Genomic DNA, 230686 nt, shown 5'->3' with positions numbered 1-230686 from the left:
CATGGGAAACAACGATAACGGTATTCTCAAAGTTGATTAAGAACTCTTCTAACCAATGGATCGCTTTGATGTCCAGATGGTTGGTAGGCTCATCGAGAAGCAAGATGTCAGGTTTGCCAAACAGCGCTTGTGCTAGCAAAACTTTCACTTTGTCGCCACCCGTAAGGTCTTTCATTAATTTATCATGTAAATCGGTCGTAATACCAAGACCACTAAGCAAAACAGCTGCTTCTGGCTCTGCGTCCCAACCGTCAAGCTCTGCAAATTCACCTTCAAGTTCTGCCGCACGAATACCATCCGCATCACTGAAATCTTCTTTAGAATAAATCGCGTCTTTTTCTTCCATGATTTTGAACAATTGCTCATGTCCACGAATAACTGTTTTTAGAACAACTTCTTCATCATATTGGAAATGATCTTGCTTCAAAACAGTCAAGCGTTCGCCAGCAGGGATATGCACATTACCACTTTGTGAATCCAGCTCACCAGAAAGTACTTTTAAGAAAGTAGATTTACCAGCGCCGTTCGCACCAATCAAGCCGTAACAATTCCCAGGTGTAAATTTAATCGAAACATCTTCAAATAATTTTTTATCGCCAAAACGTAAAGATACATTATTTACAGTTAACATTTTCGTCCTCCCAAATTCGCGCGTTTTCAACTGAAATTTTCATATTGAATGCCAAAAACGCAATTACTCCTATTCTATCATGAATGAGCACGCAATGAAAGAGCAGGGGGCTGGACTTTCTAAAAATTGCTGTTATAATAAAACCAGATAAACAAATAAGTCGCCGAGATTACAAAACTTGGCTGGTTTATTTGGATATTTGATAGTTGTTATACTCTTTGAACGATAGATTGGGAATCTTTCTTTTGTTTTGGGATAGGTTCTAAATATCGCTTTACACAAATCGAGCGAAAGCGTTTGTATTCTGGTAGTTTCGAGGAAGCCGGAAGCGGAGCATACTGGTGTATGTGAGAACCGGAAGTCCGCGAAACTACCAGAATGCGAATGCTTGTCGCCGATTTATATCGAGTAAGCAACTATCTCGAGACGTTACCACAGGGGGGGCCTTGGCTGAGATTGATTCCTGATTTTTAGGATTCTGACCCTTTGAACCTGTTCGTTAATACGAGCGTAGGGATTGTGGCGAATGAAGTGGTATCTGATACATAATTTGACGATATGACTCCTTTCTTCTGCGGTACGTTTTTTACCAAAAAAAGAGAGGGGTATTTTTTATGCGTAATACGCGATTATTGACGATGTTAGAATGTGCTATATTTGCAGCACTAGCAATGGTCCTCAGTTTTATTCCGCTTGATATTGGATCATCTTTTTCGATATCTCTTGGTATGATTCCGATGTATATCATTGCGATTAGACGTGGCTTTTGGGCTGCTGGTTTTTCTGGATTATTGTGGGGGTTGCTTCATTTTGTGACAGGGAAAGCCTATATTTTGAGTCCGCTGCAAGGATTTCTAGAGTATATTGTAGCGTTTGCGTTTATTGCTTTTGCTGGTGTTTTTGCGGTACAAGTTCGTGGTTATCTGAAAGAGGAGAAGTTAGGCAAAGCGATTGGCTGGGCTTGGGGAACGATGGTTATTGGCGGCGTGGCCCGTTATTTCTGGCATTATCTTGCGGGTGTCTTGTTTTGGGGAGCTTATGCTTTCAAAGGTTGGTCCGCGCAATTGTTCTCAATCGTGATGAATGGTGCGAGTTGTATCGCAACGATTATCGTGGCAGGAATCATTGTTTCCATCCTGATGAAAATCTCACCGAAGCTGTTTTTACCTAAATAATCATGGTGCTAAAAAAATGGCTTTATACGGCGATGCTTATTGCGATTTCTTTTGTCGGAAGTAGTTTTATTTTTGTGCCAGTCGGCTTTGCAAAAATTGCTCCCGTGCAGCATTTGGTAAACTTGGTTAGCGCCGTGATACTTGGACCTGGATATGCTGTGGCGCAAGCGTTTGGCACCTCTGTACTGCGTAATCTATTCGGAACAGGCACAGTGTTTGCATTTCCTGGGAGTATGGTTGGTGCGTTGTGCGCGGGGATGCTCTACAAATATACGAAAAAGTTTTGGCTGGCTGCTGTCGGCGAAATTGTCGGAACGGGGATTCTCGGTGCTTTGATATGTTATCCGATTGCTCGATTATTTCTGACACAGCAAATGACAATCTGGGTGTTTATTCCGTCTTTCTTCCTGAGTTCTCTCATTGGAGCGCTGATTGGCTTTGCTATTCTCAGGAAAATGGATACTCGATTGAAACTCACGAATCGGTCATTATTCGACTAAAATGCCTTCATTTCAACATGTAAATCTTGTTTTTTATAAGAAATTTTAAAAGTTCCCTAAGTGCCTATGAGTAGTGCATTTGGTGGAGCTTTTTTCTATCTGAATAGGCACATATGAGGCGTGGGCGTTCGCTTTTTGATTTTGGTTACGTTATAATGGGGTTTAGAAAGGGCTGTGTTATTTGGAATAGGATCAACGTTTTGATTTCTTACTCGCTGTAACTGTGTTCTGATTATACAACCAGTTAAAAGTTGAGAAGCGCTAATTCCCAGCTTTTATTTCTTTTTATTGATAAGTTTTTCCATCGTATTTTCTTGCTCTATGAAATGTTTCGTTATAGACTGAGATGGGAATACATACGTCGTGGGTCAAAGGGGTCGTTGATTCAAAGCTTCACACTAGCGATTATGCTAGCTAATAAACTCGGAGGTGTCTAGATTGCTAAGATTTGAGCATGTTTCAAAAATTTACAAGGGCGGTAAAACGGCGGTCAATGATCTGAACTTAGATATTGATCGTGGCGAATTTATTTGTTTTATCGGGCCAAGTGGTTGCGGGAAGACAACAACGATGAAGATGATTAACCGCTTAATTGAGCCGACTAATGGCCAAATTTTTATTAACGATAAGGATATTATGAAGGAAGATCCGGTGAAATTGCGTCGGTCGATTGGGTATGTGATTCAGCAAATTGGCTTGATGCCACATATGACGATTCGTGAAAATATTGTACTCGTTCCGAAACTTTTAAAATGGTCGGAAGAGAAGAAAAATGAACGGGCACTGGAATTGATCAAATTGGTCGATTTGCCTGAAGAGTACTTAGACCGCTATCCATATGAGTTAAGTGGTGGTCAGCAGCAACGGATTGGTGTGCTTCGTGCGCTTGCTGCGGAACAGAATTTGATTTTGATGGATGAGCCTTTTGGTGCGCTTGATCCAATTACGCGTGATTCGTTGCAAGAGGAATTCAAGAATTTGCAACGGGAGCTTGGAAAAACGATTATTTTTGTTACGCATGATATGGATGAGGCTATCAAACTTGCGGATCGGATTGTGATTATGCGCGGTGGCGAAATCGTTCAATTTGATACGCCAGATGAGATTTTGCGAAATCCGGCTGATAAATTTGTGGAAGACTTTATTGGGAAAGATCGCTTGATTGAGGCGCGTCCGAACGTGACGAATGTAGAGCAAATCATGAATAATACGCCTGTTTCGATTACGGCGGACAAATCACTGCAAGCGGCGATTCAACTGATGAAGGAACGCCGTGTGGATACGCTACTTGTGACGGATGATCAGAACGTGTTGAAAGGGATTATTGATGTGGAAGCTATCGAGCATAATCGCCGAACTGCGACATCGGTTGTTGATATTTTGGATAAAAATGTTTTCTACGTTCGAAAAGATGCGCTATTACGCGACACGATGCAACGTATTTTAAAACGCGGGTTCAAGTATGTCCCGGTTGTGGATGAGAAAAACCGCTTAGTTGGGATTGTGACGCGCGCAAGCCTTGTGGATATTGTTTATGATTCCATTTGGGGCGATTTAGAAGAAGCTGCGGCGGAACATGCCGAAGTGACGAAAGAGCTTGAAAAAGAAGAAGTACACGAATAAAATAGGAGGTTATTTTTAATGGACGCGATAACGCAATTTTTCCAAGACAACGGCCATGACCTGCTAGTAAAAACGTGGGAACATCTCTATATTTCGCTATCTGCGGTAATTTTGGGGATTGTTGTGGCTGTACCGGTGGGCATTTTGTTAACACGCTCGCCAAAAATCGCTAATTTTGTAATCGGGATTGTTAGTGTGTTACAAACAGTGCCGTCGCTTGCAATCTTGGCTTTTATTATTCCAATTCTAGGCGTCGGTAAAATACCAGCGATTGTGGCGCTATTCATTTATTCGGTGCTGCCAATCATGCGAAACACGTTTATCGGTGTTCGTGGCGTGGACAAAAATTTGATTGAATCGGGACGTGGCATGGGGATGACATCTTGGCAACTCGTCAAAAATGTCGAACTTCCTAACTCGATTTCCGTCATTATGGCAGGTATTCGTTTATCCGCCGTATACATCATTGCTTGGGCAACACTTGCCTCATACATTGGTGCAGGCGGGCTCGGTGACTTTATCTTTAACGGATTGAACTTATATCGTCCAGATTTAATTCTCGGCGGCGCGATTCCGGTTACGATTTTGGCGCTGTTAGTCGAATTTTTCCTAGGCAAATTAGAAGTTCGGATTACACCAAAAGCAATTCGTGCTGCAAAAGAGAATATGTAGGAGGGACAGTAAAAAATGATGAAAAAAAGACTCAAACTTGCTACTGTCATCCTGCTTGGCGTATCTCTTTTATCGGCGTGTGCCTTGCCAGGACTTGGCGGTAGCACAGATGGCACGATTAAAATTGGGACTATGTCTACAACAGAATCACAGATAGTAGGTAATATCGTAAAACAAATGATTGAACACGATACAGATTTAAAAGTTGAAATGGTAAACAATCTCGGTTCTTCCGTCGTGCAACACCAAGCGATGGTAAATGGCGATATTGATATCTCGGCAACGCGTTACACGGGGACTGATTTGGTAGGTCCGCTTGGCGAAGAGCCGCTAAAAGATCCTGAAAAAGCACTGAAAGCCGTGCAAAAAGGTTTTTCCGAGCGCTTCGATCAATATTGGTTTGATTCGTATGGTTTTGCGAATACGTATGCCTTTATGGTGCGTCAAGATACCGCGAAGAAATACAATTTAAAGACGATTAGCGATATGCGCGCGGTAGAAGATCAGCTTGTTGCGGGTGTCGATAACTCGTGGATGGAGCGTGCCGGTGACGGTTACAAAGCGTTTTCCAAAGACTATGACATCACATTCAAGAAAATTTTCCCGATGCAGATTGGCTTGATTTACACGGCTTTGAAAAACAATCAGATGGACGTCGCGCTAGGTTACTCGACAGACGGCCGAATTCCGACGTATAATTTGGTTGTATTAGAAGATGATAAGCACTTCTTCCCGCCGTACGATGCTTCACCAATGGCTACAGATGCTATTTTAAAAGAACATCCAGAGCTGAAAACAACGATTAACAAATTGGTTGGCACGATTTCCACGGAAGAAATGCAAAAACTGAACTACCAAGCAGATGGCGAATTAAAAGAACCGTCGATCGTTGCAGAAGAATTTCTAAAAAAACATAATTACTTTGAAGATAAATAAGGAGGTGTCGACAAAATGGATACATTTTCACAACTCATTGACTATTATCAAACCAACGCAACATACGTGATGGAAGCATTCTGGCGGCATTTCTTGATGAGTGCTTACGGCGTTATTTTTGCAGCGATTGTGGCGATTCCACTCGGGATTTATATCGCTCGCAAGAAGAAATTAGCGGGCTGGGTCATCCAAACCGCGAACGTGATTCAAACGATTCCTGCTTTGGCTTTACTCGCGATGCTGATGCTCGTGATGGGACTCGGAACAAACACAGTTGTCCTTTCACTATTTCTCTATTCCATTTTACCGATTCTGAAAAACACCTATACAGGGATTCAAAATGTAGACGGTGCGCTACTTGAATCAGGAAAAGCGATGGGAATGACTAAATGGCAAGTGTTGCGTATGATTGAAATACCGCTGGCGCTTTCCGTGATTATGGCGGGGATTAGAAACGCCCTTGTCATCGCCATTGGAGTAGCAGCAATCGGGACATTCGTTGGTGCAGGCGGGCTCGGCGATATCATTGTTCGTGGAACCAACGCGACAAACGGAACCGCGATTATTCTAGCTGGAGCGATTCCAACCGCACTGATGGCCGTTATGGCGGACGTGTTACTTGGCTGGGTCGAACGCAAACTAAACCCAGTGAAGAATAAAAAGAAGAAATTTGCGGAAGTACTATAACGACAAGCGAACTATCATCCTTAACGGGTGGTGGTTCGTTTTTGATTAGAAAATCATAGGAGGAAACCCGATGGAAACAAAACTACTTATTATTCGTGGAAACTCAGGAAGCGGCAAAACAACGATCGCGAACGAATTGCAAAAAAAGCTAGGTCCAGGAACACTACTCGTTTCGCAAGACACCGTTCGGCGCGATATGCTACACGTAAAAGATCGCCAAGGAAACCCGAGCATCGACCTCATTCGAATCATAGCTGAATATGGAAAACACACATGCGAATATGTCATCGTAGAAGGCATACTTGGCAAGGCGATTTATCAGGAGATGCTTCACGGGCTTATCCACTTTTTCAATCATAAAGCAGACGTTTATTATTTCGATTTACCATTTTCAGAGACTATAAAAAGACACCGAACAAAAGCAAACGCACACGAGTTCGGAATCGAAAAACTAGAAGAATGGTGGCTTAGTGACGATTATCTAGGTGTGGAAAACGAGATCATTCTCCGTGAAAACCTCTCCGAAGAAGCGATAATAAGCCTTATTCTAAAAAAATGCCAAACAAAAAGTTGACATGTCACCATATGGTGTCGTATAATGAAAATGACAACAAAAGGTGTCCTATTTTCCGAAAAGAGAAAAGGTGGTGTGTATGCTTAGCGATAAAGGCCAAGTGAGGGATGTCTATGACGCTGTTGCCGATCCAACGAGGCGAAAGATACTTCAAATGCTGACAGATGTGGAAGAATTACCGTTATACGAGATAACGGTTCATTTTCAAATGGGTCGTACAGCCGTTTCTAAGCATTTGGCTATTTTGAAAGAAGCCGATCTTGTAGTGGCGCGAAAAGTTGGTCGTGAAACCAGATACCGGTTAAATGCCAAGCCACTGAAAGAAATTCAAGATTGGGTATCGTACTATGAAAGTTTTTGGAAAGAACGAATGTTTAAACTAAATCAATTATTGGAGGAACAAAACATGAAACCAGATGTATCATTAGATTTTCAATTCACAAGCTCGGTAGAAAAAGTATGGCACGCGTTAACAGACTCGGATATGCTCGCAAAATGGATTTGGAATAACGATTTTAAAGCGGTTGTTGGTCACAAATTCCAATTCCGCGCAGAACCATCCGAATGGTGGGACGGCATTGTCGATTGCGAAGTGCTGAACATCGATGAGCCAAATTCTATCACATACACGTGGGCAAGCGCTGGCGAAACAACGACAGTAACGTGGACATTGACAAAAAACGCAGATGATACGGTACAATTGAAGTTAGACCAAAGCGGTTTCAGTGAAGAAACGAAAGCGCGTCAAGGTGCGATCCAAGGCGCAACATATGCATGGACTGAAATGGGTAATAAACTCGGAACGGTTTTAGCATAAGGTTGGGCAAAAGAGTGCAATTCTGAAATGGGATTGCGCTCTTTTATTGTGAGAGAGTACTCGAAGTTGAAGTTACATAACCAGTTATGCGATAATTAGGATTCAGCGTATGACTAGATTGAAAGAATGGGGAAGATACCACTATGAAAATAAATCAATTAATTGCGAACAACATTAACCATCTGGACACTGTATTACCAACAGATAAATCACTCGGAATTGCCGGTTTGTCTGGATCAGGAAAAACGACTTTCTGCCAAACTATCGGTGAGGAATCCAAGAAGCGTCTCGTTTCATTGCTACCAAAAGCGGAATATCAGTACTTATTTCCCGAAATTATGGATACGAATTTCAGCGCGATCAAGATGGAAGAAATGCCACTTGTTTTGTTTCTTGGAAAATCCTCTATTTCATCGAATCCGCGTTCTACAATCGGAACGCATACTGGTGTATTTAAGGAAATTCGTGTGACAATGGCAGAAAAATTCGACTTATCACCAGAACTATTTTCGTTTAATAATGTTTTGGGTTGGTGTACGGGTTGTAAAGGGCGTGGCAGTAATAGTAACGTGACGTGTAAAAAATGTGACGGCAAGCGCTTTAATCCCGAAGTTGAGACCTATAAAATCGAGTTACTAGGAAAAGAACACAGCATTTCTGATGTAAATAATTTGAGCATGGAGACGCTGCTTTCGCTTAAAGAGGAATTAAATCTTAGCGAAGGAAAACAGCATATCCTGCAAAATATTATCAATATGAATATCGGCTACTTAACACTAAATCGCATCATGGGAACGCTATCAGGAGGGGAATTAACGCGACTTTATTTGGCGGAATTCATGGCTACGAGTGAAAATACCGTGATTATTATCGATGAAATTTCGGTCGGTCTCGATCACCAAACATTATTAAAGATTCTAGAGCAAATTAAACAATTGGGCTACAAAAACCAGATTTGGCTGATTGACCATTCGGACACCGTTCTGGATGCAACGGATGAGCAGCTATTTTTCGGACCAGGCAGTGGGAAATACGGCGGGAAAATTGTGGAGGAATCGCCACGACCAGCGCCAGTGCTTGTTGGGACGAATCAAGAAAAACCGACGGAATACTACCAATTTAAGGATTTGCATTGCCGTAATATTCAAATGGCAGAGATACAAATTCCGAAAAACAGACTCGTGACATTTACGGGTGAATCTGGGTGCGGGAAATCGACGCTAGTCAACGAATGTATCGCGAAAGATTTTCTGAAACGCTATCCAAAAGATAAGTTAGTTATGGTCGGTCAAAATCGCAATCAATCGATTACGAGCCGTTCGACTGTTGCGACATTCCTTGATATTAAGAAAAAACTGACGAAGTATAGCGATGACATTGACGCTATTTTTGAACGTTCGATTGAAGATATTATTGATGAATTACCAAAGCAAGATCTCGCGCACAAACGCTTGAGTTTATTAATAAAATTAGGATTAGGCTATTTAACGCTAGAAAGAAAAACACAGACGCTATCCACAGGGGAATTCCAATGTGTGCATCTTGTTTCGGAACTTTTTTCAGGCGCTAAAAATCCGCATACGCTATTCATTTTTGATGAGCCATCGAAAGGTTTGTCGCAAAATATTTTAAACCAATTCATCGATAGTATTCGCGTTATTTTAGAGGATGAAACGGTGTCTATGGTGATGATTGAGCATAACGATTACATGCTTGAAGCCTCGGATTTCATTGTCGATTTCGGAAAACGGCAAGTCGAGCCGGTTGAAAAGCTGGATATTGTGACGCATGAAGAGTTCTACCGTCAAAAAAGCGGGGAAGCTAGCGTAAAACCGGCGCCAATTTCTTCTACGCTGAAGCCACAAACCGGTGTTCATTATTTAGAAGAAAATCATATCGACTACTTCAAAAATGCGGAAAACATCTATAAAGGCGGTATTTTAAAGAGCTTGTCATCGATGGCTCGCTTGATTTATGGCGAATTCGAATCGGAGAAAATTGCACCAGTTGTCGCGATTGATTTGGAACGGCATTTGTATAGTCAATATAGTTTCCTTTTTGAAATGGGCGGACTCATTAACCACATTGTGGCATCGCATCCTACGAATAAAGATACGCGAAGTTTCGATTTTTATTCAGCAGATAACCATTGCCCGTATTGCTCTGGCCGTCGCGTGATCGAGGAATTTGATTTCGATGTTGTGATTCAGGACAAAAATGCGCCGTTTTGGGAAGGTATGCTGCACCCAGAAGTGATGAAAGTGTTAGAATTTTTCCAGTTCCAGAAAATCGAGTTTTTATTCGAGGAAATCAAGAATGAGCTCGGTCACGACTTGAGCAAGCCTTACAGCAAGCTAACGGAAGCCGAGAAACATACCTTCTTATATGGCTATTGGGAAAAATCGTTCTATGATAAAGCAGGAAAAGCGACGAGAATCTGGCAAGGTTTCAATCAAATCATCGGCCGCTACATCGTTATTTCCAAATCGATTATTAAAGAACAGATGAAGGAAACTAGAAAAATGGTGACATGCCCGATTTGCGAAGGTAGCGTTCTTGGTCACCATAAAAAACTAACGTTCGGCGAAACAGACATCCGTGAGCTGGTTCAACAACCCGTAGACCAAGTGATAGCAACAGTTGGCGCGTTACCTGAACTCGTGAAAGTCAAAGAAATCGTCGGTGGAGACATGCCGCTTACAGAAGACGTTTCCTTACTTCCAAGAGAAAAACAAGTCGCCTTAAAAATGCTAGAACTAGAGCAAGCAAGCTTCGTTGGTTACGAAATGGTTCTACAAAATGCTGTGCCATTCTGGGATGAAATTGAAGCCAATATCGAATCCATCAGTCGTAAAAACCAAGTCACAATTTGCGATTTCCCAAATATTAAAGAAACGCGAGAAACCATCATTGACGCCTATTTTGTCAACGGAAAATACAAAAAACTGACGTACGTCTACGAAGCATTTGGCTATAAAAAAATCGTCACGCAAATCAATAAGGTCAAGAAAGCCGAGCCATGTCCATTCTGTAAAGGGAAGAAAGTTATCTCAGAGGATGGTCTACATGACGGCGTTCAAAAATTATCGATTCCATGCGTCACGTGTTCGGCGACCGGAATTAACGAGGACGGACTGAAAGAAACGGTGGAAGATATCGCGGTAAGCACGTGGTTAACAGGTAAAGTGAGCGATGTTGTCGCGGCAAGTTCGCGCACAGAAGCCGTGTCTGATATCCTGATTTTCAATCGTATCCGTGAGTTGAATAAACAAGAAATGATGGCCGTTTACGAATGCTTAGAACAGAATAACTAATACCAACAAAAAGCCCAGTGTCACCGCGTTTAGACGGTAGTCACTGGGCTTTGCTTCTTTTTAAAATAAGGTGATAAAGTAAACAACGATATAAATAACGCCGATGATAGCGGGAATAATCGAGGCCATCATCAGGAAAATTTGATACATCGGTTTACGTTTCATCTGCATTCCTTTAATACTCAAATAAAATCCTAGGCAACCGGAAGCTCCCATTAGAATGGCGACGATAAACAGCAAACTCTCCGGCCACTTGACGTTATACATAAGGTACAAACAAATATAACCGAATAAGATCAGTAAAATATTAATATCAACGAGCGCTTTCCATTTCTCATTTTTAGGCATGCGGGTTCCAACTCCTTACACAAGCAAGTATAGCTAAAATAGCGCTGGTATGCAAGTAGTGACGCATAATGACTCTTTATTAAAAAGGGTTTCTATGCTACGATGGACATGCTCAGATTCATTTGTACGAGTAAAAAAAGTTGGAGGTTTCAAGGATGTTATTTAGTTTACGAAAAAACGAGTGGTTTGGTAACTTACGAGGAGACATTTTATCTGGCATAGTCGTTGCTTTTGCGCTCATTCCTGAAGCCATCGCTTTCTCTATTATTGCAGGTGTGGATCCAATGATAGGCCTCTATGCATCCTTTACAATGGCTGTCGTTATCGCTTTTATTGGCGGACGACCTGCCATGATTTCAGCAGCTACTGGAGCCATGGCGCTTTTAGTAGTCGATTTGGTAAAAGATCACGGATTGCAGTATTTATTAGCTGCTACTATTTTGACAGGCATTATTCAATTGCTATTTGGTTATCTAGGCGTAGCCAAACTCATGCGTTTTATTCCGCGCTCCGTGATGATTGGATTCGTTAACGCGCTCGCTATTTTAATTTTTATGGCGCAGTTACAACAGTTGCAAGCCGCTAACTGGCTGATGTACGCTATGGTCGGTGTATCCTTGCTTATATTGTACGGCTTACCTAAATTTTTTAAAGCTATCCCAGCAGCACTGATTGTGATTATTGTCATGACGCTGGTTACCGTCTTATTCCATCTGGACGTAAAAACAGTTGGGGACATGGGTTCTCTTTCTAGTTCACTGCCCGTTTTTTTGTTTCCATCTATCCCATTTACGCTAGAAACGCTAGGTATTATCTTACCGACAGCCATTGGACTCAGCGTCGTTGGTTTATTAGAATCTCTACTAACAGCAACAATCATAGATGACATGACGGATACAGATAGCAATAAAACAAGAGAGGCAAAAGGTCAAGGCATCGCGAATATTGTGACTGGCTTTTTTGGCGGTATGCCCGGTTGTGCCATGATTGGCCAGTCGATGATTAATGTGAGTTCTGGTGGACGCAAACGATTGTCTACTTTTACAGCTGGCGTATTTTTAATGTTTCTCATTCTCGTTCTTGGTGATTGGGTTGTTCAAATACCAATGGCTGTGCTCATTGCCGTCATGATTACCGTCTGTATAGGGACATTTGATTGGCACAGCTTTGAATATATCAAAAAAGGTCATTATACGGATACGGCAGTTATGATTATCACGGTTCTGACAGTCGTATTCACACACAATTTAGCAATAGGCGTCATTATAGGCGTGGTTCTAAGTGCCATTTTATTTATGGTCAAAATTTCAAAAGTGAAAGTGGACATCATTCCAAAAGAAGCCGACAAGGTTATGTATAGAGTGAAAGGGCAACTTTTCTTTGCCTCTGTTGACAATTTCGTCCAGGCGCTTTCCATAAAGACTGAGAATAAGCGTGTTATATTGGATCTAAGCGAACTTCATATATGGGATGACTCAGGCGTTGAGGCGATTTATAAAGTAATCATGCAGTTTGAGAACGATGGAAGTACAGTCAGAATGGTAGGTCTAGATAAGGAAAGTCGCCGAATGATGCGTCAATTAAGAACCTATTTAAAAAATAGTTCCCGTTAAGGGTGAGGAGAGATTGTGGAATGAAGAATATTTTACTGGCTGCCGATGGATCCACGCATGCAGTGAATGCAACGAAGGAAGTAGTTAAACTCAGTAAAGGATTTCCTGATATACACGTGACGGTCATAAGTGTCGTCGATTCTAGCGAGACTAAATCTGCCGCGTTAGACTTGAAATCCAATAAAGAATTACTACACATGAAACGATTGAAAAAAATAGAGGAAACTTTGAATAGGCTAGAGAATGCGAAAATCGATTATCAAGTAGCGTTACTGCATGGAGACCCCGGACCAAGTATCATAAAATATGCGTCTGAGCATCCAACAGATTTGCTCGTTTTAGGCAGTCGTGGCTTAAACTCCTTACAAGAAATGGTAATGGGAAGCGTCAGTCACAAAATAGTCAAACAAGCAGCGTGTCCAGTTTTAGTTGTTAAATAGGAAATGTTAGTAGATGACGATAATATAATTATGTAAACAACAGGGCTTTGAAAACTTTTCCCTGACATTTGAGACATTTTCATTTATAATGGAAGAATAGGAACAGAATTGCTGATTGAAGGTGATATGGATGGTAAATAAGAATCCCAAAGTATATAAAAAAATGTTAGAGAACAATCATACGTTACCGTACAAAGTTCGCGTAGATGGGCAATTTTTCGACGTGATTGTTTATTCGATGCTCGGAAAAATCGCGGGTATTATTGTCACTAATCCCGATGGCCTAACAGTAGACCTGGAAACAGCAGAAAAAGTGATTATCGAGGTTCAGAAATATAGTTTTTACTTTGATTACTTGAAGAAACGTGCGCAATTGGTCAAAGAACGAGATAGTATTACTGCGGAGCGAATTGAAAGCGTTCAGCGTATTTTGAATGAAAAAGGGCTGTTTGGTCAGAAATTGCAGTCCGAGATGGATGAGCTGAATTTAGCGCTCGAGGTTTACAAACAGCAGCAACGCAAATTAGATATTTACCAAGAGGACATCACGCTTTTAAATGAGAAAGTGGAGTCGCAGCAGGAGATTTTTGAAGAAGATTGGAATAATGCCGAGGACTTGTCGCTCGCGTATGCTATGGCAGCGTACGGGCAAAGTCTGTATTTGGAGAAAACGCGTGATACCCGTAAGAAAATGTTAAAATGGACGCAAATGCACGGGAAAATGTTACCAGCTGAACAACGCCGTGCTTTATCAAAGTTAGCGTTTGTGCTGAGTGAAGCCCAAGCCGGTCATATTTTTGATCAAATTATATCATTGATACCGATGCTCGAAAATGGCTTGCAGTTAAATCTGAACCAGCCTATTCCGGCTCGTGTGAAGGATTACGGGAAGGCGTATGAAGCCTATTGCCGTGTGTACGAACCACCGATGGAGAAAATAGGACCTTTAATTCGAAATAAGAAAGCCTAAAGATGGCGTTAGAAAGGTAAGGCGTATGTATACAACTCAAACGATGGAACAACTGAAACAAGAAATCCCGACACTTATTATCAAGACAGAAGAAGATTTGGCGGCGTACACGTTTACAAAAACGGGCGGGAAAGCCGATCTTTTTGTGATGCCTACGAGTCATGATTTAGCGGCAAAGACGATTGCTTTTGCCCATACGAATCAGATTCCGCTAACGATACTCGGAAATGGCTCGAATCTGATTATTAAAGACGGCGGCATTCGCGGTATCGTGATGTACCTGGACGCTCTACATGCAATTAAGCGAGAGGGTACGCGCATTATTGCTGGTTGCGGCGCTAAGATTATCGATGTGTCCCGGTTTGCGCTAGAGGAATCACTCAGTGGCTTAGAATTCGCATGCGGCATCCCAGGCTCAGTCGGCGGCGCGCTATATATGAACGCAGGCGCTTACGGCGGTGAAATATCCGATGTCCTAATCGAAGCAACCGTATTAACAGCGACTGGTGAACTCTTACATCTCCAAAAAGACCAACTAGAAGCCCGCTATCGCAAAAGTTCCATCGCGGATAAGCATTACATCGTGTTAGAAGCTGTGTTCGAATTAGAGCTCGCCGATAAAACGCAAATCCGTCTAAAAATGGATGAACTAACAGAAATGCGCGAATCAAAACAACCATTAGAATACCCATCATGCGGCAGTGTTTTCAAACGCCCTCCTGGTCATTTTGCTGGTAAATTGATTCAAGAAGCTGGGTTGCAAGGGTACCAAATCGGTGGGGCGCAAGTATCGAAAAAGCACGCTGGTTTTATCGTGAACATTGATCATGCAACGGCGACGGATTACATGAATTTAATCGAACACGTCCAGAAAACCGTTTTTGAACAATCTGGTATTTTACTGGAAACGGAAGTAAAAATTATCGGAGAAGATAAGTAGAACGAGATCTTTTTAGCCTGTGAGCATTTGCGGGTTAGGAAGATTTTTTTATTTTCCAGTTAAGGCATGCATGGCAACGCTTTTTTTGATACAATAGAGGAAGTCAGAAACTAGAGGAGGCTGTCATTTTGGACGCTTGGACCAAATTATTTTACAATCGCAGTTTTCGGCGTGTACTGGTGTTTCTTTTAATCGCCGTTATTCTGTATTTACTTAGAAGCATGATTGATATTATCTTGCTGACGTTCATTTTTTCCTTCCTCATCAATCGGTTGGAGAATTTTATTTTGAAGCGTATTTCCATTTATCGGAAAATTATCGTGATTATCCTGTATGCGTTTATTGCGCTGGGTATTACGTTGTTGATAGTGAAATATATTCCAATGTTAATTGAGCAAATGGATCAGCTTATCCGCTCCATCAACCATTTCTACACGAAACCAAGCAATAATGAAACGGTGAATTACATCATGTCTCTCGCGAAAGAATTCGAAATAACGAAGTACGCGAATGATGGGATTCAGTTCTTGTTCACTTATTTAGCGAATATTGGCGTGGTTGCGATGAATACGTTTATTGCGCTGATTCTAAGCCTATTCTTCTCGCTTGGAAAAGAGCAACTTATCTTATTCACTAGCAAGTTTGGCCAGAGTAAAGTCGCGTTCATTTACGACGAGGTGAAGTATTTCGGTGGTAAGTTTAACGAGACGTTTGGTAAGGTTATTGAAGCACAGTTCATGATTGCCTTGGTCAACTGCGTTCTCACAACGATTGCGCTTTGGATTATGGGATTCCCGCAATTGTTCTCACTTGCGATAATGGTTTTCCTACTAGGTTTGATACCGGTAGCCGGGGTTATTATTTCGATGGTGCCGTTAACAATTATCGCCTACACGATTGGCGGCGTGAATTACGTCTTGATTATTTTGGTGCTCGTTGTAGTGATTCACGCGTTGGAATCGTACGTTTTAAATCCGAAATTAATGTCTGCGAAAACAGATTTGCCGGTTTTCTATACGTTCATCGTCTTGATTTTCTCCGAGCATTTCTTCGGCATTTGGGGATTAATCGTTGGTATTCCTGTCTTCATGTTCTTCCTAGACGTGCTGGGCGTTATCAATAAAGACGAGGTGCTCGTTCACCCAGACCACAAAATAACAGATAAGTAAGGCGGAACTGAGAAGGTTGGTCATGCAATTTTCTCAGTTTTTCTAATGGGAGGATATCAAAATATGAGTCGCTATTTAGTCATTGTTTCACTGGACGCGTTGGGTTCGGCTGATTTGGAAGATCTCACAGGCTTGCCAACGCTTGCTTTTTTGAAAAATAACGGCGCGCATGTCGAAGCCGTGGAAACAATTTATCCGTCGCTAACGTACCCAGCGCACACGACCATCGTGACGGGGCATTATCCAAGGACGCACGGCATTGTAAATAATACAAAAATTCAGCCCGAAAAAGCGTCACCGGATTGGTTTTGGTACCGCGAGGCAATCAAGGTCCCGACTCTATACGATGTAGCCAAACAAGCAGGGCTCACGACGGCGGCTTTTTTATGGCCAGTGGCGGCGCGAAGTTCGATTGATTACAACATCGCAGAAATTTTTCCGAACCGGTTTTGGCTGAATCAGGTGATGGTTTCCTTATGGGGTAGCTCGCCGGGATTTTTAATGGATATGAACAGACGTTTTGGTAAATTGCGTCGAGGAATTGAGCAGCCGGAACTGGATGATTTTTTGATTGCAGCGGTAGAGGATACGATTTTGCGGAAGAAGCCGAATTTGACGTTGGCCCATTTTGTGGATATGGATAGTATGCGGCATGCACACGGTGTGAGGTCGCAGGAGGCTCGGGATGCGCTCGAACGGCATGACGCTCGTTTGGCTCGGATTATCGATGCGACGAAGCAAAATGGTACATATGAGGATACGACGTTCATCGTGCTTGGCGATCATTATCAAATCGATGTGCATTCGGTGATTCAGCTCAATGTTCTGTTTGCGGAACAAGGCTTTCTGACGCTGCAGCAAAATAAAATCGTTGCCTGGGAAGTCTACGCGAAAAGTTGTGATGGCTCGTGTTATATTTATGCAAAGGATGCTACTAGGGCTGTGGCGATTCGGTCGCTGCTTGAAAACTGCGAAGGCATCGAAAACATTTATCAGCAAGACGAGGCGACGGCATTTGGCGCCGACGATACGTGTTTACTCATGATTGAAGCGACAGCTGGTTATTATTTTAAGGACCAGGCATTTGGCGAACTCGTTCAAAAAGTGAGGCCAGAGGATATCGGGAATCCAGATTTTTACCAAGCGGTACACGGCTATTCTCCGCAAAAACCGAATTATGCGACAACGATGATTGCATTCGGTAAGGGGGTTAAATCGGGTGCGGTGATTCCGCAGGCACGACTTATCGATGAGGCACCAACTTTTGCGGCGATTTTGAATCTCAATTTGCCGGATACAGAAGGAACGGTAATCGAAGCTATTTTTGATTAAGTAAAGGGGATACGTCTAGATGAAACTGACGAAACAAGAGAAGAGCTGGGTTTTTCAAGATTGGGGTAATTCGGTTTATTCCATCATGATTACGACGGCGATTTTGCCGATTTATTTTAAAGGCGTGGCGAGTAATGCGGGGATTGCGGACCATGTGTCGACCGCTTATTGGGGTTACGCGAATTCTTTAGGAACGCTATTTATTTCCTTACTAGCGCCAATTCTAGGAACAATCGCCGACTATCAATTTTTCAAAAAACGGTTTTTCAGCTTATTTACGTGGCTAGGCATTGCATTTACAGTAGCTTTCGTATTCGTTCCGAGCGATCAGTGGATACTGCTACTCATTTTCTACATGCTGTCACTCATCGGTTTTTCCGGCGCGAATATATTTTACGATTCATTTTTAGTTGATGTCACGACAAACGATCGCATGGACAAAATTTCATCATACGGTTATGCATTCGGATACTTAGGAAGCTGTATTCCGTTCGTCGCTTTTATCTTTTTCCAAGCAACGGGGATTTTGCCGATTAGCCAAACGATGTTGCTTAATGGGGCATTCTTGCTGACAGCGGTTTGGTGGGCCGTATTTACGATTCCACTGTGGCGCAACGTCCATCAAGTCTACTTTATTCCGCATGATAAAAAGCCTGTACGTAGCAGTTTTATCAGACTGGGCAAAACGCTTAAAAATATCAAGCAGTACCGCAATATTGTGCTGTTTCTCGTCGCGTATTTCTTTTATATCGATGGTGTGGACACGATTTTCCGCATGGCGTCGTCGTACGGGATTGATCTCGGGATTTCAGATACGACACTTATCATTGTTTTGTTAGTCACGCAAATTGTCGCGTTTCCATTTACGATTATATACGGTCAGCTCGCGAAACGTTTTGGCGGGAAAGCGTTGATACTCACTGCGATTTCCATCTATATCATTATCTGTATTTACGCCATTTTCATGAAAACTGCGACAGACTTCTGGATTTTAGCGATGCTAGTTGGGACATCACAAGGCGGTATTCAGGCGCTGAGCCGTTCCTATTTTGGCAAAATTATTCCGAAAGAACGATCCAATGAATTTTACGGATTCTACAATATTTTCGGCAAATTTTCAGCGATTATGGGGCCGGCGTTAATGGGAGTCATCGCCCAAATCACCGGCCACACACAATACGGCGTCGCAAGCCTCGTTGTTTTATTTATTATTGGTGGTGTGTTATTGTTATTTGTGAAACCTGAAAAGCTGAACCAGCCCGTTTAGCCTCGACAGAAATTGTTAGGGGGCGCAGTGAAAACCCTCTTTTGGTTTTTGCGGAGGCCACGAAATTTCCGAGAGGCTGGCTGGTGAAGCTGGATCGGAGATGCGAGACGTGACGCAGGGCAAGGAACGAATGCTCAGTTTGTATACGCGTTGAATTTTGATTTGCTGGTGGTTCTTTATTTGGTGTTTAAGAGCCGCTGGTGGATTACCTGCTCACTGCGTTCTCATGCATATTGAGGCTCTAAATCGGCAGGGGATGCCTCATAAGAGCCACAACAAAATAAGGAGTTGAAATAAAATGCAAGAAAAATATCAAAAAATCACAGACACATCGGGTATCATGACATTCGAATTAGAGTTAGACAGCAAAATCGCTAAAGTTTGGGAGCTTATTGCGACAACGAAAGGTTTTGCCCAATGGTTCCCTGAGCTAAGTGTCGGCGAATCTGGCGTTGACGGGTTAATCTTATTCGATTTCGGAAATGGCGAATATGAAGAAATGACAATCACCGTATATGAACCGAAATCAATTTTGGAATACACTTGGGATAAAAACATGGTACGGTTCGAATTGACGGAGCAAGGCGAGAAAACAACGCTTCGCTTCACTGAAGAAATCAACGAACTTACAACGCATACGCCGCGTGATATCTCGGGCTGGCACATGTGTTTACAGAAAATCCGAGGTATTTTAGAAGACAAGGACGTTTCGTTCACCGAAGACGAATTTTTAGCTTTGTTTGATAAATACCAAGCGTTGATGAACTAACCAGAGGAGCGAGCAGATGCCAATCATAATCACGATTCTCATATAGTAAAGGCCAAATTAATCAGAAAAAAGAACACGACTGAAAAATAGGAAAGCACGCTGTAAAATTCTGATTCGTCGGATGATCTTTTGCAGTTGGTGCTTTCTTTTTGATGTTGGAGGGCTTTGTCTTGACTTGAAGTGAACTCCAAGGTGTAAGGTTGTGGAGTAGTGAAATTCAAAATAGAGAACGGAGAATGTATATGTCAGGAAAAGTAATCGTGATTACAGGAGCATCGAGTGGAATCGGGGAAGCGACTGCAAAACTTCTCGCTAAAAAAGGGCATAAACTCGTACTCGGAGCGCGTCGGGAAGAACGTTTAAAGGCGTTGGTTCGGGATATTGAGAAAGACGGAGGTATAGCGGTATATCAAGTGACAGATGTTGCAAAACATGATAGTGTGGAAGCATTAGCAAAACGCGCATTGGATACGTACGGCAAAATCGATGTTTGGCTAAATAATGCTGGATTAATGCCACATTCTACTTTTGATAAACGAAAAGTGGCGGAGTGGGACCGAATGGTGGACATTAATATTAAAGGCGTACTGTACGGAATCGCAGCTGCATTACCAACTATGCGGGAACAAAAGAGCGGTCATTTTATCAATATTTCATCTATCGCTGGGCATCAAACACATCCAGGGGGCGGCGTTTATAGTGGGACAAAATATGCGGTCAGAGCAATCAGTGAAGCGTTGCGTCAAGAAGAGGCCGCAGCTAAAAGTAACGTTCGCGTAACCATTATTTCACCAGGTGCCGTTGCTACGGAGTTGACGCATACTATCACAGATGAGGATTTGAAACCAGGAATTGAGCAATTATACGAAGAGGTCGCGATTAGTCCGGAACGGGTAGCGGAAACGATTCTTTTTGCTATGGATACGCCAGCTGACACGGCGATGAATGAAATCCTGCTGCGCCCAACGAGCCAACAAGTTTAATAGAGGGAGGGGAAGCGCGAATGAATATCAAAGTAGTGAGCGAGGAAACCCAGATTTCTGCGGACACGATCCGCTATTATGAACGGATTGGCCTAATTCCGCCAGTGCGGCGAAACGAAAATGGTGTCCGTAAATTTGATGAGGAAGATTTACGTTGGCTTTTATTCAGTCGTCATATGAGAAATGCTGGGCTCTCGATTGAGTCGCTGATTGAATATTTGAGTCTGTTTCGCGAAGGCGATGCTACGATTCCTGCGCGTGTAGAACTTTTAAAAGAGCAGCGTAATGAATTGCAGGACCGGATTGACACGATGCAAAGCGCACTAGAGCGATTAGATTTTAAAATTGAGAATTACGGCAGTCATGTTTTGCCGACGGAGAAGAAGTTAAAAGACTTTTAAGAAGGAGCTGATAGCATGTCTGCAATTTTCAACAAAGGTGACGTGATTACGAATAATTATTTTACAGGGACAGCGTACTTGAAAATGCTTGTACCAGAAGGAACGGAATTTAATTGCCCGATTGGGAACGTGACATTTGAGCCAGGAGCGCGAAATAATTGGCATACGCATGACGGCGGTCAAATACTATTAGTCATAAGCGGCGAAGGTTACTACCAAGAAGAAGGGAAGCTAGCGCAGAAATTGCATACCGGTGATGTGGTTACAATCCCGGCTAATCTGAAACATTGGCACGGTGCAACAAAAGATAGTGAATTTGTCCATCTTGCTATTACAACAAATCCTCAAAAAGGCGGCACGAATTGGTTAGAACCAGTAAGTGACGAGCATTATAACGCGCTATAAAATCAAATAAAGCATGCTAGCTCTTTCCTGCTAGCATGCTTTATTTTTGTCATGATTCATCAGGCCGGTATTCCAATAAATCTCCAGGCTGACAATCCAGCGCCAAACAAATGGCTTCTAGCGTAGAGAATCGAATAGCTTTGGCCTTGCCATTTTTCAGTATTGAAATATTAGCCATCGTTATGCCGACTTTTTCGGATAGTTCGGTGACACTCATTTTCTTCTTGGCCAGCTGCACATCAATATTAATTATAATCGCCATATATCATTCACCTCAGACCGTCAAGTCGTTTTCAGATTTAATAGCCACTGCTTCTTGCAAAATTCTCTGTAGAACCGCCGCAAAAGTAGCAACAACAATGGACGCGAATGTAAGAATAAGCCCAATAACGACAATTCCAGGCGCATCATCTTGTTGCGCGAGACAATAAAAAAGTGGCAAGCTAAGCATGTAAAGCCCGCTAATGACCATCGCACAGTACTTTATACGCTTCAAAGCTCGCACGGAAAGCTCTGAGAAAGCCTTCTGTTTATCAATGTAAGTCAAGACCTTTAGTGCCTGATACAAGCCAATAAAAAACGGTACAGCAGCAAGGTACATCGTAATCAAAATGGGATAAAGCCATCGCGCGAAATCAGGATCATTTCTACCTGCTTCCATAGCTAGCGCAGGTAATCCAAAAATACATAGAGCAAGTATAACAAGCCCGATGAAGACAATAGCAAGTTTTAAAAGCAAAGTCGATCCACGTTCCATAAAAACACCTCATTTAGTAATATATATCGATTATAAACTAAAAAATATCGTTTTGCAATAAAAAAATGTTGTTTTTATTTGATCGATTAATCACGACTAAATATGCTATAATAAAAATGGAGGTGATAAGCATACCAGAATTAGAAGACTATGTCAGCTTATTAAGATCAAAATCGCGTTCAGAATCGACGACAAAGCAATCGAAAAGAATCATTCAGAACTATATGCAAAGATTCGGCTCATTGGAAGTGTCTAAAAAGGAGGTCTATATCTATTATAAAGAATTAGAAAACAAGTTAGCTAAATCTACATTTTACAATCATATTAAGATATTACGCCATTTTTATCATTTTGTATCTAACGAGAATCCGCATATCAACAATCCCTTTGCTCGATTTAAACCGCGAGCCCCAGTTCGTAAGTTTGTGCGTGTACTATATGAGCAAGAAATCGACACATTATATGCCCGAATGCTAGAGAATAGTCGAATATCGGATTATCAGCGCTTTCTATTCGAATTTATCTATGCAACAGGTATGAAGCCTTCTGAAATGCAGAGATTAGTGCTATCTGATTTCGATTTTATTACTCGGAGTATTGTTGTGGCAGGCGATAATGGTAGCAGGCGCTATACTTTTTACAGCGAAAACCTAGAGCCACTGCTACTTAATCATCTAGAAAAGCGACAAAGCATACTGGAAAAACAAGGTCTGTACCATTCTGCCTTTCTTATAGATTGGGAAACGGGTCTTACAGTTAATGGACATATCATTTATCAAGCAATCACAGCAATTGGTAAAGAATTAAATATCAAGCTAACACCATCCATTTTGCGCCATTCATTTGCTGTTGCATTATTAGAAAATGGCTGTGATATCAGGTATATCCAGGCACTACTGGGCCATATATCTATACTAACGACACAAATCTATGAAAAAGTAGAAATTAAGTCAAAACAAAACACCATACAGAAATATCATCCACGTGGTAAAAAATCATAGAAAGGCGTGAAAACGGTGTTTTATGAAAATGATATCGTAATAAAACAAAAACTTATCGGTGATTTGAACAAATACTTAATGTCCCAAAAGCAAGTAGCAGAATTTTTAGGCATGTCAAGATCCAATCTATCCAGCGTGGTCAGTACGGATAAATTAAGACCGCTGTATGTATTTGATCATAGCAGTTCTAGAAAGATGGCTTTATTCTACAAAAAAGATGTGGAGCTTTACTCAAAAAACAGGCGCACAAGAAAAAGAAATAAATGATAGAACATTGTTATATAAAATGAAGCGCGAAACTAGAAAAGGCGATAAAAAAGTGAGGGAAGAGAAGTTTTTTCCTGCTTATTTCATATTGTCTTTTTTAGTTTACATAATATATATTATAGGAAGTAATAACGTCATAATGACAAAGCACAAATCCACAATAAAAAGCATCATTTCTCTCTTTTAAAAGAAAAACAATGCTTCTAACTCATAAATTAGGATCTTTTTTGAAGTTTTGGTGTAAAGTTTCGTTCTCGTGATACGCTTGGAACACATATCCTTTGTCGCGTAACATTTTAATCACTCTAGGCAATGCATCTAATGTGTTTTTACGCTCATGGAATAGAATAACTAATGGCTCGTTGCTGCCTTCATAAGCATTTACTTGAGATAGCACATTTTGATATACGGCACCTGAATTACCCGGGCTATAACGCCAATCATTGCTATCAATATTCCAATCAACTAACCGGAAACCGTTCTGTTTTGTTTGCTCAACCTGTGTATTTGTAAGGTACGTACTACCATAAGGCGCTCGAATCAAATTAGTACGAATGCCACTAATTCTTTCGAAGTCGTCGCGCTCACGGCTCATTTCACTAATAAATGTAGGATCTTTTTTACGATATAGTTTCTTCGGATTGTGCGTATAGCTATGTAGGCCAATTACAAAACCACTATCAATCATGCGCTGATACGTTTCTTTGTCACCATTTGCAAACTCATTTCCAACAAAGAAAAAAGATGCCGGAGCTTTCTCTTTTTCAAGAACTTCTAAAAATTGCTTTAAATGTATGCTTGGCCCATCATCGAATGTTAAGTAAACCACTTTTTTACCTGCTGCTGGCCCTGGTGGATCTTTCGGCGCAGAACTAATGCTTTGTTGCTTAGCCGGGACTTTCCAGTGCTGCACAGAAACGGCTTCAGCTTTGAGGACAAGTAACTCTTTGGACGAAGCGCTATTTGTGAATAAGTTATTTGTTAAGACTAATCCCCCGATGGTTAGTACAAGTGTTGATAAAACAATAGCTATGAGCCACTTAAATTTCGATGACTTATTATTTTGCGTGGTTTTCGAACTTCTATTCTGTCTCATTCATCATGGCCTCCTTTTTCTTTCATAATACAATTTAAACATAGTTTGTTATATAATTCAAGGATTAATGGTCGTAAAATTGATTTTTTTGACACATAAAAAGTGTTTTTGTAATCTTAAAGTAATAAAAGGACGCAAAATGTCATCTGCGCCCTCCTATATCATCAATTATATTTTTGCGTTTCTAAAATTGTATTCGCCATCTTAACGACATCATCTTCTGGACCTTCAATACCTTCCAGTGGATAACGGATACCGAGACTCTCCCACTTGTACACACCCATCGTATGGTATGGCAACACTTCAACGCGAGCTACATTCGGTAGCTTCGTAATAAATTCATGCAGCTTCGTTAAATCTTCCGGATCATCCGTTTTCGTTGGAATTAATACATGACGAATCCAAATTGGCTGTTCTTTATCCGCAAGATACTGTGCAAAATCCAGAATCGGCGCATTTGGACGCGTTGTTAATTTTAGATGTTTCTCTGGATTGATTTGCTTAATATCCAATAAAATTAAATCTGTAACTTCCATTAAACGATCTAGTTTTTCAATGAATTCAGAATCTCTTGTAAAGCAACCACCACAAGAATCGATTGTTGTATGGATTCCAGCTTGTTTACAAAGTGTGAAGAGCTCGATTAGGAAATCAACCTGCAGCAACGGTTCTCCCCCACTAACTGTGATTCCACCATCTGAAGCATCCATGAAAGCCTTATACTTATAAGCCTCCTCAAAAACATCCTGGGCGGTTCTTTCCTCCCCGATTCCAATCTTCCACGTATCCGGATTATGACAAAATTGGCAACGCAGTAAACAACCTTGCATAAAGACAATAAAACGGATACCAGGACCATCCACAGTCCCCATTGTTTCCACGGAATGAACACGACCAATAACTTCAGACATTTGACTCCTCTTCCTTTCAAGTAGTAAATTTACAACAGACAGGGATTGCAAAAAACGCAATCCCTAAAAATGTTTTCCCGCAGCACTTCGAAATCCCCGCGAAACATCATCGGGCCGAGAAACGTTGATATCCTAGGCAAAAGCGAGTACCGAAGCGGAGCGTACGACTTGTACGTGAGCATCGGAACGGAGCTTTTAACGACGGAGATCGGCGTTTCTCGGTTTGATGAAAGACATTACATGGATTCGTGCATGGTGCGGTGTATTACATCCAATTGTTGCTCACGTGTTAATTTAATGAAGTTAACAGCGTAACCAGATACACGGATTGTTAATTGTGGGTATTCTTCTGGATGATCCATCGCATCAAGCAATGTGTCACGATTAAAGACGTTGATATTTAAATGATGGCCCATTTTTGTTGAGTAACCATCAAGCATTGCAACAAGATTATTGATTTGTGATTCATCTTCGCGACCTAATGCTTTTGGCACGATAGAGAATGTATTCGAAATACCATCTTGTCCATATTCATACGGAAGTTTTGCAACAGATGATAAGGAAGCTAGAGCGCCTTTTGTATCGCGACCATGCATTGGGTTTGCTCCTGGTGCGAATGGTTCGCCAGCGCGACGTCCGTCTGGTGTGTTACCAGTTTTCTTACCGTATACAACGTTAGATGTGATAGTAAGAACAGACGTTGTATGAACAGAATCACGATATGTTTTATGTTTTTTAACTTTCGTCATGAATGCTTTTAGAAGATCAACGGCGATTTCATCTACGCGATCGTCATTGTTTCCATATTTAGGATAGTCACCGAGGATTTCAAAATCAATAGCGATTCCGTTTTCATCACGGATTGGTTTTACTTGCGCATGTTTGATAGCACTTAAAGAATCGGCTGCAACAGAAAGTCCAGCGATACCAGTTGCCATCGTACGTAATACGTGTGTATCATGAAGCGCCATTTCTAGACGTTCGTACGCGTATTTATCATGCATATAATGGATAACGTTTAGTGTGTTTAGGTATAATTCTGCAATCCATTCCATCATTTCGTCAAATTTAGCCATGACTTCTTCATAGTCTAGTACTTCAGAAGTGATTGGTTGGAAAGCTGGTCCAACTTGTGCTTTTGATTTCTCATCCACGCCACCGTTGATTGCATAAAGTAATGTTTTTGCAAGATTGGCACGTGCTCCGAAGAATTGCATTTGTTTACCGATACGCATTGCGGATACACAACATGCGATTCCGTAGTCGTCGCCCCATTTAGGACGCATAACATCATCGTTTTCATATTGGATAGCGCTTGTTTTGATAGACATTTTAGCGCAGAATTTCTTGAATCCTGATGGTAATTGTGTCGACCAAAGTACCGTTAAGTTTGGCTCAGGAGCTGGTCCTAAGTTGTTTAGTGTATGCAAGAACCGGAATGAGTTCTTCGTTACAAGTGGTAGACCGTCTTCTGAGATACCACCGATTGATTCTGTTACCCACGTTGGATCTCCAGAGAACAATTCGTTGTAGTCTGGAGTACGAGCGAATTTTACAAGGCGCAGTTTCATAATGAAATGATCCACGATTTCTTGCGCTTCCACTTCTGTTAATGTACCGTTGCGAAGATCGCGTTCTACGAAGATATCAAGGAATGTAGACGTACGGCCTAAACTCATTGCTGCTCCGTTTTGTTCTTTAATCGCTGCAAGGTAACCGAAGTATAACCATTGGAAAGCTTCTTGCGCTGTTGTTGCTGGTTTAGAAATATCAAAACCGTGCTGTGCTCCCAGTTGTTTTAGTTCAGCTAATGCGCGGATTTGTTCGTTTAACTCTTCACGTAAGCGAATAATATCGTCGCTCATTGTGCGAAGTCCTGTGTTTTTCAAGTCGTTCTTCTTGTCTTCGATTAGGCGATCCACACCGTATAATGCTACACGACGGTAGTCACCGATGATGCGCCCACGGCCGTATGCATCTGGAAGTCCTGTAATAATACCAGATTTACGAGCTGCACGCATTTCGTCATTATAAGCATCAAAAACACCTTGGTTATGCGTTTTACGCCAATCTCTGAAAATGCTTGAAATTTCTTTGTCGACTTCATAACCATAAGCTTCACATGCAAGCTCTGCCATACGGATGCCGCCAAACGGTTGTAGTGAGCGTTTGAAAGGTACATCTGTTTGCACGCCTACTACTGTTTCTAAATCTTTGTTTAAGTATCCAGGATCATGTGATGTGATAGTCGATACGATTTTTGTATCCATATCTAGCACGCCGCCGTTTTCCCGCTCTTGCTTTGTTAAATCCATAACTTGATCCCATAATTGCGATGTTGCATCTGTAGGACCTACTAGGAAAGTGTCGTCACCTTCGTATAATCTGTAGTTCTTCAAAATAAAGTCTCTTACGTCAATTTCGTTTTCCCAGTTACCACCTGTAAATTCAAACCATTGTTCTTTCATCACGGAAACCTCCTACGTTTCATTGTTCGTTTATGAGCGTTAAAAATTGAGCAAAGCTACCCAAGTAACTTCTATACTGTTATCATACCACAAAATAAAAATAATGCTACAGTTTTCACATAAAAATTTTACTGCATTCTAACAAAATTAAAGTGCTTTCATTGCTTTTTTAGCGCCAAGTGATTGGTATCACATACTTTCTTATATTGTCATGATTATTAAATAAGTACAAAAATAATTTACTTGCAACATTGTAACATTCCTGTACTATTCCAAATCTACACCACTGTATTATAACAGTAGTTGTTTTCTATCCGCTGTATCAAATCAGATTTTGTTGCTATATCTCACTTTCTGCACGACTGTTCCAAATAAAAAAACTAACCTCTATTTTTCGAGATTAGCTTCTATATCTTCTAAGAATGGCATGCCGACTTGGGCACCAATTTTTGTTGTGCTTTGTGCAGCGGCTTGGTTAGCAAAACGGACGGCGTCATGCAAGGATTTCCCTGCAGTAATGGCAACCGCGAAAGCACCGTTAAACGTATCCCCTGCCCCAGTGGAATCCTTGACTTCCACATCCACTGCCAGTATATCCGTATCTCCATCAGCATCACAAACCCGGACGCCGTCTTTTCCCCGCGTTACAAGCAGTGCTTCCGTGTTCCCTTGCAAAATGTCATCTGGTAACTGCTTAAACTCCGTCTCATTCGGCGTCAAATACGTAATCTTCCGCAAGAATGCAACCGGAAAACGATCCACAGGCGCAGGATCAAACACAGTTGGAATCCCGTGCTGTACCGCAACATCCACCGCTTTTTCAATGACCGAGAACGGAATCTCATTTTGCAGTAACACAATCGATGCCCCAGCGATAATCTCATCAAACATCAAGTCGTCCGGCCAAGCATTATTCGCCCCAGGAGCCACGATAATCCGGTTGTCTCCATGTTCCCGCAAAATCATCGCTAAGCCAGTCGTCAAATCCACACCGCGCACATGCGTCACGTCAATACAAAAAGAATTCAGATTCGCCAAAGCATCTGCGCCAAACGCATCGTTTCCAATCATACCAACCATCACCACATCGCCACCAAGTTTCGCGGCGGCAACTGCTTGATTCGCACCCTTGCCTCCCGGTGAAATCACCGCATCCTGACCCTTCACCGTTTCACCAAGTTCCGGCATCCCAGCCAGTTCCGTCGCAATATCCATATTAATACTTCCAATAACAACAATCTTTCCCATCTTCCTAATCCCTCATTTCCAAAGTGATTTTTGAGATGTCGTGATAGCCGTTGCTTTCGCTGCTAAAATTTCGTCAACCTGTGCCTGCGTTGTAATCAAGCCACCCGCAATGACAGGAATGTGGAGCAGCTCCGTCATTTGTTCCACCATTGTAGGCAAGATTCCAGGCAATAATTCAATATAATCCGGTTTTATTTTCTGAACCAGCGCCGTGCCTTTCGTAAACGCGCTCGAGTCTAGCATAAATAAACGCTGAATCGCGAGCACCTTATGTTGTTTTGCCTTTAAAATAACGTTTCCTCTTGTCGAAATAATTCCAGCTGGGCGAACGTCTTGACACAAGAAGTCCACCGCATACTCATCATTTTTTAAGCCGTGAATGAGATCGGCGTGTAAGATGACCTTTTTACCACCAGAAGCGGCCAAATTTACGAGCGATTTCAGTTGCCCAACCTGCGTTTCTAACATCACCATATATTCCGCGTCCAGACTAAGAATTTTCTCTACATCCCGGTGATTATGCGCGGCAGGTATGACAGTTTGACCGTTAAACGACATGTGATTCTCTCCTTTAAAATTTTACATAATACGCTTAAACATTTTTTCGAGTTCATACGTCGAATAAGAAATGATGACTGGTCGACCATGTGGGCACGTAAATGGATCGCTTGCTTCGCGCAATGTATCTAGCAATTTTTCCATATCCGCCTGCGTTAAATAATGATTCGCTTTAATCGATTTCTTGCAACTCATCATAATCGCCGCATCTTCCCGCAATTTATGAATACTAACCTGTGGCTTCGTGAGCGCCTCGTCTAAAATATCACGCAACGTACTCTCTTCCTCACCCTTAGGTAACCACGTCGGATGCTCCCGAATAATAAAGCTATTTTGCCCAAAATTCTCAAGAAAAACGCCGACTTCTTCTAATTTCGCTTTTTGATCCCGTAATTTAATAAACTCATCCGTCGAAAAATCAAGGACAATCGGAACAAGCAGCTGTTGCAATTCCCGATCCACTTCCCCAATCTTTTCCCGATAAAACTCATACTTAATCCGTTCTTGTGCGGCGTGCTGATCGATCAAATACATTCCCGTCTCGTTTTGCGCAACGATATAAGTCGCGTGAACTTGACCAACCGGGTACATTTTTGGCATCCGCTCTTTTGGAACTTCCACTGGCGCAGCCTCTTCCATCTTTGGCGCCACATCATATGCCGCGAAATCCTCATTGATAAAAAGTGGGGCTTCATCCGGCAATGCATCGCTCGTCGGCAACTCCGTTTGTGTCTTCGGTGCCGTCGAATAAGTAGGTGTCACAATCGGTTTCGGCGTCTCCGCTACAACTTCCTCGGGTTCCTCTTCCTTATCAAAATTGATCGCTAACTGCTCTGAGGCCAACTTCTGCCGTTTCGAAGGCGCAGCATCAGGAATCAACTGCTCCTTATGAAACGCGGCTTTCAACGTACTCGCTATAAACTGACCCAACTCCGCTTCCTTACTCAAACGAACCTCCAATTTGGCAGGATGCACATTCACATCCACAATCAAAGGGTCCATTTCAATCTGCAAAACTAAAATCGGAAAGCGACCAATCGGAAGCAGCGTATGATATCCATCCTGAATCGCCCGAACAAGCGCATAGTTTTTAATAAAACGGCCATTTACAATCGTGGAAATATAGTTACGATTCGAGCGGTTCACCTCAGGCAAAGCCGCGTATCCCGTCAACTTAAAATCCAGCGACTCCGCTTGAATCGGAATCATTTTTTTCGCAACAGCAAGCCCATAAATCGAAGCCATCACTTGTTGCAAGTCGCCATTCCCGTTCGTTTTCAGCAAACTTTTCCCGTTATGCGAGAAACGAAAGCTAATCTCCGGATGCGACAAGGCCAACCGATTCATGATATCCGTAATATTGCCAAGCTCCGTATGCAAACTCTTCAAATACTTCAAACGTGCCGGTGTATTGAAAAATAGATTAGAAACTTGAATCTCCGTGCCTTTTCTAGCCTGGGCACTATGCTTCTCAATCTCTTTCCCGCCCTCCACAACAATCTTCGTTCCCGCACCATCACCCGTCGCGGTCGTCATTTCTAAGAACGACACCGAGGCAATACTCGGCAAAGCTTCGCCACGAAAGCCTAGCGTATGCACGCGAAACAAATCATGTTCGTTCTTAATCTTGCTCGTAGCATGGCGTTTAAAGGCAACAGAGACCTCTTCGGCGCGAATTCCGACACCATTATCGATAATCGTAATCTTATTCAGGCCACCTTCTTCCACTAGCACATCAATAACGGTACTTTTAGCGTCAATCGCGTTTTCCACAAGTTCTTTCACAACGGAAGCAGGGCGTTCGACCACTTCACCAGCCGCGATTTTATTTGATAAGGCATCCGTCAATTCGATAATGTGAGCCATCTAAACTTCACCTTACTTTCCTATTGTTTCGCTTTTTTCTGTAAATCATAGAGTGTCGACATCGCATCCATCGGCGTCATATGCATCAAATCAATATTTTTAATAACTTTGATTAAAGACTGTTCTTGCTTCGTCCGCACTGTTTTCTCCTCGATTGGAAACATCGATAGCTGCACTTCTTCATGCGTTTCTGGCACACTCACAGCGGTTTCGGCAGGCATGATAATTTTCTCCTCCGAACTCTCCAACTGTTCTAAAATATGGCGTGCCCGGCCAATCAATTTTTGCGGAAGGTTGGCAAGCTCGGCGACATGAATCCCGTAACTCTTATCCGCCGGGCCATCCTCAATTTTGTGAAGGAACACGACTTTCCCGTCCTCTTCCACGGCGCTGACATGCACATTATGCATCTGCGGTAACGTCTCATCCAAAATGGTTAACTCGTGATAATGCGTGGAGAACAAGGTTTTAGCGTGCACTTCCTCGTGGATGTACTCAATAATCGCCTGTGCTAACGCCATCCCATCATACGTCGCCGTCCCGCGCCCAATCTCATCAAACAAAATCAGACTGTCCGCAGTCGCATTCACAATCGCATTCCGCGCCTCCAACATCTCCACCATAAACGTACTCTGTCCAGCAATCAAGTCATCCGCCGCACCAATCCGTGTAAAAATCTGATCGAAAATTGGCAACGTCGCTTGTTCCGCCGGGATATAACAACCGACCTGCGCCATGATCGCGGTAAGCGCAATCTGACGCATGTATGTGCTCTTACCAGACATATTCGGTCCAGTTATCAATAACATACCGCGCGATTCGTTCATCACGCAGTCGTTCGCTACATAGCTCTGTGTCCCCATCACTTTTTCCACCACAGGATGGCGTCCCTGAATGATTTCCAAATCTCCCGTCTTATTCATGACCGGCTTCACAAAATGATTGTTCTCACTAATATTAGCAAAACTCTGCAAGCAGTCAATTTCACTGATCACCTTCGCCAATTTTTGCAGACGTTCGATATATTCCTTCACTGTTTCGCGAACCGCAATAAACAGCGAGTATTCCAACTCAATACTTTTTTCTTCCGCATCCAAAATCAGGCGTTCTTTTTCCTTCAAATCAGGCGTAATATAACGTTCCGCATTGGTCAACGTTTGCTTGCGCTCATATCGATTTTCTGGCAACGCCGCAATATTCGCCTTCGTTACCTCGATATAATAGCCAAATACACGATTAAAGCCAACTTTTAGCGACTTAATCCCAGTCAGTTCGCGCTCCTGGCGTTCCAGTTCCGCAATCCATGTTTTTCCGTTACGACTCGCATCCCGGTATGTATCCAGCTCTGCGTTATAGCCATCCTTGATAATCCCACCCTCACGAATCGAGATCGGAGGTGACGCATTAATCGAGCGCTCCAACACATCCGCAAGTGTATCACACGGATCAATTTCATCAATAATTCGCGTTAAATTCGGCTGATTCATAGCCTTCAACGTATCCCTCACAAGCGGAACCTGATACAGCGAATTCTTCAACTGAATCAAATCGCGCGCATTCACGTTCCCGTAAGCCACACGCCCAGCCAAACGCTCCAAATCATAGACCTGCTTCAGCAACTCCATCAATTCCATCCGTTCAAAATAATGATTGATAAAACTGTTCACATCCTGTTGGCGCGCCTCAATCGCATCCAGGTGAATAAGCGGACGATCAATCCACTGTTTCAACAAACGCCCACCCATCGCGGTTTTCGTCTGATCTAGCAACCACAATAACGTGCCTTGTTTCCCCTTCCCACGAATCGACTCCGACAACTCCAAATTCCGCTTCGAATAATAGTCCATTTTCATATATTGGCTCGTTTCATAATGAACCGTCTTCTGTAAATGCGACAAATCCCGCTTTTGCGTATCAATAAAATAATTCAGCAACTTCGCAATCGCTTTTTTCTCAATTGGATGAATCGTGTTCGTCACTAAACTCTCGTAACCGCTCGGCAAATCATTATTATTCTCATACGAAATAAAGAGTCCCAGCTGCTCACGAACCGCTTCTGGAAACGCCTCACTAAACTCAATCCCGACAACCATTTCTTTTGCAGACAGCGTCGTCAACTCATTAATCAAGCGATCCTCACCCATCGCAAGTACCGTCGATTTCAGCTCACCCGTCGAAAGGTCACAATAAGCAAAACCATATTCCTTCTCCTCGTGCTGAAAAACCGCCGCAATAAAATTGTTTTCTTTCTCCTTCAGACCCTTCGACTCCATCATCGTCCCTGGAGAAATCAGCTGAACCACTTCACGCTTCACCATACCCTTGGCAAATTTCGCGTCCTCCACCTGTTCACAAATCGCCACCTTGTACCCCTTATCAATCAACGTATCTATGTAACCCGCAGCCGCATGATAAGGCACCCCGCACATCGGAATCGGATTATCCGAATTACCCGCACGAGCCGTTAACGTTATCTCTAAAATTTGCGACGCTTGTATCGCATCTTCAAAGAACATCTCGTAGAAATCCCCTAATCGGAAAAACAGAAATGCATCTTTGTAATTTTCCTTAATCGCTAAATATTGCTTCATCATCGGCGTCACTTCAACTGCCATTCCAATCAACCCTTTTTCTCTTTGTTTAAAAGTTATTTTGTCCCTTTATTATAGCATAAGCAAGCTAAATCATGAAGAAAAGACAAGTTTTGAATAGAAAGAAACGATGCAGTAACGTAAGCACCGCATCGTTCTCATCCTTATTTTTGCAGTTGTGACGTGACCTTGTAGCTGATTTCGTGTGTGATGGCTTGCAATAAATCATTCGCTTCCTCTTGAGAACGTCTGAATTCCTGCACAATCGGTAAATGGTCGATTTCAGCTGTCAACGCATCGATGCCATCTTCGGTTTGCTTCACCGCTCCGAATTTTTGATAATGCTCTAAATTGACCGCTTCCTTCTGCAGTTTCTTGATGTCTCCCACTTTGGCAGCCACTTTTTGATTCGTATTAATTTTCGCTTCTGCCGCACGATAAAATTCGACAGCCTCCGTAGCTTGGAGCGCCGATTTCAACGCCTGCGCTTTGGCGATTATTTCTTCTTTTTGGTAGGTCAACGTGTGACACCTCCTTTGATCAAAGCGTAAACGGATGATCCTCGTTTATCAAAATCCGTTCAATTTTAGTAGCCTGTCCAGTCGTATCGTTAATACTAATCATACATCCCGACAAAACAGCGCGCCCAGTCTTAGGCACTTCAAAACGAGAAGGCATCGCAGTCAAGAATCGACGCAAGCTCGCCTCTTTATCCATGCCCAAAATGCCGTCATAAGGTCCAGTCATACCAACATCTGTTAAGTACGCCGTTCCCTGTGGCAAAATCCGATTATCCGACGTCTGCACGTGCGTATGCGTCCCAACAATCGCTGTCACGCGACCATCCACGTACCAGCCCATCGCTTGCTTCTCACTCGTCGTCTCCGCATGAAAATCCACGAAAATGATATTCGTTCGTTTCGAGGCTTCCTCAATTAATTCGTCCATTTTGCGGAACGGATCATCCAAATCTGACATAAAGACACGACCCTGCATATTAATTACCGCAACTTCCAACTGGTTGCTTTTTATAAAAACAAGTCCAGTACCCGGCGTCGTCTCCTCCGGGAAATTCGCAGGTCGCACCAAATATTTCGCGTTATCGATAAATTCAAAAATATCGCGATTATCCCAAGCATGATTACCAAGCGTCACCGCATTAGCACCCTGCTCTAAAAACTGTTTGTAAATCTTCTCCGTAATGCCACGTCCAGCAGCGGCGTTCTCCCCATTGATCACCGTAACAGTCGGACGATACGCTTTCTTTAGTTGCGGCAAATATTCGGTAATCATATCACGACCGATAGAACCCACAACATCCCCGATAAATAATAATTCCATATGCTAATTCCTCACTCTCTATATGTAACCTATTATACCCCGAAACGCGTCAAAATGCCCGTCCTATTTTCCGACGACATCACTTCTGCGCTCCAATAATGCCACATCTCGAAAAACACCGTCCATCTCGCCCAATTTTTCATGAATGCAAAGCGTTTTAAATCCGAATTTTCTATGTAAAGCAATACTCGCCGTATTTTCAGGGAAGATCAAGGATTGTAGCGTCCAAAAACCAGCCTCTTCGCTCTTGCTAACGATATGAGCCATAAGCGCCGTCCCAATTCCTTTTCCAGCCGTTGCCGGATCGATATAAATACTCAGTTCCGCAACCCCGCGGTAAGAAGGCATGCCGGAAAATGGCAGTAATGCAGCCCATCCAATTACAACTCCATCCTCCATCACCACAAAACGACAAACATCCAGATACTTCTGATCCCAAGCCTCAAATGTCGGCACCTCTTTTTGAAACGTCGCATTTCGTCCATCAATTCCCGTCTGATAAATACGAGCCACATCCGAATAATTCTCTTTTTTAAAATTTCTGATTTCCCATTTTTGCATGCTATCAAACTCCCATCTTAGATTACTGCATATTATAGCTTTGTTTTTCGGCATCGCGCAAGGAAATTGCTTGCCTGTATACAGCAAAACACGCAGCTTCCGATGTGGGAACTGCGTGTTTTATGTGATTACTTCGCGTACTCTACAGCACGCGTCTCACGGATAACAGTCACTTTGATATGACCAGGGTATTCGAGTTCTTCTTCAATCCGTTTCCTAATGTCTCGTGCTAAGCGGTAAGAAGCTAAATCATCGATAGAATCAGGCTCTACGATAATACGAACTTCGCGTCCAGCTTGAATGGCGTAAGATTTCTCTACACCTTCATAAGACTCGGAAATCTCTTCTAATTTCTCTAGGCGGCGAATGTAGTTCTCCAATGTTTCACTACGAGCACCGGGTCTTGCGGCTGATAGGGCATCTGCGGCTGCTACTAGGACAGCGATAACAGATGTTGCCTCTGTGTCTCCATGGTGGGAAGCGATACTATTAATAACAATATCATTTTCCTTGTATTTCGTAGCAAGTTCGACACCAATTTCGACATGACTTCCTTCAATTTCATGATCGATTGCTTTACCGATATCATGAAGGAGTCCAGCACGCTTAGCCATCGTTACATCTTCACCAAGCTCACTGGCCAAAATTCCAGCCAATTTCGCCACTTCTAACGAGTGATTCAAGACGTTTTGCCCGTAACTTGTACGGTAACGCAAGCGACCAAGAATCTTGATTAGATCTGGGTGTATTGAATGAATGCCAACTTCAAATGTTGCTTGTTCTCCAACTTCACGGATATGTTCGTCCACCTCTTTACGAGCTTTATCGACCATTTCTTCAATCCGTGCTGGGTGAATTCGTCCATCTTGTACGAGTTTCTCCAAAGCGATTCGCGCGATTTCACGACGAACAGGATCAAATCCGGAAAGGATAACTGCTTCTGGTGTATCATCAATAATTAAATCGATACCAGTGAGCGTTTCCAGTGTACGAATATTACGGCCTTCACGACCAATAATTCGTCCTTTCATCTCATCGTTCGGTAGAGTTACAACACTTACTGTCGTTTCAGCAACATGATCCGCTGCTGAGCGTTGTATTGCTAGAGAAAGAATGTTTTTCGCTTTCTTATCTGCTTCTTCCTTCGCACGAGTTTCAGATTCCTTCACCATCACTGCTGTATCGTGTGTTAGTTCCTCTTCTACTTGGCTCAAGATAACGTTCTTCGCCTCATCCTTGGTAAGGGCAGATATTCTTTCTAACTCTACTTGTTGTTTTTGAGTCATCTCTTCAACTTTGCTTTCTTTTTCTTCAATTTGTTGTTGACGTTTACTGATACTCTCCTCTTTTCTTTCAAGAGTTGCTTCCCTTTTACTTAAAGAAGTATCTTTTCTGTCGAGGTTTTCCTCCCTTTGCAATAAGCGATTTTCTGATTTTTGTAATTCCCCTCTTCGCCCACGAAGTTCATTTTCGATTTCAGTACGTAACTTATGATTCTCTTCTTTGCCTTCAAGTAATGCTTCTTTCTTCAAGGTTTCTGCTTCTTTTTTAGCGTCTTCCGTGATTAATTCAGCTGTTCCTCTAGCAGCGGCAAGTTTCCGCTCAGAGCTTGATTTATAAATTAGAGAACCAACAACCAGACCGACGATCAAGAAAAGCAAGCTGGAGATGATTGTGATTACGAGTTCCATCCTTACACCTCCTTTGCTATTCAATTCTTTTTAATGGTTATGTCGGTTGTCAGAAATATTCCTGACACGCGTGTATTTTTTCATTTTTAAATGTAAAATATACAATCTAATTCTATCTGTCAATCCATGTATTGTCAAGGAAAGCGCAAAGATGTAAACGGAATCAAAAAAATCCCTATAAAAAAAGGATTTTATAGCTTAGAAATAAAGAGAAGCCACCCAATTGGGCGGCTTCTGGATTAATCTTCATCAAGTAAATTGATTTCTTCTGGCAATGCTTCTTCTGCTAAATTAGGTTTCACATCGATTTCATATTCTTGACGCACGCGTTTTGAGATTTCATCGCGAATTTCTGGATGCTCTTTCAAGTATTGTTTCGCATTCTCGCGACCTTGGCCAATACGCTCTTCGTTATAAGAATACCATGAACCACTCTTATTGATAACGTCAATTTCAGAGGCCATATCAACGAGTTCACCTTCACGTGAAATACCGAAGCCGTACATAACGTCTACTTCAGCGACACGGAATGGTGGTGCTACTTTGTTTTTCACGACTTTGATTTTTGTTTTGTTACCGATAACGTCCGTACCTTGTTTTAGTTGTTCTGCACGTCTTACTTCTAAACGAACAGTAGAGTAGAATTTAAGGGCACGTCCACCTGGAGTTATTTCAGGGTTACCGAACATAACGCCTACTTTTTCACGAATTTGGTTGATGAAAATCGCGATTGTTTTGGATTTGTTGATTGCACCGGATAGTTTACGCAAGGCTTGGGACATAAGACGCGCTTGTAAGCCGACATGTGAATCTCCCATTTCGCCTTCGATTTCCGCACGTGGTACGAGTGCGGCTACGGAGTCAATAACTAAAATATCGACAGCGCCACTACGGACCAACGCTTCAGCAATTTCTAATGCTTGTTCCCCTGTATCTGGTTGTGATAGCAATAATTCATCAATATTAACGCCTAGATTCTTCGCATATGCTGGATCTAATGCATGCTCAGCATCGATAAATGCCGCTGTTCCGCCTTGCGCTTGTACTTCTGCAATAGCGTGTAAAGCAACGGTTGTTTTACCTGAACTCTCTGGTCCGTATACTTCGATGATTCTTCCTCGTGGATAACCACCGACTCCAAGTGCGATATCGAGAGCTAAAGAGCCACTTGATATCGTAGAAATATTATGATCTGATTGTTCCCCTAACTTCATAATGGAACCTTTACCAAATTGCTTCTCGATTTGTTTTAACGCCTGATCTAAGGCCGCTTGACGATCACTCACATTATTGCCTCCTAGTCTTTATATATATCTAATTTCATGTAAAAACATTGCATACCACACATTATTTAGCGGTTGTTTTTACTGCCTATAGATACTATACCTTATTTTTTGAAGATATACAAGTAAAAAGCGAATATTTGTTCGTATTTTTTCTGTGCGCGCTATTTTTCTCTCTACACGGTAGCATTCGCTTCCTGACTGTGCCTTTATTATAGCCGTTTTGCAAGCATTCGTCTAACCTTTTTTTACGGCTGATTGCGTTGATTTTCACCCCTTATTTCTCTTTTTTATCGGATTTCTCGTCCAAAAAAGCTTTAATCAGCGCAAAACCTTCTTTTACAGCTCGACGACGATTATAATTACGATCGCGATTGAAGGTGTAACGATAGGCTAATGTAGGATTACCAACAACGCTAAGGCCAATCCATACGGTTCCAACAGGATTTCCTTCTAGCTCTTCGGGACCTGCAACACCCGTGAAGCTGATGCCCATATCTGTTTTGCATAGTTTACGAATATTATCTGCCATTTCTATCGCGCAAGCTTGGCTGACAACGCCTTCTTTTTCAATCGTTTCCTTGGAGACGTGCAGTAATTCGTGCTTCGTTTCAGCACTATATGTTACCATGCCGCCTTTGAAGATTTTAGAGATGCCTGTTGTGCCACCGAGTTCTGCTTGAAATAAACCGGCTGTGAGGCTCTCTGCTGCCGAAATAGTCATGTTGGCTTCCATGAGTTGCTGGATGACCAAATCGACGAGTGTGACGTCTCCTGAGCCGTATATGTAAGCCCCATCTCGCTTAATGATCTCTTCTTCTGTCTCGGCAATCAACCGCAATGCTTCTTCTCTTGTTGTCGCAGAAGCAGTAAGTCGGATAACCACTTCATTTTCCCCCGCATAGGTTGCGATTGTAGGGTTTGTCTGTGTTGCAATCATATCTTTCAAATCATCTGCTAATTTCGATTCGCCAATGCCGAAAAAACGTATTATTTTAGATTCTAGTATAATTTCGCGCTCACTATTTTTTAGTAGCAGTGGTTTGGCATATTTCGTAAACATGGGTTGCATTTCTGATGGTGGGCCAGGAAGTAGGATATAGGCATGTGCCTTTTCTTCTAGGAACATGCCAGCCGCAAAGCCAAAATCATTGGATAAAACGTATGATCCCTCAATGATTTCTGCTTGGCGTTTGTTATTTTCGGACATCTTGTCTTTTCTAGCCGCAAAAAATTGCTCTATTTTTGTCAGATGCTCTTTGTCATAAATGATTCCTTTTGCCAGATATCCAGCTAGAACTTGTTTGGTAATATCGTCTTCTGTAGGTCCTAATCCACCTGAAAAAATTAAGATATCGCTGCGTTTCTCGGCAATTTCGATTACTTTTTTCAATCGTTCGGGGTTATCGCCTACGACGGTATGATGATATACATAAACGCCACATTCGGCAAGCTCTTTTGATATAAAGGCAGCATTGGAATTCACGATTTGTCCTAATAATAGTTCGGTTCCTACTGCAATAATTTCTGCACTACGCATAAAAACACGCCCTTTCTACTTTTATATATTACAACTTCTTACCTCAAAGACAAGAAAAACGACCTACCAATAGCGATAAGTCGTTTTTTGAAATTACATCGAACCTTTGAAGATATTCCGGTTTTTGTAGAAATAATCCCAGCCTGACCAAACCGTGAAGAAGGCACAAACATATAGGAAGACAAGATCGATACGAATACCGGTCCATTCGAATGGCCAGTTGTGAAGTAGTAATAGCGGAATGGCGATCATTTGTGTAAATGTCTTGATTTTTCCTAGTTGTCCAGCTGCCATGACCTCGCCACCTTCCACAAGGAGTAACCGCAAACCAGTTACTGCAAACTCGCGGCTGATAATAATAATGATAACCCAAGATGGCGCAATATGTTGTTCTACTAGAATGATAAAGGCTGCAGCGACAAGCAATTTGTCAGCTAACGGATCGGCAAATTTTCCGAAGTTGGTGATTAAGTTATACTTTCGCGCCAAATGACCGTCAAACCAGTCTGTTAATGCAGCTACAATGAAAATAATAGCCGCGATGATGTTGGATACAGGAATGGTGGAATCAAGCCAAGTCACAGTTCCAAGACCTAGTGGTGCCACACATAATACAACAAAAATTGGTATCAAAATGATGCGGGCAACCGTTATTTTATTAGGTAAATTCATCTTTTTTCATCCCCTCTTAAATTAAAGATATGTAATAACGCAGCGTGGCAATAAATGCTTATTTTCATGCTTGATGCAAGATAAGTAAGCATTTACGGCCACGCTGTCCTGAAAAATCTGTTATTCCGCGCTACTGTCTGAACTAGTGCTAGTATCAGAAGAATCGGAAGTGGTTCCAGTATCTGTACTTTCAGCTAGATTAATCGTTAATTTTTGCGTAATGGAATCTTTCGCTAATTCCGCCGCTTGATCATTGATTTTCATTGTTACTGGTGTGGCATTTCCGACTGTTATTTTGGCAGATTTACTGCTTGCCAAATCGAATGTTTTCGTCTCACCGTCTGCGATAATACCGCCAAAGATACTTGAACCTGCGTCGTCAGTTACTTGAATCCAACTTTCGCCACCGGATAAGGTGAATGTCACAGAAAGCTTGTCCGCGTTAGATACAGTGTATGTGGTTGCATTTCCAGACGTTTCGGTTTTGATCTCTGTTTTCTTTGGTTCGTCTTTTTTCTCAGTAGTTGTATCTTTTTTAGTATCTTCTTTTTTCGTTGTGGTATCTTTCTTGGAGTCGGAATCGCTCTTCGTTCCATCATCTACCTTGATTGTGGAATCCCCAGTGCTCGTATTGTTTACTTCGTTGCCTGATCCGCCAGCATTGTAGAAGGCGAAATACCAAATTACGAAGCCGATAACGACGATGAATAGGGCAATCAGAATTTTTGGAACGAGTCCGAATACGGAATGTGTTGTATGCGGGTTATCGTTGCCTGGTTGGCTTGCGGCCAGTGGGGCACGACGTTGCTGTGCACGTGTTATTTGCTCGTTTACAACAGCTTCTTGACTCGTAGCTGGAACTTCATTTTCAAATTCTTGGAAGAGTTCTTGGCTGTTTAAATCAACGGCCTCTGCATACTGCTTAATGAACGCGCGTGCATAGAATTTACCTGGCATTACAGCATAGTTGCCTTCTTCAATTGCGACAAGATAGCGCTTTTGAATCTTTGTTATTTGTTGTAGATCATCAAGACTGAGACCTTTTGTTCGCCTTGCATTTTTGAGTTTCTCACCTAGTTCGGTCAATTTTAAACACCTACCATTACATAAAATCTTTTTCTTACCTCATAAACCAGCCACCATCAAGACGCATCGTTTGTCCAGTCATATAACTTGCGCGATCACTTGCTAAAAAGGCGACCACTTCCCCAACCTCACTCGGTTTTGCAAATCGGTGCATTGGAATATCCGTTAATAACGCTGTCTTCTCTTCCTCGTCAAAAAGGTGATTCATTTTTGTATCTACCATTCCTGGAGATACTACATTGACAGTCGTGCCTGATGCGGCTATCTCCTGAGCTAGCGCTTTACAAAAAGCAATCTGCGCCCCTTTTACAGCCGAATAAGCCACTTCCATCGCAGCCCCAACTTCTCCCCAGATAGAACTAATAAAAATAATTCGTCCAGCGTCACTTCGTTGCAACTTCGGAATCCATTTCTGTAATAATTGCATCGGAAAATGAACATGGATATCCCATAAATTCGCTATTTCCTGATCAGGCATGTCTTGAAATAAGCCGTAATAGCTATTCCCAGCAGCATGAACAAATACATCTAATTGAAAAACGGAATCTTGCAACCGTGATATAGCATCAGAATTAGTAAAATCAGCTTGAATCGGGATAACATCTACGCCAAAAAGAACTAACTCCTCTTGTAGCAGCGCAATCGCCTTCTCGTTACGATTATAGTGTAAATATAGGTGAAAACCTTGTTTTGCAAGTGCAATCGCGATTTCTCTTCCTATGTCTCCACTCGCACCAGTAATGAGCGCGTATTTCGTATCTTCTCTCAAAGCCGATTATTCCCTTCTATCCATTTCTTTCATCATAGCATGACTCGCTCCAAAATACCATTTTTTTTACTAAGTTAAAGAAATCTTAAAGAATCTCCGCGCGGAGGTTTAGTGGGAAATCATGTGAAGCAGTTTATCAGGAGTTCAGCTACCTGACTTTACTCCGGCACAATTTGGAACGTCGTGATGCGATCCGCCACATAAATTCGTTTCAAGAAGGTTTCTACATCCGCGACCGTAACGGCTTCAATGGCAGGTAAGATATCGAATAGAGATGCTTCTTCAAAAATATATTGTGAGAATTGGTTCGCGATAAATTCAGGTGAATTCAATGAGCGCAGGAATTGGCCCATTTTTTTGCGTTTTAATAACTCCAAATCGGCTTCTTTAAATCCGGTTTTTAGTGCTTTTTCGAAGGTTTCTTTAATTTTGCGTTCTTGTAAATCTGGGTCTTTTGCATCGCCACCGACGAGAACAAATGAGAAGCTGTCTTGTAAACTATAATCAAATCCGAACGTGTCGTCAATAATACCTTGGTCGTATAATTCCAAATAGGCGTCTGATGTTGTACCAAACATTAATTCCAGCAAGATATCGGCGGTCATTTCGTGTTGTACGGCTTCTTTACCGCGCAATAACCCAATGTCCTCTTTCACTGCTACGAGATTCTTCGCAATTTGAACGGGGAATTTTAATGTTTTTTTAGCAACAGCAACGGATTTCGGTTCCTCTGGGAAATGGCGCTTCACCGGTTTTGCAGGTGCGAACGTCTTTTTCGCTTGGTTGTTGCGAACTTGCTCAATCGCTTGCTCGGGGTCTACGTTACCAACGATGAACAGAATCATGTTACTTGGATGGTAGAACGTGTTGTAGCAAAGATATAGCAGGTCTTTGTCGATTTCTGCAATCGATTCGACGGTACCTGCGATATCAATTTTCACTGGATGGTGATGGTACATGTTTTCAATCGCTCCGAAATAAACGCGAAAATCAGCGTCATCATCGTACATCTGGATTTCTTGCCCGATAATGCCTTTTTCTTTTTCAACGGTTTCTTCTGTAAAATAAGGTTCTTGCACGAAATCGACAAGCGTTTCTAGGTTCTCTTCCACATTCGATGTGCTTGAGAATAGGTACGCCGTCCGTGTGAATGACGTGAAAGCGTTCGTAAAGGCGCCTTTTTCACCGAATTTGAAGAACACATCACCATCTTCTTTTTCGAAAAGTTTATGTTCTAAGAAATGCGCGATGCCGTCTGGAACGCGGGTGAATGCTTCTTGGCCTAGTGGCACGAATTCATTGTCAATCGAACCATAATTCGTCGTGAAAATCGCGAAAGTCTTGCTAAAACCGTGTTTTGGCAGAACGTATACTTGCAAACCATTATCTAGCGTTTCATAATAAACGGCTTCTTTTAATTGATCGTAGCTTTTTTTATTCATTTGAATCGGCTCCTTTGCTTAGGAAATAGATCGTGTCGAGTTCAAACGATTCTGCGGCAGCAACTACTTCTTCTTTTGTGACCTCGGAAATGCGTTTTAACCAGTTTGTTAAGCCAAGGTCCGCTTTTTTCAGGGTATTATTATAGGTCAGTTCAATCAGACCTTGCGCCTGGTCATTCGCTTCTAGCAGTTGATTCGACAGCATCGCTTTGGTTTGAGATAGCTCTTCTTCCGTAAAATCACCGGCTTGCATCGCTGCGACCTGTTCTTTAATGATTGTCAGCGCTTGATCATAATTCTTCTCATCGATACCTGCAGAAATCAGCATGAAACCGTGGAACGAGTCGATTCGGCTACTCGCGTAATACGCCAAACTCGCTTTTTCGCGGACGTTAATAAAAATTTTCGAGTTAGCAAAACCGCCGAGTAAACCATTGGCAAGCTGTAATGGCACATAGGCATCTTCGCCAAACAAAATATTCGTGCGATATCCAAGGACAAGTTTTCCTTGATTGATCGGTTGATTTTCTTTCACGGTGTTGACGCTTTGAGGGTGAATCGGCGCTATAACGTCCAAATCACGGTACTCCCGGTTCGCAAAAGGGAGCCCTTTAACAAGCGGAATAACGTCCTCTTTCTGCACATCGCCACAAATGAATAAATCAATTGTATCTTCGGCTAAAAATTGTTGATAATAATCATATAAATCGGCACTTGTGATATTCGGAATGTCTTCCAATACGCCAGCCGCGCCGTATTTATAATTCTCATCGGCGAACATGATCTCGGTTAAGCGTTTGTTTGCATACCGAATTTTATCATCATACACACTTTCCAAGCGTTGCGCCAAATTCTCTTTTTCACGGGCAACGGTTGCATCATGGAAGCTACCATCTGTCACATTAGGATTGAAAATAATCTCTTGAAGCAGTGTGAAAGCCTCATGAAGTAACGTATCCCCGTTAGGCACGAATTGTCCGTCAACCATGTCAAGAACAGCCGTAATAATGTGCTCGTTTCCTTTTTTATCTACGGATGCATAAAAATTAGCCCCATACAAGCTCGCTAATTCTTTACGGAACGCCGTTTGTGTCGGATATTTCTTCGTATTTGTCTCAATTAACGCGGCGATTAATGCGCGCTTCGTTGTCGTAGCACGATCGAGTGGTGCTCTGAATTTAAATACAATTTTATTGGATTTATATTTGTCAGAAGGAATAAGCGTTAACTGAATGGCGCCAACTTGTTCTTTATATTCCTGTTTTTGAGTTGTCATTAAAAAATCCCTCCTTATTTGGCTAAGCACTGTTTATTGTACCTTATTATTCCTCGCTAAACAAATGCTATCGACTGAAAAACACCCAATTTCGCGAATACTGGCGAAATTGGGTGCAACTTGTTATTTTCCTTTGATATAGTTCACGCCATCTGCTTTAGGTGCTTCGGATTTACCGATAAGACCCACAAGAGCAAGAATCGTTAAGACGTAAGGCGCGACTTGCAAGTAGACGTCTGGAATGCCACTGAAGAATGGCAGTTGTCCACTGATGATGCTCAGACACTGCGCAAATCCGAAGAAAATCGCGGCTCCCATAGCACCAAGCGGGTTCCATTTACCAAAAATCATCGCAGCTAAGGCCATATAACCTTGCCCAGAAATCGTCGCATGACCGAAATCAAGCGTAAAGGATTGGGCATAAACCGCGCCACCGAGTCCGCCTAGAATACCGGAAATGATGACACCTTGGTATCTCATCCAACGAACTTTGATTCCCATTGTGTCTGCTGCTAGTGGATGTTCCCCAACAGAGCGAAGACGCAAGCCAAATCTTGTTTTATAGATGACGAACCAGGATATAATCGCCACTACAATCGCGACGTAACTCATGACTGGGACGTTTTTGAAGAAAATATCGCCAATCACTGGAATATCTTTTAGAACTGGAATATCTGGTTTTCCGAAGTAATGCTTAATTTGATCGGTTTGTCCTTTATCGTAAATAACTTTGACAAGGAACAAGGAAATACCGAGTGCTAAAAAGTTAATCGCGACACCACTGATAACGTGATCGGCGCGGAAATTAATCGTTGCAACGGCATGTACGAGCGAGAAAACACCGCCGACAAACATCCCTGCTAAAAGTGCAACCCATGGCGTCCAGTCGCCGAAAACATCGGCAAACGTTAAGTTAAAGACGATCGATGAAAAGGCACCCATAATCATCATACCTTCGAGACCGATATTGACAACACCGCCTCGTTCCGAGAAAACGCCACCGAGCGCTGTGAAAATGAGTGGTCCAGCCATCAATAATGTACTAGAGACAATAATCGCTAAAGTCGAAATCATTTTGTTTTCGCCCCCTTCGCAAATTTATCCATTGCCCAGCGGATGATATAACTGGATGCAACGAAGAAGATAATAAGCGCGATAACCACGTTTACTAGCTCATTTGGAACTCCAGCGACAGCAGGCATGTTTAGAGATCCTACTTTTAGCGCTCCGAATAGAATGGCGGAGAAGATAATACCAATTGGTGAGTTACCGCCGAGTAAAGCAACGGCAATACCGTCAAATCCAGTACCAGGAGATGTTGGTAAGACATAAGCTGTACCGTAGTTTCCAAGGCCTTCCATCGCGCCCGCAAGTCCAGCGAGTCCACCTGCGATAATCATCGAGATGACAATTGTTTTCGCGACGCTCATCCCAGCATATTTAGAGGCATTTTGGTTGAACCCGACTGATTTCAGTTCATAACCAAATGTTGTTTTATTGATAACTAGCCACATGATAAGTGCGCAACCAACCGCAATCAAGATTCCCCAGTGAAGTGACGAGTATTGTGTCATTTCTTGTAAGAATGGTGATTGAAGCGAAGCGGATGCAGGAACTTCTTTTGTTTTGTCCATTTGTTTTGTAAGGACATTTTGCACGATGTAGTTGAAAATATAAAGCGCCGTGTAGTTTAACATGATTGTTACGATAACTTCATTCACTTTTAGCGTGGCTTTTAGAATCCCTGGAATGAACGCCCAGAAAGCACCACAGATGATACCTGCCAAAAGAGCAAGCGGTAAGTGAATCCATTTATCTAAGCCGTCAAACGTTAAACCTACTGCAACGGCACCGATCCAACCCATTAAAAGTTGACCTTCTGCACCGATATTGAAAAGTCCAGCTTTGAAAGCGATGGCGATCGATAGACCAACTAAGATATAAGGCGTTGCTTGACGGATCGTTTCTCCGAGGTAGAAGGAATCGCCGAACGCGCCTTGGAAAAGCGCAATGTAAGCGTCGATTGGATTATATCCGAATAATAACATGATAAGGGCACCGAATAGCAAACCGAGAATAACAGCTGTAATCGGGATGACAAGGGCTTGTATTTTCTTAGACATGTGTTTTCTCCCCCGTTTCCGCTTTTGCTGATCCGGCCATAAGAAGACCGAGTTCTTGCTCTGTCGTTTCTTCAGGTTTCACGATAGCTACGATTTTTCCTTCATAAATGACGGCAATGCGATCACTTACATTCATAATTTCGTCGAGCTCAAAGGACATTAGTAAAATAGCTTTTCCTTCATCACGCTGCTCGATAAGGCGTCTATGAATAAATTCAATCGCTCCAACGTCAAGTCCACGTGTTGGTTGTGCTGCAATGAGGAAATCAGGATCTCGACTAATTTCACGGGCGATAATCGCTTTTTGTTGATTCCCACCGGAAAGTGCTTTAGCCGCAACGTATTCGCTACTTGTTCGAACGTCGTATTCCTCGATAAGCTTGCGAGCGAAGTCATACATTTCTTTATGGTTGAGGAAACCTTTGCTCGAAATTGGTTTTTTGTAATAGGTTTGTAAGGCGATATTTTCACCGAGTGACATTTCTAGAACAAGACCGTGTTTATGGCGATCTTCTGGAATGTGACCGAGGCCTGATTCTGTGATGCGACGCGGTTTCTTGTTTTCGATATGTTCGCCTTTTAGTAGAATCGAGCCACTTGTTGTTTTTGTTAGTCCAGAAATGGCTTGGATAAGTTCACTTTGACCGTTGCCATCTACACCAGCAATACCAACGATTTCGCCGGCGCGCACCGTGAGATTTAGACCGCGGACGCTTTCCACGCCACGACTTTCTTTCACGACAAGATCTTTCACTTCAAGCACATCCTGGCCAGGAGTAGCGGGCGTTTTCTCGGTTGTAAAGACGACTTCACGACCAACCATCAGATTTGCCAGCGCTTGCGGACTCGTTTCAGGAACATTGACAGTCCCCATTCCTTTACCACGGCGAATAACAGTGACGCGATCACAGACATCCATGATTTCTTTTAGTTTATGTGTGATCAGAATAATCGACTTACCCTCCTTGATAAGCGTACGCATAATCGAGATAAGTTCTTTAATTTCTTGCGGTGTCAAAACAGCGGTCGGCTCATCAAAAATCAGAATATCCGCCCCACGATATAACGTTTTTAATATTTCAACACGTTGTTGCATACCAATCGAGATATCACTTATTTTAGCATTTGGATCTACTTTCAAGCCGTAACGATCTGAGATAGCTCGAATTTCTTCGATGGCTTTCTTCTTTTCGATAACACCAAACTTGCTTGGCTCTTTTCCTAGAATAATATTTTCGGCTACAGTAAATTTATCGACAAGCATAAAATGTTGATGCACCATGCCGATTCCGAGGTCATTGGCTTTGTTGGGGCTGTTAATTGCCTCCACGTTTCCATTGACACGAATTTCGCCACCATCTGGTTCATAAAGTCCGAACAAAACATTCATCAGTGTTGATTTCCCAGCACCATTCTCACCTAGCAGCGCGTGAATTTCGCCACGCTTTAGCTGTAAGGTAATGTTATCGTTTGCTACAAACCCAGAAAACTCCTTTCTGATCCCTAACATTTCAATAACATAATCCACTGTCTCACTCCCTTTATAATAGCTAATATCCACTTTTTTACGTGAATGGATTGATTTCTTTTTTGATGTAAACCGTTTTACAAGACGGAGAATCGTATGTAAAAAAGGTCACTCTTTTTCGTGAATAAAGCGAAATATGTAGTCTTCCAAAAAAGTCATCACCTTATTCTATTTCTAAATGCGAAACATTGCAATTCCTTTTTTACAAAAAAGCGTCAAAATAGCCGATATTTTATAAAAATATGCTTTTTGACCTAAGATTAGTGAATATAATCCAACGTTTTATAGGTTTAAACGCTTACAATGCGAACGAAAAATAAAAAGGTTCTAGAAATATTAATAAAAGCCGGTTCGAGACCGGCTTTTATCCATCGAGTTACGTATCAAGGTTTTTCTGGAACTTTAATGTCACCATCGATGATTTTTTGTTTGTACTCGTCTACTTTAGCAAGTACTTCTTTTGATAGGTTATCTTGGCTTGGAGAAAGACCTACAGCGTTTTTATCAAGACCGTATTCGATCTTCGTACCGCCTGGGAAGTCTCCTGCTTTTGTGCGTGTTGCTAAATCGTCAACTGCGATATCTACGCGTTTGATTTCAGATGTTAACGTTACGTTATATTCTTTGCCATCATTTGCTGTGACAGCACCTTCGTCCCATTGGTCACGGTCAACGCCGATTACCCATACAGCACGGGCTGGATCTTTTTTCTTCAAGTTTTTAGCTTCCGCGAACACACCATTACCTGTTGCACCAGCTGCGTGGAAAATGATATCTACGCCACCGTTATACATACCAGCTGCAATTTGTTGTCCTTTGTCTGCTTTTGCGAAATCGTTTGCGTATTGTACTTTTACTTCTGCTTTCGGGTTCACGGCTTTAACGCCTTCTGTGAATCCAGCTTCAAAGCGATCGATAACGGCACCTTTAACGCCACCAACGAATCCGACTTTGTTAGTTTTTGTCGTTAAACCAGCAACAACACCAACTAGGAATGAACCGTCTTGGTCCGCAAATCCGATACTTACAACATTGTCGCGATCTGTAATCGTGTCATCAACAAGTGCAAATTTGTTTTTTGGTTTTTGCTTAGAGACATCTTCAATAGCGTCTTTTAGTTTGTAACCAATTCCGTAGATAAGATCATAGTTACTACGAACGGCTGTGTTTAGGTTTGTTTTGAAATCCGCTTCTGATGCAGACTGTAAATAGTTATAGCCGTCTGTTCCTTTTTCAAGGCCATTAGCTTTACCAAACTTTTGTAAACCTTCCCATGCTGATTGGTTAAATGAACGGTCATCTACCCCACCAGTATCTGTTACCATTGCTACAGTAAAATTATCCTTGTCGCCACTACTCTTCTTGCTGTCATCTGATGATCCACATGCACCAAGCACAACGCCTGTTGCTAAAATCATGGATAGTGCTAAAGCAAATGTACGCTTTTTCACCTTAAAACCCCTCCCGAGAGATAAAATAGTAGTTATTAGCATCCCAAGTACGAACGATTAGAAAATATGTATGGTTTAAGTTCCCCTTTTGCTGAATCTAACGGCGTTCCTTGAAAACGGATACTCTAACTCTCTTTAATATACCATGGAATTTCAAATAAATAAATATCGAAGCTCAAAGTAAGTATTCCGAATATATTCTGAATAGTATTTCTTTTCAAAGGATAAAAGGCTTGCAACTGTCGCCAAAGATTTGCATAATAGGTATATGCTTGGAAAAAAAGGAGCATAATTCTTAGTAGAGACGAGATGATTAGCGTGAAAGTTGGATTTATTGGTTACGGTAGTATGGCGGATTTATTGACGCGTCAGTTTTTAGCACACGCAGAAGTGGCACCTAAAGATTTGATTATTTATACGCGTTCGGAAAATGCGAAATTACAGGAAATTCATGATCTATTCCCGGAAATTACGATTGCGAAGACGAGCTTGGAAGTTTTTGAGCAGGCGGCGCATACCTTTGTTTGTGTGTTACCCCTTGGCGTATTGCCAGTTTTGCTGGAGAATAAAGCAGCTCTTTCTAATGAAAAACATGTGATTTCGATTGCAGCGGGTGTTTCTGTTGAGGATTTAAAACAAGTGACAACGAATGCGCAGTATAGTAAGCTAATCCCTTCTTTGACAACATCGGTCGGTATTGGAACGAGTTTAGTGAATCATGATATGGCCGTTTCTGCTGACAACCAAGCGTGGCTGAATAGTGCATTAGGAACGTTTAGTACAGTGCAAGAGGTTGCGGAAGAAAATATTGATTTGGCGAGCGATTTGACGAGCTCCTCTCCTGGATTTATCGCCGCTATCTTTGAGCAGTTCGTACAAGCGGCTGTTCGCAAGTCGAGTTTGACGGAGCCAGAAGTTTTCCAAATGATTAGTAATTCTTTAGCTGGGACTTCTAAATTGTTGGCGGAACAAGGCTATACGTTTGATTCATTGATTAAACGCGTGGCGACAAAAGGTGGAATTACAGCGGAAGGCGTTGCGTTAAGTGAAGACAAGCTACCTGCTTTTTTCGATGAATTACTACAGCGTACAGAAGCGAAATACGACGATCATCATGCCGAGATAAAAGAACAACTGAAAGAATTATTCTAAAACAATAAAGAGGCGCAGGACCATTTTCGTCCTGCGTCTTTTATTTTGGAAATTATTCTTCGTATTCTGGCATATCCCCAATGTTCACACGGCGTGGCTTACTGCCTTCATGCGGACCGACAACACCGCGTTGTTCCATCTCATCAATGATGCGGGCTGCGCGGTTATAGCCGATTCTGAATTTACGTTGTAGCATGGAGACTGACGCGGTTTGCATTTCGCGCACCAGTTCTACGGCTTCGTTATAGAGTTCGTCTTCTGCTTCTACTGCAACATCTGGAACTTCATCAGGAATCATATCTTCGTTATACTGCGCTTTTTGTTGGGCAACGACGAAAGATACGATATCCTCTACTTCTTGGTCTGACAAAAACGCGCCCTGAATCCGTACAGGCTTGCTAGCGCCGACAGGAAGGAATAGCATATCCCCGCGTCCAAGCAGTTTTTCCGCACCTCCCATGTCTAAAATCGTACGGGAGTCAATGGAACTTGATACGGCAAACGCGATTCGTGATGGAATGTTTGCTTTGATAACGCCGGTAATGACGTCAACAGATGGACGTTGTGTTGCGATGATTAAGTGAATACCTGCTGCACGCGCCATTTGTGCCAAACGTGTAATCGCATCTTCCACATCGTTGGACGCAACCATCATTAAGTCTGCCAACTCATCGACAATGACGACGATAAACGGTAATTCGGCTTGCTTGGCTTCGTTTTGCTCATTATGTTGACGGACATGTGCGTTGTAACCGGCCATGTTTCGTGTTCCTGTATGTGAAAATAAATCGTAACGCCGCTCCATTTCTGAAACTACTTTTTGGAGGGCTTGTGCGGCTTTTTTAGGATTGGTGACAACCGGCGCGAGCAAATGCGGAATGCCGTTGTACACATTTAATTCAACCATTTTTGGATCGATCATCATCATTTTCACTTCATGTGGCTTGGCGCGTAGTAATATGCTGGTAATGATGCCATTGATACATACTGATTTCCCGCTTCCTGTAGCGCCTGCAACGAGTAAATGGGGCATTTTATCGAGATTGGCTACAATGGCGTCTCCCGAAATATCGCGCCCTAAAGCAATCTGTAATTTCTCATCTGGGCGGTCGCTCGGGTTGTTTTCCAACACTTCACGCAATGCGACCATGGCTACTGTTTGATTCGCTACTTCGATACCGATGGCTGATTTACCTGGAATCGGTGCTTCGATTCGGATATCTTTTGCGGCGAGCGCGAGGGCAATATCATCGCTTAGTCCGACAATTTTGCTTACTTTCACGCCGACAGATGGCTGGACTTCATATTTTGTTACCGCGGGACCTAGATGCACCTGTGTTATTTTGGCTTTGACGCCAAAACTTTCGAACGTCGATTCCAGCTTCTGTGCGTTCGCTTTAATTTGGTCGTACTCTTCGCTTTGATCGGTCGGTTCTGCTGGTGTTAATAAATCGATTGGCGGTAATTGATAAATTTCATTTTCAAATGATTCTTGCTGAAAAGTAATTGGTGCTACCTCTTCGTCTGGTTTCAATTCCGCCGCTTTCTTCTCTACTTCTTGTTTTTTCTGGAAATTGGAGATGATCGGTGGTAATTTTGGCTCGACTTTTTCTTCTACAACGTCAAGAATTGGCTCTGCTTCTATGACCGGTTTTTGCTTTGGTTTAGGTTTCGTCACTTTTTTTGGTTTTGGTTTGCGATTTTTGCGGTCCTCAAAGAACTGATTTAGTTTGTCGAATACGCCGTGAAGGAAAGTTGCGATTTTTGTAAACGCGGTTTTTAGTGGGATGCCTGTTAGTAAAGATAAACCATATAATACCAAAATTGTGGCGATGATGTTCGTGCCAATGCGATCCACTAAAAAATATGTAATGGCTACAATCCCTGATCCGACAATTCCTCCGCCGACTTGGTCAATCTGACTCGGATGCCATATGTTCTGACTCAAAAGTTTCCACATCGAGCCAAATACGGTGGCTCCATCTGCGAGCACATGCGTGACGTACCACATCTCAAAAAATGTTAATAGGCCGATGAAAATAAGATAACAGCCGTTTAAACGTTTCGTGAACAGATTTGGGAACTTCCCTTTAAAAACAAAATAAATGCCTAAAATGGCTAATCCTGTGAGAAGAATGATAGCTAATTCACCGGCAATGAATTCGCCTAGCGCATAGACTAATCGGCCAATAAAGCCGAGCTGAAATAAGCCGATCATGCTAAGTCCAGCTAAAATAACGCCACTTATCTCAAAGGAGTAAGATTTTGCTGTTTGCTTCTTTTTTCGCGTCGCTTTTTTTGAGCGAGACGGTTTTTTCTTTGTTTGATTTGCCAAATTCCCCACCCTATCTTCTTTTTCGCTTTTCGTATTCTAGCATTATAGCATAGAACGAGAAGATATTCCTCCAACTTTAGTACGAAATACGAAAATATGTTCTTGTTTTTGCATGAAAAAGATGCTCCCAGATCGAGAACATCTACATTCGTTATAAGTGCGGCGTTTTCTTATTCATCATTTTTCCACCGCGAACTTCCGACATGTTGTTTCCGACCGCAAGAAAGGCGTTAGGATCAATGTCGTCCAATATAGAAATCAGCTTAGGTTCTTCAAAGCGAGAGATAATAACGAAAACTACTTTTTTTATGTCACCAGAATATCCACCAGACGCATCGATGTATGTTACGCCTTTGCCAAGCTGGTCAATGATTTCTGCACCAATTTTTTCGTAATGATGGCTGATAATAAAAGCACTTTTCGATTCGTCTAAACCGCTAATGACAATATCGATAACTTTATAGGCTAAAAAATACGTAATCAGGGAATACATTGCGCGATCCCAGTTGAAAACGAGCCCAGCTACTAGGAAAATCACAATATTGATGGCCATAATGATTTGTCCTGTCGAAAATGGTGTTTTGCCATTAATAATAATCGAGACAATTTCTGTGCCATCGAGCGCGCCGCCGTTTCGGATGACGATACCAACGCCAAGTCCGAGCGTAACACCGCCAAATACCGTTGCGAGCAATAAATCATCTGTCACAGGTTCTAAATCATGCAATACGAGTGTAACTGCTGACATAACTGCGATTCCATATAGTGTGAAAAGTGCAAAACTCTTGCCTATTTTACGATATCCGATAATGAAGAACGGGATATTTAGTATAAACATTAAAACTCCCAGTGGCGCCGGCGTTAATTGTGAAATAATGATGGAAATCCCTACAATCCCACCGTCGAGGATACGATTATTTACTAAAAATAGCTCTAGACCAACCCCCATTAAAATAGCGCCGAGTGTGATGAATAATATTTTGTAGATGAACCATTTTGTTTTATTCCGCTTTTTTGCGAACACATCTTGAACGACTGTTTCTTCTAATGTTGTTTCTCCTGACTGCAATACGAACCACTCCCATACTCTCAAGTTCTCTTTTTTACTACTATAAATTATATCATACAATGCTGGTGGGTTAAATAATTATTTCATATTTTGAACTATTTTCATGTCGAATTATCCCGTTAGTCCTTGCACAATTAGCCATAAATATAGTATCATAGACAATGCGCAAACAAGGAAATTCACTTTTCCAATAAAAAATTAATTAAGGGTGGTTAGAACATGAGCAGCTATCAAGTGTTGTTATATTACAAATACACAACGATTGATAATCCTGAACAATTCGCAGCCGAACATCTCGCTATGTGCAAGGAAATCGGTCTTAAAGGACGGATTTTAGTGGCAGAGGAAGGCATTAATGGCACGGTTTCAGGAACTATAGAGGAAACGGAGAAATATATCGAAGTCATGCATGCAGATGCACGCTTTGCTGATATGGTATTCAAAATTGACGCGGCAGACAAACACGCATTCCAAAAAATGCACGTACGTCCGCGCCCAGAAATTGTTTCCCTTTCCCTCGAGAATGACGTCAATCCTTTAGAAATTACAGGGAATTATATGGAGCCAGAAGAGTTCCGTGAAGCCCTGAAAGATGAAAATACAGTGATTTTAGATGCTCGAAACGACTATGAATTTGACCTTGGTCACTTCCGTGGTGCGATTCGTCCAGATATTGAAACATTCCGCGACCTGCCAGAATGGGTGGAGGAAAACCGGGAGATGTTTGAAGATAAGAAAGTAGTAACCTATTGTACGGGTGGGATCCGCTGTGAGAAATTCTCTGGTTGGTTGAAAACAGCTGGTTTCGAGGATGTTTCGCAATTACACGGTGGTATCGCGACATACGGTAAAGACGAGACAGTAAAAGGCGATCTTTGGGACGGTATGATGTACGTATTCGATGAGCGTATTGCTGTGCCGATTAATCGTGTGGATCATACGATTGTTGGTAAGGATTACTTTGATGGTACCCCTTGCGAACGTTATATCAACTGTGCGAATCCATATTGTAACAAGCAAATTCTCGCGTCTGAAGAGAACGAGGAGAAATATTTACGCAGTTGTTCGCATGCATGTCGGACGCATCCTGCCAATCTATATGTGAAAAAACATGCGCTTAGTCCAGAAGATTTGGAAGCGCGTCTAGCGGGACTTGAAACACCGATGACTGCTAAATAATTGAAAAGAGGAGTTGTTACCATTGTTGGTAGCGACTCCTCTTCTTTATGAGCTTGGGAGATAACCCAGATAAATCGGCGACAAGCGCTCGATTAGTGTCAAGCAAAACTTTTCGTCTTACCCCCAAAAAAATGGGTGAGGCGATTTCACTTTATATTGAGTTTTGTACCAGCCCCTTCTTTATGTGCGGTTAGCAAGATGATCGATATGGACGTGTCTTAGCGTCGCAAAATCGTGCAGTTCGCCTTGAATAAGCAATGATTTCCGTGTTAGTTCTGATACGGATTTGGCTCCTAGTAGTGTCATGACGCTTTTCAGTTCGCTTTTCCATGCCAGCAACATATGGATGGTTTGCTCCACATCTGTTTTTTTCAATTGATGTAATACAGCGCCAGCAACGCCTACCGATTTAGCTCCAAGCGCAAGGCATTTCACAATATCGAGTGGTGTTTTAATACCGCCAGATGCCAGAATTTCGACGGAACTATTTTGACAATCGAGTAGTGATTCAGCGGTTGTAAACCCCCAATCCTCCAGGAACTGATAAGCTTCGTCTCGCCTGCGATCGGTTTCGATTTTTGCGAAATTAGTTCCTCCTTTGCCGCCGATATCAATGGTCTTTGCGCCGGTATCTTGCAGTTGCTCCATCAGTTCTCGACTCATTCCAAAGCCGACTTCTTTCACGATGACAGGGAATTCTTGGATGGCAACGATTTTTTCAATCGCGCGTAACCAATTTGAAAAATCACGATCGCCCTCTCGCATCACCAATTCCTGCGCGACATTGATATGTAGTTGCAAAGCGTTCGCGCCAAGCATATCAACGGCTTTGCGGGCATTATCCACCGAACTATCCGCGCTCAAATTTGCAAAAATGGGACCATCTGGATTTTCTGTTCGGACAATGCTATATGTACTGATGAGATCGACGTCATGAAGCGCCGCTGATTGCGAACCGACCGCCATCGCTAAACCAGTCTCACGCGCAATAATTGCCAGTTTTTGATTGAGTTGCTTCGTTCGGGCACTCCCACCGGTCATCGCATTAATGTAAAACGGCGCATCAAATGTCTGTTCCGCGAAATGAGTCTGTAGCGACACGTCTTCTTTATGAAAATTAGGCAGGCTTTGCGGTGCGAATCGAATATCCTGAAACGCGGTCGCATCAGCATTATACTGACCATAAGCAAGCGTGATATGCTCATCTTTACGCCGTGACCGCTGTTGCTCCTCCATTTTTGTATCCTCCTTCCATCAAAAAAACACCTAAAATTCAGGCGTCCTTTGACAAATTTAGTTTCTCTTCCAAAGAAAAATAGGTTGCCAGTTCGTCTGGTGTTGGTTCATATACGCGTTCATCGGCGAACAAAATGAGTCCGTGAAACGTCTGAATATCATCGTCACATTCCTCGCAATATTGTGTCTCATCCTCCGACCACGTTGCTAGTAAAACATTTTTTTTAACTGCTTTATTCGGGTAATTCGCCATCAGTTCTTGAGCTAGCGCCTGGTATTGAAGCATCGCATCGTTTTTCTCTGTATACACAAACGATGATTCGATATCCTTTTGCCAGTCTTCGAAAAACCACCAAGGCTCGTATTCCCCTTTTGTCACAATGACTTGAAATTTCGTCATCTTCCAACACCTTACTTTCATTCACTTCATAATATGTAAAACCATTATAGCACAAGGCATGTGAAACTCACCGTAACTTGCTTTTGGCTAGGTTATTTTTTGAAAAACGCGCGAAAAAAAGGTACACTAGGGGTACTAATAAAAAAGGATAGGTGATTAGACTTATGGCTCGAAAAACCGTCATTATGCGCGTAACTGGAATGGTTCAAGGCGTTGGCTTCCGCTATACGACAAAGCATTTGGCTTACAAGATGAACATCAGCGGGATCGTCAAAAATTTACAAGATGGCTCCGTTGAAATCCAAGCGATTGCCGAAGAGGATGATTTAGAAAAATTCATAGAGGCGGTCAAAAAAGGCCCGTCTCCAGCTGCGCGAATTGGGGAAGTGTATATTTATAAGGACGCTCCTGTCGAAGAACGTAAGACTTTTGATATTGAATACTGATAAAGCTTGTTTTTCCGCTTGATTTCACTTATAGTTAAGGCTGTACTTATTTCAAATTGGAAGGAGTGACTGCGTGTGTTTGAAACTTTAATCCAGATGGTGCTTGGCCCAGAGTACATCTCGTTATATGTGACCTTTTTCATGACGATGGCTGTGTTTCGATATTGGCCGGTTTTAGCGATGGTGAAGCCTACGATGGTATTGCATACGAAACATCTGTGCATCACGCCACTTCCTGTGATTCATTGGAAGCCTGCTGAAACGCACCGAGCTAGCTTTATTATCGTGTGGCTCGTCCAAGCAATCACGCGTTTTTCAAATACAGACGATGAATATTCTTTGTCTTTTTCCTAATACGATATACAAAATGAACATAACTTTTAGGAGGAAATGAGACATTGAAAAAGAAAAATATATTATTACTTATCATGATTGCAGCGTTATTTTTTGCGTTGGCGGGTTGTAGCATGGACCCTTCTCAAAATACGGATGGTTTTTTCTACGTGTATCTGATTAAGCCGTTTACGACCGTGATTGAATGGATTGCTTCGTTATTTGGTGGGAATTACGGCATTGCAATTATCGTGACGACATTGGCGATTCGTGCCTTGATTATGCCACTGAACTTGCGTACTGCTAAGGCACAGATGGGCATGCAGTCCAAAATGGCGGTTGCCAAACCGGAAATCGACGAAATCCAAGCACGACTAAAAAGAGCAACAACCAAGGAAGAACAGCAAAAAATTCAGCAAGAAATGGCGGCTGTCTATTCCAAATATAATATCAATCCGCTGCAAATGGGTTGTTTACCACTTCTGATTCAAATGCCGATTTTGATGGCGTTCTATTATGCGATTCGTGGTTCTTCGGATATCGCGCATCACGAATTTCTCTGGTTTAGCTTAGGTAGCCCAGATATGATTATGGCCATTATTGCTGGCGCCGTCTATTTATTACAATATTTTATCTCTCTCATCGGCTACACACCGGAGCAGAAAAAACAAATGAAGATTATGGGGCTCATTTCGCCAGTCATGATTCTCTTCGTCTCTCTCTCCGCTCCAGCAGCCCTTGCGCTATACTGGGCGGTCGGCGGACTTTTCCTAGCAGGCCAAACACTCCTAACGAAAAAACTATACATGAAAAAACATCCAGAAGTGGAAATGATGGAAAAAGAAGAAAAAGAAATCGAGCAATTAGAACACGAGCAAAACAAAAAATAATACGAAAAGGCGTTTCCACTACTCTTTCCTAAGAGTTTTGGAAACGTCTTTTTTTGCTATTCTGCTTTGTCCTCATTTTGTTCGATTAGAGGGAGTGCAATGGTGATGGTTGTACCAACATTATCCTCACTCTCAGCATGAATGGAGCCAAGATAGCCACTGACCAGTTCTTTCGCAATCGCAAGTCCTAGACCGTTGCCGCCAACTTCACGACTACGCGCTTTATCCACACGGTAGAAACGGTTGAAAATCTTATCAATTTCATCTGCTGAAATGCCGACGCCGTAATCTTTAATAGAGACTTTAATTTTATCTGCCTCTTTATAGACGTGCATATCGACTTGTTTGCCGTCACCAGAGTATTTCACCGCATTATCAGCAATAATAATCAAAATCTGTTCTAAGTGATTGTGCTGAATCAGGGCGTGAAGGTTCTTATCATCTTCGGCCAAAGTAAATGTGAAATCTTCGTACATGACTTCAAAATTACGTCTTACTTGCTCGACAACATCATTGACGCAAACAAGCTGTAGTTCTTTTGTTTGTGAAATTTGCTCTGCTCGCGATAGGTCAAGCATTTCCTGCACGAGTTTCTTCATACGTTCCAGCTCGGTTAACGAAGCATTGAGCGACTCGTCTAGCACTTCCGGATCATCTTTACCCCAGCGATTCAGTAGTTTTAAATGACCTTCCATGATTTGTACTGGCGTTCGTAATTCATGCGAGGCGTCTTCCACAAACTGTTTCTGTTGCTCAAAGCTGCGTTCGATTTGTACCATCATATCATTGAATACGATAGTCAACTCACCAATTTCATCTTTTGTGATGACGGTTGGCTCGATGCGTTTCTGGAAGCCGTTATTGCGAATATCGTTCATTGTTTTTGCCATTTTTGTTAGCGGGTTTAAGAAATTTTGTGCGAGTAGATAGCCGAGCATACCACTAATAAACAAGGCTACGGCGCCAAGTAAGAACATCGTTGCGAGTAATTTACCCATCATGCTGTTGTAAGATGTCATTGGATTCACAACTTGGATGTATCCGATAATACTGGAGTTATCGATTTTATTGATTATTGGAATTTGATACATGACCATTTGTTGCCCTTGCACGGTCGGCTTAGACAGCGCTGGAGTTGGTTGTTTCACCAGGTAGCTACTATAATCATTTTTTGCGTAGGCTTTATTATTATTCTGCCCCGCGGTGTACTGTTCAATCAGATTCCCATCTTTGTCGTAAAAAACAAGCACTTGGTCCTCCAAGCGTGATCGCAATTCTATATTATCCTTTACGATGGGGCCGATTTTTTCACTCGTAATGTTTTCGGATGCACCAGTTAAGTCGGCCGTATAAATCGCGTCAGATGCCGCATAGGCCGCTGATTTCACGGTGTCATCCTTCTCGTCTAGAAGCATGCTGCCGATACCTTGATAAATGGCAAAAGAGAATAAGAAAAACGTTAAAAATATAGCAGCACTTGCGCCAAATGTCCATTTAAATTTCAGTGATCGGCTTTTTAAAGAAAATGTGTTTGGTGTGGTCATGTACGCATCACATACCCCGTGCCACGCACTGTTTGGATGTAACTATCGTCATCATTTTTATTATCGATTTTGTTACGTAAATATCGCACGTACACATCCACGACATTCGTCTCGACTTCGGTTTCATAGCCCCATACTTTGTTTAAAAGTACTTCACGCGTCAACACGATGTTTATGTTCTCCATCAAGGTCAACAATAATTCGTATTCGCGCTTCGTCAAATCGATAATATCTTCACCACGCTTCACGATGCGGCTTTCTTTCTCGACAACGATGTCACGGTATTCCAGTGTGGTTTGCTTCGTCTCATTCTCGCTCGTTTCAATGCGACGTAATAAAGCACGAAGCCGCGCCAACAATTCCTCAATAGCAAACGGTTTTACGATATAATCATCCGCGCCATGATCCAGGCCAGAAACGCGGTCAATAACAGAATCACGCGCGGTAATCATAATAATCGGTGTTTCTTTAACTTGACGAACGCGTCTACAAACCTCCACACCATTCAGTTGTGGCAGCATTAAATCAAGTAGGATCGCATCCCATTCTTCCGTGATTGCAAGCTCTAAGCCAGCTCGACCATCATTGGCAACCGCAGTCTCGTAACCTTCATGTTGTAACTCCAGTTCTATGAAGCGAGCTAAATTCTTTTCATCTTCTACAATAAGTATTCTATTCATCAACTATCCCCACCTTCAAAAACCAGATATCTTCCTATTACCATTGTAACTAAAATCGCGGTAAAAACAACTAATAACGGTCTGTATGGGCAATTTCTATGTATAAATTCATAAAATAGCGTGTTTTCACATCGCTTTGTTATAAAAGAAGAAAAGAATGGTGACTTATCTCCAGGGGTGGAGGTAAGTCACCATTCTTTTGGGAGAGCGTCGTGTTTGGGCGACTCCTCCAGATCCGACTTCAACGGCCAGACCCTCGAAATTTTCGTGGCCTCCGCAAAAACCAAAAGATGGTTTTCACTGCGCCCCCTATGTTGTGGCTCTTATGAGGCATTGCTTGCCGATTTAGAGCCTCAATACGAGTGCGAACAGAGTGAGTATTCGCTCCTTGCACTTGGTCTATACTAAACGGGCTCTTTCAGCTTTTCGTTTTATTCATCAATCTCCGGCCATTCTGTATGGAACGTCCCTGCTTTATCTACGCGTTCGTATGTGTGTGCGCCGAAGTAGTCGCGTTGGGCTTGGATTAGGTTGGCGGATAGTACTTCTGAGCGGTAGCTATCGTAATAACTAATTGCTGCCGTGAATGTTGGTACTGGAATTCCTGCTTTCACAGATTCAGCTACTACTTCACGCAATGCGTCTTGGTAGTTATGCGCAATATCCTTGAAATATGGATCTAACAACAAGTTATTTAAATTCTTATCGTTATTGTACGCGTCTGTGATTTTTTGTAGGAAACGAGCGCGGATAATACAACCTGCGCGGAAAATTTTCGCGATTTCGCCGTATTGTAGATCCCATTCGTATTCGTCTGACGCGGCTTTCATTTGTGCAAAGCCTTGTGCGTAGGACGCGATTTTACTGAAATATAGTGCGCGGCGTACAGATTCTACGAAGGCTTTTTTGTCTCCGTTGAATGAGTAGTTGCTTGGACCGCTTAAAACGGTACTTGCATGTACGCGCTCTTCTTTTAACGCAGAAATGTAACGTGCGAATACGGATTCTGTGATAAGAGAAAGCGGTACACCAAGGTCTAGAGCGCTTTGACTTGTCCATTTACCCGTTCCTTTTTGCCCTGCTTTATCAAGAATAACATCAACAATCGGCTTACCTGTCTCAGGGTCTTTTGTCTTCACGATGTTTTTTGTGATTTGGATTAAGTAACTATCGAGTTCGCCGTCATTCCATTCTGTGAACACGTCAGCAAGCTCGTCATTCGTTAAGCCACCGATTTGTTTTAGAATCGTGTAAGCTTCTGCGATAAGTTGCATGTCGCCGTACTCAATGCCGTTATGCACCATTTTCACATAGTGTCCAGCGCCATCAGGACCGATGTAAGTCACACAAGGTTCGCCGTCCGCTACAGCCGCAATCTCTTGCAAAATTGGAGCGACTAAATCATAGGCTTTGCGTTGACCACCAGGCATAATAGAAGGTCCTTTTAACGCGCCTTCTTCCCCACCAGAAACACCAGTTCCGATAAAATTAAAACCTTCTTCGCTTAGCGTTTTGTTGCGGCGAATCGTATCTTTAAAGAACGTATTCCCACCATCAATCAAAATATCGCCTTGGCTTAGGAAAGGTTTGACTGCATCAATCATCATATCCGTTGCCGCACCTGCTTGTACCATTAATAGAATACGACGAGGCACTTCGATGGAGTTCACAAACTCCTCTAAGTTATACGTAGGAACCAATTTTTTGTCGCTATGTTCTTCTGCGACTGCTTTCGTTTTTTCGCTAGAGCGGTTAAAAATCGAGACACTGTAACCACGACTTTCGATATTTAAGGCCAAGTTGCGACCCATTACGCCCATTCCGATAACGCCAATTTCTTGTTTTGCCATTTTTCACATTCGTCCCTTCTCATTCGAGTCATTCGTTATAATGAATGCTGCCATTTTCTCAACACTAATAACTATATCAAAACTTTGGCGCTACGGCAACGAAACAAACCCGAATTTAGCGAATTTATTGTCAGTTTGCCGTCGTTTTTATAATTTCCAGAACGAGTTTGGTGAGTTTTTCAAGTTCTGCAACCGCGATTCGTTCGCTTGTCGTATGCGGATTTTCAAAGCCTGCCGCCAGAACTAGAAACGGTATACCACGATCGTTGAAAACATTTGCATCCGTGCCTCCTTCGAGCTGAAGCGATTTTTTAGGAATACGGAGTGTTTGCATGGCCTTTGAAGCGATTTCGCAGACATGGCTCGTTTCTGGAAGGCTGAAATGGTGGTAGCTCATATGCGTCACATCTTGCACATCGGCCTTATATGTAACGCCTGTTTCAATGAATATTTGCTTAATTTGCTCGACAAACGGCAAACAATTTTCAAGTGGGAAATCCGCAGAGAACTCCGACAGAATCGTCACTTTTTCGTTCCCGTTTTCTAAAACCTCCCCACCGAAATGATACACTTGCCACGTAATCCCAGTATCTAGCGTGAAGTTTTGGCGAATTTTCTTCATCGCATCACGAGCAATTTGGATGGCTGATTTTTCGTGAGGAACACCGACTTCGATCCAAAAATCTAGTTGCAGATGTGTTTTGCTGGTCCGAATCATTCCACCGACTGCGCCTGGAGCGTCTAGACAATAGCCATATGCGGCGTCAACGAGATCGAGATCGAATAGTTTCGCGCCAGTCAGGCCTTCTTCTTCCTTCGTTGTAAAAATAAATTCGACTTGTCCGTGCGGCTCGTCACTTTGAGCAAGTGTTTCTGCGACGGCAAGCATGGCGGCGACTCCCGTCTTATCATCAGCGCCTAGAATAGCACGGTTTGCTGTTTCGACATATCCGTTTGTGATAATGACTTCTGGTAGAACAGACGATGTGGCGGTATCTAAGTGCGCAGAAAATGCGATGACTGGGACTTGTTCCATGGCTTTATTCGTTGCTGGAAATGTTGCGACAAGGCCTGATTGCTGTTTGCTAAGTTTCACGGGCATGCCGAGCTCCTTAAAGAAGGTTTGGATGTAGGTCATAATTTCCTGTTCTTGACCGGAATGGGACGGAATCGCTACCAACTCTAGAAAAAGGTCTTGTACGTTATTTTGTGTCATTTTATTCACCTCCGTCTGGCTTCTTGAAAAATATTAACTAATTCCTACTAATTTCACTTGAAATTCTCACAAAAAGTAAGTATGATAGAGATATCGAGATTTTATTTGGAAGGAGCCGTCTCATTTTATGTCTAACAAAAAAGTTGCTAAAGTTATCGTTATTTTGATGCTTGTTGCGATTGTAGCCTCTTCTGTTTTAACAGGGGTATTGATGTTCCTATAATTGGTGATTGAATATGCGATTTTTAGAGACCACATGATTATGTGGTTTTTTTGTTTTATGCGCAGATATTCGTTTGATGGATTGATTGTTCGCTTTCTGGCCTTCGCTTATATTGGGGCTGTAATTCACTTTGTTCATAACAACCGGGAAGGATTAACTGTTCGCTTTGCTCTCACTTATATTGGGGTTGTAATTCACTTCGTTCATAACAACCCCAACAAAAAAGAGCGATAGCGTATTTAAACGTACCACTCAAGACATCTAGGGAGTTTAGGGGTATGGATCTAGATGTATTATTTTTATACCCGCTGATTTTTTTGTTAAACATTGGGTATTTCAAATTGGTTTACCCCTATTTTCTCCTATTTATTTTCAGTAGATCGGTGTGTTTTCTTTGGTGATTGTTTCGATATTTTCTTTCACTTTGCTTAGGAATCTGCCTGCTACGAGACCGTCTAAGATACGGTGGTCGATGGATAGGCAGAGATTTACCATGTTTCGAATGGCAATCATGTCGTCAATGACAACTGGGCGCTTCACGATGGATTCGACTTGCAGAATCGCTGCTTGTGGGTGATTAATAATACCCATCGATTGTACGGAACCGAATGAGCCTGTGCTGTTAACTGTGAATGTGCCGCCTGACATATCGTCTTGTGTTAGTTTTCCAGCGCGTGCTTTGGCTGCTAATTCCGTGATTTCGCGAGCGATGCCTTTAATCGATTTCTCGTCTGCATGCTTGATGACTGGTACGAAAAGGTGATTGTCGGTCGCTACGGCGATGGAAATGTTGATATCTGCGCGTTCGATGATTTTATCACCAGCCCATGTGCTATTTAAAATGGGATACTCTTTCAGCGCTTGTGCAACGGCTTTAACGAAAAACGCGAAATAAGTGAGAGAATACCCTTCTTCGGCTTTAAATTTGTTTTTTAGGGCATCACGGTGGCGCACGAGGCCTGTTGCGTCTGCTTCTACCATCATCCAAGCGTGTGGAATTTCATGTTTGCTGGATACCATGTGTTTGGCAATCGCTTTTCGAATACCGTCCACCGGGATTTCTCGATCACCGACTTGGCTTGTTGGCATTGGTGCGCTTGGCTGCTGTTGTGGTGCCGTTTTCGGTGCTGCTGCTTGTGGTTTCGGAGCTACCGGAGCGCCGTTTTCAACATAAGCAAGAACATCTTTGCGTGTAATCCGACCATCACGGCCCGTTCCACTAACATTACCCAAATCGATGCCGTGTTCTGCTGCCAGCGTTAAGACTGCTGGTGAGAATCGACCGGTTGCAGGACTTTGTTTAGCAGGAGCTTTGTTTGGTGCGCTCGCAGGTGCTGGTTCTGTTTTTTTGGCCACCTCTTCTGCCGGCGCTTCTTCAGACTCGGAGCCGCCTTCTGTTTCTATCATACAAATAACGGCGCCTACATCAAGCGTCTCGTCTTCTGCTGCAATCAATTCTTTGATGGTTCCAGTGAAGGAAGACGGGATTTCGGCGGTTACTTTATCGGTCAATACTTCCGCTAAGGCATCGTATTTATTTACGTGGTCACCAGGTGCGACTAGCCACTGACTAATCGTACCTTCTGTTACGCTTTCACCAAGTTGCGGCATTGTAATTTTTTCAAGTGCCATTCTTTTTTCACTCCTTTAAAATTCCGCTAAATCACGCATCGCTTTTTCTACTTTGTCGGGGTTGATCATGAAATATTTCTCCATCGTTGGTGCAAAAGGCATCGCTGGTGTATCTGGTCCAGCTAGGCGCTTGATTGGCGCGTCAAGATCGAACAAGCAGTGCTCCGCGATGGTGGCAGCAACTTCGCCGATAATGCTTCCTTCTTTATTGTCCTCCGTAACAAGGAGAACTTTCCCCGTTTTCTTGGCAGCCTCGATAATTGCTTCTTTATCTAATGGATAAATCGTTCTTAAATCTAAAATTTCCGTTTCAATACCGTCGCCCGCTAATTTTTCAGCAGCTTGTTGGGCAAAATGAACGGCTAAACCGTATGTGATAACCGTTAAATCATCGCCTTCGCGGACCACATTGGCTTTGCCGATTGGCACGGTATAATCCGTATCCGGCACTTCGCCTTTAATAAGACGGTACGCGCGTTTATGCTCTAAAAATAGAACAGGATCATTATCGCGAATCGCGGCTTTTAAAAGGCCCTTCGCATCGTATGGACTCGATGGCATCACGATTTTCAAACCTGGTTGCCCGGAGAAAACTTTCTCGATCGATTGAGAATGGTAAAGCGCTCCATGTACGCCACCACCATAAGGCGCGCGAAAAACAATCGGACAGCTCCAATCATTGTTGGAACGGTAACGAATGCGTGATGCTTCCGAGATAATCTGGTTCACGGCAGGCATGATAAAATCAGCAAATTGCATTTCAGCAACGGGACGCATGCCGTACATCGCAGCACCAATCCCAACGCCAGCAATCGCAGACTCGGCGAGCGGCGTATCTAGCACGCGATCTTCACCAAATTGGTCAAAAAGTCCAGCAGTCGCTTTAAAAACGCCGCCCTTTTTCCCGACATCTTCTCCTAAAATAAATACGTTCTCATCGCGCTCCATCTCTTCACGAAGCGCAGCCGTTATGGCATCAATATATGAAATGACAGGCATTTTTATTCCTCCTAATTCGAAAGGGTCGAAACAATCGCCCTAACGTAAATAAATCGCTTATTGTTCTTCGTAAACGTGTAATAGCGCGGATTCTGGGTCGGCATAACTTGCATTTTCTGCATAGTCTGTCGCCTCATTGACCTGCGTCATCACTTCTTTTTCGAAGGCTTCTTTTTTGGCGTCATCCAGCAAGCCGAGTTCTTCCAATTCTTTCGTATAAATAGCGAGTGGATCGCGTTCTTTCGCTTTATTTACCTCTTCCAACGTACGGTAACTTCTATCGTCATCGTCTGAGGAATGTGGTGTGAAGCGGTATGTCATGGTTTCAATCAATGTTGGGCCTTCTCCGCGACGAGCACGGTCTGTGGCCTCTTTGAATGCTAAGTAAACTTCTGTCATGTTATTACCGTCGACGCGAACGCCTGGGATGCCATAACCTAATGCACGATCGGATAGTTTTTCAGCCGCGTATTGTTTTTCAACTGGCACAGAAATCGCGTATTGATTGTTATGGATAACGAAGACAACAGGTAATTTATGCACACTGGCAAAATTGATACCTTCGTGGAAATCGCCTTGATTGGATGATCCTTCGCCGGTTGATGTGTAAGCTACGATTGGATCTTTCTTCATTTTAGCAGCAAGTCCGATTCCAGCTGCGTGCGGGAATTGGGTCGTTACCGGTGAACTTTGCGTGACAATACGATTTGACTTTTGACCGAAATGGGCTGGCATTTGACGTCCGCCAGAGTTCGGATCTTCTGCTTTTGCAAACGCACTGAGCATAATGTCGCGCGCGGTCATGCCGAATGATAGAACGACAGCTAAGTCGCGGTAGTACGGCAAGCAGTAATCTTTTTCTAAATCAAACGCAAAAGCAGCGCCGATTTGTGCGATTTCTTGTCCTTGTCCTGATATCGTGAACGGTATTTTTCCTGAGCGATTGAGTAGCCATAAACGCTCGTCGATACGTCGTGTTAATAGTAGTTTTTGGTACATTTCCAATAAGGTTTCATCTGATAAACCTGTTTCTCTTAATCCCATTGCCAAATTTCCTCCTTATTTGTTATCCATGAATAGCAAGGCCGTCAACTGCTAGAGCGGCTTCGCCAAATGCTTCTGCAAGTGTTGGGTGCGGATGAATCGTGCTACCAATTTCAAATGGTGTCGCATCTAACACGTGTGCTAGAGCTGCTTCTGAAATCATGTCTGTCACGTGTGGTCCAATCATAAAGACACCGAGCAAATCATTTGTTTTCTTGTCAGCTACGACTTTGATAAAACCGTCTGATTCGCCGTAGACAAGCGCTTTACCGATGCCACGGAAGAAGAACTTCCCGGTTTTCACTTCAAAACCTTGTTCTTTCGCCTGTTCTTCAGTGATGCCGACGCTTGCAATTTCTGGTGAGGTATACGTACAACGCGGTACATGGTTGTAATTAATCGCGGGTTGTGGGTTGCCACTGATATCTTCTGCAGCAATAATGCCCTCTTCCATCGCGACATGCGCTAGTTGCATACCACCGATGCAATCGCCAACCGCATAAATATGACTTTCCTTCGTTTGGAAATTGCTCGCGACTTGAATCACACCTTTGTCGACAATAATATCTGTGTTTTCTAAGCCGATATTTTCGACGCTCGCGCTTCTGCCAACCGAAACGAACATTTTTGAAGCTGTAAACGTTTGTTCTTGCCCTTTGACAACGGCTTTTATTTCGACGCCATCTGCTGTTTTTTTGTACGTGTCTGCTTGAACTTCCGCGCTAGTCACGATATTTATTTTCTTCTTTTTGTATAGGCGATGTAATTCTTTGGAGATATCCTTGTCTTCTGTTGGTAAAATGCGATCGCTGTATTCGATGACGGTCACTTCTACGCCGAAATCGTGTAGCATCGACGCCCATTCCATGCCAATCACGCCGCCACCAACGATGATGATAGATTCTGGCAGAGTTTCCATTTGCAAAGCGCCATCAGAGGATAGGACGAATTCTTCATCGAACGGCAAACCTTTCAGCGCGCGCGGCTTAGAACCAGTTGCGATAATTAGATTTTTCGGAATGAGCATTTCGTTTTCGCTTCCATCTGCAAATTCAACCGAAATCGTGCCGGCAGTTGGTGAGAAAATCGATGGACCAAGAATCGTTCCCTTACCTTCGTACAAATCAATCTTCCCTTTTTTGAAAAGCTGCTGAATCCCGCTTTCCAATTGGTCGACGATGCCTTGTTTGCGTTCCTGTGCTTTGATAAAACTAAATGTTGGTTCAGGAGTTTCAATGCCAAATTCAGCGGCTTTTCTAACGGTTTGTAGCACTTCCGCCGAACGTAGTAGCGCTTTACTTGGGATACAACCGCGATGTAAACATGTGCCACCGAGTCTGTCTTTTTCGACAACCGCTACAGTCAATCCTTTTTGCGAGGCACGAATCGCAGCAACATAGCCACCCGTTCCACCGCCTAATACTACTACATCATACTCTTTTGCCATTTCTATTCCTCCCCTAGGTAAACTTTCGCTTCTTCTATTCCTTCTAAAATTCGCTGTGCTCCTTCGTTAAGCGCGGCCATCTCATCTTCACCCGGCTCGGTCATAATCGGCGCTATCCAGTGAATATATTGGCTAATTTCTTTCACAAATGCAGCACTTCTCGCTAAACCGCCCGTCAAAATAATCGCGTCCATTTCTCCTTTTAAAACCGCTGCATTGGCGCCAATTTCTTTTGCCACTTGATAAGCCATCGCTTCAAAAAGGCCAAGCGCTTCTTTATCGCCATTCTGTATTTGTCGCTCGATATCGCGTAAATCATTCGTCCCTTTGTAGGAAACGAGACCGCCACGACCGACAATTTCGTTATGTAAAGCTGTCTTTGTCATTTCGCCTGAAAAAGCCCAATCAAGAAAACGACCCATCGGAAGGGAACCAGAACGCTCTGGACTCATTGGTCCATCGCCATCTAACGCATTATTGACATCGATTACGCGTCCCAATTTATGAGCGCCAACAGAGATGCCACCACCAAGATGCGCAACGATAAAATTGGATTCGGCATAGGCTTTATCCAGCTTAATCGCTACATTTCGAGCTACTGCTTTCTGATTTAACGCATGAAAAATACTTTGCCGCTCCATATGTGCATTTCCAGAAATCCGCGCGACAGGTTCTAACTCGTCAACAACAACAGGATCTACAATGTAAGCAGGGATACCGTAATCGTCCGCGATTTTTCGAGCCAAAAGTCCGCCTAAATTGGAAGCATGTTGACCGGAAACTCCAATTTCTAAGTCCCGCTGCATAGCCTCGTTTACATCATAGGTGCCACCAGCGATTGGTCGCAGTAAACCGCCACGTCCGACAACAGCAGCCAGTTGCGTGAGGTCCGTCGTTGCCATCGCGTCTTTCACGAGTTGATAACGAAATTCGAATTGCGCCATCACATTTTCAAACGCAGCAATCGTCTCTCTTGGATGCGCTATTTCTTCCGCCAAAATAACAGTATCGCCTTGAAATAAAGCAACCTTTGTCGAAGTTGATCCTGGATTAATTGCTAAAACCAGAAATGCCATGTATTTTTACCCCCATGTGAATTGATTTATCCTTCTCCGACCTATTGTAACATGCGCCCATCACAAACTTAAAAAGCTTTGCACCCCAACACTTGAAATCGTTTTATTCAAAGTTTTGTATCATTTTCCGATCATTCCAACAGTTAGTATTAATGACGCAAGTTTGTTATCAACAGAATCGCTTCTAGAGGCAATGATCACAGGGACTTTCACACCGGCAATAATCCCGCCAACTCTAGCTCCTGCAAAGTAAACCAAGGATTTATACAGGATATTTCCAGCTTCAATCGAAGGAACAATCAAAATATCGGCATCACCAGCAACATCGCTTACAATATTTTTATGCAGCGCGGCCGTTTTGGAAATCGCATTATCAAACGCAAGCGGTCCTTCTACAGATGCATCACGATCAGGAAATGCTTTGAAATATGCCGCAACTTGAGCCGCTTGAACCGAAGAATGCATTTTAGGATTCTCTTTTTCTACAGCACTCAAAATCGCCACTTTTGGTTTTTCAATGCCGAGTTTGCGAGCTACTTCAATCGCATTAAGGGTAATTTGAATCTGTTCTTCCTCATTTGGCGCAATGTTCATCGCTACATCAGAGACAATTAATGGCTTATCGTAGGCGGGAATTTCAAAAACAGAAACGTGAGATAGTAAATCTTTATCGCGCAATCCATATTCACGCTTCAGCACCGTTTTTAAGATAAGCCCAGTGGGGAGATTTCCTTTCATCAGGACGTCTGCTTCTTTGTTGACGACAGCTTCGGCCGCTTTTTCAGCCGCTTCTTGCTCTGAATGGGTTGCGGTGACCCGTACATTTGGCGATTGCAACGGTATAGATTCCGCACGCCCAAATAATAAAAAGTTCGCAATGCCAAGGTCTAGCGCTTGTTCTACTACTTCTAAAATAACAGGATCATCCGCCCCAGCAATAGCGATGGTCACGTTCGCATCCGGTTTTACAGGATCAAATATTGATTTTTTTGTCATAAAAAGCCTCCTAATTTGCGATTTTCACAGAAAAAAACCTACATCTCAAATTAGTAGTTGTTTTTATGACCAGGTAATAAAAATTACTACCTCATCATTGTAAGCAAATTTCTTTTGAGATGCAAGCTATTTAATTCATTTTTAGATTACGATTGTTTTTGCGATTTGATTTTCATCGCTTGTGTGAGCATTTCATTGGCGTGTTGTTTCGTCACATCCGTCACTTCAATTCCCGCAATCATGCGACTAATTTCCTCGATTTTTTCATCGCCAGAAAGCGGCGTCACAGAAGTCATCGTCCGGTTTTCTGTCGTTGCTTTAGAAATGTAGAAATGATGATCTGCCATCGCCGCAACTTGTGGTAAATGCGAAATACAGAGCACTTGTGACCCAATTGCTACAGCGTAAATCTTCTCGGCAATCGCTTGCGCCACGCGTCCACTAACACCTGTGTCGACCTCATCGAAAATAATCGACGTAATACCTTGATGCCGCGAAAAAATGGTTTTAAGAGCCAACATCATACGTGAAAGTTCCCCACCAGATGCGACTTTAGAAAGGGCTTTTAGCGGTTCACCTGGGTTTGTACTCATATAAAATGCGACTTTGTCAACACCGTTTTCTGTAAATTCATTGGTGTGAGTGGCAAAGTTGACTTGGAAAATTGCTTTTTCCATGTACAGTTGATTAAGCTCGTTTTTGATCTGTTTTCCGAGTTGTGTCGCTGCTTTTTGACGAATCGCGGTTAATTCAGTAGCCAGTTCGCTTAAACGTTCTTTCGCTTTTTCCAAGTCTTGCTCGAGTTGACCAAGATGGGTTTCGCGATCCGATAGTTCTAGAATTTCCTGATCGATTTCCTCGTTATATTGAATAATTGCTTCTACCGTTTTGCCATATTTTCGTTTCAATTGACTCAATTCGTTAAGCCGCGTCTCAATGGTATCCAGTTCGTCGGGTTGAAATTCCAGCTTATCGAGTTCTTGCCGAATTTGCATCGCACTGTCTTCTAATAAATAAAAACTCGATGCCACGGATTCACTGAGCGCCTTGTATTCCGGTAAAATATCGCTTGCTGACGCCACATGACGCATCGCCTCTGAAATGAATTCGAGACCGCGTTCTTCCCCTTGAAGCGCCGTATAGGCATTTTGCAAGCTTTCGTTGATTTTCTCGAAATTGGCAAGCACGTGCTTTTGCTCGACTAAGCCTTCTTCTTCCCCTAGTCGCAGGTTCGCACTCGTAATTTCATCTTGTTGAAAACGAAGCATGTCTAAGCGTTGCGCGAGTTCTTGTTCATTTTTTGTCCAGTTGCGCCATTTCATCTTCATTTCTGTGTATGCCACATATTCCGTCTGATAACTGGCCAAAGTCGGCTCGATATCCTTCCAAGCAAAACGGTCTAGCAGTTGCAAATGAAATTCATCATTCATCAATTCCTGATGCTCATGTTGGCTATGAATATCGATCAGCCGCGACCCAATTTCGCGCAAAACAACCGTTGTCGCTAGTTTCCCATTAATTCGGCACGTATTTTTTCCACTCTGAAAAAGGGTCCGTTCCAGGACAACCATACCGTCACTCGCATCGATACCGTTACTTTCTAGCGCTTCTATGCATCCCTTATTTTGCGGATTAATCGTAAACAAGCCTTGAATTTCCAGCTTTTCTTCGCCATGTCTAATAAAATCAACAGAACCCCTGCCACCAACAAGAAGACCAAGCGCATCAATAATAATCGATTTTCCAGCGCCGGTCTCCCCTGTTAGAACAGTCATACCTTCTTGAAAAGATAAATTTAAAGATTCGATGATAGCAAAATTTCTAATCGTTAGTTCTTGTAACAAATCTATTCACCTCAAATTTAGAGCATCTCAATGAAGCGCTCTGCTAATACTTTTGCGTCGGCTTCACTTCTGCAAATAATCAAACACGTATCATCTCCGCACAACGAGCCAACTTTCTCTTCCCAATTCAAATTGTCAATCAAGGCTCCGATGGCATTCGCATTACCCGGCATGACTTTTAGAATAAGCATAAATTGCACGGTTTCCACACTGATAAAGGCGTCTACAAGAGATCGTTTCAGCTTTTGGTGTGGGTTAAAACGGTTATCGGCTGGCAGACTGTACTTATAATTACCAGTTTGTGTCGGAACTTTCACTAGATGTAGTTCTTTGATATCGCGGGAAATCGTGGCTTGGGTGACTTTGACATCTCTTTTTAGCAATAACTCAACAAGATCTTCTTGCGTTTCGATTTCGTTTGACGTTACGAGTTCTCTAATAATAATATGACGATGACCTTTATTCATTATTTCTCACCTCACGAACTTTTTCTCTCTTACATCTTAGCCCAAAACGAGCGTAAAGTCACGGATTTAACTTAAAAAAAGTTTCTAAACCGTCGTATGCATGTGAAAAAGCTAAAATAAGGGCTGAAAATGCGCTAAAGTGGCTTGAAATATAAAAAGTCGAGCTATCTATAGAAGACAACTCGACATGTATAATTATTCTAATTTCGCATGGGCTTTCGTCACAATTTCCGCAAGTTCTGTCGCAGATAAATGACTTTCGCCTTTATTATCCCATTTGAGGTGGGCGATAAATTCGATGTTTCCTTCGCCACCCGTAATTGGAGAAAAGTCTACAGCAAGCACAGAATAACCTTCCGCCATCGCAAAAGTCGTGATTTTCTCGATGACTTCCAGATGGATTTTCGCGTCACGGATAATGCCTTTTTTGCCGACTTGCTCTTTGCCAGCCTCAAATTGTGGCTTTATTAAGCACATGACTTCCCCGTCGCTAACCAAAACCGTTTTTAGAACAGGTAAAATTAATTTTAACGAGATGAAGGAAACGTCAATCGTCGCAAAATCGGCCATGCCTTGTTCAAAATCGGCCGGTGTTACGTAGCGGAAATTCGTACGTTCCATAACGGTCACGCGCGGATCGTTGCGCAGTTTCCATGCCAACTGGTTATAACCAACATCTAGCGCATACGAATGCTTGGCGCCATTTTGAAGCGCACAGTCGGTAAAACCACCAGTCGAGGAGCCGATGTCTAGTAACAGCTTATCTTTCACATCCAAATCAAAGACTTGAAGCGCCTTCTCAAGCTTTAGACCACCGCGGCTCACATAGGGCATCACTTTTCCTTTCACCTGAAAAACAACATCTAACGGGAATTTCTCGCCGGGTTTATCGACGCGTTCTTCTTTTAAATAAACTAAGCCAGCCATCACGGACCGCTTCGCTTTTTCGCGTGTTTCAAATAAACCTTGTTCCACTAATAATACGTCTACACGTTCTTTTTTTATCGCCATCTCTACGCCCTTATCTGTTTTTCTGGTAATATTTTTTGGATCGTACTTAAAATGCCAAGCGCTGAAATACCGTGTTCTGCTAGGATCATATCGACCGAACCGTGGCTAATAAACGTATCAGGAAGCCCGATTCGTCTGACAACTGCTTGATCGTAACCATGTTCTTCCGCAAACTCGAGCACCGCCGTACCAAATCCACCTTTTAAAAGGGATTCTTCAACCGTTATAATCGGAACGCCGCGTTTCATCAAATCATGCAACATCATCTTGTCTAGCGGCTTAATGAAGCGTGCGTTAATGACACCAGCCTGAATACCTTGACGTTTCAATTCCATCGCCGCCTCAACAGCCATCGGAATCGTCGTCCCAAATGTCAAAATAGCAACGTCAGCAGGCTCACTGAGCGCTTCCCATGAACCAATTGGTACTGCTTTCATCTCGTCATCAATCTTAACGCCGATTCCATTTCCACGTGGATAACGAATCGCAATCGGCCCAGCATCATAATCATGCGCCGTTTTCACGAGATGCCGCGCTTCATTTTCATCTTTTGGCATCATAATCGTCATATTTGGAATCCCACGCAAAAAGCCAATATCAAAAATGCCCTGATGCGTCTCGCCGTCTGCACCAACAAGTCCAGCGCGATCAATCCCAATCATCACGTTCAACTCTTGCCGACAAATATCATGTACCACTTGGTCATACGCCCGCTGTAAAAATGTCGAATAAATCGCTAAAAATGGCTTCATATCAAGCGCCGCGAGTCCAGCAGCCATCGTTGTCGCATGTTGTTCCGCAATCCCGACATCGAAGAACCGATCAGGAAAAGCCGTAGCGAATTTTTCGAGCTTTGAACCAACCGGCATAGCAGGCGTAATCGCAACGACGCGTTCATCCTTTTGCGCCAATTCCAATACCGCATCACTAATGATAGCACTCCAAGCAGGAGGCCCACCAACAGGTTTGATAAAATCACCAGTCTCGATTTTGTAAGGGCCAGTACCGTGCCAATTGCCAATACGATCGGATTCAGCGGGTTGATAGCCTTTTCCTTTCGTCGTCACAACATGCATCAGAACCGGGCCTTTTACCTTTTTAGCAAACTCCATATTCGTAATCAAATCATTGTAATCATGCCCATTCACAGGACCGAGATACGTGTACCCCATCTCTTCAAAAAAAGTACCCTGAACAAGCAGATATTTAATGCTATCTTTAATACGTTCCGCGGCACCAGCAATCTTATCACCAGCCGTCGGAATTTTTTTCATCGCCGCCTCAATATCTTTTTTCGCGCGTTTAAATTTGCCCGATGTACGCAGCTTACCTAAAACGTTATGCATTGCTCCAACGTTCGGCGCAATCGACATGTTGTTATCATTTAAAACCACAATCACGTTTTTCTTCATATCACCAATATGATTCAGTGCTTCAAGCGCCATGCCGCCCGTGAGAGCCCCGTCGCCAATAATCGGCAAAACGTGGTATTTCTGCCCGCGGATGTCCCTTGCAATCGCCATTCCTGCTGCTGCGGACAACGAAGTAGAACTATGACCAGTCTCCCAGACATCGTGCTCCGACTCTTTGCGCTTAGGAAATCCGTCCAAACCATCATGCTGCCGTAATGTATCAAATCTATTTGCTCTACCAGTTAAAATCTTGTGTACGTAGGATTGGTGCCCGACATCCCATAAAAACTTATCTTCAGGGCTATCAAAACAATGGTGAAGTGCTACCGTTAGCTCAACAACACCAAGATTTGGTCCAATATGCCCGCCCGTTTTGGAAGTCGATTGAATTAGGAACTCGCGAATATCCGCACTGAGCGCTTCCATTTGCGTCACGTCCAAGTCTTTCACGAACGTAGGATCCGTAATTTTCAATAAATCCAAACAAAACAACTCACTTTCTAGGATTTCTCCATCAATATCGTTTGGTGCACGCCTTTTCGCGCTACCTTAAATGTTTCCATTGGTCTCATTATAAACCAGTTCCGCGGATTTTACTATAAAAATGAAAAAAAGCACACCTTAAACAGGAAGCACTTTCTTACAATCTTGTATTTCTCACCGCTAAATTCGCTATTTTAAAAATCACGCACGGCAATCAAATCTGTTAAACCCAATAAAAAAGTGGCATCGATATCCATTGTTTGAAGTGCTTGTTTTGCTGATTCTGTGTGCTCCGCTAAAGCCTGCTTTGCCCCTCCAAGTGATAATAGTGCTGGATACGTGCTTTTTTGCAAATCAACATCCGCACCCGTTTTTTTGCCCATTTTTTCGGAGTCACCAATCACATCCAAAATATCATCACAGATTTGAAAAGCGATGCCGATATGATGCGCAAAAGATGCTAATGTAGCTTGATCCGCTTCAGAGGCTTCCGCAATAATTGCCCCACTCAGTACAGAAGCACTAAGTAAAGCGCCCGTTTTCCGACGATGAATAGACTCTAACTCGGGAAGAGATAAGGCTTGGTTTTCCCCAAGAATATCTGCTTGCTGGCCACCTACCATCCCATTTGCACCTGCACTTTTCGCGAAAAGTTGTACTAAGCTGATTTTTACTGTAGCTGATAAGTTGGAATCGTTCACAATCATTTCAAAGGCTTTGGTGAGCAGTGCATCTCCAGCCAAAATAGCGGTTGCCTCGCCGTAAACCTTGTGATTCGTTAGCTTTCCACGTCTAAAATCATCATTATCCATCGCAGGCAAATCATCATGAATAAGACTATATGTATGGATCATTTCCATGGCAGCCGCTGTTTGGTAGCCCAACCTTGGATCGCGCCCAAAAGCAATCAATGTCGCTAGAATCAATAGCGGCCGAATGCGCTTGCCACCAGCTTCCAACGAGTAAATCATCGACTGCTCTAACTTCTGATCAGAATCAGTCGCAATAATCGCCTTTTTCATGCATGCCTCGACTTCTTTTTTATAATGTTGCATAAATTGCTCGAATGTCATCATTTTTTACCTTCTTCTGCCTGAAATGGTTCTTCCTCATCCGATTCCGTCACCACTTTGGCTAATTTATCCTCTGCTGCGGCTAGTTTTTCTTGGCATAATTTCGTCAATTCAATGCCACGCTGATACATTTCCAGTGAGTCTTCTAACGAAACGTTGCCTTCTTCTAGCATTTGGACGATGCCTTCTAACTCCTTCATCGCCTCTTCATAACTGATTTTTTTTGTCGCCATGATTAGATGCCCTCCTTTTCTGTGATTTTTGCACGAATTTTTCCGTCTGCCATCGTCACTTTAATTTCATCGCCAATTTCTAAATTCGCGCTCGATGATAAAATCTCATTTTCCTTATATACAACGCTAAAACCACGCTGCAGCAAGCCAAGTGGACTTAAATGCTCTAAGGCCTCTATTTTTTGCAAGAAATCTCGTCGTTTGGCAGTGACAAGGTGGCTCATCTGTTGATTCAAATCTTTTCGAACATTCGCTAATTGTTGCTTCTGCTGTGCAATTTCACGGTCCAATCCAGTGTGTGATAAACGAAATGATAGCCGTTCAAAAGCATGTTGCTTCAAAATAAGATGTTGTTTCAATCCGCGCGCTAAACGTTCGACAAAATAATCCGTACGCTCCTGATACTGTTCTATTTGGCGCTTAGGTCCATGCATGACTAAACGTTCTTGCTGCCTAGACACATGCTGCTTGGAAATATCTACTCGTTGCTTCATCGCTTGAATCAGGCGAAACCGACGCTCCGCTATGCGTTCTAACAAATCTCGATAATCTGGCACGGCCAATTCTGCAGCTGCTGTTGGCGTCGCAGCCCGAACATCCGCAACATAATCTGTCAAGGTTGTATCCGTCTCATGCCCCACGGCGGAAATAACTGGAATAGCCGAATCTGCAACAGCGCGAACGACAACTTCCTCGTTAAAAGCCCATAAATCCTCAATCGAGCCACCACCACGGCCAACAATCAACACATCAATATCATTCCGAAAATTAGCACGTTCAATATTCCGAACAATATTTGGCGCTGCCGTCTCACCTTGCACAATCGTTGGAAACAGCAAAATTTCCGTTGATGGCATGCGTCGCTTCATTGTCGTAATCATATCGCGAATCGCGGCCCCAGTTTTCGACGTGATTATCCCCACTTTTGCAGGAAAAGAAGGAAGCGCTCGTTTGCGATTTTGCGCAAAAAGCCCCTCCTTGTCTAATTGTTTCTTTAATTGTTCCAGTTTGATGTAAAGACTACCAACACCATCGGGCTCCATCCACTCCGCATAGAGCTGATAACGTCCACCTTTACTAAACACACTCACGCGACCGGTCAACATGATTTGCATACCGTCCTCAGGCTTAAATCCAAGTTTAGCAGCCGATTTTTGGAACATAACACAACGAAGCTCAGCGCCTTCATCTTTCAGCGTGAAATACATATGACCGCTGACAGGTTGTTTAAAATTTGAAATTTCCCCTTTGACGTAGACATTCTTCAAATAAGGATCCACTTCGAATTTCTTTTCAATATATTTAGTTAGCGCCTCAACACTGAGGTATTTGTCTTGTTCCATCATCACACAACCCTACAATAAAAATTCTATCAGCATGCCAGTAATCGACATGCTGACTATTTTCTAAACACTTATTTCGTCTGTAATTGTGTATCCCAAATGCGTTTTGCCGCTTTTAATGTGTTCGCAAGCAGCATAGTAATCGTCATGGGGCCAACGCCACCAGGAACCGGAGTAATAAACCCAGCAGTATCTTTGACGTCATCAAAATCTACGTCGCCGCATAATTTATTATTTTCATCACGATCCATACCTACATCGATGACCACAGCACCAGGCTTAATCGCGTCTTTTTTAATGAATTTAGCCAATCCAGTGGCCACAACCAGAATATCTGCTGTGCGTGCAACGGCTGGTAAATCTTTCGTGCGACTGTGCGCGATAGTTACCGTCGCATTTTCTTGCAATAAGAGCTGTGCTACAGGTTTTCCGACAATATTACTACGTCCGATAACGACCGCTTGTTTGCCTTCGATAGAAACACCTGTCGATTTAATCAGCTCAATAATCCCAGCTGGCGTACACGGAACAAACGCTTCCTTGCCAACATAAAGATTCCCAACATTGATTGGGTGGAAGCCGTCGACATCTTTTTCAGGAATAATGGTGTCGATCACTTTGTCCTCCGAAATATGCTTTGGAAGTGGTAACTGTACTAAAATACCGTGAATCGTCACGTCATTATTCAAATCTTCCACTGTTTCTAGTAATTTCGCTTCTGAAATATCTTCTGGTAACTCGATTAAAACGGATTTCATACCTGCTTCTTCTGTGCGCTTCTGCTTATTTCTTACATATGTACGGCTTGCCTGATTATCGCCCACAAGCACAACCGCAAGTCCTGGTTGTAAATTTTGCTTCGCGAGTTCAGCTACCTCATTTGTTACGTTTTCTTGAATTTTTTTCGCCAGTTCTTTACCATCAATAATTTGTCCCATCAAAAAAGCCCCCTTAATATTTATATGAAACCTGATGCTTCCGAGGCCCGAAAAGCGCCCCGAAACAGGTAACATTACTCATTTGTCGAAACTTTTGTCAATTAAAATGATACTGCGCAGAAAAACATATTTATTCTATACCGTCATCTTTTGCGATATTGGCTAAAACACCATTGATAAACTTACTTGACTTCTCGTCGCTGAAAATTTTGGCGATTTCAAGGGATTCGTTAAGGCTTACTCGATCTGGAATATCTTCACAATATACCATTTCAAATACACTCACCCGCAAGATAGCAAGGTCGACTTTATTTAATCGATCCATACTCCAATTGTCCAAATTCCCTGCAATCAGCCCATCAATCGCTGTCTTATTGGCCACGACGCCTTCTACTAACTTATCGACATAGGCATCGCTTTGGTCTTCCATCACGTTGGCTATCGCTTGGTCCAAATGCATCTCATTGAGTTCCATCTGAAACAATATTTGAAGAGCCTTTTCTCGTGCTTCTCGTCTTTTCATTAAAAGCTCTACTCCTTAGTTCAGTAAGGTTCGCCTTACTTATTAAATTTCTAATTCATCAAATGACATCGTTTCTTGTCGCTCGAATTGGACACCGACAATATGGATGTTCACTTCTACAACTTCAAGGCCAGTCATATTTAGAATGGTTTCACGAATGCTATCTTGGATGTTTTGTGCTAAAAGTGGAATCGTTGCGCCAAATTGAATATAGCAATACACATCGATCACAATGCCAGCTTCGGTTAGATCAATTTTAACACCTTTACTGTGGTTCACTGCACCGCCAAGACGTTCGCGCATTTCATTAGTAAACGAGCCTTGCATACCAGCCACATTTTCAACTTCTGCCGCGGCAAGTCCTGCAATAACACCGATTACTTCTGGTGCAATTTCGATTTTACCGAGTGTTTCCTCGTTTTTATTTTTCGTTAGTGCCATGATTATCTCTCCTCACGATAGATTCATTACATCATACTTTTCAAGGAATTTCGTATTAAAGTCCCCTGATTGAAAAACTTCGTGGTCTAACACGCGTAGATGGAACGGAATCGTTGTTGGAATGCCTTCAATCGCAAATTCGCCTAATGCGCGTTTCATTGTAGCGATGGCTTCATCACGGGTTTCGCCGTAACAAATGACTTTCGCTACCATAGAATCGTAGTATGGCGGGATTTTGTAGTTCGGATAAGCGGCAGAATCCACACGGACGCCATTACCACCTGGTGGAAGGTAAAACTTAATTTCTCCTGGTGCTGGCATGAAATTCTTTTCTGGATTTTCTGCGTTAATACGGCATTCAATCGCCCAGCCTGTCAATTTCACGTCTTCTTGTTTGATTGTCAAACGTTCACCAGAGGCAACAAGGATTTGCTGCTTGACGATATCGATTCCTGTAATCCATTCTGTTACGGGATGCTCTACTTGGACACGCGTGTTCATTTCCATAAAATAAAACGTTTTTTCGTGTGGTTCGTAAATAAATTCGATGGTTCCAGCGCCAGAATATTTCACGGCTTTTGCTGCTTTCACAGCTGCTTTCCCCATTTTTTGACGCATTTTTTCATCTAGGGCTGGTGATGGTGCTTCTTCAATGAGTTTTTGAAGGCGACGTTGAATCGAACAATCGCGCTCTCCTAGATGAATAGCATTTCCATAATTATCAGCCATGATCTGAATCTCTACATGACGGAAATCTTGGATAAATTTCTCGATGTACACACCAGAATCACCAAATGCGGCTTCTGCTTCTTGTTGCGTGGTTTGCAAACCAGAGATGAGCTTCTCTTCGTCTTCCGCAACACGAATCCCTTTACCGCCACCACCTGCTGTTGCTTTGATGATGACTGGATAGCCGATTTTTTTCGCTAATTTCTTCGCTTCTTCTACGTCTTTAATAATCCCTGTAGAGCCCGGAACTACTGGAACGCCAGCTTTTTTCATGGTTTCGCGCGCGACATCTTTCGTTCCCATTTGAGAAATAGCATCAGCGCTTGGACCGATGAAAATAATATTACAATCTTGGCAAAGCTCCGCAAAATCAGCGTTTTCCGCTAAGAAACCATAGCCTGGATGAATCGCATCGCAATTCGTCAATACAGCAACGCTAATAATGTTTGACATGTTGAGATAGCTTTCTTTCGTAGATGCAGGACCAACACAGTATGCTTCGTCTGCTAGTTGGATATGTAGGCTCTCAGCATCTGCTTCTGAATAAATGGCAACCGTTTCAATATTCATCTCTTTTGCAGCGCGGATGATACGAACTGCGATTTCGCCACGGTTCGCAATCAATATTTTTTTTATCATGATTATTACCCCTTATTTCTTTCTAACTTTAAATAGTGGCTGACCGAATTCGACTAATTCTCCGTTTGAAGCAAGTACTTCAACGATTTCGCCATTCACATCTGCGTCCACATCATTTAGTAATTTCATGGCTTCGATAATCCCAACAACTGTTTTTTCGTGAACGACTGTGCCGACTTCTACAAACGCTGGGCTTTCTGGATTTGGAGAGCTGTAAAACGTGCCGACCATTGGTGATGTAATAATGTGAAGGTCTTCTGTTGGTGCAGCTGGTGTTGCCGCGACTACTTCTGTTTCTACTTGAGGCGCTGGAAGAACTGCTTGAACTGCTGGTGTGGAAACTACTGGTGCTAGCGCGTGTTCGCCACCTTTTTTCATTTTGATTTTGCCTTGTTCTGTCTCGTATTCGAACTCAGTCAATGAAGACTCATCTACTAATTTCACAAGTTGCTTAATCTCGTTAATTGATAACATTATTTATAACACTCCTCAAAATTCATCTATAAAATATATATAAGTTCAAATGCATTCGTCACGCATCCTAATTATTGTACCATACTTTCTATAGAAACTCGTAGCTTAACGCCGTGTTTTTGCGAAAAAAAATAGCCTTGTCTCATTCTGCTAGTATAGAACCGTAAAAGTAGGCTCTGAACAGAATTAGACAGACTATTTTTTCAATTATTGTGCACGGGAAACGTAGGATCCGCCTTCTGTTGTGTTGACAACCAATGTATCATCCACATTAACGAAGAAAGGAACGTTTACAACAAGACCAGTTTCAAGCGTGGCCGGTTTAGAGCCACCAGAAGACGTGTCGCCTTTGATTCCTGGGTCTGTCGCTACGACTTTCAACTCCACCGTGTTTGGCAAATCGACACCAAGTGTTTCTCCTTGGTACATCATGATTTGAACTTCCATGTTTTCACGTAAAAATTTCAATTCATACTCGATTTGTTTTTCTGGTAGCTCGATTTGATCGTATGTTTCTGTGTTCATAAAGACATGTTGATCGCCGCTTGCGTACAAATATTGCATTTTATTGTTATCGATCTGTGCTTTGGCTACTTTCTCGCCGCCACGGAATGTTTTTTCTTGAATAGCGCCAGTACGTAAGTTACGTAATTTCGAACGAACGAATGCAGCGCCCTTTCCTGGTTTTACATGTTGGAAATCTAGTACGCGCCAGATGCCGTTATCTACTTCAATCGTTAAACCTGTTTTAAAATCGTTTACTGAAATCATCTTTGTATCCTCCTACTTTTAAGTTGGTTTCATCCTTACTTATTTAACCACAAAACGCGCCATTATACAATTCTATAAAATAATTAGTTCTTTTGACGAGTGTGTTAAAACTTCATTTCCTGTTTCTGTAATCAAAATATCATCTTCAATCCGCACGCCACCAATGCCCGGTAAGTAAATGCCCGGCTCATCCGTAACAACATTTCCTGGTACAAGAACATTAGGACTCTTCATCGAAAGGTTTGGTCCTTCGTGGATTTCTAAACCGATACCATGACCTAATGAATGACCAAATGCTTCCCCGTATCCTTTTGAGGCAATGTGATCGCGGGCAATAGCGTCTGCTTGGATACCCGTCATGCCTGGTTTTAGCGCGTCGATGACTTTAAGTTGCGCTTCCAGAGTCACCGCGTAGATTTCTTTTAACTTGGCACTAGGCTCGCCAATCGCAATCGTGCGCGTCATATCCGAGCAGTAGCCATTGTAATAACAGCCGTAATCCATCGTCACAAAGTCGCCTACTTCGATAATCTTGTCCGAGGCAACACCGTGCGGCAAGGCAGAGCGTAATCCAGAAGCAACAATCGTGTCAAAAGAAGATCCCGATGCCCCATTTCTACGCATGAAAAATTCCAGTTCATTAGATACTTCTAGCTCTGTCAACCCCGGTTTAATGAACGTCAAAATATGCGTGAATGCTGCGTCTGCGATTTCACAAGCTGTTTTAATCGCGGAGAGTTCTGACGCCGTTTTGACTTTACGCATATCCTCAAATAAATCGCTAAACGGCTCTAATTTTGCAGAGAAAAAGCTTTGCATTAATTTATGTTCTGCGACGGTTACGTAAGCTTCCTCAAAATAAAGCGTTTTAATCCCTAATTCTGCAATAATTGCTTGCACTGTTTCATAAATCGGACCTTTGTTTTGACGGATTTCGTAACCTACCGCCTGCTTAGCTGCTTGCTCTGTATAACGGAAATCTGTAATGAAAAAAGCTTGTTTTGGCGTGATTAAAGCCATACCAGTCGTTCCTGTGAAATCTGCTACGTAGCGGCGGTTATAGTCACTCGTCACAAGGACAGCTTCCATATTTCTATCTTCTAAAACTGCTTGAATCTTTGCTAATTTCGTCATTCTAATTCCTCCTAAAATGTTTCGTTATGTAACTATTTTTCCACTCGAATACAGCTATTCTATCACAAACCGCGCAAAATAACTTTTTTTATGCGTTATAACTATACGAATTCGGCAAATTAGCGTAGAATAGCAGTTGTATACTAAATAAGGCTGGTGAACGATTTTGAGTGAACAGACAAAAGGAATATATGGCGGTCAGGCCGTGGTCGAAGGTGTAATGTTCGGCGGCCGTAGAGAAACCGTCACTGCTATCCGGCGAAAAGATGGCACGATTGAATACTTTTATTTAACGAAAAACCCACCTGGCTGGGTGCAAACGTTGAAGCGCATCCCTTTTATTCGGGGCATCGTTGCTTTGATCGAATCAAGCGCAATCGGCTCCAAGCATCTAACCTTCGCAACCGATCGTTATGATGAGGACCCGCTTGACGAAGCAGAAAATAAGAAAATCGAGACCAAAGAGTCCAAACTCGCGATGTGGCTAGGCGTGGCAGTTGTCGGGGTGCTGTCCTTCATCTTCGCAAAATTTGTCATGACACTCATTCCGGTTTTTATCGCGAACCTTTTCCGACCAGTCGTGTCGGGCGATATGGGACAAATCATGCTCGAGACACTATTCAAATTAATTCTATTGCTCGGCTATATTTTCGCCGTTTCCCAAACGCCCATCATCAAGCGTGTGTTCCAATATCACGGCGCAGAGCATAAAGTCATCAATTGCTATGAGGCTGATTTAGAGCTCACCGTCGAAAATGTCCAAAGCAGATCACGACTTCACTATCGTTGCGGTTCCAGTTTCATCCTGTTTACTGTGATTGTCGGCATGTTTATCTATATGCTCGTGCCAACAGACCCACTCTGGGTTCGCGTAGTCAACCGGATTCTACTCATCCCCGTTGTACTCGGCGTAGCGTTTGAAGTCCTACAACTAACGAATAAATGCCGCAACATCCCAATTTTGAAATATCTCGGCGTTCCAGGTTTGTGGCTACAACTTTTAACAACAAAAGAACCGCAAGATGACCAAGTGGAAGTAGCCATCGCCTCGTTTAACGAATTGCACCGCGTCGAAAAAGACAAACGAGAAGAAGCACTACCTAAAAACCTAGAATTACTAGAATGAGGTGAAAAAAATATGCGTACATTCCCTATTTGGTTTTATATTTTAGCTATTTTAGCAGTGTTCGGTATCTTTTTCGTAGGCTTTAAAAGTATTATTAGCAGCCTGGTCGTATCGATTATTTTAATCCTCATCATCTGGCTGCTCTTCCGCTTCTTAGGAAACAGACCGAAAAAAGACGATAAATATGAGGCGGCGGTCAAACAATCCCAAAAACTACGTGCGAAAAATCAACCGCAAACAAAAAAACGAAAAACTTCCTTGAAAGTCATTGATGGAAAGAAAAAATAAGTTATAATGGTAAGTGGAGATAAAGAAACGAAAGGGGTATATCAGCTTGAATATTGACTGGAGTTGGGTCTTAGCAATTGCGATTTTGCTCGTTTTGCTAGGCTATGAAGTGTATCAATATACGATGCGCAAGAAAGCGTTAACCATTTTAACCGAGGAAGAATTCAAAAAAGACTACCGGAAAGCGCAACTAATCGATGTGCGCGAGCCGAAAGAATTCGACGCGGGGCACATTTTAGGAGCAAGAAACATTCCGATGTCCCAAATGAAAGCTCGAAAAGCAGAAATTCGTCAAGACTTACCTGTTTACTTGTATTGCCAAAGCGCACAACGAAGCAACCGTGCCGCAATCATGCTTTACAAAGCCGGCTACAAGAACGTGTTCCAACTAAAAGGCGGCTACAAAAGATGGACAGGAAAAACAAAATCAAAATAAGCATACAGCCACTGAGCGCGTCTATTGCTTAGTGGCTTTTTTAGGAGGTTTTATCATGTCGAAAAAAATGCAAACACCAAAAATACCAGCGCATTTGGAACCACTGGATCAAAATTGGCTTTCAGAAGAGGTGTACCTGCGCGAAGTATTGATAGAAGATCGTGACTTTGATTTTGATCCAATGGAGCGAATCGTTCTCGACCAAGTCATTCTGCGAAACGTGAACTTTGTGACCCTTGAATTCCCGAATATTGAACTTACTGATGTCATTTTTGAGAAGTGTAACCTTTCAAATGTTGCTTTTAATTCTGCAGTCATTCACCGTTGCCAATTCATTGATTGCAAGCTAACTGGCGCTGACCTCTCAGATTCTTTGATACATAACACCCTCTTTCAAAACTGTCTCATGACGATGAGTTCGCTCGGTTTTTCGAAATTTAAACAAGTAGAATGGCATGATTGTTCGCTCATAAACGCAGATTTTTATGAGAGTGAATTGAAGCATTCGGAAATTATAAATTGTAAGTTGAATGAGGCTAATTTCTCTAATGTTATGATGGAAAGTATTGATTTGAGCGTCAATCACTTTGATGGCATGACTGTTTCACTCGATAAATTGCGAGGTTGTCGCGTGACATCTGAACAAGCGCTCAGTTTCGCTAGGGCTTTGGGCGTTGTAATCACTGAAGAAGACTAAAAGAGGCCGTGTTCCCCAGCTAAGTTGGGAACACGGCCTCTTCTCATGTCGTTACTTCGTCTTCTACTTTTTCTTGGTAACGCAAGACCGGTTTTCTGGCCGCGCGTGTTTCGTCCAAGCGTTTTACATACGTATTATATGGCGCTTCTTGTACAATTTCAGGATTGTCCTCTGCTTCTTTCGCAATTTTAAGCATGACATCGATAAAGCCATCCAACGTCTCTTTTGACTCGGTTTCTGTCGGCTCAATCATGATAGCTTCTTCCACAATTAGCGGGAAGTATACAGTCGGTGGATGGAAATTATGATCCAACAGACGCTTAGCGATATCCAACGTACGGACACCTAATTGTTTTTGGCGTTTTCCAGAAAGCACGAATTCATGTTTGCAGACTTGGTCAAACGGCAAATCGTACGCTCCTTCTAAACGGCGCATCATATAATTCGCATTCAACACAGCATATTCCGTCACTTTTTTCAGACCATCTGGCCCCATCGTACGGATATACGTGTACGCGCGAACGTTGATACCGAAGTTACCATAATAAGGTTTCACACGTCCAATCGATTGCGGATAATTGTAGTCAAATGTATATTTATCCTCTTTTTTCGTTAAAACTGGGGTTGGTAAAAATGGAATCAAGTCCTTCTTCACGCCGATTGGTCCTGATCCAGGTCCGCCACCACCATGAGGTCCCGTGAATGTTTTATGCAAATTCAAATGCACAGCGTCAAAGCCCATGTCACCAGGACGAACTTTTGCCATAATCGCATTCAAGTTCGCGCCGTCATAATACAGTTTTCCGCCAGCTTTATGCACGATATCTGCCATTTCTACAATATCTGCTTCAAAAAGGCCAAGCGTGTTTGGATTCGTTAGCATTAATGCAGCCGTATCATCGCCTACCGCGTTTTTTAGATCCTCAATGTCGACAAGTCCTTTTTCGTTAGACTTAACAGTGATGATGTCAAATCCAGCAACAGATGCAGAAGCTGGGTTCGTTCCATGCGCTGAATCTGGGATGATCACTTTCGTACGGTGATGGTCGCCATTCGCCTCGTGGAAAGCGCGAATCAGCATGAGAGCCGTCCACTCGCCATGCGCACCAGCAGCCGGCTGTAACGTAACTTCGTCCATACCTGTGATTTCAACCAAACTTTCTTGTAAATCGTAGAGCAATTCCATCGCACCTTGCACTGATTCTTCCGGTTGATACGGATGAATGTTCGCAAAACCTGGGAATCGAGCTACTTTTTCATTTATTTTTGGATTATATTTCATTGTACAAGAACCAAGCGGATAAAAGCCTGAATCGACGCCGAAATTATGGTTAGAAAGCGTTGTATAGTGGCGCATTAATTCCAGTTCACTCAACTCTGGCAAGGCTGGAGGGGTTTCCCTTACGTACGCAGCGCCGAATAAACTTTGTAAATCTACTTCTGGCACATCGCGCTCTGGTAAGCTATACCCGATACGTCCTGGAACCGACCGCTCAAATACTAATGGCATTGTTTCGCTATTATTCATTTTGCACCCTCCAAACTTGTTACAAACGTCTCAATTTCTTCTTTTGTACGCATTTCTGTGACAGCTACAAGCATATGGTTGGCGTATTTCTCCTCGTAAATTCCCAAGTCGTATCCGCCGATAAAGCCTTGATCTAGCAATTCCAGGTTTACTTCTTTGACCGGTTTCGATAACTTCACGACAAATTCATTGAAGAACGCATCGCCAGAAATAACATCAAATCCTTTGTCTTGGAAAGCTTTCTTCGCAAAATGTGATTTATCAATGTTTTGTTTCGCCATTTCGGTGATACCTTGCTTACCAAGCGCACTCATTGCCACAGAAGAAGCCAGCGCATTTAAAGCTTGATTGGAGCAAATGTTTGATGTCGCTTTATCACGACGAATATGTTGTTCGCGCGCTTGCAATGTCAATACATAACCACGTTTTCCGTTCTCATCCACGGTTTCCCCGACAAGGCGTCCAGGAACTTTACGCGTTAACTTAGAACTAACCGCGAAGTAGCCGCAATGTGGTCCACCAAACGCTTCAGAAATTCCGAATACTTGGGAATCACCGACGACAATATCCGCTCCAAATTTACCAGGCGGCGTCAATGCTCCGAGTGCTAATGGGTTACTCGAAACAACAAATAGCGCCTTGTTATCATGTGCTAACGGCTCTATTTCTTGTAACGCCTCGACTTGACCGTAAAAGTTCGGATATTGGACAATGACTGCAGCCACGGTGTCATCCACTTGCGATTCTAGAGCCGCCAAATCTGTCACGCCATCTTTCTCATCAATCTCAATAACCTCAATATGTTGCCCCTTCGCATACGTTTTTACAACATTGCGCGATTCTGGGTGTACCGCTTTTGAAATTAAGATTTTTTTACGTTTTGTGTGGGCGCTAGCCAGCATCGCAGCTTCGGCGAGTGACGTCCCCCCGTCATACATAGAAGAATTCGCTAAATCCATACCTGTAATTTCTGCAATCATTGTTTGAAATTCGAAAATAGCTTGTAATTCCCCTTGTGAAATCTCCGGCTGATAAGGCGTGTAAGCCGTATAAAATTCAGATCGAGAAATAACGCTATCTACTACAGTCGGAATGTAATGATTATACACACCAGCCCCTAAAAAGGACGCATACTCCACAGAATCTGCATTTTTACTAGCCAGCTTAGCCAATTCTTTCAAAAGAGCTGGCTCTGATTTCGCAGGTTTCAGATCATATTCCCGGTTAAAGCGAATCGACTCCGGAATATCCGTAAAAAGTTCATCAATAGAAGAAACGCCAATTGTATCTAACATATCCTTTTCATCTTGTTCAGTCATTGGTAAAAAACGATGTTTCGCCATAATATTACATCCTCCTTATTTTGCGCGTTTATAGAATGGGGTTGGAACTACTTTTGCCTTCAATTTCTTATTACGAACCTCGACTTCCACTTCGGTATCTAGCGCCGTGTAATCAATATCAATCAGCGCTAAACCTAAGTTTTTGCCAAGCGTAGGCGATTGTGTGCCACTCGTTACAATTCCGATTTCTTTATCTCCCATGAAAACTTTATAGTCATGTCTCGGAATTCCGCGATCAATCAGCTCGATACCGACAGATTTACGCGATAAGCCAGCTTCTTTCTGCGCTAACAATGCATGTTTACCAATGAAATCTGCCTCTTTTTTTAATTTCACCGCAAAACCAACGCCGGCCTCGAGTGGAGATATATCTTGTGTTAGCTCTTGACCATAGAGTGCCAAGTTTGCTTCAAAACGTAGCGTATCACGTGCACCAAGGCCGATTGGCAGTACGTCTTTTTCTAAGATGGCTTCCCAAACTTGAGGTGTATCTGAAGCTTTTGTATAAATTTCAAAACCATCTTCCCCTGTATAGCCCGATCTTGAAATAAGCGCTGTAACCCCTGCTACTTCCACATTGTCAACGAAACCAAAGAAAGTAAGTGCCGCTAAATCCGCATTCGTTAGAGTAGCTAATATAGCCTCAGCATTAGGTCCTTGCAAAGCCAATTGTCCATAATCTGCGGAAACATTTTGCACGTTAACGCCTTCTGACGCATGTTTCTCCAACCATTCAAAATCTTTTTCGGTGTTCGATGCGTTCACAACGAGTAGATAATCATCATCTGCTCTCATATAAACAACTAAGTCATCCACTACACCACCAGTTTCGTAACACATAATATTATACTGTGCTTTCCCAATCTTCAGCTTCGAAATATCGTTAGACAATACTTTTTGTAAAAATGGCAAACTCCCAGTTCCCTGCACCGCCACTTCCCCCATGTGCGACACATCAAATAGCCCAGCATCTGTTCGTACAGCCTCATGCTCGGCCTTTATTCCTGAAAATTGTACTGGTAAATCCCATCCACCAAAATCAATTGTTTTCGCACCATACTTTTCGTACAAAGGAAAAATAGGCGTTTTCTTTAAATCTGTCATGTGAATCCTCCTCTTTTTTTGCATACTAAAAGGACTTACTCGTTAAAATAAGTCTCTGTCGTACTCCAAAAATAAGGAATAATGCCTCCAGAGTTGCGTCCCATAAACATCCTTTTGCCTGAGAGTTTCACATTCCCATGCTTTCCCCGTCGGCGCTGCAAAATCTGCAGTCTCTCTGTCTATTTTCATCCGCTCTTTTATGTATTAGTTGCCTTTCCTATATGTTACCACGAGACCCTATCGTTCGGCAAATAATTAAATTTAAGACCTCGATTTTATGTTTTTAGATATATAGTTCGGAATGAAAGGGCTTTATCTGTAATTGACACTTCTATCATACGTATGTGAACAATCGAACAATCGGTGATGACTAAAATATTTTTCTAACCCTGACTCTCAAGTTTTTCTCCCTGTTTTCTCTCTTAAAATTCATTTCTGGACTCTTTTAACCCCTAAAAATCACAAACTCCCTTTTTTAGATGAAAAGGGAAATAGCGTAGTTATGGCGAATACGTTTAACATAGACACAAATAAGGAGCCTGCCACATGATTCAAAATTTAGCTAACACCCTTTTAAATCAAGCTATTCTACTCACAGCAAGCGATGTGCATGTAATTCCAGCCGAAGCACACTATCGTATCCTGCTACGTATCAATGGAAGACTACAATTTTTTGCCTCTATCCCAATTGATAATGGTGAGCGCCTACTCGCGCATTTGAAATACCGAGGGTTCATGGATATTAGCGAGACTAGAAAACCCCAAAGCGGCGCCTTTCAAACAGATATTCAAGGACGTAAAGTATCCGTTCGACTCGCCACTATACCCAACTTCCGCTTTATTGAAAGTATGGTTATTCGTGTATTTTCAGAACAAGAAATAGTGCCTTTTCAAAAAAGTAGTATTTTCCAACGAATAACGCACCATATACTTTCTCTTGCCCAGAAACGGACAGGGCTCCTTTTATTTTCAGGAGCGACCGGCAGCGGCAAAACATCCAGTATGTACAGTTTGGCCCATTCTTTGAGTTTGCAACATCCATTGCAGATTATTACTATTGAAGACCCTGTCGAGCGCCCAATGTCGGCATTTTTACAAGTACAAATTAACGAAAAAGCGGGACTCGACTATGCAGATATCATCCGAGCAACACTTCGACACGACCCAGATATCTTAATTGTCGGTGAGATTAGAGATTCGCACACAGCAAAAATGGTTATTCGAAGCGCTTTGACAGGGCACCTTGTTTTGAGCACAGTGCACGCAGACAGCACATATGGAGTCCTATCGCGCCTCCTTGAGCTGGGTGTCGATAAAGAAGAACTGCGGCAATGCCTCATTGGCATATCCCATCAACAACTAAAACACTTACATTGCATGTTTTGCACTAGTAGATGCCACGCTTTATGCAATCATCTCTCCCAAAAAAGGACAGCTCTTTATGAATTTATAGAGAAGGAACAAATTAACGACTTTCTTATAACTTCAGTAGAAATCGATTTAGTAAGCAACATAAGTAAACAACTCAAGAAAGGAGTTTGTTATGGCTTTTTCTCTCCGCAATAATTGGCGTGCTGACGGCGAATTTCTCATACGACTCGCCGATCTTCTAAGTAAGGGTTTTACTATGGAAGAAGCAATTTCTTTTCTCTCTATCACAACACCAAAAGATACATCTCGGAACACAAAAATGATTGAAACGCTCTCTTCAGGTGCTCCTTTTAGCGAAGCCCTACTACAAGCAAACTTCCCCAGCTTCGTCTGCACACAGCTTCACTATGCTAGCAAACATGGCTATTTTAATGAGACTGTCCAAGAAACTGGAGATCACCTCATGCGAAAAGCTGAGCAACAAAAGGCATTACGAAAAATTTTCCAATACCCACTTATCCTTTTCATGACCGTCATTGTCGTTTTCTTTCTTTTACGCATTTTTCTACTTCCAAAATTCGATATGTTATTCAGTCAGTTGACACATGGAGAAAATCAAACAACCAATTTCACCTATTTCATTCTAGAAAAATTGCCACTGATATTTCTCGCCTTCTTAGGAGTCTTATTCATGTTATGTACCATTTTTCTAACAAAACAAAGAAAAAAGAACTCCTACGAACGCGCTGAACTATATTGTAAGATCCCAATTTTCAAAAGGTTTATGCGTCTGCACTATTCTCAATTATTTGCCCGAGAATGTGGTTACCTTCTAAAAAGTGGTCTGTCCATTAATGATATGGTTCAAGTATTTGCGCTACAAGATTCCCCACCACTTTTCAAACACATTAGCACATCTATTGAGAAAGCATTTTCTGAAGGTACATTATTCACCAAATCTCTCGCTGCTTTTGCTATCTTTGAATCTGAATTGATTTACATTATACAACACGGCGAAAAAAATGGTCAATTAGCCGAAGAACTCCTATTTTACTACAAACTATGCCATCAAAAATCCGAAGAAAAAATAGAAAAGATATTTAGCTTTATACAACCAGCTGTATTCATGATTATAGGGGTACTTATTGTATCCATTTACTTATCCATCCTTTTCCCGATGTTCTCGATGGTAAATTCCATCTGAATAATAAAAAAATAGGAGTGATTTAAATGTTTAAAAAAATCAATTGGAAAGATGAATCAGGTTTCACTTTGGTAGAAATGTTAATCGTTCTGCTCGTGGTCAGCGTACTACTTTTACTCACGATCCCAAACATTGTGAAACAAAGCAAGTCAATCAACGACAAAGGATGCGACGCTTTCATAACAATGGTCCAAGGACAAGCGCAAGCGTATCAACTAGAAAATAACAAAGTACCTTCCTTACAAGATCTTCTAACTGGGGGTTACCTAAAAGGCGAACAGAAGAAATGTCCAAATGGTAAAGATGTTTTGATTGATAGTAGCGGCAAAGTGACGGAAGCCCCGTGAAAAAGAATGGTTTTACTCTAATAGAAATGCTTCTTGTTCTCTCCATTAGCTTTATTATTTTAGGTATCAGTGTCCTTCCTGCCGGTAATCTAATGACTCATCTGTTAGAAAAACAAAGTCTGGATCAGCTCAAAATGGACATCATGTATCTTCAAGCAGAAGCAATAACTACGAATCAAGAAACCGTGCTACTGCTGAACGGTAATCATGATTCCTATTCAGGAAAATCTGCTCAATCAGTATTATCAAGAACATTCACCCCTACTTTACATTTTCAAGAGAAAAGCGAGCAACTCTTTCGCTTTTCTCCACCCTTTGGAAATATCAGCAAATTCAAAACGATCATCATTCAAGGCCAGAACAAAAAATATGCACTTATTTTTCAAATCGGAAAAGGGAGGTTTCGTATCGATGAAATCTGATGGTTTTTCTTTATTGGAAAGTCTCTTTGCTCTTAGTTTACTTTCCCTAGTTGTCCTTTCCTTACTGCCTATAATGATGCAAATTAAACAAAATCTGCACAAGCAAAATCAACGAACCACGGCTCAGCAATTACTCTCTGAGGAAAGTATATTTCATTTAAACAGCCGTTTTTCATCAAGCTATGATGTAATTATTAAAAATCAAGCATATCGAATAACTTACAATCAGGAGGCGAAGCAACTTTGCGCTACTTATGCTAAAGAAAATATTTGTTACGCTATCAAATAAACAAGGTTTTACCTTAATCGAATCTCTTTTTTCACTGCTCATTGTCATTATTATCGCTTCTTTCATTCCGCTTATTTTTCAAAGCTATACATCTGTTATAAAAATAATGGATATTGATAAAAATTATGAGTGGCAACTATTCTTGAATCACACGCGAAAAGAATTAAATACTGGCACTCGATTAACTGTCACCGATCATAAAATAACCTTCGTCACTCAATCCAAATTAGTGACCTATGAAGCGTATCAAAATCTAACTCGTCGCTCTGTTGACAACAAGGGGCACGAACCACTTTTAACAAATGTAAAACGAGATAAATGGTCAAAAAAATCGGAGGAAGAGCTATTGTATGAAGTTACTTTTGAAGATGATACCCAGTTATCTGCCCGTTTTTATATTCAGTCAGAAGGGAGTGAATAAATATGCGCCCAAATGGGTTTACGTACATCCTATGCCTTTATATTACGTTAATAGGTATTATTACGATGCTTGGAGCAACCAATATTTATGTTTCCAAACTGCAAATGGAAAAGCAGCTGCAAAATCATTATCTAGCTACTACTCTTACAAATTTATCGCTCCTCAATAATATCTCACGTATAAAAAGCGAACAAAAAACATTTACAGAAAAGCACAATAACGCTGTTTTATGGTATAATTGGGCAGATAGTACAGAAGACTATATCAGATATGAGACCACCACAGAGCTGAGTAATGGCTATACTCTCAAACAAGCTATATTTTGGGATACCAAGCTACAGAAATTTCGTCTTCTACTAAATTAAACAGAAGCTTAAGGAGGACTTGCATGAATCAAATTGTTTTAACCGGATTTATGGGGGCTGGAAAATCGACAGTCGGGAAAATACTGGCTGAAAAACTAGCATTACCTTTAGTCGATATCGATACAGAGATACAATCCGAACATCAGATATCAATTACAGAAATTTTTGCAAATTTAGGCGAACCGGCATTCCGTAAATTAGAACATCAAATGCTAACAAGAGCTTTATTACAAGATGCTATTATCTCAACTGGAGGCGGTATTATTCTATCTGGTGATAACCGAATGAAGTTAGAAGCAGCTGATTTTGTTGTTTACTTAAAGACCAGACCTGATACTTTTCTTGCTCGATTAAAAGGTGACACAACACGCCCGCTTATTCAAGAAAAAAGTAGAGATGATATTATTGCTCTATGTGAGTCGCGAACAAAGCTTTATGAAAGTGTGGCCCATCTGATATTAGAGACGGACGAGCTAACACCCGAAGAAATTGCGGCCCAAATAAAACAAGCTTTTCAAACAAGGAAGGAGTTATTATGACACAACCTGTTTTAGAAATAAATCATTTAGTCAAGCGCATTGGAGCTAAGTCCATTATAAAAGATATCTCGTTTTCAGTGAACGAAGGTGAAATATTTGGACTTCTAGGACCTAACGGCGCCGGAAAAACGACTATTATCCGAAGCATCGTCAAACTCATCAATAAGACTAGTGGCGAGGTGAAGATCTTAGGAAAAAATATAGATGACTCTTATACAGAAGCTATTCAACAAGTCGGAGCTATCGTGGAAAATCCAGAATTTTATCCATACATGACAGGACTGCAGAATCTCAAAACATTCGCTTCTATGTCACGTAACAAAATCTCCAACGAGCGTTTAAATGAAATTATCCAACTTGTACATTTAGATAAAGCCATTAACAACAAAGTTAAAACATACTCTCTTGGAATGAGACAACGATTGGGTGTTGCACAGGCGCTAATACACGAACCGAAATTATTAATTTTTGATGAACCTACAAATGGATTAGATCCAGAGGGTATGAAAGAATTTCGTTTACAAATGAAAACCTTAGCTAGCCATGGTGTCAGTGTTCTTGTATCCTCGCATCTACTAACAGAGATGGAACAGCTATGTGATCGATTTGCAATCATAGAACGCGGAGAATTGACACATATTGCAGATATGAAACAAGAAAATCTGGCAGAAGCTGAACAATTACAGACATTCCACATGCACCTTGAACCGCTTGAATTGTCTAAAAAACTACTCACAAATTGGAATATTGACTACATACTCGCTGATAATGGAACATCTCATTTCTTTGTAAAAAGTAGTCCCACCAATATCCCATTACTTGTTAAGAATTTGGTAGCAGAAGATGTTTCTATTTTTGCGATAGAAGCACATACTAAAACATTAGAGGAACGGTTCTTAGAAATTACAAAACCAAATGGGGGTAGCATGGAATGATATCATTAATCGCAAATGAAACAAAGAAAGTATCACTAAGGTTCAGTACGTGGCTATATCCTCTCATTATTTTAGTTATCATTCTTGCTCTATCCGCGAGTTTTAAATCTTTTGTCCCAGATATTGATAACGTTCAGCTTATGTTATCCGTAAACAGCATCAGCATGTTTATGGTAGCCCTCTTTTCTATCGTCGTAGCTAGTGCAGTTGTGTCATCTGAATTTAGTTATGGAACGATAAAGTTACTGCTAATTCGTCCATATCAACGTTGGCAGATCCTTCTTTCCAAATACATCGTTGTTCTTATGTACGCAGTTCTTTTGACACTATTCACGGTTGTAATGTCCTATGTTATTGGTGGAATTTTAACTTCATTTGGTAGTCTAACTCAAGATATTAGTGCAGTTAATCCGAACTACTCAGAGAATGGAGATATTACGAATGCAGGCCAAACAGCCATAAATGCGATTGGTTACCAATTAGGGTACTTCTCTATTCAACTTATTTTTTCAACTTCCATCGCATTCATGGTTTCATCACTATTAAGAAGCCAGGCTTTAGCTGTAGGAATCGGACTGTTTCTACTGTTTATCAATAGTATTGCGGGCGGAATTACGCTTATGTTGGTAGAACAATTCCAATGGTTCAAATACATCTTTATGGCTCCTCTATACTATGTCAGCATGCATGCAAACGGCCTTGGAATGGATGTAAAGGGACTTTCACCAGGACTGGCCATTGGTGTCCTAAGCGTCTATTATATTATTTTTATGGCCCTCTCCTTTGTATTTTTCCAAAAAAGAGATGTCTCTGTTTAATTCTATGAAATAAAAAATGCCAGAAAAATAGCTATCTCATTACGATAGTGCTTTTCTGGCATTTTTAATACATTTTATCACGATGTTGTATCAAGTACAAGGTGTCTTTTGTTTCTAAATCAATTATTTGATCAAATAGATAACCGTATAAACAGTACTTACCGTTTGGTGATGTAACAATTGGTTCGTTATTGGTTAGTTCCAGTATTGTTTCTGCCTTTTTCTCCTTAGGACTCACCTTGACCAGCTTAAACTCGCCACCATGATCTTTTAACTTTTTGCTTTCATACGGCTCAAATGTAAGAAACGATTCCTTTTCCACATTCAAATCGTAGAATGGAAAGAACGTCCCCAATTCATCATATACTCTTGGGGCTTCATATTGATAATAGGATTGAAAACCAACTGTCCTGAAGTTATATACCATAGCTTTATCTTCTTTACTTGGCTCAATTGTTAGCAATGTATTGGCAGATACGGCGAATTTATATACATCTGCAACCACAAGATTTTTAACTGTTTTATCCCGTATATCTTCTAGATAGAGATCCCCTCTGTCCTTCTGTGGTGATAGCTTTTGATTAAAGACAAATAAATTATCACTATACCAAGAAACAAATGGTGAATCTGTATTTAATCGGGTTATATTACCAGTTGGGATATCCCATTGAAACACTTGGTAATTCCAATCTGTATCGAATGTGGTGAGGAACATTTTATTTTGATCATCTTGATTCCAAGAAAATTCGATACTTTGTGGCTTTACTTCTTTTGTGCTCATTATAGATCCATCTATAGAAATAATATCCAAATTCGCCTTATCTTTACTTTCTGCAGAATAAATAAGGAAACAATCCCGATTTGGGCTAATGACTACTTCTGAAATCACATGTGTTGTTTCGTATATCTGATGTTGCTTCCCACTAAAAACATTGAGCCTTTCGAAGGTTATTTTCCCCTCTTTTTTCAGTTGCAGTAGAACATTCTCGTCGTCTATCCAGCCCACAATGCGTTGAAACTCTTTAGGCTGAATGTTTAAGGTTTTAATTTTATTCGAGGTTGTTATTTTCTCTTCTTTGCTGACAGGTACCTGCTCATTTTGGCAGCCGTAGGAAAGAAATAAAAGTCCAAGGATTGTAACTATAAAACGTATGCGAATTTTACTCATCTCTTTCCCTCCATTTGCTAATATGCTACTACTATTTTACCCTGACATCAAGGAAGTGAAACAAACTTCCAATTACGAAAAAGAAAAGCTAGATGCCTACCAGCGTTATATTATTGCCAGTAGTACATCTAGCTAAAATAAGCTATTATTCAGACGGTAGAGCTAACCATGCTGCGCCCAAAACTCCTGCATCATTTCCAAGCGTCGCAATCGAGATAGATGTTGATTCTCGGACTGCCGGGAAGACCATACCTTCAAAATAGTTTTGAATAGGTTTCAAAAGAGCGTCTCCAGCTGCCGAAACTCCACCACCAATGATGATCTTTTCTGGATTGAGCATATTACCGATATGACTACATGCTAGACCAAGATAAAAACAAATATGATCAACTACTTTTTTTGCTAGTTCATCTTTCTCTGCTGCGAGGTCAAAAATCAACTTAGATGTGATTTCTTCGGTTCCTTGCTGTATAGCATCTTTTAGCTTAGAATTCGGTTCGAAAGACTTAGCTAAATCTTTGGCTACGCGCACGATTCCTGTGGCAGAAGCGATTGTTTCTAGACAACCTTTCTTTCCACATGTGCAGTCATAGGCCTCTTTGCTAGTATCTACCGTAATATGACCGATTTCACCTGCCGCTCCCTTAACTCCATGAAGAATCTTTCCTTCCGCAAAAATACCTCCACCAACACCAGTTCCTAAGGTCACAAAGAAAACATTCGCCGAGCCTTCACCAGCTCCTTGCCATCTTTCACCAACTGCTGCAATGTTAGCATCATTATCTAAGTGTACATCTAGCCCAGTAATACTTTTGAGATCGGTTGCTACATTTTGTTCTTTTGCCCAATTTAGGTTGTAGGCTCCTTTAACCGTGCCTGTTTCGTAGTTAATCGTTCCAGGTGTTCCCATTCCGATACCATAAAAAGTGTTGTTATCCAACTGTAGGTCCGTTAATTTTTGGTTAATGCTGTCGCCAATGTTACGAACAATATGAGAGCCTTCATCAGAGCTATCTGTTTCAACAGACCATTTTTCTTCAATTTTCCCATTAGTTGTTAAAATTGCAATTTTTGCAGTTGTACCGCCAAGGTCAACGCCAATTAATTTCTTTTCCATTTTCACATGTCTCCTACTCTACTACCTTATTTTTTGCTTTCTCTTTGTCTAATTCGACTTTAAGAACAGATCTAGCGCGGGCATAGACTTCACGATCCAGCAATTTATGTTTAAACAGTTCCGTTAGCTCGTATTCCATCATTTCGATATCCCATTGTCGCTTACCAAGATAAACGATAATGCCGTATTTTTTCAGTAATTGAGCCACATCATAGACTGTTTTCATAACGATACCTCTTATCTTGTTTGGATTTTGCCCTCTAAATATTGCTTGTACTGGACATACGTTTCTGTATCTTGCTGTTCAACTGCGATTGTTGCTTCTTTTAACGCCTGCTCCAAATCCCCTTGAACTTCATAGCTACGAGCCAATAAGAAATGGGCGTGAGGATTAAACGATTCTTGTGCAATCGCTTCTCGCGCAAAGTCTGCCGCTTTTATTTCATTTCCTTGAATCGTTGCAATGACGGCCAAATTTGTAAAAGTTAGCGCATCGGCACTACCTGAAACTTGGAGTTGGTGCAAGATTTTTTGGGCTGTTTTGTAATCTTCATTTTGTATAAATGCCCCTGCTACAGCATTGGCGTTTTGTGGGTCATAAGGGTGCTTTCCTTTGTCGAAACCGAACCACAGGAAGAACACGGTCAGTACAACGGCCGAAGCTCCGTATAAAATTCGGCGCCAGTGGAAGTATTGATGCGGCATGGATAAGGCTCCGGCAATCAAGAATCCGCCAACTAAGCCGCCGATGTGTCCTGCTAGGTCGATACCTTGAGAAAATAAATCAACCACTAAATTTACGACAACTAAACCCGCAATACTAATTCCTAATGACCTTGCATAGATATGCGGTTTTAACACTACTAGGTATAACAAGGCTCCAAAGATACCAAAAATAGCCGTACTAGCTCCTGCCGCCACATTAATGTTAAATGCGAAACTGGCGACAACTCCTGTGATGCCAGATAGCACATAGATAAGCGCATAACGCCACTTGCCGTAAAGTTTTTCTGCCATTGGTCCTATGATATACAGGACGACGGAATTCATGAGTAGATGGAGTAATCCGATATGGATAAACATCGGCGTAATGAAGCGCCACCATTCTCCTGCGAATATAAGTGGATTGAACTTAGCTCCCCACCTGACAAGGTTAAAGGTATTATTGCTCGTCCCTCCTGTGAATGTCATGATTAAAAATACTGCTATTTGGATGGCAAGCAAAACATATGTCACATAAGGCTTTTCTTTACGGGCTTGCACCTGTTCGTCACTTACTTTTGCGGTAATATAATTGATGACGACGCTTCGTTCACTAGTGACGGTGCTTTCATCTATACCGGTCAGAACTTGAAATGTCTCGGCAGGTATACCGAGCTCCGTTTCTAGTTGTTTTAGCTGCTCTTCTGCGTTTTCTGCATCGATTAATATATTGTTCAGACTTATTTTCTCGTTTTCTGAGTGTAGCGGTTTATCGAACCATTCTGAAGTATCTCCAACCGGCTTAAAGGGCGTGATGTACATATTGACTAATGGGAGTTTCAAACGTCCCATCTGCTTGCGTAAATCTTCGCACACACGCATTACTTGCTCAATATCCCGCTCGACGACACTAGACCAACTGAGCTCCTTCATCTGAATTCGAATAACTGGTCGCTTCTTTTGGGCTGGATTATCTAACCATAGTTCTTGTTTCTTTTCGTGAAGATGAATGAGTCGATATCCCTCTTCAATTAGAAAATAGCTAGTTAAGCGCCAAAAAATATACTGTTCCTGGAGGCTCAAAAAATTCCCTGCTTTCTTTTAAAATCCTATTTATAAGTACTACTATACGCAAAAAAGGGAACATTGTAAATCAATCTCCGCCAAATTTTTGCTATTATTTCAGATTATTTTCAATCACTAGTTTTTGAACGGGTAAATCGTGAGGTTCTGGCATGAAATCAGCGGTTATTTGTTCGCGATAACAGAGTGAAATCGTTGCGCCCTGATAGTCCATTAAGTAGCGATCGTAAAAGCCAGCTCCAAAACCAATTCGGTAGCCGTCTGTGCGGAATAAAACGCCAGGGACGATTAGTAGGTCCAAGTCGTTTTTTTGCACAACGACAGCGCTTTCTAATGGCTCATAAAGACCCAATGCTTTTTTACAAAGTTCATCGCTTTCTTTGTATACTCGAAACTTCATGGCTTTTGATTTATTATTTGTCTCAGGTATTGCTACAGTTTTTCCATCTTGCCAAGCTCGTTCAATGATTGCGCGCGTTGCTATTTCTGGGAATCGGGCGATTGTGATACCGATTGTTGTCGCTTTTTTCCATATTTCTTCTTGAAATAGTTGTTCTGCAATGGCTCGTGAGCGTTGTTCGTATGTAGCTCTATCCATTTTTTGCAACTCTGTCAGTATTTGTTCGCGTAGTGTAGCTTTCGCTGTCATTCCCTCTCCTCCTTGAGTACAGAATATTCTCCATAAAAAAAGCAACAGGTGGAAATCCTGCTGCTTACTTAGTTTCGCGGTGCAAAGTGACACGGCGCAATCTTGGACAATATTTTTTTAGTTCAATACGTTCCGGGTTTTCACGTTTGTTTTTAGTAGTGATATAATTGCGATCGCCGCACTCAGTGCATTCTAAAGTGATATTAACACGCATTCTATTTCCCTCCAAACTCTAATCAAACTGAATTATTTATCAGACCTGTATTATAATATCATTTTTAAGGGCTTTACGCAAGGATTCCTAAGCTTTTCTTTTTATTTTGTTTACAATATTCATTTTTGACTATGTTTTTGGCGTAATTTATGCTATAAATAGAAGTAGAGTTTAGGGAAAAGAGGTGTTATTAACACAATGACTGTTCTAATCATAATTCTTCTTGCCTGTTCTGTCGTCCTATTCTTGCTTTCATTTATGCAAAAAGGAAATAGCAAACAGATAGAAAATGAGATGGAGGAAATCGCGTCTCAATTAATGCAAGAGAACTTCGAATTAAAAAAACGTGTGTCTACTCTAGAAAATACATTGAAAATCGATGCTGACACTGTCACTCCTGTTCGCACATCTAGCAAAAAACTCCGTGACTTAAGAAAAAAACAAATTATTACTTTGTATACTTCTGGTGTCACTATAGAGGAAATTGTTACACAATCGGAACTTTCAGAAGACCAAGTAAATGAAATAATCGCTGAATATGTTGCTCATTAAATTGGAGATATCACAAGGGAGGAAATAATACAATGAAACAATCACTTCGCATGCTGGCGCTAGGATTTTTGATTTCAGCAGTGCTCTTGCTTGTCTTTGATACGTTCTTCTCATCAAGCGCACAAGCAGAGAAATCAACGGAACCAAAAACAACGACGACAACGAAAGCTGACGACAGCGAAAATTACAAAAAGAAATATGAGGATCTACTTGCATCTCAAGAATTAGCGAAATCACAAGCAGCAGAAGCTCAAAAAGCAGTTGCGGCTAAGAAAAAAGCAGAGGAAGAAAAAGCAAAACAAGTCAAGAAATTCACGCTTGTTATCAAAAAAGGCGATCCTTCTTCTAAAGCTGGTAACGAACTACAATTTGCAGGCATCATCAAGTCCGGTGCTGAATTCGATAAGTTCCTACGCACGAACAACTATGAGAAATATGTACGCGACGGTAGCTATGCTGTAGACAGTAATATGACTGCCGATCAAATCGCAAAAATCATTACGCATAAAAACTAATGAAAAAAGGAAGGCAGCTACCATCGCTTTCCTTTTTTTATTGGCTAAAACGCCCCGCTTGTGTTATAATGGAGCGGAATTCCCAATATGAAAGGATGATGAATTATGGATATTGTAAAGTTTTCGAATACTAACAACAATCACATTTTGGGAGCGTTTGATTCGATTTAAAGCTCCCCTATTTTAAAGGAGCGAAAACATTGACTATTAATAATTATGGATTTACAGATTTTTTTGAGGCGCAAACGTTGCAGGAAGGGCTTATTCCCGCACGTGTGACGGCTGTTTTTAAAGATTTTTTCAAAGTTGTATCTGAGGATGGCGAGCATTTGGCCAAGTTGAAATATGTTGCTTTTATGGGTGCGATGAATACGGAGCTTCCCGCGGTTGGTGATTTTGTGGCGCTTGAGAGTCATCCGCAAGATACGTCCCTCATTCATGGCGTGCTGGACCGGAAGACGGTGTTTAAACGTAGTGACCCTGCTGGCGGCGAACAATTAGTGGCCGCGAATTTTGATTATGTTTTTATTGTGAGCTCGTTGAATCATGATTTTAACATCAATAGGTTGGAGCGTTATTTAACAATTGCTTGGGATAGCGGCGCGAAACCTGTTGTGATTTTGACCAAGGCGGATCTCAGTGAAAATACAGCGCAAATCGTGACGGAGATTGAACTCGTTGCGTATGGCGTACCTATTTTTGCGGTGGATAATTTATCAAAAAGTGGTTTTGACACGATTGAGCGCTTTTTGAAGCCTGGTGAAACAATTGTGTTGCTAGGTTCGTCTGGTGTTGGGAAATCTTCTTTTATCAATGCCCTATCTGGAAAAACGTTGATGAAAACGAGCGGGATTCGGGAGGATGATTCGAAAGGCAAGCATACGACCACGCATCGTGAGTTGCACTTGTTGCCGACTGGATTGCTTGTGATTGATACGCCTGGGATGCGCGAACTTGGTATTGGGCAAGCGAGTGACGGGCTTGGTGAAACATTTCAAGATATTGAGTTGCTGGCCAATGATTGCAAATTCCGAAATTGCCAACATGGTACCGAGCCAGGATGCGCCGTACAAGCCGCTTTAACGGACGGTAGTCTTTCGGAGGTTCATTATGCCCATTGGATTAAATTAAAGCGAGAACTGGCTTATTTCGAGCGTAAAAACGATCCTGTTTTGCAACGTGCGGAAAAGCAGAAATGGAAAGCCGTTCATAAAGCTTCGGAGACGCAATATAAATCTAATTTAAAGGCGAGAAAAAAATAGTATAACAAGGATCCTGCTGGAAACGGCAGGGTTTTTCGCATCAAAAAAACACCTACCAATCGTGCATGGCAGGTGTTTCGATTACTTATTTTTTATCGTTGGTGTAAGGTTTTTTGTAGCCTTCTTTACGTGGTGCGCGGTTCGGTTGTTCTGTATCGCCTTCTTTTTTCTCAATCAAAGCTTTACGAGATACGTTTACACGACCGTGATCGTCTATTTCTGTTACTTTGACTTTCACGATATCACCCATTTTCAGGATGTCTTCCACTTTACCAACGCGTTCGTGCGCTAGTTCAGAAATATGAATCAAGCCATCTTTGCCTTTGAATAATTCAACAAAAGCTCCGAATTTCTCGATACGACGAACTTTACCATCATAGATTTCGCCAACTTGTACTTCGCGGACGATTTCTTCAATCATTGCTTTCGCTTTTTCGATCATGGCATCATCTTGAGACGCGATGAAAACTGTACCGTCTTGTTCGATATCAATTTTAACATTCGTTTCGTCGATGATTTGGTTAATTTGTTTACCGCCGGGTCCGATAACGTCCTTGATTTTATCAGGTTTGATATTGATTGTAACGATCTTAGGTGCATATTCTGACAAGGTTTCGCGAGGTGTGTTGATGGTCGCTTCTAGGTGTTCTAGAATGTGCAGACGGCCTGCTTTCGCTTGTGTCAAGGCTTCTTCTAAAATTTGGCGGCTAAGACCATCGATTTTGATATCCATTTGCAAGGCAGTAATACCGTCACGTGTTCCAGCTACTTTGAAATCCATGTCGCCGAAATGATCTTCCATACCTTGAATATCAGAAAGAATTGTGTAGTCATCGCCAAGTTTGACAAGTCCCATCGCGATTCCAGCAACCGGCGCTTTAATTGGCACACCTGCATCCATCATTGCAAGCGTCGATCCACAAATACTTGCTTGTGAACTTGAACCGTTTGACTCTAAAACCTCAGATACAAGGCGAATCGTGTATGGGAAATCCTCTTCACTTGGAATAACTTGTTGTAACGCGCGTTCACCAAGTGCTCCGTGACCGATTTCACGACGACCTGGTGCACGACGAGGTCCTGTTTCTCCAACACTGAACTGCGGGAAGTTGTAATGATGCATGAAGCGTTTGGAATCTTCTAGACCAAGCCCATCAATGATTTGGTGCTCGCGAAGTGGCGCTAATGTACATACGCTAAGTGCTTGCGTTTGTCCACGTGTGAATAGTCCTGAACCATGGACGCGTGGCAAAATACCAACCTCAGATGATAGCGGACGAATTTCGTCTACCTTACGACCATCTGGACGGATTTTATCTTGTGAAATCAAGCGACGCATTTCATTTTTTTCAAGCATTTCTAAAATATGTTTTACTTCTGGCAAAACTTCTGCTGCGTCTTCTAATTCTTTTGCTTCATATTCTGCGACAACCGCCTCTTTTAACACGTTAATGTTTTCTTCGCGCGCTAATTTTTCTTCGGTTTTAATCGCGATTTTCATATCTGCTTCTGCGCGAGCCGTTACTTCTGCAACAAGCTCTGCGTTTGGCACGAATAATTCGATTTCCATTTTCGCTTTACCAACTGCGGCAACGATTTCTTCTTGGAACGCGATTAAGCGTTTGATTTCTTCGTGACCGAACATGATAGCTTCTAACATCGCTTCTTCAGGCACTTCTTTCGCTCCTGCTTCTACCATGTTGATGGCTTCTTTTGTCCCAGCAACCGTCAAGCTAATATCGCTTAATTCTTGTTGCTCGATGGTTGGATTAATGATGTATTCCCCGTTCACACGACCAACATCTACACCCGCAATCGGCCCTTCAAAAGGAATATCCGAGATGCAAAGTGAAATCGATGAACCAAGCATTGCAGCCATTTCTGGTGAGCAGTCTTGATCCACGCTAAGCACTGTAGATGTGATTTGAACATCGTTACGATACCCTTCTGCAAAAAGCGGACGGATTGGACGGTCAATCAGACGTGCCGTTAATGTTGCGCGATCACTTGGACGACCTTCGCGTTTTAAGAAGCCGCCTGGAACTTTACCAACAGCGTACATTTTTTCTTCATAATTTACAGTCAACGGGAAAAAGTCACCCGGTCTTGGTTTACGCGAACCAACAGCTGCTGTTAAAACAACGGTATCGCCGTAGCGAATAAGCGCTGCACCGTTTGCTTGTTTTGCCATTTGACCAACTTCGATTGCTAGTTCTTTGCCTGCCCATGTGGATTTAAATACTTGTTTTTCAGTCATATTTCGATCTCCTTTTAGTTAGGAGCGTCCACTACCAAATAGAAACTTTACCATGCATAACTCTTCACGCACGCCTGAATTGATATTCCGACACGCATGAATCCAAAAACCAACCATCTCTCTCATCGAGCCGAGAAGCACACATCTGCGTCGTTGAAGTCTGCGCGCCGATGCTCCGCGTCTGTGAAGACAGTGACTTTTAGGGAAATCATGTTTTTATGTAAATGGCACGTTTTTGGATTCATGCGATAAAGCTTCTTTCTACTTTCTTAGGTAGCAGGACACTTCTTGTTTATTTTTTTCAAAAAAAAACGGGACAAAAATATCCCGTTTTCCTTGTGTTTATCGACGTAAACCTAAACGTCCGATAAGTTCGCGGTAACGTGCAACATCTTTCTTACGTAGGTAAGTTAAAAGGTTACGACGATGACCGACCATTTTCATCAAACCACGATAAGAATGGTGATCTTTCTTGTGCTCGCGAACGTGTTCATTCAAACTGTTGATTTCTGCAGTAAGAACAGCGATTTGAACTTCTGGTGAACCAGTGTCCGTATCATGTACACGATATTCAGCGATAATTTCATTTTTACGCTCTTGTGTCAATGCCATTTCTTACACACCTCCTTCTTTTCTAATCCCCGCATACTGAGCCAAGCGTTGGTGACTCGCAAAAAGCCAAGTAAGGGTTCTATTTCGTACAGAGTTAAAGATACACTATTTTCGGTCAAAAAGCAAGAGATAGCCTAACTTTTTATGCGAAATATGCTCTCGTATCTGCTTCGTCTTGCTTCAATTGTTCAATCAAACCTTCTACACCATTAAATTTCAACTCTGGTCGGAAATAATGGAACCATTCGATTTCAATTTCCTCTCCATATATTTCTTGGTGGAAATCTAAAATATAGACTTCGATTGACATCGCTTGGTCGTCTTTGAAGGTAATGTTATAGCCAATGCTCGCCATGCCTAAATGTGTTTCTCCATTCACTTTAAATTTGACGGCATAGACGCCTAGTTTAGGAATGAGGAAACCGTCATCGACAGCAATATTCGCCGTTGGAAAACCGATTGTGCGGCCGCGTTTGTCACCGTGGATAACGGTTCCTGTCAGTGTGTAAGGATAGCCGAGCAATTGGTTTGCCTCGTCTAGTTGGCCTTCCGAAATATATTTTCGAATGTTGGTCGAGCTCACTTTGTCATGCAAATCTTCTAGCTTCTGAACAATTGTTACATCAAATTGCCCATCTGCATAGTTGGCAAGATCCGTCATTTTCCCAGCACCTTGACGTCCGTAAGAATAATCGAAGCCGGCAACAACATGCTTTGCGTTTAGGCCAATCAGATAATTCGCGACGAAATCTTCTGGGCTCAGATTCGAAAACGCTGTGGTAAAGCGAACGATGTATAATATATCAACACCGAGCTCGGCCATTTTGCGCTTCTTCTCTTCTAGCGGTGTCAGATATTTGACTTGTTTTCGCATTTGGCTAAGCACAACGGATGGATGTGGATCGAAAGTTAAGACTGCTGTTTTTATGCCACGTTTTTCAGCTTCTTTTTTAGCTGTGTTGATGACTTCTTGATGCCCTCGGTGCAATCCATCGAAAAAACCAAGCGCTATCACTTTCGGGTCGCGATCGATATTTTCTGGTGGATGATGCAAAAAATACGTTTCCATGAAATCCCCTTCTCTTTGCAGTATGTTTTGCCCCACTACTTCAAGGGTAAAATATAATGCGCAATCAATACGGAGTTACGAGAAGTTACCTTGTTCGACAATGGGTAGCTTCTTTTCGTTCGCCGTTTTTAGTTTAATTTACCTTCGCGTAGTTCGATCACTTTTTCTGGTTTCCAAAAATCGCGACGTTCTGGATGTTGTACATAGATGGCTGTTAATTTATTTTTATAGAGCAAGGCTACGCGTCCTTGGCTGCGTTCTTTGATGAACTGTTCTGGTAGCACAACGCCGTTTAGCACTTTCTCGTGAATCAGCTCCGAAATGTCTTGTTGTGGCATGTCAGATAAGCCGTCTTCTAACGGATACAGGAAGCTGGCCTCTTCTTCTTTTGCTCGCAGCGCTTCAATTTCAGATAATGTGAAGCATTGTTCTTCTGTGAAAATACCGCTTTGCGTGCGTTTTAACTCGGACATATGCGCGGGATATCCTAGTTTTTCACCGATCATGACGGCAAGTGTACGGATATACGTTCCTTTGCCACATTTAATCCGTATGTGGAAGGTATTGTTGTCCGGACTTATTGGTACGTAAGGCTTCAAGAGTTCGATTGCATAAATATTCACCGTGCGTTTCGGGCGTTCTACCTCTATGCCTTCTCTTGCATATTCATACAACTTGCGGCCATTAACCTTCACCGCGGAGTACATCGGCGGAATTTGCACGATTTCCCCAACGAAAGATTTTGCAGCTTTTTCGACATCAATCGGTAAAATAGTTTCGGTGATTTCTTTTTCAGCGACTACTTCTCCACTCGCGTCTTCGGTCGTTGTGGCACTGCCAAGCGTAACCGTTGCTTCGTACGTTTTGCCTTCATCCGTAATGTATTCGGCGAGTTTTGTTGCGCGACCAATACAGATCGGCAAAACACCTTCGACATCGGGATCGAGCGTCCCTGTATGTCCGACTTTTTTTGTTTGGAGAATTTTGCGCAGTTTGAATACGCAGTCATGACTCGTCATGCCTTTTTCTTTCCACAAGGGGATAATTCCGTCCATCTCGTAAATCACTCCTTTTCCTACACAAAGAAGGATAGACGTCCGCGAAAACCGGCACCTATCCCCTCCTTGTTTCTTATTCGTTATCGTTTAGACCGCGTAATAGGTCGTCGATATGATTGCCGTAAGCCACAGAATGATCTATTTCGAAAAATAGTTCTGGTACTTTGCGCAAGCGAATGCGACTACCGATTTCGGAGCGAATAAAACCATGCGCTTTTTCTAAGGCAGCCAGGGCGTCTTGTTGCCCTTTTTCTTCGCCTAGAACGGAAACAAACACGGTTGCTTGTTGCAAATCACCCGTCACGTCAACACCAGTAACGGTTATGAAACCAATGCGAGGATCTCTTAATTTGCGGTTAAGGATGTCGCCAAGCTCTTTTTTCATTTGCTCTGCTACACGATTAGCTCTAAGATTCATATTTTCACCTCATTTTACAAACTTTCCATTGTTGTTTTGCCGCGTTCCCACTCTGGAAATGAATCGAGAAATGCGAGAACGGTATCTGCTACTTTTTCGGCTTGTTCGTGGGATTCGGAGACGACAGCGAATCCGATTAAGGCTCACTGCCATTTGTCTTGGAATCCAATTCCAGCAATGGAGATATTAAATTTTTGGCCGGCACGTGTTAGGACGCGCTTTATGATGGCTCGTTTTTCTTTTAGTGTCTGTGGGGTCTGCAAAAACCACTCGGACTCGACGTAACGGATCATTTACGTTCGATTTCCTCCATGATGTAAGCTTCGATCACGTCGTCTTCTTTAATATCGTTAAATTTATCGATGGTAATACCACACTCGAAGCCTTTTGCTACTTCTTTCGCGTCGTCTTTAAAGCGTTTCAGCGTGCCGATTTCGCCTTCGAAAACAACGATGCCGTCACGGATAACACGAACGCCACTGTCGCGTGTGATTTTGCCGTCTGTAACGTAACAACCCGCGATTGTTCCAACTTTGGATACGCTGATTGTTTGACGTACTTGGGCTTGCCCGATAATTTTTTCTTGGAATTCTGGATCAAGCATCCCTTTCATCGCAGCTTCGATTTCGTCGATAGCTTTATAGATAACGCGATGCAAGCGGATATCAACGCCTTCATTCTCAGCGCCTTCACGTGCTTGTGTTGTTGGGCGAACGTTAAATCCGATGACAATGGCGTTTGATGCAGAAGCCAATGTGATATCAGATTCGTTGATGGCACCAACGGACGTGTGAATAATTTTGACGTTAACGCCTTCTACTTCAATTTTACGTAGGGATGCAGCCAATGCTTCCACTGATCCTTGTACGTCGGCTTTGATGATAACGTTAACTTCTTTCATTTCGCCAGCCTTCATGTGTTCGAATAGGTTTTCTAGACTCACACGGTTTGTAGCAGAACGCTGTGCTACAACGGCACGGCTTGAACGAGCTTCCCCAACAGCGCGGGCTGTTTTTTCATCTTCAAAAACTACGAAACGGTCGCCGGCTTGTGGTACATCGCTAAGTCCTGTGATTTCAACCGGTGTACTTGGTCCTACTTTCTTCACGCGGCGTCCGATATCATTGACCATCGCACGAACACGTCCAAACGTATTACCAACAACGATTGGATCGCCGACATTTAGTGTACCGTCTTGAACTAGAAGTGTCGCAACGGAACCGCGACCTTTATCAAGTTCGGCCTCGATAACACTACCGATAGCTAGACGATCTGGATTTGCTTTTAATTCTTCTACTTCGGAAACAAGGAGAATCATTTCAAGCAACGTATCTAATCCTTCGCCAAATTTCGCTGAGATTGGCACGAAAATGGTGTCACCGCCCCATGCTTCAGGAACTAATTCATACTCGGTTAGTTCTTGCATCACGCGATCTGCATTGGCTTGTGGTTTATCGATTTTGTTTACAGCAACAATGATTGGAACTTCCGCTGCTTTCGCATGGTTGATCGCCTCAATTGTTTGCGGCATAACGCCATCGTCTGCTGCTACAACAAGAATGGTGATATCAGTAATTTTGGCACCACGTGCACGCATGGTTGTAAAGGCTGCGTGACCAGGTGTATCTAAGAATGTGATTTTTTTGTTGTGGACTTCTAGTTGGTAGGCACCGATATGTTGCGTGATTCCGCCGGCTTCACCAAGTGTTACCTTCGTGTTACGCAGGGAATCAAGTAGCGTTGTTTTACCATGATCGACGTGACCCATGATCGTTACAACAGCTGGACGCTCCACTTCTTTGCCTTTATCTTCTTCGGTTGCTTCTTCAAAATAAACATCTAAATCTGTGATATCGATTTTGATTTCTTCTTCTACTTCTACGCCGTACTCGCCACAGACAAGTTCAATGGCATCTTTTTCTAAGCCTTGGTTAATCGTTGCTACGACGCCGAGTAGGAATAGTTTTTTGATGATTTCAGATGGTTCGCGGTATAATTTACGCGCTAATTCGCCAACTGTCAGTGATTCTGAGAAAACGATTTTTTCTGGAAGCTCTTTTGGCTTCGGTGGTGTTGGTGGTACGGTACTGTGATTACGTTTGCCTTTGTATTTGGTGTTGTTTTTGCGACCGCGGTTTTGGTTGTTGCGATTGCCACCTTGGTTACGGTTTCCGCCGCCTTGTGCGTTGCCGCCAGGACGGTTTTGACCACCGCTATTGTTTGGGCGATTTTGACCGCCTTGTGTTGCTCCACCAGCTGGTTTATTTCCACTTGCTGCTGGTTTTGCTGCGCCTTGTGAGGCTGGTTTATTTGTATTATTAGTTGGTTTGGATTGATTCGATTTATCATTCATATTTGGTTTATTAGACCCCTTACTTTGACCTGCTTCGTTTGATGCTTTAGGTTGGCTGCTTGGCGCGGCAGATTCTTTTTTCGGTCCAAGCAATGTTTTGTCGAGTTGTCGTAATGCATTGTCGTTAATGGTAGACATGTGGTTGGCGACTTCTACGCCTAACTCTTGTAATGTCTCGATGACTTTTTTACTAGGTAATTGGTGTTCTTTTGCGTATTCATATACACGAACTTTACTCATGTGACACACCTCCGTTAAGATTTCACCCGAGTAATTCCGTTAGTTTTGCCGCAAATCCTTTATCCATTACCGCGATAATGGCTCTTGCATCTTTGCCGATCGCACCGCCTAGCTGTTCACGGGTGCCGGCTTTCACAAGCGGGACATCGTAATACTGGCATTTGTTACGGATTGTTTTCTCGGTTTTTTCTGATATATCCTCTGAAATGATGACTAGTCGTGCTTTTTGACGTCTCACTTCTTTTAAAACTAGTTCTTCGCCAGTCACGAGTTTGCGAGCGCTATAAGCGATTCCGAGTAAGGAATAGGCTTTGTTATGATCCATGATTTGCTCCTTCGATTGTCTTTACGTAATCAATAAGTTGATCGTAAAAACCGTCTTGTTCTGGCATCTTCATCTGATGAAAAATACTGTTTTTCTTTTTAGCTTTTTCAGCGACCTTGCTGTCTATGACAATGTAAAAACCACGACCTGGCGCTTTTCCGCTAGGATCTATCGTTAGTACACCGTCTTTAGAATAGGCAATACGTAAAAGTTCGCCTTTTGGTTTGCGCTCGCCGGTTACAATACATTTTCTTAAGGGAATTTTCTTGTTACGCATCCGCATTGGTCACTCCTTTATTCTTCGTCTTCAGCGATTTCATCCGCCATGTCGATATCGGCGCGTTCGATGACTGGGCCATCAGGACGTGGATAAATACCAGCTTCTGTCGCCACTGTTTCGCTCTTAATATCAATTTTCCAGCCAGTTAATTTAGCGGCAAGACGTGCATTTTGACCACGTTTACCAATGGCTAAGGAAAGTTGATAATCTGGTACGATGACCGTCGTTGCTTGTTCGGCTTCATTGACGATAACATCGAGCACTTTGGACGGGCTTAGCGCGTTTGCAACGAATGTAAACGGATCAGCTGACCATTCCACGATATCGATTTTTTCGCCTTTTAGTTCGTTCACGATGGCTTGTACGCGGGCACCTTTTGGACCTACACAAGAACCAACCGGGTCGACTTCTGGATTTTCTGTGTACACAGAGATTTTAGAACGATCTCCGGCTTCACGAGCAACAGATTTAATTTCTACAATGCCTTCATAGATTTCTGGAACTTCCATTTCAAAAAGTCGTTTTAAAAGACCTGGATGCGTACGAGAAACATAAATTTGCGGTCCTTTGGTCGTTTTTTCGACTTTCGTCAAGTACACTTTGATACGATCATGGGCGCGGTATGTCTCATTTGGCATTTGCTCATTTTGAGATAGAATCGCTTCGATTTTACCTAGGTTTACATAGATAAAACGAGAATCTTGGCGTTCTACGATACCTGTCATGATATCATCTTCGCGATCGATAAATTCGTCGTAAATGATGCCTCGTTCTGCTTCACGAACACGTTGCGTCACGACTTGTTTCGCTGTTTGTGCTGCGATTCGGCCGAAATCTTTTGGCGTCACTTCAAGTTCCACAACATCGCCAACTTTGAATGCTGGATTGATTTTGTGTGCCTCTTCCACAGAGATTTCTAAACGGGAGTCAAATACTTGATCTACCACATCTTTGCGCGCTAACACGTGCATCGTGCCCTTATCTAAGTTTAAATCTACTCGTACATTTTGTGCTTGGTTGAAATTTCGCTTGTAAGCAGACACGAGTGCCGCCTCAATCGCTTCAATAATCACATCACGTGAAATTCCTTTATCATGTTCTAACACATGAAGAGCATCTAATAGTTCTGAGCTCATTCTTTTTTCAGCTCCTTTAATTTACCGCTTTTAAAATTTAATCGCTAGTCTTGCTTTGGCCACTTTGTCTTTCGGAATTTCACAGACAACTTTACGTGTCTTATCCAAAATTTCAACAGTTAGTGTCTCGCCATCATACTTCGTGAGTGTTCCTTCCCACATTTTACGGTCCGCGATGGGCTCGTAACTTGTGATGTGGACCCATTTGTCAATGGCTGCTTCAAAATCTTTTTCCTTTTTCAATGGTCGTTCTGCGCCTGGTGATGATACTTCCAGAAAGTAATTTTGTGTAATTGGGTCATTTTTGTCCAAGATTTCACTCAGTTTCTCGCTAACCAAGGCACATTCATCGATATCAATGCCGCCTTCTTTATCTAAAAATACCCTCAAATACCAGTGCTTTCCTTCTTTTTCAAACGCTAAATCGACCAGTTCCAGTTGAAGTTCGGTTGTGATTGGCAACACGATTTCTTCGACTTGTTCAAGAACTTTACTCATTTTAGCCTCCTTTAATATATCTGACAAAGCTAGTATTGCCAGTGGTTTACGACAATCTAACCCTGCAAAGTTGCAAAAGGAAAGAGTGGGCGTCGGCCCACTCTTGGTTGAGTTATCGTAATTTCATTATTAACTATAACACAAACATTCTTCCTTCGCAAACATTAGGCCCTGCGTCGCCTTGTATAGAGCCATTATCGTCAGAATAACGAGAGCTGATTTTGATCTGGTAAACCTTCTAAACACCCTTGATCATCCATATATTGAATGATGGTTTTGGAGACTTTTCCACGTTGCTGCAAGTCTTCTTTTGATAGGAATTCGCCATCTTCACGCGCTGCTACAATCGCTTTGGCAACGTTGGTTCCAAGACTTGGAATCGCATTAAACGGTGGAATTAGCTGGTCGCCTTCAATGATAAATTCGTCTGCGCTTGATTTATACAAGTCTACTTTTTGGAACGAAAATCCGCGAGCTAGCATCTCGTTTGCAATCTCTAGAACCGTCAGCAAACTTTTTTCTTTCATCGATGCTTCTAGTCCTTTGGCGTTGATTTCTTGCATCTTCGCTTTTGTTGCTTCTTTTCCGTTGACCATCGCTGTCAGGTCGAAATCATCGGCACGAACAGTGAAATAGGTCGCGTAGAAGAACAATGGGTGGTGCACTTTGAAATAAGCAATCCGGACAGCCATGAGTACGTAAGCAGCAGCATGGGCTTTCGGGAACATGTACTTAATTTTTTTACACGAATCGATGTACCAATTCGGCACTTTATTTTCAATCATCGCGGCTTCCATTTCTTCGGAGAGCCCTTTTCCTTTACGCACAGACTCCATGATTTGGAAGGCAAGGGAACTATCGAGGCCTTGGTAGATAAGGAAAACCATGATGTCATCACGACAACCAATAACTTCGGCGAGCGAACAAATATCGTTTTTGATGAGTTCTTCCGCATTTCCAAGCCATACATCAGTTCCATGGGATAATCCAGAGATTTGAACAAGCTCGGAGAATGTTGTCGGTTTGGTTTGCTCAAGCATTTGCCGCACAAAACGCGTTCCGAATTCAGGGATGCCGAGTGTGCCGGTTTTCGAATCAATATCTGCTGGTTTTACACCGAGTGATTCCGTGGAACCGAACAGTTTCATCACTTCTTTGTCATCGGTAGGAATAGTTTTCGGATCGATACCGCTTAGGTCTTGAAGCATCCGAATCGCGGTCGGATCGTCGTGTCCGAGTATATCGAGTTTTAATACATTATCGTGAATCGAGTGGAAATCAAAATGGGTTGTTTTCCATTCTGAATCCGTCGCGTCAGCTGGAAACTGGATTGGAGAGAAATCATAGACGTCCATATAATCCGGGATAACGATAATCCCCCCAGGATGTTGACCAGTCGTTCTTTTTACGCCGGTACAGCCTTGCACGAGACGGTCAATCTCCGCCCCACGAATCGTCATATTCATGTCCCGCTCGTAATTCCGCACGTAACCGAACGCCGTCTTCTCAGCGACCGTACCAATCGTTCCAGCACGATACACATAATCCTCACCGAAAAGCTCCTTCGTGTACGCATGGGCAATCGGCTGATATTCCCCAGAAAAGTTCAGATCTATATCGGGAACTTTATCCCCTTTAAAGCCAAGGAACGTTTCAAAAGGAATATCTTGACCTTCTTTCGTAAGCGCCGCCCCACATTCCGGACATTCTTTATCTGGCAAGTCAAATCCAGAACCGACCGAACCGTCATCGAAAAACTCGGAATGCTTACATTTCGAACAAACATAATGCGGTGGTAACGGATTTACTTCGGTGATTTCCGTCATCGTTGCGACTAAGGAGGAACCCACCGAACCACGTGAACCTACGAGATAGCCTTCGTTTAGCGATTTTTTCACGAGTTTGTGTGAGATTAAATAAATAACCGCGAAACCGTGACCGATAATACTTTTCAGCTCTTTTTCGAGACGCGCTTCAACGATTTCTGGTAGCTCATCACCGTAAATACTACGTGCCATCGTGTAGCTCATATTGCGGACTTCATCTTCAGCACCCTCAATTTTTGGCGTGTACAGATCGTCTTTGATTGGTTTCAGATTCTCCATCCAATCCGCCACGAGATTTGAATTTGTGACAACGATTTCTTTTGCTTTTTCAGCACCTAAAAAGGCAAATTCAGCAAGCATTTCATCGGTTGAACGGAAATGAACATCTGGAAGTGACGCACGGTTCAGCGGATTTGCCCCGCCTTGCGAATGAATCAAGATTTTGCGATAGATTTTATCGTTTGGATTCAAATAATGTACATTTCCAGTCGCCACAACAGGTTTGCCAATTTTTTCACCGACCTTCACCAAGTTGCCGATAATTTCTTCGAGCGCTTTTTCATCGCGAACTAATTCCCGTTCGATAAGTGGCGCATAAACTGGCTTCGGTTGTACTTCAATGAAATCATAAAAGGCTGCCACCCGTTCTGCATCTTCCATTCCTTTTTGCATCATCGCTTCAAAAATTTCGCCTTGATTACAGGCTGAACCAACGATGAGTCCTTCGCGAAGTTTATTAAGCTCCGATCTAGGAATTCTAGGAACTCGGAAAAAGTAATTGATTTGCGACATCGACACGAGTTTGAATAAATTTTTCAGTCCGACATCGGTTTTTGCATAAATGGTAGCATGGAATGGACGGGCACGCTTGTAAGCATCGCCTTCTCCCATGTAATTATTGAATTGGTCGTGAAAATCGATATCGCGCATTTCCTTCGCGTCTTTAATCAACTTCCAACCGAGATAAGCCGTCGCCTCCGCATCGAAAATGGCTCTGTGATGCTGTTCTAGGATAATATTGAATTTCTTCGTTAACGTATTCAACCGATGATTTTTAAAATGGGGATAGAGAAAACGGGCCAGTTCTAGCGTATCGATGACCGAGTTCTCTGCTTTTGCAATGCCTACTTTGCCGTAAGCCGTGTTGATGAAGCCCATATCAAAAGAGGCATTATGCGCAATCAGAATCGCGTCCCCCGACCAATCTTTAAAGTTCTGTAGCACGACTTCCATCGGATCTGAGCCTTTCACCATATCATCCGTGATTCCCGTCAAGTTGATCGTCGTCGCGGAAAGTGGATGACCTGGATCAATGAAGGCCTCGAATTTATCGATGATTTCGCCGTCTTTCATTTTGACACCAGCGAGCTCGATAATCGTATCGTATACCGCGGACAAACCAGTCGTCTCCACGTCAAACACGACATAGGTTGCGTCTTTCAAAGCTGTGTGGCGTTCATTGTAAGCGATTGGCACACCGTCATCAATCAAATTCGCCTCAATCCCGTACAGAATTTTGACACCGTTTTTCTTGCCGGCACCGTAAGCTTCTGGGAAAGACTGCGCCACCGCATGATCCGTAATCGCAATCGCCGGGTGACCCCAATCGGCCGCCTGTTTCACGAGGTCCGCCACAGATGATGTCGCATCCATTTGACTCATCGGCGTATGCAGATGAAGTTCCACGCGTTTTTCCTCCGCCGTATCTAAGCGCTTCACGCCCGCAATCTCATTGACATCTTGCGCCATCATGATCAAATCGCGGACAAACGTATCCATCTGCACACTACCACGAACGCGAACCCACATGCCTTTTTTCATATTCTGGAACATGGCAGCATCGTCGTTATCGCGCGAAAACATCTTGATAATAATCGAGCTCGTGTAATCCGTAATCTTGAATTGTAACAAGCTCCGGCCACTACGTAACTCCCGAATTTCCGACGCAAAAACATAACCTTCAACCGTAATGCGGCGTTCCTCATCATAAATATCGCCAAGTGGTTTGCGTTCCTCATCATCCTTGATTTTATACCCAATTTGGAACGGTCCAGATGGTGCTGGTCCACCGCCACCTTCGCCATTTGCCTGTTGCTCCGCCCGTTTTTGCATCACTTGCACAGCTTCTAGCGCCTTCGCCTGGTCCTCTTTTTCCTTCGCCTCCACAAAAGCCTTATAATGCTCCGTTTCCGACTGATCCAACAAGTTCGTGCGTAACATCATCGTCGGAAATCCTTTTTCGCGCAAACTCTCGGCAATCGCTGGTTGAAAACGCTGGGCAATCGTCGTCTGCTCCATCTCATTATGTACACGAACCTCCATAAAATTAGGCGCAACAAACGTCGGTTTCTGCTCAATCAACAACTGTCCAATCATCGGCGACTGCTTCGCGAACGGCGCAATTGTATCGTTCCAATAATCCTCCACCAAGCGCTCCGTCACCGTCTCGTCCCGCACATGAATCCGCATCGTCGTCTGCGCAATCTGTTGAAACGCCTGATTCATTCCCACGCGCATCATCTGAAACAATTCAAACGGCAAAATTTGCGCGACATCCAAATGGAATTCCCAGATCTTATTCGCTTTATCTACAACCAATTTCTCAATTTTCCCGTCCTTCGTAAAATCTTGAAATACGGCATCATTTCCTAATCCAATTTGCTGCAACAAAATTTGGAATCGTTCTTGCTTTTCTACATCTGTAATAGACAATCTCGACAACTCCTTTTCGTGACTTAACAAAAAAACGTCTTCCCAGTGAACCCCGTAAGACGTTTTTTGTTTTCCTTCTAAAAATGGGAGAGTCCAGCCATGAGATATTCTCCAAAGCTGGACATTTCCATCTATATTTACGCGTTTTCACCTAATAAAATCGGCAATGTATTCATAAGTTCATCTTTGCGAACTTCAATCATTTCACCCGTTTTGCGAATCTTCACTTCGACAATGCCCTCTGCTGCTTTCTTACCAACTGTAACACGCATTGGTAATCCAATCAAATCGGCATCGGCAAATTTCACGCCCGCGCGCTCAGAACGGTCATCTAGCAACACAGAGAATCCCATTTCTTGTAAAGAAGCGTAGAGTTCTTCCGCAAATGCGACCTGTTCTTCACTCTTCATATTGACAGGAATTAAATGTAAATCCAGTGGACTAATACTACGATCCCAAACTAGACCAGACTCATCGGCTTGCTGTTCCGCAATCGCCGAAAGCAATCGAGAAACGCCGATACCGTAACAACCCATGATAAACGGATTACTGCGGCCATTTTCATCTAAGAACGTCGCGTCCATCGCTTCACTGTATTTTGTTCCCAGTTTAAAGATATGACCCACTTCAATACCTTCCGCAAACTTAATCACACCATGCCCATCCGGAGATAAGTCACCTTCTTGAATCAGACGCAAATCAAAATACGTATGCACGTTAAAATCACGTTTTGGTTGCGCGTTAATCATGTGATAGCCCTCTTCATTTGCACCAATCACTGCATTTACAACATCTTGCACATCATTATCCGCAAAAATCCGAACGTGTTCTGGCACGCCGATTGGACCTAGCGAACCAAATCCAGAACCAAGTAATTCCACCGCTTGTTCATTCGATGCAAGTTCTACCGTCGTCGCCGATAACGCGTTTTTAATTTTGATATCGTTCACTTCATGATCCCCACGAACAAGAACCATAATAATTTCCTCGTCATCTAACACGTAAAGCATCGACTTCACGGTTTTCTCAATCGGAACATCTAAAAATGACACAACGTCCGCAATCGATTTTTGATCAGGGGTTTCTACTTTTTCAAGTTCGCCTGCTTCTTCGTGTGATTTCTTCTCCATATGCATCACTGGCGCCATTTCAACGTTTGCCGCATAATCAGAAGCGTCGCTGTAAGCAATCGTATCTTCACCGATATCCGATAATACCATGAATTCCTTCGTCTCACTCCCGCCGATAGAACCAGAATCCGCAATAACCGCGCGGAAATCTAAGCCACAACGCGTGAAAATATTCGAATACGCTTGATACATTTTATCGTATGTCGCGTCCAAACTTGCTTCCGTCGCATGGAAAGAATACGCATCTTTCATAATAAACTCACGGCCACGTAACAAACCAAAACGCGGACGCAATTCATCGCGGAACTTCGTCTGAATTTGATACATCGTTAAAGGTAAGCGTTTATACGACTTAACTTCATCACGTAAAAGCGATGTGATAACCTCTTCATGTGTTGGACCTAATGCAAAATCGCGTGCATTACGATCTTTCAAACGCATCAATTCCGCGCCATAATCTTCCCAACGACCGGATTCTTGCCAAAGTTCTGCTGGTTGCAAGGCTGGTAATAATAATTCGACCGCATCGATTCGATTTAACTCTTCACGAATAATTGTCTCGATTTTTTGCAATGTTAATTTTGCGAGTGGTAAATAACTATAAATTCCACTTGCCGTTTGGCGGATAAATCCCGCACGTAATAATAACTGGTGACTTTTCACCTCTGCATCAGCAGGTACTTCTTTCAATGTTGGAATAAAGCTCAATGTTTGACGCATACTCAAATCACACCCCTAATTTTTATCTTAAAACCTGAGAACAATCTCGCTCTCAGGTTCCCCCTATTTATCTTAGAAAAACGCTCGCTGGATGTCGTTCCACGTAACGAGCAACATCAATACCATCAGCAAGGCAAAGCCAATGAAATGCACCATACCTTCTTTTTTCGGATCTAGTGGTTTCCCGCGGACTAACTCGTACAGGAAGAATAGTAAACGTCCACCATCCAGTGCTGGCAGTGGCAGTAAATTTACGATTCCTAAGTTAATGCTTAGAACGGCTGTCCAATTGAGCAACGTCAAGAAACCATAACTCACAACTTCTTGCGTCGACGTATAAATTCCAACTGGGCCATTCAACATGTTGAGCGAGAAATCCCCCGTCACCATTTGGCCAAGCACGTGACCGATTTGCGTTATCCAGAACCACGTCTGCGTAAAGCCGTATGTTATTTTCGTCCAGAACGAATCCGACCCTGGTTGTGCGACACCAATTTTACCAACGCTTGTACCGTCCTGTGCTTTTTCCGCTTTCGGTGTTACATCGATATCTTGTGTTTTTCCATCGCGCTCGACTTTGAAATCAAGCTCTTTATTCGGACTTTTCTCCACAGTAGAAAAAATATCCTGCCATGAATCCATCGCCTTGCCATTGATGGAAATAACTTCATCGCCTTGCTTCAAACCAGCTTCCTGCGCCGCACCATTATCCATCACTTGCCCGATTTCAGGATCATTCGAAGGAACGCTTCCTGACACAAAAGCAAGAATTGTAAAGATTATAATAGCTAAAATAAAGTTGAATAACGGTCCTGCAAAAATAGTCATCGCCCGTTTACCAAGTGATTTCGATTGGAAAACACGGTCATACGGTGCAATAATCGTTTCTAATTTGCCATCGACGACAACCGCATCACTCGCCACTTGATAGCGAACAATTTTGTCCTCATCGTATTCTTCGTAACCCTCGATGAAAAGTTCTCGTTCAAGATCGCTCCCAGAAACTTCAAGCGGTTGCACATCTTGATATTGATCCTTTCCATTGATGATAATTTTTGTCACGACTTCATCATCGTTTAAAATCAAGCCAACACGGTAACCCGGTTTCAGCTCAACAACTTCTCCGTCCTCACCCGCCATACGCACGTAACCGCCGATGGGGAGAAGCCTTAATGTGTACTGTGTTTCTTTCTTGCGGTAAGCAAATATTTTTGGACCAAAACCAATCGAAAAATCGCGAACTAGGATACCAGATCTTTTTGCAAATAAGAAATGTCCGAGTTCATGAAAGAAAACGATCAGGCCAAAAACAAATATAAACGCAATAATGGTTGTCATTGTTTCACCTCTATAAAAGTGTCTTCACGTAAGCACGTGTTTCCTGATCTACTTGGAAAATAGTCTCCAAATCAGGGGTGGGTATTACCTTATGGCGATTCATCGCATTTTCAACGAGCGCCTCGATATCTTGGAAAGCAACCTGACCATTTAAAAAGCCAGCAACAGCAATCTCATTCGCTGCATTCAAAACGGAAGGCATCGTTCCACCTATTTTACCAGCAGTGTACGCTAATTTCAATGCTGGGAAACGATGGAAGTCCATTTTGTCGAAGTGAAGCGTACCAAAATCCGTAATATCAAACGGTTTTTGGAAGGAAATGCTGGAGCGTTCTGGATGTGTCAGCGCATATTGAATCGGCACACGCATATCTGGTAACCCAAGTTGCGCGATATGACTGCCATCTTTAAATGCGACCATCGAGTGAATAATACTTTCGCGATGAATCACGACATCAATTTTGTCATAGTCCAAGTCGAACAACCAATGCGCCTCAATAACTTCTAACCCTTTATTGAACATCGTCGCCGAATCGATTGTAATCTTGTTCCCCATCGACCAGTTCGGATGCGCCAACGCTTCAGCAACCGTCACATCTTTCAACTGATCCCGCGTTTTATCACGGAAGCTACCACCAGATGCCGTCACAATCAATTTATCGATATTCGCCGGATTCTCACCTTGTAGGCATTGGAAAATCGCGGAATGTTCGCTGTCAACGGGCACCAAACGCACGCCTTTTTCTTTCGCAGCACGCATTACTAAATGCCCCGCTGTTACTAACGTCTCTTTATTCGCAATCGCAATCTCTTTCCCGGCCGCGATCGCATCCAATGTCGGCTGTAAACCAACGCTGCCCATCACCGCATTAATTAAAATGTCGCCATGACTATACGTCGCAACTTCTTGCAAACCCATCGCGCCATAGTAAACTTTCATTCCAGGAAACTCTACTTTTAATTTCTCATAATCCCGGCGATGCTCCACCGATACAATTTCCGGTTGAAACTCGTGAATAATCGCCGTTCCAAGTTTGATGTTGCGTCCAAACGAGAGCGCTACAACTTGAAATAATTCTGGATGTTCCCTTACAATCGCAAGTGTCTGGCTTCCAACCGAACCCGTTGCGCCTAATAAATTAATTTTTCTCATCAGTACACCTCTATTTTATAAAATTTGAAGTATATGTAGCAATGGCAAAAGAAGTGGTAAAACAAAGAGTAAATTATCGAATCGGTCTAGAATTCCGCCATGCCCAGGTAACAATTTGCCAGAATCTTTCACGCCATAGTAACGTTTCAGTGCGGATTCCACCAGATCTCCTAGTTGACCGAAAATCGATAGCACGACAATCAAAGCTGCAATGACAAATGGATTTCCATCTAATCCCATGTATAAATAATATCCACCGGCGATGATGACCGCAAAAACGACACCACCAACAAAGCCTTCCACCGTCTTATTCGGACTCACATTAGGCGCCAATTTATGCTTCCCAAGAGACCGACCGACAAAATAGGCCATCGTATCTGTCATCCAAACAATTAATAGCGCAAAAATAACATACTCTAGCCCCGCATTCCGCGTCTCCGCTAAATAATGAAAGCCTAATCCTGTATAAAAAGCTGCTAAAATGCCAATACCAACTTGATCAAAATGATAGCGGTTCTTGGAAAACACCGTATACGATAACAATAATGCCATACAGACAAAAATAATTTCCATTTGCGTAATATTGTATTCCTGAAGCCAGTCGATGAACCTTATCGGCGCTGCAATCGTGAGCGTCAATACGAGCGTGATAATCCCGTTCACCGAAAACAGACTCTGCTTGGTCATTACTAAAATTTCATATAATGCGATCGCTGCCAGCAACATGCTAAGCAGTTCAAATGGCAATTTTCCATAGATCACAAACGGCAGGAACACCGCCAAAGCTACGATTGCTGTAATAATTCTTGTTTTCACAATATATCCTCCCTATAAGCCCCCGAAGCGTCTCGAGCGATTCTGATATTCCACAACCGCCTGCTTAAAATCGCTTTCCGAAAAATCAGGCCAGTGCGTCTCTGTAAAATAAAACTCGCTATATGCAAGTTGCCATAACATAAAATTGCTGAGTCTAAGCTCGCCACTCGTTCGAATCAACAAATCGGGATCCGACAAGCCGGCACTCATTAAATGCTTCGCCAACCGTTCCTCCGTCAAATCCTCCGCAGTAAGCCCCGCAGTAAGCAATTCCCGCATCGCTGCCTGTGTCGCCGTCACAATCTCGGCCCGCGAGCCATAATTCAGCGCAAAGTTCAACACAAGTCCGGTATTCCCCTTCGTTGCCTCTATCGCGCGCTCCACAGCATCCAGCGTATGTTTCGGCAATTCCTCTTTATACCCCATGACATTCACGCGCACATTCTCTTCCATCAATTCCGGAATAAACGTATCGAAAAACTCGCCCGGCAACTTCATCAGAAAATCAACCTCATCATTCGGCCGCTTCCAATTCTCTGTAGAAAAAGCGTACAACGTTAAAACATCAATACCAAGCGAATTCGCATAGCGCGTCATGCGTTTCACTACTTGCATTCCTTCACGGTGCCCAGCAACCCTAGGCAAAAAACGCTTCTTCGCCCATCTCCCATTCCCATCCATGATAATCGCAACATGGTTTGGCAAAGGAAGTTCCGCTGAAATTTCATTATTTATCTCATTCTCATCTTGACGAAATATCTTCTTAAACATGTTCTTTCCTCCAATAGAATTACCAAGAGTCGGCACGTCTATACCTATAATAACAAAAATAACAGAAATTATGTACTATAACTTGCTCAAAGTAAATAAGAAATCCATGAGATTCGTGTTGTTGCCGTTTTTCATACCGATTTAGAGCTTCCATATGCGTGTGGGCATGTATAAAATCAGTCGTTTTTTTTGTGGTGCAATGCCCACCTCAAAGATTTCCTGAAATTCATCCTACCGATATTACTAAGAAATAACCGCCTCACGCATATTGAAAAAGCAATGTTTCATGCCTCAATATGCGTGAAGCGGTAGTGGGATTCGGGGTTTGGCGTCTCCGGATCCAGCTTCAAGAGCCAGACCCTCGAAATTTTCGTGCCCTCCACAAAAACCAAGTGCGGGTTTTTATTGCGGCCCCTAACAAATTTTTTCGGGTCTAACGGGCTCTTTCAGCTTTTCTAGACTTCCATTATCTCTTCTTCTTTACTCTTCGCAATCTCATCAAGCTTCTTAATGCTTGCGTCTGTCAATTTTTGCACGTCTTCCGTGAAATTACGTAAATCATCTTCTGTAATATCGCCGGATTTCTCTAATTTCTTCAAATCATCATTGGCATCGCGACGCACGTTACGAACCGCAACTTTTGCATCCTCTGCTTCTTTTTTCACTTCTTTTACAAGCTCTTTACGGCGTTCTTCCGTTAATTGTGGAATCGCGATGCGGATAACTTCACCGTCGTTATTTGGCATGATACCAAGATCTGCTTTTAAAATCGCTTTTTCGATGTCGCCTAGCGCTGTTTTGTCGTAAGGCGAGATCATTAGTAAGCGCGCTTCTGGAACGCTCACTCCTGCTACTTGGTTGATCGGTGTTGGTGCGCCATAATAATCTACGGATACACGATCAAGTAGTGATGCGTTGGCACGACCTGCGCGAATCGATCCTAATTGATGTTGTAATGCTTGCTCTGATTTTGTCATTTTATCTTGTGCTTGTGCTAATACTTCTTTACTCATAATTATTTCCTCCCTCTTACTATTGTTCCGATTTTTTCGCCTAAAATCACGCGTTTGATATTGTTATCTGTCTCTTCAAACGAGAAGACGATCAATGGAATATCGTTGTCCATGCTTAGCGATGATGCCGTTGTATCCATAACTTGCAAATCTTCCTTAATCACATCAAGATACGATAATTCCTCGTATTTCACTGCTGTATCGTCCAATTTCGGATCAGCACTGTAAACGCCATCGACATTGTTTTTCGCCATCAAAATAACCTCAGCCTCAATTTCAGCTGCGCGCAATGCCGCTGTTGTATCCGTTGAGAAATAAGGATTCCCAGTTCCCGCTGCAAAAATAACAACGCGCCCTTTTTCCAAATGACGAATGGCTTTACGTCTAATATACGGTTCAGCAATCTGACGCATATCAATAGAAGTTTGAACACGTGTAGCTACACCAACGTTTTCCAGCGAATCTTGTAGTGACAAAGAGTTCATAACCGTTGCAAGCATACCCATGTAATCTGCTGCTGCACGATCCATTCCCATTTCACTACCAAGCTTACCGCGCCAAATATTACCGCCACCGACAACGATAGCAACCTCCACGCCAAGTTCTACTACTTCTTTTACTTGTTGCGAGATGGAGTTCACGACACGCGGGTTAATCCCAAACCCTTCCGTTCCTGCTAAAGCTTCACCACTAAGTTTCAATACTACTCGTTTATATTCTGGGGTATCCATATTGACCTCCATCTACTTTCTATTTGGCTCATTCCTAACACTCGGAATAATTCCATCATATTCTATAATACTAAAAAAAAGCCTTAAGCAAAAGCATTTTCATACAAATTTCAAAAATAATATTTTCCTTCCCTATTTAGGCTACTAATTATTGTTAACTTATCGTATAATGAAAAGCAGAAATAAGGGGGAGAAATTGAATGAACACGATTAAAATTTGGCAAACCTTGAGGACTTCTTTGTTTTATACCCGTTTTAACTCATGGTACTACATAAAATTTGTATTTGTTTTACAAGCGATGATTCTATTACTGGCTTTTCCGTTTTTGGCGCTGTTTTTCCAGTTCATGACGACGTCGCTTGGCTATGACAGTATTACGGATCAGAATATTTTAGAATTTTTACGCAATCCGCTTGGGTTACTATTTGCTGTTATTTTCGGATTGTTGGCGTTGTTTTTTATTTACATCGAATTATCTGTTTTAATTCTCATCACCTATTACCATCAGCAACAAATTCCATTTACAATTCGAATGATTCTGCGCAAAATCTTGCGGCAATCGAAATATTTACTATCTTACCAATTTATTATTTTCCTATTATATTTCGTATTGATTGTCCCAATTGCAGGAATGGGATTACATTCTGAATTAACGGATGGGATCTATATTCCGAATTTTATTGTGAACGAGTTATTGAAATCAACGTCCGGTGCGATTCTTTATTTTAGTTTCATCGCCGTCGTGATTTACATTAATATCCGATTATTATTCTCGCTGGCAATTTTTCTCACCGGCGAATGCACCATTTTCCAAGCAATTAAACGTAGCTGGGTCATCACTCGCTGGCAAACATGGCGCATCGTCACAATTTTCGTTTTGATGTCGCTTGTCGCCACTGCCCTGATTTTCATCGCCTTTTTGATTTTCCTATTCCCGACTATTTTAACAGAGCAACTATGGACACCAGCCGCGCCAGTCGTAGCAGGAATTTCGCTGACGTTAAGCCAAATATTCTTCATTGTAGCCTTCACCATCACACCAATTTACGTCGCACATGCCGTTAATTTCATGTTTTTAACACGTGAAAATAAAGTCATTCCCCGCGCGCAAAATAGGATCGTGAAGACGCCACATCGGAAATCTTTTTATGTCATTATCACCGCTGGAATCATAGCTCTCATCACGATTAACGGCGTTTACCTGACGGAAGTCACGTACAGCGATAACACGCAAATCATCGCCCATCGCGGCCTGAAAAGTGCTGGCGTCGAGAATTCACTGGAGTCCCTTCACGGTGCCGCGAAAATCGGTGTGGATTTTGTCGAAATGGATATCCTCGAAACGAAAGACCACCAGTTTGTCGTGTTTCATGATACAAATTTGAGGCGCTTGGCCGGGATAAATCGCAACGTTCGAGATATGACCCTGGCCGAACTTGAAAAAGTAACGATTCGCCAAGACGGCTTTACATCAACGATCCCATCACTAGATACCTATATTGAACATGCGAAAAAATGGAACGTGAATCTGAATATCGAGATTAAAACGCATGGCGGTGAGTCCAGGGATTTCCTTGCTAATTTTGAGAAAGTAGTTCAAAAACATGGCGTGGAGAGCGATTATATTTACCAGTCGCTGGATCGTACTATTGTCGAAACCATTAAGAAACGTTACCCAGCGATGCGCGTCGGCTTTATTGTCCCGCTTAATTTTGGAAACCTGGTCAATGTCGATGCAGATTTTATCGTTATTGAGGAATTCTCCTTTAGCTCTAGCATGCAGAGACAGGCCCGTGAGCGTAATATGGACTTATTGGTTTGGACAATCACGACGCCAGAAGCAGCCCGTAAATACATGCTTGCAGACGTCGATGGAATCATTACGGAGATACCAGAAGAAGCTATGAAGGTACAAAATGACTTACGAAACGACCAAGCAGTCAGCACGAAGTTATCAGATGCGATTGATTTGCTGACTGGGAATTAGAATAGAAGCGAGATATGGTTGGTTTTCATCGTATCTCGTTTTTTTGTAGTGTCTTTACAGATATTTAGGCATTCAAAAACCGCTATTCCTATTGAATAGCGGCCCATCTAAATCACGCAAAGCATGACTTATTTCTTCACTTGGTTCATAACTTCTTCAACAAAGTTGTCTTCTTTTTTCTCTAAACCTTCGCCGACTTCAAAGCGAACGAATGACTTGATTGTAGCGCCTTTTTCTTTAACGAATTGACCTACAGTTACGTCTGGGTTTTTAACGAAAGGTTGATCTTCTAGGCTAATTTCGCTAAGGTATTTCGTTAAGCGACCTTCGACCATTTTTTCAACGATGTTGGCTGGTTTGCCTTCGTTAAGTGCTTGCTCTGTAAGGATTTTTCTTTCGTGCGCAATTTCGTCTTGAGAAACGTCATTACGTGAAATGTATTTAGGGTTGATTGCTGCAACGTGCATCGCAACGTCTTTTGCAACGGCATCATCAGAAGTTCCTTCAAGAACAACTAATACACCAATACGTCCGCCCATGTGGATGTACTCGCCAAATGCGTGATCTGCCACTTTTTCTTTAATTTCAAAACGACGAAGAGAGATTCTTTCACCGATTTTTTGGATTGCTTCATTGATGTAATCTTGTAGGGATTGACCGTTTGGCATTTCTGTTTTTAGTGCGTCATCCAAGTTATCTGGACGAACTACTAATAATTGGTTAGAAATGTCTTTCACTAATTGAATGAATTGGTCGTTTTTAGCCACGAAATCTGTTTCTGCATTGATTTCAAGTACAGCAACGTGTTTGTCATTACTAACAACACTTGTCATACCTTCTGTAGCGATACGATCGGACTTTTTAGCAGCTTTCGCAATACCTTTTTCACGTAGGTAGTCGATTGCTAAATCCATATCTCCATCTACTTCTACTAATGCTTTTTTACAATCCATCATACCTGCACCAGTTTTTTCGCGTAGTTCTTTTACCATTTGAGCTGTAACGTTAGCCATTTACAATTCCTCCTAATATAAAAATCTTTGAAAAAAGGTGATAAGAGATTGCCACTTATCACCTTGTTAGTTGTAAAATCGTTTCTTATGCTTCTGTAGTTGGTTCTTCAGCGACTGGAGCCGGAGCTGCTGCAACAGTTTCTTCAACAACTGGAGCTTTTACTTCTTCTACAGGAACTTCTTGCTCTTCACCTTGGTTTACTTCGATGATAGCGTCAGCCATTCTAGCAGTCAAAAGTTTAACCGCACGGATAGCATCGTCATTTGCAGGAATTACGTAATCAATTTCATCTGGATCACAGTTTGTATCTACAATACCGATGATCGGGATGTGTAATTTACGAGCTTCTGCAACAGCAATACGTTCTTTACGAGGGTCAACGATGAACAAAGCATCCGGAAGACCTTTCATATCTTTAATACCGCCTAGGAATCTTTCAAGTTTTTCTTGTTCTTTCTTAAGTAGAACAACTTCTTTTTTAGGAAGGACTTCGAAAGTACCGTCTTCTTCCATTTTTTCGATTTTCTTAAGATGTTTAATACGTTTTTGGATTGTTTCAAAGTTTGTCAATGTTCCACCTAACCAACGATGGTTAACGAAGTATTGACCTGAACGAATCGCTTCATCACGAACGGAATCTTGCGCTTGTTTCTTAGTTCCTACAAAAAGGATTGTTCCACCGTCAGCAGAGATTTCTTTCATGAAATTGAAAGCTTCGTCTACTTTCTTAACAGTTTTTTGTAAATCGATAATGTAGATACCATTTCTTTCTGTGAAGATATATTTCTTCATTTTTGGGTTCCAGCGACGTGTTTGGTGACCGAAATGTACCCCAGCTTCTAGCAATTGTTTCATTGAAATAACAGGCATGTTATTCCCTCCTATGGTTTTATTTTTTGCGGACTTTTCCGCCCTCCACATGAATCAACCAGACAAAGACTTGTAAACAAGCACCCTTTGCACTGTCCTCAATGTGTGTGTGATGTTTTAACACCGTTTATTATGATATCACAGAATACCGCCTATGACAAGTGATTTGCAGTGTTTTCTCTCGTTTTCACAACTTTGGAGAAGGAGACAGTTTTCTACTAAATTTCCCACTTGCAAAATTGTAAGGAGTTTGTCACGTAATCCAATGGTTTTAGGCCCCTTTTGAAACTATAATGGGAGACTAGGAGGTGATTCCAAATGGATAACCAAGTATTTTTTATAGGAAGTATCATCGTCTTTTTCATTGGTGCTGGCTGTCTTCTCTATCCAAAATCGTCTATCGTATGCGTGCAGTTATGAATAAACCGGCATGGGGTGGTTCCACACTTCCGCTTCTATTCCTCGGCGTACCCCTTACAGCAGTAGGCATTGGCCTGATTTATCTATTCTATCCATTTCAGTAGAGTCATTCATGCGTATGCCCAGAAAACGGCGTATATACATTGTCATATTGCAAATGCATCATCATTCCATTGGTCGCGTGGTCAAGGTTATGACAATGATCCATCCAAATACCAGGATTATCCGCCTTAAAAGCAACCTCATATGTTTCACCAGGTTTCACGTTCAGCGTATCTGTCCACCACGGGCTTCCCGTTGTAGCGACGCCATTACGCGTCAACACCAACATCTTATGTCCGTGTAAATGCATGGGATGATGGCTGTAACTACGATTGACAAAAGTCGTTTTTACGATATCACCCTCGCTAACCATCAGCATTGGCGTATTTGGATACAGCTCACCGTTAATCGTCCACAAATGATGCACCATCCCATCAAAGAAAGCGAGTTTACTATCAAAAACCATCTCAAATTCCCTGTCAAAATCAGCCGATACGTCTAATTGACTAGCTTGCTGCTCCCCATATTCCTCTGGCTTGAAAACTTCATCTGGGACTTCCATCGATGCTTTCGTTGTTGTCGTTGTAGATTGGAAAACCCAACCACCACGCTCATCTTTTGCATCAAACAAGCGCACCGCATGATTTGGCATCGTAAAGGTAACATCCATCCGACCACCAGCTGGAATTTGTAAATAAGTTTCCTTCAAATTAGTAGGTTTATGAATGGCGTTCCCATCTATCGCTGCGACTTGAAACGCGGTACCGTTCAAAATCAGTTTTTGCGGCTTATTGTGTGCATTTCCAAGACGAATTCGCACATTAGTACCCGGTTTGATTTTTTTCGGTACCGTCCCGTCTCCAGAAAGTAGCGCACCAGATGCATCTATATATTTCGGCGCCACAAAACCAACAATCTCTAACTCCTCTTTCGACTGCTTCTTTGGCTCTACAATGAGGGAACCAAATAAACCATGACCCACCTGCTCCGATGACTGATTATGCGAGTGGTACCAGAACGTTCCAGCCGTGTCTGCCTTAAATCGATACGTATAGCTCTCGCCAATCGCCACAGCTTTTTGCGAAATATCAGGAACGCCATCCTCCGCAATCGGAACATCGTAGCCATGCCAGTGAATTGTTACCCCATCCGCAATATTTTTATTAGTCAGCGTCACTTCGACAACATCACCTTGTGTCACTCGAATTACCGGCCCCGTTAACTCCCCATTAAAAAGCCACAATTCTTTCTTTGACCCATCAGGAATTTCCATCCTCTTTTTCGCCGCTGTAAACTGGAAACGCTTCGTAACAACTGCCGCATCAGGCCCAGTAAGTGCCGTCACGTCGACCAGCTCCTTCACGTTCGTTATTTTTCCGCCGCCCCAATCCAGGCTTTCCTCATGACCATTCGCCTGCATCGCGGTCGCATTAAGAACTAAGGAGCCAAAAATAAACCCCACAATAACAAGAACGCTCCCCGAAACAATCCACCGCATTTGGAAACGCCCACCAAAGAATCTATCCCAAACATATAATAGGAAGAAAATAAGAATCGGCAACCCAAAACACTCAAAATACGTCCATCCATCTGGAAAAGCAGGTATTTGAAAAGCAATCATAAACACCGCAAACCAAGCCACAAAAATAGCATAGCGTTGGACTAGACGATTCCACAATTCCCGCTTCCTAAAAATCGTTAACAAAATAAACGGTGAAACAACCATCGGCGCGAGCATGCCAAAAATCTGTCGGATAAACTCCCATCCAATGCTCAAACTAGCAACTACTGCCACAACAAACCAAGCAAACAAAAGCAGTACATTCCCCATCATAAGTAGCCGTCCCCCTCTAAAAGGAAGAATCGACCATACAATAGCCATCCCCACTAAAAGCAATACAGAACTCCCAAAAAACATCATATACATCGTTATGTAACCCCTTTTTCTATATAATCTTACTTCTCCCCAAGTATACTACAAAATGCACAATCTTTCTTGGAAGCCCCTAACCTATTTCTGATAAACTGCTAAGAATCAGGCTAAGGGAAACTCCTCTTTTTCTTAACTTATCTAAGCTAAATCTATCACGCTCCACTTTTTAGATATGTCTTTTTTACTATTTTCGAGATTAAGTGAATATATTCACAATAAACACTAGACAAAGACTTTGTGAAGTGTTACACTTACTTTGTAAATAAGAAATCCAAGAAGATGACGGCGAGTCGACCGCCGCAATTTTTTTGAAATAACAGGGACGTTAAATGTCACCAGAGGACGTTTTTAGTCCCAATACTATTGGAGGGTTCACAAATGGCAATGAAAGAAAAAGCTGTTAACGAAGAATTAGAGGTTCAAAAAGTAATTGATACACTAGCAAGTAACGGACAAAGCGCACTAAAAGCGTTCGCCGATTTTGGCCAAGAAAAAGTAGATCATATCGTTCATGCAATGGCACTAGCTGGTCTTGACCAACATATGCCGCTTGCTAAACTAGCAATTGAAGAAACTGGTCGCGGAATCTACGAAGACAAATGTATTAAGAACATTTTCGCAACAGAATATATTTGGAATAGCATCAAAGCAGACAAAACAGTCGGCATTATCAATGAAGATAAACAAACTGGTGTCGTTGAAATCGCAGAACCAGTCGGCGTTATTGCTGGGGTAACTCCTGTTACAAACCCAACATCGACAACACTTTTCAAAGCTATCATTGCTATTAAAACGCGTAACCCAATCATTTTTGCATTCCATCCAAGCGCTCAAAAATGTTCTTCTGAAGCGGCTCGTGTCGTATATGAAGCAGCAGTTGCAGCCGGCGCTCCAGAACATTGTATTCAATGGGTTGAAAAACCATCCCTAGAAGCGACAAAACAATTGATGAATCATAAAGATGTAGCGCTCGTTCTTGCTACAGGTGGTGCCGCAATGGTTAAATCAGCGTACTCTACTGGTAAACCTGCACTTGGCGTTGGTCCTGGTAACGTTCCCGCTTACATCGACAAAACTGCGAAAATCAAACGCGCAGTAAACGACTTAATCCTATCTAAAACATTTGATCACGGTATGATTTGTGCTTCTGAACAAGCTGTAATCGTCGACAAAGAAGTGGCAAAAGCCGTTAAAGACGAAATGGAAGCGAACAAGTGCTACTTCGTTAAAGGCGCTGAGTTCAAAAAACTAGAAAGCTATGTCATTAATCCAGAAACACACGCATTGAATCCAAATGTAGTCGGTAAATCCCCTGCTTGGATCGCAAACGAAGCTGGTTTCAAAGTTCCAGAAGATACAAAAATGCTCGTAGCTGAAATTAAAGGTGTGGGCGATGATTACCCACTATCTCACGAAAAACTAAGCCCAGTCCTAGCTTTCATTGAAGCAAAAGACCAAGCACAAGCCTTCGATCGTTGTGAAGAAATGCTCGTGTATGGTGGTTTAGGTCACTCAGCAGTTATTCATTCTACAGACCGCGAAGCACAACTTGCATTCGGTTTACGTATGAAAGCATGTCGTATCATTGTAAACGCACCATCTGCTCAAGGCGGAATCGGCGACCTTTACAACGGCTTCATCCCTTCCCTAACACTTGGTTGCGGATCTTACGGTAAAAACTCTGTATCACAAAACGTTAGCGCAACAAACCTTTTAAACGTGAAACGTATCGCAGAACGGAGAAATAATATGCAATGGTTTAAATTGCCACCAAAAGTATTCTTTGAAAAATATTCTACACAATATCTACAAAAAATGCCTAATATCGAGCGTGTATTCATCGTAACTGACCCAGGAATGGTTCAATTTAAATACGTTGATGTTGTTATCGAACACTTGAAAAAACGCGGCAATGACGTGTCCTATCAAGTATTTGCAGACGTAGAACCAGATCCATCAGACGTAACAGTTTACAAAGGTGCAGAATTAATGAAAGACTTCAAACCAGATTGCATTATCGCACTCGGTGGTGGTTCTGCAATGGACGCTGCCAAAGGTATGTGGTTATTCTATGAACACCCGGAAGCTTCATTCTTCGGCTTGAAACAAAAATTCCTAGATATTCGCAAACGTACGTTCAAATATCCTAAACTTGGTGAAAAAGCACAATTCGTTGCTATCCCTACTACATCCGGTACAGGATCTGAGGTTACTCCTTTTGCGGTTATTACAGATAAAGAAAACAACATTAAATACCCACTAGCAGATTATGAGCTAACTCCAGACGTAGCAATTGTCGATGCACAATACGTTATGACTGTTCCAGCTCACATTACAGCTGATACAGGTATGGACGTGTTAACACATGCGATTGAGTCTTACGTATCTGTTATGGCAAGCGATTATACACGTGGATTATCTCTACGCGCGATCGAAATGGTATTCGAATCATTACGCGCATCCGTTCTTGATGCAGATGAAGATGCTCGCGAAAAAATGCATAACGCTTCTGCTATGGCGGGTATGGCCTTCGCCAATGCTTTCCTAGGCATAAACCATAGTTTAGCACACAAAATCGGACCTGAATTCCACATCCCGCATGGTCGTGCCAATGCTATCTTGATGCCACACGTTATTCGTTACAATGCAACAAAACCTAGAAAACATGCGCTATTCCCAAGATATGAATCTTACCGTGCAGACCAAGATTACGCACAAATCGCTCGCGTTCTTGGACTTCCAGCTTCTACAACAGAAGAAGGCATGAAATCACTTGTTGATGCTATTATCAGCCTTGGTAAAGATTGCGGAATCGACATGAGCTTGAAAGGTCAAAACGTTGATAAGAAAGCATTTGACGCAGTGGTTGATACACTTGCTGATCGCGCATTCATGGATCAATGTACGACTGCTAACCCAGTTCAACCGCTCGTTTCTGAGTTGAAAGAAATTTATATAAACGCATATAAAGGTGTTTAAGTTATAAATAGTTGAAAAGAGCAGCCCTTCCCTCAGGGTTGTTCTTTTTTCTCTCTATTTAAAGTTTACATAATAATATTATTGTAATCTTTATTTCTAGTAGTCTCTCAATTAATTGCGCAAACGAATCATTTAAACTATACTGGTGACTTATCATGTAGCAGAGGATGCGATAAAGAAATGGAAGAAAACGTTTTCGAAACAATAGCCAAGAAATATGATAGTACCGAACGTATAGAACTCGCGAATATTATTGCCCACAAAGTTCGTGAAGAGCTAGCGCAAGCCAAAGAAAAAACGCTGATTGATTACGGCAGTGGAACCGGTCTAATTGGTTTACAAATTGCCGACTCTGTTAAAAATGCTATTTTGGTAGACTCTTCCGAGAATATGGTTGAGATAATAAACGATAAGGTAGCAGCAAGCAATATCCAAAATGTCCAAACATTCGTTGCGGATTTCACCAAAGACACAATGGATATAAAAGCTGATATAGTACTGGTATCTCTCGTTCTTTTACACATTCCGGATACCAAAATCATTTTAGAAAAACTTTATAAAACACTCCAAACGGATGGCAAACTTATCATCATTGATTTTGATAAAAACCCTAACGTCTATCACCCAAAAGTGCATAACGGCTTTGTTGCGGATGAATTGAAAGCATTGCTAACTAGCACAGGATTTAAATCGACAAATATTCAGCAATTTCACCATGGCGAGAAAGTATTCATGAAACAAGATGCCACCCTATTTATAGCGGTCAGCAAGAAATAAAATTTGTATATTAGTAGATTTCTGCATTCATTTATTCTATACTGTCCCTATCACCTCGCGTGAAAAACCTTTTAGGAGGAAATGATATGCCAAATACGATACCTTATTTACAGTTCAACGGGAATGCAAGAGAAGCGTTAAATTTCTACGGTGAGGCTTTTGGAGCTACACCCACAATGGTCCAAACATACGGAGAAATGGGAGATTCTCGCGGTGACGAAACATTAGCTAACCGCCTTGTACACGCCCGCTTAGAGAAAGATGGTGTTGAATTACTATATTTCTCCGATTCTTATGTTGATGAAGCATTGGTAGCTGGTAACATGCTCTCTGTTGCCTACATGTTTGATGATGAAGCATCGTTAAAAAGCACCTATGACGTATTAAAAAATGGTGGCCAAATTTCTATCGAGCTACAGGAAATGCCATGGGGTGGCGTTTATGCAAAAGTAACCGATAAGCTTGGCATTGAATGGCAGCTTAACTGGCAAAAAAATTAAATAAAACAGGCGTACCAATCCATCTGGCTACGCCTATTTTTATGCAATCAAACCAATTAGCAAGCTAAAACTAGCACCGATTCTCTGTATGGTACGGACAAGTAACCACATGATCATCAATCATCCCAATAGCTTGTAAATACGAATAAATAATAACAGGTCCAACAAAAATAAAACCGCGTTTCTTGAGGTCTTTACTAATGCGCTCAGATAATTCGTTTTTAGCTGGCATTTGTGACATATCCGTCCAATGATTTATAATTGGCACACCGTCAGAATATCCCCAAATATAATTAGCAAAAGAACCAAATTCCGCTTGCACCTTTAAAAAAGCGATCGCATTTTTGCGGACTCCGCCAATTTTAAGCTTGTTTCTAACAATTTCTGCGGTTTCACGTATCTGTTCTAACTCTTCATCTGTCATCATCGCGCATTTATCTGGATCAAATTGATGGAAAGCTTCTTTGTACGCAGCTCGTTTATTTAAGATTAGCCGCCACGACAAGCCCGCTTGCGCACCTTCTAAATTCAGCATTTCAAATAAATATTGCTCATCACGACTTGGCACGCCCCACTCATTATCATGATATACTTGCTCGACACTATCATTCATCGCCCAACCACATCGTTCATGCTGCATCTTGCATCCCTCTTTCTATCTGTTATTTGAATAAAGCCCGAACTTGCTCTACTTCTTCGTGCGTCAAGTCTGCATCTAACGTTTTCATGTTCGCCCTAACTTGCTCTGGACTCTTAGCCCCTGGAATCACAACATCAATGCCGTCAATACCGAGCGTGGTCGCCAAAACAATATTCGCAATGGAAACATGGTGCTTGTCAGCTAATCCTTGGAGGCTGTCCACTTTTGCAATGGTATCAAGGTATGCTTGTCCTTGGAAATGTGGGCGTTCTTTTCGGAAGTCTTGAGGTGGATTGTTTGCTGTGAATTTCCCCGTTAAAAGTCCACTTGCAAGCGGTGTGTATGGTATAAAAGAGATTCCCTGCTCGATACAGTAAGGGATCATATCGCGCTCTAATTCAGGGTAAACGAGTGAATATTTATCTTGTACGACATCCACATACCCATCTTTATTTGCTACTTTCAAAGCCTCCATGCTAAAATTGGACACACCTATTGCGCGAATTTTGCCGGCCTCTTTTAAGCGTTTTAAAGCGCCAACTGCTTCGTCTGGTGGTGTTACTCCATCCGGGAAATGAATATAAAACAGGTCAATATAGTCTGTTTGAAGACGCTTCAACGCAATATCTACCGCTTCCGTTAAGAAGGCTGGTGAATTATCTAGTTTAATCCCACTGTCTGTCACGATATGAGTGGCTTTCGTTGCTAAAACAACATCCGAACGGCGACCAGTCTCGGCCAAGATTTCACCAATCAGCTCTTCTGAACGCCCTAATCCATACATAAATGCACTATCAAAAAAATCCGCACCTGCCGACAACACCTCACGTACCGTCTGACGGCTTACTTCTTCATCAATATCTTGAAATAAATTATGCGCACCAATCGTATTTGCTCCAAAGCCAATCGGTGTGACGCGCAACCCAGTGTTACCAATCTCTACTCGTTTTTCCATCCTCCAACAACCTCCCTGATTTATCGCTATATCTCATGATAACATAAAAAAACATCGAACGCACGTTCTAGTTCGATGTTTTTTCATTTCTTTTATTTCTTCAATTTTCCGCGTAAAACCATTGGCAAAATTCCGCCATGACGGTAGTAATCGATTTCTACATCCGAGTCAAAGCGAACGAGCGCCTCAAATGTTTTATGTGTGCCATCTTCTGCAACCGCCGTTACGGTAACAAAATCAAGTGGAGAAACCGTTTCATCAATCGCGACACTAATCGTTTCCCGACCAGTTAAGCCAAGTGAATCTGCGCTTTCGCCGTCTTTAAACTGCAATGGCAATACGCCCATCATCGCAAGGTTGGAGCGGTGAATCCGTTCGTAACTTTTCGCAATGACTGTTTTAATGCCGAGTAGATTCGTTCCTTTTGCGGCCCAGTCACGAGAAGATCCCATGCCATAATCATCGCCAGTCAACACAACAAGCCCAGTTCCAGCTTCTTGGTATTTCATCGATGCGTCATAAATCGGCATAACTTCTTCTGTTGGCCAGTACGTTGTATAACCGCCTTCCGTTCCTGGTGCGACTTGGTTTCTAATCCGAATATTCGCAAACGTTCCGCGCATCATCACATCATGATGACCACGACGCGAACCGTACGAGTTAAAGTCACGAATCGCTACACCATGCGCTTGCAAATACTTCCCAGCAGGTGTATCTTTTCCGATTGCCCCAGCTGGAGAAATGTGGTCCGTCGTAACAGAATCGCCGAATTTACCGATCACACGAAGGCCATGTAACGCCTCAACCCTTCCTGCTTCCGGTGATAAATTCTCGAAAAATGGTGGGTTGGCGATATACGTCGAATCCGCATCCCAATCATAGAGCGCTTGTTCCGATGTCGCAATCGCGTTCCATTCCTCATTTTGGCTGAAAACATGCGCATATTCTTCGCGGAATAATTCCGGCGTCACAGTTCTCTCCACAAGCGCCTTCACTTCCTCTTGCGCCGGCCAAATATCGCTTAAAAAGACATCCTGGCCATGTTCGCCTTTTCCGATTGGTTCATGTAACATATCGATATTCGTTGTCCCAGCAAGCGCGTAAGCCACAACAAGCGGTGGTGAAGCTAAGAAGTTCGCTTTCACTAACGCATGAATCCGCCCTTCAAAATTACGATTTCCACTCAAAACTGCAGAAACGAGTAAATCATTATCCACAATCGCCTGTTCAATCTCGTCTTTTAACGGGCCAGAGTTACCGATACACGTCGTACAACCGTAACCAACAAGGTCAAAGCCTAACTTCTCAAGGTATGGTAGCAAACCGGCATCTTCCAAATAACCCGTCACGACCTTCGAACCCGGTGCGAGCGATGTTTTCACGAATTTCGGCACTTCAAGACCTAGTTCGACAGCTTTTTTCGCGAGCAGTCCAGCACTTAGCATCACATATGGATTCGATGTATTTGTACAACTTGTAATCGCTGCAATGGCCACAGAACCAGTTTTCATCGTCGATTGATCGCCATTGCCAAACGTCACTTTCGCTTCTTTATGCAAGTCTTTTTTCGATAAGCCAAATCCTTGGTTGCCATTTGGCGCGCTGATTGAGGCTTGGAAGCTCTCTTTCATTTTCGACAATGGAATCAAGTCTTGTGGGCGTTTTGGTCCCGCTAAGTTCGGCTCGATCAAGCTTAAATCCAGTTCCACAACCGACGTATAATTCGGCTCCACGTTTTCTGGTGTGAAAAATAGCTCGTTATGCTGCAAATATTCCTTCACAAGCGCGACTTGTTTTTCTTCACGCCCTGTTAAACGCATGTACATAAGCGATTCCTCATCTACTGGGAAAAAGCCACATGTTGCGCCGTATTCTGGTGCCATATTCGCAATCGTCGCACGATCAGCAAGCGGCAATGTCGCCACGCCTTTACCGAAGAACTCGACAAATTTGCCGACAACTTTCTTTTCACGCAGGACTTGTGTTACTTTTAAAGCTAAATCGGTTGCTGTTGCGCCGTTTGGTAAGGCATTGATTAATTTCACGCCGATAACTTCTGGAATGGGGAAATACGATGGTTGGCCGAGCATTCCTGCCTCAGCCTCGATTCCGCCAACACCCCAGCCCAGTACGCCGATTCCGTTGATCATGGTTGTATGCGAATCCGTTCCAACCAGGCTATCTGGAAACGCTGTATATTCGTTCTCAGCCACTTGGTTCGCGATAACGACGCTTGCCAAATACTCCAAATTCACTTGATGGACGATTCCCGTTGCTGGTGGTACGGCGCGGTAATTATCAAACGATTTCTGCGCCCAGTTCAAGAATTGGTAACGCTCCATATTACGCTCAAACTCGAGTTTCATATTGATTTCTAGCGCTTCCGGATTGGCGTAACTATCCACTTGCACCGAGTGATCGACAACAAGGTCCACCGGGATTTCCGGATTAATATCTTCTGGATTCCCGCCTAGATCTGCCATCGCTTTACGAAGGGAGGCCAAATCAACGACAGCCGGAACCCCTGTAAAATCTTGCAAAATAACACGCGCTGGTTTAAATGGAACTTCCCCGTCATTTTTCTTCGTCGCATCCCAGTGCGCTAGGTCTTCAATATGCTTATCCGTGATGATGCGTCCGTCCGCTTGACGCAATACTGATTCAAGTAGTACGCGGATCGAGTAAGGCAGTTTTTTAATGGATGTTTGACCATCCGCCTCCAATGTTTTTAATTGATAATAATGATACGTGTCGTCGCCAATTTGAAACGACTGCTTTGCTTTCTCATTCCAATTTTTCATTTGTTTTTCCTCCCACTGTGATACCCTTCGCTCTCGTTGCAATCTTCTACTACTCTATTGTACGAAAAAAAGCGTGATAAGTAAACTAAGATAAATCGATGCTTTGTGATAAGTAAAAATTATCGATGAATACGCACCGAAAAAGCCGAACACAACTGCTCGACTTCTTCTCATTTTGAGGCGACATCTTTGTTCCACGCCTTTTTAAATTGATTGCGGTAGAACATAATATCCTTCACATAAATATCGCTATGATTATACTTGAAAATCGCTTGCTTCTCTTTGCCATCTTTTGCGCCATTGTCCGCTAAAAAGTTCGCGGTGGAAAAAACGGCATCTTCCAAATCCCATGGATCCGCTTTACCATCATGATTTGCGTCCACACCGTATCCACCGTACGCTTTAATCACGCTAGGGTCGACTAAATCATCGTCCGTAAAATCCCCGACGCCTCCCGTTGCTGGGCACCCCTCTGCACTCCATCCCACAAACGTACACGGCATAAACTGCATCGGACCAATCGCGCCAACATCAGAAATCATCGGTTCTACCGTTGAAAATTTCGTCTCCACACGATGCACGGCGGCAAGTAAAAACCAGTCAATCCCGTATTCCTTCGCCGCTGCTTGGTAAATCGAAACAAACTGCTCCGGAATATCTTGCGTATACGGTTTCGGCTTTTCCTCCGCTCGAAATTGCATCAGAACAACAAGCGCCAAGCCTAACACGAACAAGGCTAAAATCGCCAAAAACATGCTGCGTCTCTGTTTGACTTTACGTAGTTGCGCCTTTGTTGGCTTCTTCTTTGCCATTTTATCTCGCCAAAATCAAGATTTGACCACTGTGAAGCGCACGCACAAACTCGTCAATTTGAGCATCATCCAAGTCAAAATCGTTCAGCAAACGTTTGACCGATTTATCACTCGTATTCGAAAACCATTTTGCAAAAGGACCAGCAGCATAAAGCGCACCATATTTCGGATTATACACTTGCGGAATCACCAATCCACCGCTAAGCGACTGCAAAATACCTGAAATAACACCAAATGCTTCTTCATTCACCGGATGCTCTTCCTCCACATTCGTCGACTCAATAATCTCTTTTACTTCATCTTCTTGATCAGATTTAGCTAAGATCGAGATATTCTCCTTTTTATAGCCTCTAACCTCCAGTTCCGTAATTTTATCCACGGCTTCTGTTTCATTTCCTGCGATAAATACTTCCCAATTATCCATAAACACTCGCGTCCCTTCTATAATCAACTCAATGTCAAAATCTCTTTTATCTCTTCTGTTGTCAAACGATGGAGCATTTGTTCACCAGGCTGGATCAACGCATCCATCAACGCCTGTTTCTGCTTCTGTAAATTATAGATTTTCTCTTCAATCGTGCCTTTTGTAATCATTCGAATCACTTGCACCACGTTTTTCTGCCCGATTCTGTGCGCTCGACTCGCCGCTTGTTCTTCCACCGCGGGATTCCACCATAAATCGTACAAAATAACCGTATCGGCGCCTGTCAAATTCAGCCCCGTTCCACCAGCTTTCAGTGAAATAAAGAATAAATCGGCATCCCCTGCGTTAAAAGCGTTTACCAAATCCATCCGGCTCTTCGAAGGCGTGCCACCATCCATATAAAAATAACGATAGCCAGCTTCTTCAGCCTGCGCTTTCATGATTTGAAGCATCGACGTGAACTGCGAGAAAATCAAGATGCGCTTGCCACTTTCACGTGCTGTTTGTATTGTATCAAACAATTGTACCAGTTTACCAGAACCACCATCATAATTTTCAACAAAAAGTGCTGGATCACAACAAATTTGGCGTAATCGCGTCAAACCTGCTAACAATTTAATCCGATCTTCTTGGTCATTACCATCTTTGGCAGCCAATTCTTGTTGTATTTTCTCCAAATAAGCGAGGTAGACGGTTTTTTGTGATTCCGTTAGTTCAGAATAAAGATTCGTCTCGATTTTATCCGGTAATTCTTTGACAACATCTCGTTTCAGACGGCGCATCAAGAACGGTCGAATCATCTGCGCCACGCGTTCGTGCGGTAATTCTTTAAACTTACGAAGCGACGGGAAAAAGCCTGGCATAATCGTTTGAAACATTGTCCATAATTCATCGATACTGTTTTCCAAAGGCGTACCACTAAGCGCAAAAACATTCGTCGTTTTGAGTGCCCGAACCGCTTGCGACGCCTTGGTATTGTAATTTTTAATCGCTTGCGCTTCATCCAAAATAATCGTTTGGAAACGCGTCGTTAAGAATTCCTGCTCATCTTGACGCAAGGACGGATAGGATATCAAATAGACATTCCCCGGCTCGATTTTTTGAATCAGTTCCAAACGCATTTGCGAGGTCCCGTGAATGACCGTCACCGGAATATCAGGCGCAAACTTTTCAAATTCGCTCGACCAGTTATACAAAAGAGAAGCCGGCGTCACGATTAAAACTGGTTTCATGTCCGGATTTTCTTCGATAGTTGAAGAAATGTACGTGATTGCTTGTAGCGTCTTTCCAAGCCCCATATCATCCGCTAAAACGCCACCTAAGTGATATTTCCCAAGCGATTTCATCCATTCAAAACCAGTCACTTGATACTCCCGAAGCTCCGCGTTCAAATTCGTCGGCAACGGGTAAGACGTATCCTCTTGATTCACAATCTCATGCAATAAATCGCGGAACGTCCGACTGAACTTATTATGCTCATTTTGCGCACTGCCCATCGCCTCATAGATTTGCATCCCACGATAAAGCGGCACAGCCATTTGTTTCCCGACTTCTTTTTTACGAACATCTAAAATATCAAAAATCGCTTCCATTTGCTGATAACTCTCGTCTTCAAGCGATAAGAAACGCCCGCTGTTCAAGCGATGATACTTCCGCTTTTCCCGCAAAGATTGCAGTACTTCCTGAATCTCATCCTCATCGATACCTTGAAAATCAAATGCCACCGATAAGTAATCATTATCATGCGCCACATCGATGGTTGTCGTTGGTTTCACGTGTTCCTCCACCATTTCTTCCAAACCATCTTCCAAATAAATTGCCACATCCGTCGCCAAACTCGGAACGACCCGATAATAAAACTCGTAAAGGCTCGCCTCATCGGAATTCACAACCATTTGCGTCTCCGAAAAATGAACGGGCGCCGCCTCAATACGGTGCATAATTTTTGCTTCCGTCTCCATATCCCGAATCATGATTCGGCCATCCGGATCCACGCTTTCCGTCAATGCAAATGGGTCAAAAACCTGCGAACCATAGTGATATTCGAGTTTTAGCACATGTTCGTTGTTTTTTTGCGAGATCCACATCTTCGAAACGAGCGGTTGCTGAATAACCCGGTCTTCAATCGACGGATCAATCTGCACGTGCCCACTTTTTTGGAGCGACGGTAACACGTATGACATCACCTCACTGAGTTGCGATTCTGAAAACTGTACCACCTCATTCTCCGTCACACTATGAAAATTAATAAGCGGCGTCAACTGCTCCCAAACCGCATCACTCGGCCGATAAAACACACCATTTAAAAACAATAACTGATAGCTTTCCAAATAACTCGCTTGTTGCAATTCTTCCATCACGAGCTGGTACATATCACCATCGTCATTTTTGCGAAATACGAATGAAAACGGCAGCGTCCCTTTTTTAAACAACAACCCGCTGTATTTAATGTCGTCATGAATACAAATTGTGTTCTGCCCCATCAAATCAGCCAAAATCGTCTCCGCTAAACTCGGTGGAATAATCAGCACCTTCTCCTCCGCATACGATTTGTTCCAATAGAAGCTATCCGTATCATACATCTTCGCGATTTCATTAATTTTCGTCAGCTCATTGAAAACCGCGATATCACGCTCACCGAAATAATGCTCGTTCGGATCAAAACTGAAATTTTTTGTGAAAAAATAGCTCGTATGTTGCTTTATCGCTTGCAAAAAATCCCCGATATTTTTCACAACATACGTCCGATCCTGCCCAACCTTTAAATCCAGCGTCAACATGTTTTTATCACGATTTTCCTGCATCCGCAAAATATACTCGACCTTCAGTGGCGTTTTGGCCGTCGTATCGAACGTGTCAAATTGGCGGTCCATATTTTCTTGAAACAGCGAAAGTAGCGTCGTAGCCTCTTGCGCCAGAATGCGTTGCTTGAAATTTGCCTTCTCGATCTTCGTCTGACGCGCCTCGTGTTCTAACTCAACTGCATAAATATGCGCACAGATACTATTTTCTTGGAAGTAAATGCAATCACACTGATAATTCCCGCTCGCCACATGCTTCACTTCATACGAAACCCGGTCATCTACAACAACAGAACGGAACATATTCGCGTACGTCGTCTTTTCTTCGAAAACAGTGATTGCCCCATCTTCCAGTAATTCGCGCCCCTTTTTCTTAATCGAAACAGGAATCATTGTGTTTTTTGGATCTGTTAACAATTCACTCAACTCCTGACATTTTGGGTCATGTGATAATAATCATGACCAGATAAAACCAAATCGTACTCCGATTCGTAACCTAATTTTTTATATAAATTTAGCGCGCCTTCATTTGCTTTTTCAACGTTCAGCGCGATAATCTCACAATTTTTAGCGACCGCCAATTCTTTAAACGCATGCAGTAGTTCCTTGCCAATCCCTTGACCGCGATACGATGAATCGACCACAAGAGAATCCAGATAATACTCGCCCATCCACGTTTCTTGCTCCGTAAACAACGGTATTTTGTTAACAATCCCGAACATATCTTGAATGCCTTCCCACTCGTCATCCATATTTTCCGCGTGCTCCCCATGATAGCTCACAAGGATTCCCGCCACTTTGCCATCAATTTCCTTGACCATCACATTCTCTTTACTAAACCGATAATCCGACCGTAAAAAGCTCGCCTCAATCATTTCCAGCATCATCTCTTTACTAACACCTTTTAAAAATGGCAATTCCATATCCTCTAAAATTATATAAATAAGTGGTGCGACTTGTTCCGCATCTTCCGCTTTCGCTTGTCGTATCATCACAATTCCTCCATTCATGTCATCAGGAAAAAAAGTTCTTTTTTTCATCCAACACTTCATTATATCGAAAAAAGTCTCATGTTTCAAACTAGGAAGCTATTTCTACTCCAAGTCTGCACCTCCACATCCAGTTTTATAGGCCTTGCGCGAAAAATTTCGTCGTACTTCCGTGGTTTGTCGCCGTTACTTCCAGTCGCGACGGAATCCGTTCTTTCAACTCTGGCACATGTGAGATAATACCAACAAGCCGTCCCGATTCCTGCGTTTCAAGCAAGCACTCCACCGCCATTTCCAACGATTCCGGATCCAGCGTACCAAATCCCTCATCAATAAACATCGTCTCCAGCGAAATCCCACCTGACATTTCCTGCACAACTTCCGCAAGAGCTAATGCCAAAGCTAAGGACGTTTTAAAACTCTCCCCGCCAGATAATGTTTTGACATGCCGCTCCAAACCAGTATACTCATCGTAAACCTCAAGCTCCAAACCACTTTGCACGTTTCCCTTTGACTTTTCCTTTTTGCGGTTCAGTTGAAACCTACCGTTCGTCATTTTTTTCAATCGACCGTTCGCCCGGAGCAAAATCGTATCTAAGAAAGTGGCCAAAACAAAGCGTTCAAACGTTAAGCGTCGATCATTTTTCCCGCGCGCCATATCCGCCAAGTAGCCAACATCCGCGTAAGCCTTCTCCGCTTCACTCGTCTCCACCAGATATTTCAAAAATCGCTCGGATAACTCCGATAACTTGCGAACAACGTCTTTTTGCCCCATCCAGCGCTCTGCTTTTTCATGATACAGCCGTTTCGCCTCATCATCCAGTCGTTGCAATGCTATTAAATCCGGTTGTTCAGCTCCTGCAAGCCTCGTCTCCGTCTCTTTCAAACGCTCCGAAACAAAATGATACCGCTGCTCAAAATCACGAATAAAGCGCTCCTTCGCGTCCAAATCTTCCGGACTCAAAATAGCTCGCTGATAGGATGCATAATCCGCAAAACCGTTCGCCGCCATGATATCTTTAAAAATCGTGCGCTGCGTTGCCAAAGCATCCTCCGCCTTCACAGCCGCTTTCCCCGCCATATCGCTTGCCGAAATCGCTTTGTAATGCCCTTCTTTCGCCGTATTATATGCCAATTCCGCGCGTCCCTTCTTCTCTTCAAAATCAGTAATTTTCGCCGTCAACGCTTTCTGTTCTTCATAAAAAACAGTCGGATCCCGAAACTCCTCCGGCACATCCTCCAAAAGCAAGGTGTGCGTCGTTTTTGCAGCATCAACACTTTTACTAACTTCTTCATACGCCGTCTGCAACTGCGCTTTTTCCTCGCCGAGCTTGATCATCTCCTGTTTATTCCGTTCCAGCTGTTCCTCCACATCATTCTCTTCCACTAGAAAGACGTCCATTTCCGCGAGTTCCTTCTCTTTTGTCGCTACTTCCTCGCCATACAACGCTTGTTTTTCCTTCAAAACCTGCAACGATTCCTCCGAAGCAAATACGATTTGTTCGATCTGCCATCTTTTCTGTTCTATTTTCGTCACAATTGCTTTTACAGCGTCCTGCTTGGCGCTCTGACTCTCTCTTGCCGTGTCTACCTCTGTTTTTGACACGTCCGCCGTTTCCAATGCAGCATTCGGATGCTCCAATGAACCGCAAACTGGACACGCATCACCATCCACAAGGCTTAACGCCAACATCGCCGCTTGTTCATGCTGCCACATCGCACCCAACTTCTCATATTTTGCTTGCGCTTCGCTAAACTGCTCTTCTGCCACTTTCCATTCACGATTTAATACAACTAATTCCGCTTCCCACGCCTGCTTCTGTTCCCACTTCTTTATTTCAACCAAAACAAACGCTTCTTCTTGCTTCAACTCGGTTAGCCGTTGCTTCGTTTCCGCATATTTCAGTCGCGAATCCTGCACCAATCGCACACGCTCAGCTAATTTTTCCGATTGCTCTAACAGCCCTTTTTCCTGCAAAATAAACTGTTCTAATTTCTGCGCTAAATCTTGCTGCCGGCCACTCTGCTGTGCTAATTCTTCTTGCACGGCTAGAGCCCGCGTCACTTTTGCCTCCATCGTTTGCAGCAAATCCCGCTTTTTAACCCAAGCCACGTATTCTAACTCGATTTCCTTCACTTTCTCTATTTCCAAATGGGCTTTTTCAAACGCAACTTCCCGATTTTTAAGAGCATCCAAAGCCTGCCGCTCATCCAATTTCGCCTCGTCTAATTGCTGTTTTAACCGCAAACACAATGCATCCTGGTCAATCAACGTCCCAGCTTTTCGCGCCAAATCGACCGTTTCTTGCTCCTGATTTCGCGTGTCCAATTGCTCATCCAATGCCACTTTTTCCGTCCGTAATTTCGCTAATTGCGCCCATTCCGCGATTTTTTCCTCCGCCAATGTCACATTTTTAGCCGTGATTTCTGCTTTCTCCTTCGCAAACTCCATCTGTTCCTGAAGCCCATTCATCGTTTCCTGCTCCACAATCAATCGTTCGGCAAACATCAACTCAATATCCAGCGCCGTTTTTCCAGCAAGCGCCTCCGCGTCAAAAGCCTCCTGCGTAATCCCCGCCACTTTTTCACGCAATAATCGCACTTGCTGTTCCTGATCCTTCTGCTGTTGCCACAACTGGTTTTCAATAAGCTGATAGAAATGCGTATGCGCCAACCGCTGCAAAATCGCTTCCTTCTCCTTACTCTCCGCTACAAGCAATTCCCTGAACTCGCCCTGCGGAATCATCAAAATTTGGCGAAACTGATCCACATTCAACTGGATAATCTCTTCCATTTTCGCGCCAACATCCCGAACCGAACTCGCGAGTAACGTCTCCTCATCCCCATCCAGTTCATAGAGCTCCGCCTTCGCAGTAACCGTGGTCATCCCTTCCCCGCGCTGCTTCGGAACCTCCTGCTGCGGCACACGACGAACCAAATACCGCACATCCCGAAGCAAAAATTCAAGCGACACTTCCGTCAAATCCTCCGCTTTCGCAAAATGACTCCTGAGCGAAAAACCTTCCCGATCATTCGTATTCGCCTTCCCAAAAATCGCAAAACTAATCGCATCAAAAATCGTCGACTTCCCAGCGCCCGTTTTTCCAGAAATCACAAAAATCCGTTCCTGACCTAGCTCCGTAAAATCAATCGTCTCGGCCTTCGCATAAGCACCAAAAGCCTGCATCGTCAGTTTCAAAGGCCTCATTGATCCGCACCTCCCTTTACACTATCCATCGTCTCGCGCATAATCTCCACTTGCCGATCCGACATTTCCTTCCCACTCACATGCTCAAAAAACTGCGCAAACAGCTCCAAATCATCTTTTTTAATCACATCTTCAAATCGTTCAAATTGGCTATCCGTCAACTTTTCCTGTACCCGTTCCAAATGCAACACATTCGGATAAAACGCCCGCAGTTGCCCAATCGGATCAATCAACGCACCCTCATCCAATAAATTGATCTGCAAAAAATCCTCATTTCCAGGCGCCACGGAACTTACCAAGTCCGCCAAATACCCTTCGATAATCCGCAAATCATGCAATGGCTCCAAATAACGCTCCCGCACTTCCACAAGCGCCTTCCCATCCATCGTCACAATCCGAACACTCTTCTTATCCTTCGCCTCCGAAAATGAATACTTCAACGGTGATCCCGCATAAAAAATACTCGGATGATGAATCGCGTGCGAATGGTGCAAATGCCCGAGCGCCACATAATCAAAGCCCTCAAAACAATTCGTCGACACCCGATCCACATTTCCAATCGCCAATTGCCGCTCCGAATCACTAGGAAGACCACCCGCAACAAACGCGTGCCCAACTAAAATCTGCGCCTTATCCGTATCCCAAACCGCTCTAATTTTTGCTGTGACAGCCTGCATCGCATCCTCAAACGACCGTACCGTCTTCTCTTCAAAAGCCGCCCGAACCTGCGCTGGCTCATGATACGGAACCAACCAAACCTGCGCCCCGTTCCACTCAATCGGCGCGAGCTCCTTACCCAACGTCCCTTGAATATGTAAACCACTCTTCTCGTACCAAGCCGAACCAAAATTGACCCGCTCCGCACTATCATGATTCCCACTAATCGCAAAAACCGGCTTCCCAAGCGTCACATTCAGCTCCATCAACACATCATTCAAAAGCGTCACCGCATCCGCTGGTGGCACCGACCGATCATACAAATCCCCAGCAATCACAATCCCATCGACCTGCTCCTCCTCCGCAATCCGCGCTATCTGCTCTAAAATATACCGCTGTTCCGCAAGCATCGACACCCCGTTCACAATTTTTCCTAAATGCCAATCCGCCGTATGTAAAAATTTCATCCCAACACCTCATTATCCTATTTTCCTCATTACCACCAGTATACTATATTTTCGAAAAAAACAAGAACAGCACGTAAGCACTAGACGTTTCCACAACTTTTCAGTATACTAAAAACAAGACTAAAAAAAGAATTATAGGAGTGAACCAACTTGTTCTACACTTTTGCGAGAAATTTCGTCCAGGTGATTCTCACGATAATCGGCGGACGTTTCCAGGTACAGAATAAAGACAAAATCCCCGAAGCGCCATTCGTTGTCGTTTCAACGCACACATCGTGGATGGAGATTCTCTACCTCGGATTTGCCATAAAACCACTTCAAATTCACTACATGGCAAAACAAGAACTATTCAAAACCAAGTCACTAAACTGGTTAATGCGCCATCTGAACGCCTTCCCAGTAAATCGTGAAAATCCAGGTCCAAGCGCGATCAAACTTCCAATTCGCCTTTTAAAAGACGGAAAAGTAGTTGGTATTTTCCCAAGTGGTACTAGGAAATCAGCTGGTCTCCATCTAAAACGAGGCGCAGTAACCGTGGCACTAAAGGGTAAAGTTCCAATCCTGCCAGCCGTATACGACGGACCAAAAACAGTCGGTGAATTATTCAAACGAAAAAAAGTCATCATTCGATTCGGCGATCCAATCCCATTCAACGACAAAGACATCGATCAAAAAGAACTGCTAGAAATTAAATCCGAAGAAGTTTTGAAAACCTTCGAACGTTTACAAGCAGAAATAGACGCAACGAAAGTAAAATAATAAAAACCTTGATCCCGCGTCGCTCGCACTTGGGAATCAAGGTTTTTTTCATGCTCAGCCAGTAATATCATTCACGATATTAGAACCCGCCAAACCAATATTTTTTAGAGCTTCTGAAAGTTTATCTGACGCATTTTGTATCGCAGCATCCGCTTTCTCTGCTGCTTTTGTGTCGCCAGGATTCGCCTTTATCGCCGCTGCTTTTTCAGCAAATGCATCGCTCAAGCTTTGAATTGACGTTTTAAACGCATCTGTGCGCTCTCCTAAATCAGGAACCTTCACATTCGCCAACGTTTCCGAAATATTTTCTGCGGAGGCACTAGCTTTCTCTGCCAATTCGTCCAACTTCGCTCCTTTGGATGGAGCATCACTCGTAATATCTGCTATATACGCATCATAATCTTTATCTTTTTCATTCACCTTATCAACCAAATCCGTGTAGAAATCCATGGCTTTCGTATGCAGCTTTTGTGTTGCTTCATCCAGTTTTGCACTACCTTCTTTCTTCATCTCATCCGCTTTTGACTTAGCTTTCTCCTTTACATCCTCCGCTTTAGATGACACCTTCTCTTTCGCTTCGTCCTTCGTTTCATCACTCACATTGCCACAAGCCGTTAAACTAAATACAGTTACTGCCGCTAATGTCCCCACTATCCATTTTTTCAAAATAAAACCCCTCCATTAGATATTATTAATCATTACTTTCCCATTATACTTACAATTGCAAAAAGTTACAAACACAAACTAAGGGCGTTGCAGTTTTTACGCTACAACGCCCTATTTCATTTCTTATGCTGCTGTGTCATTCATGATACTCGATGGCGCTAAGCCAGTATCTTTCAACGCTTGACCAAGTGCATCAGAAGCTTTTTGCATGGCTTCATCCGCTGATTTTGTATCGATTGGAGAAGCCTTTAAGCCTTTAGCCTCCGCTGCATACGCATCACTTAAGTCTTTTACCGCTGTTTTGAAAGCGTCTGTCTCTGCACCCAAGTTCGGTACTTTCACATCAGCCAATACTTGTGATACTTTGTCTGCCGAGCTACTTGCTTTTGCCGCAAGTTCTGCAAGCTCTGCATCCGTTGGCGGTGTGTCACTACCAATCGCCGCTTGATATGCGTCATAGTCCGTATCATTGTCATTAATTTTTGCCACTAAATCCATGTAAAAACTCATGGCATCCGCGCTTACATCTTTTTTCTCTGTCTCTTTTTCATCCTTCGCATCATTGCCACAAGCCGCTAAGCCAAACACAAGCGCAAGGGAAAATAAAGCTACTAACCATTTCTTCAAATGAAAAACCTCCTCTTTTATACATGTTGCCCAATTCGCGCAACCTTACTCATTATATCGATGTTCCTGTCATAATTCAACCGTTTTCATGGGATAAATCCTCCCAAATTTTAAAATCAGGTTTCTTCCGTTTGTTCCAGCTTCCCAGCGACATTTTTATATTGAAAATACATCGCGATTCGCCAAGGAACAATCATCGCAAACGCTAGAATCCAAAACATTCCAGACAATTCCCCAACATCCACCGAGCCACTAATCCAATATTTAATACCGAGTCGGATTAAAAGCAAACTCAACAAAATAACTGGAAACGATTTCGTCCGCTTAATAAAGACATACTGATGCTTAATCTCAAACCGCGTTGTCCAAATTAAAATGAGCGAGAAAACTAGCCCCATCAACACAGCCTCGAGAATACCAGCTGGCGAAACACGGAAATACGGAATGACGAACATAAGCGCCCCCGTACTCATCATAATCGGCGGAATAATAATTTTTTTCACAGTCGCTGGCTCTTTCGACGCCTTCATCCGAATCAAGATAACCCCGACACCAAAAACAAGCGTGATGATAATTGATAATATAAATGACACGTTTCTTCCTCCTAATCGGCACTATTTACTTGCCTCATTATAAACTTTTTTAGAAGAAAAACAACCTTTATGCCCAATTAACCAAGCTCCTCTAAATCCATGCCACTGTTTTGCAACTGATACATCGAATGATAGACACCACCATGCGCAAGCAATTCCTCATGCGTTCCCCGCTCAATAATGCTCCCTTTTCGAAGCACCAAAATCAGATCCGCATCTTTAATCGTCGAAAGCCTGTGCGCAATCGCAATCGTCGTCCTACCTTGCCTCATATTTCGCAAGCCCGTCTGAATCAAACTTTCCGTCTCCGTATCAATATTCGCCGTTGCCTCATCTAAAACAAGGATTTGCGGATTCGTCACGACCGTCCTAGTAAACGAAATCAACTGACGCTGCCCACTTGAAAACGAAGCACCACGCTCAATCACCTTATGATCATACTTATCCGCCAACGTGTTAATAAACCGATCCGCCTGAACAAACTGCGCCGCTTCCAAAATTTCTCGATCCGTAATCATCTTATTATGCAACCGAATGTTATCCTTAATCGTGCCATAAAACATAAAGCTATCCTGCAAAACCAGCCCCGTTTTCGCACGCAATTCCTCCATCGGATACCGCTTAATTGACTTCCCATCAATCAAAATTTCACCGTGCTCAAACTCATAAAAGCGCATCATTAAATTGATAATCGAGCTTTTCCCACTTCCCGTATGACCAACAAGCGCGACCGTTTGCCCCGATTCAGCGGTAAAACTAATATCCTTCAAAACGTCTTTTTTACCATCATAAGAAAACGTGACATTTTTGAACTCAATCTTCGCTTTTCCGATGGCTAAACCATCCTCCACATCTTGTTCCGGCGCCAAATCCGTGCCATCCATAATCCGGAACACACGCGAAGCCGCCGTAATCGCCTCTTGGTACATCGCGAGCCGCTCCATAATGTTGTAAATCGCCTCTAAAAACCGATCAAAATACGTGATAAAAGCATAAATCGTCCCAATCGCGACCGGCCCAGAAAACGATTGAATCCCGAAGAAACTAAGAATCAACACAACCGCTAGCGAATAAATCAGATCAATCGCCGGGCCAAGAAGCAACGCGTTAAATTTAATATTTTTCATACCAACATCATAATAATCTTTATTAATCTCTTCAAACTCACCGATTAAGCGCTTTTCCTGATTAAACTGCTGCACAATCGACATGCCTGAAATAGACTCCGCAATTTTCGCATTTAGCTGACTCAATTTTTCCCGACGCGCCCTGTAAAACTGCGAACTATACTTTCGGTACACAATAATAATCAACATCGTGAGCGGAAAAACAAGCAAACTATACGCCGCCAATTTGGCATCCATAATAAACATCGCAGTGTAAATTCCAATCAGCATAAACACACTTTGAATCGCTGTTCCGAGCACATTTATAAACATATCTTTAATCGCTTCCGTATCATTCGTCACACGCGAAACCAAGCTCCCCGCAGGCGTTTGATCAAAATAACGCATCCCCATATTCTGAAGTTTACTAAAGATATCAATCCGAATGCGCTGCACTATCCGCAAAGCAATCTTTTGAAATAAAACCAGTTGAAAATACCAAACCATAGACCGGCCAAGCGCCAAACCCATGTACCCCGATGCCAACAAAAGAATCGGCCCAGCCACAAAATGAAGCGGTGTCAAGTAATCATCCAGAAATATTTTAATCAAAATCGGCAAAAATACATCCGCCAACGTCACCAACATGACCAGAAAAATCGTTAAAATCAGCGCCGGGACATGATACTTCGTGTAGCTAAACAAACGTTTCAAAACCGCACGATGTTCTCTCCCACTCATCGTTAACATTTCTTCATTATCCGGCTCCATTCGTATCACCCCCGCCCTCAATAAGCTCCTCTAATTGCTGGTTTCGGAACATTTCCGCGTACCAACCGTCGAGCACCACAAGCTCTGCATGCGTCCCACGCTCCACAATTTTACCTTTATCAATCACGATAATAATATTCGCATGCTCCACCGAACTGAGTCGATGCGCACTAATAATCGTCGTTTTATCCGCCCGATTAGCTTTGAGATTTTGCAAAATCAGCTCTTCCGTTTTCGCATCTACAGCCGAAAGCGCATCATCCAAAATCAGCAACTCCGGATTCATAATCAGCGCCCTCGCAATCGCTAACCGCTGCTTCTGACCACCAGAAAGCGACACACCACGCTCGCCCACGACTGTATCATAGCCATCCGTGAACTCCGTAATATCCTCATGCACCGAAACCATCTCCGCAATGCGCTCCACATCCGCCTGCGACAACTTCGGATTCCCAAAACGAATATTTTCCCGAACCGTCGTCGAAAACAAGAACTGATCCTGCGGCACATAACCAATCGCCCGGCGCAATCCCCGCACCGTATAACACTGAATCGGCTGCCCATCAAACTTAATCGCCCCCTGATAATCATCATATTCCCGCATCAACAACTTCAAAAGCGTCGTCTTACCAGAACCCGTTCGCCCAACAATCCCAAGCGTTCCACCCGATTTCAACTGAAAAACAATATCCTGCAAAACTGGCGCATCCTCATCCGGATACGTAAATGCCTCTAACGCAAAATCAATATCCCCACGTGGCAACGCATCGATCGCCCCAAAATCATCCTTCACGTCCTCCGGCTCACTCAATAATGTATTTAGTCGATCATAAGACGCATTCCCACGCTGAATCACATTAAACAAGAATCCAAACGCCAACATCGGCCAAATCAGTAAGAATAAATAATTTGTAAATGCAATCACCTGACCAATCGTGAGCGTCCCTTCCATCACAAATTTGGCCCCAAAAGCAAGCGATAGTACAAACGAAACACTCACAATAATCGAAATCATCGGATCAAACATCGCATCCAGTTTTGCAACCTTCACATTGACACCGACAACCTCCTCCGTCTGCCTTCTAAAATCCTCGATATCCTCCTGCTCCTGTCCAAACGTTTTCGTAACCTTAATCCCCGACAAACTCTCCTGCGTCTTATCATTCAACTTCGAAAATTCCGCCTGGGCACTATGAAAACGATCATGCAATTTCCGACCAAGCACCGAGCTTCCCCACACCATAAACGGCATCGGCAAAAGCGCAATCAACGTCAGGCGCCAATCAATCGTAATCGCCATCGTCGCAATAACCGTGCTCCCCGTCAAAATCGAATCACACAACGTCAAAACGCCAAATCCAGCCACTTGCTGAATCGCGGAAATATCATTCGTCGCGTGCGCCATCAAATCCCCCGTCCGATAGCGCTGAAAAAAGAACGGCGACATTTTCGACAAATGCTCAAATAATCGTAACCGCAATTGACGTTGCAACTTATTATCCGACCCAAAAATCATCATCCGCCAAAAATAACGACCAACATACGCGACAACAGCAGCCCCAAGCAGAACTCCCATCCACATATATAAATGATTTTTCGTCAGCGTATCCTTACTAATCGCATCCACCGTCATACCAAGTATTTTCGGCGGCACCAGTTGAAGTAAAGTTATCATAAAAAGCAATGAAACCCCGATAATATACGATTTTCGCTGCTCTTTAAAAAACCATCCCAACTCCTTATAAATCTTCATTCCCAACCCTCTTTTCTTTTGAAACCCTTTTTATTCCTGTTTTTGGACATAAAAAATAACGGACACGTCTTGCTCTGCCCATTACTGTTTGGAAATATATATCGAAATAATCCCACAAAAGTACACATAACAGCCCTCAAATAAGCCTGTACCTCTTCCTCGATATAACGGACGCCGAATTTAGGCTATCTCCTACAATAATGGTTCGCTCATCAAATCCAATTATCTTTTTCATTGTCCTTACCTCCTTCTCAAATTTGTTTACAGGAACTAGTGTAACCGATTTCTTTCAAAGATTCAAGTATATTTATAATTTTTTTATTTGACAGACAAAGAACCCTTATTCAGGATTCTCTGTCAAATATGTGTAGGCATACTGCGCGTAGAGTTCCGCGCCATAAACCATCGCATCCTCATCCACATTAAAACGGCCATGATGATGCGCCCATTCCGTATCCTTCTCCAGATTTCCAGCACCAACAAGCGCAAAACAACCAGGAGCCTCCTGCAAATAATAACTAAAATCCTCGCCCGCCGTCGTTGGTCGGTCCGAATAAAGCACCGCATCACCAAAACTACTCGTAACCACACGTTGCGCCAAGTTCGCGCTCTGTTCCTCATTTATCACCGCATGCGTCCCATACCGATAATCCACTTCCGCCGTTGCACCATAAGTAGCCGCAACCTGTTCCGCATAACGCCGAATCGCCGCCTCCATTTTTTCACGAACCCGCGGATGAAACGAACGAACCGTCCCCTCCAAAACCGCATTCTCCGCGATCACATTATAACGCGTCCCAGCCTCCATGCGCCCTATCGTAAAAACAGCTGGCTCAAGCGGGTCCGTTTCCCGTGATACAATCGCCTGAACCCCCATCACAAAAGCCGAAGCAACCACCGCCGCATCAATACAAGCGTCCGGCATCGCACCATGCCCACCACGTCCCGTAAACTTAATCTCAACCACATCCGCAGACGCAAAAACAGGCCCAGCATTACAAGAAATGGCATGCGTCGGCATCTGCGACCAAATATGAATTCCGAACACATTATCCACACCCTGCATCGCACCCTGCTGAATCATCGCCTCCGCACCTTCCGTAATCTCCTCCGCCGGCTGAAAAATAAAACGCACCGTCCCAGCCAACTCATCCTGAATACCAACCAGCGCTTCCGCCGCACAAAGCAACATCGCCGTATGCGCATCGTGCCCACATGCATGCATTTTCCCATCATTTCCCGATCGGTAAGAAAGCGCCTCGCTCAATTCCATCACGGGTAACGCGTCCATATCCGCACGCAGCGCCACCGTTTTCCCATTCCTATTCCCAACCAGCTCCGCCACGACCCCCGTCGGCTCCATTCGCCGATACGCAATGCCTATCCGCTCAAGCTCCGCCACAACCCGGTTCGTCGTCCGAATCTCCTGCCACGACAACTCCGGATTCCTATGTAAATCCCTCCGAAAAGCAACCATCTTCTCCTCGTTTCGCTTAACTTCAACCTTTATCTTATCATTCATTCCAACGCCTCCAATTCCAATTAAAAATACCGCCTCGTCTGCATGAACCTATTCTACCACTCTAGCACCACTTTTACTTGCGACACGCTCGGAAAACCCGAAATATTCTGCAAATATTACTCGAAACTAAAAAACACCTCTCAAAATCACGTCTCAAACGTAATCCCAAAAAGTGTTTCAAGTATACCATCAATTAAGCTATTTAGAACAAGTAAATCGTGCAATACCCCGTCCTAATCTTATTTTTTCTTCTTCGCTTTGCCTTCTTTTTCTTGCTGTTTACCCATAGCGTTCATCATTTGGTTAATTTTTTTCTGTGACGGTTTCATTCCCATTTGGGCCATCATCATTTGTAACATTTGCTCATTGATTGGCGGGTTTTTCTTCAGATACGTCATCATGTATCTTCTTGCAATGAAAAATCCTAATGCCAAACCAGCAATTAAGCAAAGTATGCCGATAAGTATATACCACAACATATTCTCTTTCTCCTCCTCGAAACAATATATCCCTTTTATTGTACTTGATTTATCAGGCCAAAACAATAGTTTTTCGATATTCTATAGCAATAAAAGTTCGCTATCATTAAAAAATCACAACTGCCTCATTATACCATCAACACAACGTATACACAACACATTATCCTAAAAAGAAGTGCAAAATGATTTAGCGAAAAACTCGCCTCACCTTGCACTTCCAATCTATTACTTACAAAGACTTCACAGCGTTAACGACATTCTCCACAGTGAAACCATAGTTTTTAATAATCGTATCGCCTGGTGCTGAAGCGCCAAACTTGTCAATTCCGATTGTTTTACCATCTAAACCAACGTAACGTTCCCAACCAAGTGTTGAGCCCATTTCGATAGATACACGTTTACGAACCGCATTCGGTAGAACACTCTCTTTATATTCCGCCGATTGCTGCTCAAACAAGTCAAATGATGGGATACTAACGACAGATGCGTCAATGCCATCTTTTGCAAGTTTTGCTTGTGCTTGTACAGCCAAATTAACTTCTGATCCAGTAGCTAAAAGAAGTACATCTGCCACGTCTTTCTTCGCTGGAGACAATACATAAGCTCCTTTAGCCACGCCTTCTTCCGCCAATTTAGCAGAATTAGGCAATGTTGGTAAGTTTTGACGCGTAAGCACAAGAGCAGTCGGACGATTAGTTGAGCGAATCGCAATTTTCCATGCCGCAACAACTTCATTCCCGTCTGCTGGGCGAAGTAACGTCAAACCAGGCATTGCACGAAGAGAAGCAATTTGTTCTACAGGCTCATGCGTTGGTCCATCTTCCCCAACTGCGATACTGTCATGCGTCAGCACATAGTTCACTGGTAGGTTTTGAATCGCAGATAAGCGAATCGCTGCACGTAGGTAATCAGAGAATACGAAGAATGTTCCCCCGTAAACTTTAAGCCCAGAATGTAGCGCCATACCATTCAGTGCAGCCCCCATTGCAAACTCACGTACACCAAACCAAATATTACGATCAGCAGGTGTAGCTTTCGTAAACTCACCATCTGTTGCGATATTTGTATTATTAGAACCAGCTAAATCAGCAGATCCACCAAATAATTGAGGTAATTTAGTAGCTAAAGCATTGATGACTTCACCGCTTGACGCACGGCTAGCAAGCGATTTATCCTCACCATATACAGGTAAATCCTTGTCCCAGCCTTCTGGAAGTTCCTCATTCAAGCTAAGCTCTAATTGAGCCGCAAGTTCTGGGAATTTCTCTTTATAAGAAGCAAACATCGTGTTCCATGCTTCTTCTTCCTCAGCGCCACGCTTCGCAATCGTCTCTTTAAAGCGATCATATACTTCGCTTGGAACGTAGAAGTCTTCTTCGTAATCCCAACCATATACAGCTTTTGCAGCCTTAATGCCATCCGCACCAAGTGGAGCGCCATGAACCTTGCTTGTTCCTTCGTTTGGAGCACCGAAACCAATAACTGTTTTCACTTCAATCATCGTTGGTTGCGATGTATTTTGTTTCGCTTTTTCGATAGCCGCTAAAATTTCAGTTGTATCATTGCCATCTTTAACAAGCAAATGTTCCCAACCGTAAGATTCAAAGCGTTGTTTTACACTTTCAGAAAATGATTTATCCAAATCACCATCTAGTGAAATATCATTAGAATCATATAAAAGTACCAAGCGGCCTAGTTGTTGATGTCCAGCAAGGGAAGCAGCTTCCGATGCCACACCTTCCATTAAATCGCCATCACCACATAATGCATATGTATAGTGATCCACAACTGGGAATCCATCTTTATTATACATTGCTTCTAAATGTCTTTCTGCCATCGCCATACCAACAGCCATCGCGATGCCTTGTCCAAGTGGACCGGTTGTCGCATCTACACCATCCGTATGATGAACCTCAGGGTGACCAGGTGTTTTGCTATCCCATTGACGGAATTGCTTCAAATCCTCTAATCCTAATTTATAGCCACTAAGGTGTAACAGGCTGTAAAGCAACATAGAACCATGGCCTGCAGAAAGAACAAAGCGGTCGCGATTAAACCAGTGTGAATTAGCTGGATTGGCCTTCAGTACTTTAGACCATAATGCATACGCCATTGGGGCAGCCCCCATTGGTAATCCTGGATGACCAGAATTGGCTTTCTGAATTGCGTCGATCGATAATGTTCGAATAGTATTAATTGCTAATTGATCCGTTTTATCAAACAAATGAAACATCCTCTCTTGTTTTAGTCACTACTCTCTATAATAATCCTTTCTAGACTATTACACAACTAAAAAATATCTAATTGTTTACAAATGCATTAAAATGATCGATAATGTTCGATTGAATATAAAGAAATGGAGAGACATACCAATCCCTCCAGTTCCTTCACAGCTTATTTCGCTCGTCACGTTTTCGTTTTATTTTTTCAGGCGTTACATCATCACCATTCGGATCGATGAATGTCGTGTGCTCAATCGTATCACGAACTTGATTTCGAAAGGACTTGATATACTCTTGACGAAGTGCCTCTTGTTCTAGCTTCTCATCAACAGTCATCGTACCTGCTTTTTTCTTGTGCGACAATTCGTTAATTCGATCTATTTTCGCTTTCTCTAACATTATGTTCCTCCTTGTTTACTATTATACTGATAATCCTGATTCCTCATCTTGAGTCAAGTCCGATGTACATTGTGGGCATTTACTCGCTTTCTCTGGAATAGCAGACAAACAATAAGGACACTCTTTCGTAGCAGGCTTTTTCGGTTCTAGTGGAATATATTTTGTTACCACTTTAATAATCAAAAAAACCGAGAAAGCAATAATAAGAAAACTGATAACATTATTGACAAACAAACCGTAATTTATCGTTGGTGCTCCGGCAGTTTGAGCAGCTTTTAGTGTATCGTAATGTGTCCCATTTAAGCTGATAAATAGATTCGTAAAGTCTACATTACCTACTAGTAGCCCTAATGGAGGCATGATAATATCATTTACAAGCGAGTTCACAATACTTGTAAACGCAGCGCCAATGACAATACCAATTGCCATACCTAATGCATTTCCTTTCGAAATAAATGCTTTAAAATCTTTAAACATCGAAAAACCCCTTCTTGTTCATTATCAACGACTATTTTACATGAAAAGCAGAGGTTTTTAAAGCATTGTGTCCTATTTACTCATTTGCTAATTGAATAGAGTGATCTATATCTGTGTTACCTTTCTTAACTGGTATTGTGATTGTCTCACCCGCTGTCAATTTACCGTTGATTATCTGGTTCTCTTTCTCGACCCATGCTACGAACTCTTGTTTGCTCATTTTATAATCACCAGCGTACTCATCCGCTAAACTCCAAATCGAATCCCCGCTAGCAACATAGACCTCATTATAATCAGAATTTGCCTGATTAACTGTCACAAACATTAATACTAAACCTAAAACAAAACACGTAATAATAAATATAATCGCAATATAATACCGATCCCAAATAGATTTTAAAGTCATCTTTATCCCTCCAAAAGAATATACGTTCGCTTTTTATTCATTATAGAACACTCGTTCTGTTATGTCAATAAAAAACGAACAATTGTTTGCATATCTAAAAAATCTTTGATATACTGGGATTAATAAAGAAGTAATGAAAGAGTGAACGGGGTGAAACAAATGAAATTATCCAAACGGCAACAAGATATCTACGACTTTATCAAGTCCGAAGTAAAAGACAAGGGTTATCCACCCTCCGTGCGTGAAATCGGTGAAGCAGTTGGTTTAGCCTCTAGCTCCACAGTCCACGGTCACCTAGCACGACTTGAAGGAAAAGGGCTCATTCGCCGGGATCCAACTAAACCTAGAGCTATTGAAATCCTATCTTTGGAAGATGATATCGCAGCACCAAACGTTATTAATATTCCTATTATTGGTAAAGTGACAGCAGGTATACCTATTACAGCTGTTGAAAATATTGATGAATACTTCCCTTTACCTGAATATATGGCAAATGGTGAAACAGAGATATTTATGCTAGAAATTGATGGCGAAAGTATGATTAATGCAGGTATTCTTAATGGTGATAAAGTGATTGTAAGACAACAGAATTCCGCTAATAATGGCGAAATCGTTGTCGCAATGACGGATGACAACGAAGCTACTTGCAAAAGGTTCTTTAGAGAATCTAGCCATTTCCGTTTACAGCCAGAGAATGATGCTTTAGAGCCAATTCTTTTAAGAAATGTTACCATCTTAGGAAAAGTCATTGGCTTGTACCGAGATATTCGCTAAACAAAAAAGTGTCACACCATTATCGGCGTGACACTTTTTTAGTTTACATATTAATATATTTCCATGTATTGATCACGTTCCCATTGGTGAACCGCGGTTCTAAACATATCACATTCAATTGTTTTAGCTTCCACAAAATGTTCCAGAATGTGTTCGCCCAAACCATCAACAACGATATCATCGGTGGCAAGTTCTTTTAAAGCTAACGCTAGGCTTTCTGGAAGATCGAAAATACCGTGCGCGTGACGCTCTTCTTCATTCATGCCATAAATATTGCGATCCACAGGTTTCGGCGGAGTAAGCTCGTTCTTGATACCATCTAAGCCAGCACGAAGCAATACAGCCATTGCTAGATATGGATTTGCTGCTGGATCGACGCTACGAAGCTCCAGACGCGTACTCAATCCACGAGAACTTGGTACACGAACAAGTGGGCTACGGTTTTTACCAGACCAAGCGATATAACATGGCGCTTCATATCCAGGAACTAAGCGCTTATATGAATTAACGGTCGGATTCGTTACCGCAGTATAGCCTTTCGCGTGTTTTAACATGCCCGCTAAGAAATAATACGCCGTTTGACTTAATTGCTCTTCGCCATCTGCATCAAAGAACGCATTGCCGTCCTTGTTGAACAGCGACATATTGAAATGCATCCCCGATCCATTCACGCCGAACAACGGTTTTGGCATGAACGTCGCGTGCAAACCGTGCTTACGAGCAATTGTTTTTACGACTAATTTGAATGTTTGGATATTATCGCATGCTGTAACGGCATCTTCATATTTGAAATCGATTTCGTGTTGCCCTGGAGCTACTTCATGGTGGCTCGCTTCAATTTCAAAACCCATTTCTTCTAATTCTAATACAATATCACGACGACAATTTTCACCCAAATCGGTTGGTGCTAAGTCAAAGTAACCAGCGTTGTCGTTCAATTCAAGCGTTGGTTTACCCTTCTCATCTAGTTTGAAAAGGAAAAATTCGGGTTCTGGTCCTAAGTTAAAATCTGTAAATCCTAAGTCATGCATTTCGGCTAATACACGTTTTAAGTTAGCACGAGGATCCCCCGCAAAAATTGTTCCGTCCGGATTATAAATATCACAAATCAACCGCGCCACTTTCCCTTTTTCTGCTGTCCAAGGGAACACAACCCATGTAGCAAGATCTGGGAATAAGTACATGTCAGACTCTTCAATACGTACAAATCCTTCAATAGAGGAGCCATCAAACATCATTTTGTTATCCAATGCTTTGCCTAGTTGGCTTACGGGAATTTCCACGTTCTTAATGATTCCTAGGATATCCGTGAATTGCAAGCGGATGAATTTCACATTTTGTTCGTCTGCGAAGCGAAAAATGTCTTCTTTAGTATACGATGTCATAATTAAATCCTCCCAATAATTGATATTATATAAACTTTTTTAAAGTAAATACCTTGTGTCAAAACCTTGGTAATTGTTGCTTTCCAGAGGCATCTTGTTTCACGAATCGACCAGCTTGCTGCATCTCTTTTCGCAAAATCTTACGTACATCCTCATCAGTGAGCGGTGTTTTCTGTTCATCCTGCTGCATTTGGTACATTTTTTTAATTCCCGCAATATTCAGACCATCATTCAAATAATCTTTAATCTCAAGCAGTATATCGATGTCCTGTAGCGAATACAGTCGATGATTCCCTTGATTTCTTGCTGGGTGTATTAATCCTTGATCCTCGTAATAACGAATTTGTCGCGCAGTAAGATCTGTTAATTTCATGACAGGACCTATCGGGAAAAGAGGCATCGATCTTCTAATTTCTTTTTCACTCACGACAATTTACCCCTTTCAAAACTCTATATTTTTCATATGTTAGTTGCATTATAATGTATGTGATATCATTTGTCAAATTTATGTCAGATTATCTGACATACACTAAAAACCTTACGTATCAACGGTTACCATGAAATATAAAAAAACAACAAAAAATATTTTTGCTGTTTTTTTGAATTTATTTACATCCTGATGTTATTTGCGATACCGACAAAAGTTTCTGCTCAATCAACCGATTCGTTGCCGATAACACCACTAATTTTACATGCTCATACGTGAGTCCACCCTGTACATATAGCTGATACGGCTCTCTAATTGGACCATCTGCCGTTAATTCCAGGCTTGCTCCTTGAATAAAAGTTCCCGCTGCCATGATAACGTCATTTTCATACCCTGGCATATACGCCTCTTCTGGAACAACATGCGCGTTTATCGGCGATGCTCCTTGAACCGCTTGAGCAAAGGCAACCATTTTTTCGCGATTATGAAAAGAAACACTCTGAATCAAATCGGTTCGTGATGCATCCCAAGTTGGATCTGTCTCCACCTGAAACGCGCCCAAGATTCCCGCTGTAAAACGTGCTCCCTTAACAGCTTGCGAAACAACGTGCGGTGCCAAGAAAAAGCCTTGATACATCTCCAGCAAACTATATAGAGATGCTCCCGCCTCTGCACCAATTCCAGGTGTTGTTAGACGATACGCGCACAATTCAACTAACGCCGCATTCCCAGCGATATAACCACCCGTCTTGGCCAATCCACCACCCGGATTTTTAATCAAAGACCCCGCAATTAAATCAGCACCTACTTCAATCGGCTCTAAAACTTCGACAAACTCGCCGTAACAATTATCTACAAAAACAATAACATCCGACTTCACCTCGCGAACAAACGCAATCATCTCTTTTATTTTTGCAATCGAAAAAGAAGGCCGATCCGCATATCCTCGCGAACGCTGAATCCCAATCATTTTGGTCGAGGGCTTTATTTTCGCACGTACCGACTCAAAATCAACAGAACCATCCTCTTGTAATGGAACCATGTCATATCCAATCTGATACTCCTTCAACGAACCCTTACCGGAGCCACGAACACCAACAATCTCCTCCAACGTGTCATATGGCGCACCTGTCATATATAACAAATCATCGCCAGGACGTAGTACGCCAAATAAAGCCGTCGAGATGGCGTGTGTCCCTGAAATAATCTGCGGGCGAACAAGTGCCGCCTCTGCTTTGAAAACGTCTGCATAGACTCGTTCTAGCGTGTCACGGCCGTCATCATCGTAACCATAACCCGTCGATGGCGTGAAATGGAAATCACTCACCCGGTTTTTCTGAAAAGCCTGCATGACCTTCCATTGATTTTCTTCGGCAATGACCTCCGTCTCGCGTTGCAAAGAGCGCAATTCATCCTCCACACGATACGCTAACTGACGCAGTTCATCCGGTATTTGTTTAAAAAATGATGTCATTTTACTTATCCTTTCGCGCTTGATAGCCTTTTAATTGATAACTTTCCGTTTCCTCATCAAACGTCTCTTCAATAATAACCGTTTCCTGTTTATATTTATGTAACATTCGCCCGTCACTTGCAGGAACGCGAACCACATAAGGTTGCCACAACTGCTTGATTTCCCACAACATCTTCTCCATCAAAAAGTACTGCGAAGATTCTTCAAGCGCACTTACCTCGACATAATTCGGCTGTGTCGGGATAAAATGAGGCAACTGTTGGTCCTTTTTATTATAAACCGTCAAAATCGGAATATGGTGCATTTCCAACTCCTCAAGTAGCGTCAAAACCGTTTTTTCATGCTGGACATAATCCGGATTCGAACAATCGACCACATGCAAAAGAACATCCACATTCGCCGTCTCTTCAAGTGTCGAACGAAAAGCCGCAACGACCGTCGTTGGCAAATCTTGAATAAAGCCAACCGTATCCGTCAAAAGCGCTGTGTATCCCTGTGAAAAAGCCAATTTCCTTGTCGTCGGATCAAGCGTCGCAAACAACTGATCTTCTTCCAACGTTTTCGCATCACTCAATCGGTTAAAAAGTGTCGACTTCCCAGCGTTCGTATAGCCAATCAAGCCAAACCTAAAAATAGCCTGGTCATTCCGTCTAGCAGTCATCCGCTCGCGATGTTTCACCACTGTATCCAGCTGTTTCTTAATATCGACCATTTTTTGACGAATATGGCGTCGATCCATCTCCAATTTCGTTTCCCCAGGTCCGCGCGTCCCAATCCCGCCACCAAGACGCGACAAAGAAACCCCTTGACCGCTTAATCTAGGCAACAAATATTGATATTGCGCCAATGCCACTTGCAGTTTTCCTTCTCGAGTCTTCGCACGCATCGCAAAAATATCCAAAATCAACTGCGTCCGATCAAGAATTCGCGCATCGACAATCTTAGAAATATTCCGAACCTGCGTCGCACTAAGTTCACTATTAAAAAGCACCACATCGACTTCCATCTCCGCAACAAACGCTGCAATTTCTTCTATTTTCCCAGAACCAACAAATGTAGCCGGATGTACTCGCTCCCGCTTTTGCGTTACTTCCCCAACGACTTCTGCTTGTGCCGTTTTCGCCAAGCTCCCCAATTCTAACATCGAATAGTAAAAGTGTTCCTCTGTCTGTTTCGGCAATTCGCAGCCGACCAATATCGCTCTTTCCACCATTATCCGCACTCCTATCATTTCCTCCATTCATCGTAGCACAAAAAGCGACACAAAGAAAGACGAAAATCCATATAAAAACCGAATGCCCGCACCCATCGAAACGGATACAAAACATTCGGCTTATGTTCTTTTTTAGAATTCAATTAGCCTATTCATCATCCGACTTCAAAGCTACATTTTTTTGTGGAGAGAATGTTGAAATCGCATGTTTAAATACAAGTTGTTGTTTGCCATCTACATCAAGCAAAACCGTGAAATTATCGAAGCTGATAACCCGACCACGCAACTGGAATCCATTTGTTAAGAATACCGTCGCCAAAATTTTCTCTTTCCGCAGTTGATTTAAATAATGATCCTGTAACCCTTGCCCACCTTGTTTCATAATGAATCGCTCCTATTCTCTATCTTTTTCAGTTATCTCCATTCTATACGAAATGTACAAAAACTACAAATGACACTTCCAAAAAAGAAGACTGTTTTCTCTATGCTAGTTTCAAATACCCTTTTTATTCGGGATTAAAACACACGATTTGTTGCTAAAAACTGTCTAATCACACTTGCTATATCGTTTTCGACACCAGCTTCCTTCGTGTCAAACCACGTGACATCCAAACGATTGCGAAACCATGTCAATTGCCGCTTAGCAAAACGCCTCGAATTACGCTTAAGTAGTTCCACAGACGCATCTAGTGACATCTCCCCATCAAAATAGGCAAACAATTCTTTATAGCCAATGCCTCGCGCCGCTGGAACTTCACGCAAACCAGTGTCACAAAGCTTTCGCGCCTCTTCCAATAACCCTTGATTCATCATGATATCCACACGCAGGTTGATGCGCTCATAAAGCTCCGCGCGATCACGATCCAAGCCAATTAACAAGGGCTCGAACTCACTTGATTGTTGTCCCTGATTCTGCAACTCGGAGAATTTCTTACCAGACAAATGATATACTTCTAACGCCCGAATAATACGCCGCGGATTATGCTCGTGTAACTTTTCAGCACTCCGCGGGTCCACCTCGCGCAACATCTCTAAAAGCGCATCAACCGGCATTTCAGCTAAAGCATCACGATAAGCCGCGTCACTCTCCACTTCTGAAAAAGTATAATCATAAAGAACGGACTGCACATAGAGCCCCGTACCACCAACAAGAAATGGTACTTTCCCAGCCTGCCAAATTTGGCGAATAAGCCGATGCGTCTCCCGCTTAAATTCTGATACATCATAAGGTTCACTCGGTTCACGAATATCAATCAAATAATGGGGAATTCCAGCCATTTCAGCATCGGTCACTTTTGCAGTACCGATATCTAAGCCACGATAGACCTGCATGGAGTCTCCGCTAATAATCTCTCCATCAAAAGCCTGCGCCATCTCAATACTAAGCGCCGTCTTCCCAACCGCAGTCGGCCCAACAATTACAATAACGGGAATCTTGCTCAAAAAAATCTCCCCTTCCATACCTCTATTGTACCATCTAAACACTGCGGCGGTCACTACCAAAGTGCGATATATCAATAAAAACACCAACCATCACGCGGTCGGTGCTTCTAATCCTTCTTGCATCGTATAGCCGGCAATAAGTTGTTCCACAGAAGCAGCCTCATATTTTCGAAGTTTTAGTAAAGCTTCCAAGAATTCCGCTTCCTCACAAGAAAACGTGCGCTTTGTATAATGGATAATTAGAAATTCATTCACCGCTCTATAAAAACTCATATGACTTTTGAGTGCATCTGCAAAACTCGTCCCCATATCATACCTGTCCTCCCCCATACTCTTTGCATTGGAAGGAATGCTCTCCTCATTTACCAGAGCCAGCCTAAGAAGCGTAATTGTCTCTTTACGGTGCGCTTCCATATAACCAGGAGTAAATTTTCGCGCTTGATATTCCTCTGAGTTCACGTAATAAGTGCTGATCCAATAGTCCGTCGCCTCTTCCGCATGTTCACTTAAAAAACGCATCACCATCGACATAAAAAACATCTCCTTCTAAATTCCTAAGTGCCTTGGAGTTCTTGTAATGAACCATCGTATAATAAATTACTTTTCTATTCTACTACTTTTTAATCCGCATTCCTATAAAAATATTCGCGATAGATTCAGGTATAACAAAAAGCCTCTCAAAGATTCGTTCGAGAGGCTTAACCAAACTATAAAATCGCAATTAATGCCAGTCTGCCGGTTCACGTGCATCATCAATTTGCGTTTGCAATTCCGCAACCAGTTGTTCTTTCGTCTGCGCATCCCATTGGAATAATCTATCCATATCTTCTATAACTTCCTCTTTCCATTCCAACAAATACGGCATATCAAACAACAAGTATCCCGTACGACGCAATAAGAAATCAACAGGATGAATCACCGCTTCTTGATAAATCGCATAGTGGAGTTGTGCATACAAGCTGTTTGGCAATGGCGATGTACCGTTTTCTTTATGCTCCTGCGCATACGTGAACACATGGTCAATATTCGAACCGTAGCGTTTCGCAAGTTCACGACCCTCCGCAAGCGACCAACCGAAGCGATTGTTCCCTTCTTTTGCTTTTTTCTCAATGAATGCGTCGATATTTTTCGAACCCCCTACATCTCCACCCGAAATCGGCAAATGATGCGTTTGTACCGTTTTGAATTTCTTCCCAGTTTCTTTAGCAAGCGCTTTGGAAACTTCATCTAGCAACTTCTCGGCCATTTTACGATAACCAGTCAACTTCCCGCCAGCCATCGTAATCAAGCCGCTTTCAGAGAACCAGACCTCATCCTTACGTGAAATTTCAGATGGATCCTTGCCTTCTTCGTAAATAAGTGGACGAACGCCAGCCCAGCTTGATTCAATATCATTTTCACTAATATGAACATCTGGGAACATATAATTAATCGCTTTAATCACGTACTTATGATCCTCTTCATTCGCTTTTGGATTGATCACCATTTCTTCATAAACCGTATCCGTCGTCCCAACATAGACCTTCTTTTCACGCGGAATAGCAAAGACCATCCGACCATCCGGCGTATCAAAATAAACAGCCTGCTCCATCGGGAATTTCGTTTTATCGATAACAAGATGGATTCCTTTGGTTAGGCGCAGGTGCTTATTGTTGACTGTATAATCCATTTTACGCACTTTATCCACCCAAGGTCCAGCAGCATTAATCACGCGATGTCCTTTAATATCGAATACTTTTCCGGTGATACGATCACGCGCAACAACACCAACAACTTGTTTTTTTGCATCATAGAGGAAATTCTCCGCTTTTGTATAATTGATGACTTTCGCGCCGAGTTCAACGGCTTTTTTCATGACTTCAATCGTTAAACGCGAATCATCCGTCCGATATTCCACGTAGTAACCCGAACCTTTCAGCCCTTCCTTTTTCACAAATGGGTTTTTAGCCAGCGTTTCTTTTGCTGATAAAATTTTGCGGCGCTCGTCTTTTTTTACACCGGCCAAATAATCATACAAGCGAATACCAAATGAAGCGCTCAGTTTCCCCATGTTTCCGCCTTTATGAAACGGTAACATCATCCATTCAGGCGTCGTCACGTGTGGACCATTTTCATACACAATCGCGCGTTCCTTCCCTAAATCAGCTACCTCTTTAATCTCAAATTGTTGTAAATAACGCAAGCCACCGTGAACCAGTTTTGTCGAACGGCTAGAAGTTCCCGCAGCAAAATCTTGCATTTCAATTAACGCTACGCTCATCCCACGTGAAACGGCATCCAGCGCAATCCCTGCACCAGTAATCCCACCGCCTACAATAACTAAATCGAATGCTTCCTCTGCCATCTTCGTTTGAATCGTTTCTCTGTCAAATGCTGAAAATAATTGTACCATCATTTTTCCCCCTCTAGGACCTGTTTGAAGTCTATCCCTCATCATCTGTTTTCCACTTTTCGCCGGGTTTGAAACCGCTACACAAAAAAAGAGAGACTACAAAACAAGCGATTGCGCTCGCCATTTGTAGTCTCTCCGTATCTCAGACAATAATTAATATTAACTTGTCTCCAATTATAGTACAGCCGTTCCCTAAAAGTAAAGCTATTTGTTTCGTCCCCTTCGTATCTCTACAGCTTTTTCTGGAAAATCCGTCATAAACCCGCGAACATTCTCATCAAAAAGCGTCTCCATCTGACTTACTTTATTAGCCGTCCAACAGCGCGTCGCCACATTCGCAAGCGCTTCTTGATTTCGAATCGTGTATGGTGGATTAATGCTATCCAGTTGCAAACTTGCAAACTGCGCCATCGCTTCTTCCACGTCCAACTTCGTTATCGCCGAAAGTTTAATCGTATCGTCTAGCGCTCTGAGCCGTGCTAGCGTCTCTAAATTAAAGGAACAAAATAAGAAAGTCAGCCGTCCAGCCCATTTTTCACAAAGCTCCAGCACTTTCTCCTCTATTCCAGGATAATCATACGCATCCGTCTTTAATTCAATATTTAGAATCAACGGATACCGACCTAATACGACAAGCACTTCCTCCAATGTCGGAATCTTTGTTTTTTTGAACAACGCTCGTAAATGTTTCTTATACCCTTGATGCGCATCCAATTTTTGAAGCTCTCTCAACGTAAAATCTTTCACTAATCCCGAGCCATTTGTCGTCCGATTTACCGTTTCATCATGGATCACGACAGGAATACCATCTTTTGTCAACTGGACATCTAATTCAATGCCATCCGCCCCAGCTTTCACCGCAGCTAAAAAAGACGGCATCGTATTCTCCGGATACAACCCTTTACTCCCGCGATGGGCAAATATTTCCGTCAAATTCCTCACCTCACTTATGTGACATATTGTTCTTTTTATTATACATAAATAAGACAATTGTCTCAAATTTAATAAATTCCCGTTTTTTTATTGTCTATCGAATTACAGCGCTAGAAACATGTGTTATGATAGGTCAGTAGAGAATAACTGGAGTCAGCAAAACGGAATTAGTAACAAGCTTTTATTCCTACTACTTATATTAGCAATTAAAATTGGGAAACTTTCTTTCCTTATGATTTGCGGTTAGGAGAGATTACATGGAGAGATCCGCTCGTTATAAAAGAAAATATGTACCTAGCATCGATGGGCTTCGAGCACTGGCAGTTATAGCTGTCATCGCCTATCACCTCAGTTTTGGATGGGCTTCCGGCGGCTTTTTGGGAGTTGACATCTTTTTTGTTTTATCAGGCTACTTAATTACCAATATTTTGCTATCTGAATGGGAAAAGAATGAACGCATTGATTTGAAGAAATTCTGGGTTGGCCGTTTCAGACGACTTATCCCTGCTGTATACTTAATGATTGTTGTCGTTGTCGTGTTTGCCGTGATTTTCAACCGGCCACTTCTGGCAACATTGCGAGGAGATGCCACAGCTTCCTTTCTATATATGAGCAACTGGTGGTTCATTTTCCATAACGTGTCGTACTTTGACTCATTCGGAACAGCATCTCCCATCAAAAATTTATGGTCCTTGGCTATCGAAGAACAGTTCTATATTATCTGGCCACTGTTTTTATATGGTGCCCTCAAGTTCATCAAAAAACCAGCCATCATTTTGCGCATTATCGTGATTGCAGCGATGCTTTCCGCTATTTTAATGGCGATTCTGTATTCACCCGACGGCGATCCAAGCCGCGTATACTACGGAACAGATACACGCGCATTTGGTTTGTTACTCGGCGGAGCATTGGCTTTCGTATGGCCATTCACACGCTTATCGCCGCACATTCCAAAACCCGCAAAATTCACCGTGAATCTAGCAGGAACAATCAGCGTTGCCATCTTCGTGATTTGCATCGTGACAGTCAACGAGTATGATTCCTTTTTATATCGTGGCGGCATGTTCCTAATCGCCATTAACGCCATTGTCATGATTGCGACCATCGCGCATCCAGCTTCCTATCTGAGCAAGCTATTCAGTTTTAAACCACTGCGCTGGATTGGTATGCGATCTTACGGCATTTATTTATGGCACTACCCAATCATCACGTTAACAACACCAATCACGGAAGTCGGAACGCCGAATTTGGTACGAGCGACCCTTCAAGTGGCGGCAACACTTCTCATCGCCGAGCTTTCCTACCGATTCGTAGAGACCCCGATTCGAAAAAAAGGCTTCATCGCCTACATCAAGTCGTTCCATTTCAAAGGCTTACTCCATTGGCGCGGCTACCCAGTTGGGAAATGGGCGTTTATCAGCAGTCTCGTTCTCATTCTCGGATTCTTCGCACTCGGCATGAGTAATCTAATTCCAGTGAAAACAAACGCAGAAGGCACACAGAAAACACATGTAAAAACAGTTGCCGATGCGAAAACACCGCAAAAAGAAGCGCCTAAACCAGATACACCAACAAAACCGACGCCGGCACCTAAAAAGAACGCCGCAAAAACACCAGTCACACCTGACAAAATCAGCTACACACAAACACTAGCGATTGGTGATTCACTCATGATTGACATCCAACCAGTTCTCGAGAAATCCGTTCCAAATATCGCTATTGACGGTTTAGTCGGACGCCAAATGGCCGATGCAATCAATACAGCCACTCAATATAAGAAATATAATAGTAAAGGTAGCGCCGTCATCCTCGAACTTGGCACAAATGGTCCTTTTGCCCTCAAGAAAATGGAGCAACTCGTCCAAATGTTTGACGAAGCTAGCATTTATCTTGTGAATACGCGCGTTCCTCGTCCATGGGAGTCAGAAGTAAACGAATCCATCGATAAGATTGATGCGGAATACGATAATGTTACACGCGTCGATTGGTACAGTTTAGCCATCGATCATCCGGAATATTTCGGTCGTGATGGCGTTCATTTAACGAAAAAAGGCGTATCGGCTTATGTTGGCCTCCTGACAAATAAAATGGTCCATTAAAAAAAAACATCGAATCCTACTACCAAAGGGTTCGATGGTTTTTTTTATAGAAAAACTAAGCGTTCTTGCTCATTAAAGAGCGTTTGAATTTCGTTAGACTGAAACAACGCATCCTGTTCCTGATAAAATAAATAAAGCATCAAAACCCTATCAAACGCCAGGCTTACCGCGATACTTTTAGAACGCACCAACGTTTCCCGATGCCTCTTCCCTTTTAAATCAATATAAAAACTTCGTCCAGAATCCCAATCCGTTTCCAGATTAATAGAATCCGGTTTTTGCTCATTTTCTAAACTATATAAATGTCTGGGTATATGTAATTTCGATAAAACCGCTAGCGCTCGCTCCACAGTTGCCACATCTGGACTAATATCGTAATCTGTTTCGCGCAGATATTCATGAATTTTCCAAATATATTTTTCGCGGTAATGGCTGCGCATCGTCCATAAATAAAATATCCGCGCTCCCTCACGCTCATCCGTATAACTCGCGAGATGCTCCTTCTCCAAAACATTCTCTTTCTTACTCCGTACATAAAAATAATGCCACTGTTCCCCACCCGCTAGCCGTTCGCGCTCTAGTCGGTAATAATCCTCCCCTTTTTCATGGAAGGTCTCAATACTATTCTTCTTCGTAATAACCCGCTCTCCGCGTTGCTTTAATAATCGGCAAATACGTTCTAATTCCATATCAAACTGTTCCTTTCCAACATCGCAGCTACTCCTCTATTTTCAAATAACCATAATCCACCAAATTCTTAATCGAAGCAATAATCCACAGCTCTTTTTCTACATGTACGCGTCCTTTTAAATATTTCCGAAATCCATTATCAATCGCATCCATATGCTTTACCGCCTTTTCACAAGCGGTCTCAAATGGTTCTATCACAATATATTTATCAGCTGTTTTCTCAACCACCGTGTGCATGGATTCCTTCTTTGGGAGTCCTTGCAAGCCATTTATCGCATCACTAAACCTTCGCAACTTTAAGTCCATTTCGTTTTGATGCATAAAAGAAATTTTCTTCATTATTATCCACCTTTCCATAAACTTCTTGATATATCTAGGTGTTTCCGCTTTCAGTTTGGAATTAAAAGAAGACCACTCTCATAGTGATCTTCATCGTCATGTATATATATACAATTTAACACATTCTCAGTTGTGTGTAAATGCTTTTACAGATTATTCTCCAAAAACATGTGGCCACTCTTGTTTTTTGTCCAAGAAATTCTGTGCTAACTCTTTCGCGCCTTCTAAGCTATGGCTAGCAGCCCAGCCACATTGTACTTCATTACAAGCCGGAACTTCAGTAGCGCTTAGTACGTCAAGCAATGTTTTTTCAAGAATCGCAAGCACATCCTCATAGTCGTCATGATTAATAACGGATAGGTAAAAACCAGTCTGGCAACCCATTGGACTGATATCTACAATTTTATCGGAATGATTGCGTGACAACTCTGCCATTAGATGTTCCAACGAATGGAGCGCCGGCATTTCCATATGCTCCTTATTAGGCTGCATAAAGCGAATATCATATTTATAAATCTCGTCTCCATGCTCCCCCATTTTTTGGCCAGCAAGTCGTACGTACGGCGCCTTTACAAGCGTATGATCTAGGTTAAAACTCTCGACATTCATTTTTTCAGACATTCCAATCCATCCTCTCGAAAAAAATATTCCTAGGCTAGCTTCACCTTGCTCACCTAGGAACTCTTATGATATAAACTATTCTACCGTATTTTCAGTAATCGTTGCAAGTCCAAGCCATGTTTCGACTGGTGCGCCTTCTAGTTGCTCATCCATAATGAACGATCCATTCGAATAGCGATCCGTCACGCGTAAATTCGCAACCTCCAGATTCACTACCACTTCTTTATCCGTCGCAATATGAATAATATCATTGCTATCGGCTAAGTCTAAACTGATAAAACGATGTGGACTATTTTTCAGCTCACGAAGCATCAACAAACCTCGTTTTGCTCTTGAGATCGGCTCAAATTCCGATAATTTCATTCGTTTAGCTGATCCGCGCTGTGTAAGCAAGACCAAATCACGTTTTTCGCTGGGAACAATCACTTTTGCCCCAACAATAAAGTCATCTGCCTTCAGATTCATGGCTTTGACACCGGCCGTTCTAGCGCCAGAAAGCGGCACTTCACTAATCGAATAACGCAAGCCGTATCCATTATGACTCGCTAAGAAGATATCTTCATTTCCAATAACGGTCTCCACAGAAATCAGGCTATCTTCACCTTTTAAGTTAATCGCCATCAATGTTTTCGAGTAACGCTGCGGTTTGTAGTTCAATACTGCCGATGCTTTAATCATGCCATTTTTCGTTACGAATAAGAAATAGTCCGTCTCACTGAACGTTTTCATCGGGATGGCGGCAACCACTTCTTCCTCAGAGGACGTATCGGAAACAAGATGACTCACATGCTCGCCTAAGTTCTTCCACTTAATATCTGGCAACTCATGGACAGGACGATAAATATAGTTCCCTTTACTTGTGAAAAGTAACAGCGAATCCATCGTGTTCATCGTCTGGATAAAGATAGCATGATCCGTTTCTTTCATCGATAAATCTTCCCCGTTTGACGCGGCATATGAACGCATTCCAGTGCGCTTCACGTAGCCTTCTTTCGTCACAGAAACAACGACGTCCTCACTCGCAACAAGCACCTCTGTATCAATTTTGATTTCAGAAATTTCATTTTCGATAACCGTCAAACGCGGCGTTTTATATTTTTTCTTGATTTCATTCAACTCTTCTTTTAAGCAAGCAATCAAATTATTTTCGTCTCCCAAAATCGCTTCTAGCTCCGAAATTTGTTTTGCCAGCTCATCCGCCTCTTGCTGAAGTTGCGTAATATCCGTATTTGTTAAGCGATAAAGTTGCAAGGATACGATGGCCTCTGCTTGTTTCTCACTAAAATCATACGTGGTTTGCAAGTTTAATTTCGCATCACGCTTATCTTTGGAACCACGAATCATTTGAATCACTTCGTCTAGAATCGATAGGGCCTTCATGAGACCATCAATAATGTGTTGGCGAGCCTTCGCACGACGAATATCATACTCCGAACGCTTCGTGATAATCTCTTTTTGGTGCGCAATGTATGCGTCAATCATTGAAATAACACCCATCAATTGCGGACGTTTATTAAAAATCGCGACCATATTGAAATTATATGAAATTTGTAAATCCGTGTTTTTGAAAAGGTAATTCAGTACGCCATCTGCATTCGCGTCTTTTTTCAACTCAATCACAATGCGGAGTCCAGAACGATCCGTTTCATCACGAACTTCTGAAATACCCTCGATTTTCTTATCAATCCGTAGATCATCCATCCGTTTCACGAGTGTCGCTTTGTTAATTTCGTATGGAATCTCGGTAATGACGATCTGCTGACGTCCGCCGCGCATATCTTCAATAGCCGTCTTCGAACGCACAACCACGCGGCCTTTTCCGGTTTCATACGCTTTACGAATCCCGTCGATACCTTGAATAATCCCACCAGTCGGGAAATCCGGGCCTTTAATCAGCTTCATAATATCAGACGTCGTGCAATCCGGCTTATCCAAGCGCTTAATCACGCCCTCAATCACTTCCGTCAAATTATGCGGTGGAATATCCGTCGCATACCCAGCCGAAATCCCTGTCGAACCATTCACTAGCAAATTCGGAAAACGACTCGGCAATACCGTCGGCTCACTCGTCGTATCATCAAAGTTCGACACAAAATCAACCGTCTCTTTATCCAAATCACGCAATAATTCCGATGAAATCTTGGATGTCCGTGCTTCCGTATAACGCATCGCGGCCGGCGGATCACCATCGACACTACCGTTATTTCCGTGCATTTCAATCAAGGTATTACGAACTTTCCAATCCTGGCTCATCCGCACCATCGCTTCATACACCGATGAATCTCCATGCGGATGATAGTTACCAATCACGTTTCCGACAGTTTTCGCAGATTTCCGGAATCCTTTTTCAGCCGTATTGCCCTCGACATGCATCGCGAACAAAATCCGACGTTGTACAGGTTTCAGTCCGTCACGCGCATCCGGTAACGCCCGTTCCTGAATAATATATTTACTATAACGACCAAATCGGTCTCCTAAAACTTCTTCCAAGGCTAAGTCTTGAATTTTTTCATCTGGAGTACTCACTCGCCCGCCTCCTCAATAATCATGTTCTCGTTTTCTAGAATGCTTTGATCTTCTTCCAGCGAGAATTCCACATTTTTCTCAATCCAGTCACGTCTTGGCTCTACTTTATCGCCCATCAGTGTCGCCACACGACGCTCAGCGCGAGCGATATCATCAATGCGTACACGGATCAGCGTTCGCGACTCTGGATTCATCGTCGTATCCCACAACTGATCGGCGTTCATCTCACCAAGCCCTTTGTAGCGCTGAATAATGTACCCTTTTCCGATTTTTTGAATGGCTGCATCCAGTTCCTCATCAGTCCACGCGTACGCCATCACTTCTTTTTTACCAACACCCTTACTAACCTTGTAAAGTGGTGGTAGCGCGATATACACCTTGCCAGCTTCCACTAACGGACGCATGTAGCGGTAAAAGAACGTCAGGAGTAGCACTTGGATATGCGCGCCATCCGTATCCGCATCGGTCATAATCACGACTTTATCATAATTACAATCCTCCACCTCGAACTCAGCACCTACGCCAGCGCCAACCGTGTGGATAATCGTACTAATTTCTTCATTTTTCATAATATCGACCAGTTTCGCCTTCTCGGTATTAATAACCTTACCACGAAGCGGCAAAATAGCTTGGAAACGGCGGTCACGGCCTTGTTTAGCCGAACCACCCGCCGAGTCTCCTTCGACAAGATACAATTCATTTCTTTCCGGGTTTCGCGATTGCGCTGGTGTTAACTTACCAGAAAGCGATGTTTCTGAGCGTTTACGTTTTTTGCCGTTTCGCGTCTCTTCACGCGCCTTACGTGCCGCCTCACGCGCCTCACGCGCCTTCACAGCCTTTTTCACGAGCAAAGCACTTACTTCTGGATTCTCCGCTAAATAATAGCCCAAATGTTCCGCTACAACAGCGTCCACAGCAGGCCTTGCCTCTTGCGTTCCGAGTTTTTCCTTTGTTTGCCCTTCAAATTGCAGCAAATTCTCCGGAATCCGAATCGAAAGCACCGCAGAAAGTCCCTCCCGAATATCGCTACCTTCCAGGTTCTTCTCTTTCTCCTTCAACATCCCAACACGGCGGGCATATTCATTAAACACACGCGTCATCGCGGCCTTCATACCAGCCTCATGCGCGCCCGCACCCTTAGTCCGCACGTTATTAACAAAACTCAAGATGTTCTCCGCATACCCATCGTTAAACTGGAACGCCATCGCGATCTCAATCGTATTGTTATCCCCTTCAAACGACACAACTGGGTGCAACACATCTTTGCCCTCGTTAATATATTCCACAAAATTCTTCACACCATCTTCAAAATGGAATTTCTCTTCCATCCCAACACGCTCGTCTACAAGCTCAATCTCCATCCCTTTCAACAGGAATGCGGACTCACGCAAGCGCTCCGACAACGTTTCATAATTATAAGAAGTCATGGGAAAAATCGTTTTATCAGGTTTAAAACGAATCGTCGTACCTCTTTTGTTTGTTTTACCAAGCTTGCGTAACGTTCCCACCGGTTTACCGCCATTTTCAAAATCCATTTCGTAGGTGAAGCCCTCACGGTAAATCGTTACTTTTAAGGATTCTGACAAAGCATTAACAACCGAAGAACCTACACCGTGTAAGCCCCCACTCGTTTTGTAACCACCTTGACCAAATTTACCACCGGCATGGAGTACCGTCAAAATAACTTCGACAGTTGGCTTACCTGTTTTATGCATTCCAACAGGCATACCGCGACCCTCATCCGAAACGCTAACACTTTCATCAGCATGCAAAACTACTTTTATTTTATGACCATATCCAGCCAGTGCCTCATCGACGGAATTATCCACGATTTCATAGACTAAGTGATGCAATCCACGTGTATCTGTCGAACCGATATACATCGCCGGGCGTTTACGTACCGCCTCAAGTCCTTCCAACACCTGAATCGAATCATCATTATACTCATTTTTTGAACGACTCATTTTATTTTTTCTCCTTCCGATTTTGCTTATATATCTTGCTGTTTACCCATTTCTACCTGTTATCCAAACATATGTTGGCAACAACTACTTTAACAGAATAGCACTTCCGCTCAAAATAATAAAGCCCCAGTTCTCTCTGAGGGCCTAGAAATGCTCATTTCCGTCGTTAAAAGTTCCGTTCCGATACTCGTGTACAAATCGTACATTCCGTGTCGGTACTCGCTTTTGCCTAGAAACTAAGCATTTCTAGACCCCCAGAGGTTTCGCGGCACGGACTTGGACTTTAGTCCTTCAAAATTTTGATTGGATTGGTTATAGGGCTATGTATTTTTTTTGCAAGTCAAATAGACTGGGACAAAATTCCGAACAAGATAAAATCGCCTTGTCCTTTATTGGGTAAGACGTAAATTATGCTTTACACAAATCGAGCGAAAGCGTTTGTATTCAAGGGGTTTGGTGGAAGCCAGAAGCGGAGTGTACGACTGTACATGAGAACCGGAAGTCCGCCAAACCCCTTGAATGCGAGCGCTTGCCGCCGATTTATTTGGGCTATGTCCCAGACCATTTTTTGTGGTTATCTTTCTAGTCTAACATTATCCCTTGCCAGAAAGCAAATACTCTACCATTATGCAGCGGTCCATGATAACGATGTGGCCTTTTTCTTTTAGGAAATCGTAGGCTTCTTCGTTTGAAACGCCGGATTGCGCCCAGAAGACATCTGCGTCGATTTGATCGAATTCTCGCGCCAAATCAGGTAAGAATTCGGATCTTCGGAAAATATCAACAATGTCGACATGCCCTTCGATGTCCGCTAAACTTGCCACGGCTTTTTCGCCAAGAACTTCATCTACGCGCGGATTAACCGGTATAATCGTGTACCCCTCTTGTTGCATCCGCTCCGAGATTTGATAGGATGTGCGCTCTGGGTTGTCACTAAGCCCAACTACCGCGATTCGCTTCGCTTTGTTCAAAATCTGATGAATTTCCGATCTTTCAGGGTTCAAAATTGCCATCTAAATCCCCTCCTATACGTCCATCATAGCGGATGAGGAGGCGAAATAGCAAGCAAGAACGGCATTTTATTTTTTCCTAGAAGAAACAACTTTTTCTCGAAATAAGAAAAACTGTTCTAATAGCATCGCAAAAACACTTCCAACGATAAGTCCGTTATTCAAAACAGCGATGACCGCAGCTGATAATCCTTTTGTCGCAGAAGGAGATAGGAACATCACACCCACGCCAATCATCATCGATATACCGATAACAAGGTACGCGTTTTCCTCACCTGACGTTATTTTTTTGAGCTCCTTCAATGCCATCACAACCATATTGGAGAAAATGACAAATGTTACCGCATAGCCAACCGGTGCTGGTAACGCACTCATAATGTTCATAATCGGCGGGAATAGCGTAATCCCAATGACTAATAAACAACCTAGCAAAAATGGTTTGATCGATTTCTGACCGGTTTGTGTGACGAATCCAGCAGCTCCTGAAATAGGGACAGAACCAATCGCCGAAAAACCGCCGCCTAGCAACTGATTAACGCCCGAAATTAGCCCGCCACGCTTGTACCTTTTCGGATCACTAGGCTTATTACCAGCAACGATTCCTTCCATCAAACGCACAGAAGCAACTAAATTAGTAATTAATAGCAACGTGATAAAAATCGCGGTCGTAATCACACCAGAATCAAATGTCGGCATGCCAAACGCAAATAGCTTCGGCAAATCAAACCAAGAATGTGCCTCTCCAACACGTGGTGCTTTTCCAGCAATTAAAAATAATCCCCAACCAAGAACTAAGCTAAATATCACGGAATACTGCCGAATCCACATCACTTTTGACCGTCCAAATGCAAAAGCTGCGATGACCACTATCAGGCTTAACAGCGCCATCCACGGGTCCATTATCGGGTGAGCCGCTGAGATTCCGAACATCCCTTTTATAAAAGAACCGCTCAGTTGCAATACGAGGAGCATCAAGTAAACAAACGTCACAGTCGGCGTGAATAATTTCGCTAAGACACCGATAAATCCGCTAGCAGCTAAGACGATAAAAAAGATACCACTTACGAGTAAACCACCTGATAAAGCTTGTAATGCCTCGATATTTGAGGTGTATAAAACACCGATAAATCCTGCATAAATTGTGAATACGCTCCACCATAATCCCGCAGGACCTTCATGGATTGGCAAACGGTGTCCAAGCAAGCCTTGTAACAGTCCTGCTACACCTAAAACAAATATTGTTCGTTGCATAAAGCCTGCCGTTTCCACAGCGCTCAGTTGATATAAATCTGCAATCGCAATTGGCGCCACGATCGCAGCCGCAATCATAAAAATCATCCACTGCAATGCAGCAATTCCCATTTTCATTCCAAACTCCACTCCTTTTTGTGTTATTTTCTAACTATTCAATTTAAATGTGGAACCTGTCCAGTTTTCTATTTTACGCCAGTTGGTATAAAAAGTCCATGAAATAAATAAGTATCTACGGTATTCTGCATCTTTTTTTTATGCTATAATGGCGGAGATACATAGTTCGAAATAAAAGGAGTTTCTAAACCAATGGAAATGATCATTTTGCTTTGCCTCATCGCCTATATTCTTGGCTCCATCCCATCAGGTTTGTGGATCGGAAAAATTTTCTATAAAAAGGACATTCGTGATTTCGGAAGCGGTAATCTGGGCGCGACCAACTCCTTCCGTGTTCTTGGTGTTAAACCAGGCATCGTCGTCACCTTGATGGATATTTTGAAAGGAACCGCCGCAACACTTCTACCGTTCTTTTTCCAGTTAGATGTCAACCATCATTTCTGGTTGCTTACGGGTATTTTCGCCATTATCGGACATAGTTTTCCGGTTTTCGCGAAATTCAAAGGTGGGAAAGCTGTTGCAACGTCTGCAGGAGTCATTCTAGCCTATGCACCTTGGCTGTTTTTAGTCGCACTAATCATCTTTGCCCTATCTCTAAAAATCAGCAAATACGTCTCGCTTAGCTCTATGATCGCCGCTGCGAGCGCACTGGTTATCTCGTTATTCTTCCAAGACTGGATTCTAGTCGGTATCATCGCGGCGATTGCAGTGTTCATTATTTACCGCCATATACCAAACATAAAACGCATCAAAAAAGGCGAAGAACCAAAAATAAGTTGGATGTAGTATCAAAAAAGAAGCTGGCCGCGGCCAACTTCTTTTTATTTACCCAATAGTAATCGTATATTCGCTAGAAAAATCAGCACCCACAGCGAGCGTCTCGATCCCTAGCTTGTCCTTAAGCTCCACAGATTCACCCTTCGCATCCGCAATTCCAAACCACGGCTCGATACATAAGAACGGCGTACCTGGCTTCGGCGTCCAAATCCCAACGTATTTAAAATCAGGAAATGCTACCTTCACAAAATGACGATTTTTTCGTGAGCGAATCGTTACCTCATTTTTCGTTAATCCTTCAAAAATAAGCGCATCATTACCAAACAACTCGTAATTCAGCGGTAATTTCTTCGCATCCGCAATTTTCTTTTTCTCCCCGGACAAATACGGTCCCGAAAGCGTCAACGAATCGAGTACTTCCTCTGCCGCAAATTCCAGATAATAATCCTCAAACACCTCACCCGGCACAAATGGCACATTAAAAGCAGGATGCGCGCCAATCGAGAAATGCATCGTTTTGTCATCCAAATTCATCACGTGATAGCCAACATGAATCGTTCCACCTTCAATCCGATAAGCAATCTCCAAAGCAAAACGAAACGGATAAATCGCAAGGGAATCCGCGTCAGACTCCAATCGTAATGTAATCGATTTCTCTCCTTGCTCCGTCACATGAAATACGCGATCACGCGCAAAACCATGTTGTCCCAAATGAAACGGCTTGCCATCCACCAAATACGTATCCTCTACTAACCGGCCCACCGTCGGGAATAAAACCGGCGAATGTCTTGCCCAAAAAGCACCATCTGCATGCCATAAAAACTCTTTTTCCGAATTCTTATCAAAGATTCGTGTTAATTCAGCGCCATCTTCTTTTAATTCTACCAGTATCGTATCGTTTTCTAATTTTAGCATTATTTATCACCATTCAAATGAAACCGCTCTAATTGATCCCATTCGCCTTCTTTTTTTAGTACCGTTCGTTGTATATCACCAAACAAATCATAGTGAGGATAGGCTCCGTGCCGTCTGTCAATCCATTCCGGTTTAAAACCATACGTTGCACCCCACGCTTCCAGTTTCGCTATATCCGCACAAGCAGCCTTTGTCACCGTTTTTGAATCAGGGAAACGATCATCCAGCCAATAATGCGTCAAAAACGCGATTTCCCCGCTGTCCGCTCGTTTTTTCCATGCCTCAAGTTCCGCTCGTTTCACACCAAAAGCCATTGTCCTCACCTACCATTACGATTTCATTGCCTCTAAATAGGCCTCATGCCACGCCGGGAAAGCCCGTCTCGTGCTCACTGGTTTAAAATCAGCTTTGCGAACTGCGATGTGCTCCGTCTCACCAGAAATATGTATCTCACTGCCGCCTTCTTGCCTGATTTCATACCCATACACAATCCGAAACCCATCATACGACTTGATCCACGTCTTCACAACCGCTTTTTGCCCATACTTCATCGCTTGCTTATACGAAATATGCACATCTAAAACTGGCGAAATATAGCCTTCCTGCTCCATATCAAAATAGCGCAAACCGATGCTCTCCAGAAAATCAGTACGCCCAATCTCCATCCACACCAAGTAATTCGCATGATACACAATGCCCATCTGATCCGTCTCCGCATAACGCACAACGATTGTCGACTCATGATACTTCACTTAACTTCCCCTCCTTCCATCACAATATCCATTCTACCACGACGAAAAAACTTCCACAATTATAATAATAGCAGAAGTTTCTTGAATTTATTTTTTTAATCAATGATTTTTTAATTTTTCCAATTCTACTAGGAATTTATCATTCAAGACACGGATAAATGTCCCTTTCATTCCAAGTGAACGAGAATCAATAACGCCGGCACTTTCTAATTTACGAAGCGCATTAACGATAACTGAACGCGTAATCCCTACACGGTCAGCGATTTTAGAAGCAACTAGAAGTCCTTCTTTACCATTCAACTCATCAAAGATATGCTCAATCGCTTCTAACTCACTGTAAGAAAGAGAGCTGATTGCCATTTGAACAACCGCACGGCTACGCGCTTCTTCTTCAATTTCTTCTGCTTTTTCATGTAAAATTTCCATCCCAACAACTGTTCCGCCATACTCAGCAAGCAACAAATCATCGTCCGTGAAATCATTTTCTAGACGAGAAAGAATCAATGTACCAAGACGTTCGCCACCACCAACAATAGGGACAATCGTCGTTAAACCTTTGACAAAAAGATCACTATTCTCAATCGGGAACGCTGTGTACTGGCTAGAAACCTCCAAGTTAGAAGATGTTTCATTTACATTGAAAAGGCTGTTCGTATATTCTTCAGGGAATTGGCGTTCCACTAGCATTTGTTTCATACGCGCGTTTTCGATTGGTAAAACTTCTGAATAACCAAGAAGCTTTCCTTTACGGCTCACAACATACGTGTTTGCTTCGATAACATCCGCTAACGTATCCGCCATTTCTTTGAAGTTAACCGTTTTACCTGCTGCATTTTGTAACATGGCATTAATTTTTCTTGTTTTTGCTAATAAGTTCATTATTAGTCCTCCTAAAATTTTTATAAAATAAATTGCGTTAAATCTTTATCCATCATAATTGTGGCTAATTTGTCGTTCACATAACTTTCTGTTACCGTGACAGACTCTAGTGTAATCTCTGGCGCTTCAAAAAGCAAGTCTTCTAGTAATTTTTCTAGAATCGTATGCAATCTTCTAGCACCAATGTTGTCCGTTTCTTGGTTGACATGAAAGGCGATTTCAGCTAACCGCTCTACGGCTTCTTTTGTAAAAACAAGTTCAATATCTTCGGTCTTCAGCAATGCTTTATATTGTTTAATTAGCGCATTATCCGGCTCCGTTAAAATTTTCACGAAATCTTCTTGGGATAATTTATCTAACTCAATCCGGATTGGGAAACGCCCTTGAAGCTCTGGAATTAGATCGGACGGTTTCGACATGTGAAATGCTCCAGCTGCGATGAAAAGAATATATTCTGTGTTGACTGTACCATATTTCGTCGCGATTTGCGAGCCTTCAACAATCGGCAAGATATCCCGTTGCACACCTTCACGCGATACTTGGGCATTGCCACCACCTTGACCACCACTTGCAATTTTGTCAATCTCATCGATGAAAATTATACCCATTTGTTCAGCGCGTAAAATGGCTTCTGACGCCACTTCATCTTGATCAATCAGTTTCGAAGCCTCATCTTCAAACAAGATTTTGCGCGCTTCTTTCACAGTTACTTTGCGTTTCTTCATTTTTGACGGAAATAGGCCTGAAAAAGCGTCCTGCATGCCGCTCATTTGATCCATACCGGTACCGCGGAACATGTCTGCCATTGGGCTTTGCTGTTCTTTCACCTCAACGGTTACGTAGTCATTATCCAAATCGCCACTCTTTAGTTGCCATTCGATTTGACTGCGTTTGGAGCGTACTGTGTCATCCTCAGGTTCCGTTTCTTCTTCTGCCTGCTGATTTCCACCACCAAAAAGCATTTCTAACGGGTTTTGCGATGCCTGCTTTTGCTTCTTCTTACTCGGCGCAAGCAATTTCACAAGACGTTTCTCCGCATTTTCTTCCGCTTTTACACGAACAATCTGCATTTTTTCCTCTTTCACAAGTCGCACCGAAACCTCTACAAGATCACGAACCATGGACTCTACATCACGCCCAACATACCCAACCTCTGTAAATTTCGTTGCTTCTACTTTGGAAAATGGTGCACGAACGATTTTAGCGATACGGCGAGCAATTTCCGTTTTTCCGACACCAGTTGGACCAATCATCAGAATATTTTTAGGAATGACCTCATCTCTGATCTCATCTGCCATCAATGAACGGCGATAGCGATTCCGGAGTGCAACTGCGACTGACTTCTTAGCACCCGTTTGCCCGATGATGTACTGATCTAATTTTTCTACGATTTGGCGTGGCGTTAAATGAATGTTTGACAAATCGAGTCCCTCCTTACAATTGTTCTACAATAATATTATCATTCGTAAATACACAAATTTCGGATGCAATATCTAGCGCATTTCTAGCAATATCTTTCGCCTCTAGCCGGTCACCGTCGAAACGCTTCATCGCTCGCCCAGCAGCCAATGCATAGTTACCACCAGAACCAATCGCTAAAATGCCATCATCCGGTTCAATAACCTCACCTGTACCCGACACTAACAATAATTTCTCATCATTCATGACAATCAACATCGCTTCAAGCTTGCGCAAAACATTATCACTGCGCCACTGCTTAGCAAGTTCTACCGCCGCTCGCTCTAAGTTTCCATTATATTCATTTAATTTTCCTTCAAACTTTTCAAAAAGCGTAAAAGCATCCGCAACAGAGCCAGCAAAACCAGCCACTACTCTATCATGAAAAAGGCGCCTTACTTTCTTAGCCGTGTGTTTCATCACGACAGAATTTCCTAATGTTACTTGTCCGTCTCCGGCCATAGCAGATTTGCCATTGTGACGAATTGCAAAAATCGTTGTCAATTTCCATACGCCTCCATTTCTAAAAAAATCAAGCTCTTGGATGGTGTCTCATATAAGTTTCCTTCAAATGCTCCTTCGTGACATGTGTATAGATCTGCGTGGAAGAAAGACTTGCATGCCCTAATAATTCCTGAACCGTTCGCATATCCGCACCATTATTCAGCAAATCAGTCGCGAATGTGTGTCGCAGCATATGAGGATGAATCTTCCTTGTTAAAGAAGCCTTCTCGATCACTTTGCTCAAACAATAACGAATACCTCTTGCTGTCAGCGGATCACCGTAATGATTTATCAACAGCGCTTGGTGTTCCTTCTTATGGTGTTCCATCAAAATAGTGCGGCCACCTTTTGTATAATCATTCACAGCGTCTAACGCAAAAGCACCGAATGGAACGTACCGCTCCTTGTTCCCTTTTCCCCTAATTAAAATGGCTTGATAGGTTTGATCAATGTCAGGCAATAGAATTCCTGCGCACTCACTCACGCGAATCCCAGTAGCATATAATAATTCAAGCAAAGCCCGATCTCGTAAAGTCAACGGATCATTATTCGCGTATACGACATCAAACAATGCCTCCATTTCCTTGGAATAGAAAAATTTGGGCAACCGTAATTGTTTCTTTGCATGTGAAACAATTGCGAACGGATTCTCAATCATAACTTTTTCCCGTAGCAAAAAGGCATAGAAACTGCGCAAACTTGAAATTTTCCGGGCTACAGTTGTGCGGGCAAATTCCTGTTTGCGTAAATATGTGAGATATAGTCTAACATCCATATACGTCACATCTGTAAAATGATTAATTGCTTCCTCCATCATAAATGAATGAAAATCGCGAATATCATGAAGATAGTTAATATTAGTATGTTCTGAATAATTGCGCTCAGTGCTCAAGTAATTGCTAAACTCTTGCTCCCAATTTCGCCCAGTCATCACATTTATACACCTCTCAAACAAGTCCATCGTATCACACATGGTGTGATGTTGCAATAATTTTATACATTTTTCGCAACCTTTCGAATTGAACCGGGAAAGTGTAAATTAAAGGATAAAACGGATTCTAATGCGATTCAGTAAAAAATGAACTCACCTAGTTTGTTTAAATTCTATCAGTAATATTTTTCCTCAAACATCAAAAACAAGACAATGCGGCTTCTTTTTATCAAAGCCGCATCCCCTTATTTTTTTATAAAGTCGGAATAACTTCTTTCACTGCTGTGATTGCTCGATTTGCATGTTGTTCATTTCTTTCTTGTTTACTACGAATTTTTGTTGGCAAGTCTGGGAATAAACCAAAATTCACATTCATTGGTTGGAATGTTTTCGTATTCGTGTTCGTAATATAGTACGCCATACTTCCAATGGCCGTCTCTGGAGGGAAAACAACTAACTCTTCGCCTAAAACAAGACGCGCCGCATTAATTCCGGCAGCTAAACCACTTGCTGCTGATTCAACATAGCCCTCAACACCCGTCATTTGCCCTGCAAAAAACAGTTCTGGACGCGCTTTTAGTTGATACGTTGGTAATAAAACTTTCGGTGAGTTAATAAAAGTATTGCGATGCATCACGCCGTAACGAACAATTTCCGCATTTTCTAAACCAGGGATCATTTGGAATACCCGTTTTTGATCTCCCCATTTCAGATGTGTTTGGAAACCAACCATATTATAAAGCGTTCCTGCTGCATCATCTTGACGTAATTGCAAAACAGCGTATGGTCGTTTTCCAGTCTTTGGATCTTCTAAGCCAACTGGTTTCATCGGTCCAAATAACATTGTCTTAATACCACGCTTAGCCATCACTTCAATCGGCATACAACCTTCAAAGAAAATTTCTTTTTCGAACTCTTTTAGTTTAGCTGTTTCGGCAGTTACTAATGCTTCATGAAACGCGTTAAATTCTTCTTCCGTCATCGGGCAATTGAGATAAGCCGCTTCCCCTTTGTCGTATCTAGATTTCAAATATACCTTGTCCATATCGATACTATCTTGCTCAATAATTGGAGCAGCAGCATCGTAGAAGTATAAGTACTCTTCACCAGTGAGTTCTTTGATTTTTCCAGCTAACGCCTCACTTGTTAATGGGCCGGTTGCAATAATGGTTGGACCTTCTGGTATTTCTGTAATTTCCTTATGGTATACCGTAACATTCGGATGCTCCTTCACTTTCTCAGTCACATAGCTTGAAAATTCATGCCTATCCACAGCCAAAGCACCACCCGCTGGAACGGAAGCTTGATCAGCTGCTTCAATAATAATGGAATCTAGCAAACGCATTTCCTCTTTGATAACACCTACAGCATTGGTCATCGTATTCGCTCGTAATGAATTACTACACACTAGTTCAGCAAATTTGTCAGTGTGGTGCGCCGGTGTTTGCTTTACAGGACGCATTTCATATAAGTCCACTTTAATTCCTCGTTTGGCTAGTTGCCAAGCCGCTTCACTTCCAGCCAAGCCTGCACCAATTACATTTACTTTTTTCTCCATTTTTATCCTCCAATTCAGAACAATAGCAACGCGCGATGGTCGCTTGTTGCTACTGTGTCTAGCTATTTTTTTACGCATTCTATTGTTGTGGTTGCTCTTTATAATCACAATTAGTACATTGAATTTGTACACCTTTTTTGAGTTTCTTCTCAACGAGGGCTTTCTCGTTACACTTCGGACACGGACGCGCGATTGGTTTATCCCAAGAAACATAATCACATGCAGGATAGCGATCGCAACCATAGAATATCCGTTTTTTCTTACTCTTGCGTTCAATCACTTGCCCCTCATTACACTTAGGACATGTAACACCAATTTCTTTAACAATCGGTTTCGTGTTACGACAATCTGGAAAGCGACTACAAGCTAAAAACTTACCGTATTTGCCCATTTTAAAGACCATTGGAGCGCCACAAAGATCACAATCAATCCCTGCCGGTTCATCCTTAATCTCGATTTTCTCCATTTCCTTGTCTGCTCGCTCGACATTTTTCTCGAAGCCTTGGTAGAACTGGTCAATAACCTTCACCCACTGCATCTCACCATGCTCTACTTCATCTAACTCCGCTTCCATATTTGCCGTAAACTGTACGTCCAATATTTCAGGGAAATAGTCACGGATAAGTTCATGTACGATTTCACCTAATTCTGTTGGTACAAATCGTTTATTATCCAACGATACATAGTTACGCCGCTGAATCGTATCAAGCGTAGGCGAATAAGTAGATGGTCTCCCAATTCCCACTTCTTCCAAAGTCTTAACCAGTCTCGCTTCTGTAAAACGTGGCGGTGGCTGCGTAAAATGTTGACGCTGTTCTAGCGATTGCGATTCCACTTTGTCGCCTTTTTTCAAGTCTGGCAAAATATTTTCTTTTTCTTCTTTATTATCATCGTTACTTTCCACATAGACCTTCATAAACCCTGCAAATTTTATCTTAGAACCATTGGCACGGAACATGACGCCATTATTATCTAAATCCACTCGCATCGTATCCAAGACAGCTGGAGCCATTTGACTTGCTATGAAACGTTCCCAAATCAAACGATATAAGCGTAGTTGGTCACGACCTAGATATTCTTTGACTTCCTGAGGAGAGCGCATTGCACTGGTTGGCCGAATAGCTTCATGGGCATCTTGAGAACCTTTGGATTTCTTGTCATTTCTCTTTTGCGTACGACCAAATTCCTTGCCATATGTCTCCGTAATAAATGTAGATGCTTCTTGAATCGCCGTATCAGAAATACGCGTGGAATCGGTACGCATATACGTAATCAAACCAACCGTTCCTTGACGACCTAAAGCAATCCCTTCATACAATTGTTGCGCTAACATCATCGTTTTACGAGTTCGGAAATTAAGCTTACGTGCAGCCTCTTGTTGCAAGGATGACGTCGTAAATGGCGCTGCCGGATTACGCAGGCGTTCCTTTTTTACTACATCGATAACTTCAAATTGCTTCCCTTTAATCGTTGACATCACTTCTTTGACATCTTCAACTGTGGAAAGTTTCTTTTTCTTCCCGTTCATACCATAAAAATTAGCTTGGAACTCTTTTTTTCCTTTTTTGAAATTACCATCAATGGTCCAGTATTCTTCTGGTATGAAGGCTTTGATTTCATTTTCCCGATCAATCACGAGTTTGAGCGCGACAGATTGGACACGACCAGCGCTCAGTCCCTTTTTCACTTTCTTCCATAGAATAGGACTGATATTATATCCTACTAGTCGATCTAGAATACGGCGAGCCTGTTGTGCATCTACTAGATCCATATCAATTTTACGTGGATGTTTAAAGGATTCTTTCACAGCTTCTTTTGTGATTTCGTTAAAAACAACGCGTAAATCATCTGTTTGGTCTAAACCAAGACTTGTCGCAAGGTGCCAAGCAATTGCTTCACCCTCGCGATCTGGATCGGCTGCGAGATACACTTTTTTCGCTTTTTTCGCAGCTTGTTTTAGTTCTTTTAAAATAGGACCTTTACCACGAATCGTGATATAACGCGGTTCAAAGTTGTTCTCTGTGTCCACACCCATTTGACTCTTTGGTAAATCCCGTAGATGTCCCATAGATGCCTTTACTTTGTATTTCTTGCCAAGGTACTTCTCAATTGTCTTTGCCTTTGCTGGTGATTCTACTATTACTAAATAATCGGCCATTGTTAATTCCTCCCTAATTTGGGATACGCATTTAAGACGGCGGAGCGCGACAGAATCATTCTTCTGACATTCAGCTTCCGATTTTAAATAGTCTCCAACTCTAATTACAAAAATGAAACGTGTAATCAGTAGTAAATGTTATCCTTAGTTGTGCTATTTGTCAATTCATTTTTATTCCATCTATTTTTTTGCCTGTTCGGAATAATGATGATTCTTTAGCCAACTTATATCAAATACGCGAGAAATGCAAGCCTAATCACTTAAAATGTAGAATTTTATCCTTATTGACGCAATTCTTCCATTATATCTGAAGCTTCCATTACTAATTTCGCTCCTTCTTGAATTAATTTATTCGTCCCAGCAGAGCTAAGTTGAAAAATGCTGCCTGGTACCGCGAAGACTTCCCGATTTTGATTTAATGCTGCATCTGCTGTGATAAGTGAACCACTTCTCTTCTCCGCCTGTACAATCAGCGTTCCCAATGATAGCCCGCTAATAATACGATTTCGTTCTGGAAAATGCCATTTTCGTGCTGTAACATGCGGTGCGTACTCACTTAATACAAGTCCATCGTTCATTATTTTTTCGAACAGTTGCTTATTTTCAAGGGGGTAAAATTGTAAGAATCCACTTCCAATGACCGCAATTGTTTTCCCTCCGACACGTATAGCCTCTCGATGCGCCTCTGCATCTACTCCCATTGCTAACCCGCTTACAATAGTTAACGATTCTTTACAGAGCGGCGCAACTAGCTGGCCTATTATTTGTTTGCCATACTCCGTCATCTTTCGGGTGCCTACGATAGCAAGTTTTTCCCATGCTAATAGCTCTACATTTCCCCTTGCAAATAAAAGTAATGGTGGGTCATACAATTCACGTAATAACGCAGGATAACAAGCATCTTCAATCGATATAAGTGTAATCTGATACCGCTCCAATTCCAATAGTACATTCGCTAAATGAAAGCGAGAAAAATCATCTTTAAATCGTTCGCGCTGTTCTTCTGACATTTCTAGACTTACCGCTATTTCTTCAGCAGAGATCTTTCGTAGCTGCTCTACTGGAAACTCGCGCCATAATCTTCCCAGTTGTTTAACAGAAATCGACGAACAATATTTCATACGCAGTAACCAGTTTTTCATGTATCATTTCTCCTTTACGTTTTCCTTATCTTATCCCCTCATTCCCATTTTGTAAATTGTGTCAAAAACAGCAAAAAAGCAGTTTCAAACAATAAAATCATCTCAACTTCTTTAAAAGATAATTTCTATCGTTGTTACTGCTTTTTCAACTAGCTTTTAGTGCCTAAAAAAATATTTTTCACTGGCGCAAAAGTCAAGCGGTGAATAGGACATACTCCTTGTTTCTCAAGACCATCCAGATGTGCTTTCGTCCCATAACCCATATTCTTCGCAAAACCATATCCAGGAAATTCCTCATCAAATGATGCCATCATTCTATCGCGAGTTACTTTTGCAACAATAGATGCTGCTGCGATTGATACGCTTTTGCTATCCCCTTTGATCAGGGACAACTCATGTTCACAATGTTTCAAAGGCATCGCGTCAATCAGACAGAAATCTGGTTTCAAAGATAATGAATCAACAGCCTCTGCCATCGCTAATTTAGTGGCTTCATAAATATTGACATCATCAATGACCTCATGCGATTTAACACCTATACCGACAGCCAGTGCCTTTTCTAGAATCGTGTCATATAATTGGTCACGCTTCGCCTCATTCAACTGCTTCGAATCATTGACGCCAACGACATCAAAATCAGCCGGCAACACCACCGCAGCAGCAACTACTGGCCCAGCAAGCGGCCCACGCCCAACCTCATCGATTCCGGCGATGACTTGAAACCCCTTAGCTCTGGCCTCATTTTCATAGTATTTCATCGCTTCTAACTGAACAAGGAGCGCCTCTTTTTTCGCCTGTTCACGCCGAAACGTAGCGACTAATTTGGCAACACCCTTACGCTCATCTAAAAGGCATTCTTGAAAAAACGGATCCGCCTCAGAAGTCACAGATTGCAATCGTTCTTTAATTATCGCTAGCTTCTCCGCCATTTTCATCGTCCTCCACTATCAAATCACTTGGAAAATCAAAGGAAACGCGGCCCATTTTCTCTTGGCGCATCTCTCTCACTAGTAATTCAGCCGCACGCGAATAATCAGGATCACGATAGCGATCATAAATACCGCGCCGTTCTGCAATCATCGCCAGGACCTCCGTCGTTTCCTCAGGCAAAGTCTCAATTTGCAGCCATTGATGCAGTTTTTCCGGATAATGTTCCTCTAAAAAGCGCAAGCCAAACCCAGCGATATCTTCCATATGTAGCAAATCATCTTTGATTGCACCTGTAAGCGCCAACTTATAACCAACACGCTGATCTTCAAATTTCGGCCATAAAATTCCCGGAGTATCAAGTAGCTCCAACGTTTTCCCAACTTTAATCCACTGCTGCGCTTTCGTCACGCCTGGTTTATTCCCAGTTTTCGCAATATTCTTCTTCACAAGACGGTTAATCAACGTCGATTTCCCAACGTTTGGAATCCCTAAAATCATTGCCCGAATCGCTCTCGGTTTCATACCACGGCTACGCTGACGTTCAAATTTCTCCGCCATCAACGCTTCGGCAGCCCGTTCGATTTTATGCATCCCTTTCCCTTCTTGTGCGTTCACAGCGACCGCTGGCAATCCGCGTTCCGCAAAATGATCAATCCATTCCTGCGTCACTTTCTCATCGGCTGTATCTGCTTTATTTAAAATAATCACGCGTCTTTTCTGGTGAATAATCTCCTCAAGCATCGGATTAGACGAAGAATAAGGAATCCTCGCATCCACCAATTCAAAAATCACATCCACCAACTTCAATTTCTCTGTTACTTCACGACGGGCTTTTGCCATATGACCCGGAAACCATTGTATTGTCATAATAAACTCCTTTTATCGAATAAACTTCGCGTGCTCCAGTGGCCAATAGCAAATCGGGGTTGTTCCAAGTATTTTCGACTCTGGAATCGGTCCCATAATCCGACTATCCTTACTTGCACGGCGATTATCACCTAACACGAAAACCGTTCCTTTTGGCACAACGCCTCCTGAAATCATGTCTTCTGTACTAAAATCATCTGTTAATAATGCGTTTCCTAGTTGTTTTTTATACGTATCCAGATACGGCTCATCCTGCTTTTTTCCATTGATAAATAGCTCATCATTCTTATACACTATCTTATCGCCAGGTACGCCTATCACACGCTTCACATACTCTCTATTATCATCTTTAAAAATAATCACGTCGAAGCGATTCACATTTCCAAAGCGATTAATAATGACCCGATCTCCATCATGCAGCGTCGGCATCATCGAAGAACCGTCTACCATGACAGGCACAAAAAAGTAGAAACGGATAAGTATCGTTAGAAATAGGCCCAGCACAATCGCCCAGGTCCAACTCCATAATAATTTTAAATTCTTTTCGTTCAAAATCCCATCTCCCCTAAACCTCTTGCTAGACTTATCACCCTTCTGACTTAATTTTTTTATAGTTCTAAGTATACACTAATAATAAAAAAAAAGCTTGGGTCTGGTCCATAACCCAAATAAATCGGCGAAAAGCGCTCGCATTCAGAGAGTTTGGCGAACTTCCGGTTCTCACGTACAGTCGTACGCTCCGCTTCCGGCTTTCACCAAACTCTCTGAATACAAACGCTCTCGCTCGATTTTTTTATAGCAAAATTAAACTCTTACCACAAATAAGATTAGAGATATTCTACTTAGTTCCTTATTTTTGCAACGACTTTCCGAACGAAATGACTTTTCCTAGTACTTTGTCCTCGTCAATAAAGCCAATATAGCGACTATCTTTACTTATAGGGCGATTATCACCTAGCACGAACAATTTGCCCTCTGGTACCTTCGTAGCCCCTCCACACGCTGGAATTGTGGCTAAGGAGAAGTTAGGATTACCTTGCGCACCATCATTTAATGTCGTTAAATAACCATTAGAAAGGTCTTTTTTTGCTTCATCTAAGTATGGTTCGTCATATTTTTTACCATTTATATACAGTTGATCTTGCTTGTACTCCACTGTATCTCCTGGCAATCCAATCACGCGTTTGATGTATTCCGTATCCTTCTCGTCAGGTGCTGGGAATACAATAATATCAAATCGATCTGGACCTGTTACTTTATTAATAAATAAGTGCTCTCCATCATGCAACGTTGGGTACATAGAATCCCCAAATACTGTAACTGGTGAAATCACAAAATAGCGGAGCGCCATGGAAAGTATAACGGCCACAAGGATTACCTGAACCCAACCCCATATTGCCTTACCTTTGCCACGACCAGTTTTTTTAGTCTCATTAGTCTCACTATCCATATCCTCTAGTTCCTCTCTACAATTACTACTAAACACAAGTTAAAGTATAGCATGAAACGCTTTGAAAAAAACAGCAAAATATACTGTGCTAGAGTAATTCTAATCCATTTCTAATATACACTTGCTTTCCTACCTACTGTTTACCCCATTCCCAAAAAGAAAAACGCTAAAATCCATCATCTGGACTTAGCGTTTTCCATTCCATTAAGCGGATGTTTTAATTGGGATAATAGAACCGTCTTCTAACTGTAATTGTGGCTCAGCGTCACCAGTAACGGCTTCTTTCGTAATGATACATTTCTTGATATCATCACGGGAAGGAATCTCAAACATAACTTCCAACATAATATGCTCAATAATCGAGCGAAGACCACGTGCTCCCGTTTTACGAGCAATCGCTTCTTTGGAAATCTCTGATAAAGCTTCTGCTGTAAATTCAAGTTCGACGTCATCAAGTTCTAACATTTTTTGGTATTGTTTCACAAGAGCATTTTTTGGCTCTGTCAAAATCGAGATTAGTGTCTCTTCATCCAATTGCTCTAATGTTGCAATAACCGGTAAACGTCCGATAAATTCAGGAATTAGACCGAATTTCAGTAAATCTTCGGGAACAACTTTAGAAAGATACGTTTCATCTTCTTTTAATTGCTCGTTTTCTGTTCCGAATCCGATGACTTTTTCACCGAGACGATTTTTAACGATTTGTTCAACGCCATCAAAAGCACCACCGACGATAAACAGGATATTGCCTGTGTCGATTTGGATAAATTCTTGATGTGGATGCTTGCGCCCGCCTTGTGGAGGAACACTTGCAACCGTTCCTTCAAGAATTTTCAGCAAGGCTTGTTGCACACCTTCACCGGAAACATCACGCGTAATAGATGGATTCTCTGATTTTCGCGCTACTTTATCGATTTCATCAATGTAGATAATACCTTTTTCAGCACGTTCTACATCAAAATCAGCCGCTTGAAGCAGTTTCAGCAGAATATTTTCGACATCTTCACCAACGTAACCAGCTTCTGTCAGACTCGTAGCATCTGCAATGGCAAATGGCACGTTCAAAAGTCTAGCCAACGTCTGTGCTAGCAATGTTTTACCGCTACCAGTTGGTCCGATTAGGCAGATATTGCTCTTAGATAGTTCCACAGCATCGTCTGCTTTTTCGTTAGAATTGATGCGCTTATAGTGATTGTAAACCGCCACAGCCAATGCTTTTTTCGCACGGTCTTGACCGATAACGTAATCACTTAAAATGCGGCGAATCTCTTGAGGTTTCGGCACATCGCCAAAGTCCACAAATTCAGACACATTTAGCTCTTCTTCAATAATTTCGTTACATAATTCGATGCACTCGTCACAAATATACACGCCAGGTCCTGCAACTAATTTGCGCACTTGGTCTTGTGTTTTGCCACAAAAAGAACATTTCAACGTTCCCTTTTCGTCATTAAATTTGAACAAGGTTTTCACCCCTTCTAATTAAGTGTTTTCATAAGCGTAATGCCTTATAAAACAAGCTTATGTCTGTTTATCATATCACTAGTTTGTGAGAAATGCTATTAAGAAACATTGAGTAGGTTGCATACTTGCTTTGTTTGTATGCGTGTTGAGGTTTTGATTTGGAAAAAATGCGTGCTTTATAAGAAGCTTGAACAGTTGGGTATTTTGATGAGCTTGTGATAAATAGTGGCTTAAGGATGGTATTTTTGTACTTGATGAAGTCCTGTTTCTCCACAGTGGATTCCTCTGATTTAGTCCTTAATTGCCGTAAAAACAACGCTCAAACAAGTTTATGGAACGAATGCTCGCACTCATATTGCGGCCTCTAATTCAGAAAGCAACGTCATAAGCGGCGCAACAAAAGGGCACAAGTTATAAACTCATGCCCTCTCCTAAACATACTAGTGAATTGTCTTGCTTCCTAAAAATTATTCCGCTGCTTTTACTTCTTTAGCATTTTCTACTAAAAGATCGATTGCTTTACGGATTTTAAGGTCAGATTTCAATTCGTTCATATCGCCTAATGCTGCACGAACTGCGTCTACTTCCATGCTGTATTTGTCAGCAAGTGTTTTTACTTCTTCGTCAATGTCTGCTTCTGTTGGCGTGATGCCCTCAGCTTCAGCAATTGCTTCAAGAACTAGGTTAGTTTTTACGCGTTTTTCAGCGTCAGTTTCCATTTGTGCATGCATCGCTTCTTCTGTTTGACCAGTGAATTGATAGTAAAGCTCAGGAGTTAATCCTTGTGCTTGTAAATCTTGCGCAAAGTGGTTCATCATGTGATCTGCTTCGTGGTGAACCATTGCATGTGGAATTTCCACTTCTGCATTTTCTACCGCTTTTGCAATCGCATCATTTTGTTTCGCTTGCACAACGCTCTCTTCTTTTGCTTCTTGTAAGCGTTTTGTTACTTTTTCTTTCAATTCAGCAAGAGTTTCCACTTCTTCGTCGATGTCTTTTGCAAGCTCATCGTCAAGTTCTGGAACTTCTTTTGTTTTAACTTCGTGTACTTTGATTTTGAATACGACCGCTTGACCAGCAAGATCTTCTGCGTGGTATTCTTCTGGGAATGTTAATTCGATATCTTTTTCTTCACCAGCTTTCAAACCAACCACTTGCTCTTCAAAACCTGGGATGAATGAACCTGATCCAAGTTCTAATGAGTGATTGTCTGCTTGGCCGCCTTCAAAAGCAACACCGTCTTTAAATCCTTCAAAATCAAGAATAACTGTATCGCCATCCTCAGCTGGAGCATCTTCACGGACTACTAATTCTGCTTGACGTTCTTGCATGCTCTTAAGCTCAGCATCCACTTCTTCGTCTGTTAATTTCGCATCGCGTGCTTCTACTTCAACGCCTTTGTAGTCGCCAAGTTTCACTTCAGGTTTCACAGTAACTTCTGCTGTTAATACCCAAGCAGCATCTTTTTCCATTGATTCTACATTGATTTGCGGGTTGTCCACTGGATCAATTCCAGATTCTTCAATAGCAGCTGCGTAAACTTCTGGCAACATGATATCTAATGCATCTTGGTACAATGCTTCTTCACCAAAACGTTGGTTAAAAATTTGACGCGGCACTTTCCCTTTACGGAAGCCTGGTACGTTTAGATTTTTACGAACTTTTTGGAACGCTTTGTCCATTCCTACTTTGATTTGATCTTGATCGATTTCGAAAGTTAATGTACCAACATTACCTTCTTTTTTTTCCCATTTTACTGACATGGTATTCCCTCCATACATCTATTTACTGGTTATTAGTCTTGATTCCTCAATACTGATTTCAGTCGCACTCATACATAATACCATAAAACTTATCGACTTGAAAACTACAATCCTCTGGTTAAAGCAGATAATTTTGCTGTGCCTGCTCCATTTTCTCGATAAACTGAGTTGCTTCCATTAGTTCTTCATGGCTTAAATCCGCATTATCTCGCCAGATTTCGCCGTACATTTGCGATAACCACTTGCTGTACGCCTCACTCCAAAGCTCAGTATTCTCAGATGGAAACCGGAATGGATACATGACAAATACGTGTTGTTGCACAATGACTAACAACTGTTCTAAAAGACTCGGATTTGTATGTTCCCATCGCCTTGTTAATTTTTCAATCAATTCTTCTATAAACGGATCACTAGTCAAAAGCGGAATTTTACTAGGATTCACCTGTTCCTCCATGCCCACCTTCTTCACTAAGAAAACGGCATCCACTTTCTTTTCTTGTAAAAGCTCAAATATCATCGATTTCACGAATGGAGAGGTCGTTGCATCTTTTAAGAATAAAGCGAATGGCTCTAAGTAAGGCTCAACATCATGAAATCTTGCCTGTTGCAAAAATTCCAATTGCTCCGCCGTACCCCATTCTAGAAAATTCGTGACACTCCGTCTCGGCTTGATTTTTTTCGGAAATGGAATTACATTACTCGCTTCCTCAGCGCCACTCGTTTCGATAGTGTCCAGCTGCGATTCTTTATCCAGATGTTGCTTCACCAAACTGAAATACGTATCCATCTCGTTCAGCGATAAGAATGTAGCCGATAGCTCACCTAATATTGCCTTGTTGTAGCCATCCATCATCAAGAAAGCCTGTCCAACTTCTCTCGCTTCCTCAAACATCTGTTTCGCATTGTAAAATTTAATTAATGCATAAACAACCGCCTCATTACACGGCTGCTCCACATAGGCTTGTTCCAAAAATTTCTGCACTACATATTCCTCTTCTTCGCCAAGAATCGTGATGCCACCTTTTAAAAACATCTCTACAATAGTAGGAAAAATAATATCTGATCCCTTCATCGCCAAAAAACTCCTCACAGAATAAGTCCATTTTTAATGACGCGCAACCTGTAAGCTTTGTATCTTTCACGCGCACGTCTCCATTTGATTCCATTTTACACGATTTCCCGTCTAGTTGATATTCTTTTTTTGTTTTATTTCTATTGACACACAAAAAACGTGACATATCGCCACGTTTTGAAGGGATTTATTTGAAAAAATCTTCTTGTTTACAACGCAAAATTTCTGCCAGAACCGCTGCTTTTTCTGCCGTTAATCGTACCATCCCTTTCTCCAGGTTGGAGTAACCGCTACTGTATTTATATCCCATTTTTCTTGAAATAAACGCTTGCGAAATGCCTAAAGATTCTCTTCTCTTTCTCACTTTCGCCCAATTGATTTTCTTGTCTGCAGTTGCTTTCATGTGTATCTCTCCATTCTACTCAATTTGTGTTTATAAAACCATAATATCAACTCTAATAGTTACTGTCAAATCGATACAAGTCATTACGTGTAATAAAATAGCTGTATTGTGTAAGTTGTGATATAATATCTTCTAAAAGGAGTGATTAAATGCCAAAACTAAGTCATCGATTAACTATTTTAAGAGAACAGAAAGGTTGGACGAAAGCAGAGACGGCAAGACGACTCGGTCTTAACGCGGTATCTACATACGGTAACTGGGAGTACGGCATCAGAGAGCCCGACATTGAGATGTTACGCCATATTTCTATGCTATTTGATGTTTCTGTTGATTATCTGATCGGTCAAAAAAATGATTCTGACTATAAGCCAAGCGAGATAGAAAAACATCCTGATATCGCGAAAACATTAGAACAAATAAGGCAAGACCTCCGTTTTGAAGAAAATATGCGGCTCGATGCGAAACCCATTCGCCCTGAAGTTGTTAAGTTTATTGACGATACAATTATATTTCTGTTAAATCAGGCGCAAAGCCTCAATACCGAACTTCGCAAGGGCAACTAAAATCGCTTTTTCTATATATATTAAGTTTCAACCTATTCTTTTTGTGGAAATAGGTAAAGACTATAAATATAAATATAAATAAGGGAGGCGATCCATTTGTCTCATTGGTATTTTCAAAAAAATGACAAGACAATTGGTCCATTAACAGATTACGAACTCAGAACACTATACAAAAGAAAGGAATTAACTGCCGAAACGCGAGTGAAGCAAGAGGAAAGCGGAGAATGGCTGCTTTTAAAGGATAGCCCGATTTTCCATACTATTCACGAACCGCATGACGCTCCAAAAGGCCCTAAGAAAGATGTCAATCACCACCCACACGAAAAAAATGGGGTACAACATTTAGGTTTAGGCGATATTTTTGCGGATGTGTTTAAAAAGCATCCTAAGTCAGATAGTGAGAAAGTCTTTATCGCAGGTACCACTTACACAACGCCGAAAGAGGGAGATATTGCATCTTCGTGGACGAGACCGTTCCTGTTCTCTCGTGTATTTTTCGCGCTAGCTATCACATATTTCTTATTGCTCGCTTGTACTTATATTTTTTCTAATTCGAATACGATTCCTGGCTTGATGGTTATTGGGTCATTTACGATGCCGTTTTCAGTGCTTGTGCTATTTTTTGAAATCAATGCGCCGCGGAATATTAGTTTCTTCGATGTTTTGAAAATGTTTTTTATCGGTGGTGTCGCGGCACTCGTTGCCACGCTGATTCTATACGATTTAATCCCTGTTGGAAAACTGAACTATTTTAACGCATTCTTGGTCGGAATCATTGAAGAGACGGGTAAAATGGTCATCGTCGCCCTCTTTATTGTGGCACTGAAGCCAAAATATATTTTGAATGGTTTACTTATCGGGGCTGCTGTTGGGGCAGGTTTTGCGGCCTTTGAATCTCTCGGTTATGCGTTTAATTACAGTATCGAAGCCGCAGCGGTATTTAAAAATCTCCAATTTGCCGGCGATACGATGTTAAGCATTATTTTCTCTCGTGGTTGGCAGTCTATCGGTGGACATGTGGTCTGGGCAGCCATTTCTGGTGCCGCACTTATGATTGCAAAAGGCTCCGATCCGAAGCTCCAAATACGCCATATCTTCACGGGCAGATTCCTTAGCCTATTCATTATCCCGATTGGTCTTCATTTCCTTTGGGATTGTCCTTGGAATCCGCTACCACAGATTGCATTCAAACAAATTTTACTTATCGTTGTTGTTTGGGTTGTTATCTTCTCGCTTATCAATAAAGGTTTACGCCAAATCTCAGGTAAAAAGCCTGCAAAAGCGTAAATTTGCGACCTGTTCTATCTTTTTTTGATAGAATGGGTTTTTTTGTGCGCCGAAATAGTGTACAATGAATGGAATATAATTCGACTTAAAAAGGAGACTCGTTCTATGCGTACATCTTTAAAGAACTGCAAGCGAATTGTCATTAAAGTTGGAACTAGTACGCTCATGTATCCAAATGGCAATATAAATTTACGAACTATTGAAAAATTAGCGATGGTTCTCAGCGACCTTTCTAATGAAGGGAAGGAAGTCGTGCTCGTTTCTTCTGGCGCGATCGGCGTTGGCTGTCATAAACTGCAATTAGCCACACGCCCTACTACGATTCCTGAACAGCAAGCGATTGCAGCGGTCGGGCAAAGTGAACTGATGCATATTTATAGTAAGTTTTTCGGTGAATATGGGCATACGGTTGGGCAAGTTCTGCTGACTCGTGATGTCATCGATTATCCTGTCAGCCGCAAAAACGTGATTAATACATTCAATAAGTTACTCGAAAACGAAATCGTGCCTATCGTCAATGAAAATGATACGGTTGCGATTGAAGAGATTGAGCACCTTACAAAATTCGGCGATAACGACCGATTGTCTGCGATTGTGGCCGAGGTTATTCAAGCCGATTTACTGATTATGTTGTCGGATATTGACGGTTTTTATGATAGTAATCCGAATGAAAATCCCGACTCGACCATGTTTACCGAAATCAACCAAATCACGCCGGAACTACAAGCCTTAGCTGGTGGAAAGGGCTCCGAATTTGGCACTGGTGGTATGTTGACTAAGCTCGCCGCTGCTGAAAGAGTTTTGAAAAACGGTGGGAAAATGGTGCTAACAAACGGGAATAATCCGGGTACTATTTTTGATATTATGAATGGCGATCCAGTGGGAACTTTATTTGCTACGAAGGATCTCGTGAAGGGGGAAACGAAACGATGACTGAACTCATTCTAAAAGGGAAACAAGCGAAGGCAACGGCATTGATACTCGCACAAGCAAAAACGAAGGCGAAAAATGAGGCCTTGCAATCGCTTGCCGTGTCTTTAGTCGCGAATACTGCTACTATTTTAGCGGCTAACGAGAAAGATTTAGCTGCCGCATCGGACAATGGTATCCGGGACGCCATGCTTGATCGGTTGCGCTTAACGCCAGAACGCATTGTAGACATCGCGGAAGGTGTGAAACAAGTCGCGGCACTCGCTGATCCTATCGGCGAAGTCATGCATATGTGGAAAAACGAAGCCGAATTAACTATCGGGAAACAACGCGTACCGCTTGGCGTGATTGGCATCATTTACGAATCACGGCCAAACGTTACAGTGGATGCAGCAGTTCTTTGCTTCAAAACAGGAAACGCGACCATTCTTCGCGGCGGAAGTGAGGCTTTCCATTCCAATCTTGCCCTCGTACGCGTGATTCGCGATTCGCTGGCTAGCTCTGGATTCCCTGCGGATGCTGTGCAAATTGTGGAAGACACATCACGAGACACCGCGCAACAGCTCATGAAGCTAAACGCCTATCTCGATGTTCTGATTCCACGTGGTAGCGCTCGGTTAATCCAAGCTGTCCTTGAGAATGCAACGGTCCCTGTTATCGAAACCGGGACGGGTAATTGTCACGTGTATATTGATAGCGCGGCCCAGCAAGAAATGGCGACGAAAATCATCGTTAACGCCAAAGCCAGCCGCCCTTCTGTTTGCAACGCTGCCGAAACGCTCTTGATTCATGAAGCTGTTGCCCGTGATTTTCTGCCAACAATCGTTTCCCGACTCCGTGCAGAAAATGTTGAGATTCGTGGCGATGAAGCAGTCGCAAGCATCATTTCTGATGTGATTCCAGCGACTGAACTTGACTGGGAAACGGAATATGCGGATTATATTTTAGCGATTAAAGTGGTGCCAAACGTAGATGCTGCAATTGCTCACATTAACAAGTATGGAACCAAGCATTCCGAAGCTATCGTTACAGATAACTACTTCACAAGTCAAAAATTCTTGCAGCAAGTCGATGCCGCGGCGGTTTACGTCAATGCCTCCACGCGATTCACAGACGGTTTCGAATTCGGCTTCGGCGCAGAAATTGGCATCAGCACTCAAAAACTACACGCTCGCGGTCCAATGGGCTTAAACGAGTTGACATCGACGAAATACATCATTTACGGTGAAGGCCAAATACGCGAATAAGATAAATAAAACAGCAAATCGATAACTCTTTAAACGAGTTGATTTGCTGTTTTTGCTATTATTTAGTCGCTACATATTTTTTATACCAAGAAGCGACATCTTCAAAAACCTGCTCTTTATTAATCTCATTTGTCAGCTCATGACGCGCGTCTTCGTATATTTTTAACGTCACATCTTGCACCCCTGCTTTTTCAAATTTCACGGCTAATTTCGGCACATCTTTGCCAAGGTGTCCAACTGGATCTTTGCTTCCTGAAATAAGCAGTAATGGGAGGTTTTTTGGCGTTTTCAAGATTGTTTCCGGATTTTGCGACTGCTCGACACCTCGAAGCAAACTATGGTAGAAGCCGAGTGAGCCGACAACCTGCCCGCCAAACGGATCCTCCATGTATTCTTCATGCACCGCCTTATCCCGAGAAAGCCAGCTAAATGGGTGCTTTTCCGCGATAAATTCACGATTGAAGCCGTAAAATGATAATTTATGCAGGATTTTGCTACGTTTGGTGTCATTTTTTTGTGCGCGTAGTTTGGCATAGAACAACCCTGATTTCAAAAGTGGGTCTGGTTGCAAGCCGCTTCCTGCCAAAATCGCTGCGTCCACGTTATATCTCGTAATCAACACACGCGTGACAAAACTCCCCATGCTGTGGCCAAAAAGAAGATGCGGAAGATTCGGGTAACGTGCTTTGATAAAGGTCGCCACTACTTCTTCGTCCGCCACCATCGCCTCAAATCCGTCTGGAAAAGGGAGATGTCCAAGTTTCGTAGCATCCTCCGCACTCTTACCAAAGCCGCGATGATCATCGGCAATCACGATAAATCCTTGTGTGTTTAAATATTCCGCGAACTGGCTATATCTCGCACCGTGCTCTGCCATGCCATGAATAATTTGCACAATGCCGATTGGTTCTGCGACTTTCTCCCAAATATGTACGTGTAACGATAATTGGTCATGCGTTTCTACCTTCACTTCTGTATGCATCGTACCCCTCCTCTTCTCATATAATTCCATTATACATGAGTCATTCTAGAATTCCCAAATATGCTACTCGCTGATTTCGTTTTTTTTTGCGTTATTTAGCACTTTTAACACTTGTTCACATAATCACAACATGTTAAAATAGAGGCATGAAGGAGATGTTAACATGACAAATGATATCGCGCATTTACAAATGTTTGACTATGTTTTGAAGAAATATGGTAACAAGGAGCTTTTTGCCAACACTCGGATGGTCGTGGAAATAGACGGCAAGCTTTGGACTGGTGATTTCTTGATTTTGGACGATTGTCACATTCTTGAGATTGATTGGGCGGACAATGGCTATACGCAGGTCGAGTTGACTCGTGAATCGATTAATGACGATTTTGATGAGGCTATTAAAGTTTCGAATGTGAATGTCAGTCAGAATCGAATTGATGCAAAAATCGCCTCGTTGAAACATCCTGAGACACTGTATCAAGAAATTAATCGCTTTATCGGTACGATTGACAACACAAAAACGGCTTTAAAACCAGTTCTATATAATGCTTATTGCTTGGATACACGCGTGAAATTACCATTTTTAGATATCTTGAAAAAAGATATCCTTTTGGTTTCATTAACGGTATAATAATTACGAACGGTGGTTTTTCTATTGCTACCGTTCTTTTTTATGCTTATATTACAATTTTGTCACGTCAAAAACCTGTTTTGTCATGCACATCGATGTTTTTGGACTGCTCGGATTGGTAAGCTATGTAGAGGAGGAATGACTTTGTATGATGAAATGGTGTAGAGCTTTCTTTGTGATATACTTATTGTATATTATGTTTATTGTGGACGGGTATTACTTTATGATTTTGAATGTATCATTGGCGTATATTCCGCTTGAATTGGCAGCTTTTGTTTATGGGAAACAGCGTAAAGCTTATCTATTTTGGCCGGTTGCTTTTTTATGGTTGCTGTTCTTTCCGAATGCGCCGTATTTGTTGACCGATTTCTTTCATTTGGAGGGGTTACGAGTGAATGTTGCTGGGACCGGTGTTTTTTCGAGTGATCCATATATTTGGGGGCGATTTACTGCGCTGACTGTGGGTGTTTGTTTCGGGCTTTATACGGGGTTCGTTTCGCTCAAATGGATGTTGGATGAGTGGATGATTCGTTGTAAATCGACGCGCGCACTTGTTTATTGGGCAACGTTTGTGGGGATTTCGGCATTGTCTGGATACGCGATTTATTTGGGGCGCTTTGCGAGGTTGCATTCTGTTTACCTATTTACTGAACCACTTCATTCTATACAGCAGATGATCGATGCGTTTTCGTATGAGATGGGTTACTTTGTTGTGTGTTTTATGGTAATTCAAGCAATTGTGTACCTTGTGTTTTTGAAATTTCCTCATAAAAAAGACTAGCGATGGTTGAAATCGCTAGTCTTTTTATTGAACATCGGGTGTGGATTTGCACCACACAAACTCATATTTAAATCTTAACTTGTTTAAATGTACTTTATTAATGTTGCTTTGCTTCGAAGTTCTTTGCAACTAAATGCGTCTACCTATTCCGCCACCGATAATGTTATTTTAACAACGGTATCTATAATACCACGGATTTGGAAATAATGCAAGGATTTATTGTATTTTGCATCAAAAACTGTCAAAAAATGAGGCGAAATAGCGCCATTATGACCACGCCTAAAATAACTGTCCATAGCAGACTTCGCGTGATTAGTGAGATAATAAGCGTTGCGATGACGGCAACTAATTCTAGCCAGTGAATCTGGAAGCCCTCTGCCCCGTTTGTCATGAAACTTTCAATGATGAGCGCGCTGAAAATGCAGAGCGGAATGTAGCTTAGCCATTTGAGAACGGGCTCGGAAATCTGCATGTTGCGCATGACTAGAAACGGTAGCATTCGCGGGATAGCTGTCACGAGAGAACAACCTAGTAGCATGAGAATAAAGCCATAGCTGATGCTCATCGATCAGTCACCACCCCGATAGTTGCAACGATTAGTGTAGATAGCACGACGGCAACGTTTGTTGAGACGATGAAGGATAAGCCTATCATGAAAATAAGCATGTATAGGATTAGAAACGAGATGTGACGCAGTTTTGATTTTGGTACACTTTGTAGTTGGAATACGAATAGTGCGACAAACATAGCCGTGAGTGCGAAATCAAGACCGAATACGGCTGGATTTGGGATTAGTTTACCGACCAGAGCTCCGAGTGCGCAGGATGCAATCCAGACGAGGTACGCGGTTATGTTTAACCCGTTCATCCATGACGCGTAAATGGGCTCTTTTTTCGCCAGTTTCATCGCTGCTACGCCAAAGGATTCATCTGTGACAAGGAGGCTGATTCCGATATTTTTTGGCATCGAGTCTTTCTGAAAATGTGGTGCCAGTGTTGCACCCAGCAGGAAATGTCGGAAGTTGACGATAAATGTTGTGACGATGATGGCTAATGTGGTGCTGTTCGTTAATAACATGGCGCAAATAATGAATTGAGCCGCGCCTGCATAGACAAAAATCGCCAGCAATGTAACTTCTAAAATACTCAGATTCGCCGCAATGCCAGCAACACCCGCTGCTATACCGATACTTATGTAACCTAATAATGTTGGAATGCAATCCTTCACGCCTTGCTGGAAGGTGAGATTCCCCGTTTGATCTGACATTTGTCACGCCCCTTTTCTTTTTCTACTATCCTATCAAATTTTGGAGCTTATGACTAGCACTTCTTGACATTTCGCCGGTTTGGTTTTATACTATATTAAAAAATGACTCCGAAGTCAAAATATGACTCAATGTTTAAAGGTGGCCTCTAAATGAATTGGAAGGAACAGCAAAAGTACGACCGAGAACAACTTATACTAGCGCAGGCGGAAAATATGTTATTCCAAACGGCGGACAATCAACTGAATATGGATGAGCTCGCACTTGCTGTCGGGATTTCAAAAGGGACGCTGTATAACCATTTTTCGAATAAAGATGCGATTATTGCGCGTATCATGGAGCGCAATGCGCAGAATTTTTTGCAGATGATGCGGGAAACGATGATTAACGTGGACGATAGTTTGATGAAATTGAAAACATTGATTCGGACGATTATTCGAAATCCTTACTTTATTTTTGTGCTGCGGAATAAGCCTGATATGACGGGAACAACGGAACTCGTACGGATTTTCGAACATATTTTAGGTGAACTCGGTGTTTTGTTTAAGCACTTGCAGGCGCAGCGTTTGATTGATCCGGTTTACCCTACTCCCTTTTTAGTTTCGTATTTTATCCATTTGTTCGATCCGGCTATTTTTGACTATTTATTAAAAGAAGGCGTCCTGGAAGATCAAATTGTTGCTTTGACGGAGCGGTTTTTCTTCCACGGGACACAGAAGGAGATGTAAAAATGCAAGCTTTTATGACGAATGCTAATTATCATTTTATTTTAAAACAAGCGATGAATGCTTTTTATGGCGCGCAAAACACGAACGATGAAGGGGTTAAAAATGCGCTGCGGTTCTCGTGTATTGATAAGGCTCAGGCAATTTTTGAATCATTGGAACCTGAGCAGGAACAGCTTATTGGGGAGATTTTTCATATTCATTCCGAGGAGGAACTTGCTCAGTTTGACGAACGGTTGCAGGCGTTTCTGTTGCCCTTCCCTATTGTGACGGATATGACGGTGAAAAAATTGTTTCCGAAAGCGAAGAAATTGAAGGCTCCTACCCTGCCTGATGCGGAAATGGAACGGCTTGTATTTCTAGGGTGGAACGATACCGGCGCTCAGAAGAAGTTCATTATCGCTAATCATGACGGGAAATTAACTGGTGTTCAAGGCAACTTTATTCCTGTATCTAAGAAAGGAATCTGCGCTTTTTGCCATCAGAATGAGCGTGTCGGTTTGTTTAAAGCAGATATTAAGGCAAAAGGAAATACAGATAATTTCCGCGCGATTGGTCAATATATTTGCGCTGATAGCCTCGTTTGTAGTGCGCATGTGCAAAGTACGGATCGGTTGGATGCTTTTATTCGTGAGTTGAAATCCTGAATCTGGGTATACTAATAAAGATAAATTAAAGGAGGTATGAATGATGGCAGAACAACCAAATTTGCTTTTTGTTAATTTAGCAGTGTCGGATTTAGAGAAATCGATCGCGTTCTACACAGCGCTTGGCTTTGAATTTAACCCGCAATTCACAGATGAAAACGCAACCTGCATGATTGTAAATGAGGGCGCGTTCGTGATGTTGCTCGTGGAGAAATTCTTCCAAAACTTTACGAAGAAATCTATCGCCGACTCGAAAACGATAACGGAGGCGATTATGTCGATTTCGGTAAGTAGTCGTGCGGAGGTTGACCAATTCGTCGAGAAAGCTCTTGCGGCAGGCGGAACGACATCGAACGAGAAGATGGATGAAGGATTTATGTATAGTTGGAGTTTTCAAGATATTGATGGACATTTGTGGGAAGTACTTTACATGGACCCTAATGCGATTAACGGTTAAAAAAACAGAAGGAGAATATTTGCCGATGGATAATCGATAAATACTCTCCTTCCTTATTTGCTATTTCTTCGCATAATCACTATACCCCTGCAAAATAATCGGCATGATGGTATCGTGGAATGCAATTAGTTCATCCAAATAATACTTTATTTCTTGCTCGGTCACGTCCATCGCGCCTTCTTTTTTACGCTTTAGCAAAAAAGCTTCCATCGCCGCTTCGAAGGAATCGCGATTTCGTAGTGCATCTTCTGCTGTTAGCCCGTTCTGTGCTTCTGTTTTCCCGAGATTGTAGTAATCGAGTTGAGAGTAGCCACCGCCACCAATACCTCGCAGGCCACTCGATACAGTTTTGACAATCGTCGTTCGGTAAAGTTGCACGAATTCAGGATGTTCTTCTAAAACGAGGTCGTCAATACCTGTTGTGTAGTAATTATCAAACCAGAACTCAGCAAAACGGAAAATTTCCTTTGAAAAAAGTTTCGTAATCTCATTAGATATCAGCTTTTCATGCATTTACGCGCCACCTTTTGGTTATAAGACATAACTTAATTGTACTTTTATTCGCTACAAGATGCAACGTTTTTTTGTCATGTATATTATCATTAATGTCTCTACTCACCTACAAAAATGAATACATTTCCTCGCGATTACTATTTATGCAAATTTTTTTCATTTAGGTATTGGCAAACGAAAAAAATCGTGATACAATAAGTCTTGTGCTTATGGAGGAATACCCAAGTTTGGCTGAAGGGATCGGTCTTGAAAACCGACAGGCGGGTAAGACCGCGCGGGGGTTCGAATCCCTCTTCCTCCTTCATTAATATGAAAAAGATCCGAGTCTACTTGATTCGGATCTTTTTTTGCCTACATATCTCGACTAATCGCCACAAACTGCGCCTGCACGACTTGCGCCAACGCTTGTGGATTTACCCCTACTTGAAAGCCTCGTTTGCCTGCCGAAACCAAAATACAGTCTTGTGATTCCGCAGCATCCGCGATAAAAGTCGGAAACAGTTTCTTCATGCCAATCGGCGAACAACCGCCACGTATGTATCCTGTGACACTTTCTAAATCCTTCATCGGAAGCATCTCTATTTTTTTATTCTCGCTTGCCTTGGCTAGTAGTTTTAAATCGAGTTCTTGATTTCCTGGAATGCATGCAACAATGACGCCTGTTTTGTCACCTTTTGTCACGAGGGTTTTGTAGATTTTATCTGGCGGTAAATCGAGATCCATCGCGACCGTCACAGCATCCATATGCTTGTCTTGAAACGGAATTTGGTAGAGTTCGTACGGTATTTTCCGCTGATCCAAAATTCTGCCGACATTGGTTTTCGGTATTTTCATCACTCACACCTCCATAAAAACAGGTACCCTATGTGAAATCAGAATACCTGTTGTCATTATTAGCTTACAATTTCGTCGTCGGAAACACTTTCTTTACGATCCCATTTCACGACAATTTTCACGGTTTTCTTACGTTTATCGACTTCTTCATAGCTTTCTGAATACAATTTCTTCTGGTGCTGAATTTGTTCTGCGATAAAGCCGGCCTCTAGCTTGAACGTTGCGTTGCTGTCATTCGTCAAGCGGAGTGCCACCATTTCGCCACGCAACAAAATATGCATCTCGTCCTTTTTCTCACTGCTCACTTCTAATTCGCCGAACGATGCTTTTTGGAAAAAGTCAGCCAGCTCGTCTAGCGTTTCCAGTGGATATTTGCGCGCGAGCTCTTTGCCTGCCCAGTATAGAATGTGTGGCGTTTCTTCACCTAACACATTTGGCAATAGCGTATCGCGAATTAATTCGTATCCAAAAACCGGTATCATTTTTTCATTTACAATTTCATTATTTTCTGTCATTCACAGTACCCCGCTTTCTTCTCCACTTATTATACCCAGAAAACCTCCAAAATAGAAACATCAACCTACAAAATTCGTAAAAAAACTATAAAATCGGCAAAAAACTTGCGAAAACGGTGAAAAAATAAGAAAATGGAGAGTATAATCCAAATTTGTAGTATACTTATAGGAAGACGAAAATATAGAAATTGAGGCGAAACGTGTGAAAAGAGCAATTGGTTTTATTGATTCGGGCGTTGGTGGACTGACGGTTGTCAAAGAGGTCCTGAAACAGCTTCCCCATGAACAAATATATTATCTAGGTGACACCGCACGTTGCCCGTATGGCCCACGTGATAGTCAAGAAGTGAATCAATTTACGTGGGAGATGACGAATTTCCTCGTAGATCGCAATATAAAAATGCTCGTTATCGCTTGTAATACGGCGACAGCAGCGGCTTTGACGGATATTCGTGCCAAACTAGATATCCCGGTTATCGGTGTTATTCAACCCGGTTCTCGCGCGGCTTTAAAAGCAACGCAAAACAACCGGATTGGCGTCCTTGGTACGATTGGAACGGTGCAAAGCATGGCGTATCCGAAAGCTTTGAAAGGCCTAAATCGCCGTGTCGAAGTGGATTCGCTTGCCTGCCCGAAGTTTGTATCGGTCGTTGAAAGTCGTGAGTATAAAAGCGCGATTGCGAAAAAAATCGTTGCGGAATCCCTACTCCCGCTGAAGAGTACGAAAATAGATACGATTATTCTGGGCTGTACACATTATCCGCTACTCAAAACATTGATTGAGAATTTTATGGGCTCGGATGTCGCGGTTATTAATTCTGGCGAGGAAACGGCAAGCGAGGTCAGCGCTTTGCTTGATTATCATGATTTGCTGGATCATGACGAAATTGGCGTGAATCATCGTTTTTTCACGACTGGTTCGGTCTCCATTTTTCAAGATATTGCGCAAGATTGGCTAGATGTTCCAGATATGCAAGTGGAACATATTAAATTAGGGGGTGCGTCGTGATGAGATTCGACGGTAGAGAAAAGGACGAGCTGCGTCAAATAGAGATGGTTCCTGGGTACATAAAGCATCCGGAAGGCTCGATTTTAATTACGGTTGGCGATACGAAAGTGATTTGTTCTGCTTCTGTGGAAGATCGTGTGCCACCTTTCATGCGCGGAGAAGGCCGTGGCTGGGTTTCAGCGGAGTACGCGATGTTACCTCGTGCGACGGAACGCCGAAATATTCGCGAATCTTCGAAGGGAAAAGTGACTGGGCGGACGATGGAGATCCAACGTTTGATTGGTCGTTCTTTGCGCGCGGTGGTTGATTTGGATGCGCTAGGCGAACGGACGATTTGGTTAGATTGCGACGTGATTCAAGCGGATGGTGGTACGCGTACGGCATCGATTACTGGCGCATTTGTGGCGATGGTGATTGCAATCGGGAAGTTGCATGAGGTGACCCCTTTTGCGAAATTTCCAGTCAAGGATTTTCTGGCTGCGACGAGTGTTGGCTTGTTGGAAAACGGCGACACGGCGCTTGATTTGAATTATGTGGAAGATAGTGCGGCAGCGGTGGACATGAATCTCGTGATGACGGGTGCTGGGCGCTTCGTGGAGCTGCAAGGAACCGGCGAGGAAGCTACTTTTTCAGAGGAAGAACTAAGCGAACTTTTGACATTAGGTAAAAAAGGAATTCAGGAACTAGTCGCTTTGCAAAAGGATATTCTGGGCACGACGGCTGGCTTGATCGGAGGCGCTGCGGAATGAAGAAGCTTGTAGTTGCAACGAATAACGTCGGGAAAGCACGGGAATTCGAGAAGCTTTTTGGCGCGCATGGTATTGAAATTTTGACGTTGTCGGATTTTCCGGAAATTGGCGAGATTGAGGAAACTGGTACGACGTTTGCGGAGAATGCAGCGTTGAAAGCGGAAACGGTGGCAGAGCAGATTGGACAAGTCGTGATTGGTGATGATTCCGGCTTGATTGTCGATGCGCTAGACGGCGCGCCAGGCGTGTATTCTGCGCGTTATGCCGGAAATCAGCATAATGATGCCGACAATAACGAAAAACTGTTGAGAGAGCTTACAGGCGTGTCAAATGATGCGCGCCAAGCCAAGTTCCATTGTACGCTTGCGATTGCTTTTCCTGGCGAGGCGACGGAATTTTTCACTGGGGAATGCGCTGGGCAAATATTGACCGCCGCACAGGGAGAAAATGGTTTCGGCTATGATCCCCTCTTCTACTTGCCCGATTTTGATAAATCCATGGCTGAAATTAGTGCTGAACAGAAGAATAAAATTAGCCATCGCGCAAAAGCTTTAGAAAAAGTTGCGAAAAATATAGACCAATTGCTCGAAAAGATTGTATAATAAGAAAGTGTAAGAAGATGGGGGAGAATAATTTGAAATTACTAGTAGTCAGTGACAGTCATCATGAACGCGACTGTCTCATCCATTTGAAGGAAAAATATGAAAGAAATGTTGATGCGATGATTCATTGCGGCGATTCTGAGCTTGAAAAAGACGATCCCGCGATGCAAGGATTCCATACAGTTCGGGGAAACTGTGACTTCGGCTCGGATTATCCAAATGATTGGGTCGGCGTGGTTGATGGTTATCGTATTTTCACGACACATGGTCATTTGTATAATATCAAGATGACGTTGATGAACCTGCGTTATCGCGCGCGTGAATTGAATGCTGATTTTGTTTTCTTTGGTCATTCGCATGAATTAGGCGTTGATATGCTGGATAACACGATTATTTTGAATCCTGGCAGCATTTCACTTCCAAGAGGACGCGTTCAAGATAAGACGTATGCCTTGATTGATGCAACAGATAAAGGCGTGACGATTCGCTTTATGACGCTTGATGATGTCGAATTAACCGAACTAACGCAAACATTCCCGCTTGTGAAGAACAACTAGTTTTTCAAGCGGGCAAGACAATTGGAGCGCTAAAAATGGATAAACTTGCAGTAATATGAATATTTTTTAGAAAGTTTGTCTAAAACCATTGACAAATCGCCGAAAAAATCATAGAATGATACTTGGCTGTGAAAATTGTATAGTGCGTCCTGATAGCTCAGCTGGATAGAGCAACGGCCTTCTAAGCCGTCGGTCGCAGGTTCGAATCCTGCTCAGGACATAATCAAACCCACTGAAAACAGTGGGTTTTTATTTTAAATATCAAACCAATCGCACGTTTTTTTGAATACTATTTTACCCTCTCCTTACAGGTTCTTTTATTTAAATTATCTTAGAATGCTTTATTGACGATATCTAATTCGTATTGATTAAATCCAAAACTATCTAAATTTTGTTTAATGTACGTGCTAACATCACTATTTGGAGCAATTCCTATCTTTTTTAGTGCTGAAGCTGGGACTCCAAAATCCAATAAAACACTTAATTCTTCATCAATACCTTCATGTTCCAGTAATGCAATAAAAGCTGAGTAATCCGCTTTTTCGTCTAAAGAAAGATAGTTCACAATGCTTTCTAAAATTTTCATTTTTTTAGGAATTTCATATTTCGCTTGGCTCTTTAGGAATTTCAAAATAACAGAAATAGACATATTTTCTATTTCTCTATCTTGTTTATTTTTGTTCGCCTGAAGCCCTTTTTGATATAGAACTTCATTTGAAATTGCTAGCCTCAGATTATCTCGCATTACTTGTTGGCATTTTTGAGCCAAAAATTTATGTGTATTACCGCTCTCACCATCCAACTGCTGCGTGATTATTTCTAAGGTTCTTACTAAAACTTCATATTTTGGAGTTGGAGTGGACCATAGTAGTTCATTAAGATATACTTTATTCGAGCTTAGATAAGAGTATAGTTTTTTTTGACTCTCTACGCTATAATAATTCTTTTTAAAAATTTCTAATAACTCATCGGATATATTCATTACTAATAGATTATAGTCCTCTCTTCTTTGTTCTTTTATATCATCTTTCTCTAAATTCACTAAAACTTCACTTTGTAATCCTTCGTCTTGTTCAATAATAGGGATATCAAGATTCTCCGTCTGTTTCTCTGGCGGGTTATCAAAATAGTATATATTCCCTGTGTAGTGTTTCATCATTCTACCCGCTCTTCCTTTTATGTTATTAAAATCAAAGTATGTAATACTTTGAGTCCCGCGCCTGTCCCCTTTTTTCATTTCAAAAATAATAATATTTTTCGCAACTGTATTGACACCTTCAATTAGTGATGTAGTGGCAAAAATCACATCTAAGTTGTTGTTATTAAAATAATCAAGCTGTGAATTTACAATATGGCGTGGGTACTGACCATTATGTAACCCAATACCATTTTCAAGAAAATTCTTTAACATCCAATTTGGTGAAATATTTTCATCAATCCATTCAAAAATAGGAAAACTCTTCTTAACAGTAGTCGTAACCTTTTCTATATATTCTTTTGCCAATTTTTCAGCCCGTGCAGGAGATTGAACATACACTATAGTAGGCTCTTCTAAATCTTGCAACAGTCTGAACAACGCTTCTTTCTTTTGATTTTTTACAAAGCTCACTTTTTGTATTTTTTGGTTAACTAGACTATACTCTGTTTTAAAAAATTCTAATTTGTATTTATCAATAAATTCACTATTCACATTGTCAATATTTGGTGTTAGTAGCAAAAGTTGTGGCTCTTTAGACATTATTTTGTAAAAGGCTATATTTAATTGACTGGCTCTCCCATCCTTTTTATGATTAGATATTTTATAAAATTCATCAACAATGAATAAGTCAATATTTTTTATTTCCGAATAAATATCTAGTACTCGCTCACTTGTAAGAATAAACAAATTTCTTTCTAATAAGCTTTGTTTCGTATTTACAATAATATTATAAAAATCAGCATATTTTTTTAACTTTCTTCTAGTCTCATCAATTAAAGCCAATGTAGGTTGAATAATTAAAATATTAGCATATTTTTTCCGTGCTACAAATTCTTCTATTAGAAGACTTTTCCCAAAACTAGTTGGGGCGGAAATTAACAAATTTTTTTTATTCGAAATTTTTTCTTCTAGAAGTTTCTGTTCAAAATGAAATGTGATATTTTGATTTTCTGAGTTGATCAGATTATTGGATTTATGGTATTCATTTCTAATAAGCCCCGCAGTATCTAAATTATCAATTTTCTTAATATATGGATAGAATCCGAAACTCTCAATAAGATCATTAAAAATAGGCTTGATAGCTTCATTAACGCTCTGCCAATTTTCAACTACATAAATTAATTTCTCTGTATCTTGATTCATAGAAATTTCGCTTGCTAATCTAAAACTTTCTCCGTAGTCTTGTAATAGTGTTTTCATTTTAATCCTGCTCCTTTTTTAATTTTTCGTGAAGTTTTTTTACTAAATCATATTTACTTTGAACTGGAAATAGGAAGAGATGAATTTTTAAATTCTCTTTGTTCTGAAAGCTCTCAATCTTATTATTGAAATTTTCTCTAGCATCTTTTACTAGTATCTCCAGCCTATCTAAAAAAGCTTCTGTAGGCTCATCTGTCCCTTCCTCATACGAAAAAGATTCTAGAACACTACTATCAAATAATGCAAAAAAGCAAGCATTTATGTTTACTAACCTTGACAGAAATCTAGTTCCCTCATCCATTAAGCTTTTTATATGATCATTTTGAATATTCAAATCAGCGAATCGATTATTAATGATTGTAAATTCTTGATTGAAAAACTCTACATTAAAATGATCACTCAAATCTTTAGAGAGCGCTGTTAAAGCGGACTGTTTGCTTTTATAAAATTTACTCTCACCTAACCAAAGTTGGTTAGTCGCTCTATCAAAGTGTACAGCATCAAATCCATGCACAACCGAATTATAGCTATCTTTAAAATAAATTTTTGATATCAACTGAGGCTTGTCGAGTTTTTTATCCAATAGATAATATAGTATCAACTCTCCAAACTCACCTCGCTTCAAATATTTATCTTCTGGGTCCTTTGCTTTTTCACTGCCCAAATACTCAATACTAGCTTCTTGAACCTCTTTTACTTTATATAATAATTTCATCCCTTGTTTTACAGCTTTTCTGGGACTGTTCTGAGATATCTCCTGTGCTTTTGCCTTTCCCAAAGCAAAATTCGGAATTTCATCAAATATTTCCTCACACCATCCATCTTCATCTTGCAATATCTCACCATTATCATTTAAGTCAAAAACAATATGAAAACACTGTGTTTTGATATCTTCATACAAATGATGCTCAGTTAGTTTCCCCAATTTTTTCTCTCCCCACTCTAATGTTTGAAAGCTTTCTCAATTTATTTTTACAAGAAATATTATAACATATATTGAAAATTAGTCCAAAATACGGTAATCATAACATTTTACATCCATTATTATATAGCCACATCAAGATTCAACTGTATGTAAGAAAAAGAAGTCTACAATCAGTGAGATCATAAACTTCATTGGTTGATAGCTCAAAGATATTCTTTGGCAAATCAATAGTAATCCGTATTGTGGGAAACTTTTTTAAAAGCTTATTTGGGTATCGTTTAACCCTCTAACTCAAACCGATCATGCAACACCTGCGCGGCTTTAATCATCTTCTTCTCATCCACCACAGTTGAAACCTTGATTTCCGATGTACTGATCATTTTAATCGCCACATCATTATCCGTCAACGCCTCAAACATATGCGCGGCTACTCCGGGGTTAGAGACCATCCCAGACCCAACAATCGATACTTTCGCTAAGTTCTGCTCGGATTCTAGTTTTGCGTACTGTAACGTCTCCTGATGCTCTTCCAGCACGGCCAACGTTTCGAGTAATGCTTTTGTTTTAATCGTGAAGGAAAGGTTGCCGTGGCCAAGTCCGGTGATACCTTGGATAATAATATCTACGTCGATATTGTGGTCTGCGAGCGTTGTAAAAACCTTCGATACGCGCATGTTTTCTTTCTTATCCCAGTGAATCGTCACACGGGTTATTTTATCTTCAAATGCGATTCCTCGCACGACTTTCGTATTTTCCACGGTCATTTCCTCCTCAATCATCGTTCCTGCTTCGGTTTCGTGGCTGGCTCGGACTTCAAGCGGGATGCGGTAATTTTTCGCGTACTCCACTGCTCTTGGGTGCAAAACGCCTGCTCCAAGGTTCGCCAATTCTAGCATTTCATCGTAGGTTACTCGGCTCAGCTTGCGCGCGTTCTTGATGTAACGCGGGTCTGTTGTGAAAACGCCGACGACATCTGTGCAAATGCTACATTTATCGGCTTCTAGGGCAGCGGCAAGCGCGACGGCTGTTGTATCTGATCCGCCTCTTCCTAATGTCGTGATTTCGCCGTCTCCACTGACACCTTGGAATCCTGCAACAATCACGATTTGGCCTTTGTCTAGTGCGTCTTGAATCGTTTCGGTGTCGATGTCTAGAATTCTGGCATTGCTCGCAATCGCTTCGGTCGTGATGCCTGCTTGCCAGCCTGTGTACGATACTGCTTCATAGTTCTTCTCGTGAAGGGCCATTGATAGCAAGGAAATCGTGATTTGTTCGCCGGTCGAAAGCAACATGTCCATTTCGCGCTTGCTTGGATGATCGCTAATTTCTAGCGCCATATCGACAAGCCGATCTGTGGATTTTCCCATCGCAGAAACGACCACGACTACTTGATTCCCTTTTTCAAATTCGCGGATTGCTTGATCTGCGGTTTTTTTGATTTTTTCGATGGTGCCCACTGAGGTTCCGCCGAATTTTAAAACTACTCTTCCCAAAAATACCCCTCCTATTTCGGTTTTTCTTCATTCATTTTTGCAAATTTTGCGTGGACTGCTTCAGCAACGGCTACCGGTACGCCTGCTTCTTGGATTTCTGCGACGGACGCGGCTTTTAGTTTTTTCATGGAGCCGAAATGTTTGAGAATCGTTTTTTTGCGGCCTGGGCCAACGCCTGGAATGCCGTCGAGTAAGGATTGGAATCCGGTTTTGCTTCGTAGTTGGCGGTGGAATGTGATCGCGAACCGATGGACTTCATCCTGAATGCGTTGCAGTAGGTAGAATTCTTGGCTGTTGCGATGTAATTGCACGACCGCCAGTGGATCGCCGAATAGGAGCTGGCTCGTTTTGTGCTTGCTATCTTTGGCAAGTCCTGCGACCGGAATATCGAGTCCAAGCTCATTGACCAACACGTCTTTCGCGCTATCAATCTGGCCTTTTCCTCCATCAATCAAAATGAGGTCTGGGAGTGGCAAGCCTTCTTTGAGTACGCGCCAATAGCGACGACGCACCACTTCGCGCATCGTTGCATAATCATCAGGTCCCACGACGGTTTTGATTTTATATTTGCGGTAATCGTTCTTGCTCGGGCGGCCATCAAGGAACGTAATCATCGCGGAAACCGGGTCTGTCCCGTAAATATTCGAGTTATCAAAAGCCTCAATTCGGTTCGGCGTCGGAATCCCCATCGCTTCTCCAAGTTTTTCCGTGGCGCCAACCGTCCGTTCTTCATTGCGCTCGAGTAGCAAAAACTTCTCATTTAGCGCAATTTTAGCGTTTTTGTACGCCAATTTAACGAGGTCTTTCTTATTTCCGCGCTTTGGAACGAGGATTTTCGTATCTGGCAATAACGCCTGAATCGCCTCTTCATCCACATCATCCGGAAGGAAAACTTCCTGCGGCGGAATGTGATTCGTCTTCTGATAAAACTGCCCGATAAACGTCAAGAAATCTTCGTCCGCATCGCTATAAAATGGGAATTGTGACACATCGCGTTCAATCAGTTTACCTTGCCGAATGAAGAATACTTGCACGCACATCCAGCCTTTATCAATCGCGTAGCCGAACACATCGCGGTCCACGAAATCGTTCATCGTCATTTTCTGTTTTTCCATCGTCGTCTCAATCGCAGTGATTTGATCGCGGTATTCCGCCGCTTTTTCGAACTCCATCGATTCGGCCGCCTCTTGCATTCTCCCCATCAAATCCTGCTTCACTTCTTTGTACCCACCATTTAAAAATTGGACAATCTCATCCGTCATCGTTTTATACGTATCGGCTTCGACTTTGAAAACGCACGGCGCGAGGCACTGCCCCAAATGGTAATACAGACACACCTTGCTCGGCATCGTCGTACATTTGCGCAACGGATACAACCGATCTAAAATTTTCTTCGTCTCATTCGCCGCATACACATTCGGATATGGACCAAAATACTTCCCTTTATCCCGCTTGACTTTGCGTGTAATAATCAATCGCGGATGCCGTTCGTTCGTAATTTTGATGAACGGGTAGGTTTTGTCATCTTTTAGCATAATATTGTAGCGTGGATCATGCTTTTTAATCAAGTTTATTTCGAGCAACAGCGCCTCCACGTTCGAGGATGTCACGATATATTCAAAATCACGAATTTCTTGAACCAAACGTTGTGTTTTACCATCATGCGAACCAGTGAAATAGGAGCGCACGCGATTCTTCAAAACCTTTGCCTTCCCGACATAAATGATCGTCCCATGCTGATCCTTCATCAAATAACAACCAGGCTGATCAGGCAAAAAGGCAAGCTTATTTCGGATATGTTCTGTCGTCATTATCATCACTCCACAGTCTTGCTTTACTTCCTCTTTAGTGTAGCATAAATCGGCTTTGTTGCAACAAAAAAAGCTAGGAAAATGAGGGGAATACGTGAACTAAATCGCGTATCCTCTCATTTTTAACCAGCTCTTCGACAATTCTATAGATATTTCGCTAAAACTTCATCTAATTCTTCTTTTGGACGATAGCCGATAATTGTATCAACCACTTCGCCGTCCTTCTTGATAAGCAATGTCGGGATACTCATCACACCAAATTTGCCTGGTGTTTCTTGGTTCGCATCCACGTCCATTTTAACGATTTTTAATTTGTCGCCTTGTTCTGCGTCAATTTCTTCTAGAACTGGCGCAACCATACGGCAAGGACCACACCAAGTTGCCCAGAAATCAGTAAGCACTAGACCTTCGCTCGTTTCTTTTTCGAAATCCGCGTCTGTAATTTCTTGAATAGCCATTTCTCTACCTCCTTACACCTATTGTATCGTTAGTATAGCACTGCGTCTGCGTATGGAGCCAATAATCTGCTCAAAATTTTACTTCAGCTCGGCGATAGTTACTCCGTTTCCACCTTCTGCAGCGGCTCCGAATCGAATCGATTTCACCATTCGGTGGTGTTTCAAAAATTCGGTAACGCCCTGTCGTAGCGCGCCCGTTCCTTTACCGTGAATAATACTGACTTGGTGGTAACCGGCAAGCAAGGCCGCATCGATATATTTATCCACTTGTTGTAGCGCATCTTCATAGCGCACACCACGCAAATCAAGCTCGGTTTTTGTCACAGAATTATCACTTTTCACCGTTGTCACATGCCGCAGTTTCTTCGGTTGTTCCGGTTTCATATACTCCAGATCAGCTTCCTTCACCTTCGTTTTAATGATCCCGATTTGAACGTTCCATTCCTTACTATTCACACGATTTAGAAGCACCCCTTTTTGCCCTAATGACAAAATTCGTACTTGGTCTCCTTGCGCGAACGTATGCGCCACTTTTGGCACATCATGGACGACTTTTTTCTGAATCGTTTTCGGCTTCACTTGATTTAGGCGGCTTCTCATTTCGATCAGTTCATGTTCTTTGAGTCCTGCGGCACCTTGAAGTTGCATTTGGCGCAACTCTTGAATGATCGCTTCGGCCTCGACTTCTGCTTTTTCGATGACACCTGCTGCTTTTTCGTTTGCCTTTTCAAGCAATTTATCTTTTTGATCATGATACGCAATAATCTCTTTTTGCAGGTCTTTTTGCAGTTTTTCAGCATCGCGACTCATTTGATATGCTTCTTCGTACTCTAATTCCGCAGCTTTACGCTTCTCTTCCAGACTCGAAATCATATCGTTCAAATCAGCGCTTTCCGTGTCGACAAGGCTTCTCGCATCTTCAATAACTGCCTCACTCAAACCAAGACGACGTGAAATCGCAAAAGCGTTACTACGCCCAGGTACGCCAATCAATAAGCGGTACGTTGGACTCAGCGTTTCCACATCAAATTCCACTGATGCATTCGTCGCAAAGTCGCGATTATAGCCGTATGCTTTTAGCTCAGGATAATGCGTCGTTGCTACAACGCTTGCTTGTTTGGCGGCCACCGCATCAAGAATCGCAATCGCAAGTGCGGCCCCTTCTTGTGGATCCGTCCCAGCTCCAAGCTCATCGAATAGAATCAAGGAATCGGCGTCCATTTTGTCAAGGATCGATACAATGTTCGTCATATGCGAGGAGAACGTACTCAAACTCTGCTCAATTGATTGCTCATCCCCAATATCAGCGAAAACTTGCGAGAAAACAGCAATTTCCGACTCTTCTTCTGCGGGAACTTGCAATCCAGCTTGTGCCATCAGAGTAAGCAAACCTAGCGTTTTCAGCGTAATCGTTTTCCCACCGGTATTTGGCCCCGTAATGAGCATCGCGCGATAGTCCCCACCAAGCAGGATATCGTTGCTGACAACCGTTTCCGGATCGAGTAACGGATGACGCGCATTTAGCAATTTCACAATGCCGTCCTTATTAATTCGTGGCGTAATCCCTTTCATCGACTTCCCAAACCGTGCCTTCGCAAAAATAAAGTCGAATCGTGCTAAAACGTACGTATTTTGCCGAATTTCCGTGGTGAATTCTGCTAGCACCGCCGAAACCTCCGCTAAAATGCGTTCAATCTCCTGCTTCTCTTTTGCCTGTAAAGTACGGCGTTCATTATTCATATCCACCACGCTTTGCGGTTCGATAAATAGCGTTTGACCCGAGGCCGATTGATCATGCACAATCCCGCCATAATGCCCTTTATATTCATGCCTTACCGGTAAAACGTAGCGATCGTTTCGAATCGTAATGACCGTGTCACTCAACATTTTAGACGCGTTCTTATCACGTAAATATTGCTCCAAACGCTCACGAACACGACCTTCCGTACGACGCAACGTCTGACGAATATTCCGCAAAGCCTCACTCGCCGTATCCAAAATTTCACCAGCTTCATCCACCGTCAGCGTAATCGTATCTTCCGTATCACGCATCGGGACAAGCTTTCCAGCAAGTTCATCCAGCAGTTCTATTTCTACGCCCTGTTCTACAAGGCCATCAATAAACTGCTTCATCAAACGGCTCACTCGAAGATTGCTCCCAGTTTGATAAAGTTCCAAACCGCTTAAATCCCCGCCGATTTCGAGTCGTTTCATATGCCCAGCTACGTCGTAAACGCCAGAAATTGGCGCAGCCCCGCGTAAACGAATGACTTTTGCACCTTCCTCGGTTTCCCGTTGCGCTAATGTCACTTTTTCTATATCCGATGTTGGTTTTAGCGCTCGAATGGCCTCCTCACCTAATGCAGAAGAAGCAAATTCGAGGAGTTGCTGCTTTATTTTATCGAATTCTAAAATCGTTTCTACTTTTTTACTCATATTATTTTAACTCCAGTTAACGTCCTTCTATTTCGGACGATTATTTTTTACAAACGCGAGAAAATCCTCTTTTCCCATCGTATTCAGTACATTTGCTTTGTTCAGCCAACCCTTCGTCGCCGCTCGAACACCAATTTCCATAAAATCCAAATGCTTCGTGTCGTGCGCATCTGTATTAATCGCAATCGGCACATGACGCTCCGCTGCAAGCTCCAAATACTTCGCCGTCAAATCCAGCCGTTGCGGATTCGCATTGAGCTCAAGCGCAGTTCCAGTCTTCGCGGCCATTTCAATCAATTCCTCCACATTCACGCGATACCCATCACGACGACCGATAACACGCCCTGTTGGATGCGCAATCAAATGCACATAAGGATTTTCACAAGCCACTCGTAGGCGATTCATGATCTCTTCCTCTGATTGTGAAAAACTAGAATGAATCGAAGCAATCACAAAATCCAAATCCTGCAGCAAATCATCGTCAAAATCGAGCGTTCCATCCGGCAAAATATCCATTTCAATCCCCGATAAAATCTCGATTTCCGAATACTGCTCGTTGTATTCCCTAATCTCCGCCTGCTGCTTCCGAATCCGTTCCTCCGTCAAACCATTCGCCACTTTCAAAAACTGCCCATGATCCGTTATCACCATGTATTCGTAACCCTTCGCAATACACGCTTCAATCATTTCAGAAAGCGAATACGCGCCATCGGACCAAGTCGTGTGCATATGCAAATCACCTTTTATATCCGCGAGTTGTACAAACGCAGTGTCCGGCTTAATTCGGTCGATTTCCGTCCCATCGCGCCTCACCTCAGGCGGCAAAAACGGAATATCAAAATGGGCAAAAAAAGCTTCCTCCGTCTCAAACTGCTTCACATTCCCAGCTTGGTCTTCTACGCCATATTCATTAATTTTCTCATCTTGCTGCTTAGCAATTTGACGCATCCGGATATTATGATTTTTCGAACCAGTAAAATGATGTAGCGTACTGACAAATTCAGCCGGTGCGACCATTCGAAAATCCACAGAAATTTTGATGCCCTCATCCAATTCCACCGAAACCTTCGTATCCCCAGCCGCAATCACCTGATCAATCGTTTCAATCGCTAACAGTTGCTTGGCTACTGCATCCGGCTGATCCGTTGCAATCACAAAATCCAAATCCTTCACCGTTTCCCGCAACCTTCTGAAACTTCCTGCATGCGAAAACCGAACAATTTCAGGAATTCCAGCCAAATAAGCTTCCAGACTTTTCGCAATCGGTAACACATCATTCAACGGATATCGATCCGGACGCTCGCCCATTTCTTGAACAGCCTCCACCATTTTATCAACAGACTTCTGTCCAAACCCCTTCAACGCAGAAATACTGCCATCCTCCGCTTTAGCAAGAAGTGAGTCACGATCAACGACACCAAGCTCCTGATACAAACGAGATAACTTTTTCCCACCGAGCCCTGGCACTTTCAAAAGTGGTACCAGACCTTCTGGAACCTCCTTCTTCAGCGACTCCAACTCCTCCGACTCGCCAGTTTCTAGGTAATTTTGAATAATAACCGCTGTCGATTTACCGATTCCCGCAATTTTTGTAAAGTCCTCGATTTCTGAAAGACTGCGTTCGTCTTGCTCCAATGCCAGCGCTGCCTTGCGAAATGCTGCTATTTTGAAAGGATTCTCACCTTTTAACTCCATATATAATGCGATTGTCTCGAGTAAATTAATAATTTTCTTTTTATTCATTTCCCATCACTCCCTCGTATAATAAGTTTATAGCTTCTTAATTGTTCTTTGAAAATTTCATATAACAGCCTGTCGGCTTGTAAATGGTT

Annotated in this window: 218 protein-coding genes, 2 tRNA genes, 2 pseudogenes and 2 riboswitches (1 of these 224 cut by a window edge); of the genes and pseudogenes, 69 read left to right on the top strand and 153 right to left on the bottom strand. The window is 42.4% G+C overall.

The window, feature by feature from the left end; genetic code table 11:
- On the bottom strand, positions 1-631 hold the 5' end (the start) of the coding sequence (locus EP58_RS13155; protein WP_036094093.1) for an ABC-F family ATP-binding cassette domain-containing protein. 971 nt of this gene lie to the left of the window's left edge; 631 of the gene's 1602 nt are visible here — the first part of the coding sequence; its start codon is at positions 629-631; its stop codon lies beyond the left edge, outside the window.
- A 427-nt stretch (positions 632-1058) separates the two neighbouring features.
- Positions 1059-1166: riboswitch (TPP riboswitch) on the top strand.
- Positions 1167-1245: 79 nt separating this feature from the next.
- Here EP58_RS13155 and thiT point away from each other — a divergent pair.
- From thiT to EP58_RS13110, 10 genes and pseudogenes are all read left to right on the top strand, one after another.
- Positions 1246-1806, top strand: a complete 561-nt coding sequence (gene thiT / locus EP58_RS13150; protein WP_036094090.1) for an energy-coupled thiamine transporter ThiT — start codon at positions 1246-1248, stop codon at positions 1804-1806.
- Positions 1807-1838: 32 nt separating this feature from the next.
- Positions 1839-2306 (top strand): energy coupling factor transporter S component ThiW, encoded by a 468-nt coding sequence (gene thiW, locus EP58_RS13145; protein WP_236637250.1) that lies wholly within the window; start codon positions 1839-1841, stop codon positions 2304-2306.
- A 438-nt stretch (positions 2307-2744) separates the two neighbouring features.
- The gene (locus EP58_RS13140; protein WP_036094088.1) at positions 2745-3929 is read left to right on the top strand and encodes a betaine/proline/choline family ABC transporter ATP-binding protein; all 1185 of its coding nucleotides are present in this window, start codon (positions 2745-2747) and stop codon (positions 3927-3929) included.
- A gap of 18 nt (positions 3930-3947) precedes the next feature.
- Positions 3948-4601 (top strand): ABC transporter permease, encoded by a 654-nt coding sequence (locus tag EP58_RS13135; RefSeq protein WP_036061955.1) that lies wholly within the window; start codon positions 3948-3950, stop codon positions 4599-4601.
- Positions 4602-4616: 15 nt separating this feature from the next.
- Positions 4617-5537: an osmoprotectant ABC transporter substrate-binding protein gene (locus tag EP58_RS13130; protein WP_036094087.1), complete on the top strand. Its 921-nt coding sequence runs from the start codon at positions 4617-4619 to the stop codon at positions 5535-5537.
- A 15-nt stretch (positions 5538-5552) separates the two neighbouring features.
- Positions 5553-6224: an ABC transporter permease gene (locus EP58_RS13125; protein WP_036094086.1), complete on the top strand. Its 672-nt coding sequence runs from the start codon at positions 5553-5555 to the stop codon at positions 6222-6224.
- 70 nt (positions 6225-6294) lie between these two features.
- On the top strand, positions 6295-6798 hold the full coding sequence (locus EP58_RS13120; RefSeq protein WP_036094084.1) for a kinase: 504 nt from the start codon (positions 6295-6297) through the stop codon (positions 6796-6798).
- Positions 6799-6877: 79 nt separating this feature from the next.
- A pseudogene (locus EP58_RS17895) lies at positions 6878-7066 on the top strand (metalloregulator ArsR/SmtB family transcription factor); the annotation flags it as partial.
- 138 nt (positions 7067-7204) lie between these two features.
- On the top strand, positions 7205-7615 hold the full coding sequence (locus tag EP58_RS17890) for an SRPBCC family protein (RefSeq protein WP_052164879.1): 411 nt from the start codon (positions 7205-7207) through the stop codon (positions 7613-7615).
- A gap of 143 nt (positions 7616-7758) precedes the next feature.
- Positions 7759-10929, top strand: a complete 3171-nt coding sequence (locus EP58_RS13110; protein ID WP_036094081.1) for an ATP-binding cassette domain-containing protein — start codon at positions 7759-7761, stop codon at positions 10927-10929.
- A 60-nt stretch (positions 10930-10989) separates the two neighbouring features.
- On the opposite strand, the gene EP58_RS13105 is transcribed toward EP58_RS13110, so the two are convergent.
- The gene (locus EP58_RS13105) at positions 10990-11277 is read right to left on the bottom strand and encodes a hypothetical protein (protein WP_036094079.1); all 288 of its coding nucleotides are present in this window, start codon (positions 11275-11277) and stop codon (positions 10990-10992) included.
- A gap of 155 nt (positions 11278-11432) precedes the next feature.
- Here EP58_RS13105 and EP58_RS13100 point away from each other — a divergent pair, with 155 nt between their 5' ends.
- The 11 genes from EP58_RS13100 (at position 11433) to EP58_RS13050 (ending at position 21566) form a co-directional block, all read left to right on the top strand.
- Positions 11433-12890, top strand: a complete 1458-nt coding sequence (locus EP58_RS13100; protein WP_036094077.1) for a SulP family inorganic anion transporter — start codon at positions 11433-11435, stop codon at positions 12888-12890.
- Positions 12891-12910: 20 nt separating this feature from the next.
- Complete coding sequence (locus EP58_RS13095) at positions 12911-13330, top strand: universal stress protein (protein ID WP_036094075.1); 420 nt, start codon at positions 12911-12913, stop codon at positions 13328-13330.
- 130 nt (positions 13331-13460) lie between these two features.
- Complete coding sequence (locus EP58_RS13090) at positions 13461-14300, top strand: hypothetical protein (protein WP_036094073.1); 840 nt, start codon at positions 13461-13463, stop codon at positions 14298-14300.
- A gap of 25 nt (positions 14301-14325) precedes the next feature.
- On the top strand, positions 14326-15240 hold the full coding sequence (murB, locus tag EP58_RS13085; RefSeq protein ID WP_077917920.1) for a UDP-N-acetylmuramate dehydrogenase: 915 nt from the start codon (positions 14326-14328) through the stop codon (positions 15238-15240).
- A 128-nt stretch (positions 15241-15368) separates the two neighbouring features.
- Positions 15369-16409 (top strand): AI-2E family transporter, encoded by a 1041-nt coding sequence (locus EP58_RS13080; protein ID WP_036094071.1) that lies wholly within the window; start codon positions 15369-15371, stop codon positions 16407-16409.
- A 63-nt stretch (positions 16410-16472) separates the two neighbouring features.
- On the top strand, positions 16473-17741 hold the full coding sequence (locus tag EP58_RS13075) for an alkaline phosphatase family protein (protein WP_036094069.1): 1269 nt from the start codon (positions 16473-16475) through the stop codon (positions 17739-17741).
- 19 nt (positions 17742-17760) lie between these two features.
- Positions 17761-19008: an MFS transporter gene (locus EP58_RS13070; protein WP_036094068.1), complete on the top strand. Its 1248-nt coding sequence runs from the start codon at positions 17761-17763 to the stop codon at positions 19006-19008.
- Positions 19009-19306: 298 nt separating this feature from the next.
- Positions 19307-19777, top strand: coding sequence for an SRPBCC domain-containing protein (locus tag EP58_RS13065; RefSeq protein WP_036094066.1), 471 nt, complete (start codon positions 19307-19309; stop codon positions 19775-19777).
- A gap of 236 nt (positions 19778-20013) precedes the next feature.
- Positions 20014-20760 (top strand): SDR family oxidoreductase, encoded by a 747-nt coding sequence (locus tag EP58_RS13060; protein WP_036094064.1) that lies wholly within the window; start codon positions 20014-20016, stop codon positions 20758-20760.
- Between the two features lie 20 nt (positions 20761-20780).
- Positions 20781-21161 carry a MerR family transcriptional regulator gene (locus EP58_RS13055; protein WP_036094062.1) on the top strand — a complete coding sequence of 127 codons (381 nt, stop codon included), beginning with the start codon at positions 20781-20783 and terminating at the stop codon, positions 21159-21161.
- A 15-nt stretch (positions 21162-21176) separates the two neighbouring features.
- On the top strand, positions 21177-21566 hold the full coding sequence (locus tag EP58_RS13050; protein ID WP_036094060.1) for a cupin domain-containing protein: 390 nt from the start codon (positions 21177-21179) through the stop codon (positions 21564-21566).
- A gap of 49 nt (positions 21567-21615) precedes the next feature.
- Here EP58_RS13050 and EP58_RS13045 read toward each other — a convergent pair whose 3' ends face one another.
- Positions 21616-21828: a helix-turn-helix domain-containing protein gene (locus EP58_RS13045; protein ID WP_036094058.1), complete on the bottom strand. Its 213-nt coding sequence runs from the start codon at positions 21826-21828 to the stop codon at positions 21616-21618.
- 12 nt (positions 21829-21840) lie between these two features.
- Positions 21841-22323, bottom strand: a complete 483-nt coding sequence (locus EP58_RS13040) for a DUF2975 domain-containing protein (protein WP_036094057.1) — start codon at positions 22321-22323, stop codon at positions 21841-21843.
- 248 nt (positions 22324-22571) lie between these two features.
- Here EP58_RS13040 and EP58_RS13035 point away from each other — a divergent pair, with 248 nt between their 5' ends.
- Together EP58_RS13035 and EP58_RS17270 are read left to right on the top strand one after the other, a co-directional pair.
- A complete protein-coding gene (locus EP58_RS13035; RefSeq protein ID WP_236637259.1) occupies positions 22572-23324 on the top strand; it encodes a tyrosine-type recombinase/integrase in 753 nt (250 codons plus the stop codon).
- Positions 23325-23339: 15 nt separating this feature from the next.
- Positions 23340-23591 (top strand): hypothetical protein, encoded by a 252-nt coding sequence (locus EP58_RS17270; RefSeq protein ID WP_077917918.1) that lies wholly within the window; start codon positions 23340-23342, stop codon positions 23589-23591.
- A gap of 208 nt (positions 23592-23799) precedes the next feature.
- Here EP58_RS17270 and EP58_RS13025 read toward each other — a convergent pair whose 3' ends face one another.
- From EP58_RS13025 to EP58_RS12920, 22 genes are all read right to left on the bottom strand, one after another.
- A complete protein-coding gene (locus EP58_RS13025) occupies positions 23800-24687 on the bottom strand; it encodes a polysaccharide deacetylase family protein (protein WP_052164863.1) in 888 nt (295 codons plus the stop codon).
- Between the two features lie 164 nt (positions 24688-24851).
- On the bottom strand, positions 24852-25598 hold the full coding sequence (gene pflA, locus EP58_RS13020; protein WP_036094051.1) for a pyruvate formate-lyase-activating protein: 747 nt from the start codon (positions 25596-25598) through the stop codon (positions 24852-24854).
- Positions 25599-25834: 236 nt separating this feature from the next.
- Positions 25835-28066, bottom strand: coding sequence for a formate C-acetyltransferase (pflB, locus tag EP58_RS13015; protein ID WP_036094049.1), 2232 nt, complete (start codon positions 28064-28066; stop codon positions 25835-25837).
- 387 nt (positions 28067-28453) lie between these two features.
- Positions 28454-29314, bottom strand: a complete 861-nt coding sequence (locus tag EP58_RS13010; protein WP_036094048.1) for a ribokinase — start codon at positions 29312-29314, stop codon at positions 28454-28456.
- 12 nt (positions 29315-29326) lie between these two features.
- Entirely contained in the window at positions 29327-29872 is a 546-nt protein-coding gene (locus EP58_RS13005; protein ID WP_036094047.1) for a glycerol-3-phosphate responsive antiterminator, read from the bottom strand.
- 21 nt (positions 29873-29893) lie between these two features.
- Positions 29894-31738 carry a DNA mismatch repair endonuclease MutL gene (gene mutL / locus EP58_RS13000; protein WP_036094045.1) on the bottom strand — a complete coding sequence of 615 codons (1845 nt, stop codon included), beginning with the start codon at positions 31736-31738 and terminating at the stop codon, positions 29894-29896.
- 20 nt (positions 31739-31758) lie between these two features.
- Positions 31759-34353 (bottom strand): DNA mismatch repair protein MutS, encoded by a 2595-nt coding sequence (gene mutS / locus EP58_RS12995; RefSeq protein ID WP_036094189.1) that lies wholly within the window; start codon positions 34351-34353, stop codon positions 31759-31761.
- A gap of 140 nt (positions 34354-34493) precedes the next feature.
- A complete protein-coding gene (locus tag EP58_RS12990; RefSeq protein ID WP_036094044.1) occupies positions 34494-34850 on the bottom strand; it encodes a YlbF/YmcA family competence regulator in 357 nt (118 codons plus the stop codon).
- 19 nt (positions 34851-34869) lie between these two features.
- Positions 34870-35670, bottom strand: coding sequence for a TIGR00282 family metallophosphoesterase (locus EP58_RS12985; protein ID WP_036094042.1), 801 nt, complete (start codon positions 35668-35670; stop codon positions 34870-34872).
- A gap of 63 nt (positions 35671-35733) precedes the next feature.
- Positions 35734-36231 carry a GNAT family N-acetyltransferase gene (locus tag EP58_RS12980; protein WP_036094041.1) on the bottom strand — a complete coding sequence of 166 codons (498 nt, stop codon included), beginning with the start codon at positions 36229-36231 and terminating at the stop codon, positions 35734-35736.
- A 128-nt stretch (positions 36232-36359) separates the two neighbouring features.
- Complete coding sequence (rny, locus tag EP58_RS12975; protein ID WP_036094039.1) at positions 36360-37922, bottom strand: ribonuclease Y; 1563 nt, start codon at positions 37920-37922, stop codon at positions 36360-36362.
- A 239-nt stretch (positions 37923-38161) separates the two neighbouring features.
- A complete protein-coding gene (gene recA / locus EP58_RS12970; RefSeq protein WP_036094037.1) occupies positions 38162-39208 on the bottom strand; it encodes a recombinase RecA in 1047 nt (348 codons plus the stop codon).
- Positions 39209-39482: 274 nt separating this feature from the next.
- Positions 39483-40745, bottom strand: coding sequence for a competence/damage-inducible protein A (locus EP58_RS12965; protein ID WP_036094036.1), 1263 nt, complete (start codon positions 40743-40745; stop codon positions 39483-39485).
- Positions 40746-40838: 93 nt separating this feature from the next.
- Positions 40839-41417 (bottom strand): CDP-diacylglycerol--glycerol-3-phosphate 3-phosphatidyltransferase, encoded by a 579-nt coding sequence (gene pgsA, locus EP58_RS12960; protein WP_036094033.1) that lies wholly within the window; start codon positions 41415-41417, stop codon positions 40839-40841.
- A gap of 120 nt (positions 41418-41537) precedes the next feature.
- Complete coding sequence (locus EP58_RS12955) at positions 41538-42503, bottom strand: helix-turn-helix domain-containing protein (protein ID WP_036094030.1); 966 nt, start codon at positions 42501-42503, stop codon at positions 41538-41540.
- A gap of 34 nt (positions 42504-42537) precedes the next feature.
- Positions 42538-43272 carry an elongation factor P 5-aminopentanone reductase gene (ymfI, locus tag EP58_RS12950; RefSeq protein ID WP_036094028.1) on the bottom strand — a complete coding sequence of 245 codons (735 nt, stop codon included), beginning with the start codon at positions 43270-43272 and terminating at the stop codon, positions 42538-42540.
- Between the two features lie 158 nt (positions 43273-43430).
- Positions 43431-44714: an EF-P 5-aminopentanol modification-associated protein YfmH gene (gene yfmH / locus EP58_RS12945; protein WP_036094027.1), complete on the bottom strand. Its 1284-nt coding sequence runs from the start codon at positions 44712-44714 to the stop codon at positions 43431-43433.
- Positions 44707-45990, bottom strand: coding sequence for an EF-P 5-aminopentanol modification-associated protein YfmF (yfmF, locus tag EP58_RS12940; protein WP_036094026.1), 1284 nt, complete (start codon positions 45988-45990; stop codon positions 44707-44709). Before yfmF ends, yfmH begins: the two co-directional genes overlap by 8 nt.
- Before the next feature lie 123 nt (positions 45991-46113).
- Positions 46114-47064, bottom strand: a complete 951-nt coding sequence (locus tag EP58_RS12935) for an ABC transporter permease (protein WP_036094025.1) — start codon at positions 47062-47064, stop codon at positions 46114-46116.
- Positions 47061-48113, bottom strand: a complete 1053-nt coding sequence (locus tag EP58_RS12930) for an ABC transporter permease (protein ID WP_036094024.1) — start codon at positions 48111-48113, stop codon at positions 47061-47063. Before EP58_RS12930 ends, EP58_RS12935 begins: the two co-directional genes overlap by 4 nt.
- Positions 48106-49641 carry an ABC transporter ATP-binding protein gene (locus EP58_RS12925; RefSeq protein ID WP_036094021.1) on the bottom strand — a complete coding sequence of 512 codons (1536 nt, stop codon included), beginning with the start codon at positions 49639-49641 and terminating at the stop codon, positions 48106-48108. Before EP58_RS12925 ends, EP58_RS12930 begins: the two co-directional genes overlap by 8 nt.
- Positions 49642-50024: 383 nt before the next feature.
- Complete coding sequence (locus EP58_RS12920) at positions 50025-51092, bottom strand: BMP family lipoprotein (protein ID WP_036094019.1); 1068 nt, start codon at positions 51090-51092, stop codon at positions 50025-50027.
- Positions 51093-51401: 309 nt separating this feature from the next.
- Between EP58_RS12920 and proG the strand changes: the two genes are divergently transcribed.
- On the top strand, positions 51402-52244 hold the full coding sequence (proG, locus tag EP58_RS12915; protein WP_036094017.1) for a pyrroline-5-carboxylate reductase ProG: 843 nt from the start codon (positions 51402-51404) through the stop codon (positions 52242-52244).
- 52 nt (positions 52245-52296) lie between these two features.
- Here proG and EP58_RS12910 read toward each other — a convergent pair whose 3' ends face one another.
- Entirely contained in the window at positions 52297-54579 is a 2283-nt protein-coding gene (locus tag EP58_RS12910) for a DNA translocase FtsK (RefSeq protein WP_036094016.1), read from the bottom strand.
- A 151-nt stretch (positions 54580-54730) separates the two neighbouring features.
- Positions 54731-55603 (bottom strand): YitT family protein, encoded by an 873-nt coding sequence (locus EP58_RS12905; RefSeq protein ID WP_373862711.1) that lies wholly within the window; start codon positions 55601-55603, stop codon positions 54731-54733.
- 264 nt (positions 55604-55867) lie between these two features.
- Here EP58_RS12905 and trhO point away from each other — a divergent pair, with 264 nt between their 5' ends.
- Positions 55868-56827 carry an oxygen-dependent tRNA uridine(34) hydroxylase TrhO gene (trhO, locus tag EP58_RS12900; RefSeq protein ID WP_036094013.1) on the top strand — a complete coding sequence of 320 codons (960 nt, stop codon included), beginning with the start codon at positions 55868-55870 and terminating at the stop codon, positions 56825-56827.
- A gap of 180 nt (positions 56828-57007) precedes the next feature.
- Here trhO and fni read toward each other — a convergent pair whose 3' ends face one another.
- A complete protein-coding gene (gene fni / locus EP58_RS12895) occupies positions 57008-58063 on the bottom strand; it encodes a type 2 isopentenyl-diphosphate Delta-isomerase (protein WP_036094011.1) in 1056 nt (351 codons plus the stop codon).
- Positions 58064-58100: 37 nt separating this feature from the next.
- On the bottom strand, positions 58101-58463 hold the full coding sequence (locus EP58_RS12890; RefSeq protein WP_036094010.1) for a DUF1033 family protein: 363 nt from the start codon (positions 58461-58463) through the stop codon (positions 58101-58103).
- Between the two features lie 164 nt (positions 58464-58627).
- Between EP58_RS12890 and EP58_RS12885 the strand changes: the two genes are divergently transcribed.
- The 3 genes from EP58_RS12885 (at position 58628) to yidC (ending at position 60132) form a co-directional block, all read left to right on the top strand.
- A complete protein-coding gene (locus EP58_RS12885; protein WP_036094009.1) occupies positions 58628-58909 on the top strand; it encodes an acylphosphatase in 282 nt (93 codons plus the stop codon).
- 75 nt (positions 58910-58984) lie between these two features.
- Entirely contained in the window at positions 58985-59263 is a 279-nt protein-coding gene (locus tag EP58_RS12880) for a hypothetical protein (RefSeq protein ID WP_036094008.1), read from the top strand.
- 44 nt (positions 59264-59307) lie between these two features.
- Complete coding sequence (yidC, locus tag EP58_RS12875) at positions 59308-60132, top strand: membrane protein insertase YidC (RefSeq protein WP_036094006.1); 825 nt, start codon at positions 59308-59310, stop codon at positions 60130-60132.
- Positions 60133-60188: 56 nt separating this feature from the next.
- On the opposite strand, the gene EP58_RS12870 is transcribed toward yidC, so the two are convergent.
- The 4 genes from EP58_RS12870 to EP58_RS12855 all read right to left on the bottom strand — a co-directional run bounded on the left by EP58_RS12870 (position 60189) and on the right by EP58_RS12855 (position 65422).
- Positions 60189-61676 carry a HAMP domain-containing sensor histidine kinase gene (locus EP58_RS12870; RefSeq protein ID WP_036094002.1) on the bottom strand — a complete coding sequence of 496 codons (1488 nt, stop codon included), beginning with the start codon at positions 61674-61676 and terminating at the stop codon, positions 60189-60191.
- Positions 61673-62356 carry a response regulator transcription factor gene (locus tag EP58_RS12865; RefSeq protein ID WP_036094001.1) on the bottom strand — a complete coding sequence of 228 codons (684 nt, stop codon included), beginning with the start codon at positions 62354-62356 and terminating at the stop codon, positions 61673-61675. Before EP58_RS12865 ends, EP58_RS12870 begins: the two co-directional genes overlap by 4 nt.
- Positions 62357-62787: 431 nt before the next feature.
- The gene (gene gndA, locus EP58_RS12860) at positions 62788-64206 is read right to left on the bottom strand and encodes an NADP-dependent phosphogluconate dehydrogenase (RefSeq protein ID WP_036094000.1); all 1419 of its coding nucleotides are present in this window, start codon (positions 64204-64206) and stop codon (positions 62788-62790) included.
- A 130-nt stretch (positions 64207-64336) separates the two neighbouring features.
- Entirely contained in the window at positions 64337-65422 is a 1086-nt protein-coding gene (locus EP58_RS12855; RefSeq protein ID WP_036093999.1) for a M20/M25/M40 family metallo-hydrolase, read from the bottom strand.
- A gap of 127 nt (positions 65423-65549) precedes the next feature.
- Between EP58_RS12855 and prli42 the strand changes: the two genes are divergently transcribed.
- Positions 65550-65645, top strand: coding sequence for a stressosome-associated protein Prli42 (prli42, locus tag EP58_RS17265; RefSeq protein WP_077913806.1), 96 nt, complete (start codon positions 65550-65552; stop codon positions 65643-65645).
- Between the two features lie 372 nt (positions 65646-66017).
- Here the strand turns inward: prli42 and EP58_RS12850 are convergent, their stop codons facing one another.
- The 20 genes from EP58_RS12850 to EP58_RS12755 form a co-directional block, all read right to left on the bottom strand.
- The gene (locus tag EP58_RS12850; protein ID WP_036093998.1) at positions 66018-67277 is read right to left on the bottom strand and encodes a dihydrolipoamide acetyltransferase family protein; all 1260 of its coding nucleotides are present in this window, start codon (positions 67275-67277) and stop codon (positions 66018-66020) included.
- A 15-nt stretch (positions 67278-67292) separates the two neighbouring features.
- Positions 67293-68276 (bottom strand): alpha-ketoacid dehydrogenase subunit beta, encoded by a 984-nt coding sequence (locus tag EP58_RS12845; RefSeq protein ID WP_036093997.1) that lies wholly within the window; start codon positions 68274-68276, stop codon positions 67293-67295.
- 57 nt (positions 68277-68333) lie between these two features.
- The gene (locus EP58_RS12840; protein ID WP_036093995.1) at positions 68334-69320 is read right to left on the bottom strand and encodes a thiamine pyrophosphate-dependent dehydrogenase E1 component subunit alpha; all 987 of its coding nucleotides are present in this window, start codon (positions 69318-69320) and stop codon (positions 68334-68336) included.
- A gap of 22 nt (positions 69321-69342) precedes the next feature.
- Positions 69343-70767, bottom strand: a complete 1425-nt coding sequence (gene lpdA / locus EP58_RS12835; RefSeq protein ID WP_036093993.1) for a dihydrolipoyl dehydrogenase — start codon at positions 70765-70767, stop codon at positions 69343-69345.
- Positions 70768-70769: 2 nt separating this feature from the next.
- Positions 70770-71843, bottom strand: a complete 1074-nt coding sequence (buk, locus tag EP58_RS12830; RefSeq protein ID WP_036093991.1) for a butyrate kinase — start codon at positions 71841-71843, stop codon at positions 70770-70772.
- 120 nt (positions 71844-71963) lie between these two features.
- Complete coding sequence (locus EP58_RS12825) at positions 71964-72839, bottom strand: phosphate acyltransferase (protein WP_036093990.1); 876 nt, start codon at positions 72837-72839, stop codon at positions 71964-71966.
- 146 nt (positions 72840-72985) lie between these two features.
- A complete protein-coding gene (gene recN / locus EP58_RS12820) occupies positions 72986-74683 on the bottom strand; it encodes a DNA repair protein RecN (protein ID WP_036093989.1) in 1698 nt (565 codons plus the stop codon).
- Positions 74684-74700: 17 nt separating this feature from the next.
- Positions 74701-75150 carry a transcriptional regulator AhrC/ArgR gene (gene ahrC / locus EP58_RS12815; protein ID WP_036093987.1) on the bottom strand — a complete coding sequence of 150 codons (450 nt, stop codon included), beginning with the start codon at positions 75148-75150 and terminating at the stop codon, positions 74701-74703.
- Between the two features lie 195 nt (positions 75151-75345).
- Positions 75346-76161 carry a TlyA family RNA methyltransferase gene (locus tag EP58_RS12810; RefSeq protein WP_036093986.1) on the bottom strand — a complete coding sequence of 272 codons (816 nt, stop codon included), beginning with the start codon at positions 76159-76161 and terminating at the stop codon, positions 75346-75348.
- Positions 76162-76163: 2 nt separating this feature from the next.
- Positions 76164-78056 carry a 1-deoxy-D-xylulose-5-phosphate synthase gene (dxs, locus tag EP58_RS12805; RefSeq protein WP_036093985.1) on the bottom strand — a complete coding sequence of 631 codons (1893 nt, stop codon included), beginning with the start codon at positions 78054-78056 and terminating at the stop codon, positions 76164-76166.
- Between the two features lie 194 nt (positions 78057-78250).
- Complete coding sequence (locus EP58_RS12800) at positions 78251-79132, bottom strand: polyprenyl synthetase family protein (RefSeq protein ID WP_036093984.1); 882 nt, start codon at positions 79130-79132, stop codon at positions 78251-78253.
- Positions 79129-79362 (bottom strand): exodeoxyribonuclease VII small subunit, encoded by a 234-nt coding sequence (gene xseB / locus EP58_RS12795; protein WP_036062363.1) that lies wholly within the window; start codon positions 79360-79362, stop codon positions 79129-79131. The genes EP58_RS12800 and xseB overlap by 4 nt, the downstream gene beginning before the upstream one ends.
- Positions 79363-79364: 2 nt before the next feature.
- Positions 79365-80705 carry an exodeoxyribonuclease VII large subunit gene (xseA, locus tag EP58_RS12790; protein ID WP_036093983.1) on the bottom strand — a complete coding sequence of 447 codons (1341 nt, stop codon included), beginning with the start codon at positions 80703-80705 and terminating at the stop codon, positions 79365-79367.
- Positions 80706-80776: 71 nt separating this feature from the next.
- Positions 80777-81643, bottom strand: coding sequence for a bifunctional methylenetetrahydrofolate dehydrogenase/methenyltetrahydrofolate cyclohydrolase FolD (folD, locus tag EP58_RS12785; protein WP_036093982.1), 867 nt, complete (start codon positions 81641-81643; stop codon positions 80777-80779).
- Between the two features lie 130 nt (positions 81644-81773).
- Positions 81774-82166, bottom strand: a complete 393-nt coding sequence (nusB, locus tag EP58_RS12780; protein WP_036093981.1) for a transcription antitermination factor NusB — start codon at positions 82164-82166, stop codon at positions 81774-81776.
- 42 nt (positions 82167-82208) lie between these two features.
- Positions 82209-82607 (bottom strand): Asp23/Gls24 family envelope stress response protein, encoded by a 399-nt coding sequence (locus EP58_RS12775; RefSeq protein ID WP_036093979.1) that lies wholly within the window; start codon positions 82605-82607, stop codon positions 82209-82211.
- Positions 82608-82619: 12 nt separating this feature from the next.
- The gene (gene accC, locus EP58_RS12770) at positions 82620-83975 is read right to left on the bottom strand and encodes an acetyl-CoA carboxylase biotin carboxylase subunit (RefSeq protein ID WP_036093977.1); all 1356 of its coding nucleotides are present in this window, start codon (positions 83973-83975) and stop codon (positions 82620-82622) included.
- Positions 83976-83987: 12 nt separating this feature from the next.
- Positions 83988-84449, bottom strand: coding sequence for an acetyl-CoA carboxylase biotin carboxyl carrier protein (accB, locus tag EP58_RS12765; protein WP_036093975.1), 462 nt, complete (start codon positions 84447-84449; stop codon positions 83988-83990).
- 207 nt (positions 84450-84656) lie between these two features.
- Positions 84657-85220 (bottom strand): elongation factor P, encoded by a 564-nt coding sequence (gene efp, locus EP58_RS12760; protein WP_036064947.1) that lies wholly within the window; start codon positions 85218-85220, stop codon positions 84657-84659.
- Positions 85221-85292: 72 nt separating this feature from the next.
- Complete coding sequence (locus tag EP58_RS12755; protein ID WP_036093972.1) at positions 85293-86354, bottom strand: M24 family metallopeptidase; 1062 nt, start codon at positions 86352-86354, stop codon at positions 85293-85295.
- 220 nt (positions 86355-86574) lie between these two features.
- Here EP58_RS12755 and EP58_RS12750 point away from each other — a divergent pair, with 220 nt between their 5' ends.
- The 4 genes from EP58_RS12750 to EP58_RS12735 are packed head-to-tail and all read left to right on the top strand — an operon-like array spanning position 86575 to position 88901.
- On the top strand, positions 86575-87480 hold the full coding sequence (locus tag EP58_RS12750) for a DUF1385 domain-containing protein (protein WP_373862712.1): 906 nt from the start codon (positions 86575-86577) through the stop codon (positions 87478-87480).
- A gap of 12 nt (positions 87481-87492) precedes the next feature.
- Positions 87493-87768, top strand: coding sequence for a hypothetical protein (locus EP58_RS12745; protein WP_036093968.1), 276 nt, complete (start codon positions 87493-87495; stop codon positions 87766-87768).
- A 52-nt stretch (positions 87769-87820) separates the two neighbouring features.
- Positions 87821-88204, top strand: a complete 384-nt coding sequence (locus EP58_RS12740; RefSeq protein WP_036094188.1) for a rhodanese-like domain-containing protein — start codon at positions 87821-87823, stop codon at positions 88202-88204.
- A 55-nt stretch (positions 88205-88259) separates the two neighbouring features.
- The gene (locus tag EP58_RS12735; RefSeq protein ID WP_036093966.1) at positions 88260-88901 is read left to right on the top strand and encodes a pentapeptide repeat-containing protein; all 642 of its coding nucleotides are present in this window, start codon (positions 88260-88262) and stop codon (positions 88899-88901) included.
- A gap of 43 nt (positions 88902-88944) precedes the next feature.
- Here EP58_RS12735 and gcvPB read toward each other — a convergent pair whose 3' ends face one another.
- From gcvPB to gcvT, 3 genes are read right to left on the bottom strand one after another with little or no spacing between them, the layout of a single operon-like run.
- Complete coding sequence (gene gcvPB, locus EP58_RS12730) at positions 88945-90429, bottom strand: aminomethyl-transferring glycine dehydrogenase subunit GcvPB (protein ID WP_036093964.1); 1485 nt, start codon at positions 90427-90429, stop codon at positions 88945-88947.
- Positions 90426-91772, bottom strand: coding sequence for an aminomethyl-transferring glycine dehydrogenase subunit GcvPA (gcvPA, locus tag EP58_RS12725; RefSeq protein ID WP_036093963.1), 1347 nt, complete (start codon positions 91770-91772; stop codon positions 90426-90428). The genes gcvPB and gcvPA overlap by 4 nt, the downstream gene beginning before the upstream one ends.
- A 15-nt stretch (positions 91773-91787) precedes the next feature.
- On the bottom strand, positions 91788-92876 hold the full coding sequence (gene gcvT / locus EP58_RS12720; RefSeq protein WP_036093962.1) for a glycine cleavage system aminomethyltransferase GcvT: 1089 nt from the start codon (positions 92874-92876) through the stop codon (positions 91788-91790).
- A 96-nt stretch (positions 92877-92972) separates the two neighbouring features.
- Positions 92973-93065, bottom strand: a riboswitch (glycine riboswitch).
- Positions 93066-93422: 357 nt separating this feature from the next.
- Between gcvT and comGA the strand changes: the two genes are divergently transcribed.
- From comGA to EP58_RS12670, 10 genes are read left to right on the top strand one after another with little or no spacing between them, the layout of a single operon-like run.
- Positions 93423-94442 carry a competence type IV pilus ATPase ComGA gene (comGA, locus tag EP58_RS12715; RefSeq protein WP_036093961.1) on the top strand — a complete coding sequence of 340 codons (1020 nt, stop codon included), beginning with the start codon at positions 93423-93425 and terminating at the stop codon, positions 94440-94442.
- Complete coding sequence (gene comGB, locus EP58_RS12710) at positions 94420-95451, top strand: competence type IV pilus assembly protein ComGB (RefSeq protein ID WP_036093958.1); 1032 nt, start codon at positions 94420-94422, stop codon at positions 95449-95451. Before comGA ends, comGB begins: the two co-directional genes overlap by 23 nt.
- A 26-nt stretch (positions 95452-95477) precedes the next feature.
- Positions 95478-95798: a competence type IV pilus major pilin ComGC gene (gene comGC, locus EP58_RS12705; protein ID WP_036093956.1), complete on the top strand. Its 321-nt coding sequence runs from the start codon at positions 95478-95480 to the stop codon at positions 95796-95798.
- A complete protein-coding gene (gene comGD, locus EP58_RS12700) occupies positions 95795-96220 on the top strand; it encodes a competence type IV pilus minor pilin ComGD (RefSeq protein WP_036093954.1) in 426 nt (141 codons plus the stop codon). Before comGC ends, comGD begins: the two co-directional genes overlap by 4 nt.
- Positions 96210-96509 (top strand): competence type IV pilus minor pilin ComGE, encoded by a 300-nt coding sequence (comGE, locus tag EP58_RS12695; protein ID WP_036093952.1) that lies wholly within the window; start codon positions 96210-96212, stop codon positions 96507-96509. The genes comGD and comGE overlap by 11 nt, the downstream gene beginning before the upstream one ends.
- Positions 96475-96930, top strand: coding sequence for a competence type IV pilus minor pilin ComGF (comGF, locus tag EP58_RS12690; RefSeq protein ID WP_052164862.1), 456 nt, complete (start codon positions 96475-96477; stop codon positions 96928-96930). Before comGE ends, comGF begins: the two co-directional genes overlap by 35 nt.
- Positions 96931-96932: 2 nt before the next feature.
- Positions 96933-97295: a hypothetical protein gene (locus EP58_RS12685; protein WP_036093951.1), complete on the top strand. Its 363-nt coding sequence runs from the start codon at positions 96933-96935 to the stop codon at positions 97293-97295.
- A 23-nt stretch (positions 97296-97318) separates the two neighbouring features.
- Complete coding sequence (locus EP58_RS12680; RefSeq protein WP_077917917.1) at positions 97319-97834, top strand: shikimate kinase; 516 nt, start codon at positions 97319-97321, stop codon at positions 97832-97834.
- Complete coding sequence (locus EP58_RS12675) at positions 97831-98769, top strand: ABC transporter ATP-binding protein (RefSeq protein ID WP_036093950.1); 939 nt, start codon at positions 97831-97833, stop codon at positions 98767-98769. Before EP58_RS12680 ends, EP58_RS12675 begins: the two co-directional genes overlap by 4 nt.
- Positions 98766-99587: an ABC transporter permease gene (locus EP58_RS12670; RefSeq protein ID WP_052164861.1), complete on the top strand. Its 822-nt coding sequence runs from the start codon at positions 98766-98768 to the stop codon at positions 99585-99587. The genes EP58_RS12675 and EP58_RS12670 overlap by 4 nt, the downstream gene beginning before the upstream one ends.
- 64 nt (positions 99588-99651) lie before the next feature.
- Here EP58_RS12670 and EP58_RS12665 read toward each other — a convergent pair whose 3' ends face one another.
- The 6 genes from EP58_RS12665 to rpmG all read right to left on the bottom strand — a co-directional run bounded on the left by EP58_RS12665 (position 99652) and on the right by rpmG (position 104520).
- A complete protein-coding gene (locus tag EP58_RS12665) occupies positions 99652-100755 on the bottom strand; it encodes a YqgU-like beta propeller domain-containing protein (RefSeq protein ID WP_036093948.1) in 1104 nt (367 codons plus the stop codon).
- A 145-nt stretch (positions 100756-100900) separates the two neighbouring features.
- The gene (locus EP58_RS12660) at positions 100901-101872 is read right to left on the bottom strand and encodes an ROK family glucokinase (protein WP_036093946.1); all 972 of its coding nucleotides are present in this window, start codon (positions 101870-101872) and stop codon (positions 100901-100903) included.
- Positions 101873-101885: 13 nt separating this feature from the next.
- On the bottom strand, positions 101886-102098 hold the full coding sequence (locus EP58_RS12655; RefSeq protein WP_036093944.1) for a YqgQ family protein: 213 nt from the start codon (positions 102096-102098) through the stop codon (positions 101886-101888).
- An 11-nt stretch (positions 102099-102109) separates the two neighbouring features.
- Positions 102110-103657 (bottom strand): rhomboid family intramembrane serine protease, encoded by a 1548-nt coding sequence (locus tag EP58_RS12650; RefSeq protein ID WP_036093942.1) that lies wholly within the window; start codon positions 103655-103657, stop codon positions 102110-102112.
- Positions 103658-103751: 94 nt separating this feature from the next.
- Positions 103752-104306 carry a 5-formyltetrahydrofolate cyclo-ligase gene (locus tag EP58_RS12645; RefSeq protein ID WP_036093941.1) on the bottom strand — a complete coding sequence of 185 codons (555 nt, stop codon included), beginning with the start codon at positions 104304-104306 and terminating at the stop codon, positions 103752-103754.
- 64 nt (positions 104307-104370) lie between these two features.
- Positions 104371-104520 (bottom strand): 50S ribosomal protein L33, encoded by a 150-nt coding sequence (rpmG, locus tag EP58_RS17260; RefSeq protein ID WP_003719608.1) that lies wholly within the window; start codon positions 104518-104520, stop codon positions 104371-104373.
- A 198-nt stretch (positions 104521-104718) separates the two neighbouring features.
- On the opposite strand from rpmG, the gene EP58_RS12640 reads away from it, so the two are divergent.
- The 3 genes from EP58_RS12640 to rsgA all read left to right on the top strand — a co-directional run bounded on the left by EP58_RS12640 (position 104719) and on the right by rsgA (position 106849).
- Complete coding sequence (locus EP58_RS12640; protein WP_036093940.1) at positions 104719-105072, top strand: hypothetical protein; 354 nt, start codon at positions 104719-104721, stop codon at positions 105070-105072.
- 32 nt (positions 105073-105104) lie between these two features.
- Positions 105105-105587: an MltG/YceG/YrrL family protein gene (locus EP58_RS12635; RefSeq protein WP_036093939.1), complete on the top strand. Its 483-nt coding sequence runs from the start codon at positions 105105-105107 to the stop codon at positions 105585-105587.
- A gap of 200 nt (positions 105588-105787) precedes the next feature.
- Positions 105788-106849, top strand: a complete 1062-nt coding sequence (gene rsgA / locus EP58_RS12630; protein WP_036093937.1) for a ribosome small subunit-dependent GTPase A — start codon at positions 105788-105790, stop codon at positions 106847-106849.
- A gap of 85 nt (positions 106850-106934) precedes the next feature.
- Here the strand turns inward: rsgA and pnp are convergent, their stop codons facing one another.
- From pnp to pyrH, 20 genes and pseudogenes are all read right to left on the bottom strand, one after another.
- Positions 106935-109106 (bottom strand): polyribonucleotide nucleotidyltransferase, encoded by a 2172-nt coding sequence (gene pnp, locus EP58_RS12625; RefSeq protein WP_036093935.1) that lies wholly within the window; start codon positions 109104-109106, stop codon positions 106935-106937.
- A 122-nt stretch (positions 109107-109228) separates the two neighbouring features.
- On the bottom strand, positions 109229-109351 hold the full coding sequence (locus EP58_RS17820; protein WP_255309562.1) for a hypothetical protein: 123 nt from the start codon (positions 109349-109351) through the stop codon (positions 109229-109231).
- A 97-nt stretch (positions 109352-109448) separates the two neighbouring features.
- The gene (gene rpsO / locus EP58_RS12620; RefSeq protein WP_036062005.1) at positions 109449-109718 is read right to left on the bottom strand and encodes a 30S ribosomal protein S15; all 270 of its coding nucleotides are present in this window, start codon (positions 109716-109718) and stop codon (positions 109449-109451) included.
- 142 nt (positions 109719-109860) lie between these two features.
- A complete protein-coding gene (locus tag EP58_RS12615) occupies positions 109861-110787 on the bottom strand; it encodes a bifunctional riboflavin kinase/FAD synthetase (RefSeq protein ID WP_036093934.1) in 927 nt (308 codons plus the stop codon).
- A 128-nt stretch (positions 110788-110915) separates the two neighbouring features.
- On the bottom strand, positions 110916-111842 hold the full coding sequence (gene truB, locus EP58_RS12610; protein ID WP_036093932.1) for a tRNA pseudouridine(55) synthase TruB: 927 nt from the start codon (positions 111840-111842) through the stop codon (positions 110916-110918).
- A 76-nt stretch (positions 111843-111918) separates the two neighbouring features.
- The gene (gene rbfA / locus EP58_RS12605; protein ID WP_036093930.1) at positions 111919-112263 is read right to left on the bottom strand and encodes a 30S ribosome-binding factor RbfA; all 345 of its coding nucleotides are present in this window, start codon (positions 112261-112263) and stop codon (positions 111919-111921) included.
- A gap of 14 nt (positions 112264-112277) precedes the next feature.
- Positions 112278-112556, bottom strand: a pseudogene (locus EP58_RS12600) (DUF503 domain-containing protein).
- Positions 112553-114856, bottom strand: coding sequence for a translation initiation factor IF-2 (infB, locus tag EP58_RS12595; protein WP_036093929.1), 2304 nt, complete (start codon positions 114854-114856; stop codon positions 112553-112555). Before infB ends, EP58_RS12600 begins: the two are co-directional and overlap by 4 nt.
- A 22-nt stretch (positions 114857-114878) precedes the next feature.
- Positions 114879-115181, bottom strand: coding sequence for a YlxQ family RNA-binding protein (locus EP58_RS12590; RefSeq protein WP_036078666.1), 303 nt, complete (start codon positions 115179-115181; stop codon positions 114879-114881).
- Positions 115171-115458 (bottom strand): RNase P modulator RnpM, encoded by a 288-nt coding sequence (rnpM, locus tag EP58_RS12585; RefSeq protein ID WP_036078772.1) that lies wholly within the window; start codon positions 115456-115458, stop codon positions 115171-115173. Before rnpM ends, EP58_RS12590 begins: the two co-directional genes overlap by 11 nt.
- Before the next feature lie 17 nt (positions 115459-115475).
- Positions 115476-116597, bottom strand: a complete 1122-nt coding sequence (gene nusA, locus EP58_RS12580; protein ID WP_036093927.1) for a transcription termination factor NusA — start codon at positions 116595-116597, stop codon at positions 115476-115478.
- Between the two features lie 30 nt (positions 116598-116627).
- A complete protein-coding gene (gene rimP, locus EP58_RS12575) occupies positions 116628-117095 on the bottom strand; it encodes a ribosome maturation factor RimP (RefSeq protein WP_036093926.1) in 468 nt (155 codons plus the stop codon).
- A gap of 200 nt (positions 117096-117295) precedes the next feature.
- Positions 117296-121633, bottom strand: a complete 4338-nt coding sequence (locus tag EP58_RS12570; RefSeq protein WP_036093924.1) for a PolC-type DNA polymerase III — start codon at positions 121631-121633, stop codon at positions 117296-117298.
- A 137-nt stretch (positions 121634-121770) separates the two neighbouring features.
- Complete coding sequence (locus EP58_RS12565; protein ID WP_036093923.1) at positions 121771-123483, bottom strand: proline--tRNA ligase; 1713 nt, start codon at positions 123481-123483, stop codon at positions 121771-121773.
- Between the two features lie 72 nt (positions 123484-123555).
- The gene (gene rseP / locus EP58_RS12560; protein ID WP_036093922.1) at positions 123556-124821 is read right to left on the bottom strand and encodes an RIP metalloprotease RseP; all 1266 of its coding nucleotides are present in this window, start codon (positions 124819-124821) and stop codon (positions 123556-123558) included.
- Between the two features lie 10 nt (positions 124822-124831).
- A complete protein-coding gene (locus tag EP58_RS12555) occupies positions 124832-125974 on the bottom strand; it encodes a 1-deoxy-D-xylulose-5-phosphate reductoisomerase (RefSeq protein WP_036093921.1) in 1143 nt (380 codons plus the stop codon).
- Positions 125975-125989: 15 nt separating this feature from the next.
- Positions 125990-126790, bottom strand: coding sequence for a phosphatidate cytidylyltransferase (locus EP58_RS12550; protein WP_036093920.1), 801 nt, complete (start codon positions 126788-126790; stop codon positions 125990-125992).
- Between the two features lie 12 nt (positions 126791-126802).
- Positions 126803-127561 (bottom strand): isoprenyl transferase, encoded by a 759-nt coding sequence (locus EP58_RS12545; RefSeq protein WP_036093919.1) that lies wholly within the window; start codon positions 127559-127561, stop codon positions 126803-126805.
- Positions 127562-128016: 455 nt separating this feature from the next.
- A complete protein-coding gene (frr, locus tag EP58_RS12540) occupies positions 128017-128574 on the bottom strand; it encodes a ribosome recycling factor (protein ID WP_036093918.1) in 558 nt (185 codons plus the stop codon).
- A 2-nt stretch (positions 128575-128576) separates the two neighbouring features.
- Complete coding sequence (gene pyrH / locus EP58_RS12535) at positions 128577-129305, bottom strand: UMP kinase (RefSeq protein ID WP_036093917.1); 729 nt, start codon at positions 129303-129305, stop codon at positions 128577-128579.
- 200 nt (positions 129306-129505) lie between these two features.
- Here pyrH and EP58_RS12530 point away from each other — a divergent pair, with 200 nt between their 5' ends.
- A complete protein-coding gene (locus EP58_RS12530) occupies positions 129506-131293 on the top strand; it encodes a glycerophosphoryl diester phosphodiesterase membrane domain-containing protein (protein WP_036093915.1) in 1788 nt (595 codons plus the stop codon).
- 128 nt (positions 131294-131421) lie between these two features.
- On the opposite strand, the gene tsf is transcribed toward EP58_RS12530, so the two are convergent.
- From tsf to EP58_RS12515, 3 genes are all read right to left on the bottom strand, one after another.
- Positions 131422-132306, bottom strand: a complete 885-nt coding sequence (gene tsf, locus EP58_RS12525; RefSeq protein ID WP_036093913.1) for a translation elongation factor Ts — start codon at positions 132304-132306, stop codon at positions 131422-131424.
- Positions 132307-132391: 85 nt separating this feature from the next.
- Complete coding sequence (gene rpsB / locus EP58_RS12520; protein ID WP_036093911.1) at positions 132392-133177, bottom strand: 30S ribosomal protein S2; 786 nt, start codon at positions 133175-133177, stop codon at positions 132392-132394.
- Positions 133178-133703: 526 nt separating this feature from the next.
- Positions 133704-135473, bottom strand: coding sequence for a multicopper oxidase family protein (locus EP58_RS12515; protein ID WP_052171454.1), 1770 nt, complete (start codon positions 135471-135473; stop codon positions 133704-133706).
- Between the two features lie 477 nt (positions 135474-135950).
- Between EP58_RS12515 and adhE the strand changes: the two genes are divergently transcribed.
- The 3 genes from adhE to EP58_RS12500 all read left to right on the top strand — a co-directional run bounded on the left by adhE (position 135951) and on the right by EP58_RS12500 (position 139828).
- Complete coding sequence (adhE, locus tag EP58_RS12510) at positions 135951-138551, top strand: bifunctional acetaldehyde-CoA/alcohol dehydrogenase (protein WP_036093910.1); 2601 nt, start codon at positions 135951-135953, stop codon at positions 138549-138551.
- 180 nt (positions 138552-138731) lie between these two features.
- Positions 138732-139328, top strand: coding sequence for a class I SAM-dependent methyltransferase (locus tag EP58_RS12505; protein WP_036093908.1), 597 nt, complete (start codon positions 138732-138734; stop codon positions 139326-139328).
- 86 nt (positions 139329-139414) lie between these two features.
- Positions 139415-139828, top strand: a complete 414-nt coding sequence (locus EP58_RS12500; RefSeq protein WP_036093906.1) for a VOC family protein — start codon at positions 139415-139417, stop codon at positions 139826-139828.
- Positions 139829-139898: 70 nt separating this feature from the next.
- Here EP58_RS12500 and EP58_RS12495 read toward each other — a convergent pair whose 3' ends face one another.
- The 9 genes from EP58_RS12495 to EP58_RS12455 all read right to left on the bottom strand — a co-directional run bounded on the left by EP58_RS12495 (position 139899) and on the right by EP58_RS12455 (position 153582).
- A complete protein-coding gene (locus EP58_RS12495; RefSeq protein ID WP_036093904.1) occupies positions 139899-140468 on the bottom strand; it encodes a DNA-3-methyladenine glycosylase I in 570 nt (189 codons plus the stop codon).
- Positions 140469-140490: 22 nt separating this feature from the next.
- Positions 140491-141423, bottom strand: coding sequence for an aldo/keto reductase (locus tag EP58_RS12490; protein ID WP_036093902.1), 933 nt, complete (start codon positions 141421-141423; stop codon positions 140491-140493).
- A 92-nt stretch (positions 141424-141515) separates the two neighbouring features.
- Positions 141516-144224 (bottom strand): aconitate hydratase AcnA, encoded by a 2709-nt coding sequence (acnA, locus tag EP58_RS12485; RefSeq protein ID WP_036093900.1) that lies wholly within the window; start codon positions 144222-144224, stop codon positions 141516-141518.
- A gap of 170 nt (positions 144225-144394) precedes the next feature.
- Entirely contained in the window at positions 144395-145036 is a 642-nt protein-coding gene (locus tag EP58_RS12480; protein WP_036093898.1) for a lytic transglycosylase domain-containing protein, read from the bottom strand.
- Position 145037: 1 nt separating this feature from the next.
- Complete coding sequence (locus EP58_RS12475) at positions 145038-145460, bottom strand: general stress protein (RefSeq protein ID WP_036094179.1); 423 nt, start codon at positions 145458-145460, stop codon at positions 145038-145040.
- 23 nt (positions 145461-145483) lie between these two features.
- Complete coding sequence (locus EP58_RS12470; RefSeq protein WP_036094177.1) at positions 145484-148654, bottom strand: DEAD/DEAH box helicase; 3171 nt, start codon at positions 148652-148654, stop codon at positions 145484-145486.
- Positions 148655-148683: 29 nt separating this feature from the next.
- A complete protein-coding gene (locus EP58_RS12465) occupies positions 148684-149253 on the bottom strand; it encodes a GNAT family N-acetyltransferase (RefSeq protein WP_036093896.1) in 570 nt (189 codons plus the stop codon).
- A gap of 133 nt (positions 149254-149386) precedes the next feature.
- Positions 149387-152458 carry an AAA family ATPase gene (locus tag EP58_RS12460; protein WP_036093895.1) on the bottom strand — a complete coding sequence of 1024 codons (3072 nt, stop codon included), beginning with the start codon at positions 152456-152458 and terminating at the stop codon, positions 149387-149389.
- Positions 152455-153582, bottom strand: a complete 1128-nt coding sequence (locus EP58_RS12455; RefSeq protein ID WP_036093893.1) for an exonuclease SbcCD subunit D — start codon at positions 153580-153582, stop codon at positions 152455-152457. Before EP58_RS12455 ends, EP58_RS12460 begins: the two co-directional genes overlap by 4 nt.
- A 150-nt stretch (positions 153583-153732) precedes the next feature.
- Between EP58_RS12455 and EP58_RS12450 the strand changes: the two genes are divergently transcribed.
- A complete protein-coding gene (locus EP58_RS12450; protein ID WP_036093891.1) occupies positions 153733-154341 on the top strand; it encodes a lysophospholipid acyltransferase family protein in 609 nt (202 codons plus the stop codon).
- A gap of 54 nt (positions 154342-154395) precedes the next feature.
- Here EP58_RS12450 and EP58_RS17040 read toward each other — a convergent pair whose 3' ends face one another.
- The 11 genes from EP58_RS17040 to yneA all read right to left on the bottom strand — a co-directional run bounded on the left by EP58_RS17040 (position 154396) and on the right by yneA (position 165362).
- A complete protein-coding gene (locus EP58_RS17040; protein ID WP_052171453.1) occupies positions 154396-155007 on the bottom strand; it encodes a hypothetical protein in 612 nt (203 codons plus the stop codon).
- Between the two features lie 123 nt (positions 155008-155130).
- Positions 155131-155634 carry a hypothetical protein gene (locus tag EP58_RS12440; RefSeq protein ID WP_036093889.1) on the bottom strand — a complete coding sequence of 168 codons (504 nt, stop codon included), beginning with the start codon at positions 155632-155634 and terminating at the stop codon, positions 155131-155133.
- 116 nt (positions 155635-155750) lie between these two features.
- Positions 155751-156227, bottom strand: coding sequence for a CcdC family protein (locus EP58_RS12435; protein ID WP_036093887.1), 477 nt, complete (start codon positions 156225-156227; stop codon positions 155751-155753).
- A gap of 77 nt (positions 156228-156304) precedes the next feature.
- The gene (locus EP58_RS12430; protein WP_036093885.1) at positions 156305-158104 is read right to left on the bottom strand and encodes an ABC transporter ATP-binding protein; all 1800 of its coding nucleotides are present in this window, start codon (positions 158102-158104) and stop codon (positions 156305-156307) included.
- Positions 158091-159857 carry an ABC transporter ATP-binding protein gene (locus EP58_RS12425; RefSeq protein ID WP_036093884.1) on the bottom strand — a complete coding sequence of 589 codons (1767 nt, stop codon included), beginning with the start codon at positions 159855-159857 and terminating at the stop codon, positions 158091-158093. The genes EP58_RS12430 and EP58_RS12425 overlap by 14 nt, the downstream gene beginning before the upstream one ends.
- A gap of 340 nt (positions 159858-160197) precedes the next feature.
- Positions 160198-161379, bottom strand: coding sequence for an amidohydrolase (locus EP58_RS12420; protein ID WP_036093882.1), 1182 nt, complete (start codon positions 161377-161379; stop codon positions 160198-160200).
- A gap of 239 nt (positions 161380-161618) precedes the next feature.
- Positions 161619-161855, bottom strand: a complete 237-nt coding sequence (locus EP58_RS12415) for a YneF family protein (RefSeq protein WP_103034820.1) — start codon at positions 161853-161855, stop codon at positions 161619-161621.
- Positions 161856-162087: 232 nt separating this feature from the next.
- Positions 162088-164082, bottom strand: coding sequence for a transketolase (gene tkt, locus EP58_RS12410; RefSeq protein WP_036093880.1), 1995 nt, complete (start codon positions 164080-164082; stop codon positions 162088-162090).
- A 163-nt stretch (positions 164083-164245) separates the two neighbouring features.
- On the bottom strand, positions 164246-164479 hold the full coding sequence (locus EP58_RS12405) for a DUF896 domain-containing protein (RefSeq protein ID WP_036078737.1): 234 nt from the start codon (positions 164477-164479) through the stop codon (positions 164246-164248).
- Positions 164480-164500: 21 nt separating this feature from the next.
- Positions 164501-164956: a large conductance mechanosensitive channel protein MscL gene (gene mscL, locus EP58_RS12400; RefSeq protein ID WP_036093879.1), complete on the bottom strand. Its 456-nt coding sequence runs from the start codon at positions 164954-164956 to the stop codon at positions 164501-164503.
- A gap of 76 nt (positions 164957-165032) precedes the next feature.
- The gene (gene yneA, locus EP58_RS12395) at positions 165033-165362 is read right to left on the bottom strand and encodes a cell division suppressor protein YneA (protein ID WP_036093878.1); all 330 of its coding nucleotides are present in this window, start codon (positions 165360-165362) and stop codon (positions 165033-165035) included.
- Positions 165363-165521: 159 nt separating this feature from the next.
- Here yneA and lexA point away from each other — a divergent pair, with 159 nt between their 5' ends.
- Positions 165522-166136, top strand: coding sequence for a transcriptional repressor LexA (gene lexA, locus EP58_RS12390; RefSeq protein ID WP_036094173.1), 615 nt, complete (start codon positions 165522-165524; stop codon positions 166134-166136).
- A 50-nt stretch (positions 166137-166186) separates the two neighbouring features.
- On the opposite strand, the gene glnA is transcribed toward lexA, so the two are convergent.
- From glnA to EP58_RS12345, 9 genes are all read right to left on the bottom strand, one after another.
- Positions 166187-167521, bottom strand: coding sequence for a type I glutamate--ammonia ligase (gene glnA, locus EP58_RS12385; protein WP_036093876.1), 1335 nt, complete (start codon positions 167519-167521; stop codon positions 166187-166189).
- A 58-nt stretch (positions 167522-167579) separates the two neighbouring features.
- Positions 167580-167948 carry a MerR family transcriptional regulator gene (locus EP58_RS12380; protein WP_036093874.1) on the bottom strand — a complete coding sequence of 123 codons (369 nt, stop codon included), beginning with the start codon at positions 167946-167948 and terminating at the stop codon, positions 167580-167582.
- A gap of 178 nt (positions 167949-168126) precedes the next feature.
- Positions 168127-169422, bottom strand: a complete 1296-nt coding sequence (locus tag EP58_RS12375; protein WP_052171452.1) for a methionine gamma-lyase family protein — start codon at positions 169420-169422, stop codon at positions 168127-168129.
- A gap of 1 nt (position 169423) precedes the next feature.
- Positions 169424-170635 (bottom strand): GTPase HflX, encoded by a 1212-nt coding sequence (gene hflX / locus EP58_RS12370; RefSeq protein ID WP_373862709.1) that lies wholly within the window; start codon positions 170633-170635, stop codon positions 169424-169426.
- Between the two features lie 148 nt (positions 170636-170783).
- A complete protein-coding gene (gene hfq, locus EP58_RS12365) occupies positions 170784-171017 on the bottom strand; it encodes an RNA chaperone Hfq (RefSeq protein WP_036064844.1) in 234 nt (77 codons plus the stop codon).
- A 134-nt stretch (positions 171018-171151) separates the two neighbouring features.
- Entirely contained in the window at positions 171152-172078 is a 927-nt protein-coding gene (miaA, locus tag EP58_RS12360) for a tRNA (adenosine(37)-N6)-dimethylallyltransferase MiaA (protein ID WP_036094169.1), read from the bottom strand.
- 90 nt (positions 172079-172168) lie between these two features.
- Positions 172169-172609 carry a hypothetical protein gene (locus tag EP58_RS12355; RefSeq protein ID WP_036093871.1) on the bottom strand — a complete coding sequence of 147 codons (441 nt, stop codon included), beginning with the start codon at positions 172607-172609 and terminating at the stop codon, positions 172169-172171.
- Between the two features lie 190 nt (positions 172610-172799).
- Entirely contained in the window at positions 172800-174470 is a 1671-nt protein-coding gene (locus EP58_RS12350; protein WP_036093869.1) for a glycerol-3-phosphate dehydrogenase/oxidase, read from the bottom strand.
- 204 nt (positions 174471-174674) lie between these two features.
- The gene (locus EP58_RS12345; protein WP_036093868.1) at positions 174675-175403 is read right to left on the bottom strand and encodes a glycerophosphodiester phosphodiesterase; all 729 of its coding nucleotides are present in this window, start codon (positions 175401-175403) and stop codon (positions 174675-174677) included.
- Between the two features lie 257 nt (positions 175404-175660).
- On the opposite strand from EP58_RS12345, the gene EP58_RS12340 reads away from it, so the two are divergent.
- Positions 175661-177502: an acyltransferase family protein gene (locus EP58_RS12340; protein ID WP_036093866.1), complete on the top strand. Its 1842-nt coding sequence runs from the start codon at positions 175661-175663 to the stop codon at positions 177500-177502.
- A gap of 44 nt (positions 177503-177546) precedes the next feature.
- On the opposite strand, the gene EP58_RS12335 is transcribed toward EP58_RS12340, so the two are convergent.
- The 7 genes from EP58_RS12335 to EP58_RS12305 form a co-directional block, all read right to left on the bottom strand.
- Positions 177547-178191 (bottom strand): hypothetical protein, encoded by a 645-nt coding sequence (locus EP58_RS12335; protein WP_036093864.1) that lies wholly within the window; start codon positions 178189-178191, stop codon positions 177547-177549.
- Positions 178192-178219: 28 nt separating this feature from the next.
- Entirely contained in the window at positions 178220-178531 is a 312-nt protein-coding gene (locus EP58_RS12330) for a hypothetical protein (RefSeq protein ID WP_036093863.1), read from the bottom strand.
- A 153-nt stretch (positions 178532-178684) separates the two neighbouring features.
- Entirely contained in the window at positions 178685-179152 is a 468-nt protein-coding gene (locus EP58_RS12325) for an S-ribosylhomocysteine lyase (protein ID WP_036093861.1), read from the bottom strand.
- 75 nt (positions 179153-179227) lie between these two features.
- Positions 179228-181678, bottom strand: coding sequence for a DNA topoisomerase IV subunit A (parC, locus tag EP58_RS12320; RefSeq protein ID WP_036093859.1), 2451 nt, complete (start codon positions 181676-181678; stop codon positions 179228-179230).
- Positions 181675-183642 carry a DNA topoisomerase IV subunit B gene (parE, locus tag EP58_RS12315; RefSeq protein WP_036093858.1) on the bottom strand — a complete coding sequence of 656 codons (1968 nt, stop codon included), beginning with the start codon at positions 183640-183642 and terminating at the stop codon, positions 181675-181677. Before parE ends, parC begins: the two co-directional genes overlap by 4 nt.
- A 593-nt stretch (positions 183643-184235) precedes the next feature.
- On the bottom strand, positions 184236-184655 hold the full coding sequence (locus EP58_RS12310; protein ID WP_036093856.1) for a CoA-binding protein: 420 nt from the start codon (positions 184653-184655) through the stop codon (positions 184236-184238).
- A 66-nt stretch (positions 184656-184721) separates the two neighbouring features.
- A complete protein-coding gene (locus EP58_RS12305) occupies positions 184722-186020 on the bottom strand; it encodes a purine/pyrimidine permease (RefSeq protein ID WP_036093855.1) in 1299 nt (432 codons plus the stop codon).
- Positions 186021-186212: 192 nt separating this feature from the next.
- Here EP58_RS12305 and plsY point away from each other — a divergent pair, with 192 nt between their 5' ends.
- Complete coding sequence (gene plsY / locus EP58_RS12300) at positions 186213-186806, top strand: glycerol-3-phosphate 1-O-acyltransferase PlsY (protein WP_036093853.1); 594 nt, start codon at positions 186213-186215, stop codon at positions 186804-186806.
- 39 nt (positions 186807-186845) lie between these two features.
- On the opposite strand, the gene EP58_RS12295 is transcribed toward plsY, so the two are convergent.
- The 18 genes from EP58_RS12295 to EP58_RS12210 form a co-directional block, all read right to left on the bottom strand.
- Positions 186846-187712: an aldose 1-epimerase family protein gene (locus EP58_RS12295; RefSeq protein WP_036093851.1), complete on the bottom strand. Its 867-nt coding sequence runs from the start codon at positions 187710-187712 to the stop codon at positions 186846-186848.
- Positions 187712-188026, bottom strand: a complete 315-nt coding sequence (locus tag EP58_RS12290; RefSeq protein ID WP_036093849.1) for a hypothetical protein — start codon at positions 188024-188026, stop codon at positions 187712-187714. Before EP58_RS12290 ends, EP58_RS12295 begins: the two co-directional genes overlap by 1 nt.
- A 15-nt stretch (positions 188027-188041) precedes the next feature.
- A complete protein-coding gene (locus EP58_RS12285; protein WP_036093848.1) occupies positions 188042-188464 on the bottom strand; it encodes an acyl-CoA thioesterase in 423 nt (140 codons plus the stop codon).
- Between the two features lie 99 nt (positions 188465-188563).
- Entirely contained in the window at positions 188564-189343 is a 780-nt protein-coding gene (gene codY / locus EP58_RS12280; RefSeq protein WP_036077117.1) for a GTP-sensing pleiotropic transcriptional regulator CodY, read from the bottom strand.
- A 20-nt stretch (positions 189344-189363) separates the two neighbouring features.
- Positions 189364-190764 (bottom strand): ATP-dependent protease ATPase subunit HslU, encoded by a 1401-nt coding sequence (gene hslU / locus EP58_RS12275; RefSeq protein ID WP_036093846.1) that lies wholly within the window; start codon positions 190762-190764, stop codon positions 189364-189366.
- A gap of 13 nt (positions 190765-190777) precedes the next feature.
- Complete coding sequence (gene hslV, locus EP58_RS12270) at positions 190778-191305, bottom strand: HslVU peptidase proteolytic subunit (protein ID WP_036093845.1); 528 nt, start codon at positions 191303-191305, stop codon at positions 190778-190780.
- A 28-nt stretch (positions 191306-191333) separates the two neighbouring features.
- Positions 191334-192236, bottom strand: coding sequence for a tyrosine recombinase XerC (gene xerC, locus EP58_RS12265; RefSeq protein ID WP_036093844.1), 903 nt, complete (start codon positions 192234-192236; stop codon positions 191334-191336).
- A 253-nt stretch (positions 192237-192489) separates the two neighbouring features.
- Positions 192490-193794, bottom strand: a complete 1305-nt coding sequence (gene trmFO / locus EP58_RS12260; RefSeq protein ID WP_036093843.1) for an FADH(2)-oxidizing methylenetetrahydrofolate--tRNA-(uracil(54)-C(5))-methyltransferase TrmFO — start codon at positions 193792-193794, stop codon at positions 192490-192492.
- A 79-nt stretch (positions 193795-193873) separates the two neighbouring features.
- Entirely contained in the window at positions 193874-195952 is a 2079-nt protein-coding gene (topA, locus tag EP58_RS12255) for a type I DNA topoisomerase (RefSeq protein WP_036093842.1), read from the bottom strand.
- A gap of 281 nt (positions 195953-196233) precedes the next feature.
- A complete protein-coding gene (gene dprA / locus EP58_RS12250) occupies positions 196234-197094 on the bottom strand; it encodes a DNA-processing protein DprA (protein ID WP_036093841.1) in 861 nt (286 codons plus the stop codon).
- Between the two features lie 149 nt (positions 197095-197243).
- Positions 197244-198023 (bottom strand): ribonuclease HII, encoded by a 780-nt coding sequence (locus EP58_RS12245; protein ID WP_036093840.1) that lies wholly within the window; start codon positions 198021-198023, stop codon positions 197244-197246.
- Positions 197998-198891, bottom strand: coding sequence for a ribosome biogenesis GTPase YlqF (ylqF, locus tag EP58_RS12240; protein WP_036093839.1), 894 nt, complete (start codon positions 198889-198891; stop codon positions 197998-198000). The genes EP58_RS12245 and ylqF overlap by 26 nt, the downstream gene beginning before the upstream one ends.
- A 12-nt stretch (positions 198892-198903) precedes the next feature.
- Positions 198904-199443 carry a type I signal peptidase SipZ gene (gene sipZ, locus EP58_RS12235; protein WP_036093838.1) on the bottom strand — a complete coding sequence of 180 codons (540 nt, stop codon included), beginning with the start codon at positions 199441-199443 and terminating at the stop codon, positions 198904-198906.
- A gap of 298 nt (positions 199444-199741) precedes the next feature.
- Complete coding sequence (gene lepB, locus EP58_RS12230) at positions 199742-200341, bottom strand: signal peptidase I (protein ID WP_052164856.1); 600 nt, start codon at positions 200339-200341, stop codon at positions 199742-199744.
- 204 nt (positions 200342-200545) lie between these two features.
- Complete coding sequence (gene clpX, locus EP58_RS12225) at positions 200546-201805, bottom strand: ATP-dependent protease ATP-binding subunit ClpX (protein WP_036093835.1); 1260 nt, start codon at positions 201803-201805, stop codon at positions 200546-200548.
- A gap of 467 nt (positions 201806-202272) precedes the next feature.
- Complete coding sequence (gene tig, locus EP58_RS12220; protein ID WP_036093833.1) at positions 202273-203568, bottom strand: trigger factor; 1296 nt, start codon at positions 203566-203568, stop codon at positions 202273-202275.
- A 118-nt stretch (positions 203569-203686) separates the two neighbouring features.
- Complete coding sequence (locus EP58_RS12215) at positions 203687-204640, bottom strand: hypothetical protein (protein ID WP_036093831.1); 954 nt, start codon at positions 204638-204640, stop codon at positions 203687-203689.
- Between the two features lie 187 nt (positions 204641-204827).
- Entirely contained in the window at positions 204828-205043 is a 216-nt protein-coding gene (locus tag EP58_RS12210) for a helix-turn-helix domain-containing protein (RefSeq protein ID WP_036093828.1), read from the bottom strand.
- 149 nt (positions 205044-205192) lie between these two features.
- On the opposite strand from EP58_RS12210, the gene EP58_RS12205 reads away from it, so the two are divergent.
- The 4 genes from EP58_RS12205 (at position 205193) to EP58_RS12190 (ending at position 209070) form a co-directional block, all read left to right on the top strand.
- On the top strand, positions 205193-205606 hold the full coding sequence (locus tag EP58_RS12205; RefSeq protein WP_036093826.1) for a helix-turn-helix domain-containing protein: 414 nt from the start codon (positions 205193-205195) through the stop codon (positions 205604-205606).
- 96 nt (positions 205607-205702) lie between these two features.
- The gene (locus EP58_RS12200; protein WP_036093824.1) at positions 205703-206893 is read left to right on the top strand and encodes a PrsW family glutamic-type intramembrane protease; all 1191 of its coding nucleotides are present in this window, start codon (positions 205703-205705) and stop codon (positions 206891-206893) included.
- Positions 206894-206998: 105 nt separating this feature from the next.
- On the top strand, positions 206999-207826 hold the full coding sequence (gene proB, locus EP58_RS12195) for a glutamate 5-kinase (RefSeq protein ID WP_036093822.1): 828 nt from the start codon (positions 206999-207001) through the stop codon (positions 207824-207826).
- Complete coding sequence (locus EP58_RS12190) at positions 207823-209070, top strand: glutamate-5-semialdehyde dehydrogenase (protein ID WP_036093819.1); 1248 nt, start codon at positions 207823-207825, stop codon at positions 209068-209070. The genes proB and EP58_RS12190 overlap by 4 nt, the downstream gene beginning before the upstream one ends.
- Positions 209071-209128: 58 nt before the next feature.
- Here EP58_RS12190 and EP58_RS12185 read toward each other — a convergent pair whose 3' ends face one another.
- Positions 209129-210052, bottom strand: a complete 924-nt coding sequence (locus EP58_RS12185) for an alpha/beta fold hydrolase (protein WP_036093817.1) — start codon at positions 210050-210052, stop codon at positions 209129-209131.
- A 163-nt stretch (positions 210053-210215) separates the two neighbouring features.
- Between EP58_RS12185 and EP58_RS12180 the strand changes: the two genes are divergently transcribed.
- On the top strand, positions 210216-210680 hold the full coding sequence (locus EP58_RS12180; RefSeq protein WP_036093816.1) for a hypothetical protein: 465 nt from the start codon (positions 210216-210218) through the stop codon (positions 210678-210680).
- A gap of 148 nt (positions 210681-210828) precedes the next feature.
- Positions 210829-211461: a DUF1361 domain-containing protein gene (locus tag EP58_RS12175; RefSeq protein WP_036093814.1), complete on the top strand. Its 633-nt coding sequence runs from the start codon at positions 210829-210831 to the stop codon at positions 211459-211461.
- Between the two features lie 241 nt (positions 211462-211702).
- Here EP58_RS12175 and EP58_RS12170 read toward each other — a convergent pair whose 3' ends face one another.
- Positions 211703-212026 carry an AzlD domain-containing protein gene (locus EP58_RS12170; protein ID WP_036093813.1) on the bottom strand — a complete coding sequence of 108 codons (324 nt, stop codon included), beginning with the start codon at positions 212024-212026 and terminating at the stop codon, positions 211703-211705.
- Positions 212023-212727, bottom strand: a complete 705-nt coding sequence (locus EP58_RS12165) for an AzlC family ABC transporter permease (RefSeq protein WP_036093812.1) — start codon at positions 212725-212727, stop codon at positions 212023-212025. Before EP58_RS12165 ends, EP58_RS12170 begins: the two co-directional genes overlap by 4 nt.
- Positions 212728-212877: 150 nt before the next feature.
- On the opposite strand from EP58_RS12165, the gene EP58_RS12160 reads away from it, so the two are divergent.
- Genes EP58_RS12160 through EP58_RS12150 form a run of 3 tightly spaced genes read left to right on the top strand, consistent with a single transcriptional unit; the run spans position 212878 to position 214554 of the window.
- Complete coding sequence (locus tag EP58_RS12160) at positions 212878-213453, top strand: TetR/AcrR family transcriptional regulator (protein WP_036093810.1); 576 nt, start codon at positions 212878-212880, stop codon at positions 213451-213453.
- A gap of 2 nt (positions 213454-213455) precedes the next feature.
- Positions 213456-214097: a FusB/FusC family EF-G-binding protein gene (locus EP58_RS12155; RefSeq protein ID WP_036093808.1), complete on the top strand. Its 642-nt coding sequence runs from the start codon at positions 213456-213458 to the stop codon at positions 214095-214097.
- 43 nt (positions 214098-214140) lie between these two features.
- Positions 214141-214554: a VOC family protein gene (locus tag EP58_RS12150; protein ID WP_036093806.1), complete on the top strand. Its 414-nt coding sequence runs from the start codon at positions 214141-214143 to the stop codon at positions 214552-214554.
- 60 nt (positions 214555-214614) lie between these two features.
- Here the strand turns inward: EP58_RS12150 and EP58_RS12145 are convergent, their stop codons facing one another.
- Entirely contained in the window at positions 214615-215067 is a 453-nt protein-coding gene (locus EP58_RS12145) for a hypothetical protein (RefSeq protein ID WP_036093804.1), read from the bottom strand.
- 211 nt (positions 215068-215278) lie between these two features.
- Between EP58_RS12145 and EP58_RS12140 the strand changes: the two genes are divergently transcribed.
- Positions 215279-215368: transfer RNA gene (locus EP58_RS12140), tRNA-Ser, on the top strand.
- A gap of 50 nt (positions 215369-215418) precedes the next feature.
- Here EP58_RS12140 and ybaK read toward each other — a convergent pair.
- Both ybaK and EP58_RS12130 read right to left on the bottom strand, forming a co-directional pair.
- Positions 215419-215901, bottom strand: coding sequence for a Cys-tRNA(Pro) deacylase (ybaK, locus tag EP58_RS12135; RefSeq protein ID WP_036093803.1), 483 nt, complete (start codon positions 215899-215901; stop codon positions 215419-215421).
- 59 nt (positions 215902-215960) lie between these two features.
- Positions 215961-216416 (bottom strand): YslB family protein, encoded by a 456-nt coding sequence (locus EP58_RS12130; RefSeq protein ID WP_036093801.1) that lies wholly within the window; start codon positions 216414-216416, stop codon positions 215961-215963.
- 202 nt (positions 216417-216618) lie between these two features.
- Between EP58_RS12130 and racE the strand changes: the two genes are divergently transcribed.
- From racE to EP58_RS12105, 5 genes are all read left to right on the top strand, one after another.
- The gene (gene racE / locus EP58_RS12125; protein ID WP_036093799.1) at positions 216619-217425 is read left to right on the top strand and encodes a glutamate racemase; all 807 of its coding nucleotides are present in this window, start codon (positions 216619-216621) and stop codon (positions 217423-217425) included.
- Positions 217425-218174, top strand: coding sequence for a ribonuclease PH (rph, locus tag EP58_RS12120; protein WP_036093797.1), 750 nt, complete (start codon positions 217425-217427; stop codon positions 218172-218174). The genes racE and rph overlap by 1 nt, the downstream gene beginning before the upstream one ends.
- Positions 218171-218776 (top strand): XTP/dITP diphosphatase, encoded by a 606-nt coding sequence (locus EP58_RS12115; protein WP_036093795.1) that lies wholly within the window; start codon positions 218171-218173, stop codon positions 218774-218776. The genes rph and EP58_RS12115 overlap by 4 nt, the downstream gene beginning before the upstream one ends.
- Before the next feature lie 32 nt (positions 218777-218808).
- Positions 218809-219333 carry a metallophosphoesterase gene (locus tag EP58_RS12110; protein WP_036094166.1) on the top strand — a complete coding sequence of 175 codons (525 nt, stop codon included), beginning with the start codon at positions 218809-218811 and terminating at the stop codon, positions 219331-219333.
- A gap of 146 nt (positions 219334-219479) precedes the next feature.
- Positions 219480-219553: transfer RNA gene (locus tag EP58_RS12105), tRNA-Arg, on the top strand.
- A gap of 111 nt (positions 219554-219664) precedes the next feature.
- On the opposite strand, the gene EP58_RS12100 is transcribed toward EP58_RS12105, so the two are convergent.
- The 7 genes from EP58_RS12100 to polX all read right to left on the bottom strand — a co-directional run bounded on the left by EP58_RS12100 (position 219665) and on the right by polX (position 230597).
- Positions 219665-221731 (bottom strand): DEAD/DEAH box helicase, encoded by a 2067-nt coding sequence (locus tag EP58_RS12100; protein WP_036093794.1) that lies wholly within the window; start codon positions 221729-221731, stop codon positions 219665-219667.
- Between the two features lies 1 nt (position 221732).
- Entirely contained in the window at positions 221733-222656 is a 924-nt protein-coding gene (locus EP58_RS12095; RefSeq protein WP_052171451.1) for a HamA C-terminal domain-containing protein, read from the bottom strand.
- A 278-nt stretch (positions 222657-222934) separates the two neighbouring features.
- Positions 222935-224149 carry an aspartate kinase gene (locus tag EP58_RS12090; RefSeq protein ID WP_036093792.1) on the bottom strand — a complete coding sequence of 405 codons (1215 nt, stop codon included), beginning with the start codon at positions 224147-224149 and terminating at the stop codon, positions 222935-222937.
- A gap of 11 nt (positions 224150-224160) precedes the next feature.
- On the bottom strand, positions 224161-225960 hold the full coding sequence (gene uvrC / locus EP58_RS12085; protein WP_036093790.1) for an excinuclease ABC subunit UvrC: 1800 nt from the start codon (positions 225958-225960) through the stop codon (positions 224161-224163).
- A gap of 143 nt (positions 225961-226103) precedes the next feature.
- The gene (gene trxA / locus EP58_RS12080; protein ID WP_036077069.1) at positions 226104-226418 is read right to left on the bottom strand and encodes a thioredoxin; all 315 of its coding nucleotides are present in this window, start codon (positions 226416-226418) and stop codon (positions 226104-226106) included.
- Positions 226419-226496: 78 nt separating this feature from the next.
- Positions 226497-228854, bottom strand: a complete 2358-nt coding sequence (locus EP58_RS12075; protein WP_036093788.1) for an endonuclease MutS2 — start codon at positions 228852-228854, stop codon at positions 226497-226499.
- Positions 228855-228881: 27 nt separating this feature from the next.
- Positions 228882-230597: a DNA polymerase/3'-5' exonuclease PolX gene (gene polX / locus EP58_RS12070; protein ID WP_036093786.1), complete on the bottom strand. Its 1716-nt coding sequence runs from the start codon at positions 230595-230597 to the stop codon at positions 228882-228884.
- Positions 230598-230686 lie beyond the last annotated feature (89 nt).

Origin of the sequence: Paenilisteria newyorkensis (assembly GCF_000766145.1) — a bacterium.
Classification (GTDB): domain Bacteria; phylum Bacillota; class Bacilli; order Lactobacillales; family Listeriaceae; genus Listeria_A; species Listeria_A newyorkensis.
The sequence above is the reverse complement of the archived record's forward strand: the minus strand, read 5'-3'. Positions and strand labels throughout refer to the sequence as shown.

What these genes read in the sequence shown, in the direction of transcription:
- thiT (WP_036094090.1), top strand. Translation starts at nt 1,246, where the DNA reads ATGCGTAATACGCGATTATTGACGATGTTAGAATGTGCTATATTTGCA.
- thiW (WP_236637250.1), top strand. Translation starts at nt 1,839, where the DNA reads ATGCTTATTGCGATTTCTTTTGTCGGAAGTAGTTTTATTTTTGTGCCA.
- EP58_RS13135 (WP_036061955.1), top strand. Translation starts at nt 3,948, where the DNA reads ATGGACGCGATAACGCAATTTTTCCAAGACAACGGCCATGACCTGCTA.
- EP58_RS13130 (WP_036094087.1), top strand. Translation starts at nt 4,617, where the DNA reads ATGATGAAAAAAAGACTCAAACTTGCTACTGTCATCCTGCTTGGCGTA.
- EP58_RS13125 (WP_036094086.1), top strand. Translation starts at nt 5,553, where the DNA reads ATGGATACATTTTCACAACTCATTGACTATTATCAAACCAACGCAACA.
- EP58_RS13120 (WP_036094084.1), top strand. Translation starts at nt 6,295, where the DNA reads ATGGAAACAAAACTACTTATTATTCGTGGAAACTCAGGAAGCGGCAAA.
- EP58_RS17890 (WP_052164879.1), top strand. Translation starts at nt 7,205, where the DNA reads ATGAAACCAGATGTATCATTAGATTTTCAATTCACAAGCTCGGTAGAA.
- EP58_RS13110 (WP_036094081.1), top strand. Translation starts at nt 7,759, where the DNA reads ATGAAAATAAATCAATTAATTGCGAACAACATTAACCATCTGGACACT.
- EP58_RS13105 (WP_036094079.1), bottom strand. Translation starts at nt 11,277, where the DNA reads ATGCCTAAAAATGAGAAATGGAAAGCGCTCGTTGATATTAATATTTTA.
- EP58_RS13100 (WP_036094077.1), top strand. Translation starts at nt 11,433, where the DNA reads ATGTTATTTAGTTTACGAAAAAACGAGTGGTTTGGTAACTTACGAGGA.
- EP58_RS13095 (WP_036094075.1), top strand. Translation starts at nt 12,911, where the DNA reads ATGAAGAATATTTTACTGGCTGCCGATGGATCCACGCATGCAGTGAAT.
- EP58_RS13090 (WP_036094073.1), top strand. Translation starts at nt 13,461, where the DNA reads ATGGTAAATAAGAATCCCAAAGTATATAAAAAAATGTTAGAGAACAAT.
- murB (WP_077917920.1), top strand. Translation starts at nt 14,326, where the DNA reads ATGTATACAACTCAAACGATGGAACAACTGAAACAAGAAATCCCGACA.
- EP58_RS13075 (WP_036094069.1), top strand. Translation starts at nt 16,473, where the DNA reads ATGAGTCGCTATTTAGTCATTGTTTCACTGGACGCGTTGGGTTCGGCT.
- EP58_RS13070 (WP_036094068.1), top strand. Translation starts at nt 17,761, where the DNA reads ATGAAACTGACGAAACAAGAGAAGAGCTGGGTTTTTCAAGATTGGGGT.
- EP58_RS13065 (WP_036094066.1), top strand. Translation starts at nt 19,307, where the DNA reads ATGCAAGAAAAATATCAAAAAATCACAGACACATCGGGTATCATGACA.
- EP58_RS13060 (WP_036094064.1), top strand. Translation starts at nt 20,014, where the DNA reads ATGTATATGTCAGGAAAAGTAATCGTGATTACAGGAGCATCGAGTGGA.
- EP58_RS13055 (WP_036094062.1), top strand. Translation starts at nt 20,781, where the DNA reads ATGAATATCAAAGTAGTGAGCGAGGAAACCCAGATTTCTGCGGACACG.
- EP58_RS13050 (WP_036094060.1), top strand. Translation starts at nt 21,177, where the DNA reads ATGTCTGCAATTTTCAACAAAGGTGACGTGATTACGAATAATTATTTT.
- EP58_RS13045 (WP_036094058.1), bottom strand. Translation starts at nt 21,828, where the DNA reads ATGGCGATTATAATTAATATTGATGTGCAGCTGGCCAAGAAGAAAATG.
- EP58_RS13040 (WP_036094057.1), bottom strand. Translation starts at nt 22,323, where the DNA reads ATGGAACGTGGATCGACTTTGCTTTTAAAACTTGCTATTGTCTTCATC.
- EP58_RS13025 (WP_052164863.1), bottom strand. Translation starts at nt 24,687, where the DNA reads ATGAGACAGAATAGAAGTTCGAAAACCACGCAAAATAATAAGTCATCG.
- pflA (WP_036094051.1), bottom strand. Translation starts at nt 25,598, where the DNA reads ATGTCTGAAGTTATTGGTCGTGTTCATTCCGTGGAAACAATGGGGACT.
- pflB (WP_036094049.1), bottom strand. Translation starts at nt 28,066, where the DNA reads ATGAAAGAACAATGGTTTGAATTTACAGGTGGTAACTGGGAAAACGAA.
- EP58_RS13010 (WP_036094048.1), bottom strand. Translation starts at nt 29,314, where the DNA reads ATGGGAAAGATTGTTGTTATTGGAAGTATTAATATGGATATTGCGACG.
- EP58_RS13005 (WP_036094047.1), bottom strand. Translation starts at nt 29,872, where the DNA reads ATGTCGTTTAACGGTCAAACTGTCATACCTGCCGCGCATAATCACCGG.
- mutL (WP_036094045.1), bottom strand. Translation starts at nt 31,738, where the DNA reads ATGGCTCACATTATCGAATTGACGGATGCCTTATCAAATAAAATCGCG.
- mutS (WP_036094189.1), bottom strand. Translation starts at nt 34,353, where the DNA reads ATGGCAGTTGAAGTGACGCCGATGATGAAGCAATATTTAGCGATTAAG.
- EP58_RS12985 (WP_036094042.1), bottom strand. Translation starts at nt 35,670, where the DNA reads ATGGAATTATTATTTATCGGGGATGTTGTGGGTTCTATCGGTCGTGAT.
- EP58_RS12980 (WP_036094041.1), bottom strand. Translation starts at nt 36,231, where the DNA reads ATGCAAAAATGGGAAATCAGAAATTTTAAAAAAGAGAATTATTCGGAT.
- rny (WP_036094039.1), bottom strand. Translation starts at nt 37,922, where the DNA reads ATGGAACTCGTAATCACAATCATCTCCAGCTTGCTTTTCTTGATCGTC.
- EP58_RS12965 (WP_036094036.1), bottom strand. Translation starts at nt 40,745, where the DNA reads ATGCGTAGTGCAGAAATTATTGCAGTAGGAACCGAACTATTATTAGGA.
- pgsA (WP_036094033.1), bottom strand. Translation starts at nt 41,417, where the DNA reads ATGAATTTACCTAATAAAATAACGGTTGCCCGCATCATTTTGATACCA.
- yfmH (WP_036094027.1), bottom strand. Translation starts at nt 44,714, where the DNA reads ATGAATAAAAAAAGCTACGATCAATTAAAAGAAGCCGTTTATTATGAA.
- yfmF (WP_036094026.1), bottom strand. Translation starts at nt 45,990, where the DNA reads ATGACAACTCAAAAACAGGAATATAAAGAACAAGTTGGCGCCATTCAG.
- EP58_RS12935 (WP_036094025.1), bottom strand. Translation starts at nt 47,064, where the DNA reads ATGATTTCGACTTTAGCGATTATTGTCTCTAGTACATTATTGATGGCT.
- EP58_RS12930 (WP_036094024.1), bottom strand. Translation starts at nt 48,113, where the DNA reads ATGTCTAAGAAAATACAAGCCCTTGTCATCCCGATTACAGCTGTTATT.
- proG (WP_036094017.1), top strand. Translation starts at nt 51,402, where the DNA reads ATGATTAGCGTGAAAGTTGGATTTATTGGTTACGGTAGTATGGCGGAT.
- trhO (WP_036094013.1), top strand. Translation starts at nt 55,868, where the DNA reads ATGAGCAGCTATCAAGTGTTGTTATATTACAAATACACAACGATTGAT.
- fni (WP_036094011.1), bottom strand. Translation starts at nt 58,063, where the DNA reads ATGGAGGAGCAACAGCGGTCACGGCGTAAAGATGAGCATATCACGCTT.
- EP58_RS12890 (WP_036094010.1), bottom strand. Translation starts at nt 58,463, where the DNA reads ATGACGAAATTTCAAGTCATTGTGACAAAAGGGGAATACGAGCCTTGG.
- EP58_RS12885 (WP_036094009.1), top strand. Translation starts at nt 58,628, where the DNA reads ATGGCTCGAAAAACCGTCATTATGCGCGTAACTGGAATGGTTCAAGGC.
- EP58_RS12870 (WP_036094002.1), bottom strand. Translation starts at nt 61,676, where the DNA reads ATGACCACACCAAACACATTTTCTTTAAAAAGCCGATCACTGAAATTT.
- EP58_RS12865 (WP_036094001.1), bottom strand. Translation starts at nt 62,356, where the DNA reads ATGAATAGAATACTTATTGTAGAAGATGAAAAGAATTTAGCTCGCTTC.
- gndA (WP_036094000.1), bottom strand. Translation starts at nt 64,206, where the DNA reads ATGGCAAAACAAGAAATTGGCGTTATCGGAATGGGCGTAATGGGTCGC.
- EP58_RS12855 (WP_036093999.1), bottom strand. Translation starts at nt 65,422, where the DNA reads ATGACACAAAATAACGTACAAGACCTTTTTCTAGAGTTGGTAGCGATT.
- prli42 (WP_077913806.1), top strand. Translation starts at nt 65,550, where the DNA reads ATGTCTAACAAAAAAGTTGCTAAAGTTATCGTTATTTTGATGCTTGTT.
- EP58_RS12850 (WP_036093998.1), bottom strand. Translation starts at nt 67,277, where the DNA reads ATGGCACTTGAAAAAATTACAATGCCGCAACTTGGTGAAAGCGTAACA.
- EP58_RS12845 (WP_036093997.1), bottom strand. Translation starts at nt 68,276, where the DNA reads ATGCCTGTCATTTCATATATTGATGCCATAACGGCTGCGCTTCGTGAA.
- EP58_RS12840 (WP_036093995.1), bottom strand. Translation starts at nt 69,320, where the DNA reads ATGGGATTAAGAGAAACAGGTTTATCAGATGAAACCTTATTGGAAATG.
- lpdA (WP_036093993.1), bottom strand. Translation starts at nt 70,767, where the DNA reads ATGGCAAAAGAGTATGATGTAGTAGTATTAGGCGGTGGAACGGGTGGC.
- buk (WP_036093991.1), bottom strand. Translation starts at nt 71,843, where the DNA reads ATGGCATTTCTGGTTTTAGCAATTAATCCAGGATCAACTTCGACAAAG.
- EP58_RS12825 (WP_036093990.1), bottom strand. Translation starts at nt 72,839, where the DNA reads ATGACAAAAAAATCAATATTTGATCCTGTAAAACCGGATGCGAACGTG.
- ahrC (WP_036093987.1), bottom strand. Translation starts at nt 75,150, where the DNA reads ATGAATAAAGGTCATCGTCATATTATTATTAGAGAACTCGTAACGTCA.
- EP58_RS12810 (WP_036093986.1), bottom strand. Translation starts at nt 76,161, where the DNA reads ATGGCGATAAAAAAAGAACGTGTAGACGTATTATTAGTGGAACAAGGT.
- EP58_RS12800 (WP_036093984.1), bottom strand. Translation starts at nt 79,132, where the DNA reads ATGATGACATTCGAGCAATTTATGCAACATTATAAAAAAGAAGTCGAG.
- xseB (WP_036062363.1), bottom strand. Translation starts at nt 79,362, where the DNA reads ATGGCGACAAAAAAAATCAGTTATGAAGAGGCGATGAAGGAGTTAGAA.
- xseA (WP_036093983.1), bottom strand. Translation starts at nt 80,705, where the DNA reads ATGGAACAAGACAAATACCTCAGTGTTGAGGCGCTAACTAAATATATT.
- folD (WP_036093982.1), bottom strand. Translation starts at nt 81,643, where the DNA reads ATGGGACAAATTATTGATGGTAAAGAACTGGCGAAAAAAATTCAAGAA.
- nusB (WP_036093981.1), bottom strand. Translation starts at nt 82,166, where the DNA reads ATGAAAAGACGAGAAGCACGAGAAAAGGCTCTTCAAATATTGTTTCAG.
- EP58_RS12775 (WP_036093979.1), bottom strand. Translation starts at nt 82,607, where the DNA reads ATGGCACTAACGAAAAATAAAAACGAGGAAACACTCGGTAAAATCGAA.
- accC (WP_036093977.1), bottom strand. Translation starts at nt 83,975, where the DNA reads ATGATAAAAAAAATATTGATTGCGAACCGTGGCGAAATCGCAGTTCGT.
- accB (WP_036093975.1), bottom strand. Translation starts at nt 84,449, where the DNA reads ATGTTATCAATTAACGAGATTAAGCAACTTGTGAAATTAGTAGATGAG.
- efp (WP_036064947.1), bottom strand. Translation starts at nt 85,220, where the DNA reads ATGATTTCAGTAAACGATTTTAAAACAGGTTTAACGATTGAAGTAGAT.
- EP58_RS12755 (WP_036093972.1), bottom strand. Translation starts at nt 86,354, where the DNA reads ATGACGAAATTAGCAAAGATTCAAGCAGTTTTAGAAGATAGAAATATG.
- EP58_RS12750 (WP_373862712.1), top strand. Translation starts at nt 86,575, where the DNA reads ATGTTCGGCGGCCGTAGAGAAACCGTCACTGCTATCCGGCGAAAAGAT.
- EP58_RS12745 (WP_036093968.1), top strand. Translation starts at nt 87,493, where the DNA reads ATGCGTACATTCCCTATTTGGTTTTATATTTTAGCTATTTTAGCAGTG.
- EP58_RS12735 (WP_036093966.1), top strand. Translation starts at nt 88,260, where the DNA reads ATGTCGAAAAAAATGCAAACACCAAAAATACCAGCGCATTTGGAACCA.
- gcvPB (WP_036093964.1), bottom strand. Translation starts at nt 90,429, where the DNA reads ATGAATAATAGCGAAACAATGCCATTAGTATTTGAGCGGTCGGTTCCA.
- gcvPA (WP_036093963.1), bottom strand. Translation starts at nt 91,772, where the DNA reads ATGGCGAAACATCGTTTTTTACCAATGACTGAACAAGATGAAAAGGAT.
- gcvT (WP_036093962.1), bottom strand. Translation starts at nt 92,876, where the DNA reads ATGACAGATTTAAAGAAAACGCCTATTTTTCCTTTGTACGAAAAGTAT.
- comGA (WP_036093961.1), top strand. Translation starts at nt 93,423, where the DNA reads ATGATTCAAAATTTAGCTAACACCCTTTTAAATCAAGCTATTCTACTC.
- comGB (WP_036093958.1), top strand. Translation starts at nt 94,420, where the DNA reads ATGGCTTTTTCTCTCCGCAATAATTGGCGTGCTGACGGCGAATTTCTC.
- comGC (WP_036093956.1), top strand. Translation starts at nt 95,478, where the DNA reads ATGTTTAAAAAAATCAATTGGAAAGATGAATCAGGTTTCACTTTGGTA.
- comGE (WP_036093952.1), top strand. Translation starts at nt 96,210, where the DNA reads ATGAAATCTGATGGTTTTTCTTTATTGGAAAGTCTCTTTGCTCTTAGT.
- comGF (WP_052164862.1), top strand. Translation starts at nt 96,475, where the DNA reads ATGCTAAAGAAAATATTTGTTACGCTATCAAATAAACAAGGTTTTACC.
- EP58_RS12685 (WP_036093951.1), top strand. Translation starts at nt 96,933, where the DNA reads ATGCGCCCAAATGGGTTTACGTACATCCTATGCCTTTATATTACGTTA.
- EP58_RS12680 (WP_077917917.1), top strand. Translation starts at nt 97,319, where the DNA reads ATGAATCAAATTGTTTTAACCGGATTTATGGGGGCTGGAAAATCGACA.
- EP58_RS12675 (WP_036093950.1), top strand. Translation starts at nt 97,831, where the DNA reads ATGACACAACCTGTTTTAGAAATAAATCATTTAGTCAAGCGCATTGGA.
- EP58_RS12670 (WP_052164861.1), top strand. Translation starts at nt 98,766, where the DNA reads ATGATATCATTAATCGCAAATGAAACAAAGAAAGTATCACTAAGGTTC.
- EP58_RS12665 (WP_036093948.1), bottom strand. Translation starts at nt 100,755, where the DNA reads ATGAGTAAAATTCGCATACGTTTTATAGTTACAATCCTTGGACTTTTA.
- EP58_RS12660 (WP_036093946.1), bottom strand. Translation starts at nt 101,872, where the DNA reads ATGGAAAAGAAATTAATTGGCGTTGACCTTGGCGGTACAACTGCAAAA.
- EP58_RS12655 (WP_036093944.1), bottom strand. Translation starts at nt 102,098, where the DNA reads ATGAAAACAGTCTATGATGTGGCTCAATTACTGAAAAAATACGGCATT.
- EP58_RS12645 (WP_036093941.1), bottom strand. Translation starts at nt 104,306, where the DNA reads ATGACAGCGAAAGCTACACTACGCGAACAAATACTGACAGAGTTGCAA.
- rpmG (WP_003719608.1), bottom strand. Translation starts at nt 104,520, where the DNA reads ATGCGTGTTAATATCACTTTAGAATGCACTGAGTGCGGCGATCGCAAT.
- EP58_RS12640 (WP_036093940.1), top strand. Translation starts at nt 104,719, where the DNA reads ATGACTGTTCTAATCATAATTCTTCTTGCCTGTTCTGTCGTCCTATTC.
- EP58_RS12635 (WP_036093939.1), top strand. Translation starts at nt 105,105, where the DNA reads ATGAAACAATCACTTCGCATGCTGGCGCTAGGATTTTTGATTTCAGCA.
- pnp (WP_036093935.1), bottom strand. Translation starts at nt 109,106, where the DNA reads ATGACTGAAAAACAAGTATTTAAATCCACATGGGCAGGCAAAGAACTA.
- EP58_RS17820 (WP_255309562.1), bottom strand. Translation starts at nt 109,351, where the DNA reads ATGAATCCAAAAACGTGCCATTTACATAAAAACATGATTTCCCTAAAA.
- rpsO (WP_036062005.1), bottom strand. Translation starts at nt 109,718, where the DNA reads ATGGCATTGACACAAGAGCGTAAAAATGAAATTATCGCTGAATATCGT.
- EP58_RS12615 (WP_036093934.1), bottom strand. Translation starts at nt 110,787, where the DNA reads ATGGAAACGTATTTTTTGCATCATCCACCAGAAAATATCGATCGCGAC.
- truB (WP_036093932.1), bottom strand. Translation starts at nt 111,842, where the DNA reads ATGGACGGAATTATCCCCTTGTGGAAAGAAAAAGGCATGACGAGTCAT.
- rbfA (WP_036093930.1), bottom strand. Translation starts at nt 112,263, where the DNA reads ATGAATCTTAGAGCTAATCGTGTAGCAGAGCAAATGAAAAAAGAGCTT.
- infB (WP_036093929.1), bottom strand. Translation starts at nt 114,856, where the DNA reads ATGAGTAAAGTTCGTGTATATGAATACGCAAAAGAACACCAATTACCT.
- EP58_RS12590 (WP_036078666.1), bottom strand. Translation starts at nt 115,181, where the DNA reads ATGGATCATAACAAAGCCTATTCCTTACTCGGAATCGCTTATAGCGCT.
- rnpM (WP_036078772.1), bottom strand. Translation starts at nt 115,458, where the DNA reads ATGCGTAACAAGAAAATTCCCTTAAGAAAATGTATTGTAACCGGCGAG.
- nusA (WP_036093927.1), bottom strand. Translation starts at nt 116,597, where the DNA reads ATGAGCTCAGAACTATTAGATGCTCTTCATGTGTTAGAACATGATAAA.
- rimP (WP_036093926.1), bottom strand. Translation starts at nt 117,095, where the DNA reads ATGAGTAAAGTTCTTGAACAAGTCGAAGAAATCGTGTTGCCAATCACA.
- EP58_RS12565 (WP_036093923.1), bottom strand. Translation starts at nt 123,483, where the DNA reads ATGCGTCAAACATTGAGCTTTATTCCAACATTGAAAGAAGTACCTGCT.
- rseP (WP_036093922.1), bottom strand. Translation starts at nt 124,821, where the DNA reads ATGACAACCATTATTGCGTTTATATTTGTTTTTGGCCTGATCGTTTTC.
- EP58_RS12555 (WP_036093921.1), bottom strand. Translation starts at nt 125,974, where the DNA reads ATGAGAAAAATTAATTTATTAGGCGCAACGGGTTCGGTTGGAAGCCAG.
- EP58_RS12545 (WP_036093919.1), bottom strand. Translation starts at nt 127,561, where the DNA reads ATGTTTAAGAAGATATTTCGTCAAGATGAGAATGAGATAAATAATGAA.
- frr (WP_036093918.1), bottom strand. Translation starts at nt 128,574, where the DNA reads ATGAGTAAAGAAGTATTAGCACAAGCACAAGATAAAATGACAAAATCA.
- pyrH (WP_036093917.1), bottom strand. Translation starts at nt 129,305, where the DNA reads ATGGATACCCCAGAATATAAACGAGTAGTATTGAAACTTAGTGGTGAA.
- EP58_RS12530 (WP_036093915.1), top strand. Translation starts at nt 129,506, where the DNA reads ATGAACACGATTAAAATTTGGCAAACCTTGAGGACTTCTTTGTTTTAT.
- tsf (WP_036093913.1), bottom strand. Translation starts at nt 132,306, where the DNA reads ATGGCTAACGTTACAGCTCAAATGGTAAAAGAACTACGCGAAAAAACT.
- rpsB (WP_036093911.1), bottom strand. Translation starts at nt 133,177, where the DNA reads ATGCCTGTTATTTCAATGAAACAATTGCTAGAAGCTGGGGTACATTTC.
- EP58_RS12515 (WP_052171454.1), bottom strand. Translation starts at nt 135,473, where the DNA reads ATGATGGGGAATGTACTGCTTTTGTTTGCTTGGTTTGTTGTGGCAGTA.
- adhE (WP_036093910.1), top strand. Translation starts at nt 135,951, where the DNA reads ATGGCAATGAAAGAAAAAGCTGTTAACGAAGAATTAGAGGTTCAAAAA.
- EP58_RS12505 (WP_036093908.1), top strand. Translation starts at nt 138,732, where the DNA reads ATGGAAGAAAACGTTTTCGAAACAATAGCCAAGAAATATGATAGTACC.
- EP58_RS12500 (WP_036093906.1), top strand. Translation starts at nt 139,415, where the DNA reads ATGCCAAATACGATACCTTATTTACAGTTCAACGGGAATGCAAGAGAA.
- EP58_RS12495 (WP_036093904.1), bottom strand. Translation starts at nt 140,468, where the DNA reads ATGCAGCATGAACGATGTGGTTGGGCGATGAATGATAGTGTCGAGCAA.
- EP58_RS12490 (WP_036093902.1), bottom strand. Translation starts at nt 141,423, where the DNA reads ATGGAAAAACGAGTAGAGATTGGTAACACTGGGTTGCGCGTCACACCG.
- acnA (WP_036093900.1), bottom strand. Translation starts at nt 144,224, where the DNA reads ATGAAAAATTGGAATGAGAAAGCAAAGCAGTCGTTTCAAATTGGCGAC.
- EP58_RS12480 (WP_036093898.1), bottom strand. Translation starts at nt 145,036, where the DNA reads ATGGCAAAGAAGAAGCCAACAAAGGCGCAACTACGTAAAGTCAAACAG.
- EP58_RS12475 (WP_036094179.1), bottom strand. Translation starts at nt 145,460, where the DNA reads ATGGATAATTGGGAAGTATTTATCGCAGGAAATGAAACAGAAGCCGTG.
- EP58_RS12470 (WP_036094177.1), bottom strand. Translation starts at nt 148,654, where the DNA reads ATGATTCCTGTTTCGATTAAGAAAAAGGGGCGCGAATTACTGGAAGAT.
- EP58_RS12465 (WP_036093896.1), bottom strand. Translation starts at nt 149,253, where the DNA reads ATGATACGACAAGCGAAAGCGGAAGATGCGGAACAAGTCGCACCACTT.
- EP58_RS12460 (WP_036093895.1), bottom strand. Translation starts at nt 152,458, where the DNA reads ATGAGGCCTTTGAAACTGACGATGCAGGCTTTTGGTGCTTATGCGAAG.
- EP58_RS12455 (WP_036093893.1), bottom strand. Translation starts at nt 153,582, where the DNA reads ATGAAATTTTTACATACGGCGGATTGGCATTTAGGAAAAATTGTGAAC.
- EP58_RS12430 (WP_036093885.1), bottom strand. Translation starts at nt 158,104, where the DNA reads ATGGAGCCGGATAATGAAGAAATGTTAACGATGAGTGGGAGAGAACAT.
- EP58_RS12425 (WP_036093884.1), bottom strand. Translation starts at nt 159,857, where the DNA reads ATGAAGATTTATAAGGAGTTGGGATGGTTTTTTAAAGAGCAGCGAAAA.
- EP58_RS12420 (WP_036093882.1), bottom strand. Translation starts at nt 161,379, where the DNA reads ATGAATGATAAGATAAAGGTTGAAGTTAAGCGAAACGAGGAGAAGATG.
- EP58_RS12405 (WP_036078737.1), bottom strand. Translation starts at nt 164,479, where the DNA reads ATGTTAGAGAAAGCGAAAATAGATCGAATTAACGAATTGTCGCACAAG.
- mscL (WP_036093879.1), bottom strand. Translation starts at nt 164,956, where the DNA reads ATGTTTAAAGATTTTAAAGCATTTATTTCGAAAGGAAATGCATTAGGT.
- yneA (WP_036093878.1), bottom strand. Translation starts at nt 165,362, where the DNA reads ATGACTTTAAAATCTATTTGGGATCGGTATTATATTGCGATTATATTT.
- lexA (WP_036094173.1), top strand. Translation starts at nt 165,522, where the DNA reads ATGAAATTATCCAAACGGCAACAAGATATCTACGACTTTATCAAGTCC.
- glnA (WP_036093876.1), bottom strand. Translation starts at nt 167,521, where the DNA reads ATGACATCGTATACTAAAGAAGACATTTTTCGCTTCGCAGACGAACAA.
- EP58_RS12375 (WP_052171452.1), bottom strand. Translation starts at nt 169,422, where the DNA reads ATGACATCATTTTTTAAACAAATACCGGATGAACTGCGTCAGTTAGCG.
- hflX (WP_373862709.1), bottom strand. Translation starts at nt 170,635, where the DNA reads ATGGTGGAAAGAGCGATATTGGTCGGCTGCGAATTGCCGAAACAGACA.
- hfq (WP_036064844.1), bottom strand. Translation starts at nt 171,017, where the DNA reads ATGAAACAAGGTGGGCAAGGGTTACAGGATCATTATTTAAATCAACTG.
- EP58_RS12355 (WP_036093871.1), bottom strand. Translation starts at nt 172,609, where the DNA reads ATGTCGATGGTGATGCGTTTTTTAAGTGAACATGCGGAAGAGGCGACG.
- EP58_RS12350 (WP_036093869.1), bottom strand. Translation starts at nt 174,470, where the DNA reads ATGGTACAATTATTTTCAGCATTTGACAGAGAAACGATTCAAACGAAG.
- EP58_RS12340 (WP_036093866.1), top strand. Translation starts at nt 175,661, where the DNA reads ATGGAGAGATCCGCTCGTTATAAAAGAAAATATGTACCTAGCATCGAT.
- EP58_RS12335 (WP_036093864.1), bottom strand. Translation starts at nt 178,191, where the DNA reads ATGGAATTAGAACGTATTTGCCGATTATTAAAGCAACGCGGAGAGCGG.
- EP58_RS12330 (WP_036093863.1), bottom strand. Translation starts at nt 178,531, where the DNA reads ATGAAGAAAATTTCTTTTATGCATCAAAACGAAATGGACTTAAAGTTG.
- EP58_RS12325 (WP_036093861.1), bottom strand. Translation starts at nt 179,152, where the DNA reads ATGTCTGAAAAAATGAATGTCGAGAGTTTTAACCTAGATCATACGCTT.
- parE (WP_036093858.1), bottom strand. Translation starts at nt 183,642, where the DNA reads ATGAGTCGTTCAAAAAATGAGTATAATGATGATTCGATTCAGGTGTTG.
- EP58_RS12310 (WP_036093856.1), bottom strand. Translation starts at nt 184,655, where the DNA reads ATGGCAATTTTGAACCCTGAAAGATCGGAAATTCATCAGATTTTGAAC.
- EP58_RS12305 (WP_036093855.1), bottom strand. Translation starts at nt 186,020, where the DNA reads ATGAAAATGGGAATTGCTGCATTGCAGTGGATGATTTTTATGATTGCG.
- plsY (WP_036093853.1), top strand. Translation starts at nt 186,213, where the DNA reads ATGGAAATGATCATTTTGCTTTGCCTCATCGCCTATATTCTTGGCTCC.
- EP58_RS12295 (WP_036093851.1), bottom strand. Translation starts at nt 187,712, where the DNA reads ATGCTAAAATTAGAAAACGATACGATACTGGTAGAATTAAAAGAAGAT.
- EP58_RS12290 (WP_036093849.1), bottom strand. Translation starts at nt 188,026, where the DNA reads ATGGCTTTTGGTGTGAAACGAGCGGAACTTGAGGCATGGAAAAAACGA.
- codY (WP_036077117.1), bottom strand. Translation starts at nt 189,343, where the DNA reads ATGAACTTATTAGCAAAAACAAGAAAAATTAATGCCATGTTACAAAAT.
- xerC (WP_036093844.1), bottom strand. Translation starts at nt 192,236, where the DNA reads ATGACTGGGCGAAATTGGGAGCAAGAGTTTAGCAATTACTTGAGCACT.
- trmFO (WP_036093843.1), bottom strand. Translation starts at nt 193,794, where the DNA reads ATGGAGAAAAAAGTAAATGTAATTGGTGCAGGCTTGGCTGGAAGTGAA.
- topA (WP_036093842.1), bottom strand. Translation starts at nt 195,952, where the DNA reads ATGGCCGATTATTTAGTAATAGTAGAATCACCAGCAAAGGCAAAGACA.
- dprA (WP_036093841.1), bottom strand. Translation starts at nt 197,094, where the DNA reads ATGAAAAACTGGTTACTGCGTATGAAATATTGTTCGTCGATTTCTGTT.
- EP58_RS12245 (WP_036093840.1), bottom strand. Translation starts at nt 198,023, where the DNA reads ATGGCGGAGAAGCTAGCGATAATTAAAGAACGATTGCAATCTGTGACT.
- ylqF (WP_036093839.1), bottom strand. Translation starts at nt 198,891, where the DNA reads ATGACAATACAATGGTTTCCGGGTCATATGGCAAAAGCCCGTCGTGAA.
- lepB (WP_052164856.1), bottom strand. Translation starts at nt 200,341, where the DNA reads ATGGATAGTGAGACTAATGAGACTAAAAAAACTGGTCGTGGCAAAGGT.
- tig (WP_036093833.1), bottom strand. Translation starts at nt 203,568, where the DNA reads ATGTCAGTAAAATGGGAAAAAAAAGAAGGTAATGTTGGTACATTAACT.
- EP58_RS12215 (WP_036093831.1), bottom strand. Translation starts at nt 204,640, where the DNA reads ATGAAGGGATCAGATATTATTTTTCCTACTATTGTAGAGATGTTTTTA.
- EP58_RS12210 (WP_036093828.1), bottom strand. Translation starts at nt 205,043, where the DNA reads ATGAAAGCAACTGCAGACAAGAAAATCAATTGGGCGAAAGTGAGAAAG.
- EP58_RS12205 (WP_036093826.1), top strand. Translation starts at nt 205,193, where the DNA reads ATGCCAAAACTAAGTCATCGATTAACTATTTTAAGAGAACAGAAAGGT.
- proB (WP_036093822.1), top strand. Translation starts at nt 206,999, where the DNA reads ATGCGTACATCTTTAAAGAACTGCAAGCGAATTGTCATTAAAGTTGGA.
- EP58_RS12190 (WP_036093819.1), top strand. Translation starts at nt 207,823, where the DNA reads ATGACTGAACTCATTCTAAAAGGGAAACAAGCGAAGGCAACGGCATTG.
- EP58_RS12185 (WP_036093817.1), bottom strand. Translation starts at nt 210,052, where the DNA reads ATGCATACAGAAGTGAAGGTAGAAACGCATGACCAATTATCGTTACAC.
- EP58_RS12180 (WP_036093816.1), top strand. Translation starts at nt 210,216, where the DNA reads ATGACAAATGATATCGCGCATTTACAAATGTTTGACTATGTTTTGAAG.
- EP58_RS12175 (WP_036093814.1), top strand. Translation starts at nt 210,829, where the DNA reads ATGATGAAATGGTGTAGAGCTTTCTTTGTGATATACTTATTGTATATT.
- EP58_RS12170 (WP_036093813.1), bottom strand. Translation starts at nt 212,026, where the DNA reads ATGAGCATCAGCTATGGCTTTATTCTCATGCTACTAGGTTGTTCTCTC.
- EP58_RS12165 (WP_036093812.1), bottom strand. Translation starts at nt 212,727, where the DNA reads ATGTCAGATCAAACGGGGAATCTCACCTTCCAGCAAGGCGTGAAGGAT.
- EP58_RS12160 (WP_036093810.1), top strand. Translation starts at nt 212,878, where the DNA reads ATGAATTGGAAGGAACAGCAAAAGTACGACCGAGAACAACTTATACTA.
- EP58_RS12155 (WP_036093808.1), top strand. Translation starts at nt 213,456, where the DNA reads ATGCAAGCTTTTATGACGAATGCTAATTATCATTTTATTTTAAAACAA.
- EP58_RS12150 (WP_036093806.1), top strand. Translation starts at nt 214,141, where the DNA reads ATGGCAGAACAACCAAATTTGCTTTTTGTTAATTTAGCAGTGTCGGAT.
- EP58_RS12145 (WP_036093804.1), bottom strand. Translation starts at nt 215,067, where the DNA reads ATGCATGAAAAGCTGATATCTAATGAGATTACGAAACTTTTTTCAAAG.
- ybaK (WP_036093803.1), bottom strand. Translation starts at nt 215,901, where the DNA reads ATGAAAATACCGAAAACCAATGTCGGCAGAATTTTGGATCAGCGGAAA.
- EP58_RS12130 (WP_036093801.1), bottom strand. Translation starts at nt 216,416, where the DNA reads ATGACAGAAAATAATGAAATTGTAAATGAAAAAATGATACCGGTTTTT.
- rph (WP_036093797.1), top strand. Translation starts at nt 217,425, where the DNA reads ATGAGATTCGACGGTAGAGAAAAGGACGAGCTGCGTCAAATAGAGATG.
- EP58_RS12115 (WP_036093795.1), top strand. Translation starts at nt 218,171, where the DNA reads ATGAAGAAGCTTGTAGTTGCAACGAATAACGTCGGGAAAGCACGGGAA.
- EP58_RS12100 (WP_036093794.1), bottom strand. Translation starts at nt 221,731, where the DNA reads ATGAAAACACTATTACAAGACTACGGAGAAAGTTTTAGATTAGCAAGC.
- uvrC (WP_036093790.1), bottom strand. Translation starts at nt 225,960, where the DNA reads ATGACGACAGAACATATCCGAAATAAGCTTGCCTTTTTGCCTGATCAG.
- trxA (WP_036077069.1), bottom strand. Translation starts at nt 226,418, where the DNA reads ATGGCTATTCAAGAAATTACAGACGCGGATTTCGAAAAAGAAACGAGC.
- EP58_RS12075 (WP_036093788.1), bottom strand. Translation starts at nt 228,854, where the DNA reads ATGAGTAAAAAAGTAGAAACGATTTTAGAATTCGATAAAATAAAGCAG.
- polX (WP_036093786.1), bottom strand. Translation starts at nt 230,597, where the DNA reads ATGAATAAAAAGAAAATTATTAATTTACTCGAGACAATCGCATTATAT.